Here is a 223,677-nt window from a genome sequence, read left to right as displayed (position 1 = left end):
AGCGCCTGCAAACCCTGGCCTATGTGCGTGAGTCGGGGATGAAGATCTGCTCCGGCGGCATCCTCGGCATGGGCGAGTCCCTCGACGACCGCGCCAACCTGCTGATCCAGTTGGCCAACCTGCCGGAGCATCCGGAGTCGGTGCCGATCAATATGCTGGTGAAAGTCGCCGGTACACCGTTGGAAAATGCCGAGGACATCGACCCGTTCGATTTCATCCGCATGCTGGCCGTGGCGCGCATCCTGATGCCGCAATCCCATGTGCGCCTGTCGGCGGGGCGCGAAGCCATGAACGAGCAGATGCAGGCCCTGGCGTTCTTTGCCGGTGCCAACTCGATCTTCTACGGCGACAAGCTGCTGACCACCGCCAACCCGCAGGCCGACAAGGACATGCAACTGTTCTCGCGCCTGGGCATCCTGCCGGAAGCCCGTGAAGAGCATGCGGATGAAGTGCACCAGGCGGCCATCGAACAGGCGTTGGTGGAGCAGAAGAGCAGCGAGCAGTTCTATAACGCCGTTGTTTGATTCCCACCTGTTTTGACCGAGTTGCACCTGCCACCCCGAGGCCTGCATGTCTTTTGATCTCTCCGCGCGCCTCGTCGCCCGCCGTGCCGAACACCTTTACCGTCAACGCCCGCTGCTCCAGAGCCCCCAAGGCCCGGAGGTGGTGGTTGACGGTCAACCCCTCCTGGCATTCTGCAATAACGATTACCTGGGCCTGGCCAATCACCCGCAAGTGATCGAGGCCTGGCGCGCCGGGGCGTCCCGTTGGGGCGTGGGCGGCGGTGCCTCGCACTTGGTGGTGGGCCATGCCACGCCGCACCATGAGCTGGAGGAGGCGCTGGCCGATCTCACCGGCCGCCCGCGTGCTCTGCTGTTTACCACCGGCTACATGGCCAACCTTGGTGCGGTCACGGCGTTGGTGGGGCAGGGCGATACGGTGCTGGAAGACCGTCTCAATCATGCCTCGCTGCTGGATGCCGGCTTGCTGTCCGGTGCGCGCTTCAATCGCTATTTGCACAACGACGCGATCAGCCTGGCCAAGCGCCTGGAGAAAGCCACCGGTAATACGCTGGTGGTCACCGATGGTGTGTTCAGCATGGACGGCGATCTGGCCGACCTGCCGGCACTGGCCCGTGCAGCCAGGGCCAAAGGCGCCTGGTTGATGGTGGATGATGCCCATGGCTTTGGTCCGCTGGGTGCTAATGGCGGCGGGATCGTCGAGCATTTCGGCTTGAGCCAGGACGACGTGCCGGTATTGGTCGGCACCCTGGGCAAAGCGTTCGGCACGGCGGGCGCGTTTGTCACGGGCAGTGAGGACCTGATCGAAAGCCTGATCCAGTTTGCCCGGCCGTATATCTACACCACCAGCCAACCGCCGGCGCTGGCCTGTGCCACCCTGAAGAGCCTGGAGCTGCTACGCACCGAACATTGGCGGCGCGAGCACCTCGACCGCCTGATTCGTCAGTTTCGCCAGGGCGCCGAGCAGCTTGGCCTGGACTTGATGGACAGCTTTACACCGATCCAGCCGATCCTGATCGGCGACAGTGCCAAGGCCGTGCGCCTGTCGCGGATGCTGCGTGAGCGCGGCCTGATGGTCACGGCGATCCGCCCGCCCACCGTACCTGCCGGCAGCGCGCGTTTGCGCGTGACCCTGACCGCAGCCCACAGCGAAGCGCAGGTGCAGCTATTGTTAAACGCATTGGAAGAGTGTTTCCGCTTGTCTGGTGCCACGGAGCCCGACCATGCGTGATCGACTGATCCTGCTGCCCGGCTGGGGTCTCGGCGTATCGCCGCTGGAGCCTTTGGCCGCCGCCTTGCGTGGCCTGGACGCACACCTGCAGGTGCAGGTCGAGCCATTGCCGGCGCTTGCTTCCAGCGACCTCGATGAATGGCTTGACGAACTCGACGCTACCCTGCCCGACAACGCCTGGCTGGGCGGCTGGTCCTTGGGCGGCATGCTCGCTGCCGAACTGGCGGCGCGGCGCGGCGAGCGTTGCTGCGGCTTGCTGACCCTGGCGAGCAACCCGTGTTTCGTCGCCCACGACGGCTGGCCCCATGGGATGCCCGCCGCGACCTTCGATGCGTTCCTGGCCGGCTGCCATGCCGATTCCCAAGTCACTCTCAAGCGTTTCGGCCTGTTGTGCGCCAAGGGCGCCGAAGACCCGCGCGGGCTGTCGCGCCTGCTGGTCAGTGGCGCGCCGCATTCAGCGTCCAGCGTGTTGATGCCCGGCCTGGAACTGCTGGCCCAACTGGATACCCGCGAAGCCTTGCTGGCTTATCGCGGCCCACAGTTGCACCTGTTCGCCGGCATGGACGGGTTGGTGCCCGCCGAAGCCGCCAGCGACCTGCTGAGGCTGCTGCCGGATGTGGAAATCGGCCTGATTGAACAGGCTGGTCACGCTTTTCTTCTGGAAGACCCCCACGGTGTGGCGGGGGCCATCCAGGCTTTTTTGCATGAGTGCGTCGATGACTGATTTATCCCAGCCCTCCCTGCCGGGCGCCTTGCCGGACAAGCGCCAGGTGGCGGCGTCGTTTTCCCGTGCGGCGGCCAGTTACGACAGCGTCGCCGAGTTGCAGCGAGCGGTGGGGCATGAGCTGCTGGCCCGCCTGCCATCAGCGTGTGCGCCACAGCGCTGGCTGGATATGGGCTGCGGTACCGGTTATTTCAGCCGCGTGTTGGGCGAGTTGTTGCCCGCCAGCCAAGGTGTGGCGTTGGATATTGCCGAGGGGATGCTCGATCACGCCCGGCCTTTGGGCGGTGCTGAGTATTTCATCGCGGGTGATGCCGAGCGTCTGCCTTTGAAGGATGGCAACTGCGGGCTGATCTTTTCCAGCCTCGCGGTGCAGTGGTGTGCGAACTTCGAGGCGGTGCTCAGCGAGGCCTATCGCGTGCTCCAGCCGGGTGGCGTGCTGGCGTTCGCCAGTTTGTGCGTCGGGACGCTGGATGAGCTGCGCGAAAGCTGGCGGGCGGCGGATGGCCTGGTGCACGTCAATCGCTTCCGCACCTTCGAGGCGTACCAGCAGTTGTGCGCGGCCAGTGGTTTGCGCGTGGTCAGCCTGGAGCGGCGTGCCCATGTGCTGCATTACCCGGATGTGCGCAGCCTGACCCATGAGCTCAAGGCGCTGGGGGCGCATAATCTCAATCCGGGCCGCCCGGGAGGGTTGACGGGCCGTGCGCGGATTGTTGCACTGGTAGACGCCTACGAGCAGTTCCGTCAGGCCGAGGGACTGCCGGCCACGTATCAAGTGGTGTACGCCGTCCTGGAGAAGCCCCTATGAGCGCCGCTTATTTCGTCACCGGCACCGATACCGATGTTGGCAAGACCACCGTCGCCGCCGGCCTGTTGCACGCCGCTCGGCTAGCCGGCAAAAGTACTGCGGCGGGAAAACCCGTGGCTTCCGGCTGCCAGGTCACGGCCAAGGGCTTGCGCAATGCCGATGCCCTGGCGCTGCTGGCCGAGTGTTCATTGCCGTTGAGTTATGCCGAGGTCAACCCGGTGGCGTTCGAACCCGCCATCGCGCCCCATCTGGCCGCGCGGGAGGCCGGCGTCGCGCTGACGGTGCAGTCGCTGTTGAAACCCATGCAGCAGATTCTGGCGCGCCAGGCGGATTTCACCCTCATCGAAGGCGCAGGCGGTTGGCGGGTGCCGTTGGCTGACCAGGACAACCTGTCGGACCTGGCCATGGCGCTGCAACTGCCGGTGATCCTGGTGGTGGGTGTGCGCCTGGGTTGCATCAGCCATGCCTTGCTCACCGCCGAAGCCATCGCACGGGACGGTTTGCCCTTGGCTGGTTGGGTGGCGAATATCATCGACCCCAAGACCTCTCGTCTGGAAGAAAACCTCGCGACCCTGGCCGAGCGTTTGCCCGCGCCATGCCTGGGACGAGTGCCCAAGCTCAAGCACGCCGGGGCCGAGGCGGTAGCTGAGTACCTGCAACTGGACCTGCTTGACTGATTCTGGCTATCGGCACGGCATTATGCCATTAGTGTTTTTAACGGGCTTTTTGCCAGTATGTCTGCTTCAATTCAACTTCACGATTCTCTAAAGGCAGGTTAAAGCCATGGAAATCTCTGGCAGCAGCGCGTTTTACTCGGGGCTGAGCACTATTCAGGCCGGGCAGAGCCGTGTCGACCAGGCCGCCGGCAGGATTGCCAGCGCCGCGACCACCCAGCCGTCGGACGCACAGAGCGACCGGTTGCAAGCCAATGACCGCGCCCAGCCGACGAATTCGGCGAGCAATATGGTTGAAATGGCCCAAGGCAAGTTTCAAGTGGAGTTGGGCGCCAAGGTCGCCAAGGCTTCAGACGAAATGCTCGGTACCCTGATCGACACCTTCGCTTAACCCCTCTTTCGTACGACCGGCTTCTTCCTGGGGCTGGTCGCCTTTGTGCAATCCTCCATTTTCTTCTGAGCACCTTGTGGCATCCCGCCGCAGGCCTCGCCATGCCTGCCATTGACCCGCGTCATGACAAACGGTGTCTGGACGACGCTTGACATCCCCAGGTCGTAAACGTATGTTTCAAACACCTGTTTGACCGCCATAACAAATCCACGCGGTTGTTCATTCCAGATACATCAGCAGAGGTTTATCGCTATGCCTGACTACAAGGCCCCCTTGCGTGATATTCGCTTCGTTCGTGACGAACTGCTCGGCTATGAAGCGCACTATCAGAGCCTGCCGGCTTGCCAGGACGCTACCCCGGACATGGTTGACGCCATTCTCGAAGAAGGCGCCAAGTTTTGTGAGCAAGTGCTGGCACCGTTGAACCGCGTGGGTGACATCGAAGGGTGCACCTGGAGTGAGTCTGGCGTTAAAACCCCTGCTGGTTTCAAAGAAGCCTACAAGCAATTCGTCGAAGGCGGCTGGCCAAGCCTGGCCCACGACGTGGAGCACGGTGGCCAAGGCCTGCCGGAATCCCTGGGCCTGGCCGTGAGCGAAATGGTCGGCGAAGCCAACTGGTCGTGGGGCATGTACCCGGGCCTGTCCCATGGCGCGATGAACACCATTTCCGAGCATGGCACCCCCGAGCAGCAAGAGGCTTACCTGACCAAGCTGGTATCGGGCGAGTGGACCGGCACCATGTGCCTGACCGAACCACACTGCGGTACCGACCTGGGCATGCTGCGCACCAAGGCCGAGCCTCAGGCTGACGGTTCCTACAAAGTCTCCGGTACCAAGATCTTCATCTCGGCCGGTGAGCACGACATGGCCGACAACATCGTCCACATCGTGCTGGCCCGCCTGCCGGACGCACCGGCGGGTACCAAAGGCATCTCGCTGTTCATCGTGCCCAAGTTCCTGCCCAACGCCGACGGCTCGATCGGTGCGCGCAACGCCGTGAGCTGTGGTTCCCTGGAACACAAGATGGGTATCCACGGTAACGCCACTTGTGTGATGAACTTCGACGCGGCCACCGGTTTCCTGATCGGCCCGGCGAACAAAGGCCTGAACTGCATGTTCACCTTTATGAACACCGCTCGCCTGGGCACCGCGCTGCAAGGCCTGGCCCACGCCGAGATCGGCTTCCAGGGCGGCCTGAAATATGCCCGCGATCGCCTCCAGATGCGTTCCCTGACTGGCCCGAAAGCGCCGGAAAAGGCCGCCGACCCGATCATCGTGCACCCTGACGTGCGCCGCATGCTGCTGACCATGAAAGCCTTCGCCGAAGGTAACCGTGCGATGGTGTACTTCACCGCCAAGCAAGTGGACATCGTCAAGTACGGCACCGACGACGAGGCCAAGAAACAGGCCGACGGCCTGCTGGCATTCATGACCCCGATTGCCAAGGCGTTCATGACCGAAGTCGGTTTTGAATCCGCCAACCACGGCGTGCAGATCTATGGCGGCCACGGCTTTATCGCCGAGTGGGGCATGGAGCAGAACGTCCGCGACAGCCGTATCTCCATGCTGTACGAAGGCACCACCGGCATCCAGGCACTGGACCTGCTCGGCCGTAAAGTGCTGATGACCCAGGGCGAAGCGCTCAAGGGCTTCACCAAGATCGTGCACAAGTTCTGCCAGGCCAACGAAGGCAACGACGCGGTCAAGGAGTTCGTGGCACCGCTGGCTGCGCTGAACAAAGAGTGGGGCGAGTTGACCATGAAGGTCGGCATGGCCGCGATGAAAGACCGCGAAGAAGTGGGTGCCGCCTCGGTGGATTACCTGATGTACTCCGGTTACGCCTGCCTGGCTTACTTCTGGGCCGACATGGCGCGCCTGGCTGCCGAAAAACTTGCCGCCGGTACCAGCGAAGAAGCGTTCTACACCGCCAAGCTGCAAACCGCGCGCTTCTACTTCCAGCGCATCCTGCCGCGGACCCGTACCCACGTGGCCACCATGCTGTCGGGCGCCAGTAACCTGATGGACATGAAAGAAGAAGACTTCGGCCTGGCTTACTAAGCCTTACCGGGTTCATCTGAAACCGTCGCTTCCCTTGGGAGCGGCGGTTTTTTCATTGGGGGATAAAAAACACAGTGCAGCGCTCAGGGATTTTCTCCGGCTGCCGTTACAGTGATGGCAATGTGATACATGACGGGCAAGGTGTGCTTAACTGTTCGCATCAAGGCACAGTGCCACTACTTTTTGCGGGTCGGAGTTTTTACCCTTGTCACGCGTGTCTGCTTTACGTTTCAGTCACTTTCTTCCTTCGTTGCTGCTGTTGCTGGCCGGGCTCTCGGCTGCGTACGTCAAGGACCTCAGCGTCTTTTTCACCTCGCTGTTCAATGTGTTGCCGACCCTGGTGCTGTTGCTGGGCGGTTCGTACTGCGCGGTTTATCGCCGCCAGCGTGAATTGTTCCTGATGATCACGGTGTACATCGCCTACTTCCTGCTCGATACCCAGACCGATTTCTATCGCGACAATGGCCGCGTGCGCGAAGACGCGGCCGTGGTGTTTCACCTGTGTTGCCTGTTATTGCCGTTGCTGTTCAGCATCTACGCGCTGTGGCAGGAAAAGACCCATCTGTTCCGCGATTTCGTTGCCCGTTGTGCGGTGCTGCTGGCAATCGGCAGCGTCGCGCTGGCCCTGGAGCAAAGTTATCCCCAGGCACTGCTGAACTGGCTGGCGGAGATACGCTGGCCCGCCCTGCATGGGACCTGGATGAGCCTGATCCAGCTGTCATACCCGATGTTCCTGATCGGCTTCCTCACTCTGGCGGCGCAATACTGGTACCAGCCGCGCCCGCTGCATGCGGCGCAACTGGTCGGGTTGCTGGGGATGTTCTGGATGTTGCCGCAGACCTTCATCCTGCCGTTCACGCTGAATATCATGTGCAGCCAGGTCATGCTGATGATCGCCGCCGGTGTGGCCCACGAGGCTTATCAAATGGCGTTCCGCGACGAACTGACCGGCCTGCCGGGGCGCCGTGCCCTGAACGAACGCATGCAGCGGCTGGGGCGCAACTATGTGCTGGCGATGACCGACGTCGATCACTTCAAGCGTTTCAATGACACCCATGGCCACGATGTGGGCGACCAGGTGCTGCGCCTGGTGGCGAGCAAGCTGTCCAAGGTCAATGGGGGTGGGCGTGCCTACCGCTATGGCGGTGAAGAATTCGCCGTGGTGTTTGCCGGCAAGACCCTGGATGAGTGCATGCCGCACCTGGAGGAAATCCGCGAGATCGTCGCCAACTACGACATCAAGTTGCGCAACTCGGACCGCCCTCAGGATGATCAACAAGGCCGTCAACGCCGGGCGGGCAGCGGCGCGTCGAGTGTGTCGGTGACGGTCAGCATCGGCGTGGCCGAACGCCAGATCGACCAGCGCACGGCGGAAGAAGTGCTCAAGTCCGCCGACCAGGCGCTGTACGCCGCCAAGGGCGCGGGGCGTAACTGTGTGGTTGCGGCCGGGCAGACCCGCCGTGGCGCGGTGCGCATGCAGAGCGCTGCCGGTTGAGTGATGGCGCTGTATTCAGCGGTTCTACAATGATTGTCCGAGGCGCTGGCCGGCAGTAGGTTGAAAGGATCTGCTGCCGGAGACATCGCCATGCCTGAGTACAAAGCTCCCCTGCGCGACATGCGCTTTCTGATCGATCACGTGTTTGATTTCCACGGCCACTACGCTGCCCTGGGCGCCACGGACGCCAGCCCGGACATGGTCAGTGCAATCCTCGAAGAAGGCGCCAAATTCTGCGAGAACGTGCTTTCGCCACTCAACCGCAGTGGGGATGAAGAGGGCTGCCATTTCGACAATGGCGTGGTGATCACGCCCAAGGGCTTCAAGGAAGCCTTCGCCCAGTACGTCGAGGGCGGCTGGCACGGTGTGGCGGCAGACCCGGCCTACGGCGGCCAGGGCCTGCCGCAATCGTTGGGCCTGGTGCTCAGCGAGATGATCGGCTCCAGCAACACCTCGTGGGGCATGTATCCGGGCCTGACCCACGGCGCGATGTCGGCGATCCACGCCCACGGCACCGAAGCGCAGAAGGCCACGTTCTTGAGCAAACTCACCGCCGGCGAATGGACGGGCACCATGTGCCTGACCGAAGCCCATTGCGGCACCGACCTGGGCCTGATCAAGACCCGTGCCGTGCTCCAGGCGGATGGCAGCTACGCGATCACCGGCAGCAAGATCTTCATCTCGGCCGGTGAGCACGACATGAGCGCCAATATCATCCACCTGGTGCTGGCCAAGCTGCCGGATGCGCCGGCGGGCACCAAGGGTATCTCGTTGTTTATCGTGCCCAAGTTCCATGTGGATTCGGCTGAGCGCAATGCGGTGCACTGCGGCTCTATCGAGCACAAGATGGGCATCAAGGCCTCGGCCACCTGCGTGCTCAACTTCGACGGCGCCAAGGGCTTTTTGATTGGCGAGGCGAACAAAGGCCTCAACTGCATGTTCACCATGATGAACCACGCCCGCCTGGGCACCGGTATGCAGGGCCTGTGCAATGGCGAGGCGAGCTTCCAGGGCGCGATCAAGTACGCCAACGACCGCCTGCAAATGCGCGCGCTGACCGGCGCCAAGGCCCCGGAGAAAGCCGCCGACCCGATCATCGTGCACCCCGATGTGCGCCGTATGCTGCTGACCATGAAAGCCTTCAACGAAGGTAACCGCGCACTCACCTATTTCACTGCGCAGTTGCTCGATACCGCGCACCTGAGCAGCGACGCTGGCCAGCGTCAGGAAGCCGAAGACCTGTTGGCGTTCCTCACTCCCATCTGCAAAGCCTTTATGACCGACACCGGGCTGGAGGTGACCAACCACGGCATGCAGATATTCGGCGGCCATGGCTACATTCGTGAGTGGGGCATGGAACAACTGGCGCGCGATGCGCGGATTGCGCCGATCTACGAAGGCACCAACGGCATCCAGGCCCTCGACCTGCTGGGGCGCAAGGTGTTGGGCAGCCAGGGCAAGCTGCTGCGCGGCTTTACCAAAATCGTGCATAAGTTTTGCGCGGCGAATGCCGAACATGCGCAGCTCAAGGGCTATGTGGTGCAGCTTAATCAACTGAATCAGGAATGGGGCGAGCTGACCACCCAGGTCGGTATGGCCGCGATGAAAAACCCGGATGAGGTGGGCGCAGCGGCGGTGGATTACTTGATGTACAGCGGTTACATCATCCTCGCCTACCTGTGGCTTCGGATGGCCATTGCAGCGCTGGCGCACGATGACACTGACTTCGCCAAGGCCAAGCTGGCGACCTGCGACTTTTACTTCAAGCGCCTGTTGCCACGTACCGCAACCCATCGCGCCGCCGTGGAAGCGGGCAGCGAATGCCTGATGAGTCTGCCTGCGGAGTCGTTTGCGTTGTGATGACTTAAAAATACCAATCAGTCACAAGTGGACCCTATGTGTCTGAAAAGTTGTTCGGGTACACTCGGAGCCTGTAAAACCGATCCTATCGAATCACTTTTCACGTTCTCACGAGGTTTGCCATGGCTGATTACAAAGCGCCGCTGCGTGATATGCGCTTCGTCCTCAACGAAGTCTTTGAGGTCGCCACCACTTGGGCCCAATTGCCGGCATTGGCAGACAGCGTTGACGCCGAGACCGTAGAGGCCATCCTCGAAGAAGCCGGCAAGGTCACCGCCAAATCCATCGCCCCGCTCAGCCGCGGCGGCGATGAACAGGGCTGCCGTTGGGATAACACTGCAGTGTTTACTCCGGAGGGTTATCCACAGGCCTACAAGACCTACGCTGAAGGTGGCTGGGTCGGCGTAGGCGGCGACCCCGTGTTTGGCGGCATGGGCATGCCCAAGGCGGTATCGGCCCAGGTCGAGGAGATGATCAACTCGTCAAGCCTGGCGTTCGGCCTGTACCCGATGCTGACCTCCGGCGCCTGCGTGTCGATCAACACCCACGCCAGCGAGGAACTCAAGGCCATCTACCTGCCGAAGATGTATTCCGGCGAGTGGGCAGGCTCCATGTGCCTGACGGAAGCGCACGCCGGTACCGACCTGGGGATTATCCGCACCAAGGCCGAGCCGCAGGCAGACGGTTCCTACACGATCAGCGGGACCAAGATCTTTATCACCGGCGGTGAACACGACCTCACCGAGAACATCATTCACCTGGTGCTGGCCAAACTGCCGGACGCACCGGCCGGTCCCAAGGGGATTTCGCTGTTCCTGGTGCCGAAATTCATGGTCAACGCCGACGGCAGCCTGGGCGCGCGCAACCCGGTGAGCTGTGGTTCCATCGAACACAAGATGGGTATCCAGGCATCCGCCACCTGCGTGATGAACTTCGACGAAGCCGTGGGTTACCTCGTGGGCGAACCCAACCGTGGGTTGGCGGCGATGTTCACCATGATGAACTATGAGCGCCTTGGCGTGGGTATCCAGGGCCTGGCGTCCGGCGAGCGCTCCTACCAGAACGCGATTGAATATGCCCGCGACCGCCTGCAAAGCCGTGCGCCGACCGGTGCCCAGGCCAAAGACAAAGTGGCCGACCCGATCATCGTCCACCCCGACGTGCGCCGTATGCTGTTGACCATGAAAGCCGCCAACGAAGGCGGTCGCGCGTTCTCCACCTATGTGGCGACGCAGCTGGACATCGCCAAGTTCAGTGACGATGCCGCTGCCCGCGAGCGGGCCGATAACCTGGTGGCGTTGCTGACGCCGGTCGCCAAGGCGTTCCTCAGCGACCTGGGCCTGGAAACCACCGTGCTCGGCCAGCAAGTGTTTGGCGGCCACGGTTACATTCGCGAATGGGGCCAGGAGCAACTGGTGCGTGATGTACGCATCACCCAGATCTACGAAGGCACCAATGGCATCCAGGCACTGGATTTGATGGGACGCAAGATCGTCGGCAGCGGCGGTGCGTTCTATACCTTGTTCGCCGACGAGATCCGCCAGTTCATCACCGCGGCCACGCCCGAACTGGCGGAGTTCACCAAGCCACTGGGCGCAGCGGTGGATAACCTGGACGAATTGACCGCCTGGGTGCTGGATCGCGCCAGGACCAACCCGAACGAGATCGGCGCAGCCTCGGTGGAGTATTTGCATGCATTTGGTTACATGGCCTACGCCTATATGTGGGCACGTATGGCCAAGGCTGCGTTGGGCAAGGAGACTGAGGAAGACTTCTACGCCAGCAAGCTGGGCACCGCGCGCTTCTACTTTGCGCGTCTGTTGCCACGTATTCACTCGCTGAGTGCGTCCGTAAAAGCCGGTAGCGAATCCTTGTTTTTGCTGGATGAGGCACTGTTCTAAGGGCTTGGAGGGCGTGTAAGCATTCTCTTACATGACGTACTGCTAATCGTCCTCTATCGCCAAATTGGATCCACGGATAATCTACTTCACATGGACGTCGCGCAGGAAGCGCAAAGCAACAACACGGACACGTAGGATTCTGCCAGGATGGCGGAGTGAAATGGATGTCAGGGAAACAGTCTGCAAAGCCCCGCTTCGGCGGGGTTTTCTTTTGCCTGCGAAAAAGTCAGGCGCCGAATTTCAGGGCAGGGCCTGCGGCGCATTCATCACGTCTTCCAGCAAGGTGCGCAGCAGCGCCATGGTTGCCTGCTGGCGCTGTACATCGCGACACACCAAACCTACCTTTAGTGGCACCCTGGGTTCACTCAAGGGCTTCCAGAGCAGCGACTGGCTGTTGTGTTCGTCCTGGGAGCGTCCCGGCAGCACCGTGGCCAATTTGGTGTTAGGCAAGCTGTCGAGAATCCCCACCATGGTATTCAACTCCGCCTGTACCTGCGGCCGGCGTCCGAGGTTGGATAACTGACCCTGCCAGATCTGTCGAACCTGGAACTCTTCCCCCAGCAACAACATCGGCAGTTCGGCGGCCTGTTTCAGCGAGACTTTCTTGAATTCGCGCAGGGGATGGTCCTCGGGGATGACCACCTTCAGCTCATCCTCATACAACAACACGCCGTGCAGCCCCGGCTGGCGTGGCGGCAGATAGCTGATGCCGATGTCCAGCGAGCCGTTAAGCAACCGCCGTTCAATCTCGATCCCGGTCAATTCGTAGATCTGCACCACCAGGTGCGGCTGGGCCTTGCGCACGCGCTCGAGCATTTGCGGGACCAGGCTGGTGTGCACGGTTTGCAGCACGCCGATGGCCAGGGTGCGCATGGCCTGGCCCTTGAAGTTACGCAAGGCTTCGACGGCTTGCTGCATGCCATCGATCAGCGGCAAGGCATGGTTGTACAGGGTATGGGCGGCCAGGGTGGGCAGCAGGCGTTTGCTGCTGCGTTCGAACAGGCTCACATCGAGGTTGCGCTCCAACTGACGGATCTGTTGTGAAAGCGCCGGCTGGGAGATCGACAGGCGTTCAGCGGCACGGCCCACATGGCCTTCTTCATACACCGCGACGAAATAACGCAGTTGCTTAAAATCCATAAGGTTTACTTATCGAAAAAGCTGGAAAATCGAAATGGCCGGTGGCCCCCGAGGCGCCTAGTCTAGCGCCTATTCGCAGGGCTTACAGGGCCGGATCGGGCAATGAACAGCGTTTATGTTGATGGCGTTTACATAGGCAAGGCAACACACCCGCAGACAGTGATTGCAGGGAAAACCGACCAAGGCCCGGTTGCCACTGGGGGCAAGCTGTGAATCTCTTCAATATGCGTCGCCCCGTGCCCAGCCTGGACGACCTGGTGCTGGAGGCTTCACCCGATACGCTGTCCAGCGAGGCGCTGATGCCCACCGTGGCGAGGCCGCCTCAGGTTTTCGTACGTGGCCAGGGCTCCTGGCTGTGGGACAGCGACGAGCGTGCCTACCTGGATTTCAGCCAGGGCAACGCTGCCAACAGCCTCGGCCACAGCCCGCAGGTCTTGATCAAAGCCCTTGCCGACCAGACCCAGGCCTTGATCAATCCAGGCATGGGGCTGCATAACCGCGCTCAACTCAATCTTGTCGACCGCCTGTGCCATCGAACCGGCAGCGACCAGGCCTACCTGCTCAACAGTGGCGCCGAGGCCTGCGAAGCGGCGATCAAGCTGGCGCGCAAGTGGGGCCAACTGCATCGCGGCGGGGCCTACCGCATTATCAGCGCGAGCAATGGTTGCCATGGGCGCAGTTTCGCGGCACTGGCGGCGTCGGCCGGCAATCTGGAAAACCGCTTTGAACCGCAATTGCCCGGCTTCAGCCATGTGCCCTTCAACGACCTTCCGGCCCTGCATGCTGCGGTCGATGCACAGACAGTCGCCATCCTGCTGGAGCCGGTCCAGAGCGAAGCCGGTGTGATCCCCGCGACGGAACATTACCTCAAGGGGGTTGAACGGCTGTGCCGCGAACTGGGGATCCTGCTGATCCTCGACGAAGTACAAACCGGCCTCGGCCGTTGCGGCACCTTGCTTGCCGAACAGCAATACGGCGTGCGAGCCGACATCATCACCCTCGGCAAAGGCCTGGGCGGCGGCGTCCCGTTGGCTGCGCTGCTGGCGCGCGGCAACGCCTGTTGCTTCGACGTGGGTGAGCTGGAAGGTACCCATCATGGCAACGCATTGATGGCATCGGCCGGGCTGGCGGTACTCGATACGGTGCTGGAGCACGGCTTCCTGGAACACGTACGTGAATCCGGCCTTTACCTGGGCGAAGGCCTTGCCCGGCTGGCCTACCGCTACGATCAGGGCCCATTGCGCGGCCACGGCCTGATGTGGGGCCTGACGCTGTCGGATGATTCTGCCGATGCAGTGGTAAAAGCCGCCCTGCACGAAGGCCTGATCCTCAACGCCCCGCAACCTGACTGCCTGCGCTTCACCCCGGCGCTTACGGTGAGCAAAAGCAACATCGACGAAATGCTCCTGCGCCTGGCCCGCGCTTTTTCCCGGGTGCGCACCGCCCAGTTGCAATGCCGCAAGGGCATCGCCGTTTAACCCACATTCCTGAACCGTCTCGCGGTATACGCGGCGCCTCCAGCCTGATTTTTTCGGCTGGGGGCGTTTTTTTGCGTGTGAAATTTTTGGATTGAAAGCGTTGATTGATCGCCTGTGAAAACAATGGCTTTTTAGCGTGCGTCGGTAAGGACTGTCGACGGAGCACGGGTTGCTCCACTTCTAATCTATACCACTGGGTGGTATGTTTGTGGGAAGGGATATCCATGAGGCTTAGGTTGTTTAAAACCAGGAATTTTGCTGAGGCGGCCAGAAAGGCGTGGATCTGTGATTCGGAGTTGAGGGAGGCGTTCGGCCAATTGCTCAGGGGGCAAGCTGACAATTTGGGAGGTGGTGTCTGGAAGAAACGCCTCAAAGAGAACCGACATCGATCTATTGTCTTGGCCAAGGGCAGGCATTACTGGGTTTATAACTCTCTTTTTGACAAGCAGAGGCGAAGCAATATCAGCCATAAGGAACTCAGCGCGTTGCGAGCACTGGCTAAGGTTTATGAAGGGTTAAACGAGGTACAGGTTCAACACCTTCTGGATAGTGGGGAATTTGTGGAGATGCACCATGACCAAAAAATATGAAAGCGAAATTCTTGAGTCTGTTCACCAATCTGCCAAAGCGCTTTATGCAATTGGCGCCATCAACAAAACTACTCTTCGTGAGTTCGACGAGGCATGCCTTGCAAAGATCCCGGCGCAAATCCCTGCCGAACAGATCAAGCAGCTACGTGAAAGTAGCCATGTCAGCCAACCGGTGTTTGCTCGTTACCTGAATACCAGCGCCTCCACGGTGAAGAAATGGGAATCTGGCGAGAAGCAACCCAGCGGCATGGCGCTCAAACTTCTTAGCATCGTGCAAAAGCATGGGTTAGAAATTCTGGCCTGAAGGATGGCCCGGTGCCAGATCCCACTGAACCCTCACGAACGCCCAAGGTCGATTAGCTACACGGCTCACACGAGCCGATTTTCTGGAGCTGACCCATGGACATCATTCGTATCATCATCGCCATTCTGCTGCCGCCACTGGGTGTGTTCCTGCAAGTGGGTTTCGCTGGCGCGTTCTGGCTGAATATTCTGCTGACCTTGTGCGGTTACTTCCCAGGCATCATTCACGCCGTGTACATCATCGCCAAGCGCTGAGCCCGTCAGCCTTTTGCGATGAGCCGTGAATTGCGCTCATTGCGAAAGGCCAGTTGCTCGATGGTCTGGGTAGCGTGCTCGGCTTCTTCCCGCGCCTTGAGGATGATGCCGTGCTGCTCGGACTTGCTGCACACTGGATCGGCGTTGCTCGCATCCCCCGTGAGCATGAAGGCCTGGCAACGGCAGCCACCGAAATCCTTTTCCTTTTCATCGCACGAACGACACGGCTCGGGCATCCAGTCGTAGCCGCGAAAGCGGTTGAACCCGAAAGAGTCGTACCAGATGTGCTGCATGCTGTGGTCGCGCACATTGGGAAACTGCACCGGCATCTGTCGGGCGCCGTGGCAGGGCAGGGCAGTGCCGTCTGGCGTCACGGTCAGAAAGATACTGCCCCAGCCGTTCATACAGGCCTTCGGGCGCTCCTCGTAGTAGTCCGGTGTCACGAAGATCAGCTTGCACGGATGGCCTTCGGCTTCGAGCTTGGCGCGGTATTCGTTAGTGATGCGTTCGGCGCGCACCAGTTGTTCCTTCGTCGGCAATAAACCCACGCGATTGAGTTGCGCCCAGCCATAGAACTGGCAGGTGGCAAGCTCGACAAAATCCGCTTCCAGCGCAATACACAGCTCGATGATGCGGTCGATCTTGTCGATATTGTGCCGATGGGTGACGAAGTTCAGCACCATCGGGTAGCCATGCGCCTTCACTGCGCGGGCCATTTCCAGCTTTTGCGCGAAGGCTTTTTTCGAACCGGCCAGCAGGTTGTTCACCTGTTCGTCGCTGGCCTGGAAGCTGATCTGGATATGGTCCAGGCCGGCTTTCTTGAAGTCGCTGATCTTCTGCTCGGTCAGGCCGATGCCCGAGGTGATCAGGTTGGTATAGAACCCCAGCTTGCGCGCCTCAGCGATCAACTCGGCCAGGTCCTGGCGCACCAGCGGCTCACCGCCGGAAAACCCCAACTGCGCCGCGCCCATCTCACGGGCCTCGCGAAATACCTTGATCCACTGCTCGGTGCTCAGTTCCTTGCCCTGCTCGGCAAAGTCCAGCGGGTTGGAGCAATACGGGCATTGCAACGGGCAGCGGTAGGTCAGCTCGGCGAGCAACCACAGCGGCAGGCCGATGGCGGGTTTCTCAGGCAAGGGTGATCCAGTGCTCAGCACGGGCGACCTCCATGAATTGCTCGATGTCGTCACCCAGCTCAGGTACGCCGGGGAACTGTTCTTCGAGGGCGGCAATGATCGCCGCCACGTCGCGCTCACCGTCAATCAGGCCACCAATCAGCGCGGCGCTGTCGTTGAGCTTGATCATGCCTTCGGGGTAGAGCAACACATGGCCTTTTTGCGCGGGTTCGTACTGGTAGCGGTAGCCCTGGCGCCAGGTCGGTTTTCTGCTGCGATCGAAGCTCATAGGGTGATCCCTTTATGCCACACCCGCTGCTCGGTCACGCTGTGATACGGCGGGCGTTTCAGTTCGTAGGCCATGCTCATGGCATCCAGCATGCTCCACAGGATGTCGAGTTTGAACTGGAGGATTTCCAGCATGCGCTCCTGGCCTTCACGGGTGGTGTAGTGCTGCAAGGTGATTGCCAGCCCATGCTCAACATCGCGCCGCGCCTGGCCCAGGCGGGTGCGGAAATACTCGTAGCCGGTGGGGTCGATCCACGGGTAGTGCTGCGGCCAGCTGTCGAGGCGCGACTGGTGGATCTGCGGCGCGAACAGCTCGGTGAGGGAGCTGCTGGCGGCTTCCTGCCAACTGGCGCGGCGCGCAAAGTTCACGTAGGCGTCTACCGCAAAGCGTACGCCGGGCAATACCAGTTCCTGGGAGCGCAACTGGTCGGGGTCGAGGCCGACCGCCTGGCCCAAGCGCAACCAGGCTTCGATGCCGCCGTCCTCACCCGGTGCGCCATCGTGGTCGAGCAGGCGCTGGATCCACTCGCGACGGATCTCGCGGTCCGGGCAGTTGGCCAGGATCGCCGCGTCTTTCAGCGGGATATTCACCTGGTAATAAAAACGGTTGGCGACCCATCCCTGGATCTGCTCGCGGGTGGCACGGCCTTCGTACATCGCCACGTGGTACGGGTGATGAATATGGTAGAAGGCGCCTTTGGCCCGCAAGGCGGCTTCGAACTCGGCGGGGCTCAATGGTGTGTCAGTCATGTCGTCTGCTCCTACAATTCAATGCTCATGCCGTCGTAAGCGACTTCGACATTGCGCCGCACCAGTTCCGCGCGCTCGGGAGAATCTTCATCGAGGATCGGGTTGGTGTTGTTGATGTGGATAAGCACCTTGCGCTGCTTGGGCAACTGCTCCAGCACTTCGAGCATGCCGCCGGGGCCATTTTGCGCGAGGTGGCCCATCTCACGGCCGGTGCGGGTGCCGACGCCACGGCGCTGCATTTCATCGTCGTCCCACATCGTACCGTCCACCAACAGGCAATCGCTGCCGGCCATGATCTCCAGCAACGGCGCGTCGACCTTGCCCAGGCCCGGGGCGTAGAACAGTTTGCCGCCGGTGCGCAGGTCTTCGACGATCAGGCCGATGTTATCGCCTGGGTGCGGGTCGAAGCGGTGCGGCGAGTAGGGCGGGGCAGCGCTGCGCAGTGGCAGCGGGGTGAAGCGCAGGTTGGGGCAGGCCGGGATGGCGAAGCTGGCATCCAGTTCGATGCGGTTCCAGGCCAGGCCGCCGTTCCAGTGGGTGAGCATGGTGAACAGCGGGAAGCCGGTGCTCAGGTCTTCATGGACCATGTCGGTGCACCACACCTGGTGCGGGCAACCTTCGCGCAGGCTCAACAGGCCGGTGGTGTGGTCGATCTGGCTGTCCATCAGGATGATGGCACTGATGCCGGTGTCGCGCAGTGCGCGGCCTGGCTGCATCGGCGCAAAACCCTGGAGTTGCGCGCGGATATCCGGCGAGGCATTGCACAGTACCCAGTTCACGCCATCGTCGGAAATGGCGATGGACGACTGGGTCCGCGCCTGCGCCCGCAGGCTGCCGTCACGAAAACCTGCGCAGTTCACGCAGTTGCAGTTCCACTGCGGGAAGCCGCCGCCAGCGGCGGAACCTAGAATCTGGACAAACATGGCCGCTCCATCAAGCAAAGCTCAAAACAAAAACGCCCCGGGCGAACCGAGGCGTTGTATTACCCAGCGGCTTAGCGGCTGGCGAAGTACATGGTGACTTCGAAGCCGATGCGCAGATCAGTGTAAGCAGGTTTGGACCAGGTCATATTCTTACTCCTACGAAGGGATGGGACGTTTACTACCAAGTAATACATATAGTCCACCTCCAGTCGGAGATGTTCAGATGTGTGCGTGGGAATGTTACGCAATTCTTCTCAAGTTAGCGCTGTCTTGGTGGAAAAAGCCTGTTGCAGGGTTGGCAATGATCAGCTCGCTGGTTGCCAGCTCTCGTCGACAGGCGGGCCGTTGGCGATGCAGCGCCAGCCGCCGGTCGCATCCTGCAGCTGTTGGGCCGCGTGTTGCAGGTCCTCCCGTGTGCGGGCCTGGATCAGCTGTTGAAGCCGGTACAGGTAATCCGACGGATGGCCCGCCAGGCGCGCGTGCCAAAGCAGTTCGGCGCTTTGGGTGATCGGTAACGTCGTAGCGCAGAACTGCTGTGCCAAGGCGTGATTGCCCACGTCATCGCTGCCGTCGATCAACAACGGTAGGTGTTTCAGGAAGGCTTGCAGATGATCGACGATACCTGCCAGTGAAACGCTGGGTGATTGCACACCCAACAGCAGGCCGGTTTGCCCGTTGATCTGTCGGACACCGCTGAATACGGCGTAGCCCAATTGCAACTCGACCCTCAGGCGTTGGTAGAACGGCCCTTGGAGCAGGTGCCCAAGCAGCCGCCATGAGGCTTCATCGGCCAGGGATTGGCTGGGTGCCGGGCAAAACAGCAGCACGGCGGCTTCGGTTGAGTCAGTTTTAACCGTATGCCATACACGTTGACCACCGAGGTGTTGAAGAGAAGGTTCGAAGTGTGCAGGTTGCCCAGGCAGACGGGCGGCGGCGGCCTTTATCAACGTTTCACATGCGGCGGGCAGACTCAGCCCCAGGCCGTGCCAGCGGGCAGTGGCCCAGGATCCAGGCTGTTCGCTGGCGTCGGCACGGCCGGTGGCGCAGCACGTGGGCAGGGCCTGGAGCAGTTCCCGGATAGCGATCATGGGCGCAGGTGCCGGGGCAGTTTCCTGCGGCAGGTTCAGGCGCTGCGCCAACGCCTCCAGCACGGCCGGCATCGGCTCGTGCAGCCCGGTCATCTTCACCAGCCAATCATGGCCGGTGGCTTCGAACGATAATTCGACGCCCGCCTGGCGCGCATGCTCACGCAATGGCTGCAAGGTGTTTTCCAGCCCGGCAGGCGCTGGCGCGTCGAAGCGCCACTGCACGTACAGCGCGCCTTCATCGCCGTCATCCGCCAAGGCCTGGCTGAAGGTCAGCGCTGATACGTCCCTTCGCCCCCGTGAACGATCCTGGGCAAACGTGCGCAAGCCTCGGTGAGCGCTGGTTTGGCCACGAATCAGGCCGGCGCGTTCTTCTTTGACCGGTGGGCGCAGGAACGGGTTGCTCGGGGGCAGTTGCCAACGGTGTTCGGCGGGCGGCAAGTGCAGTGAATCAAGCAGGGCCTTGAGCGCAGCGACGCCCTGTTCACTGAGGTCTTCGCTGTCGTTTCGAGCCAATGCCAGGGCGCCCTGGACCTGTTGTTGGCGAGTGTTCAGCAGGGCGAACTCTTCGCGCAGTGGCGTCCAATTGCTGTGGGCGAAAAAGCTCAGCCAGTCGTGCAGCAGCGTCTCAATGGGTGTGGTCGGTTCGTCCTTGCTGTCGAGTGTAAAGTCGATATCCAGCACGGCTTGTCCGGCGAAGTGGTACAGCACCGATGCCTGCAGGGCGCTGGCCAAGTGTAGGGTTTTCAACTCGGCGAGCAGCCCGCCCGGCGCAGAGGCATTGAGCCAGGTGCAGAGGAAATCCAGGGCTTCACGGGGCGCGTCACAGGTGATGACGTGGTGCAGGTGGTTGTTGTCGATGTGTTGATAGCGCCGAGCCTGGCCTTGCATCAAGGCCGGTGGTGAGGCCTGCGGATGCAAGGGGCCAGCGATCAGTGGCGCGCTGAAACGCTGCGCCAGGGCTTCCAGTTCTTGCAGCGGTTGCGGGCCGGCGAGGCTCAGTGTCATCTGCCCGCTTTGATAGAAATGCGTGTGGAACTCCCGCAGTGCTTGCTGAAATGCCTCGCGCTCCACCGGCAGGCTGTCGCGGTTGCCCGCGTGAAAGCCGCGCAGTGGATGATCTGCTGCCAAGCCTTCGAGCAGCGCCACCTGCTGCTGTGCCTTGGCATCCTGGGACCAGGCGACGTACTCGGCGTGCAGCACTTCGCGCTCGCGCAGTTGATCTTCCGGGGTCAGGCGTGGATGGGTCAGCATGTCCGCCAGCCGCTCCAGCCCGTGGGCAAAGACTGAAACCGGTAGTTCAAAGAAGAAGTCCGTGGTGCGCTCGCGGGTGCTTGCATTCACTTGGCCGCCGTGGCGCTGCACGTAGGCCATCAGCCCTTCGCCTGCAGGAAATCGCTCGGTTCCCAGAAACAACAAATGCTCAAGAAAATGCGCCAGCCCCGGCCAGGCCAACGGCACGTCGTGGCTACCGGCAGCCACCCGCAGCGCCGCCGCGCAACGTTTTAAGCGCGGTGCATGACGCAGGGAAACACGCAGGCCATTGGCCAGGGTCAGGTGAACGGGATAAAGGTGGGCCGGGGCGGGCATGGGCACTTCCAGAACGGGGCAAGTGCCTATGCTAACAAACCCATTCAGTCAGGGCTTGTACAGCGGGCCGTAAAGCTCGGGACGCCGGTCTTGCAGGTAATGGTTGGCGGCGCGGGCGTCGAGGATCGATTGCCGATCCGCTGTCCCGACAATCAAGGCTTCATCCAGGCCCGCCTGGGCGATTCGCTGGCCATCCGGTGCGGCAATGCTGCTTTGCCCGCAGTACTGGATATCGCCTTCGTGCCCGCAGTAATTGGCGTAGGCCACGTAGCACTGGTTCTCGAAGGCCCGCGCCCGCACGGTGACATCGGCGACAAAGTCGAACGGCACCATATTGGCGGTGGGCACCAGGATCAGCTCGGCACCGGCCAGGGCCAGGCGTCGGGTGTTTTCCGGGAACTCCAGGTCATAGCAGATCAGGAACCCCAACTTCCATCCGTTGAGTTCCACCAGCGGGAAATCATCGTCGCCGGCACTGAACATCGAGTGATCCAGATCCCCGAACAGATGGGTCTTGCGGTAGTTGCACTGGCGCTGGCCGTGGGCGTCGATCAACTGCACGGCGTTGTAGATCTGCCCGTCTTCGGCCCGCTCCGGATAGCCGTACAGAATGGCCCGCCCGGCGTTTTGTGCGATTTCGGCAATGGCTTGCGCAGACTCCCCATCCTGCGCTTCGGCCAATGCACCTACGGCTTCGGCGCCGATGTTGTAACCGGTGAGGAACATCTCCGGCAGCACCAGCACATCGGCATCGGTCGCTTCATGCGCGAGCTGGTGCAGGCGCTTGAGGTTCCCGGCTACATCCAGCGGTAGCGGCGGGCATTGGTACAGGGCGACACGCATGGCGTAACTCCTTAATCGGCCAGGGCAATCGGCCCGATCTCATCGAACACATCACCCGGCCCCGGGTTCTCGGGGTGAGTGCTGCCACCAAAGTGGGTCATGATGCCCCATACCGCGTTCAGTGAGGTTTGTACCGCGCCCTCCACCCATGCTGGAGTCCAGGACACGTCGTCACCGGCGATAAAAATCCCGCGTTGTTCAGCGGGCATGTCCTTCTGCATGAAGTGCGCATACATGCGCTGGTTGTAGCGGTAATGACCTGGCAACGCGCCTTTGAAGGCCCCGAGGAAATGCGGGTCGGCCTCCCAGGACACAGTGATCGGGTCGCCGATGATGCGCGCCTTGATGTCGACTTTCGGGTAGATCTTGTTCAAGGCGTCCAGCGCCAGTTTCACCCGCTTGTCGATGGGCTGCGGGAGCATTTTCAGCGCGTCGCTCATCCACGAGTACGACAGGCAGATCACCCCTGGTTTGTCGTCGCCGTTGTCGAAAAGGTAAGTGCCGCGAGTGAGGCGATCGGTGAGGGTCATGCTCATCAGGTCGCGGCCGGTCTCCGGGTCTTTGTCTTTCCAGAATGGGCGGTCGACCATCACGAAGGTCTTTGACGATTGCATGTAGCGGGTACGGTCCAGGGCCATCCACATCTTTTGCGAGAACAGGGTTTCATCGCACTCGATCTGGGTGGTCAGCAGCCAGCTTTGGCAGGTGGTGAGCACGGCCGCGTATTCGCGGGTATCGCCGTAATTGTCGGTCACCGCGAAACGGCCCTCGGCAGCATGGGCGATGCGTTTTACCCCGGCCCGTGGTGCACCGCGGTGCAGCGAGCTCAGGCTGGTACCGGCGGGCCAGTGGGCGCATCGTTCCGGCACATGGCGCCAGATGCCCATCGGCACCTGGGCTACGCCGCCGACCACCAGGTGCTGGTGATCGTCACAGTTGGTCATGACCACGCGGAATATTTCCAGCATCGAGTTGGGGAAATCCGAGTCCCAGCCACCGGTGCCGAAGCCTACCTGGCCAAACACCTCGCGGTGGTGGAACGATAACTGTGCGAAAGCCTTGGAGGTCGCTACGAAGTCGTAGAAGGTGCGGTCGTCCCACAAGGGCACCAGCTTGTTCCACAGCGCTTTGAGGCGCGGCACATCACGGTCGCGGATGGCTTGCTGGATATCGCCGAACTGCGAGCCGGCTTCCAGGGCGTCGGCCCAGGCGTCAGCCACTTCCTGGAACAGCGCAGGCAGATCGGACAGCTTTTGTGCGTAGTGGGTCTGCCCTTCCAGATCGATCACCGTACTGCCGGAAGCCGGCGTCAGCGGGTTGGGGAAGGGTTTGGTTTCCAGGCCCAGCTTGTCGACGTAGTGATAGAACGCGGTGGACGACACCGGAAAGCGCATGCCGCCCAGCTCGGCGATGATGCCTTCGGCGCCTTCGAAGGCCTGGGAGCGCAAACGGCCGCCCATCTTCGAGGCCTCATACACCACGGGCTTGAGGCCCAGCTTCATCAGCTCGTAGGCGGCGACCAGCCCGGCGATACCGGCGCCGACGATGGCCACTTCTGCACCGTGATTGGCGGCGGGGATACTGCCGAGTCCGGCGGGGTGTTCGATCCAGTCATCGAAGGCGAACGGGAAATCCGGGCCAAAGATGGTGATGGGTTTTTTACCGTCGGCAGGGTGGCGATGGGTCTTGCTAATGGTGCTGGACGGAATGCTCATGGCGGGCCCTTGCTGACGACTCGGCGGGAAGTGACCCGCTGAGTATAGGAAAAGATGGCAGCCAGTTTAGGGAGCGTTGCGTTCGTTAATAAGACGCAAAGTGTCGTCGGAATGAATTGTTTTTAGTCATAGTGACGAATTAGGTGGTCAGATTGGTTGGCCGCGATCCAATTTGTTACTGAGGATGATCGATGTGGTGGTTTTCTCCACGCCATCGACACTGCCGATCTGGTCCAGTAATTGATCGAGCTGTTCCGGCGAATCGGTGCGCAACCAGGCCACGTAATCGAACTCGCCGCTGACCGCGCACAATTGTTGAACCTGGGCCATGGCGCTCAGCCTGCGCAGCACTTCTTTGCCCGAGCGCGGTTGCACGGTGATCCCCACATAGGCCTGCAAGCCGCCATCTGCAACGCGTTGACCCAGGCGCACACCATAACCGGTGATCACCTGGGTTTTCTCCAGGCGCGCAAGGCGCGACGTCACCGTGGTGCGCGCAATGCCCAACTGCCGGGCGAGCATGGCCACGCTTTCGCGTGCATTGATCTGCAAGGCGGCGATCAACTGGCGATCGATTTCATCTAGAACAGGCACGTGGGGCTCCGTGACGGGCGGCAATGGGAACGCATGTTACAGGCTTGGATCGGCCAGCAGGCAGCGGGCAAACAGTTGTGGCACCGGCAGGTGACGTTGGCTGTAGCGGCCCAGCAGGATGATCTCGCGGTAAAATGTCAGCTTGCCCAGCGGGATTATTCTTACTTGGGGCGAGCGCTCCAGCCACAAGCCTGCCTTTGGAATCAACGATACGCCCAGGCCACACTCCACCATCCTGACGATGGCTTCGAGTTCATCCAGCTCCAGCGCCACTTGCACCTCAAGCTTCTGCTCGCGCAGAAACCGGCTCACGAGTCGGCCGCCAAACGAAGCACGGTCATAGCGCACATGGGGCTGGGTGTTGAGTAGGTGCAAAGGGTCGTCGCCCACCAAAGTGTTCGGCACGACCAACACGAACGGCTCCTTGCGCAGCACCTGCACATACAACTCCTTGGGCAGGTCGAAGGGCGGTCGAATGATGATTGCCGAATCCAACTCTCCAGCGTCGACCTGGTTCAACAGCTCCAGGGAGACACCAGGCACCAACTTGCACTCAACCGTTGGCGCGGCCTGGCGCAAGCGCACCAACGCCTGGGGCAGCAAACCGGTTTGAGCCGTAGTGATAGCACCGACTTTCAACTCACCCCGGTATTCGTTGGTATTCACCGGCACCGCCATGCGGTTGAAGGTCTCCAGAATCTCCTTGGCCAAGGGTAATGCGCGCAAACCGGCGGCATTCAGGGTGGCCTGGCGGCCGGTGCGGTCGAACAACTGCACGCCCAGCGCTTGCTCCAACTGACGAATCTGGGCACTCACCGCTGACTGCGTCAGCCCGATATGCATGCCCGCTGCCGCAAACGTCCCGTGGCGCGTTACCGCAATAAAGGTCTTCAATTCACGCAGCATGGGAGTCTCGATTCATCAAAATTTTTTGAGCTCGACGCAAAAACTATCGTCTTTTCATCGTTGGGAGCAAGGCTAAACTCGGCTAGCTAACGCCCATAGAGGTTTGGACTGATGACACTCGCGCCCTTTCACCTGGCAATTCCGGTATTCGATCTCGCCGCTGCACGGCACTTCTACGGCGACGTCTTTGGGTTGGAGGAGGGCCGCTCCAGCGAACACTGGGTCGACTTCAACTTCTTCGGCCATCAACTGGTGATCCACGAACACCCGAAAACCGCCTCCCAGGAAGCCGCCCACACCAACGCTGTCGACGGCCACGACGTGCCCGTGCCGCATTTTGGCGTGGTGCTGGGCTGGGAAGATTGGCACGCCCTGGCAGACCGTCTACAGGCGCGGCAGACGACGTTTGTGTTGGAACCGCATATTCGGTTCAAGGGACAGGTGGGTGAGCAGGCGACATTGTTCCTGTTCGACCCGTGCGGCAATGCGTTGGAGTTCAAGGCGTTCAGGGATATTGGGCAGTTGTTTGCGAAGTAAGGTTGTAGGCCGCCCCCCACGCAAAACGTCTGTGCCAGACACGCAAAAGCCGCGCAATGCGCGGCTTTCGAATTGGTGGGCCCACACGGACTTGAACCGTGGACCAAAGGATTATGAGTCCTCTGCTCTGACCAACTGAGCTATAGGCCCTCAGTAGGTCGCGGATTATAACGATGGTTTCTCCACTGTGCTATCCGAAAAATCCTCAATGCTCCTGCGAAGGAAGGTCGCCGCAAAAAGCTCGGGCGGTAGCGGCAGGCTGACAATGTAGCCCTGCATCTGCTCGCAGCCTTCAGCGGCCAGGAAGGCTTGCTGCGCGGGGTTCTCCACGCCTTCTGCGATGATGGTGAATTGCATGCTGTGGCCCAGGGCGATGATGGCGCGCACGATGGCGGCGTCGTGGGGGTCGTCAGGTAGGCCGCGGACGAAGGACTGGTCGATCTTCAGGAAGTCCAGGGGCAGTCGCTTGAGATAGCTGAGGGACGAATAGCCGGTGCCGAAATCGTCGATCGCCAGCTGTACGCCCAGGCGCTTGAGTTGGTGCAGGACTGCCAGCGCTTCTTCGGCCTGGCTCATGATGAAGTTTTCAGTGATCTCCAATTGCAGGCAGCCCGGTTCGAGGCTGTAGTCGCGCAGTAACTGTTCGATACGAGCCAGTAAACCAGGGTGGCGCAATTGCGCGCCGGCGAGGTTGACCGATAGTGGGCCAAAGTCATCGAAAGTGGTTTGCCAGGTGTGCATTTGCAGGCAGGCCTGTTCCAGGACCCAATCTCCAATCTGCAGGATAGTGCCGTTCTCTTCGGCGAGGGCGATGAAGTGTTCGGGCGGGACCTCGCCAAACATGGGGTGCCGCCAGCGAATCAGCGCTTCGGCGCCGATCAGTTCCTGGGTCGCCAGGCTCAGTTTTGGTTGGTAATACAGGCTCAATTCATCACGCTCAATGGCGCGGCGCAATTCGTGCTCCAACGCTACGCGCTCATTGGCCTGTACAGTCAGATCACGGGTATAGCTTTCGACCCGGTTACGCCCCTTGGCCTTGGAGCGGTACATCGCGGCGTCGGCGTTCTTGACCAGGGTGGCCACGTCGGTACCGTCCTGGGGGTACAGGCTGGTGCCGATGCTGGCGCTGATGAAGAACTCGTGTTCGCCGGCCTGGAACGGCGGGGTGAAGCAGGCCAGCAGCTTATTGGCCAGTTGCTCGGCGTCGCTGGCGTGTTGCAGTCCGGGCAGCAGGATGATGAATTCATCGCCGCCCAGGCGCGCGACGGTGTCGATGTCACGCAGTTGCTCCTTGAGGCGTACGGCGATGTCTTTGAGCAGCAGGTCGCCGATCGGGTGGCCGAGGCTGTCATTGATGTGTTTGAAACGATCCAGGTCGAGAAACAGCACCGCGCCTTGTTTGCCGGTTTCCTGATGGCCGTTGAGGGCCGCCTGCAGCCGACTTTCAAACAGTGTGCGGTTCGGCAGGCCGGTCAGCGGGTCGTGGTGCGCCTGATAGTCGAGGCGCGCCTGGGCCAGCTTGAGGCTGGAGATGTCGGCAAACACCGCGACAAAATGCGTGATCAACTGGTCGCGGTTGCGCACGGCGCTGATGGTCAGCCAACTGGGGTATAACTCGCCGTTCTTGCGGCGGTTGGAAATTTCGCCCTGCCAATGACCCTGGGCCGTCAACTGGTGCCACATGGCGGCGTAGAAGGCGCTGTCATGCAGGCCGGAGGCGAGCAGGCGCGGTGTGTGGCCAAGGGCTTCGGCTTCGCTGTAGCCGGTGATTTCACTGAAGGCACGGTTGACGGCGCTGATGTTCTGGCGCGTGTCGGTGATCAATACGCCCTCGGCGGTACTCTCGAATACCGTCGCGGCCTGTTGCAGTTTTTCCTGCATCAACTGGCGCTCGGTGATGTCCCGGGCGATGGTGAGCATGCAGTCTTCACCGGCGATCGGCAGTGGGCGGCTGGAGACTTCGCACAGCCGGATCTGCCCGTCGCTGCGGCGTATATGGCAGATGAAGTCACGCACGTATCCATCTCGATGCATCAACTCCAGCATGTGCTTGCGTTCGTTAAGATCGACCCAGATGCCCAGGTCAAGGGTCGATTGGTCGAGGGATGTCGTACTGTTGAAGCCGGTGATGCGACTGAAACCATCGTTCACTTCAATCAGCAGGCCATCTCGCTGGCGGCTCAGCAGCAAGCCATCGGGAGAGGCGTGGAAGGCCTTGGCGAATTTCTCTTCGGAGATTTGCAGTTGTTGCTGGGTTTCCTTGAGCTGGGTGATGTCGCGGACCACCACCACAATGGCTTCAGTGGTGTCGAGTTGAAACGGCTCGGCGGAAATCAGCCCGATAAAGGCCTGGCCATTGCTGCGCAGAAAGGGCATTTCCAGGTTGCGAATGCTGGTGGTTTGCACGCGTTTCAACAGATCGGTGCCGATACCGGGGATGCCCCAGATATTCAGGGCGGTCGCGGTTTTTCCGATCACCTGCGCGGCTTTCAGGCCCACTTGATCCTCAAATGCTTTGTTGACCTCAAGCAGGCAGCCATCGGACAGTCGCGCGATCACCAGGATGTCCGGGCATTGCTGAAACACGGAAGCAAACTTTTGCTCGGAAAGCTGCAGCGCCTCTTCAGTACGTTTGGCTTCGCTGATGTCGATCATCAAGCCCCGCAACACTGGTTCATGGCCGTGTTCGATCAGGCTGACAATGTCACGCACCCAAAGGCAGCGGCCGTCCGCCGTGATCACCCGGTAGTCGATGCTGTGGTCGCGGTTGGCGCGGGTTTCCCGGTAGCAATAGGCTTCGGCGCGGATGAGATCGGCGGGGTGAATGATGTTGCGCCAGAAGCCCGGAATCAGCCAATGGGCGCGCGGGTAACCGAGCAGATCCTCGGCGTGGGGTGACACATAGCTGTAGGTGAAATCGGTAACGCTGGCTTCCCAGGCGATTGCGGACAGGCTCTCCACCAGGCCGCGATAATGGTATTCGCTGCTGCGCAGTTCCTGTTCGAGGGCGACGCGGCGGGAAATTTCCGAACTCAGCCGGCGATTGATCCGAATGACGATGGCCAAAACGGTGCTCAACAACAGCACGGCGGGCAGGCCGTACATCAGCAGGTCGGTCCAGAACGTACGGTGATCGGTGAGGCTGCCCACCCAGCGTTGCTGGATGGCTTCGGTTTCGGCCGGGCTGAGGTCGGCGAGAACCTTGTCCAGGATGCCCACCAGTATTTTGTTGTCCCGTGGTACCCCATCGCCAATTGATAGCGGTACGGCGTTTCGCCACTTACGTACAGGCCATCGAGCTTGAGCTGGCGCAGACTCCAGACGCTCGACGCGAGGTCGCCCACTACGGCGTCGACTTCGTCGGTGGCCAAGGCCTGCAGTGTCGAACTGACATTGGGTAGGGCCACCAGGTTGAGGTCTGGATGGTGGGTGCGTAGCAGTTCATGGGGAGCATAATTTTCCACCACGGCAATCTTCAACCCATAAAGGTCTTTGAGGTTGCGTGGTCGGGCGCCGCCTTTATGGGCGAGGATGACAATGGGAAAGTCCAGGTAAGGGCGTGTGAATGCCATGAAGTCCTGGCGTTCGGGGGTAGACATGATGCCCGGCAACAGGTCGAGTTGGTTGTGGCGTGCCTGCTCCAGCAAGGCACTCCAATTGACCGGCTCAATCAGCTTGATCCTGACCCCAAGCGTTCCTGGATCAGGCGTACGTAGTCCGCCGCCAAGCCTTGGTAGCGGCCCTCTTCATCACGGTATTCGAAGGGTGGCCAGGAGGCGTCCACCCCCACGCGCAACTCCTGATGGTCCGCCAGCCAGCCACGCTCATCATCGCTAAGAGTCAACGCGCCAGCCGTTGCGGTCCAGGTCAGCAGCGACAGCAGTAACACAGTCGGCAATCTGGGCATAACGGTCTCGTTATGGCACGGGGAATGTTTCGAGTGTAGACGGGCATTGCGGGGGAGGGGATTTGCGCGGGATTTTATCTGTACAAAGCAAAACCCCCGGCCTGGGCCGGGGGTTCTGGTGTCACTCGTCGAGGAAGGAGCGCAGATGCTCGCTTCGCGTCGGGTGGCGCAACTTGCGCAACGCCTTGGCTTCGATCTGACGGATCCGCTCGCGGGTCACGTCAAACTGCTTACCGACTTCCTCAAGGGTGTGGTCGGTATTCATGTCGATGCCGAAACGCATGCGCAGTACCTTGGCTTCACGGGCAGTGAGGCCGGACAGTACGTCGCGGGTCGCTTCCTTAAGGCTCTCAACAGTGGCGACATCGATTGGCGACTGCATGGTCGAGTCTTCGATGAAGTCACCCAGGTGGGAGTCTTCGTCATCACCGATCGGGGTTTCCATGGAGATCGGCTCTTTAGCGATCTTCAATACCTTGCGGATTTTATCCTCAGGCATTTCCATGCGTTCGCCCAGCTCTTCCGGGGTCGGTTCGCGACCCATTTCCTGCAGCATCTGCCGGGAAATGCGGTTGAGCTTGTTGATCGTCTCGATCATGTGCACCGGAATACGGATGGTGCGGGCCTGGTCGGCGATCGAGCGAGTGATCGCCTGACGGATCCACCAGGTGGCATAAGTCGAGAACTTGTAGCCGCGACGGTATTCGAACTTGTCCACAGCCTTCATCAAGCCGATGTTGCCTTCCTGGATCAGATCGAGGAATTGCAGGCCACGGTTGGTGTACTTCTTGGCGATGGAGATCACCAGACGCAAGTTCGCTTCAACCATCTCTTTCTTCGCGCGGCGGGCCTTGGCCTCACCGATCGACATGCGACGGTTGATGTCCTTGATCTCGGCAATCGTCAGGCCGGTTTCGGTCTCGAGTGCGGTCAGCTTCTGCTGGCAACGGATGATGTCCGGCTGCAGGCGACCAATGGCTTCAGCGTACTTCGCCTTGCCTTTGGCCAGGGCGTCGCTCCAGCTTTCGTCTACTTCGTGGCCCGGGAACTGGCGCAGGAAGTCGGTACGCGGCATGCGCGCATCGCGGACACAGAGCTGCATGATCGCACGCTCTTGTGCACGCAGACGCTCAAGGGCGCTACGAACCCGTTCAACCAGGCCTTCGAACTGCTTCGGTACCAGCTTGATCGGCATGAACAGCTCAGCCAGCGCCAGCAGCTCGGCAATTGCCAGCTTGTTGGAGCGACCGTGCTTTTTCAGGGCCTTGCGGGTGATTTCCATTTGATCGGAAACCGCGCCGAAACGCTGGGCAGCAATGATCGGGTCTGGGCCGCTTTCGACTTCGTCTTCGTCGTCGGTGCTGGCTTCGGCATCGTCGTCTTCGGTGTCATCGTCCGCTTTCGCGGCTTTGGCATCGACAGGCGGCGGTACTTCGGCGGCAGGCGGCGCGATGCCGTCGTCCGGGTCGATATAACCGCTCAGGACGTCGGACAGGCGGCCACCTTCGGTGGTGACGCGAGTGTACTCGGAGAGAATGTGGTCAACCGTGCCAGGGAAGTGCGCGATTGCGCCCATCACTTCACGGATACCCTCTTCGATACGCTTGGCGATTTCGATCTCGCCTTCGCGTGTCAGCAACTCGACGGTACCCATTTCACGCATATACATGCGCACAGGGTCAGTCGTGCGACCGATGTCGGTCTCCACCGCGGCCAACGCGGCAGCGGCTTCTTCAGCGGCTGCCTCGTCGGTATCGGCGTCGGCCAACATAAGGGCGTCCGCATCCGGAGCACTCTCGTGTACGGGGATCCCCATGTCATTAATCATGCGGATGATGTCTTCCACCTGCTCTGGATCTGAAATATCCTCAGGCAGGTGATCGTTGACCTCTGCGTAAGTCAGATACTTCTGCTCACGACCAAGGGTGATCAACTCTTTGATACGAGACTGCTGTTGCGCTTTTCCGGACATAACACCCTATCCACTGAAGGTCTTGGCGGGCAAAAAACAAGCCGAGGATTATACCCGAGCTATGACCTCACACGCCAGCTGAGGTCGGGTTTGATGCGGAAACATTCTGTTTTAAGAGGTCGCGCATCTGTTTTGCTATCTGAATTTGCTCTTCAGCCGATAATCCCGGCTGTCTTGCTCTCTTGATGAGCTCATCGAGGGTCTGCGTGTGCTGACCCGCGGATAACCTAGTAATGGTGTCTAAAAACTGTTGTTCAAGGTTATCGCCGTCAATTAGCCACTCCTTTTCCGCGAGTGCCTTCAACAAACGACCCTGCTCTGTGCCATGCCAGCGAGCCATCAGCTGAATGGAGTTTAGCTTAGGATTTTTCTGCACGGCCTCGATCAGTGCGATCAGCACCTGAGCGTAGGTATTGCTCGCGTTGGCAAAATGGTCGGCGCTTTCAACCCTGCTCGCTAATTGCGGGTGGTGGATAAGCGTGCGCAGGGCAATCAATGTGGGCGCTTCTACGGCGACCGGTGTGCGAGGCGCGTAGGCCTCATCGCGATCACCGCGCTTGCCGTTTTTGCTCCAGGGTTTCTTGTCCCATTTCTTGCCGCCGGCACCGGGCTTCTTCGGCGTCCATTCCTGCTGGGGGCATACGCCTCCTGGGGTTGATGGAAGTCGGCATAGTCCGGCATGGCGTCATAATCCATGCCTGGGTCGTAGGCAGGTGGTGCGTCCTGCGGTGCGCTGTGTACCAGCTGGCTGACGGCTTCGCCACTCAGCCCTGTAATTTCCAACAGGCGTTGGCGCATCAGGGTGCGCAGGTTCGCGCCTGGAACCTTGTCGATCAAGGGGGCCGCGAGCGTGGCCATATGGGCCTTGCCTTCGAGGGAGCGTGGGTCGGCTTCTTCGGTCAGTTGCTGGAAGAAATAATCCGCCAACGGCTGCGCATGTTGATTGATGCGGGCGCGGAATGCGTCGGTGCCTTCGGAGCGCACCAGGGTATCCGGGTCTTCCCCTTCGGGCAGGAACAGGAAGCGCGCGCGGCGCCCATCCTGCAGGCTCGACAGGGTGGCTTCGAGCGCGCGCCAGGCGGCGTTGCGGCCGGCCTGGTCACCGTCGAAGCAGAACAGCACGCTTGGCACGACGCGAAACAGGCGCTTCAAGTGTTCTTCGCTGGTGGCGGTGCCGAGGGTGGCCACGGCGTTGCGCAAACCTTGCTGGGCCAGGGCGATCACGTCCATATAGCCTTCGACCACGATGATTTCATCGAGGTTTCGATTGTTCTTGCGCGCTTCGAACAGGCCGTAGAGTTCCTGCCCCTTGTGGAATACCGGGGTTTCCGGGGAGTTCAGGTACTTGGGCTTGTCATCCCCCAGTACTCGGCCGCCGAAGGCGATGATGCGACCACGGCTGTCGCGGATCGGGAACATCACTCGGTCGCGGAAGCGGTCGTAGCGCTTGCCGGTCTCGGCGTTCTCAACCAGGAGGCCGGCGTCGATCATGGCTTTTTGCTGCAGGGTATCGCTGCTCAGGTGTTTGTACAGGTTGTCCCAGCCGGGTGGGGCAAAGCCGAGGCCGAAGTCGCGGGCGATTTCGCCGGTCAGGCCGCGCCCTTTCAGGTAGTCGACGGCGGCCTTGCGCTGCGGATGGCTTTTAAGGGCCTGACGGTAGAAGTCGGCAGCGGCAGTCAGCAGCGGGTACAGCGGCGAGTCGGTGGGTTGCCGTGGTTTATGCGGGCGGCCACTTTCTTCGCGGGGGACTTCCATGCCGGCGGCTTTCGCCAGGTCCTCGATCGCCTGGGGAAAGTCCAGGTTGTCGTGGTCCATCAGGAAGCCGAGGGCGTTGCCGCCTGCGCCGCAGCCGAAGCAGTAGTAGAACTGCTTGTCGGGGCTGACGCTGAATGACGGGGTTTTTTCCTTGTGGAACGGGCAGCAGGCTGTGTAGTTTTTGCCGGCTTTCTTCAATTGCAGGCGCGAGCTGACAACATCGACGATGTCGGTGCGGTTCAGAAGGTCGTCAATAAAGCTCTGGGGAATCAGCCCGGCCATGGCGTTCTCGTCATCACTGCGTGCAAATGAGTGCCCGTGAAGTGCTCAAGCGCACGTATCGAATGGCTTGACCATCAATCGTCTGCTTGGGCTGTCAGGAAGTGTATCTGCCGAACATTCACTGACGTTAGTTTCAATCAGTGTGTCGGCCTGGAAATGTTGCCCTCGAGTCCGGCGCTGGCCAATCGTGGCCTCGGATGCTCGTCGCTGGGCACAGCCGATACAGTTGATCGTCTGCTTACAAAATGAGTGTGCTCGTCAGTAGCCTTGTTAGGCTCGTCAGAAGAGACGTGCACCGCTGGCAAAAGAGCCAGTCCTGACGTTTGAAGCAGGTGTATCAGTCGCGTGTGCGGCGTCAACGATGAAGCATCAAGCGATATCCGCAAATGCCAACAGCCCGGCTGAGGGCCGGGCTTGGCAGAAGCTTGCTACGAACGTCTGTGTATTAGTACAGACGAACGGCGCGGCGCTGCTCGCGCTGAACTTTCTTGGCGTGACGCTTAACAGCGGCTGCTGCTTTACGCTTACGCTCAGAAGTTGGCTTCTCATAAAATTCGCGGCTACGAACTTCAGCCAGAACACCGGCTTTTTCGCAGGAGCGCTTGAAACGACGCAGAGCTACGTCGAAGGGTTCGTTCTCTTTTACTTTGACGGCTGGCATCCAGAGCTACCTTCTTTCATTACCGGGAATCAACGTTCTCGTCGCAAAAAATTCGCGGCTGAGGTCGTCGGTTTTTAAGGGTTGCGGATGTTAACCCCTCATTGGCAGGAATGCAAAGCCTCTGATCGAAAACCGCTAGTCGGGAGGGGGAGTGGCGACTATTATGCGCGCCTTCGAATTCAGCCTCTACAAGGCGCAAACCCATGCTAGTACTGGGACTTGAAACCTCCTGCGACGAAACCGGTGTCGCACTTTACGACAGTGAACGCGGGCTTTTGGCCGATGCACTGTTCAGTCAGATCGACTTGCATCGGGCCTATGGCGGCGTTGTGCCGGAGCTGGCCAGTCGTGATCACGTCAAACGTATGCTGCCGTTGATTCGCCAGGTGTTGGACGAGGCCGGTTGCGTGCCGACCGAGATCGATGCGATTGCCTATACGGCGGGCCCCGGATTGGTCGGAGCCCTTCTGGTTGGCGCCTCTTGTGCCCAGGCGCTGGCTTTTGCCTGGGGCATTCCGGCCCTCGGCGTGCACCATATGGAAGGCCATTTACTGGCGCCGATGCTGGAAGAAAACCCGCCGCAGTTCCCGTTCGTCGCTTTGTTGGTTTCAGGCGGGCATACGCAGCTGGTCCAGGTCGACGGAATCGGTCAATACACGCTGTTGGGCGAGTCCTTGGACGACGCCGCCGGCGAAGCTTTCGACAAGACCGCGAAGATGATGGGCCTCAATTACCCGGGTGGGCCGGAAATTGCCCGCCTTGCCGAAAAAGGCGTTGTCGGTCGCTACACCTTCCCGCGCCCGATGTGCGATCGCCCTGGCCTGATGTTCAGCTTCAGCGGCTTGAAAACCTCCGCGTTGAATACCTGGCAGCACAGTGTCAGCGCCGGGGACGACAGTGAGCAAGCCCGTTGCGACATCGCGCTGGCGTTCCAGCAGGCCGTGGTGGAGACTTTGACCATCAAGTGCAAGCGTGCCCTGAAACAGGCCGGCATGAAGCGCCTGGTGATCGCCGGTGGCGTCAGCGCCAACAAGGCGTTGCGCAGTTCATTGGAAAAGATGCTCGGTGATATGAGGGGGGATGTGTTCTACGCCCGCCCTGAGTTCTGCACCGACAACGGCGCGATGATCGCCTATGCCGGTTGTCAGCGCCTGCAGGCGGGGCAGCACGAAAGCCTGGCGATCAGCGTGCAGGCGCGCTGGCCGATGGAGCAACTGCCGCCCTTGTAAGTGTGCAACGTGAGTCGGGCTCATTGACGGTATTTAAAAATGCCGTTCGCGCCCAGCAAACAGGTCGCGTAGATTGCCCCGGTGTCGCCAGACGATCAGCAGTGTCAGCACACTCATCGGCAGCAGCGCCGCCGGTTCCTGCCAGGCCAGCAACGGCAGGGTGAGCGGTGTGGCGATCAGCGCCGCCAGCGAGCTGGTGCGGGTCAGGTAGAACGTCAGCAGCCAGGCGAGCACGGCCAGCAACGCCGCCGGCGGGTAGATCCCCAGCAGCATGCCGGCTGCCGTGGCGACACCTTTACCGCCGCGAAAACGGAAGTACAGGGGAAACAGATGGCCGAGGACGGCGCACACGCCCACCCAGGCCTGCTGCTGCAGGGTCAGGCCTGCGAGGTTGGCGATCAGTACGGGCAACAGGCCCTTGCACACGTCGCCCAGCAGCGTCAGTACGGCGAGCTTCTTGCCGGCCAGGCGCAACATATTGGTGGCGCCGGCATTGCCTGAACCACTCATTCGCGGGTCGGGATTTCCCGTCAGGCGGCTGAGCAAAATGGCGAAGGAGAGCGAGCCGAGCAGGTAGGCGAGAATCGCCAGTGACCAAAACATGCTAACTATTCCGGGCGAGGACGCCCTGATTCTAACGGGGCATCGCGCCCTTGTCGTGCTGCGGAGAAGAGCTTGGACAGAGTGTTTATCGAAGGCCTGGAAGTCGACACCGTGATCGGGGCCTACGACTGGGAACGCGGGATCCGTCAATGCCTGCGCCTGGACCTGAGCTTCGCTTGGGATAACCGCCCGGCTGCGGCTGGCGACGACCTGGCCCTGGCGCTGGATTACGCCAGCGTGTCCGCGCGGATCCAGGCCTTTGCCGAGCAGTCCCAGTACCAGCTGGTCGAGACCTTTGCCGAACGCCTGGCCGAAGTGCTGATGAGCGAGTTCCAGATTCCCTGGCTGCACCTCAAGCTGACCAAGCCCGGCGCAGTGCCGGCTGCCAAGGGTGTAGGCGTGGAGATTGAGCGCGGATGTCGCTGACTCAGGTTTACCTTGGCCTCGGTAGTAATATCGAGCGCGAACCCCATCTGTGCGCCGGGCTCGACGCGTTGGCGAGTTTCCTGACGGATATGCGCTGCTCGGCGGTGTTCGAGAGCCAGCCGGTGGGCATCAAAAGCGGGCCGTTCTTCAATCTGGTGGTGTCGGCCTATACCGACCTGTCGTTGGTGGAGTTGGATCGCCGGCTGAAATCCATCGAGGCCGAAAATGGCCGCTATGCGCCGGATCGCAAAGGCCTGCCGCTGGATATCGACGTGCTGCTGTATGGCGAGTTGGTGGGTGACTTCGATGGCTTGATCCTGCCGCGGGCGGAGATCCTGAAAAATGCCTTTGTGCTCTGGCCGCTGTCGATGATGGCGCCGGACCGGGTGCACCCTGAAGCGGGAAAGACGATGGCTGCGTTGTGGCGTGATGCTCAGATTGATCAGGTGCTGGCGCCTGTCGGATTTGAATGGCAGGGCCAGCAACTCACCCCGGACTCGCTCCTAAGAGGGTTTGTGTAGTTCCTTGTAGGCTTTGAGTGCCCTGAGTCGTTCACGCTTGAGCGCCTCGCCCAACTCCGGCCCCTTGAATCCCTGCTCAAGCAGTGGCGCCACGGCAACCTCGCGCGCTGCTTTCGCCGCGCCGCGTAAGTAATTCGCCTGTGGATAACTTCTTTGCTCCAGTCCCTTGCGGCCTCGGGCATCCATTTCGCAGGCGACCACAAACTCCTCAAAGCGCTGTGGCCTGCGGTATACGTCAAAACTTTGCAGCAAATCCAGCAGCGTCGAGGCTTTCAGCTCCTGCGCGCGATGACCGTGGGTGTGATATTGGCCCACCAGCAGCGCCAATTCCTGGCAGTCCCTCGGCACTTTGAAGCGTTCATTGACGGCCTTGATCAGCTTCAAGCCTCGATGCTCATGAGCGATGTGCTGCGGTAACTTATCCACAGGCGTCAGGCCCTTGCCCAGGTCATGCAGCAGGCAGGCCCAGCGCACGGTCAGGGGCTGTTTGTGCAACGCAGCTTGTTCCAGCACGCTCAAGGTGTGCACGCCAGTATCTATCTCGGGGTGATGGGCTTCGGGTTGTGGCACGCCAAAGAGTGCATCCACTTCCGGCATCAAGATCTTCAGCGCATTACAGTCCCGAAGTACCTGGATAAACACCTGGGGCTGATCTTCCATCAGCGCCCTGGAGATTTCTTTCCAGCTGCGCTCCGGGGTCAGGGCTTCCAATTCCCCGGACTCGCTGAGTTGGCGCATCAGCTCCAGCGTCTCCGGAGCTACCGTAAAACCCAGGTGTGCATAGCGCGCGGCAAAGCGGGCGACACGGAGAACTCGGAGGGGATCTTCGGCGAATGCGGGAGAAACGTGACGAAGTATGCGGGACTCAAGGTCGCGCTGGCCGTGATACGGATCAGTCAGGTTACCGTCGTCGTCTTCGGCCATGGCGTTGATGGTCAGGTCGCGACGGATCAGGTCTTCTTCCAGCGTCACCTCGGGGCTGGCGTGAAACACAAAGCCACCGTAACCCCGACCACTCTTGCGTTCGGTGCGGGCGAGGGCGTACTCATCGCCATTTTTTGGGTCCAGGAATACCGGGAAGTCCGAACCCACTGGCTTGAAACCCTTGGCGAGCATTTCTTCGGTGCTCGTGCCGACTACCACTCGGTCGACATCGGTGACCTTGATGCCCAGCAGGCGGTCACGCACGGCGCCGCCGACTTTGTAGATTTTCATGAAAAAGCCTCCATTAGCGGCACAGGATACCGCCTGTGCCTGGCCAATGGAGGCTTTGCTGTTTCAGAGATGAACGACGGCCAGGTCCAGGCGGCCGTAGTCGTTGTCGTTGTGGTCGTTGCGCGGTGGTACATGGTGGGTCTTCATCACTTGGTCGCCTTGCAGGGTTTCCAGGTGGATGTCGAAGCCCCAGAGCCGATGCAGGTGCTTGAGCACTTCTTCGGTGGATTCGCCCAGGGGTTTGCGGTCGTGCTGCTGGTGGCGCAGGGTCAGCGAGCGGTCGCCGCGCACATCGATGCTGTAGATCTGCACGTTGGGCTCACGGTTGCCCAGGTTGTATTGCGCCGCCAGGGTTTCACGGATGGTGCGGTAGCCGGGCTCATCGTGGATGGCCGGCACCACCAGGTCGTCCTTGAGGTCATCATCCAGGATGCTGAACAGTTTGAGGTCGCGGATCACCTGGGGTGAGAGGTATTGCAGGATAAAGCTCTCATCCTTGAAGCTGCTCATGGCGAACTTGATCGTCGACAGCCAGTCACTGCCGGCGATTTCCGGGAACCAGCGGCGGTCTTCATCGGTGGGGTGTTCGCACATGCGCCGAATATCGCGGTACATGGCAAAACCCAGCGCGTAAGGGTTGATCCCGCTGTAATACGGGCTGTCGAAGCCGGGTTGGAAGACCACGCTGGTGTGGGACGTCAGGAACTCCATCATGAAGCCGTCGGTGACCAGGCCTTCGTCGTACAGGTCGTTCATCAGCGTGTAGTGCCAGAACGTTGCCCAACCTTCGTTCATCACCTGGGTCTGGCGCTGTGGGTAAAAGTACTGGGCGATCTTGCGTACGATACGCACGATTTCCCGTTGCCACGGCTCCAGCAGCGGTGCGTGCTTTTCCAGGAAATACAGGATGTTTTCCTGGGGTTCGGCGGGGAAACGCGGGTTGTCCTTGTCGCTGTTCTTGCCGGCGCGTTTGGGAATGGTGCGCCACAGGTCGTTGATCTGCTTCTGCAGGTGCTCTTCGCGCTCCTTCTGGCGCAGGCGCTCTTCCTCGGCAGAAATAGGGTACGGGCGCTTGTAGCGGTCGACGCCATAGTTCATCAGGGCATGGCAGGAGTCGAGCAAGTCCTCCACGGCGTCGATACCGTGGCGCTCCTCGCACTGCATGATGTACTGCTTGGCGAACACCAGGTAATCGATGATCGAGCTGGCGTCGGTCCAGGTGCGGAACAGGTAGTTGCCCTTGAAGAAGCTGTTGTGCCCATAGCAGGCATGGGCCACCACCAGCGCCTGCATGCAGATGGTGTTTTCTTCCATCAGGTAGGCGATGCATGGGTCGGAGTTGATCACGATTTCGTAGGCCAGACCCATCTGGCCCCGGGTGTACGACTTTTCGGTACTGAGGAAATGTTTGCCGTACGACCAGTGGTGGTAACCCAGGGGCATACCGACGGAAGCATAGGCATCCATCATCTGTTCGGCCGTGATCACTTCGATCTGGTTGGGGTAGGTGTCCAGGGCATAACCCGCCGCGATGCGGCTGATTTCCCGGTCATAGGCCTGGATCAGTTCAAAGGTCCACTCGGAGCCGGTGGAAATGGGTTGGCGCTTAGTCTCTTTTTTGGCGGTCATGTCACTAACCTGCGCTGGAAGAGTTCACGGAAGACCGGATAGATATCGCCGGCCGAGACCAGTTGCTGCTGGGCGAACGTGTCGGCAAAGGCTTCGCCGATGCGCTCGTATTCGAACCACAGGGCCTGGTGCTCACGGGGGGTGATTTCGACGTAAGTGTAGTACTGCACAAACGGCATGATGTGGTTGATCAGGATGTCGCGGCAGATCGGCGAATCGTCGTTCCAGTTATCGCCGTCGGAGGCCTGGGCCGCGTAGATATTCCACTCGTTGGCCGGGTAGCGCTCGGCCATGATCTCCTGCATCAGCTTCAAGGCGCTGGACACGATGGTGCCGCCGGTTTCCCTCGAGTAGAAGAACTCCTCCTCATCCACTTCCCGTGCGCTGGTGTGATGGCGGATGAACACCACGTCGATCTTGTCGTAGTTCCGCTTCAGAAACAGGTACAGCAGGATAAAGAAACGCTTGGCGATGTCCTTGGTCGCCTGGGTCATTGAGCCTGATACGTCCATCAGGCAGAACATCACGGCTTTTGAGCTGGGGTTGGGCTGCTTGACCAGCAGGTTGTACTTGAGGTCAAAGGTATCGAGGAATGGCACGCGGTGGATACGCGCGCTGAGTTTCTCTATTTCTGCCTCGATTTCCTGGATATCGCCGAAGTTGTCTGGCTCTTCGCGCTTTAAACGCGCCAACTCTTCCTTTGCCGTCCTCAATTTGGCACGACTGCTGCCCGAGAGGGCGATACGCCGCGCATGGGCCGAGCGCAGCGTGCGGATGATGTTGATTCGAGAGGGGTTGCCTTCGTTGCTGATCCCGGCGCGTACGGTCTTGAAGGTATCGGTGCCGGTCAGGTTACGCTTGACCAGGTTGGGTAGTTCCAGGTCTTCGAACATGAATTCGAGGAATTCTTCCTGGGTGATCTGGAATACGAACTCGTCCATGCCTTCGCCGGAGTTGCCGGCCTTGCCCGGGCCTTTGCCACCGCCACCGCCCTGTGGGCGCTGGATATGCTCGCCGGTGGTGAACTCTTTATTGCCGGGGTGCACGACGGTCTGCTTGCCGCCTCGGCCGTGGTGCAGCACCGGTTCATCAATGTCGCGTCCGGGAATGCTGATTTGTTCGCCATGCTCCATGTCTGTGATGGAGCGGCGGCTGACGGCCTCTTCAACGGCCTTTTTGATGTGGTCACGGTAACGCCGCAGGAAACGCTGGCGGTTTACCGTGCTCTTGTTCTTGCCATTAAGGCGTCGGTCGATCACATAGCTCATGAGGAGCCCTCCGGGCAGCTTCACGTTACAAGCTTCAAGCGGCAAGCTGGAAGCTTAGAGACAAGCGGTCAACTGCCAGGCCCATGACCTGGCAGTGGACGCCCATCGCTGCCTTACTGCGATTTGCGTACCCGCAGGTACCACTCGGAGAGCAGTCGTACCTGTTTGTCGGTGTAGCCGCGCTCGACCATTCGTGTGACGAAGTCGTTGTGTTTTTGCTGGTCCTCCTTGCTGGCCTTGGCATTGAAGCTGATGACCGGCAGCAGATCCTCGGTGTTGGAGAACATTTTCTTCTCGATGACCACCCGCAGCTTCTCGTAGCTGAGCCAGGTAGGGTTCTTGCCGTTGTTGTTGGCGCGGGCACGCAGTACGAAGTTGACGATTTCGTTGCGGAAATCCTTCGGATTGCTGATGCCGGCGGGTTTTTCGATCTTCTCCAATTCTTCGTTGAGGGCTACGCGGTTGAGGATTTCGCCGGTTTCCGGGTCGCGGTATTCCTGGTCCTGGATCCAGAAGTCCGCATACAGCACGTAGCGGTCGAAGATGTTCTGGCCGTACTCGCTGTAGGACTCCAGGTACGCGGTCTGGATTTCCTTGCCGATAAACTCGATGTAGCGCGGCGCGAGGTATTCCTTGAGGAAGCGCAGGTATCGTTCGCGGGTTTCGGCCTGGAATTGTTCCTGTTCGATCTGCTGCTCCAGCACATACAGCAGGTGCACCGGGTTGGCCGCGATCTCATGGGGGTCGAAGTTGAAGACCTTGGACAGGATCTTGAACGCAAAGCGCGTCGACAGGCCGTTCATGCCTTCATCCACGCCCGCTGTGTCGCGATATTCCTGGATCGACTTGGCCTTGGGATCGGTGTCCTTGAGGTTCTCGCCGTCGTACACGCGCATCTTCGAATAGATATTCGAGTTTTCCGGCTCCTTCAGACGCGACAGCACAGTGAACTGCGCGAGCATCTTCAGGGTGTCGGGTGCGCAGTGGGCCTTGGCCAGCGAGCTGTTGAACAGCAGCTTGTCGTAGATCTTGATTTCATCGCTGACCCGCAGGCAGTACGGCACCTTGACGATGTAGATCCGGTCGATGAAGGCTTCATTGTTCTTGTTGTTGCGGAAGGTGTGCCATTCCGATTCGTTGGAGTGGGCCAGCAGGATCCCGGTGAACGGAATCGCGCCCAGGCCTTCGGTACTGTTGTAGTTGCCTTCCTGGGTGGCGGTGAGGAGTGGGTGCAGCACCTTGATCGGCGCCTTGAACATTTCCACGAATTCCATCAGGCCCTGGTTGGCCCGGCACAGGGCGCCCGAGTAGCTGTAGGCGTCGGCGTCGTTCTGCGGGAATTCCTCCAGTTTGCGGATATCGACCTTGCCCACCAGCGCCGAAATGTCCTGGTTGTTCTCATCGCCCGGTTCGGTTTTAGCTACGCCGATCTGGTTGAGGATCGACGGATAGAGTTTCACCACGCGGAACTGGCTGATGTCGCCGCCGAACTCGGCCAGGCGCTTGGTGGCCCAGGGCGACATGATGGTGTTGAGGTAGCGTCGTGGGATGCCGAAGTCTTCTTCGAGGATCGCGCCATCTTCCGTGGCGTTGAACAGGCCCAGGGGCGACTCGAAGACCGGTGAGCCCTTGATGGCGTAGAAGGGCACCTTCTCGATCAGTTGCTTGAGTTTTTCGGCCAGGGACGATTTACCACCGCCCACGGGGCCGAGCAGGTAGAGGATCTGTTTCTTCTCTTCCAGGCCTTGGGCGGCGTGGCGGAAGTAGGAGACGATCTGGTCGATGCATTCTTCCATCCCATGGAAGTCTTCAAAGGCCGGATAGCGGCGGATCACCTTGTTGGAAAATATTCGCGACAGGCGCGAATTATTGGCGGTTTCCACCAGCTCCGGCTCGCCAATCGCCAACAACAGGCGTTCGGCGGCAGATGCGTAGGTGCTGCGGTCCTGCTTGCACAGCTCGAGATACTCTTGCAGCGTGAGTTCTTCCTGCTGTGTGGACGCGAAGCGTTGTTGGAAGTGGCTGAAAATACTCATGACGTCGTCACCTCGCTCGATACGTGGAGCCGACGCCGGATCTATCAGTCGATGCTGGCAGTCATTGACGAACGCCAATGGCTGTTTTCCCCCCAGAACACCCTGAAACGCTACCGATGACCCGTACGCCGGTGTACCGGCTCTCCCCTGATTCGGATGGCCTGCGCTTAAGGATAGTTCGGAATCTGAGAGGGCAAGGCGCGATGCGCAATTAGTTTGGCCGCGCCGTTCGTCAGAAACGGCGCGAGCCCAAGCGTCATGCGGGGTAGCGGGGTGTGAAAAAAATTATTGCGAATCGCCGGAGGCAATTTCTGCAGGATACGTCGTACGCCACAGCTCAAAGCCGCCGTCCAGGCTGTAGACGTCGGAGAAGCCCTGGCTGACCAGGTAGGCGGCTGCGCTCTGGCTGGAATTGCCGTGGTAGCAGGCCACGATCAGCGGTGCATCAAGGTCGGCGGCACGGATGAAGTCGGCGATGTTGACGTTGTCCAGATGCTGGGCGCCAGCGATATGGGCGGCGGCGTAAGTCGGCTGGTCGCGGATATCGACGACCACTGCACCTTGTTCGCGCAGGGCCTGGGCTTGTTCGGGAGGGATACGTTTGAATTCGCTCATGGCGGGCTCCTATGGCCTGGCTGCAGCCGGCAGGGTAACGGGAAGAGTGGGTGGGCACTGGCAGCTGTGACGCTCGCCGGTGTCGATGTTCATCAGGGTCATGGCGCCGCCCCATACGCAGCCGGTGTCGAGGGCAAACACGCCAGGCTCCTCGCACTTGCCTTCAAGGGCTGCCCAGTGACCAAAGATGATCCTGGTGTCGCGGGTCTTGCGTTCCTTGTGCGCAAACCATGGTTTGTAGCCGGGCAGTGCCGTGTCGGCGCCTTCCTTGCTCTTGAGGTCCAGCTTGCCCTCGGCGGTGCAGAAGCGCATGCGTGTGAAATAGTTGGTAATCACCCGCAGGCGGGCGACGCCAGTGAGGTCGTTGTCCCACTTAACTGGCTCGTTGCCATACATGCCGTCGAGGTAGGCGGTGTACAGGCTGTCATCGGCCAGGGCGTTTTCGACTTCGGCGGCGCACTTGAGGGCTTTTTTCAGCGTCCACTGCGGCGGGATGCCGGCATGGACCAAGGCCATATTGCGGCTTTCGTCGTAATGCATGATCTTTTGCCGACGCAGCCAGTCAAGCAGTGGCGCGCGATCTGGCGCTTCGAGGATTTCGCGCAGGGTATCGCCCTTTTTCAGGCGCTCGATGTTATTGCCGGCGGCCAGCAGGTGCAGGTCATGGTTGCCCAGTACGCACACCAGGGAGTCCCTCAGGCTATACAGGTAACGGAGCGTCTCCAGGGACTCGGGGCCGCGATTGACCAGGTCGCCGACCAGCCACAGGCGATCGTTCGCCGGATCGAAGGCCACCCGTTCAAGCAGGCACTTGAGGGGCTCCAGACAGCCTTGCAGGTCGCCGACCGCGTACGTTGCCATCAGTGCAGGGCGCCTGGTACGGCGAGGCGGAAAGGCTTGATGATGGCGTCGAACAGTTTGCCGTCAGTGGCTTTCATCTGATACGAGCCTTGCATGGTGCCGACCTTGGAAGTCATTACCGTGCCGCTGCTGTAAGTGTGGCTGGCGCCAATGTCGATCAACGGTTGTTGGCCGACAACGCCTGCGCCGCGAACTTCCTCGACCTGACCGTCACCGTCGGTGATCACCCAATGGCGTGACAGCAGCTTGGCCGGCACCTGGCCGTTGTTTTTCACCGTGATGGTGTAGGCAAAGGCGAAGCGGTTCTGTTCAGGTTGCGATTGGTCCGCGAGGAAGCGGGTGACGACGCTGACGTCGATCTGGTAGCGAGGATCGGACATGCAAGAGGCCTTAAAAGCAAAAGCGGAGGACAGCAGATGCGGATCAGTCTAGGCCAAGAGGTGGGCACTAGGCCAGACATGTGTCTGGCCATGCCTGGGTGTTTCAGTCGGCGACTGGCGCAGGCTGGATGGCAAGCTGGTCGGCCAGGCGCACGAACGCGGCCAGGTCCAGTTGCTCGGGGCGCAGGCTGCCGTCGACGCCGGCTGCTTCGATCTCGGCGTTGCTCAGCAGGGCCTTGAGTGTGTTGCGCAGGGTCTTGCGGCGCTGGTTGAACGCCTCACGCACCACGCGTTCCAGCAATTTGTGATCCTTGGCCGGGTGTGGCAGCACGGCGTGAGGCACCAGTCGCACGATGGCCGAGTCGACCTTCGGTGGTGGGTTGAACGCACCCGGGCCGACATTGAACAGGTGTTCGACGCGGCAGTGGTACTGAACCATGATCGACAATCGGCCCCAATCACCACCACCAGGGCCGGCAGCCAGGCGTTCCACCACTTCTTTTTGCAGCATGAAGTGCATGTCGCGGATGATCCCGGCGTTGTTCAGCAGGTGGAAAATCAGCGGTGTGGAGATGTTGTACGGCAGGTTACCCACCACACGCAGGCTATTAGGCGCGGCGTTGAGGGTATTGAAGTCGAACTTCAATGCATCGCCCTGATGCAGGTTGAAGTTGGGCTTGTCGGCGAACTGCTGGTTGAGGATCGGGATCAGGTCCTTGTCCAGTTCCACCACGTCCAGTTGGCCGCCACTGGCGAGCAAGCCTTGGGTCAGTGCGCCCTGGCCCGGGCCGATTTCCAGCAGGCGATCTTCTGGCTTGGCATGGATGGAGCGCAGGATACGGTCGATCACGCCAGCGTCGTGCAGGAAGTTTTGCCCGAAGCGCTTGCGCGCCCGGTGTTGGTAATGCTCGGTCATATACGGGTCTCGGCCATCTGATAGGCGGTTTCCAGGGCCACGTGCAGGCTGCCGGTATCGATCTTTCCGCTGCCTGCCAGGTCCAGGGCGGTGCCATGGTCGACGGAGGTGCGGATGATCGGCAGGCCCAGTGTCACGTTGACTGCGGCGCCGAAGCCTTTGTACTTCAGCACGGGCAGCCCCTGGTCATGGTACATCGCCAGCACTGCGTCGCAGTGCTCCAGATATTTGGGGGTAAACAGAGTGTCTGCTGGCAGTGGGCCACGCAGGTCCATGCCTTCTTGGCGCAGACGCTCCAGGGTTGGTTCGATGATGTCGATTTCTTCATGGCCCAAGTGGCCGCCTTCGCCGGCGTGGGGGTTGAGCCCGCAGACCAGGATGCGCGGTTGGGCGATGCCGAATTTCTGTTGCAGGTCGGCATGCAGGATGCGCGTAACGCGTTCCACACGCTCGGCGGTGATGGCGTCGGCAATGTCGCGCAATGGCAGGTGCGTGGTCACCAGGGCGACCCGCAGGCCGCGTGTGGCCAGCATCATGACGACTTGAGCGGTGTTGGTCAGCTCGGCCAGGAACTCGGTGTGGCCGGAAAACGCAATCCCCGATTCGTTGATCACGCCCTTGTGGACCGGTGCGGTGATCATGCCGGCGAAGTCGCCGTCGATGCAGCCTTGCCCCGCGCGGGTCAGGGTTTCCAGGACGAACGCCGCGTTGGCCTTGTCGAGTTGCCCGGCAACGACCCTGGCTTGCAGCGGGGTGTTCCACACATACAAGCTGCCGGCGGGCGCCGGCAGGTCGGGCCAGTTGCCCGGTGCCACGTCCAGCAGATTGACGACCACACCTAGCTGCGCGGCCCGCTCAAGGAGCAGGTCGCGGCTGGTAATGGCAATCAGGGGGTGCGGCTGGGGGTGCGAGGCGAGCAGCAGGCACAGGTCTGGACCAATGCCGGCCGGCTCGCCGGGTGTCACGGCGAAACGCTGGGGTTTCACGGAGCTGCCTGGTCGGTGCCTGTTTGCTCGGCGCCTGGCAGCTTGTTTTCCACGTAGGCTTCGTCACGGATCTGACGCAGCCAGGTTTGCAGCTCTTCGTCGTATTTGCGGTTACGCAGTACGTTCAGCGCCTGCTGCTCGCGGGCCTGGCTGGTGTTGTCGGTGGCGCGACGACCAAGGACTTCCAGTACATGCCAGCCATATTGGGTCTTGAACGGCTTGGACAGTACGCCTTGCGGAGTATCGGCCATTACCTGCTGGAACTCGGGCACCAGGGCTTTGGGGTCGATCCAGTTCAGGTCGCCGCCGTTGAGGGCGGAGCCCGGGTCTTCCGAGAAGCTCTTGGCCAGGGTGGCGAAGTCTTCACCGCTTTCGATGCGGTCATAGATCTTCTGGGCCAGTTCCTTGGTTTGGGCTTCGGTGCGGATTTCACTTGGTTTGACCAGGATATGACGAACATGCACTTCGTCTTTCAGCGAGGTCTCGCCACCGCGACGTTCCAGCAACTTCAGGATAATGAAGCCGCCTGGGGTACGGGCTGGCTGGGTGATGCCACCCACTTCCATGGCGCTCAGTTCACGGTCGAACGGAGGTGGCAGTTGAGCCGCTTTACGCCAGCCCATATCACCACCTTCAAGGGCGTTGTCGCTGCCGGACTGGGCAATGGCCATCTGGGCAAAGTCAGCACCGGCTTTCAGGCGATCATAGATAGCCTGGGTTTTCGCCGCTGCCGCATTCAGTTGCTCGGAGTTGGCACTGTCCGGGGTCGGGATCAGGATATTGGCCAGGTGCAGTTCTTCGGAAAGCTGCATCTTGCCCAGGTCCGAGGCCAGGAAGTTCTTCACTTCCTGCTCGGATACCTGGACCCGCTCGGCAACGCGACGCTGGCGCACACGGCTGATGATCATTTCGCGGCGGATCTGGTCACGGGCGTCTTCATACGAAAGACCGTCGTGGGCCAGGGCCGCGCGGAATTGGTCAATGCTCATGTTGTTGCGCTGAGCGATGGTGCCGACCGCCTGGTTCAGTTCTTCGTCCGAGATACGGATGCCGGAACGCTCGCCGATCTGCAGTTGCAGGTTTTCGACGATCAGGCGTTCCAGTACCTGCTGGTCCAGCACGCTGGTAGGTGGCACGCCACCGCCACGCTTGGCGATGGTTTGCTGCACTTCCTTGACGCGCTGGTCCAGTTGGCTTTGCATGATCACGTCGTTATCGACGATGGCCACTACTTTATCCAGTTGCTGAACCGCAGCGTGAGCCGATACGGTGCCCAGGAACAGCGCGCCCAGCACTAGCGGGCGCAGACAATCAGAAAGCTTGGTCTTCACGTTCACGATAACCTTCAATGCCTTTGTCGAGGAAGCTCTCTACCTTGGCGCCGGTCAGGCCGCCGAGTCCTTTGAGGACGATCTGCAGGAAGAGCCCGTGGTCACCCTTTTCGTTAAGCGGGGCGATCTGGCTGTATTCGTCGTTGGAAACCCAGTAACGGTTGATGACGCGCAGTTTCCAGCAGCAGTTGTCGTACTCGAAACCACCGAAGGCTTCCAGGGTACGGTTGCGAGCGTAGTCATACTGCCAGCGGGTGATCAGGTTCCATTGGGGAATGATCGGCCACATCATCGAGAAATCGTGTTGTTGGATTTTGTAGTAATCCTTCACGTAGTTCGCCGAACCCGGGGTGCCGTAGTCGCCACCGAACTGCCATTTGCCGGTCAGCTGGTTGTAGACGACCTGGTCGTTACGATAGCGATAACCGACGTTGATGATCTTGTTCGGGTCGTTCTCCGGCTGGTAGTGAAGCATCGCACTGCCGGAGCGAGGGCTGTGCTCCTCGGTGTCCCAGTTGTAACCGGCAGTGGCGCGCCAGTCACGGTTGAAGCGGAACTCATAGTCCAGGGCAACCGGGGATACGTCGGATTGCGAATCGGCACGGTCGGCGGCGAGGATGCCCGGCAATTGAACTTCACGATCCTTGAAGTACAGCGCCTGGCCCACGGATACGCGCTGACGCTCGAAGCCGTTTTCTTCGATCCAGCGGCTGGTCAAGCCAAGGGACAGCTTGTTTTCGTCGCCGATACGGTCCGTACCGCTGAAGCGGTTGTCGCGGAACAAGGACGCGTAGCTGAACGCATACTCGCTGCTGTCGAAGATCGGGATATCGGACTGGTCCTTGTTCGGCACGTACAGGTAGAACGCGCGCGGCTCAAGGGTCTGGCGATAGTTTGTGCCGAACCAGTTGGTATCGCGGTCGAAATACAGGCCGCTGTCGAGGCTGGCCACCGGAATCGCACGGTCCTGGGAGCTCTTGAAGGAGCCGCCTGCGTACTGGGTGCCGGCATTCGCTGCTGCTGTCTGTGCAGCGATGATGTCGTTCTTGCCCTTGTTGTCCAGGTCGAGATCGTACTTGGTGTAGACGTACTTGAGCTTCGGCGTCACAAAACCGTAGGTCCAGTTCATCGGGTATTCGACGGCGGGTGCTACGTTCAGGCGAGTACCGTTTGCACGGGTCAGGCCGGTTACGTAGGTGTCCAGGCGGCGCTCGGTACCACCATCTTCATTGATGAAGTTGCCGGTTTCCAGGCTTCGCTCAAACCGAACTGCTTCGGTATCGTAGGTAAACTTCAATCCACCTGGGCGGAACGGCAACTGCCCATTTAAAGTGATCTGCGGCAGGCGGTCATAAGGTGTGGTTTGGGAAATCGTCGCCAGCTGATAAGCCTGGACATTCAAGCGCGCCTGGAACGAGTCCCCGCGATAGGCCACGGAGCCCTGCTGGTTGACGAAGTCCCGACTCTCGACACCTTCCTGATAGGACTTGAGGTCCTGGAAGTAGTAGGGGTCGCTGATCTTGGTGTAGTCGACCTGGGTCAGTACACGCGAATCCAGCCCGCCCTTGTGCTGCCAATTGAGCATGTAGCGGGTTTTTTCGTAGTCGGTCTGCTTCTTGCGTTCGTCGTTGTCGTCGTTCAGGTACGCGCCGCCGAACTGGCCTTCGCTGGACTTGGTGAGGTAGCGGAATTCGCCTTCCATCATCATGCCGCGCTTGGTCATGTATTGCGGGTACAACGTGGCATCGTAGTTTGGTGCCAGGTTGAAGTAGTACGGCGTGACCAGGGTGAAGCCGGTTTCGCCGCCGGTGCTGAAGCTCGGTGGCAGGAAGCCGGACTGACGACGGTCGTCGATCGGGAAGTAGATGTAAGGGGTGTACAGGATCGGAATGTTCTTGATCCGCAACGTCGCGTTGGTGGCCGTACCGAAACCGGTGGCCGGGTTCAACGTGATGTTGTTGCCCCTGAGCTGCCAGGCGTTGCTGTCCGGCTCGCACGTGGTGTACGTACCGTCCTTGAGACGGATGATCGCGTTTTCGGCGCGCTTGGCGTACAGCGCGTTACCGCGGATACGCGACTTGTGCAGCACGTATTCGGCGTTGTCGATCTGCGCCGCGCCGGTGTCCAGTTGAACCTGGGCATGGTCGCCGACGATCAATGCACCGTTGTCGCGCAGTCGCACGTTACCGTTCAGCTCACCACGGTTCTCGGCCTGGTACAGGCTGGCTTCTTCCGACTCCAGCTGCATGCTGCCCTGGCGCATGACGACGTCACCGGCCAGGGTTGCGACTTGTTGTTCCTGCTCGTAACGAGAGGCCTTGGCACCGATGAAAGTGGGCGCATCGCTCTTGTTCGTCTTGTCGTTCATGCCAGGACGCGTTGGCTCGATGTACGCACCGCCGCAGTAAGGACCGGTTTCCGCCAGCTGGGCTGCGGTCAACTTTTCACGAGGCACCCAGTCCAAGTGGCTGTAGTCGGCGCTGCGCGAACGCAGGCCACGGCCCTTGGACTCGGTGACCAGTGCGGTCTTCGGCTCGGCTTCGGCACTGCCGCCAGCGTCGGCCTGCGCCGTGCTGTTGGCCGAGCTGACGGCTGCACCGTCATGCACTGGGCGCGGTGGCAAGGGGGCTGCGGCGGTCTTGGGCGCGCAGTCCCAGGCACCCGAAGCAGAGACTGAGCAGTCATACTGTTCCGCGGCGACCACGAATGAGGTGGCGAAGGGTTGCATGACCAGCAGACTGCCGGTTACCAGCAACGGAAATTTTCTACGAAACGCGGGGGATTTCAATGCCATCTTATTAGTCCGGGCTTCCTGCGTGCCATCTGCCCGCGGTTTGGGCCGCACGCCTCTCGATGGTCTGAAAAAGATGCGTGATAATAAAGCATGCCCCGCTTGACGGCTAGCGCCGTCGGAGACCCTTGTAATGCCCGAGCAAGATCTACGTTTACAACAGCTGGAAGTCTGGCTGGATGAGCAGTTGCCGATCCTTTTCAACGCTCAAGGCTGGGGTGCCGTACCCCCGGCCACATTGACCGCGGCCAGCAGCGACGCGAGTTTCAGGCGCTATTTCCGCTGGGACGGCGGCGGTCGTACGTTCGTGGTAATGGACGCTCCGCCTCCCCAGGAAAACTGCAAACCTTTCGTCGATATCGCGTATTTGCTCTCCACTTCGGGAATAAATGTTCCGAAAATTTATGCACAGGACTTGCCGCGAGGCTTTCTTTTGCTCAATGACCTGGGCAGAAAAACCTACCTGGACGTGATAACCGACGAAAACGCCGATCAATTGTTTGCCGATGCCATCGACGCCTTGCTGGCTTTTCAGCAGTTGCCGATGGACGCACCACTGCCCAGCTATGACGTCGCCTTGCTGCGCCGTGAACTCGAATTGTTTCCCGAATGGTACGTGCGCCGACACTTGGGTATCGAGTTGGATACTCGGCAGCAGGCACTTTGGCAGCGTGTCAGCGATCACCTGATCGACAGTGCCCTGGCGCAACCCAAAGTGCTGGTGCACCGCGACTATATGCCACGCAACCTGATGATCAGCGAGCCGAACCCTGGCGTGCTGGATTTCCAGGATGCGGTGTATGGTCCGGTCACCTACGACATCACCTGCCTGTTCAAGGATGCCTTCCTCAGTTGGCCCCAGGCCCGCGTGCGCGAATGGCAACGCGGCTATTGGGAGCGTGCGGCCCAGGTCGGCATTCCGGTACAGCCGGATTTCGAAGACTTCCTGCGCGCCAGCGATCTCATGGGCGTGCAGCGCCATCTCAAGGTCATCGGCATCTTTGCGCGCATTTGCCATCGCGACGGCAAGCCACGCTACCTGGCCGATGTACCGCGCTTCTTTGCTTATATAGAAGCGGTGCTGGCCGATCGTCCGGAGTTGAGCGAGCTGGCTGAGTTACTGACCAGCCTGCGCCAACCTGCAGAGGTCAGCCTATGAAGGCCATGATCCTGGCCGCCGGTAAAGGCGAGCGGATGCGTCCGCTCACCTTGCACACCCCCAAGCCGCTGGTGCAGGCCGGCGGCAAGCGCCTGATCGAGTACCACCTGGAGGCGCTGGCCAAGGCCGGCTTTACCGATGTGGTGATCAACCATGCCTGGCTCGGCCAGCAGATCGAGCGCTACCTGGGGGATGGCGCGCAGTTCGGCTTGCGTATCCGCTACTCCCCGGAGGGCGAACCGCTGGAAACCGGCGGCGGGATCTTCCAGGCGCTGCCCTTGCTGGGGGATGAGCCGTTCCTGGTGGTCAACGGCGATATCTGGACCGACTACGACTTCAGCCGCCTCAAGCAGCCGCTCAAGGGCCTGGCTCATCTGGTGATGGTCGACAACCCGGTACATCACCCCTCTGGCGGTGATTTCTACCTTGATCAGGGCTTGCTTCATGATGCGGCGCCTGGTGCCGATAACCTGACCTTCAGTGGCATTTCAGTGCTCGACCCCCGGCTGTTCGAGGGTTGCAGCGCCGGTGCCTTCAAGCTGGCGCCGCTGCTGCGTGCGGCCATGGCGAAAGGTTTGGTAACGGGGGAACACATGGCGGGACGCTGGATTGATGTCGGCACGCTGGAGCGCCTGGCGCACGTCGAAAACCTGCTGACAGCGGGGCAGTAGCATGTTGTGGCCAGGGACGCTGATCGGCGCCGGGGCTGGCTTTGCCATTGCCAGTATTCCGGGGGCCTTGTTGGGTGCGCTGTTGGGGCAGGCGCTGGATCGCCGCCTGCAACTGCACAGTTGGGCACAGTTGCGCGAGCGCTTGGGCGGGCGTCCGGCGTTACGCAATGACGAGTTATTGTTTGTGTTGCTCGGGCGCCTGGCCAAAAGCAACGGGCGTGTGGTGGACGGGCATATCCAGCAGGCGCGGCAGGAAATGCGCTCACTGGACATGACCGAATCGGCCCAGCGCCGCGCGATTGCGGCGTTCAACCGCGGCAAATCCGGTTCCGACCGGGTACGCCGCTACCTGCGTGTGCTCAAGGCCCAGCCCCATGCGGCGGAAGGGGTGTTGCGGGCGTGCTGGCGGATGGTCTGGGCGGACGGCAAGGCAGACGCCGCCGAGCGTGATTTGATCGACCTGTGGGGGAAATGGTTGGGCTGGACGCCGCAACAGCTCCAGGCGTTGGCGGCCGACTACACACCTGAGCGCAAGCCGCTGGTCAATCGTGGCACGACCTACCAGGAAGCGTTGCGCTTGCTCGGCGTGACCGCTACCACCGAGCCGTCGGTCATCAAGCGTGCCTATCGCCGCTTGCTGAGCCGTCATCACCCGGACAAGGTGGCCGGCAGTGGTGCCAGCCCCGCGCAAGTGCGCGAGGCGACCGAGCGCACCCGTGAATTGCACAATGCCTATTCATTGATTCGCGAGCGCCGGGATTTTCGTTAGAGGCCACTCTTTCACGGATAACCACATTGGTTCTGTGCTGATCCTCAGTCGGCGCTGGCCTGGGGGCTCAACCAGCCGCGAACCCGGCGATACAACTGTTCCTGCTCGGCGGCGCTGTTGCCGGGCAGGGTCTTCAATGACACCTGCTTATAGCCGTCATTCTTCAAGCGCTTCGCGGCCTGGGCGCGTTCCAGGGCGTTGTTGCGTGCTTGAGCGGTGTCTTGATAGAAGACGTCCGCCGTTGGCAGCTTCAGCGCCGGCGCCAGTTGCTGCACATCCGGATGACGCCCGGCAGGCGTCTGGGCGGCAACCATCACGAGCTTCTGCACCTGGGAGGGTTGTTTTTCAGTCAGGTATCGCGCCGCCCACCAGGCGCCGGTGCCATGGCCCACCAGCACCACCGTGCGTGCGCTCTGGGTCTGGGCAAAAGCCACGGCGGCATCGATGCGCGCAAAGATGCGCGAGGCGTCGGTCTTGTCCTGTTCGTCGGCACCCGGGACCACCGCCGGGTCGGTGCCTTCCGCCTCGGCGCTGGCGGCTTGCTCGATCGGCTTGTCGGCGGTGCTCGCGTCTTTACTGCTGGTGTCGACGGTGGCGTTGGGTGCTTCCATGACGCGCGGTGGCAGGGTGTCCATGCTCACGTCCGGTAACGACAGGCTGAGGCTGCCCCAATTGGCATCCGGCAATTTACGTCGCAACGGGCCGATTGCTTGCGGCCAGTCAGCATTTTCGCCGGCGCCGGGTACGATAATCACCACGCCTTCGGGCTCGGCGCTGTTGGCCGGTTTCCACAGGGCAAGGAAGGAATCGCTGCCGGCCTGCAACTGTTGCTGCTCTTGCTGCGGGATTTTGCGTTCCAGGGCGGCGGCCTCTTCCTGGCTACGCTCGGGCAGGGGTTGGCGTTCGACGGGTTTTTCGGCAGCCGGTGCCGGTGCGTCTTCAGCCTGCACAGAAAAGGCACTGGTAAACAGCAGTGACAGGCACAATGCTGGCAGTGCCGAACGGTTTCGATAGGACATCGTTGATTTCCGGCCAGAAGTGATTCCAGCAGCCTAATGGGTTGGTCAGTATTTGTCAGTGATGTGAGACGTGGATCATGGGTTTTCGCTGTCTGCTGGTTATCGGCTGTTTGTGCCTTGCCTTGATGGCAAACGCTTCGCCCGCGCCCGCCACACCGCAGGCGCAGCTGAATGCGCCGCAGCGCGAATGGCTGGCCCGGCACCCGGAGCTGCGGGTGGGCGTGGTCTTGCAGGCGCCTTACGCGCAATACGACCGACGCCTGCAGCGCTTGTCCGGGGCGAATGTCGAGTTGATGCAGTGGCTGGCCAAGGCGCTGAATATCGAGCTGACCTGGCGCAACTTCCCTGATCAGGAGCAGTTGGAGGCAGCCGTACGCGACGACGAGGTGGACATTGCCCCTGGCCTGCAGCAAACCCCGGCCGGTTTGCGCCTGTGGCAGTTCACCGACCCGTATATGCGTGTGCCTCAACACATTGTCGGCATCCGCGAGGGCGGTGGTGCCGTGGAGCTGGAGAAGCTCGACGATCAATCCCGTGTGGCCGTGCGCATGCCCAGCGCCGTGGCCGATTACCTGCGCAGTACCTATCCCGGCCTCAACCTGCAAGGCGTGCCCATGGAGCGCCAGGCCTTGCAGCTGTTGGTCAGCCAGCAGGCGCGTTATGCCGTGGTGGATGAAGCGCAATTAAGCCGCTTGTCCGCAGAGGCCGAGTTCAGCGGGCTGGCGGTGGTCGGGGACATCGGCCTGCCGCAATTGCTGCGGGTTGCCACGCGCCGGGACTGGCCGGAACTGGCCGGCATCATGGAAAGTGCCCTGAGCGCGATCCCGGCCCGCGACCTGGATCAACTGCACAGTCGCTGGCTGCAACCCAAATACCCACGTTTATCCGAATCCAAAGGCCTCTGGCAGAACCTCAGCCTGCTGCTCGGCCTGTTGCTGCTCGCCAGCCTGGCCGTGGTGTTCTGGCAGCGCCGCCAGCAACGTGTGCTGGAGCATGGCCTGCTGGCCGCCCGCGAAGAAAGCGCGGCCCGTGCCGCCGGTGCCGAAGCGCTGCGCTTGACGCAGTTCTCCATCGACCAGAGCACCGTCGGCATCCTCTGGGTCAACTGGGACAGCCATGTGCGCTACGCCAATCGTGCGGCCGAGAGCATGCTGGGTTACGAGCCCGGTGCGCTGATCGAACGGCCGCTGGTCGACCTCGACCCGACCCTGGATATGGACCGCTGGCTCAACCTGTGGAAGCGCGCACGGGCCAGCGAAGAAGGGCCGCAGAACTTCGCCACTGATTGTTTGCGCGCCGATGGCAGCATCCTGCCGGCCAACGTGTCCTTGAGCTTTCTGCGATTTGCCGAGGCCGAATACCTGGTTGTCTACCTGAACGATGTCACCGAACTGCGCCGCACCCTGGCCGCCCTGATGCAAAGTGAGGCGCAACTGCGCGAGTTGTCCGCCCACCTGGAAACCGTGCGCGAAGAAGAAAAGGCCCGCATCGCCCGGGAAGTGCACGACGAACTCGGGCAAATGCTCACGGTGCTCAAGCTGGAAACCTCCATGTGCGAGCTGTCTTATGCGCAACTGGATCCTGGCCTGCACGAGCGCTTGAACAGCATGAAGCGCCTGATCGCCCAACTGTTCCAGTTGGTGCGGGACGTGGCGACGGCGCTGCGCCCGCCGATTCTCGACGCCGGGATTGCCTCGGCCATCGAATGGCAGGCGCGGCGTTTCGAAGCGCGCACGCAGATTCCCTGCCTGGTGCAAGTGCCGGATAACCTGCCGGCCTTGAGCGATGCCAAGGCCATCGGCCTGTTCCGTATCCTGCAAGAGGCGCTGACCAATGTGATGCGCCATGCCCAGGCGCATACTGTCGAACTGACCCTGGCGGTGGAAGGCACCGACCTGCGGCTGACCATCAGCGACGATGGCGTCGGTTTCGTCCAGGCCCAGGGGCGCCCGGTGTCGTTTGGCCTGGTGGGGATGCGCGAGCGGGTGCTGATCATGGGCGGGCAACTGAGCCTGGACAGTCAATTGGGCGAGGGCACCACTCTGAGTGTCACGGTGCCGTTGGATGCATAACGATAAGAGGAAGCCCTTGTGATCCGTGTACTGGTAGCCGAAGACCACACCATTGTTCGTGAAGGCATCAAGCAATTGATCGGCCTGGCCAAGGACCTGCTGGTGGTGGGCGAGGCGAGTAATGGCGAGCAGTTGCTCGAGACCTTGCGCCATGTGCCTTGCGAGGTAGTGTTGCTGGACATCTCGATGCCAGGCGTCAATGGCCTGGAAGCGATTGCGCGCATTCGGGCGCTGAGCAATCCGCCGGCGATCCTGGTGCTGTCGATGCACGATGAGGCGCAAATGGCCGCCCGCGCCTTGAAGGTGGGCGCGGCGGGCTACGCCACCAAGGACAGCGACCCCGCGCTGCTGCTGATGGCGATTCGCAAGGTCGCCGCCGGCGGACGTTACATCGACCCGGACCTGGCGGACCGCATGGTCTTCGAGGTCGGGCTGACGGATTCAAGGCCCTTGCATTCGCTGCTGTCCGAGCGTGAGTTCTCGGTGTTCGAGCGCCTGGCCCAGGGCGCCAACGTCAATGACATCGCCCAGCAACTGGCGTTGAGCAGCAAGACCATCAGCACCCACAAGGCGCGGCTGATGCAAAAGCTCAATATCACCTCCCTGGCCGAGCTGGTGAAGTACGCCATGGAGCACAAGCTCCTCTAACCACATACCCAATAACGACACCCCCGAAACACCGCCGAACCCATTCTTGCCGCTTGCAGCTCGCCTCTTGCAGCTGCCCTGTCCCATCCCCGCCATCCGTGTAGGGCGATCCCTACCCCAAACCTTCCATCCGGCTGATGCCATTCTCTCCTGGCCCCCGATTTTCGGGGTCTCGCGCCTGGACTACGCTTGTGCCACAGCAGTCCAAAATACAAAGGTGCGGGTATGAGCGAGGTGGATTCAAATGATGTGCTGGTCAGCTTTCGTGGCGTGCAGAAGAGCTACGACGGCGAGAACCTGATCGTCAAAGACCTCAACCTGGAGATTCGCAAGGGCGAGTTCCTCACCCTGCTCGGGCCTTCCGGTTCGGGCAAGACCACCAGCCTGATGATGCTGGCCGGCTTCGAAACGCCGACCGCCGGTGAAATCCAGCTGGCCGGACGCTCGATCAACAACGTGCCGCCGCACAAGCGCGACATCGGCATGGTGTTCCAGAACTACGCGCTGTTCCCGCACATGACGGTTGCCGAGAACCTCGCGTTCCCGCTGTCGGTGCGGGGCTTGAGCAAGACCGATATCAGCGAGCGGGTCAAACGCGTGCTGAGCATGGTCCAGCTCGACGCCTTCGCCCAGCGCTATCCGGCGCAACTGTCCGGCGGCCAGCAGCAGCGTGTGGCCTTGGCCCGGGCGCTGGTGTTCGAGCCACAATTGGTACTGATGGACGAACCCCTCGGTGCCCTCGACAAGCAACTGCGTGAACACATGCAGATGGAGATCAAGCACCTGCACCAGCGCCTCGGCGTGACCGTGGTGTACGTAACCCACGACCAGGGCGAAGCCTTGACCATGTCCGACCGCGTGGCGGTGTTCCACCAGGGCGAGATCCAGCAGATCGCCGCGCCACGTACCTTATATGAGGAGCCGAAGAACACCTTCGTCGCCAACTTCATCGGTGAAAACAACCGCCTCAATGGTCGCCTGCACAGCCACACCGGCGAGCGCTGCGTGGTGGAGCTGGCGCGCGGCGAGAAGGTCGAGGCGCTGGCGGTGAACGTCGGCCAGATCGGCGGCCCGGTGACCCTGTCGGTGCGCCCTGAGCGTGTCAGCCTCAATGGCTCCAGCGAAAGCTGCGTCAACCGTTTCTCCGGGCGGGTGGCGGAATTCATCTACCTGGGCGACCACGTGCGCGTGCGCCTGGAAGTCTGCGGCAAGGCCGATTTTTTTGTGAAACAACCGATCGCCGAGCTGGACCCGGCGTTGGCGGTCGGCGACGTGGTACCGATTGGCTGGCAAGTCGAGCACGTTCGCGCACTCGACCCACTTCTAGAGGCGAATTGATCGCCCCATGGCTTCACCAACCCTGCACGTGGAGAGAACAACAATGTTGAGATCCCTGAAATATTCCGTCCTGGCCCTGAGCTTGATGGGCGCGACACAGGCCATGGCTGGCCCGGACTTGACCGTCGTGTCCTTTGGCGGTGCGAACAAGGCTGCACAGGTCAAGGCTTTCTATGCACCTTGGGAAAGCGCGGGCAACGGCAAGATCGTCGCCGGCGAGTACAACGGTGAGATGGCCAAGGTCAAAGCCATGGTCGACACCAAGAGCGTGTCCTGGGACCTGGTGGAAGTGGAGTCGCCGGAACTGTCCCGAGGCTGTGACGAAGACATGTTCGAGCCGCTGGACCCGAAACTGTTTGGTAACACCGCCGACTACGTGAAGGGCGCGATCCAGCCGTGCGGCGTGGGCTTCTTCGTATGGTCGACCGTTCTGGCCTACAACGCGGACAAACTGGCGTCTGCGCCAACCAGTTGGGCGGATTTCTGGGACACCAAGAAATTCCCGGGCAAGCGCGGCCTGCGCAAGGGCGCCAAGTACACCCTGGAATTCGCCTTGATGGCCGACGGTGTTGCACCGAAGGACGTGTACAAAGTGCTGGCCGGCAAAGATGGCCAGGACCGTGCGTTCAAGAAACTCGACGAACTCAAGCCCTCGATCCAATGGTGGGAAGCCGGCGCACAACCGCCGCAATACCTTGCCTCGGGTGACGTGGTGATGAGCTCGGCCTACAACGGCCGCATCGCCGCGGTGCAAAAAGAAAGCAACCTGAAAGTGGTGTGGAACGGCGGCATCTACGACTTCGACGCCTGGGCCATCCCTAAAGGTCTGGCCAAGGAGCGTGCCGAAGCGGCGAAGAAATTCATCGCCTTCTCGGTGCAGCCGCAGCAGCAGAAGACCTACTCGGAAAACATCGCCTACGGCCCGGCCAACACCCAAGCCGTACCGTTGCTGGCCAAGGACATCCTCAAGGATATGCCGACTACGCCGGAAAACATCGCCAACCAGGTGCAGATCGACGTGAGCTTCTGGGCGGATAACGGTGAACAGCTCGAGCAGCGCTTCAACTCCTGGGCTGCCAAGTAACACTGCATAACCCTGTGGGAGGGGGCTTGCCCCTCCCACAAGGGATTTCTTGTGTGTGAAAGATTGCATTCATTTTCAAGATTCGGAGTCAGCCATGGCCATCGCCGTTCCCTCGAACGAGGTCAACAGCCCCACCCTCAAGCAGCGCCTGGCGCGTGCCGAGCGGCTCAATCGCTGGAAGGCCCAGGCCTTGATCGCGCCGCTGGTGCTGTTTTTGCTGCTGGTGTTCCTGGTGCCGATTGTTGCGCTGCTGTTTAAAAGCGTCGGCAACCCGGAAGTGGTAGGCGGTTTGCCGCGTACCGTGGTGGCGGTGACGGCCTGGGACGGTCGTGGTCTGCCGGGTGAGCCGGTGTACCAGGCCCTCAGTGAAGACCTGGGCGAGGCGCGCAAAAACCAGACCCTGGGCGATCTGTCCAAACGCTTGAACATGGAACTGGCCGGCTATCGCAGCCTGCTGACCAAAACCGCGCGGGCGCTGCCGTTTACCGAAGCGCCTGGCTCTTATAAAGAAGCGCTGGAAAACCTCGACGAACGCTGGGGCGACCCGGCGTACTGGCAGGCGATCCGGCGCAATACCAGCAGCCTGACACCGTTCTACCTGCTGGCGGCCGTCGATCACCGAATCGACGACCTTGGCGAAGTGGCCCCGGCCACCCCGGACCAGGCGATCTACCTGGACATCTTCGCCCGCACCTTCTGGATGGGCCTGGTGATCACCGCCATCTGCCTGCTGCTGGCTTATCCGCTGGCGTATTTGCTGGCCAACCTGCCGGCGCGCAAAAGCAACCTGCTGATGATTCTGGTGTTGCTGCCGTTCTGGACCTCGATCCTGGTGCGGGTGGCGGCGTGGATCGTGCTGCTGCAATCCGGCGGGCTGATCAACAGTGCGCTGATGGGCATGGGCCTGATCGACAAACCCCTGGAGCTGGTGTTCAACCGCACCGGGGTCTACATCTCCATGGTGCATATCCTGCTGCCGTTCATGATTTTGCCGATCTACAGCGTGATGAAAGGCATCTCGCCCACCTACATGCGTGCGGCGATCTCCCTGGGCTGTCACCCGTTCGCCAGCTTCTGGCGCGTGTACTTCCCACAGACGTATGCCGGTGTCGGCGCCGGCTGCCTGCTGGTGTTCATCCTGGCGATTGGTTACTACATCACCCCGGCACTGCTGGGCAGCCCGAACGACCAGATGGTCAGCTACTTCGTGGCCTTCTACACCAACACCAGCATCAACTGGGGCATGGCGACGGCGTTGGGCGGCTTGCTGCTGCTGGCGACCGTGGTGCTGTACCTGATCTATAACCGGCTGGTGGGCGCCAGCCGCCTGCGCCTGAGCTGAGGAGACCTTGCGATGCTGAGCCCTTATATGTCACCGGTGGAACGGGTGTGGTTCTACAGCTTGCGGATCCTCTGCGGCTTGATCCTGTTGTTCCTGATCTTGCCTGTGCTGGTGATCATCCCGCTGTCGTTCAACAGCGGCAGTTTCCTGGTGTACCCGTTGCAAGGCTTCTCGCTGCACTGGTACCAGGATTTCTTCGCCTCGGCGGAATGGATGCGCGCGTTGAAGAACAGCATCATCGTCGCCCCGGCCGCCACGGTATTGGCCATGGTGTTCGGCACCCTGGCGGCGATCGGCCTGACCCGTGGGAATTTCCCCGGCAAGGCGTTGGTGATGGCCCTGGTGATTTCGCCGATGGTGGTGCCGGTGGTGATTATCGGTGTGGCCAGCTACCTGTTTTTTGCGCCACTGGGCCTGGGCAACAGTTTCTTCTCGCTGATCGTGGTGCATGCCGTGCTCGGCGTGCCGTTTGTGATCATCACCGTGTCGGCGACCTTGCAGGGTTTCAACCACAACCTGGTACGGGCCGCGGCCAGCCTGGGTGCCTCGCCTTTGACGGCGTTTCGCCGGGTAACCTTGCCGTTGATTGCACCGGGGGTGATCTCCGGCGCGCTGTTTGCCTTCGCGACGTCGTTCGATGAGGTGGTGGTGACCCTGTTTCTCGCCGGCCCCGAGCAAGCGACCCTGCCGCGCCAGATGTTCAGCGGCATCCGCGAAAACCTCAGCCCGACGATTGCGGCGGCGGCGACCTTGCTGATTGCCTTCTCGGTGTTGCTGTTGCTGACCCTGGAGTGGCTGCGTGGGCGTAGCGAGAAACTGCGCACGGCCCAGGTCTAAAGCCCGGCACAGCCCCTCCCACAGGGGGGGGGCTGTGACCATTCAGCGCCTGAATGGAAGACAACCCGATCCAGTCAGCTACTCTTGTGCCAGCCCATCACCGATAAGAGGCCGCGCACATGAGTACTTCCTCATTCAAGATCGCCCACAAACTGCTGACCGGCGCTGGCGCCATTGAGCAACTTGCCGCCGAGCTGACGCGCCTGGATGTGGATAACCCGTTGATTGTCACCGATGCGGCGCTGGTCAAGTCCGGCACGGTGGCGCTGGCACTCGAACACCTGGGTGAGCGCCCTTACGAGATTTTCGACCGCGTGCTGCCCGACCCGGAAATCTCCATCGTCGAAGACTGCATGCAGGCCTATCGAGACGGCGGCCACGACGGCCTGATCGGCCTGGGCGGCGGCAGTGCCATCGATATTGCCAAAAGCGTTGCCGCCTATGCCGGTTACCACGGCGCCCTGGCGGACTTATTTGGCGTCGACCAGGTGCCGCGCAAGGGCCCGCCGCTGATCGCCATCCCGACCACGGCCGGCACCGGCTCGGAAGTGACCAATGTGGCGATTCTTTCCGACAAGGTCGCGCAGTTGAAGAAAGGCATCGTCAGTGACTACCTGCTGCCGGACGTCGCGCTGATCAGCCCGCAAATGACCCTGACCTGCCCGCGCAGCGTCACCGCCGCCAGTGGCGTGGATGCGCTGGTGCACGCGATTGAGTCCTACCTTTCCCTGAACGCCTCGCCGATCACGGATGCCTTGGCCATCGGGGCGATCAAGCTGATCGCCAAGGCGCTGCCCAAGGCCTACGCCAACCCGGCCAACCTGCAGGCCCGCGACGATATGGCCACCGCCAGCCTGATGGCCGGCATGGCCTTCGGTAATGCCGGGGTGGGCGCCGTGCATGCGTTGGCCTACCCGCTGGGCGGGCGGTTCAATATCGCCCATGGCGTGAGCAATGCGCTGTTGCTGCCCTACGTGATGCACTGGAACAAACTGGCCTGTGTCGAGCGCATGCAGGACATTGCCCAGGCCATGGGTGTGAATGTCAGCGGCCTGAGCGTCAACGATGCCGCCGACCAGGCGGTCGAGGCGATGACGCGATTGTGTGCCGCCGTGGAGATTCCTTCCGGCCTGCGCAGTTTCGGGGTTCCCGAGGACGCCATCCCGGCCATGGCCACGGAAGCGGCGGGTATCGAGCGCCTGATGCGTAACAACCCGCGCAAGCTCAGCGCGGCCGATATCGAGAAAATCTATCGGGCGGCGTACTAGCCGTTGAGTTAGGTCACGGTGCGCAGGGCAAAGCATGAGGTATACAATGCGCGCCATCGTGATTTAGCTCAAAAAAGGTGCGTCATGCAGCCCTTCATTATTGCTCCATCGATTCTCTCCGCCGATTTCGCCCGCCTGGGTGAAGAAGTGGACAAGGTGTTGGCCGCCGGTGCCGACTTCGTGCACTTCGATGTCATGGACAACCACTACGTGCCCAACCTGACCATCGGTCCGATGGTCTGCGCGGCGCTGCGCAAGTACGGCATCACCGCGCCGATCGATGCGCACCTGATGGTCAGCCCGGTGGATCGCATCATCGGTGACTTCGTTGAAGCCGGCGCGACCTACATCACCTTCCACCCGGAAGCCTCGCTGCACGTCGACCGCACCTTGCAACTGATCCGCGAAGGCGGTTGCAAAGCCGGCCTGGTGTTCAACCCGGCCACCCCGCTGGACGTGCTCAAGTACGTGATGGACAAGGTCGACATGGTGCTGCTGATGAGCGTCAACCCAGGCTTCGGCGGGCAGAAGTTCATCCCCGGCACCCTCGACAAGCTGCGCGAAGCCCGTGCGCTGATCGATGCGTCGGGCCGCGACATCCGCCTGGAAATCGACGGTGGGGTCAACGTCAACAATATTCGTGAAATCGCGGCCGCCGGCGCCGACACCTTCGTGGCCGGCTCGGCGATCTTCAACGCCCCGGACTATCAGGAAGTCATCGCCAAGATGCGCGCCGAACTGGCGCTGGCGCGTCCATGAGCGGCTTTGAGCAGCTGTTCCCCGGCAAACTGCCACGGCTGGTGATGTTCGATCTGGACGGTACCTTGATCGACTCGGTGCCAGACCTGGCGGCGGCGGTGGATGAGATGCTGCTCAAGCTGGGACGCAAGCCGGCGGGGCTTGCGTCGGTACGCGAATGGGTCGGCAATGGAGCGCCGATGCTGGTGCGTCGGGCCCTGGCCAATCACATCGATGCCGACGGTGTCGATGAGGTTGAGGCCGAGCACGCCCTGGAGCTGTTCAATGTTGCCTATGAGCGCAGCCACGAACTGACCGTGGTCTACCCCGGCGTACGCGACACCCTCAAATGGCTGAGCAAGCAGGGCGTGGAAATGGCCCTGATCACCAACAAGCCGGAGCGCTTTGTCGCGCCGCTGTTGGACCAGATGAAAATTGGCCGTTATTTCCGCTGGATCATTGGTGGCGATACCTTGCCGCAGAAGAAACCCGACCCGGCGGCGCTGTTTTTCGTGATGAAAATGGCCAATATTCCGGCGTCCCAGTCGCTGTTTGTCGGCGATTCACGCAGTGACGTGCTGGCGGCGAAAGCGGCCGGTGTGCAGTGCGTGGCCCTGAGTTACGGCTACAACCATGGTCGTCCGATCGCCGAAGAGTCGCCGTCGCTGGTGATTGATGATCTGAGACTGCTAATCCCCGGTTGCCTGGGAGCTGGCGCTGAGATAACGTTGCCCGACATCGATCCGTCCCCTTCTGGAAATTCCATCGTGGTGGTCACTCGCAAACTCTGGATGAAAGTCATCAAGGCCCTGGCCCGTTGGCGTTGGCGCGCCTGACTGATCCTGGCCGCGCCATGCGGCACGTTTGCATACCTGACTGTTAGACCCTCACGCCACGAGGCACCTCATGATCCGCGAAGAATTCCTGCGTTTGGCCGCTGCCGGCTATAACCGTATCCCCCTGGCCTGCGAAACCCTGGCCGACTTCGACACGCCGTTGTCGATCTACCTGAAACTGGCCGACCAGCCCAACTCCTACCTGCTGGAGTCGGTACAGGGCGGCGAGAAATGGGGCCGTTACTCGATCATCGGCCTGCCATGCCGCACTGTGCTGCGGGTGCACGACCATCATGTGAGCATCACCCATGATGGTGTCGAGATCGAAAGTCATGAGGTCGAAGACCCGCTGGCCTTCGTCGAAGCTTTCAAGGCGCGCTACAACGTGCCGACCATCCCTGGCCTGCCGCGCTTCAATGGCGGCCTGGTGGGGTACTTCGGCTACGACTGCGTGCGCTATGTGGAAAAACGCCTGGGCAAATGCCCGAACCCGGACCCCCTGGGCGTGCCGGACATTCTGCTGATGGTCTCCGATGCGGTGGTGGTGTTCGACAACCTCGCCGGCAAGATGCATGCGATCGTGCTCGCCGACCCGTCCCAGGCCGACGCCTTCGAGCAGGGCCTGGCCAGCCTCGAAGCGCTGCTGGAAAAGCTGCGCCAGCCGATCACCCCGCGTCGCGGCCTGGACCTCAGCCGTCCGCCGGCGGCCGATCCGGTGTTCCGCTCCAGCTTTACCCAGGATGACTACGAGCGCGCGGTCGATACCATCAAGGAATACATCCTCGCCGGTGACTGCATGCAGGTGGTGCCGTCGCAACGCATGTCCATCGATTTCAAGGCTGCGCCCATTGACCTGTACCGGGCGCTGCGCTGCTTCAACCCGACGCCGTACATGTACTTCTTCAACTTTGGCGACTTCCACGTAGTGGGCAGCTCGCCGGAAGTGCTGGTGCGTGTCGAGGACAACCTGATCACCGTGCGCCCGATTGCCGGCACACGCCCGCGTGGCGCGACCGAAGAAGCGGATCTGGCGCTCGAAGAGGACCTGCTCAGCGACGACAAGGAAATCGCCGAACACCTGATGCTGATCGACCTGGGCCGCAATGACACCGGGCGTGTCTCGGAAATCGGCTCGGTGAAGTTGACCGAGAAGATGGTCATTGAGCGTTATTCCAACGTGATGCACATCGTGTCCAACGTCACCGGCGAGTTAAAAGCCGGGCTGACTGCGATGGACGCGTTGCGGGCGATTCTGCCGGCGGGCACCTTGTCGGGGGCGCCGAAGATCCGCGCGATGGAAATCATCGACGAACTGGAACCGGTCAAGCGCGGTGTCTATGGCGGCGCCGTGGGGTATTTCGCCTGGAACGGCAACATGGACACCGCCATTGCGATTCGCACGGCGGTGATCAAGGACGGGGAGCTGCACGTGCAGGCCGGTGGCGGGATTGTCGCCGACTCGGTGCCGGCCCTCGAATGGGAAGAAACCCTGAACAAGCGCCGCGCGATGTTCCGTGCCGTAGCGCTGGCTGAACAGACCCCTAATTCTTGAGGTTTCCCCATGTTGCTGATGATTGATAACTACGACTCCTTTACCTACAACGTTGTGCAGTACCTGGGGGAGCTGGGCGCCGAGGTCAAGGTGGTTCGCAACGACGAACTGACCGTGGCCGAAATCGCCGCCCTGAACCCGGAACGCATCGTGGTTTCGCCGGGCCCGTGCACGCCGACCGAGGCGGGTATCTCCCTCGAGGCCATCAAGTACTTCGCCGGCAAGCTGCCGATCCTGGGCGTCTGCCTGGGCCATCAATCCATCGGCCAGGCCTTTGGTGGTGATGTGGTGCGTGCGCGCCAGGTGATGCACGGCAAGACCAGCCCGGTGTTCCACAAAGACCTGGGCGTATTCCAGGCACTCAATAACCCGGTGACCGTGACCCGCTACCACTCGCTGGTGGTCAAGCGCGAAACCTTGCCGGAATGCCTGGAGCTGACCGCCTGGACCCAATTGGAAGACGGCTCCGTCGACGAGATCATGGGCCTGCGTCACAAGACACTGAACATCGAAGGGGTGCAGTTTCACCCTGAATCGATCCTGACCGAGCAGGGCTACGAGCTGTTCGCCAACTTTCTCAAGCAGAGCGGCGGCACGCGCTAAGGACTTTCCATGGATATCAAGACTGCCCTGAGCCGTATCGTCGGCCATCTGGACCTGAGCACCGCTGAAATGAGCGATGTGATGCGCGAAATCATGACTGGTCAATGCACCGATGCGCAGATTGGCGCCTTCATGATGGCGATGCGCATGAAGAGCGAAAGCATCGACGAGATCGTCGGTGCCGTATCGGTGATGCGTGAGTTGGCGGACAAGGTCGAGCTCAAGACCCTCGACGGCGTGGTCGACGTGGTCGGCACCGGCGGTGACGGTGCGAACATCTTCAACGTCTCGACGGCCTCTTCCTTTGTGGTGGCGGCGGCGGGCTGCACCGTGGCCAAGCACGGTAACCGCGCGGTGTCCGGCAAGAGCGGCAGTGCCGACCTGCTGGAAGCGGCCGGCATCTACCTGAACCTCACGCCGGTACAAGTGGCGCGCTGCATCGACAACGTCGGCATCGGCTTTATGTTTGCCCAGTCCCATCATGGTGCAATGAAGCACGCTGCCGGCCCGCGCAAGGACCTTGGCCTGCGTACCCTGTTCAACATGCTCGGCCCGCTTACGAATCCGGCCGGTGTGAAGCACCAGGTGGTGGGCGTGTTCAGCCAGGCGCTGTGCCGGCCATTGGCTGAAGTGCTGCAACGCATGGGCAGCAAGCATGTGCTGGTGGTGCACTCCAAAGACGGCCTGGACGAGTTCAGCCTGGCGGCGCCAACGTTTGTGGCGGAGCTGAAGAATGACCAGATCACCGAATACTGGGTCGAACCGGAAGACTTGGGCATGAAGAGCCAGAGCCTGCACGGCCTGGCGGTGGAAAGCCCGGCGGCGTCCCTGGAGCTGATTCGCGATGCCCTGGGGCGTCGTAAGACCGAGAACGGTCAAAAAGCTGCGGAAATGATTGTTCTGAATGCTGGCGCGGCACTTTACGCAGCCGATCATGCCTATAGTCTTAAGGAAGGTGTCGAATTGGCCCACGATGCGCTGCACACCGGTCTGGCTCGTGAAAAGCTCGAAGAGCTGGGAGCATTCACCGCTGTATTCAAGATGGAGAATGAAGGATGAGTGTGCCGACCGTTCTGGAAAAAATCCTGGCCCGCAAGGCTGAAGAAGTCGCCGAACGCCGTGCCCGTGTGAGCCTGGCCGAGTTGGAAGCCCAAGCGAAAGCCGCGGACGCACCGCGTGGATTTGCCAAGGCACTGATTGCCCAGGCCAAGCTCAAGCAGCCTGCCGTGATCGCCGAGATCAAGAAAGCATCGCCGAGCAAAGGCGTGATTCGCGAAAACTTTGTACCGGCGGAAATCGCGGTCAGCTACGAGAAGGGTGGGGCGACTTGCCTGTCGGTACTCACTGACATCGATTTTTTCCAGGGCTCCGACCTGTTCCTGCAGCAGGCCCGCGCCGCGTGCAAGTTGCCGGTGATCCGTAAGGATTTCATGGTCGATCCGTACCAGATCGTCGAAGCCCGTGCCTTGGGCGCCGACTGTGTGTTGTTGATCGTCTCCGCATTGGATGACGTGAAGATGGCCGAGCTGGCGGCCGTGGCCAAAAGCGTCGGCCTGGATGTGCTGGTGGAGGTGCACGACGGCGATGAGCTGGAGCGCGCACTGAAAACCCTCGACACACCGCTGGTGGGGGTCAACAACCGTAACCTGCACACCTTTGAAGTCAGCCTGGAAAACACCCTCGACCTGCTGCCGCGTATTCCGCGCGACCGCCTGGTGATTACCGAGAGTGGCATCGTCAACCGTGCCGATGTGGAGCTGATGGAAATCAGTGACGTTTATTCGTTCCTGGTGGGTGAGACCTTCATGCGTGCCGAGAACCCGGGGGCGGAACTGCAGCGTCTGTTCTTCCCGGAGCGTGGCGTGGCGGTCAGTGGTTCCACTCTCGATTGATTTGAAATGCGTTCAACGTGTGGGAGGGGGCTTGCCTCCGATGGCGGCGATTCAGTTGGAGCATCCTTGACTGACACACCGCTATCGGGGGCAAGCCCCCTCCCATATTTGGGTTTGTGTTTATTCAGATAGGTAGGTGCCCATTGATCCAGCCAGTGTCGATGCGTGTTGAAGCAGGTCTTGCCGCCGAGCAAGCCTTGCTGGCCGCCGTTTGCGCGGGTGAGCAGGCGTTTGGGTTGTTGTTCTGGCAGCCCAGCGATCAGGCATTGGTGATGCCGCGCCGCTTGAGCCGATTGCCTGCTTTCGATGTCGCCAGCCGCGTGTCTGCGGATGCCGGTTGGCCGGTGCTCTTGCGCGAAACCGGCGGCGAACCGGTGCCGCAGTCCAGCGCCACGGTCAATATCGCCCTGGTCTACGCTCCGCCGCGCAGTGAAGGCGATCATAATCGTATCGAAACTGGCTACTTGCGCTTGTGCCAACCCATCTGCGACTTGCTGATCGAGTTGGGTGGCGATGCCTCCGTCGGGGAAATCGACGGTGCATTCTGCGACGGTCGTTACAACGTCAACCTCAACGGGCGCAAAATGGTCGGCACTGCCCAGCGCTGGCGGCAAGGCGGGGGCCGCCCGGTGGGGTTGGTGCACGGTGCGTTGTTGCTGGATAACGATCGTGAAGAACTGATCGCGGCGGTCAACCGCTTCAACCAAGCCTGCGGCCTGGAGCAACGGGTTCGTGCCGACAGCCATATTGCCCTGCACGAAGCCTTCCCTGCGCCGGATGCAATCAGCCGGCTGGACACCTTGTACCGTCAAATGCTGGCCAGTTTCCTGCCGGCTTAACGGGTACCGAACACCACCATCGTCTTGCCTTTGACGTGCACCAAGTTGCGCTCTTCCAGATCCTTGAGCACGCGACCGACCATCTCCCGTGAACAGCCGACAATACGCCCGATTTCCTGACGGGTGATCTTGATCTGCATGCCGTCGGGGTGAGTCATTGCATCGGGCTGCTTGCACAGCTCCAGCAGGCAACGGGCCACACGTCCGGTGACGTCGAAGAACGCCAGGTCGCCAACCTTGCGCGTAGTGTCTCGCAGGCGCTGGGCGATCTGACCGCTGAGGGCGTAGAGAATATCGGGGTCCTGCTGGGCGAGTTCGCGAAACTTTGCGTAACTGATCTCGGCCACTTCGCACTCGACCTTGGTCCGCACCCAGGCGCTGCGCTCCTGCTCCTTGCCTGCTTGTTCAAACAGTCCCAGCTCGCCGAAAAAATCCCCGGTGTTCAGATAGGCGATGATCATTTCGCGGCCGTCTTCATCCTCGATCAGGATGGTGACTGAGCCCTTGATAATGAAAAACAGTGTTTCGGAGCGCTCACCGGCGCAGATGATGTTGTGCTTGGCGGGATGGCGCCGGCGCTGGCAGTGCATCAGCAACTTGTCGAGATTCTTGATCTTGGGTATGGGCGTAAGAGCAACCATGGTTGTATCCCGAAAGGCAGCGCGAGGTGGTTGGAGTTGTTGTACTCAGCGGTATCGGCATTGATACACGTTGCATGAGGGGTGGCAATACGCCACTCCTTTGGCGCCAGCTTAACAGACACATTCTGACTCGATTAGCGAATTTTCCGAGTCAGCGCCGTTATTGATCGCTTTGATGGGAAGCGCGGTTGCGCCCGGGCCCTGTGCTAAGCTGGCGACCCTTTTTTAGCAGTGGAGTCTGGGCGATGAAGGCACGCATCCAATGGGCGGGCGAAGCCATGTTCCTCGGTGAGTCGGGCAGTGGCCATGTGGTGGTCATGGATGGCCCGCCGGAAGCCGGTGGCCGTAACCTGGGCGTACGCCCGATGGAAATGCTCCTGCTTGGTGTGGGCGGTTGCAGCAATTTCGACGTGGTCAGCATCCTGAAAAAATCCCGCCAGGCCGTGGAAAGCTGCGAAGCCTTCCTGGAAGCCGAGCGCGCCACTGAAGATCCCAAGGTGTTTACCAAGATCCACATGCATTTCGTGGTGAAGGGCCGGGCGTTGAAAGAAGCCCAGGTCAAGCGCGCCATCGAGCTGTCGGCGGAAAAGTATTGCTCGGCGTCGATCATGCTCGGCGCGGCCGGTGTGGCCATCACCCATGATTACGAGATCATCGAGTTGGGTTGATCAGTCGACAAAAGAAAAGGGCGCTGGATAGCGCCCTTTTTTGCAGCCGCAGGTTTAGTCAGATGCGGTAGGTGCTTTTGGTCATGACCTTGGCCAGCAGGCTCATGCCGAATCGCACTGGCGCCGGGAAGCGGAAGCCGCCGGCATCCAGTGCACTTTCAGCGTGGTGTTCTTCATCGATACGCATCTGCTCAAGAATCGCCCGGGACTTTTCGTCATCGGCCGGCAGTTGCTCAAGATGTTCATCCAGGTGCTTGCATACTTGATGTTCCGTCGCGGCGACAAAGCCGAGGCTGACCTTGTCGCTGATCAGGCCCGCAGCCGCGCCGATGCCGAATGACAAGCCGTAGAACAGCGGGTTGAGCACGCTGGGATGGCTTCCCAACTGGCGAATACGTTGCTCACACCAGGCCAGGTGATCGATTTCTTCCTCGGCCGCATGCTCCATGGCTGCGCGCACCTGCGGCAGCTTGGCGGTCAGGGCCTGGCCCTGGTACAGCGCCTGGGCACAGACCTCACCGGTATGGTTGATACGCATCAGGCCTGCGACATGGCGGGTCTCGGTCTCGCTCATCTGCGCGTCAGGCTGCACGATGGCGGGCGACGGGCGGTACGGTTGGCCGCTGAAGGGCAGCAGTGTGCGCATGGCCATGTCGGCTTGCAGCAACAGACGGTCAATGGGCGAGTAGTGACGTTGGGTAGTCATGCTGACCTCCGGGAAGAATCTCGGCGGCCAGTTTACCGCAAGAGAGAGGAACGCGTTTGCCCTGAGTCAAGGGCATGGGTCGCAGCCTTGGGCCGCGGCCCTTGTAGCGGGCTATTTCAGCCCGGCGGCCAGTTCATCTGGCGCTGGCCCAGCACATGCATATGGATGTGGTAAACGGTCTGCCCACCTTCTTCGTTGCAGTTCATCACTACACGGAAACCTTTCTCGCAGCCTTGCTCCACCGCCAAACGCTGGGCGGTGAACAGAATATGGCCGGCCAGGGCCTTATCCTCTTCGGTCAAGTCATTCAATGTACGGATAGGTTTCTTCGGGATAACCAGAAAATGTACCGGCGCCTGTGGGGCAATATCGTGAAAGGCGAGGACTTGATCATCTTCGTAGATAATCTTCGCGGGTATTTCTCTGTTGATGATCTTGGTGAACAGAGTATCCACAGCTGTTTCTCCATTATGAAAGTGCAAGGTGAGTGTACCCAGGCGATCAGCGCGGGCAATAGGCCTTGTTGATCGCCCCGGCGATCTTGCGAGTCAACCAGCGCGGGCTGAAACGCGGGCTGAAGGCCAGCCAGCGATTACGTCGTCCAGGAATGATGATGGCTTTGTTCTTTTCCAGTGCGCGCACGGTATAGAGCGCCACTTCTTCCGGACTCATCAATTGTTCGCTGCGTTCGAGTCTGGCGGTGTCCATCTGCGCCGTACCGAAGAAGGCGGTGCGCGTAGGACCGGGGCAAAGCACCGAGACCTTGATGCCACAGGTCTTGAGTTCTTCGCGCAAGCCTTCGGAGAAATGCAGCACATAGGCCTTGCTGGCGTAGTAGCTGCTCATCCACGGGCCGGGTTGGAACGCGGCGACCGAGGCGACGTTGAGAATCTGCCCGCCACCGTGCAGCGCCATGGTATTGCCCAGGGCGTGACACATGCGGGTAAGGGCGAGGATGTTAACTTCGATGAGGTCTTGTTCGGTCATCCAGTCCTGGGCCAGGAATGGCCCGCTGGTGCCAATGCCGGCGCAGTTCACCAGCAAATCGATCTGCCGCTCGCCTTCTTCCAGCTCCAGCAGGAACCCGGACAAGCGCAATGGCTCGCCCAGGTCGCATGCCCGAAACAGCACCTCGACGCCGAAGCGTTGGGTCAATTCGATTGCAATGCTTTCCAACTGATCACGCTGGCGGGCCACCAGAATCAAGCTGCGGCCGCGACGGGCGAGGGCTTCGGCCAAAGCCAGGCCGATGCCGCTGGAGGCACCGGTGATCAGAGCGTAACGGGTCATGCCTTTCTCCATCGCAACACGCCGCGCCTGGGATGGAGGCATCCCAGGCGCGGCGCGTTTCTTTACTGTTCTGGAGAGTCTACAGGTTCGGCCGCGTCGTCAGCACTTTGCGCATCTTCTTCATCGACGATTACGCTTTGATCGGCGTCTTCATCGGAAGTGAGGGAGCTGCTTTCGTAGCTGCTGTCCACGTTGCTTTCGAGTTGATCCAGGTAGCCGTTCATGCCCAGCGACACTACGATGATGAGCATCAGCGGAATGAATGCCAGCCACAGCGAGGCCAGGACCTTCACCGCGGTGGAGTTGCGCGGTGGCGGTGCGCCGTACTGGTTGGCGCCGGTGTTACCTGGCATGACCAACAGCAGCAGGGGGAAAATACTGTTCACCAGCGGTACCAGATTCAGCAGGTACAACCAGCCGGACCAGCCCAGATCGTGCAGGCGCTGCACGCCGATCTGCACGCTCACGACCACAACCGCGACGAACAGCGCGAAGCCCAGCAGCGAGCCGAGGATAATGGCTATGGTCGGTGACGCGGTCGCGATGGCAAAGCCCACAGTACTGAGGATGCCGGCTGCGACGAGCATGGCGACGGTCAGTACCAGCGTCCATGCCAGGTACCGCAGACGACCAATACGGCCATTGATGGTGAAGACCTTGAGGGTGGCGTACTCCGGCAGGCTTTCACCTACGGCGGCACGCGGTGGTGCGTACGGCGAAGCCGCAGGACGGGAGAAGTCTGCAGCGCTGGAATCTGTTTCGTGGGTTTCAGCAAGGCTGAAGGCTACGGGCTGTTCGGCCTCGATACGCGCGTCCACCCCGGCGTTTTTCAGCGCGGTGAGGTAGGTTTCGGCGTCGGGGCGGGACAGGTCGCGTTTCAGTGCAACGACGCGGCCGGTGAAGAGTTTCTCGATGTCCTCGACCGTGCTCTTGAACAGTTCAGCCAGGTTCAGCTTGGCTGTGGTGCTTTCGACACCCGGGAGCAGGGCCCCATCAAACACAATCTTGAAACGGTTGTCGCTCATGCGGGCATCCTTGTCACTGAATCAGTGGGGTAATGCAGGCCTGCTCGATCGGCAGGCCTTGCGGTTGGGTCAGCGTGGCCAGCGCAACTGTGTCGCCTGTTCGCGCGCCTTGCGGTATTCGGCATCCAGGCGGGCAACGAGTTCATCGACGCCGGGTAAATCATTAATTTCACCGACACCTTGGCCGGCGGACCATACGGTCTTCCAGGCCTTGGCTTCGTCGCTCAGCGGCTTGAGCTTGGAGCCGAAGTTTACTTCGCCTTTGCCCTGCAGGGCAGCGAGGTCGAAACCGGCATTTTCCAGGCTCTGGCGCATAAAGCTTGCGGGCACGCCGGAGACAGCGGGAGTGTGCACGATGTCGGCGGCGCGCGATGTGAGCAGCATCTCTTTATACGCATCCGGGGCGTGGCTTTCGGTGGTACCGATAAACCGTGTGCCGAAATACGCCAGGTCTGCCCCCAGCAACTGGGCGGCGAGTATCTCATGGCCGTGATTAAGGCAGCCGGCCAGCAGCAGGGTCTTGTCGAAGAATTGGCGAATCTCTGCGATCAGCGAAAACGGGCTCCAGGTACCGGCATGGCCACCGGCGCCTGCGGCCACGGCGATCAGGCCGTCGACACCGGCTTCAGCGGCTTTTTCGGCATGGCGCCGGGTAGTGACATCGTGAAACACCAGGCCGCCATAGCTGTGCACGGCATCTACCACTTCTTTCACTGCGCCCAGGCTGGTAATCACGATCGGCACCTTGTGCTCAACACAGATCGCCAGGTCAGCCTCAAGGCGAGGGTTGCTGTTGTGCACGATCAGGTTGACGGCGTAGGGCGCAGGATTGTCCAGCTGCGCCAGGCCCGCTTCGATTTCCTCCAGCCAGGCTTTGAAGCCACTGCTCTCGCGTTGGTTGAGCGCCGGGAAGCTGCCGACCACGCCGTTGCGGCAGCAGGCCAGCACCAATTGCGGATTGGAAATCAGGAACATCGGCGCCACCACCACGGGCAGATGCAGACGTTGTTCAAGCAGAGCGGGCAGCGACATTGGAGGTACCCCGAGTAATGAAGTTAGAACGGTTTGACCACGACCAAAATTACGATAGCCAGCAATATCAGAACCGGGACTTCATTGAACCAGCGATAAAAGACATGGCTGCGGGTGTTTTCGCCACGGGCGAAACGTTTTACCTGCGCGCCACACATATGGTGGTAGCCAATCAGGAACACCACCAGGGTCAACTTGGCGTGGATCCAGGCGCCCGATTGAAAGATGCCGGGGTTAAGGGCTATCAGCCAGATACCGAACACCAGGCTGGCCAGCATCGCCGGGCCCATGATGCCGCGGTACAGCTTGCGCTCCATGACGCTGAAGCGTTCCTTGCTGACAGTGTCCTCGCTTTGTGCGTGGTAGACGAACAGGCGCGGCAGGTAGAACAGCCCGGCAAACCAGCAGACGATGCTGACGATATGGAAGGCTTTGACCCATAGATAAAGCATTTTTAGTTATTCCCAGGTTCACGGTAGCGCAGATAGTAGTGGCTCATGCGCCCATACGTCACGTTGACGGTTGTCGCAGGACGATACGGCCCCTATTATCGACGGCTTTCCAGTGGGTTCGTTGAGGGCAGGTTTATGGTCAAGGTCGGAATCGTCGGCGGCACGGGTTACACCGGTGTCGAATTGCTGCGTCTGTTGGCTCAGCATCCGCAAGCTGAGGTGGTGGTCATTACCTCTCGATCCGAGGCCGGTCTGGCCGTGGCCGATATGTACCCGAACCTGCGAGGCCACTACGACGGCCTGGCGTTCAGCGTTCCGGACATCAACACCCTTGGCGCCTGCGATGTGGTGTTCTTTGCCACTCCCCATGGCGTTGCCCATGCGTTGGCTGGCGAACTGCTGGCCGCTGGTACCAAGGTCATCGACCTGTCGGCGGACTTCCGCCTGCAAGACGCCGACGAATGGGCCAAGTGGTACGGCCAGCCTCACGGTGCACCGGAACTGTTGGAAGAGGCGGTGTACGGCCTGCCGGAAGTCAATCGTGAGCAGATCAAGCAGGCACGCTTGATCGCCGTGCCGGGTTGCTACCCGACGGCGACGCAACTGGGCTTCCTGCCGTTGCTCGAGGCCGGGCTGGCGGATGCTTCGCGCCTTATCGCAGACTGTAAGTCGGGTGTCAGCGGGGCCGGTCGTGGAGCAGCGGTAGGTTCCCTGTACTCCGAGACGTCGGAAAGCATGAAGGCTTACGCAGTAAAAGGGCATCGCCATCTGCCCGAGATTCGTCAGGGGCTGCGGCGCGCTGCCGGCCAAGACGTAGGCCTGACCTTCGTGCCACACCTGACGCCGATGATTCGTGGCATTCATTCCACGTTGTACGCCACCGTGGTCGATCGTTCGGTAGACCTGCAGGCGTTGTTTGAAAAGCGTTATGCCAACGAGCCGTTCGTCGATGTAATGCCTGCTGGCAGCCATCCGGAAACCCGCAGCGTGCGAGGCGCCAACGTGTGCCGGATTGCAGTGCATCGTCCGCAGGATGGTGACCTGGTGGTGGTGTTGTCGGTGATCGATAACCTCGTCAAGGGCGCGTCGGGCCAGGCGGTGCAGAACATGAACATCCTGTTTGGCCTGGATGAAAAGCTGGGTCTGTCCCACGCCGGCATGCTGCCTTAAGACCATTGGCAGAGTGTGCAAAAGGCCCGTTGATCGGGCCTTTTGTGTTTCTAATGGCGGCGATGCAGATTGATATACCGTAACAATAGTTGACCGCTTTTCTAGGAGAAGCGGATAATGCCCGCCATTACGCATATGGCGGCGCTACGCCGGGAGATTATCAGCATGAGCGTTGAATCCTTCACCCCCACGGCTTTGCAATTTACCCACGGTGCTGCGCACAAGGTGAAGAGCCTGGTCGATGAAGAGGGTAATGATCGCTTGAAGCTGCGCGTATTCGTTACGGGCGGCGGTTGTTCAGGGTTTCAGTACGGTTTCACCTTCGATGAAGATGTGGCTGACGATGACACCATCGTTGAGCGCGAAGGCGTTAGCCTGGTCGTGGACCCGATGAGCTTCCAATACTTGGCAGGCGCCGAGGTGGATTACCAGGAGGGTCTGGAGGGTTCGCGTTTCGTGATCAAGAACCCTAACGCGACCACCACCTGTGGTTGCGGCTCTTCGTTCTCGATCTGATCGACAGCCTGATCTACAACGAATAAAAACGCCGCTTGGCTTTGATCGGCCAAGCGGCGTTTTGCTGTCTGCGATTCTGGCGAGGTGTTCGTCAGGCGGGGTAGATCGCGCCAAGTACCCTTAGCCCGCGTGCGCCGGTGACACTGGGCCGGTTGGCGGCAATGCCTTCCAGGCAGCAGTGAGCCAGCCAGGCGAAGGCCATGGCTTCGACCCAGTCCGGGTCTACGCCGTGGGTGGCGGTGCTGCTGACTTGAGTGGATGGCAACAACGCGGCCAGACGATTCATCATTGTGGTGTTATGGGCGCCGCCGCCACAGACGAGTAACGTTTCTGTCTCGGGCTGCGCGGTTTGCAGGGCCTCGACGATGGTCAGGACGGTCAGTTCCAGCAGGCTGGCCTGTACGTCCTGGGGTTCAAAGGCGGGCAGGCGGCCAAGATGCTGGTGCAGCCACTCGAGGTTGAACACTTCACGGCCGGTGCTTTTCGGGCCTTTGGTCAGGAAGAATGGATCGCTGAGTAGGGCCGTGAGTAGTTGAGGCTCGACCTTGCCACTACCCGCCCACTGCCCATCACGGTCAAAGTGTTCGCCGCGCTGCTGTTGAATCCAGGCGTCCAGCAGCACATTGCCTGGGCCGCAGTCGAAGCCGGCTACGGGCTTGCCGGTTTCGATCAGGCTGAGATTGCTGAAGCCCCCAATATTCAACACTGCACGGTTGCCGGTGCTTTCGCCAAACAACGCCTCATGAAAGGCGGGCACCAGAGGCGCGCCCTGGCCGCCAGCGGCAACATCGCGGCTACGGAAGTCGCTGACTACGCTGATGCCCGTCAGCTCCGCAAGCAAAGCCGGGTTGCCGATCTGCACGGTAAAGCCTCGGGCGGGTTCATGGCGGATGGTCTGGCCATGGCTGCCGATCGCACGTACGTCTTGAGGCTTGAGGTTGTGCTGGTCGAGCAATGTGTGAATGCCGTGGGCGGCGAGTGTGACCCAGTGCTGCTGGGCTATCGCTGAGCGGGCAATCTCATCCGGGCCGCTGGCGCACAGGCTTAACAGTTCTGCGCGCAGGGTGTCCGGCATCGGTGTGTAGTGGGTGGCGATCAGATTGACCGCCGAATCTTGTTCGATCAGAGCGATGTCCAGGCCATCGAGGCTGGTCCCGGACATTACACCTATATAGAACGGCATACCTTAACGCTTCGCCGAAGCAAGCAGGGTGGAGCGCTCCTGGTCCATGCGCGCCATCAACGGCTGGCTTTGTTGCATAAAGCGTGCGCGCTCGGCCTTGGCGATCGGGTCGGCCATCGGCAGTTTCTGGCCCAATGGGTCAACGTGCACACCATTGACCTGGAACTCATAGTGCAAGTGCGGGCCGGTGGACAGGCCAGTGGTGCCGATGTAACCGATTACTTGGCCTTGCTTCACGTTGCCGCCGGTTTTCACACCCTTGGCGAAACCTTGCATATGGCCATACAGGGTGCGGTAGGTGTTGCCGTGCTGGATGATCACCGTGTTGCCGTAGCCACCGCGGCGCCCTGCGAGCAGAACTTTGCCATCGCCGGCCGCCTTGATAGGCGTACCGCGTGGTGCGGCATAGTCGACGCCTTTGTGGGCGCGGATTTTGTTCAGAATTGGATGCTTGCGACCCATGGAGAAACGCGAGCTAATACGAGCGAAATCCACCGGGGTGCGGATAAAGGCCTTGCGCATGCTGTTGCCGTCGGCGGTGTAGTAGCTGCTGTTGCCTTGCTTGTTGGTGTAACGCACTGCGGTGTAGGTCTTGCCACGGTTGGTGAAGCGTGCGGAGAGAATGTTGCCGGTGCCGACCACTTTGCCATTGGCGACTTTCTGCTCGTAGATCACGTCGAATTCATCACCCTGGCGGATGTCCTGGGCGAAGTCGATGTCGTAGCCAAACACGCTGGCCATGTCCATGGTCATGCTATGGGACAAGCCGGCGCGCGCGGCAGATTGCGACAGTGAGCTGTTGATCACGCCGTGAACGTAGGCAGAGCGCATGACTGGCTTGGTGGTAATACGGTTGAAGGCAAAGCCTTTGGCGCCCTTGGTCAGGGAGATGCTCTCGAGGTCACTGACGCTGGTGTGCAGGTTGTTCAGCTGACCGTCTGGTGTCAGTTCGAACTCCAGTTTCTGGCCGTGTTTGAGCTGGGTGAATTGCTTGGCTTGTTTATCGCTGGCCAGTACATCGTTAACGGTGGCTGCGGGAAGGCCTACCTTCTCGAACAGGGTCGAAAGCGTATCGCCTTTCGCCACGATCACTTCGCGGTGTTGAGGGTTCTTGGCAGCGTCTACTACCGGTTTTTTCTGTTCTTGAACGGCTTGCTGGGTATCTTCCGGCGTGTTTTCGATCTGGGCAAACGGCGATTCAGTGGGAGCATTTGTGGCTTGTTGGGCGTCGGAAGCGTCTTGATCTTGTGTCAGTTGTTCAACTGGACTCTCCAAGTCAAGGCTCAGAGATGTTCGTTTGGCTTCTACGTCACTGGAAGGGAATACCAGGAGTGCCAGGCTGAGAAGGGCGGCGATACCACTTGCTGCGAGCAGGTGGGTCTTCGGGTAAAGCGGCGGCGCTTTAGACGGTTCAGTGGTCATAGGTAATTTGACTTTGAAGATGAAATGGAAAAGATGAATGACATGATGAAGATGAAATAACTGTATAAAATATAACCAAATCATCTGTGGCGCAAGCTCGCGAACGCTGGGCTTGCTGAACGGTGTCCGTGCGCAGGGCAAAACTTGTAATTAGTCCCTGATCTTGTATGGTTGGTTCCCTTTTGAATCTGAGCCTTGCGGGTCTGTTATGAAGTCGGTTGAAGAACAGCTAGCGCTGATAAAACGTGGTGCGGAAGAACTGTTGGTCGAGGCCGAGCTGATCGAAAAGCTCAAGCGTGGCCAACCCCTGCGTATTAAGGCTGGTTTCGATCCGACGGCGCCGGACCTGCACCTGGGTCATACCGTGCTTATTAATAAGCTGCGTCAGTTCCAGGAGTTGGGGCATCAGGTGATCTTCCTTATAGGTGATTTCACCGGGATGATCGGCGATCCGAGCGGTAAAAGTGCGACGCGCCCGCCGCTGACCCGTGAGCAGGTTCTCGATAATGCCGAGACCTATAAGACCCAGGTATTCAAGATTCTTGATCCGGCCAAGACCGAGGTGGCGTTTAACTCTACCTGGATGGATCAGATGGGGCCGGCGGACTTCATTCGCCTTACTTCCCAATACACCGTGGCGCGCATGCTTGAGCGTGATGACTTCGATAAGCGCTATTCAACCAATCAGCCGATCGCGATTCATGAGTTCCTGTATCCGCTGGTTCAGGGTTATGACTCGGTAGCGCTGCGCGCGGATGTTGAGTTGGGTGGTACCGACCAGAAATTCAACCTGCTGATGGGGCGTGAGTTGCAGCGTGCTTATGGTCAGGAAGCTCAGTGCATCCTGACCATGCCGTTGTTGGAAGGATTGGATGGCGTCAAGAAAATGTCCAAGTCTCTGGGCAACTATGTCGGCATCCAGGAAGCTCCGGGTGTGATGTACGGCAAGCTGGTCTCTATCCCGGATGCCTTGATGTGGCGCTACTTCGAACTGTTGAGTTTCCGCTCGATGGATGAGATCGATGCGCTGCGTGCGGATGTAGAGGCGGGCGCCAATCCGCGTGACGTGAAGATCAAGCTGGCGGAAGAGATCGTTGCGCGTTTCCATGGTGAAGAGGCAGCGGCCAGTGCTCACCGTGCGGCAGGTAATCGCATGAGGGACGGCGAGCTGCCGGATGATCTGCCTGAGATTGAATTGACGGCCACTGAGGCCATGCCGATTGCGGCAGTCCTTAATAAGGCGGGCCTGGTGAAGAACTCGGCGGTCGCGCGTGACCTTCTGGGGTCTGGCGGTGTGCGTATAGATGGTGAGGTGGTGGATCGCACCTTTATATACGAACTGGGTGCTACCCACGTTTGTCAGGCGGGGAAGAAGGCATTTGCGCGTATTACGCTCAAATCCGAATAAACCTGAAATTAAGTGTTGACGGCGAATTGTATCTGTCTATAATTCGCCCCACTTCCGGCGCAGTCGAAACGTAAAACTCCTTGGTAAACAATGAGTTATGCAGAATAAGGCAGCGAATTGCTTCAGTTCATCGAAGCTCAGAAGGAGTTGGTAGGGTCGTGTTGTTTGACGCTATTAACGATTCGATCTTCTCGGTCGAAAGTGGAGAAAAGAGGTGTTGACAGCAGCGTGTAACGCTGTAGAATTCGCCTCCCGCTGACGAGAGATCGTAAGCGCAAGTGGTTGAAGTTGTTGAAGAAATCTTCGAAAGCTTCTGAAAATAATCACTTGACAGCAAATGAGGCTGCTGTAGAATGCGCGCCTCGGTTGAGACGAAAGCTCTTAACCAACCGCTCTTTAACAACTGAATCAAGCAATTCGTGTGGGTGCTTGTGGAGTCAGACTGATAGTCAACAAGATTATCAGCATCACAAGTTACTCCGCGAGAAATCAAAGATGTAACCAACGATTGCTGAGCCAAGTTTAGGGTTTCTTAAAAACCCAAAGATGTTTGAACTGAAGAGTTTGATCATGGCTCAGATTGAACGCTGGCGGCAGGCCTAACACATGCAAGTCGAGCGGTAGAGAGAAGCTTGCTTCTCTTGAGAGCGGCGGACGGGTGAGTAATGCCTAGGAATCTGCCTGGTAGTGGGGGATAACGTTCGGAAACGGACGCTAATACCGCATACGTCCTACGGGAGAAAGCAGGGGACCTTCGGGCCTTGCGCTATCAGATGAGCCTAGGTCGGATTAGCTAGTTGGTGGGGTAATGGCTCACCAAGGCGACGATCCGTAACTGGTCTGAGAGGATGATCAGTCACACTGGAACTGAGACACGGTCCAGACTCCTACGGGAGGCAGCAGTGGGGAATATTGGACAATGGGCGAAAGCCTGATCCAGCCATGCCGCGTGTGTGAAGAAGGTCTTCGGATTGTAAAGCACTTTAAGTTGGGAGGAAGGGCCATTACCTAATACGTGATGGTTTTGACGTTACCGACAGAATAAGCACCGGCTAACTCTGTGCCAGCAGCCGCGGTAATACAGAGGGTGCAAGCGTTAATCGGAATTACTGGGCGTAAAGCGCGCGTAGGTGGTTTGTTAAGTTGGATGTGAAATCCCCGGGCTCAACCTGGGAACTGCATTCAAAACTGACTGACTAGAGTATGGTAGAGGGTGGTGGAATTTCCTGTGTAGCGGTGAAATGCGTAGATATAGGAAGGAACACCAGTGGCGAAGGCGACCACCTGGACTGATACTGACACTGAGGTGCGAAAGCGTGGGGAGCAAACAGGATTAGATACCCTGGTAGTCCACGCCGTAAACGATGTCAACTAGCCGTTGGGAGCCTTGAGCTCTTAGTGGCGCAGCTAACGCATTAAGTTGACCGCCTGGGGAGTACGGCCGCAAGGTTAAAACTCAAATGAATTGACGGGGGCCCGCACAAGCGGTGGAGCATGTGGTTTAATTCGAAGCAACGCGAAGAACCTTACCAGGCCTTGACATCCAATGAACTTTCCAGAGATGGATTGGTGCCTTCGGGAACATTGAGACAGGTGCTGCATGGCTGTCGTCAGCTCGTGTCGTGAGATGTTGGGTTAAGTCCCGTAACGAGCGCAACCCTTGTCCTTAGTTACCAGCACGTAATGGTGGGCACTCTAAGGAGACTGCCGGTGACAAACCGGAGGAAGGTGGGGATGACGTCAAGTCATCATGGCCCTTACGGCCTGGGCTACACACGTGCTACAATGGTCGGTACAGAGGGTTGCCAAGCCGCGAGGTGGAGCTAATCCCAGAAAACCGATCGTAGTCCGGATCGCAGTCTGCAACTCGACTGCGTGAAGTCGGAATCGCTAGTAATCGCGAATCAGAATGTCGCGGTGAATACGTTCCCGGGCCTTGTACACACCGCCCGTCACACCATGGGAGTGGGTTGCACCAGAAGTAGCTAGTCTAACCTTCGGGAGGACGGTTACCACGGTGTGATTCATGACTGGGGTGAAGTCGTAACAAGGTAGCCGTAGGGGAACCTGCGGCTGGATCACCTCCTTAATCGACGACATCAGCTGCTCCATAAGTTCCCACACGAATTGCTTGATTCATTGAAGAAGACGATAAAGAAGCAGCCCGAAATTGGGTCTGTAGCTCAGTTGGTTAGAGCGCACCCCTGATAAGGGTGAGGTCGGCAGTTCGAATCTGCCCAGACCCACCAATTTTGTGTGGGAAACGCCTGTAGAAATACGGGGCCATAGCTCAGCTGGGAGAGCGCCTGCCTTGCACGCAGGAGGTCAACGGTTCGATCCCGTTTGGCTCCACCACTACTGCTTCTGCGTTATGAAAGCTTAGAAATGAGCATTCCATCGGTATGATGGTGAATGTTGATTTCTAGTCTTTGATTAGATCGTTCTTTAAAAATTTGGGTATGTGATAGAAAGATAGACTGAACGTTACTTTCACTGGTAACGGATCAGGCTAAGGTAAAATTTGTGAGTGGCTCTTAATTGAGTATGATCGAATTTTCGGCGAATGTCGTCTTCACAGTATAACCAGATTGCTTGGGGTTATATGGTCAAGTGAAGAAGCGCATACGGTGGATGCCTTGGCAGTCAGAGGCGATGAAAGACGTGGTAGCCTGCGAAAAGCTTCGGGGAGTCGGCAAACAGACTTTGATCCGGAGATGTCTGAATGGGGGAACCCAGCCATCATAAGATGGTTATCTTGTACTGAATACATAGGTGCAAGAGGCGAACCAGGGGAACTGAAACATCTAAGTACCCTGAGGAAAAGAAATCAACCGAGATTCCCTTAGTAGTGGCGAGCGAACGGGGACTAGCCCTTAAGTGGCTTTGAGATTAGCGGAACGCTCTGGAAAGTGCGGCCATAGTGGGTGATAGCCCTGTACGCGAAAATCTCTTAGTCATGAAATCGAGTAGGACGGAGCACGAGAAACTTTGTCTGAATATGGGGGGACCATCCTCCAAGGCTAAATACTACTGACTGACCGATAGTGAACTAGTACCGTGAGGGAAAGGCGAAAAGAACCCCGGAGAGGGGAGTGAAATAGATCCTGAAACCGTATGCGTACAAGCAGTGGGAGCCCACTTTGTTGGGTGACTGCGTACCTTTTGTATAATGGGTCAGCGACTTATTTTCAGTGGCGAGCTTAACCGAATAGGGGAGGCGTAGCGAAAGCGAGTCTTAATAGGGCGTCTAGTCGCTGGGAATAGACCCGAAACCGGGCGATCTATCCATGGGCAGGTTGAAGGTTGGGTAACACTAACTGGAGGACCGAACCGACTACCGTTGAAAAGTTAGCGGATGACCTGTGGATCGGAGTGAAAGGCTAATCAAGCTCGGAGATAGCTGGTTCTCCTCGAAAGCTATTTAGGTAGCGCCTCATGTATCACTGTAGGGGGTAGAGCACTGTTTCGGCTAGGGGGTCATCCCGACTTACCAAACCGATGCAAACTCCGAATACCTACAAGTGCCGAGCATGGGAGACACACGGCGGGTGCTAACGTCCGTCGTGAAAAGGGAAACAACCCAGACCGTCAGCTAAGGTCCCAAAGTTATGGTTAAGTGGGAAACGATGTGGGAAGGCTTAGACAGCTAGGAGGTTGGCTTAGAAGCAGCCACCCTTTAAAGAAAGCGTAATAGCTCACTAGTCGAGTCGGCCTGCGCGGAAGATGTAACGGGGCTCAAACCATACACCGAAGCTACGGGTATCACGTAAGTGATGCGGTAGAGGAGCGTTCTGTAAGCCTGTGAAGGTGAGTTGAGAAGCTTGCTGGAGGTATCAGAAGTGCGAATGCTGACATGAGTAACGATAATGGGTGTGAAAAACACCCACGCCGAAAGACCAAGGTTTCCTGCGCAACGTTAATCGACGCAGGGTTAGTCGGTCCCTAAGGCGAGGCTGAAAAGCGTAGTCGATGGAAAACAGGTTAATATTCCTGTACTTCTGGTTATTGCGATGGAGGGACGGAGAAGGCTAGGCCAGCTTGGCGTTGGTTGTCCAAGTTTAAGGTGGTAGGCTGGAATCTTAGGTAAATCCGGGATTCTAAGGCCGAGAGCTGATGACGAGTTAACTTTTAGTTAACGAAGTGGTTGATGCCATGCTTCCAAGAAAAGCTTCTAAGCTTCAGGTAACCAGGAACCGTACCCCAAACCGACACAGGTGGTTGGGTAGAGAATACCAAGGCGCTTGAGAGAACTCGGGTGAAGGAACTAGGCAAAATGGCACCGTAACTTCGGGAGAAGGTGCGCCGGTGAGGGTGAAGGACTTGCTCCGTAAGCCCATGCCGGTCGAAGATACCAGGCCGCTGCGACTGTTTATTAAAAACACAGCACTCTGCAAACACGAAAGTGGACGTATAGGGTGTGACGCCTGCCCGGTGCCGGAAGGTTAATTGATGGGGTTAGCTAACGCGAAGCTCTTGATCGAAGCCCCGGTAAACGGCGGCCGTAACTATAACGGTCCTAAGGTAGCGAAATTCCTTGTCGGGTAAGTTCCGACCTGCACGAATGGCGTAACGATGGCGGCGCTGTCTCCACCCGAGACTCAGTGAAATTGAAATCGCTGTGAAGATGCAGTGTATCCGCGGCTAGACGGAAAGACCCCGTGAACCTTTACTATAGCTTTGCACTGGACTTTGAATTTGCTTGTGTAGGATAGGTGGGAGGCTTTGAAGCGTGGACGCCAGTCTGCGTGGAGCCAACCTTGAAATACCACCCTGGCAACTTTGAGGTTCTAACTCAGGTCCGTTATCCGGATCGAGGACAGTGTATGGTGGGTAGTTTGACTGGGGCGGTCTCCTCCTAAAGAGTAACGGAGGAGTACGAAGGTGCGCTCAGACCGGTCGGAAATCGGTCGTAGAGTATAAAGGCAAAAGCGCGCTTGACTGCGAGACAGACACGTCGAGCAGGTACGAAAGTAGGTCTTAGTGATCCGGTGGTTCTGTATGGAAGGGCCATCGCTCAACGGATAAAAGGTACTCCGGGGATAACAGGCTGATACCGCCCAAGAGTTCATATCGACGGCGGTGTTTGGCACCTCGATGTCGGCTCATCACATCCTGGGGCTGAAGCCGGTCCCAAGGGTATGGCTGTTCGCCATTTAAAGTGGTACGCGAGCTGGGTTTAGAACGTCGTGAGACAGTTCGGTCCCTATCTGCCGTGGACGTTTGAGATTTGAGAGGGGCTGCTCCTAGTACGAGAGGACCGGAGTGGACGAACCTCTGGTGTTCCGGTTGTCACGCCAGTGGCATTGCCGGGTAGCTATGTTCGGAATAGATAACCGCTGAAAGCATCTAAGCGGGAAACTAGCCTCAAGATGAGATCTCACTGGGACCTTGAGTCCCCTGAAGGGCCGTCGAAGACTACGACGTTGATAGGTTGGGTGTGTAAGCGCTGTGAGGCGTTGAGCTAACCAATACTAATTGCCCGTGAGGCTTGACCATATAACACCCAAGCAATTTGCGTCGAAAGGCCAGATTGCGGTGTGTGAAGACGCAATGAACCGAAAGTTCGAGATCTTACAAAACACCGACAGCTGTCACATACCCAATTTGCTGAAGCGAGGCCAGCTGGCCACGACTCAGTACCCGAATTTCTTGACGACCATAGAGCATTGGAACCACCTGATCCCATCCCGAACTCAGCAGTGAAACGATGCATCGCCGATGGTAGTGTGGGGTTTCCCCATGTGAGAGTAGGTCATCGTCAAGATTAAATTCCGAAACCCCATTTGCGAAAGCAGATGGGGTTTTGTTTTGGGCGGTCGAAAAGTGCGAGGAGGCGCCTCGGGAGGGGCTTCAATGCTAAAGTCCGGCCTTTCTATGCAATGACCCTGCGCATGGCTATCATGCGTGCCTCATTGTGAGGCGATACTTGCATGCTGACGTTGTTAGAACTTCTAAAAGATGGCCGATTCCATTCCGGAGAAGCGCTTGGCGCAGCCCTGGGCGTTAGTCGCAGTGCTGTCTGGAAGCAGCTCCAGCATCTTGAGGTCGAGTTGAATCTGCCGGTCCACAAGGTTCGTGGAAGGGGATATCAATTAGCTTCGCCGCTGGTTTTCTTAAGTTCCGAGCAGATTGCACTGCATACGTCTTCCCTCGCGTGGCCTATCCATATCTACGACTCCATCGACTCGACAAATGCCGAGGCTCTGCGCCTGGTTGAGGTTGAGCGGGCGACGCCGTACCTGGTGCTTGCGGAGCAGCAAACGGCGGGAAGAGGGCGACGTGGTCGAAAGTGGGTCAGTCCATTCGCTCAGAACGTGTATTACAGCCTCTTGTTGCGTATCGAGAATGGTCCACGACAGCTGGAAGGCCTGAGCCTCGTGGTTGGCTTAGCGGTCATGCAGGCACTGCGAGAGTCTGGAGTGCGGGGTGCGGCTCTGAAGTGGCCAAACGACGTCCTGGTGGGGCAGAAGAAGATTGCCGGGATTTTGCTGGAGCTCGTAGGGGATCCCGCGGATATTTGCCACGTTGTCCTCGGTATCGGTATTAACGTGAATATGCAGAAGGCTGAAGAGGTTGATCAGCAATGGACGTCAGTGCAATTGGAGACGGGGTCTCCAGTTGATCGCAACTCTCTGGTGGCACGCCTGTGCTTGCAGTTGCAAAGCTACTTGGATCGACACAGGGCGCAAGGTTTTTCATCGCTTCGGGATGAGTGGGAAAAAGGTCATGCCTGGCAGGGAAAGACGGTGTCACTCATAGCGGGTGCCAACCGTGTCGATGGGGTGGTGCTGGGTATCGACGGTCAGGGGGCATTGCGTTTAAGTGTCGGTGGTGTTGAGAAAATATACAGTGGTGGTGAGTTAAGCCTGAGGTTGCGTGATGATTCTTGAGCTCGACTGTGGGAATAGCTTCATCAAGTGGCGCGTACTTGATTTGGATCGGGCGACGGCATCTGCAGAAGGTGTCGCTAGTTCGGATGTTGCATTGATTGAAAGCCTGTTAGTGCTGCCTGGTGTGTTACTGACACATTGCCGGTTGGTGAGTGTTCGTGCTCTGGACGAAACAAAAAATCTGGTTGATGCGCTGGTGGAGACCTTTGGCGTTGCGGTTTCCTGTGCTGTTTCTGCGCGAGAAATGGCTGGGGTGCGCAACGGTTACGAAGATTTCGAGCGTCTTGGTCTTGATCGCTGGTTAGCAATGCTGGGCGGCTTCAAATTGGCGTCGGGCGCATGCCTGGTGCTTGATTTCGGCACGGCTGCTACTGCAGATTTTGTTGCCGGTGATGGTGAGCATTTAGGTGGCTTCATCTGTCCTGGTATGCCCCTCATGCGCAATCAGCTGCGCACGCATACGCGCAAGATACGTTACGACGATGCAGCTGCTGAAAGAGCCTTGGAGCGCCTATCGCCAGGGCATACGACCGTAGAGGCTGTAGAGCGTGGCTGTACGTTGATGCTCAGAGGGTTTGTGCTGACCCAGCTTGAGCTGGCCCGAAGTTATTGGGGTGATAACTTCACTGTATTCCTGACGGGGGGCGATGCTGATTTGGTGAGGGATGCGGTGCCTCAGGCTCGACTCGTTCCTGATTTGATTTTCGTAGGTCTGGCAATGGCGTGCCCTTTATCTTGAGGTGTTTATGCGTTGGCTGTTTTTGCTTTTATTGATCCTGAACGCCTTCTACTACATATGGCATCAGCAAGAGGCGCCGTTGCGTGCTAAAGACGTGACTCCTCTGAGCCTCTATCGGAATACGCAGCAGGATATTCGCCTGCTGAGCGAGTCTTCCGACGCTGTGGTGCGCAAGGATCGGGCTAAGGCATCTGATGCGCAAAATACTTGCTTATACATAGGAGGCTTTGCCGACCAGCGACAGGCGCAATTCCTTGAGCAGCGCCTCACTAGCCTGGATATAAAGGTTAAGGTGCAGCTGCTGAGTGCTTCTGATGCGCAAGGTTACTGGCTTCGAGTTGCCCCGGAAAGCCGACGCCTGGCTGACGACCTGCCCTTTGAAAACCTTGCTAAGGAATTCAATGAGTTAAAACATAAAATAATGCTGTGCGAAGGCATTGCAACTCTCGAATAGTTTGCATAGAATGGCGCCCGCTTCGCAGTGAAGACCTTTAAGGTCTAAGGTGCGAAGCGAAGGTCAATGCAGCTAACCTCATATTTTTAATGAGAAAATGCTTGACAGAAGGCCGGCGTGATGTAGAATGCCGGCTCGCTTAGGAGGGGTTCCCGAGCGGCCAAAGGGATCAGACTGTAAATCTGACGTCTACGACTTCGAAGGTTCGAATCCTTCCCCCTCCACCATTTTAGCGTGAGCTGCAAGCTCCGCGGGTATAGTTTAGTGGTAGAACCTCAGCCTTCCAAGCTGATGATGCGGGTTCGATTCCCGCTACCCGCTCCAAGTTTGCAGGTTGTGCACGGTGTTTCGCTCTTGTAGCTCAGTTGGTAGAGCACACCCTTGGTAAGGGTGAGGTCAGCGGTTCAAATCCGCTCAAGAGCTCCATATAACAAGGCAGATATGAAAATATCTGCCTTTGTTTTAACGGCTGGCTCGGCTTGGTGGTGTTCAGATCGCTTGTTGTTGAGTGATTTCAAGTCTTTGGGGGTTGGTTGTTGTAAAGTCTTTTTCGGGTCTGCATAATGGTCGGCCTGATTTTGTTTTAGGTCAGTAGCTCAATTGGCAGAGCGACGGTCTCCAAAACCGTAGGTTGGGGGTTCGATTCCCTCCTGACCTGCCAGATTCACGTGGTGTGTCTGGCTTTCTTTTCACAGGATCTTCATAGATGACTCCTAAGGCTGAAGCTCAAAGCTCTCGTTTCGATCTTGTCAAGTGGCTCGCTGTGGTCGCTTTGGTGGTCGTGGGCGTTGTTGGCAACCAGTACTATTCTGCTTCGCCGATCCTGTACCGCGTTCTGGTTTTGCTCGCCCTTGCTGCTGTAGCTGCCTTTGTAGGCCTGCAGACTGCCAAAGGCAAGTCTTTCGCGGTCCTGGTGAAGGAAGCTCGCACCGAGATTCGTAAAGTCGTTTGGCCAACTCGCCAAGAAACCACACAGACCACGTTGATTGTTGTGGCTGTTGTTCTGGTTATGGCGTTGCTGTTGTGGGGGCTTGATTCCCTGCTCGGCTGGCTTGTTTCCTTGATTGTTGGCTAAGGGTGTCCCGTGGCTAAGCGTTGGTACGTTGTGCATGCTTACTCGGGTTACGAGAAGCATGTTATGCGCTCTTTGCTGGAGCGCGTAAAGCTGGCAGGCATGGAAGATGGCTTCGGCGAAATTCTGGTTCCCACTGAAGAAGTGGTTGAAATGCGGAATGGTCAGAAGCGCAAGAGTGAGCGCAAGTTCTTTCCTGGCTACGTGCTGGTACAGATGGACATGAACGAAGGTACTTGGCACTTGGTCAAGGACACTCCTCGTGTTATGGGTTTTATCGGCGGTACTGCTGATAAGCCTGCTCCGATCACTGACAAAGAGGCAGAAGCAATTCTGCGTCGTGTCGCCGACGGTAGCGACAAGCCCAAGCCGAAGACGTTGTTCGAGCCGGGTGAGGTTGTTCGTGTCACAGATGGTCCGTTTGCTGATTTCAACGGGACCGTCGAAGAGGTTAACTACGAAAAGAGCCGGATCCAGGTCGCGGTGCTCATTTTCGGTCGCTCTACTCCGGTAGAGTTGGAATTCAGCCAGGTCGAGAAGGTCTAGCTGAGTAAGCATCCCAACCCCGCAGCCTTAGGCTGTGGGGTTTTGTCGTCACTGGGATAAACGCGCAAGTAACCGGGGAGCCTTTCGAGGCGCTTGAACCCGTAATTGGAGTGCCTCATGGCCAAGAAGATTACCGCTTACATCAAGCTGCAAGTGAAGGCCGCTCAGGCCAACCCAAGCCCACCTGTTGGTCCAGCCCTGGGTCAGCACGGCGTGAACATCATGGAGTTCTGCAAGGCTTTCAACGCCCGTACTCAGGGTCTTGAGCCAGGTCTGCCGACTCCAGTGATCATCACTGTATACAGCGACCGTAGCTTCACTTTCGAAACCAAGTCGACCCCGGCTTCGGTTCTGCTGAAGAAGGCTGCTGGTCTGACTAGCGGTTCCGCTCGTCCTAACACCGTTAAGGTTGGCACCGTAACTCGTGCTCAGCTGGAAGAAATCGCGAAAACCAAAAACGCGGATCTGACTGCAGCTGATATGGATGCAGCCGTGCGTACCATCGCCGGTTCTGCTCGTAGCATGGGCCTTAACGTGGAGGGTGTGTAATGGCTAAGCTGACCAAGCGCCAAAAGGCTATCGCCGGCAAAATCGAAGCGGGCAAGTCCTACAATTTTGTAGACGCTGCTGCTCTGCTGACCGAGCTGTCGACTGTCAAGTTCAGCGAGTCCGTTGACGTTGCTGTAAACTTGGGTGTTGACCCACGTAAATCTGACCAGGTCGTTCGTAGCGCTACTGTGCTGCCACACGGTACTGGTAAGACTGTTCGTGTAGCTGTCTTCACTCAAGGCCCGGCAGCTGAAGCTGCTCTGGCTGCCGGCGCTGACCGCGTTGGTATGGACGACCTGGCTGCCGAAATGAAAGGCGGCGACCTGAACTACGACGTAGTTATTGCTTCCCCGGACGCAATGCGTGTTGTAGGCCAGTTGGGTCAGATTCTGGGCCCGCGTGGCCTGATGCCTAACCCTAAGGTTGGCACCGTAACGCCAGACGTAGCTACCGCGGTTAAAAACGCCAAGGCTGGTCAGGTTCGTTATCGTACCGACAAAAACGGCATCATTCACACCTCCGTTGGCAAAGTCGGCTTCGACGCCGTCAAGCTGAAGGAAAACGTTGAAGCCCTGATCGCCGATCTGAAGCGTATCAAGCCAGCTTCCTCGAAAGGTATCTACGTCAAGCGCGTTACCCTGAGCACCACCATGGGCCCAGGTCTGGTCATCGACCAAGGCTCGCTGGACGTATAAGACACAAATTGGCGTAAGCGATTGCGCCAATTGAAAGATTGGGGTCCCTGCCTGGCGGGGGCTATCCAAGACCGTAGGCGACGCAAGTCTTAAACCAACAAGCCTACGCAGATGGTGCTCCCGGTTCCTTACCGAATCAGACACCAAAACGACATCCGGCTCCGGCCAGATGAAACGGTAACAAGCAGGAGTTAAACCCGTGGCAATTAATCTCGAAGACAAGAAGGCCATCGTCGCTGAAGTCAACGAGGCTGCCAAAGCTGCTCTGTCCGCTGTCGTGGCTGATGCCCGTGGTGTGACAGTAGGCGCTATGACCGGACTCCGTAAAGAGGCTCGTGAAGCTGGCGTATACGTACGTGTTGTACGTAACACCCTGCTCAAGCGCGCCGTTGCTGACACTGAATACAGTGTCCTCAACGACGTGTTCACTGGCCCGACTCTGATTGCTTTCTCCAAGGATCATCCAGGCGCTGCTGCCCGTTTGTTCAAGGAGTTCGCTAAGAGTCAGGATAAGTTCGAGATCAAGGCAGCTGCGTTCGAGGGCAAGTTCCTCGCAGCTAACCAAATCGACGTACTGGCAACACTGCCGACCCGCAACGAAGCCATTTCGCAGCTGATGAGCGTGATTCAAGGCGCTACCAGCAAGCTGGCTCGTACTCTGGCTGCAGTTCGCGAGCAAAAAGAAGCTGCCGCAGCCTAAGGCTGAGCAACTTTTCTCGCGTATTTTTGTTTATTTCGATGGCCGCGTAGGCCGTCCCCCAATTCAGGAAATACAGCAATGTCTATCTCCCAAGACGATATCCTCAACGCCGTAGCTGAAATGTCGGTTCTGCAGGTTGTTGAGCTGATCAAAGCTTTCGAAGAAAAATTCGGCGTTTCCGCTGCCGCTGCTTCCGCTGGCCCAGCTGCTGCTGCTGCCGTTGTTGAAGAGCAAACCGAATTCAACGTCATGCTGACCGAAGCTGGCGAGAAGAAAGTAAACGTGATCAAGGCAGTACGTGAACTGACCGGTCTGGGCCTGAAAGAAGCCAAGGCTGTAGTTGACGGCGCTCCTGCCATGGTTCTGGAAGCTGTTGCCAAAGAAGCAGCTGACAAAGCCAAAGCTACTCTGGAAGAAGCAGGCGCTAAAGTCGAGCTGAAGTAAGCATCGACCTTGCGTCTCCAGCCCAAGCGTTAAGCTGAAGGCTGATGGCTGGTGGCTCTTGCCACCGGCCTTTTTCCGTTCTTGGCTGTCGACTCGGTCGCCGCCATTAACGCGCTGTAGCCACCCGATGCGGTGGTGCAAACCATGGGGTTTGCAAGATTTTCTGGCTGCTCCCGTCGGGAGGGCCAAACAAGCAGGTGACCAAGCTGGGGAACGCTGATGGCTTACTCATATACTGAGAAAAAACGTATCCGCAAGGACTTTAGCAAGTTGCCGGACGTCATGGATGTCCCGTACCTTCTGGCTATCCAGCTGGATTCGTATCGTGAATTCTTGCAGGCGGGAGCGACCAAAGATCAGTTCCGCGACGTGGGCCTGCATGCGGCCTTCAAATCCGTTTTCCCGATCATCAGCTACTCCGGCAATGCTGCGCTGGAGTACGTCGGTTATCGCCTGGGCGAACCGGCATTTGATGTCAAAGAATGCGTGTTGCGCGGTGTTACGTACGCCGTACCTTTGCGGGTAAAAGTCCGTCTGATCATTTTCGACAAAGAGTCGTCGAACAAAGCGATCAAGGACATCAAAGAGCAAGAAGTCTACATGGGCGAAATCCCATTGATGACTGAGAACGGTACCTTCGTTATCAACGGTACCGAGCGCGTTATCGTTTCCCAGCTGCACCGTTCCCCGGGCGTGTTCTTCGACCACGACCGCGGCAAGACGCACAGCTCCGGCAAGCTCCTGTACTCCGCGCGGATCATTCCGTACCGCGGTTCGTGGTTGGACTTCGAGTTCGATCCGAAAGACTGCGTGTTCGTGCGTATCGACCGTCGTCGCAAGCTGCCGGCCTCGGTACTGCTGCGCGCGCTCGGCTACACCACTGAGCAAGTTCTGGATGCGTTCTACACCACCAACGTATTCAGCCTGAAGGATGAAACCCTCAAGCTGGAGCTGATCGCTTCGCGTCTGCGTGGTGAAATTGCTGTCCTGGACATTCAGGATGAAAAGGGCAAAGTCATCGTTGAGGCTGGCCGTCGTATCACTGCGCGCCACATCAACCAGATCGAAAAAGCGGGTATCAAAGAGCTGGAAGTTCCCCTGGACTATGTCCTGGGCCGTACTACCGCGAAGGTCATCGTTCACCCGGCTACAGGCGAAATCCTGGCTGAGTGCAACACCGAGCTGAACACCGAGATCCTGGCCAAAATCGCCAAGGCGCAGGTTGTTCGCATCGAGACCCTGTACACCAACGATATCGACTGCGGTCCGTTCGTCTCCGACACCCTGAAGATCGACTCCACCAGCAACCAATTGGAAGCGCTGGTAGAAATCTATCGCATGATGCGTCCTGGCGAGCCACCAACCAAAGACGCTGCAGAAACCCTGTTCAACAACCTGTTCTTCAGCCCTGAGCGCTACGACCTGTCTGCGGTCGGCCGGATGAAGTTCAACCGTCGTATCGGTCGTACCGAGATCGAAGGTTCGGGTGTGCTGTGCAAGGAAGACATCGTTGCGGTCCTGAAGACTCTGGTCGACATCCGTAACGGCAAAGGTATCGTCGATGACATCGACCACCTGGGTAACCGTCGTGTTCGCTGCGTAGGCGAAATGGCCGAGAACCAGTTCCGCGTTGGCCTGGTGCGTGTTGAGCGTGCGGTCAAAGAGCGTCTGTCGATGGCTGAAAGCGAAGGCCTGATGCCGCAAGACCTGATCAACGCCAAGCCAGTGGCTGCGGCGGTGAAAGAGTTCTTCGGTTCCAGCCAGCTCTCGCAGTTCATGGACCAGAACAACCCGCTTTCCGAGATCACCCACAAGCGCCGTGTTTCCGCACTGGGTCCGGGCGGTCTGACCCGTGAGCGTGCTGGCTTTGAAGTGCGTGACGTACACCCGACTCACTACGGTCGTGTATGCCCAATCGAAACGCCGGAAGGCCCGAACATCGGTCTGATCAACTCCCTGGCCGCCTATGCGCGCACCAACCAGTACGGCTTCCTTGAGAGCCCGTACCGTGTGGTGAAAGACGCCCTGGTCACCGACGAGATCGTGTTCCTGTCCGCCATCGAAGAAGCTGATCACGTGATCGCTCAGGCTTCGGCCACGATGAACGACAAGAAAGTCCTGATCGACGAGCTGGTAGCTGTTCGTCACCTGAACGAGTTCACCGTCAAGGCGCCGGAAGACGTCACCTTGATGGACGTATCGCCGAAGCAGGTAGTTTCGGTCGCCGCGTCGCTGATCCCGTTCCTGGAACACGATGACGCCAACCGTGCGTTGATGGGTTCCAACATGCAGCGTCAAGCTGTACCGACCCTGCGTGCCGACAAGCCGCTGGTAGGTACCGGCATGGAGCGTAACGTAGCCCGTGACTCCGGCGTTTGCGTCGTGGCTCGTCGTGGCGGCGTGATCGACTCTGTTGATGCCAGCCGTATCGTGGTTCGTGTTGCTGATGACGAAGTTGAAACGGGCGAAGCCGGTGTCGACATCTACAACCTGACCAAATACACCCGCTCGAACCAGAACACTTGCATCAACCAGCGTCCGCTGGTGCGTAAGGGTGATCGCGTTCAGCGTAGCGACATCATGGCTGACGGTCCGTCCACCGATATGGGTGAGCTGGCTCTGGGTCAGAACATGCGCATCGCGTTCATGGCATGGAACGGCTTCAACTTCGAAGACTCCATCTGCCTGTCCGAGCGTGTGGTTCAAGAAGACCGCTTCACCACGATCCACATTCAGGAACTGACCTGTGTGGCGCGTGACACCAAGCTTGGGCCAGAGGAAATCACTGCAGACATCCCGAACGTGGGTGAAGCTGCACTGAACAAGCTGGACGAAGCCGGTATCGTTTACGTAGGTGCTGAGGTGGGGGCGGGCGACATCCTGGTTGGTAAGGTCACTCCGAAAGGCGAGACCCAACTGACTCCGGAAGAGAAGCTGCTGCGTGCCATTTTCGGTGAAAAAGCCAGCGACGTTAAAGACACTTCCCTGCGTGTACCTACCGGTACCAAGGGTACTGTCATCGACGTACAGGTCTTCACCCGCGACGGCGTCGAGCGTGATGCTCGTGCGCTGTCCATCGAGAAGACCCAGCTCGACGAGATCCGCAAGGACCTCAACGAAGAGTTCCGTATCGTTGAAGGCGCGACCTTCGAACGTCTGCGTTCCGCCCTGGTAGGCCACAAGGCTGAAGGCGGCGCAGGCCTGAAGAAAGGTCAGGACATCACCGACGAAATCCTCGACGGTCTTGAGCACGGCCAGTGGTTCAAACTGCGCATGGCTGAAGATGCTCTTAATGAGCAGCTCGAGAAGGCCCAGGCCTATATCGTTGATCGTCGCCGTCTGCTGGACGACAAGTTCGAAGACAAGAAGCGCAAACTGCAGCAGGGCGATGACCTGGCTCCAGGCGTGCTGAAAATCGTCAAGGTTTACCTGGCAATCCGTCGCCGCATCCAGCCGGGCGACAAGATGGCCGGTCGTCACGGTAACAAAGGTGTGGTCTCCGTGATCATGCCGGTTGAAGACATGCCGCACGATGCCAATGGCACCCCGGTCGACGTCGTCCTCAACCCATTGGGCGTACCTTCGCGTATGAACGTTGGTCAGATCCTTGAAACCCACCTTGGCCTAGCGGCTAAAGGTCTGGGCGAGAAGATCAATCGTATGATCGAAGAGCAGCGCAAGGTTGCTGACCTGCGTAAGTTCCTGCACGAGATCTACAACGAGATCGGCGGTCGTAAGGAAGAGCTGGATACCTTCTCCGACCAGGAAATCCTGGATCTGGCGAAGAACCTGCGCGGTGGCGTTCCAATGGCTACCCCGGTGTTCGACGGTGCCAAGGAAAGCGAAATCAAGGCCATGCTGAAACTGGCAGACCTGCCAGAAAGCGGCCAGATGCAGCTGTTCGACGGCCGTACCGGCAACAAGTTCGAGCGCCCGGTTACTGTTGGCTACATGTACATGCTGAAGCTGAACCACTTGGTAGACGACAAGATGCACGCTCGTTCTACCGGTTCGTACAGCCTGGTTACCCAGCAGCCGCTGGGTGGTAAGGCTCAGTTCGGTGGTCAGCGTTTCGGGGAGATGGAGGTCTGGGCACTGGAAGCATACGGTGCTGCTTACACTCTGCAAGAAATGCTCACAGTGAAGTCGGACGATGTGAACGGTCGTACCAAGATGTACAAAAACATCGTGGATGGCGATCACCGTATGGAGCCGGGCATGCCCGAGTCCTTCAACGTGTTGATCAAAGAAATTCGTTCCCTCGGCATCGATATCGATCTGGAAACCGAATAACACGTGACGCGAATCGAGAGCGGGGCTGTTTAGCCCGCTCTCTGCTCCGCCAGGAGGAAAGGCCTTGAAAGACCTACTGAATTTGCTGAAAAACCAGGGTCAAGTCGAAGAGTTCGACGCCATCCGTATTGGATTGGCATCGCCTGAGATGATCCGTTCGTGGTCGTTCGGTGAAGTTAAAAAGCCGGAAACCATCAACTACCGTACGTTCAAACCTGAGCGTGACGGCCTGTTCTGCGCCAAGATCTTTGGCCCGGTAAAGGATTACGAGTGCCTGTGCGGTAAGTACAAGCGCTTGAAGCACCGTGGTGTGATCTGCGAAAAGTGTGGCGTTGAAGTTGCACTGGCCAAGGTTCGTCGTGAGCGCATGGCGCACATCGAGCTGGCTTCGCCGGTTGCCCACATCTGGTTCCTGAAATCGCTGCCGTCCCGTATCGGCTTGCTGATGGACATGACCCTGCGTGATATCGAACGCGTTCTCTACTTCGAGAGCTATGTCGTTATCGATCCAGGCATGACTACCCTTGAAAAAGGTCAGCTGCTGAACGACGAGCAGTACTTCGAGGCGTTGGAAGAGTTCGGTGATGATTTCGATGCCCGCATGGGTGCCGAAGCTGTCCGCGAACTGCTGCACGCTATCGACCTGGAGCACGAGATTGGTCGTCTGCGCGAAGAAATTCCGCAAACCAACTCCGAAACCAAGATCAAGAAACTGTCCAAGCGTCTGAAGTTGATGGAAGCCTTCCAGGGTTCCGGCAACCTGCCAGAGTGGATGGTGCTGACTGTTCTGCCGGTTCTGCCGCCGGATCTGCGTCCGCTGGTACCGTTGGATGGCGGTCGCTTCGCGACTTCCGACCTCAACGACCTGTACCGCCGTGTGATCAACCGTAACAACCGCTTGAAGCGCCTGCTCGATCTGTCCGCTCCGGACATCATCGTGCGCAACGAAAAGCGTATGTTGCAGGAAGCTGTCGATGCACTGCTCGACAACGGTCGTCGTGGCCGCGCTATCACCGGTTCCAACAAGCGTCCTCTGAAATCCTTGGCTGACATGATCAAGGGTAAGCAAGGTCGTTTCCGTCAGAACTTGCTCGGTAAGCGTGTTGACTACTCTGGTCGTTCGGTAATTACCGTAGGCCCGACCCTGCGTCTGCACCAGTGCGGTCTGCCTAAGAAGATGGCACTTGAGCTGTTCAAGCCATTCATCTTCGGCAAGCTGGAAATGCGCGGTCTCGCGACCACCATCAAAGCGGCCAAGAAAATGGTCGAGCGCGAGCTGCCAGAGGTTTGGGACGTTCTCGCTGAAGTGATTCGCGAACACCCGGTTCTCCTCAACCGTGCACCGACCCTTCACCGTCTGGGTATCCAGGCGTTTGAACCGGTACTGATCGAAGGTAAGGCTATCCAGCTGCACCCTCTGGTCTGTGCTGCGTACAACGCCGACTTCGACGGCGACCAAATGGCCGTGCACGTACCGCTGACACTGGAAGCCCAGTTGGAAGCCCGTGCGTTGATGATGTCGACCAACAACATTCTGTCGCCAGCCAACGGTGAGCCAATCATCGTTCCGTCGCAGGACGTTGTATTGGGTCTGTACTACATGACCCGTGAGGCGATCAACGCCAAAGGCGAAGGTCGTGTGTTCGCTGACCTGCAGGAAGTTGACCGTGTGTTCCGTGCCGGCGAAGCCGCACTGCACGCCAAGGTCAAAGTGCGTATCAACGAAACTGTCAACGACCGTGATGGCGGCAGCGTGAGCGGCACCCGTATTGTCGACACCACCGTTGGCCGTGCGCTGTTGTACCAGGTTGTGCCAAAAGGCCTGTCGTACGACGTCGTCAACCTGCCGATGAAGAAAAAGGCGATCTCCAAGCTGATCAACCAATGCTATCGCGTGGTTGGCCTGAAAGAGACCGTGATCTTCGCTGACCAGTTGATGTACACCGGTTTTGCCTATTCGACCATTTCCGGCGTTTCCATCGGTGTTAACGACTTCGTTATCCCTGATGAAAAAGCCCGCATCATCAGTGCTGCTACTGATGAAGTGAAAGAGATCGAAAGCCAGTACGCCTCGGGCCTGGTAACACAGGGCGAGAAGTACAACAAAGTGATCGACCTTTGGTCCAAGGCCAACGACGAAGTGTCCAAGGCGATGATGGCCAACCTCTCGAAAGAGAAAGTCATCGATCGTCACGGCGACGAAGTTGACCAAGAGTCCTTCAACTCGATGTACATGATGGCTGACTCGGGCGCACGGGGTTCTGCTGCGCAGATCCGTCAGCTCGCCGGTATGCGTGGCCTGATGGCCAAGCCGGACGGCTCCATCATCGAAACGCCGATTACTGCGAACTTCCGTGAAGGTTTGAGCGTACTCCAGTACTTCATCTCCACTCACGGTGCTCGTAAAGGTCTGGCGGATACCGCGTTGAAAACGGCTAACTCCGGTTACCTGACGCGTCGTCTGGTAGACGTTGCGCAAGATCTGGTTGTCACCGAGATCGACTGCGGCACCGAGCACGGCCTGCTGATGACTCCGCACATTGAAGGCGGTGACGTTGTAGAGCCGCTGGGTGAGCGCGTATTGGGTCGTGTTATTGCCCGTGACGTATTCAAGCCAGGTACCGAGGAAGTTATTGTTCCTGCCGGCACTCTGGTTGATGAGAAGTGGGTCGAGTTCATCGAACTCAACAGCATCGACGAAGTGATCGTTCGCTCGCCGATCAGCTGCGAAACCCGCTACGGCATTTGCGCCAAGTGCTACGGTCGTGACTTGGCTCGTGGCCACCAGGTGAACATCGGTGAAGCGGTCGGCGTTATTGCCGCCCAGTCCATCGGTGAGCCGGGTACCCAGCTGACCATGCGTACGTTCCACATCGGTGGTGCGGCAAGCCGGACCTCCGCAGCCGACAGCGTTCAGGTGAAGAATGGCGGTACTGTCCGCCTGCACAACCTGAAGCACGTTGAGCGAGTGGATGGTCACCTGGTTGCTGTGTCCCGTTCCGGTGAGCTGGCAATCGCTGATGACTACGGTCGTGAGCGTGAGCGCTACAAGCTGCCGTACGGTGCTGTGATTTCGGTTAAAGAGGGTGACAAGGTCGACGCTGGCGCAATCGTGGCCAAGTGGGATCCGCACACTCACCCAATCGTTACCGAAATGAAAGGTACCGTGACCTACGTGGGCATGGAAGAAGGCATCACGATCAAGCGTCAGACTGACGAATTGACCGGTATGACCAACATTGAAGTACTCGATGCGAAAGATCGTCCAGCTGCCGGTAAGGACATCCGTCCTGCCGTGAAGATGGTCGATGACAACGGCAAGGATCTGTTGCTGCCAGGCACTGACGTAATCGCTCAGTACTTCCTGCCAGCCAACGCCCTGGTCGGTGTAGCGGACGGTGCGAAGATCGCGATCGGTGATGTTATCGCGCGTATCCCGCAAGAAACTTCGAAGACCCGTGACATCACCGGTGGTTTGCCGCGTGTTGCCGACTTGTTCGAAGCTCGTCGTCCGAAAGAAGCGTCGATCCTGGCTGAAGTCAGCGGCACCATCGCGTTCGGTAAAGAAACCAAGGGCAAGCGCCGTCTGGTCATTACCCCGAACGACGGTACCGATCCGTACGAAGAGCTGATTCCAAAGTGGCGTCACCTGAACGTGTTCGAAGGCGAACAGGTAAACCGCGGCGAAGTGATCTCCGACGGCCCGAGCGATCCACACGACATCCTGCGTCTGCTGGGTGTGAGCGCGCTGGCCAAGTACATCGTCAACGAGATCCAGGACGTTTACCGCCTGCAAGGCGTGAAGATCAACGATAAGCACATCGAGACAATCCTGCGTCAGATGCTGCGTAAAGTTGAGATCGCTGAATCCGGCGATTCCAGTTTCATCAAGGGCGACCAGATGGAACTGACTCACGTGCTGGTGGAAAACGAGCGTCTGGCTGGCGACGAGAAATTCGTTTCCAAGTTCACTCGCGTACTGCTGGGTATCACCAAGGCGTCGTTGTCCACTGAGTCGTTCATCTCGGCGGCCTCCTTCCAGGAGACCACTCGCGTACTGACCGAAGCAGCGGTAACCGGCAAGCGCGATTACCTGCGCGGCCTGAAAGAGAACGTGGTCGTGGGTCGTCTGATCCCGGCTGGTACCGGTTTGGCTTACCACAGCGAGCGTAAGCGTCGCCGTGATGCTGACAAGCCGTTGCGCGTAAGCGCCAGTGAAGTGGAAGCTGCACTGACCGAAGCACTGAACTCAAGCGGTAACTGAGTTCTGCGGTAAATAAGTCTGGGCCCTGGCATCCCCATTCGTCGGATCAAGGCAGTTTTGCCCGGGTTCGACGGGAGGGGAGGTCGGGGCCTTGCCTTGACTGGGGGCAAGATCCTCTTTAGACTCTTGTACCCCTAAATTTGGCGGGAATTCGTTCCTGCCATTTTGCTTTTCTTGCAAGACAATAGCGTCGCAAGACAACAGTGGAGCTAGTAGATGGCAACTATCAACCAGCTGGTACGTCAGCCGCGTAAGCGTATCGTCGAGAAATCCGACGTGCCTGCGCTGCAGAACTGCCCGCAACGTCGTGGCGTATGCACCCGTGTGTATACCACCACGCCGAAAAAACCTAACTCGGCACTGCGTAAAGTATGCCGTGTGCGCCTGACCAACGGTTTCGAGGTTTCCTCGTACATCGGCGGTGAAGGCCACAACCTGCAAGAGCACAGCGTGGTACTGATCCGCGGCGGTCGTGTAAAAGACTTGCCAGGTGTTCGTTATCACACCGTACGCGGCTCCTTGGATACTTCCGGCGTTAAAGGTCGTAACCAGGGTCGTTCGAAGTACGGTACCAAGAAGCCTAAGTAGTAGCGGCTTTTTGTAAAACTGAATCATCTTATTTTCTGAGTCGATAAGAGTAAGGTCGGAGGCGTCCCGAAAGGGCACCGATTCCGAGCGAACCTGAAGACCGTTTGAGGGCTTATCCATGCCAAGAAGACGCGTAGCAGCCAAGCGCGAAGTGCTTGACGATCCAAAATACGGAAGCCAAATTCTGGCCAAGTTCATGAACCACGTGATGGAAAGCGGCAAGAAAGCCGTTGCCGAGCGTATCGTTTATGGCGCGCTGGAAAAGGTTAAAGAGCGCAAGAACAGCGACCCCCTGGAAATCTTCGAGAAAGCTCTCGACGCCATCGCTCCGCTGGTCGAAGTGAAGTCGCGCCGTGTAGGCGGTGCTACTTACCAGGTTCCGGTCGAAGTTCGTCCGTCCCGTCGTAACGCTCTGGCAATGCGCTGGTTGGTAGACTTCGCCCGTAAGCGCGGCGAGAAGTCTATGGCTCTGCGTTTGGCCGGCGAACTGTTGGACGCTGCTGAAGGTAAAGGTGCTGCTGTTAAGAAGCGTGAAGACGTGCACCGTATGGCTGAAGCTAACAAAGCTTTCTCGCACTACCGCTTCTAATCTTAGCTTCACTAATTTTGCGAGGGCTTTATGGCTCGTACTACTCCGATTAGCCGCTACCGTAACATCGGTATCGTTGCTCACGTGGATGCTGGTAAAACCACCACCACCGAGCGCGTACTGTTTTACACCGGCAAAAGTCACAAAATGGGCGAGGTGCATGATGGCGCCGCGACCACAGACTGGATGGTTCAGGAGCAGGAGCGTGGTATTACCATTACTTCTGCTGCTATTACCGCCTTCTGGAAAGGTTCCGAGAAGCAGTACAAAGATGAGCACCGCTTCAACGTTATCGATACCCCGGGCCACGTAGACTTCACTATTGAAGTTGAACGTTCCCTGCGCGTACTCGACGGCGCTGTCGTTGTGTTCTGCGGTACCTCGGGTGTCGAGCCTCAGTCGGAAACCGTATGGCGTCAAGCCAACAAATACGGCGTTCCACGTCTTGTTTATGTAAACAAGATGGACCGTGCTGGTGCCAACTTCCTGCGCGTGATCGGTCAGATCAAGCAGCGTCTGGGTCATACTCCGGTGCCAATCCAATTGGCTATCGGTTCCGAAGACAACTTCCAGGGTCAGATCGATCTGATCAACATGGAAGCGGTCTACTGGAATGACGCTGACAAAGGTATGGTTCCTGTTCGCAAGCCTATCCCTGCAGAATTGCAGGAGCTGGCTGACGAGTGGCGCAACAACATGGTTGAGGCTGCCGCCGAAGCCAGCGAAGAGCTGATGAACAAGTACCTCGAAGGTGAAGAGCTCACCAACGTGGAAATCAAGGCCGCTCTGCGTCAGCGTACTATCGCTGGTGAGATCGTCTTGGCTGTTTGCGGTTCTTCCTTCAAGAACAAGGGTGTTCCCCTCGTTCTCGACGCCGTGATCGACTATCTGCCTGCTCCTACCGACATTCCTGCTATCAAGGGTACCAACCCTGATAACGAGGAAGAAGAGATGGAGCGTCATGCTGACGACAGCGAGCCGTTCTCGGCTCTGGCGTTCAAGATCGCTACCGACCCATTCGTGGGTACTCTGACCTTCGTCCGCGTTTACTCGGGCGTGTTGGCCTCCGGCGACGGCGTGATCAACTCGGTCAAAGGCAAGAAAGAGCGTGTGGGTCGTATGGTGCAAATGCACGCAAACGCCCGTGAAGAGATCAAGGAAGTGCGCGCTGGTGACATCGCGGCCTTGATCGGCATGAAGGACGTCACCACTGGTGAGACTTTGTGCGACGCTGCCAAGCCAATCATCCTGGTTCGCATGGACTTCCCGGAGCCGGTTATTTCGGTTGCCGTAGAGCCTAAGACCAAGGATGACCAGGAAAAAATGGGTATCGCTCTGGGCAAGCTTGCTCAGGAAGATCCATCTTTCCGCGTCAAAACTGATGAAGAGACTGGTCAAACGATCATCTCTGGCATGGGCGAGTTGCACCTGGACATCCTGGTTGACCGGATGCGCCGTGAGTTCAACGTCGAAGCCAACATCGGTAAGCCTCAGGTTTCCTATCGTGAGCGCATCACGAAAAACTGTGAAATCGAAGGCAAGTTCGTTCGTCAGTCCGGCGGTCGTGGTCAGTTCGGTCACTGCTGGATCCGTTTTGCTCCTGCTGACGAAGGTCAGGAAGGTCTGCAATTCGTGAACGAAGTAGTGGGTGGTGTTGTTCCTAAGGAATACATCCCTGCTATCCAGAAGGGTATCGAAGAGCAGATGAAGAACGGTGTTGTTGCCGGCTATCCGCTGATCGGCCTGAAAGCAACCGTTTTTGACGGTTCTTACCACGACGTCGACTCCAACGAGATGGCGTTTAAGGTGGCTGCTTCCATGGCAACCAAGCAACTGGCCCAGAAGGGTGGTGGTGAGTTGCTTGAGCCAATCATGGCGGTAGAAGTTGTTACACCTGAAGACTATATGGGTGATGTCATGGGCGACCTTAACCGTCGTCGCGGCATGATCTTGGGTATGGAAGACACGGTTTCCGGCAAAGTGATTCGCGCCGAGGTTCCGTTGGGTGAGATGTTCGGTTATGCGACCGACGTTCGCTCCATGTCCCAGGGTCGCGCAAGCTACTCTATGGAATTCAAAAAATACAACACAGCTCCGGCGCACATCGCTGAAACTGTATCCAAAAAACAAGGCTGATTCAGTCCTTTAGGCAAGGAGTTAATTGTCGTGGCTAAAGAAAAATTTGATCGTTCCCTACCGCACGTCAACGTTGGCACTATCGGTCACGTTGACCACGGTAAAACCACTCTGACCGCAGCTCTGACTCGCGTCTGCTCCGAGGTTTTCGGTTCTGCAGTCGTTGATTTCGATAAAATCGACAGCGCTCCAGAAGAAAAAGCTCGTGGTATCACCATCAACACCGCGCACGTCGAGTACAACTCGAAGATCCGTCACTACGCTCACGTTGACTGCCCAGGTCACGCTGACTATGTGAAGAATATGATCACTGGTGCTGCCCAGATGGACGGCGCGATCCTGGTTTGCTCGGCCGCTGATGGTCCGATGCCACAAACCCGTGAGCACATCCTGCTGTCCCGTCAGGTAGGCGTTCCGTACATCGTGGTTTTCCTGAACAAGGCTGACCTGGTAGACGACGCTGAGCTGCTGGAACTGGTTGAGATGGAAGTGCGCGATCTGCTGAGCACTTACGACTTCCCAGGCGACGACACTCCGATCATCATCGGTTCTGCTCGTATGGCGCTGGAAGGCAAAGACGATAACGAAATGGGCACCACTGCCGTTCGTAAACTGGTTGAAACCCTGGACAGCTACATCCCAGAACCAGTTCGTCTGACCGACAAGCCGTTCCTGATGCCAATCGAAGACGTATTCTCGATCTCCGGTCGTGGTACTGTTGTGACTGGTCGTATCGAGCGCGGTATCGTTCGCGTTCAAGATGCTCTGGAAATCGTTGGTCTGCGTGACACTACCAACACTGTCTGCACTGGTGTTGAAATGTTCCGCAAGCTGCTCGACGAAGGTCGTGCTGGCGAGAACTGCGGCGTTCTGCTGCGTGGTACCAAGCGTGACGACGTTGAGCGTGGCCAGGTTCTGGTTAAGCCAGGTTCGGTTAAGCCGCACACCAAGTTCACCGCAGAAGTTTACGTTCTGAGCAAGGAAGAAGGCGGTCGTCACACTCCGTTCTTCAAAGGCTACCGTCCACAGTTCTACTTCCGTACTACTGACGTGACTGGTAACTGCCAGCTGCCAGAAGGCGTTGAAATGGTAATGCCAGGTGATAACATCCAAATGGAAGTTACCCTGATCAAGACCATCGCAATGGAAGACGGTCTGCGCTTCGCTATCCGTGAAGGCGGTCGTACCGTTGGTGCTGGTGTTGTAGCTAAAATCATCGAATAAGCGTCTCTTCTGAGATAGCTTCGATGCTTTGAAAAGCCCCCGCTCAGCGGGGGCTTTTTTATTGGGTTGACACCTATCTAGGGCGTCTATAGAATTGCGCCTCCTTTTAACGGGCGTATTGCGCTCGCTGGGAATAGCAGCCGGAGTCTGAAATCCAATGCAAAATCAGCAAATCCGTATCAGGTTGAAGGCTTTTGACCATCGCCTGATCGACCAATCCACCCAGGAAATCGTGGAAACCGCGAAACGTACTGGTGCTCAAGTGCGTGGTCCAATTCCACTGCCTACCCGTAAAGAGCGGTTCACCGTTCTGGTCTCCCCGCACGTCAACAAAGACGCGCGTGACCAGTACGAGATCCGTACTCATAAGCGCGTACTGGACATCGTCCAGCCAACGGATAAAACCGTTGATGCTCTTATGAAGCTCGATCTGGCGGCCGGTGTGGAAGTACAGATCAGCCTCGGCTAAGACTTGGGTCTTAGTCGTGTAACGCTCTGAAATGGGCGGCCATAGCGGGTGAAAGCCCCGTACACTCATGAGGTTTACAACATGACTATTGGTGTAGTCGGTCGTAAATGCGGTATGACCCGTATTTTCACCGAAGAAGGTGTCTCCATTCCGGTTACGGTCATTGAGATCGAGCCGAATCGCGTCACCCAGTTCAAAACTGAAGAAACCGATGGCTATCGTGCAGTGCAAGTCACTGTCGGCGAGCGTCGCGCTTCGCGTGTGACTGCTGCTCAAGCAGGTCACTTCGCTAAAGCAAACGTTGCAGCTGGTCGTACTGTCATGGAGTTCCGTCTTGAAGAAGGCGACTACCAGGCTGGCGATCTGATCAACGCTGAAATCTTCGCTGCTGGTCAACTGGTTGATGTAACCGGTCAGTCCAAAGGTAAAGGCTTCCAGGGTACGATCAAGCGTTGGAATTTCCGTGGTCAAGACAACACTCACGGTAACTCCGTTTCCCACCGCGTCCCGGGCTCTATTGGCCAGTGCCAGACTCCTGGTCGTGTATTCAAGGGCAAAAAAATGTCCGGTCATATGGGCGCTGAGCGCGTGACCGTGCAGTCCCTCGAAGTAGTGCGCGTCGACGCTGAACGCAATCTGTTGTTGGTCAAGGGTGCTGTTCCTGGCGCTACTGGCGGCAACCTGGTTGTACGTCCAGCGGCCAAGGCTCGCGGTTAAGGGGAAGCTGACATGCAATTAAATGTAAATGACGCTCAAGCGATCGAAGTTTCCGAACTGACATTTGGCGGCGAATTCAACGAGACGCTGGTTCACCAAGCAGTCGTGGCCTACATGGCCGGCGGCCGTCAAGGTAGCAAGCAGCAAAAGACCCGTTCCGACGTTCGTGGTGGCGGTAAGCGCCCTTGGCGTCAGAAAGGTACTGGCCGTGCTCGTGCCGGTACTATCCGTAGCCCAATCTGGCGCGGCGGCGGTACCACTTTCGCAGCTCGTCCGCAGGATCACTCTCAGAAGCTCAACAAGAAGATGTATCGCGCAGCACTGCGCTCCATCCTTGCTGAACTCGTGCGTACTGATCGCCTGGTCGTGGTTCAGGACTTCGCTGTTGAAAGTCCAAAAACCAAAGATCTGCTGGGCAAACTGAACAACATGAGCCTGACCGACGTTTTGATCGTGTCTGAAGCTGTTGATCAGAACCTGTACCTGGCTGCTCGTAACCTGCCCCACGTTGATGTACGTGACGTGCAAGGTTCCGATCCAGTTAGTCTGATCGCATACGACAAGGTGTTGATCACCGTGTCGGCCGTGAAGAAATTCGAGGAGCTGCTGGGATGAACCAGGAACGCGTATTTAAAGTTCTGCTTGGCCCGCACGTTTCCGAAAAGGCTACGGTTCTGGCTGACAAGAAAGGCCAGTTCGTTTTCAAGGTTGCAACTGACGCAACCAAGCTGGAAATCAAGAAGGCCGTCGAAAGCCTGTTCAGCGTGAAAGTTGAGCGTGTTACTACCCTGAATGTTCTGGGTAAGAGCAAGCGCACTGCTCGCGGTCTGGGCAAGCGTAATGACTGGAAGAAGGCAGTTATCTCCCTTCAGCCAGGCCAAGATCTCGATTTCAGCAGCAGTGCTGAGTAAGGAAGGGGTGCATCATGGCAATCGTTAAATGCAAACCGACTTCCCCTGGCCGCCGTTTTGTGGTCAAGGTGGTCAACCAGGAGCTGCATAAAGGCGCTCCTCACGCACCGCTGCTCGAGAAGAAATCGAAGACTGGTGGTCGTAACAACAATGGTCGTATTACCACTCGTCACATTGGTGGTGGCCATAAGCAGCATTATCGTCTGGTCGACTTCCGTCGCAACGACAAAGATGGCATCGCTGCCACTGTCGAGCGTATCGAATACGATCCAAACCGTACTGCTCACATCGCTCTGCTGCTGTACGCAGATGGCGAGCGTCGCTACATCATCGCGCCTAAAGGCGTGAGTGCTGGCGACCAGCTGATCGCAGGTGCCCTGGCACCGATCAAGCCGGGCAACGCTCTGCAGCTGCGTAACATTCCAGTTGGTAGCACCGTACACGGCATCGAATTGAAGCCAGGTAAAGGCGCGCAAATCGCTCGTTCCGCTGGTGCTTCGGCTCAGCTGATCGCTCGTGAAGGTGTCTACGTGACCCTGCGTCTGCGTTCTGGTGAGATGCGTAAAGTGCTGGCTGAATGCCGCGCGACCCTGGGTGAAGTCTCGAACTCCGAGCACAGCCTGCGTTCGCTGGGTAAAGCTGGTGCCAAACGCTGGCGTGGCGTTCGCCCAACCGTTCGTGGTGTTGCCATGAACCCGGTTGACCACCCACACGGTGGTGGTGAAGGTCGTACCTCTGGTGGTCGTCATCCGGTATCTCCATGGGGCTTCCCGACTAAGGGCGCGAAGACTCGTGGTAATAAGCGTACCGACAAAATGATCGTCCGTCGTCGCAAGTAAATAGAGGGATACGACAGTGCCACGTTCTCTGAAAAAAGGTCCTTTTATTGATCTTCACCTACTGAAGAAGATCGAAGTGGCGGCGGAAAAGAACGATCGCAAACCAGTTAAGACCTGGTCGCGCCGTTCGATGATCCTGCCACAAATGGTCGGTCTGACCATCGCTGTACACAACGGTCGTCTGCACGTCCCAGTTCTCGTTAACGAAGACATGGTCGGCCACAAACTAGGCGAGTTTGCCGGTACCCGCACTTATCGTGGGCACGTGGCAGACAAGAAAGCCAAGCGTTAAGGGGTAAGGAAATGGAAGTAGCCGCTAAGTTGTCGGGCGCTCGAATCTCCGCCCAGAAAGCCCGCTTGGTCGCCGACCAGATCCGCGGGAAGAAGGTGGGCGAAGCGCTCAACCTGTTGGCTTTCAGCAGTAAGAAAGCCGCCGAGATCATGAAGAAAGTGCTGGAGTCGGCCGTAGCCAACGCCGAGCATAACGAAGGCGCAGACGTTGATGACCTGAAGGTCAGCACCGTTTTCGTCAACGAAGGGCGTTCGCTGAAGCGCATCATGCCACGTGCCAAAGGCCGTGCTGATCGCATCGTCAAGCGGTCTTGCCATATCACTGTCAAGGTTGCTGACAAGTAACGGAGTCGAAGAGATGGGTCAGAAAGTACATCCCATTGGCATTCGCCTGGGAATCGTCAAGGAGCACACCTCCGTCTGGTACGCAGACGGTCGGACTTATGCGGACTATTTGTTCGCTGATCTGAAGGTGCGTGAGTATCTCCAAGACAAACTAAAAAGCGCGTCCGTAAGCCGTATCGATATCCATCGTCCGGCGCAAACTGCACGTATCACCATCCACACCGCTCGTCCAGGTATCGTTATCGGGAAGAAAGGTGAAGATGTTGAGAAACTGCGTCAGGACCTGACCAAGCAAATGGGTGTGCCTGTGCACATCAATATCGAAGAGATCCGCAAGCCGGAGCTCGACGGTATGCTGGTTGCGCAGAGCGTAGCTCAGCAGCTGGAGCGTCGCGTAATGTTCCGTCGCGCTATGAAGCGCGCCGTACAGAACGCCATGCGCATTGGTGCCAAAGGCATCAAAATCCAAGTGAGCGGTCGTCTCGGCGGTGCTGAAATCGCACGTACTGAATGGTATCGCGAAGGTCGTGTGCCACTGCACACCCTGCGTGCCGACATCGACTATGCCAACTACGAAGCTCACACCACTTATGGTGTGATCGGTGTAAAGGTTTGGATCTTCAAAGGCGAAGTAATTGGTGGTCGCCAAGAAGAACTGAAACCACAAGCACCAGCGCCTCGTAAAAAAGCTGCTAAGTAAGGGGTACGCCAAATGTTGCAACCAAAGCGTACGAAGTTCCGCAAGCAGATGACAGGCCACAACCGTGGTCTGGCTCAGCGCGGTAGCAAAGTCAGCTTCGGCGAGTTCGCGCTGAAGTCTGTAGCTCGTGGTCGTCTCACCGCTCGTCAGATCGAGTCAGCGCGTCGTGCACTGACCCGTCACGTTAAACGTGGCGGCAAGATCTGGATCCGTGTATTCCCGGACAAGCCGATTTCCAAAAAGCCTCTCGAGGTTCGGATGGGTAAAGGTAAGGGTAACGTGGAATACTGGGTAGCCCAGATTCAGCCAGGCAAAGTCCTGTATGAAATCGAGGGTGTAACTGAAGAGCTGGCGCGTGAGGCTTTTGCCCTGGCTGCTGCAAAGCTGCCGCTCGCCACCGCCTTTGTTAAACGGACGGTGATGTGATGAAAGCGAATGAACTTCGTGAAAAATCCGCACAGCAGCTGAACGAGCAACTGCTCGGCCTGCTGCGCGACCAGTTCAATCTGCGCATGCAGAAAGCAACTGGCCAGTTGGGGCAGTCTCATCTGCTCTCGCAAGTTAAGCGTGACATCGCTCGCGTGAAGACTGTGCTCAACCAGCAGGCAGGTAAGTGATCATGGCTGAAGCCGAAAAGACTGTCCGTACGCTGACTGGCCGTGTTGTCAGCGACAAGATGGACAAAACCATCACCGTTTTGATCGAGCGTCGCGTTAAGCACCCGATCTACGGTAAATATGTTAAGCGTTCGACTAAGCTGCACGCGCACGACGAAACCAACCAGTGCCACATCGGCGACAAAGTCACTATTCGTGAAACTCGTCCGCTGGCCAAGACCAAGTCTTGGGCATTGGTTGATGTTCTCGAACGCGCTGTGGAAGTCTAAGGACTAGGGGTCGGAGAAATTATATGATTCAGACTCAATCCATGCTCGATGTGGCCGATAACAGCGGCGCTCGCCGTGTTATGTGCATCAAGGTGCTGGGTGGCTCCCATCGTCGTTACGCTGGTATCGGTGACATCATCAAGGTTACCGTCAAGGAAGCAATTCCTCGCGGTAAAGTGAAAAAAGGCCAAGTGATGACTGCTGTTGTAGTCCGCACTCGTCACGGCGTACGTCGTGCAGATGGCTCCATTATCCGCTTTGATGGCAACGCTGCTGTTCTTCTGAACAACAAGCAAGAGCCGATCGGCACCCGTATCTTTGGGCCAGTGACCCGTGAACTTCGTACTGAGAAGTTCATGAAGATCGTCTCGCTCGCCCCAGAAGTGCTGTAAGGAGATCCGACATGCAAAAGATTCGTCGTGACGACGAGATCATCGTGATCGCCGGCAAAGACAAAGGTAAGCGCGGTAAGGTGCTTAAGGTTCTCGCTAATAACCGTCTGGTTATCGGTGGTCTGAACCTGGTCAAGCGTCATACCAAGCCTAACCCGATGTCGGGCGTGCAGGGCGGTATCGTCGAGAAAGAAGCTCCGCTGGACGCTTCTAACGTCGCCATCTTCAACGGCGAAACCAACAAGGCTGACCGCGTTGGTTTCAAAGTAGAAGACGGTAAGAAAATTCGTGTCTTCAAGTCGACCCAAAAAGCGGTTGATGCTTGAACACTGCTAGGTAGATTAGACCATGGCACGACTACAAGAGATTTACCGGAAGGAAATCGCCCCTAAGCTTAAGGAAGAACTTAAGCTTGGGAACGTGATGGAAGTTCCGCGCGTTACCAAAATCACCCTGAACATGGGTCTGGGCGAAGCGATCGGTGACAAAAAAGTCATCGAGCACGCTGTTGCCGACCTGGAAAAGATCACCGGCCAGAAAGTCGTTGTGACCTACGCTCGCAAATCCATCGCTGGCTTTAAAGTCCGTGAAGGTTGGCCGATCGGCGTCAAAGTGACTCTGCGCCGTGAGCGTATGTACGAATTCCTGGATCGTCTGCTGTCGATCTCCCTGCCTCGGGTTCGCGACTTCCGCGGCCTGAATGCCAAGTCCTTCGATGGTCGTGGTAACTACAGCATGGGCGTGAAAGAGCAGATCATCTTCCCGGAAATCGACTACGACAAGATCGATGCTCTCCGCGGTCTGGACATCACCCTGACCACCACTGCCAAGAACGATGATGAAGGTCGCGCCCTGTTGCGTGCTTTCAAATTCCCGTTCCGCAACTGATTGGAGTAGGACCATGGCCAAGATGAGCATGAAAAACCGCGAGCTGAAGCGTCAGCTCACGGTTGCCAAGTACGCCAAGAAGCGTGCAGCACTGAAAGCAATCATCGTTGATCTGAACGCAAGTCCAGAAGCGCGTTGGGAAGCTACAGTTGCCCTGCAGAAGCAGCCACGTGACGCAAGCGCTTCGCGCATGCGTAACCGCTGCCGCCTGACCGGTCGTCCACACGGCGTTTACCGCAAGTTCGGCCTCGGCCGTAACAAACTGCGTGAAGCGGCAATGCGTGGTGACGTACCAGGTCTGGTTAAAGCCAGCTGGTAAGTACTTTCAGCGTCCAGGTGATCTGAATCGAAAGATACTGACCGCCGGTGACCTTGAATCTGGAACAAGCCCCTTTTGGGGCTTGTTTCATTTCCGGAGTGTGTCTAAAATACGCGGCTCGCCTGAGCCCGTGTTTTTTACCCGGAAGTTCTCAGCGACATATGTAGCCGCAAGGCTAATTTTTTTGTATTAGGAGCGTCTAGCCCATGAGTATGCAGGACCCGTTAGCGGACATGCTAACTCGTATCCGTAATGCCCAGATGGCTGAAAAGTCCGTCGTAAGCATGCCATCTTCCAAGTTGAAGGTTGCTGTTGCCAAAGTCCTGAAAGACGAAGGCTACATTGCGGGTTATCAGATCAGCAGCGAAATCAAACCACTGCTGTCCATCGAGCTGAAGTACTTCGAAGGCCGTTCGGTCATCGAGGAAGTGAAGCGCGTTAGCCGTCCAGGCCTGCGTCAGTACAAGTCCGCTGAAGATCTGCCGAAAGTTCGTGGCGGTCTGGGCGTGTCTATCGTCTCCACCAACAAAGGTGTGATGACGGATCGTGCTGCGCGCGCTGCCGGTGTCGGCGGCGAAGTTCTTTGCACTGTGTTCTAAGGGGGGATAAGCATGTCTCGCGTCGCTAAGAACCCCGTTAAGCTGCCAGCCGGTGTCGAAGTCAAATTCGCAGGCCAACAGCTTTCGGTGAAGGGTGCCAAGGGCACTCTTGAACTGAATATCCATTCGTCCGTTGAGATCGTTGAAGAAGCTGGTGAGCTGCGTTTCGCTGCTCGCAATGGCGATCAACAAACTCGCGCAATGGCTGGTACCACGCGTGCGTTGGTAAACAACATGGTCCAAGGCGTAAGCCAAGGCTTCGAGCGTAAGCTCCAGCTGGTCGGTGTTGGTTACAAAGCGCAAGCAAAAGGCACGGTTTTGAACCTGGCCCTTGGCTTCTCGCACCCAGTGGATTACGAACTGCCGGAAGGCATCACCGCTGAGACTCCTAGCCAGACCGATATCCTGATCAAGGGCATCGATAAGCAACTGGTAGGTCAAGTGGCTGCTGAGATCCGCGACTTCCGTCCACCAGAGCCGTACAAAGGCAAAGGTGTGCGCTACGCGGACGAAGTCGTCCGTCGTAAAGAAGCCAAGAAGAAGTAGGGCATAGCAAATGACCGACAAAAAAGTTACTCGACTGCGTCGCGCTCGCAAAGCACGCCTGAAAATGCACGAACTCGAAGTCGTGCGTCTCTGCGTGTTCCGCTCGTCGCAGCACATCTACGCCCAGGTCATCTCGGCCGACGGCAACAAAGTCCTGGCCAGCGCCTCGACTTTGGATAAAGAACTGCGTGATGGTGCCACTGGCAACATCGACGCGGCCACAAAGGTTGGCCAGCTGGTCGCTACGCGTGCTAAGGCCGCTGGCGTCTCGCAAGTGGCTTTCGACCGCTCTGGCTTCAAGTACCACGGCCGCGTTAAAGCGCTGGCTGATGCTGCTCGTGAAGCTGGGCTGGAGTTCTAAGTTATGTCAAATAACGACCAAAAGCGCGACGAAGGCTACATTGAGAAGCTGGTTCAAGTTAACCGCGTAGCCAAAACCGTTAAAGGCGGCCGTATCTTCACTTTCACCGCGTTGACCGTGGTGGGTGATGGTAAAGGGCGCGTTGGCTTCGGCCGTGGCAAGTCACGTGAAGTGCCTGCTGCGATCCAGAAGGCAATGGAAGCTGCTCGTCGCAACATGATCCAAGTTGATCTGAACGGCACCACGCTGCAGTACGCAATGAAGTCCGCTCACGGCGCTTCGAAGGTGTACATGCAGCCTGCTTCTGAAGGTACCGGTATCATCGCTGGCGGCGCTATGCGTGCTGTCCTCGAGGTTGCTGGCGTTCAGAACGTTCTGGCCAAGTGCTATGGCTCGACTAACCCGGTAAACGTGGTTCACGCCACTTTCAAGGGTTTGAAAGCTATGCAATCTCCTGAATCCATTGCCGCCAAGCGTGGCAAAAGCGTCAAGGAGATCTTCTGATCATGGCTACCGTTAAAGTAACGCTGATCAAAAGCATGACCGGCCGCATCCCTAACCACAAATTGTGCGTTAAGGGTTTGGGTCTGCGTCGCATCGGTCACACTGTAGAAGTCCAGGATACTCCCGAGAATCGCGGGATGATCAACAAGGCTTACTACATGCTGCGTGTCGAGGGTTAATCGATGAAACTCAATGATCTGAGTCCAGCGCCGGGTTCCCGTCGCGAAAAGCATCGTCCGGGCCGTGGTATCGGTAGCGGTTTGGGTAAGACTGGTGGCCGTGGCCACAAAGGTCAAACCTCCCGCTCCGGTGGCACCATTGCTCCAGGCTTTGAAGGCGGTCAACAGCCGCTGCATCGTCGCCTGCCTAAGTTCGGCTTCGTTTCCCTGAAGGCCATGGACCGCGCAGAAGTGCGTCTGTCCGAGCTGGCTAAAGTGGAAGGCGACATCGTTACTGTGCAGACCCTGAAAGATGCCAACGTGATCAACGTCAACGTACAGCGTGTGAAAATCATGCTGTCCGGTGAAGTGACTCGCGCTGTCACTATCGGCAAGGGAATCGGCGCCACCAAAGGTGCGCGTTCGGCTATCGAAGCAGCTGGCGGCAAGTTCGAGGAATAAATGGCTAAGCAAGGTGCTCTCTCAGCGCTCGGCAAAGGCGGTATGTCTGAACTTTGGGCTCGTCTGCGTTTTCTGTTCCTGGCGATTATCGTCTACCGAATAGGCGCACACATCCCGGTTCCAGGTATCAACCCGGACCGACTCGCAGACCTGTTTCGACAGAATGAGGGGACCATTCTTAGCTTGTTCAACATGTTTTCTGGCGGTGCGTTGGAGCGGATGAGCATTTTTGCACTGGGGATCATGCCGTACATCTCGGCATCGATCATCATGCAATTGATGACCGCCGTCAGCCCGCAGCTGGAGCAGTTGAAGAAGGAAGGTGAAGCTGGCCGTCGCAAGATTAGCCAGTACACCCGCTACGGCACTGTCGTCCTCGCCCTGGTCCAAGCTATCGGCATGTCCGTTGGCCTGGCAGGGCAGGGCGTTGCGTTCACTGGTGACTTTGGCTTCCATTTCGTCGCGGTATCCACGTTTGTGGCTGGTGCGATGTTCATGATGTGGCTGGGTGAGCAGATTACTGAGCGTGGTGTTGGTAACGGTATCTCGATGTTGATTTTCGCAGGTATCGTCGCCGGTCTTCCGAGAGCAATCGGGCAGTCTTTCGAGTCTGCACGTCAGGGTGATATCAATATCTTCGCCCTGGTTGCCATCGGTTTGCTGGCAGTAGCGATTATCGGTTTTGTGGTGTTCATTGAGCGTGGCCAGCGTCGTATTGCTGTTCACTACGCCAAGCGTCAGCAGGGCCGTAAGGTTTTTGCTGCGCAGACCAGCCACTTGCCGCTGAAAGTGAATATGGCCGGTGTTATTCCGGCAATTTTCGCGAGCAGCATTTTGCTGTTTCCGGCTTCGTTGGGTACCTGGTTTGGTCAGTCTGAAAATATGGGCTGGCTGCAGGACCTCTCTCAGTCGATCGCTCCTGGTCAGCCGTTGAATATTCTGCTGTTTAGTGCAGGGATTATTTTCTTCTGCTTCTTCTATACGGCGTTGATGTTCAATCCGAAAGACGTAGCGGAAAACCTGAAGAAGTCCGGTGCCTTTATTCCGGGTATTCGTCCAGGTGAGCAGTCGGCACGCTACATTGATGGCGTTCTGACTCGTTTGACCCTGTTCGGTGCTCTATATATGACGGCCGTGTGCTTGTTGCCCCAGTTCCTGGTGGTTGCAGCAAACGTTCCGTTCTACCTTGGCGGGACCTCGTTGCTGATCGTGGTCGTGGTTGTGATGGACTTCATGTCCCAAGTACAATCGCACCTCGTTTCGCACCAGTACGAATCCCTGATGAAGAAAGCCAACCTGAAGGGTTACGGCAGCGGCATGTTGCGCTGAGTACCCATAAGGTTCGAGGAGTTGGTGATGAAAGTTCGTGCATCGGTGAAAAAGCTGTGCCGTAACTGCAAGATTATTCGCCGCGAAGGTGTTGTTCGAGTAATTTGCAGCGCGGAACCGCGTCACAAACAGCGCCAAGGCTGAGTGTGATCCGCTTGAAGCCCGGCAGCTAGTGCGCTGCCGGGTTGATTATTTGTTATTACAGCGATATTATCTCGCGCCCTATTTCTTGGCTTCCGGGGCGTAGGTAGCTGTCAATTGGAGTCCCACTGAATGGCCCGTATTGCAGGCGTTAACATTCCAGATAACAAGCACACTGTTATCTCGCTGACCTACATCTATGGTGTTGGTCGCACTACTGCGCAGAAAATTTGCGCAGTTGCTGGGGTAAACCCAGCCGCTAAGATCAAGGATCTGAGCGACGAGCAGATTGAATTGCTGCGTGGCGAAGTGGCGAAGTTCACCACTGAAGGTGACCTGCGTCGCGAAATCAACATGAAAATCAAGCGTTTGATGGACCTCGGTTGCTATCGCGGTCTGCGTCATCGTCGTGGTCTTCCAGTGCGCGGTCAGCGTACCAAGACTAACGCGCGTACCCGTAAAGGTCCGCGTAAGCCGATCCGCAAGTAATCGCCCCAGCGAATCGACAGGAAAATTATCATGGCAAAACCTGCTGCTCGTCCTCGTAAAAAAGTTAAAAAGACAGTGGTTGATGGCATCGCCCACATCCATGCATCTTTTAACAACACCATCGTGACCATCACCGACCGTCAAGGTAACGCGCTTTCTTGGGCTACCTCCGGTGGTTCGGGTTTCCGCGGTTCCCGCAAGTCCACGCCGTTTGCTGCTCAAGTAGCTGCTGAACGTGCTGGTCAAGCTGCGCTGGAATATGGCCTGAAAAACCTCGACGTTAACGTCAAAGGTCCAGGTCCAGGTCGTGAGTCTGCTGTCCGTGCTTTGAACGGCTGTGGCTATAAGATCGCCAGCATCACCGACGTGACGCCAATCCCGCACAACGGGTGCCGTCCGCCGAAGAAGCGCCGCGTGTAATCCAGGAGATTGTAAAGAATGGCTCGTTACATTGGTCCAAAATGCAAACTCGCTCGTCGCGAAGGCACCGATCTCTTCCTGAAGAGCGGCGTGCGCGCGATCGAATCGAAGTGCAACATTGAAGCAGCACCTGGTATCCACGGCCAACGCCGCGGTCGCCAGTCCGATTACGGCACCCAACTGCGTGAAAAGCAGAAGGTCCGTCGTATCTACGGCGTTCTCGAGCGTCAGTTCAGCGGCTACTACAAAGAAGCTGCTGGCAAGAAAGGTGCAACCGGTGAAAACCTGCTGCAACTGCTCGAATGCCGTCTGGACAACGTTGTATACCGTATGGGCTTTGGTTCGACTCGTGCCGAATCCCGTCAGCTGGTATCGCACAAGTCGATCAGCGTTAACGGTCAGACCGTAAACGTTCCGTCCTACCAGGTTCGTGCTGGTGACGTGGTCGCAGTTCGCGAGAAAGCAAAAAACCAACTTCGCATTGTCCAAGCTCTCGATCTGTGTGCCCAACGTGGCCGCGTAGAATGGGTAGAAGTAGACACTGAGAAGAAGTCGGGCGTTTTCAAGAACGTTCCTGCTCGCAGTGATCTGTCCGCCGACATCAACGAAAGCCTGATTGTCGAGCTCTACTCCAAGTAAGGGCTAGAAAATAGGTGCATCCATGCAGATTTCGGTAAATGAGTTCCTGACACCCCGCCACATTGATGTGCAGGTTGTCAGTCCAACCCGCGCCAAGATCACTCTCGAGCCTCTCGAGCGTGGTTTTGGCCACACCCTGGGCAACGCGCTGCGCCGCATCCTGTTGTCCTCAATGCCCGGCTGTGCAGTAGTCGAGGCCGAGATTGACGGTGTGCTCCACGAGTACAGCGCCATCGAAGGTGTACAGGAAGACGTAATTGAAATCCTGTTGAACCTTAAAGGTCTGGCTATCAAGCTGCACGGCCGTGACGAAGTTACGCTGACCTTGTCGAAGAAGGGTTCGGGGGTGGTTACCGCTGCCGATATTCAGCTGGATCATGATGTCGAGATCGTTAACCCCGATCACGTAATCGCTAACCTGGCGTCTAACGGCGCCCTGAACATGAAGCTCACCGTAGCTCGTGGTCGTGGTTATGAACCGGCCGACTCGCGTCAGAGCGATGAAGACGAAAGCCGCAGCATTGGTCGCTTGCAGCTTGACTCTTCGTTCAGCCCGGTTCGCCGTATCGCATACGTGGTGGAAAACGCCCGTGTCGAGCAGCGTACTAACCTGGACAAGCTGGTTATTGATCTGGAAACCAACGGTACTCTGGATCCTGAAGAGGCTATCCGCCGCGCTGCAACCATTCTGCAACAGCAGTTGGCTGCGTTCGTCGACCTCAAAGGTGACAGCGAACCAGTGGTAATCGAGCAGGAAGACGAGATCGATCCGATCCTGCTTCGCCCGGTTGACGATCTGGAACTGACTGTACGTTCGGCTAACTGCCTTAAGGCGGAAAACATTTACTACATCGGCGACCTGATTCAGCGTACCGAAGTAGAACTGTTGAAGACTCCGAACCTGGGCAAGAAATCCTTGACTGAAATCAAGGACGTTCTGGCCTCCCGCGGTCTGTCCCTCGGCATGCGCCTCGACAACTGGCCGCCTGCAAGTCTTAAGAAGGACGACAAGGCGACTGCCTGATCGTCGTAATCACCGAACGTGAGTTTGGTAAGGAATGAACCATGCGTCATCGTAAAAGTGGTCGTCACCTGAGCCGTACCAGCTCGCACCGCAAGGCCATGTTTCAAAACATGGCGGTGTCGCTGTTCGAGCACGAGCTGATCAAAACTACACTGCCGAAAGCTAAAGAACTGCGTCGCGTTGCTGAGCCGCTGATCACTTTGGCCAAGACAGACAGCCTGGCTAACCGCCGTCTGGCTTTCGACCGTACTCGTTCGAAAGCTATCGTTGGTAAGCTCTTCAACGACCTGGGCAAGCGTTACGCTACCCGTGAGGGTGGCTACCTGCGCATCCTCAAGTGCGGTTTCCGCGCTGGCGACAACGCGCCTATGGCGTACGTCGAGTTGGTTGATCGTGCTACTGCCGGCGAAGCTGTAAGCGCCGAGTAAGACGACAAGCTGTAACGAAGAACCGGGCCTAGTGCCCGGTTTTTTGTGGGCGTAACAAAAGCGCGATGTGTACAAGCTTCCTCAGACAGCGTTCAGCACTATGTGCGCGGGGGTATTGTTAGTTATTTTCTATTGAAGCTTACGATTTAATGAATTTGTAGGTGTCATGTTGATGGTCAATACTCCCTCCAAGCCGATTAGCCGGCAGTTCCAAGTCCGACCTGAGGAAAATTGAGCATGAGCCAGAATAAAATCCTTACCACCGCCAGCGGCGCTCCCGTTGCGGATAACCAGAATTCCCGTTCAGCCGGCCCGCGCGGCCCGCTGCTTCTTGACGATTTTCACCTGATCGAGAAACTTGCCCATTTCAACCGTGAAAACATCCCTGAGCGTCGCGTACACGCCAAGGGGTCAGGTGCCTACGGTACCTTCACGGTCACCCGGGACATCACCCAGTACACCAGCGCCAAATTGTTCGAGTCCGTTGGTAAGCAAACTCCAACGTTCCTGCGTTTCTCTACTGTGGGCGGTGAGCGTGGTTCGGCAGACACTGAGCGCGATCCCCGTGGTTTTGCCTTGAAGTTCTACACCGAAGAAGGTAATTGGGACATCGTGGGTAACAACACACCGGTGTTCTTCATACGCGATCCGCTGAAATTCCCAGATTTCATCCACACTCAGAAGCGGTTGCCGCAAAGCAACCTGAAAAGCGCGCAAATGATGTGGGACTTCTGGTCGCACTCTCCAGAGGCGCTGCACCAGGTCACTATTCTGTTTTCGGACCGTGGTATTCCCGATGGCTACCGTCATATGCACGGCTTTGGCAGCCACACCTACAGCTTGATTAACGCCCGCGGCGAGCGGCACTGGGTGAAGTGGCACTACAAAACCAAGCAAGGTATCAAGAACCTGGCGCCGGCTGAGGCGGCCCGCCTGGCCGGTACTGATCCTGATTACGCCCAGCGTGATTTGTTTGGTGCGATCGAGCGCGGTGACTTCCCGAAATGGCGGGTCTGCATCCAGGTCATGACCGAGGCCCAGGCGAACGCCCATTACGAGAATCCGTTTGATGTGACCAAAACCTGGTCGCAGAAAGAATTCCCGTTGATTGAAGTGGGTGAGCTGGAACTTAACCGCAACCCGCAGAACTACTTCGCTGAAGTAGAGCAGGCTGCATTTGGCCCAAGCAACATGGTTCCAGGCGTTGGCCTGTCGCCAGACCGTATGCTTCAAGGTCGTGTTTTCGCTTACGCAGATGCTCACCGCTACCGTGTGGGTACCAACCACCAGCAATTGCCGGTGAATGCTCCGCGCAGTCCGGTCAATAGCTACCAGCGTGATGGTTCGATGGCATTTGGCAGCAATGGTGGTGCGACTCCGAACTACGAACCGAACAGCTACGCCGAAGCTCCGAAGCAAGCGCCACAGTACGCCGAGCCTGCATTGCCCTTGAGCGGTGCGGCTGATCGTTACGATCACCGTGAAGATACCGACTACTACAGCCATGCCGGTGCGTTGTTTCGCCTGATGAGCGATGAGCAGAAAGCGTTGCTCACCAGCAATATCGCAGGGGCAATGGGCGGAGTTTCCGATGATGTGGTCCAGCGTCAATTGCAGCACTTCTACAAGGCGGATCCTGCTTATGGAGAAGCAATCGCAAAGGCACTGGGTGTATCGCTTAACTGACTCTAAACGATAAGCAGAACCGCCCTCATTTGGGCGGTTTTTTCGTTATTTCAGCTACTTTTCTGCGGAAATCTTCACTTTTCTGCCGTTAGTCCCGTGACCTCCGAGTCAGCATGGTTCAAACTACAGACTTTCAAGCAGGGAGATGTAGGGCGATGCAAGGTCACCCCGACGTAATCGATTACCTCAACACGTTGCTGACGGGCGAACTGGCAGCTCGTGACCAATATTTCATCCACTCGCGCATGTACGAAGACTGGGGTTTCACCGAACTCTACGAGCGTATCAACCACGAAATGGAAGAAGAGGCACAGCACGCCGATGCACTGATGCGTCGTATCCTGATGCTCGAAGGCACGCCGCGTATGCGTCCCGACGATCTGGATGTGGGCACCAGCGTACCTGACATGCTTGCAGCCGATCTTCGTCTTGAATACAAGGTGCGTGCCGCTCTCTGCAAGGGCATCGAGCTCTGCGAACAGCACAGCGACTTCGTCACGCGAGAAATCCTGCGCGTGCAGTTGAACGATACCGAAGAAGATCACACCTACTGGCTGGAAAAGCAGTTGGGCTTGATCAAGCTGATTGGCCTGGAAAACTACCTGCAATCGCAGTTCTGATTTCCTACAAAAAAGCCCCTGTCACTTCAGCAGTGACAGGGGCTTTTTATTGAGCCTGATAAATCAGGCCCGGTCGCGCGCCAGCAATGGCTTCAAGTAGTAACCCGTATGCGATTGTGGCATCTCGGAGACCTGCTCCGGCGTACCCACCGCAATGATCTGGCCGCCCTTGGATCCGCCTTCCGGCCCTAGATCCACCAGCCAGTCGGCCGTCTTGATCACATCCAGGTTGTGCTCGATCACCACCACGGTGTTGCCGTGATCGCGCAAGCGGTGCAACACATCCAGCAATTGCTGAATATCCGCAAAGTGCAAGCCAGTTGTCGGTTCGTCCAGGATATACAAGGTCTTGCCCGTATCGCGTTTGGATAGCTCGCGAGACAGCTTAACCCGCTGCGCCTCACCACCGGACAGCGTGGTCGCCGACTGCCCCAGCTTGATATACGACAGACCCACATCCATCAGCGTCTGCAGCTTGCGCGCAAGCGCCGGAACCGCATCAAAGAACACCCGCGCTTCCTCGATGGTCATCTCGAGGGTTTCATGGATGCTCTTGCCCTTGTACTTGATCTCCAGGGTTTCGCGGTTATAACGCTTGCTCTTGCACACATCGCACGGCACGTAGATGTCCGGGAGGAAGTGCATCTCCACCTTGATCAGGCCATCGCCCTGGCACGCTTCACAGCGACCGCCCTTGACGTTGAACGAGAACCGGCCTGGCCCGTAGCCCCGTGAACGGGATTCCGGCACGCCAGCAAACAGCTCACGAATAGGCGTGAACAACCCGGTGTAGGTCGCGGGGTTGGAGCGCGGTGTGCGGCCAATCGGGCTCTGGTCGATATCGACGACCTTGTCCAGGTGTTCCAGACCCTTGATGCTGTCGTGCGCGGCGGCTTCCAGGGTTGTGGCGCCGTTCAAGGCGGTGGCACTCAAGGGGAACAGCGTGTTGTTGATCAGCGTCGACTTGCCTGAGCCGGAAACACCGGTCACGCAGGTCAGCAGGCCCAGTGGTATTTCCAGGTCAACATTGCGCAAGTTGTTGCCGCGCGCGCCCTTGAGGTGCAACGCCATCTTCTTGTTGCGCGGTGTACGCTTGGCTGGCACTGCGATCTTCACGCGGCCGGACAGGTACTTGCCGGTCAACGAGTCGGGATGTGCCATTACCTCGGCAGGCGTGCCCTCGGCGACAATATGTCCTCCATGCACGCCGGCGCCTGGGCCAATATCGACCACGTAGTCCGCCAGGCGAATCGCGTCTTCATCGTGCTCGACCACGATCACCGTATTGCCGATATCCCGCAGATGTTTCAGCGTGCCCAGCAGACGATCGTTATCCCGCTGGTGCAAACCAATCGAAGGCTCATCGAGGATGTACAGCACCCCCACCAGGCCGGCACCAATCTGGCTGGCCAGGCGAATCCGCTGCGCTTCACCGCCGGACAACGTATCTGCGCTGCGATCCAGCGACAGATAGTCCAGGCCAACGTTAACCAGGAACTGCAGGCGCTCGCGGATCTCCTTGAGGATCTTGTCGGCAATTTCCCCACGGCGCCCGGTGAGCTTCAGCACACCAAAGTATTCACAGGCATCGCCGATCGGCAGGTTGGTCACTGCCGGCAGCGTCTTCTCACCCACCCATACATGCCGCGCCTCACGACGCAGGCGAGTGCCCCGGCAATCCGGGCAAGGTTGGGTGCTGAGGAATTTCGCCAGCTCTTCGCGCACACTCGCCGATTCAGTCTCGCGGTAGCGGCGTTCCAGGTTGGGGACAATGCCTTCGAACGGATGTGAGCGCTTGACGATGTCGCCACGGTCGTTCAGGTACTTGAAGTCGACGTTCTGCGAGCCGCTGCCATTGAGGATGACTTTCTGCTGGTCTGCCGGCAGTTGGTTGAACGGCACTTCAAGGCTGAACTTGTAGTGGGACGCCAACGACCCGAGCATCTGGAAGTAGTAGACGTTACGCCTGTCCCAGCCGCGTATCGCGCCCTCCGCCAATGTCAGGTCGCCGTTGACCAGGCGCTTGATGTCGAAGAATTGCTTTACGCCCAGGCCATCGCAGGTCGGGCAGGCCCCGGCCGGGTTGTTGAAGGAGAACAGCTTGGGCTCCAGCTCGCTGATGGCGTGGCCACAGATCGGGCAGGCAAAGCGCGCGGAGAAGATGATCTCTTCACCCGGCTCGTCATCCATTGGCGCCACCAGGGCAATGCCATCCGCCAGCTTCAACGCGGTCTCGAACGATTCCGCCAGACGCTGCTGCAGGTCGGACCGCACCTTGAAGCGATCGACCACTACATCAATCGAGTGCTTCTTCTGCTTGTCGAGTTTCGGCGCTTCGTCCAGCTCATAGAGCTTGCCGTTGATACGCGCACGTACGAAACCTTGAGCACGCAGCTCTTCGAATACAGAGAGGTGTTCGCCCTTGCGCTCGCGAATCACCGGCGCCAGCAGCATCAGCTTGGCACCTTCCGGTTGGGCCAGCACCAGGTCGACCATCTGGCTGACGGTCTGGGCTTCCAGCGGAATGTCGTGGTCCGGGCAGCGCGGGATGCCTACCCGCGCGTACAGCAGGCGCAGGTAGTCGTAGATTTCGGTGATGGTGCCCACGGTGGAGCGTGGGTTATGGGAGGTCGACTTCTGTTCGATGGAAATCGCCGGCGACAGGCCTTCAATGGTGTCGACGTCCGGCTTTTCCATCATCGACAGGAACTGCCGGGCATAGGCCGACAGCGATTCCACATAGCGACGCTGACCTTCGGCATACAGCGTGTCGAACGCCAGGGACGATTTGCCGGAGCCGGACAAGCCGGTGATGACGATCAGTTTGTCCCGGGGCAGGGTCAGGTCGATGTTCTTCAGGTTGTGGGTTCTAGCCCCACGAATCAGGATCTTGTCCAAGATGGCCTCGCACGGCGGGCGTAAATAATGCAGGAGTATACGGCTAAAGACTGGATGAATATACACTGTCAAAGTGCCGGGTGCAGCCTTACATGAAAGCTGCGCGGCAAAGCGCCGCATATACCCTCTCAATCGATGGGACTGGTAGAATCGCCGCCGGTTCACACGAGGTTTTTCCATGCACGATCCCCACAGCGAACGCATGAGTAGCGGCGAGACCCGAGCAGCAAGCGGTCTGGCCCTGGTGTTCGCGTTCCGTATGCTTGGCATGTTCATGGTGTTGCCGGTACTGGCTACCTATGGAATGGATCTGGCAGGCGCGACCCCCGCACTGATCGGCCTGGCGATTGGCGCCTATGGCCTGACCCAGGCGATTTTTCAGATCCCGTTCGGAATCATTTCCGACCGGATTGGCCGGCGTCCGGTGATTTACCTCGGGCTGATTGTCTTCGCCCTCGGCAGCGTGCTCGCGGCACAATCCGATTCGATCTGGGGCGTGATCGCCGGACGCATCCTGCAAGGTGCCGGGGCGATTTCCGCTGCCGTCATGGCGCTGCTGTCCGACCTGACCCGTGAGCAGCATCGCACCAAGGCCATGGCCATGATCGGCATGACCATCGGTCTGTCGTTCGCCGTGGCCATGGTCGTGGGCCCGTTGCTGACGCGCGCCTTTGGCTTGCACGGCTTGTTCCTTGCCACCGGCGGCATGGCGTTGTTCGGGATCGTGATCGTGGCCTTCATGGTGCCGCGCTCCACTGGCACGTTGCAGCACCGTGAGTCGGGCGTCGCACGCAAGGCCCTGTTGCCGACGCTCAAGCACCCGGATCTGTTGCGCCTGGATTTAGGTATCTTCGTATTACACGCAATGCTGATGTGCAGCTTCGTCGCCTTGCCCCTGGCACTGGTGGAAAAAGCCGGGCTGCCCAAGGAACAGCACTGGTGGGTCTACCTCACCGCATTGCTGATTTCATTCTTCGCCATGATCCCGTTCATCATCTATGGCGAGAAGAAACGCAAAATGAAACGAGTTTTGCTCGGCGCCGTCGCGACATTGATGCTCACTGAACTATTCTTCTGGCAGTTCGGCGACAGCCTACGGGCGCTGGTTATCGGTACGGTGGTGTTCTTCACCGCGTTCAACCTGCTGGAGGCTTCGTTGCCTTCGCTGATCAGTAAAGTTTCACCGGCCGGCGGCAAGGGCACGGCGATGGGCGTGTATTCCACCAGCCAGTTCCTGGGTTCGGCGTTGGGCGGCATCATGGGCGGCTGGATGTTCCAGCATGGCGGTTTGTCGGTTGTGTTCCTTGGATGCGCCGGGCTGGCTGCACTTTGGTTGGCCTTTGCTGTTACCATGCGCGAACCTCCCTACGTCACAAGTCTGCGTTTGCCACTATCGCCTGAGGCGATCCGTGAAAGCGGCCTGGTAGAGCGCCTGAAGGCCGTCGTAGGGGTAACGGATGCTGTCGTGGTCGCGGAAGAGGCGGCCATTTACATCAAATTGGACACCGAATTATTGGATCGCGCGACGCTCGAGCAACTGGTCAACCCAGTGCCGACAGCGCGCCCAGCATAGGAGAACGTTATGGCCCGTGGGGTTAACAAAGTCATATTGGTCGGTACATGCGGCCAGGATCCCGAAGTTCGCTACTTGCCTAACGGTAACGCCGTGACCAACCTGAGTCTGGCGACCAGCGAACAGTGGACCGACAAGCAGACCGGCCAGAAGGTCGAGAAAACCGAATGGCACCGTGTGTCGATGTTCGGCAAGGTGGCAGAGATCGCCGGTGAATACCTGCGCAAAGGTTCGCAGGTCTACATCGAAGGCAAGCTGCAAACCCGCGAGTGGGAAAAAGACGGCATCAAGCGTTACACCACTGAAATCGTGGTCGACATGCAAGGCACCATGCAACTGCTGGGCGGTCGTCCACAGGGCGACCAACAAGGCCAGGGCGGTATGTCCAACTCGGCACCGCGTCCACAGCAGTCGCGTCCGCAGCCAAGCCAGCAGCCACAGCGTGAGTCGCGTCCAGCGCCGCAACAGGCCGCTCCGCAGCCAGCTCCGGATTTCGACAGCTTTGATGACGATATTCCGTTCTAGGATATCGCTCGGCGCAATCCGTATCGCTTTCCCAAAAAGCCCCGTGAGCCCTGCTCTCGGGGCTTTTTTGTAATTTCGTGATGCATGAAGCTGCACCCGCAACGGATTAAATCATGGGATGGAACGATCGCCGGCCCCGACATTTGTCCTCAGGGGCCACTCGATTTAGGCTGTAACCCACTTCCACAGAACAAGGAGAGCCGCGATGACCTGGTCTGCCAAGCAATACACGATGTTTGAACAACAACGTACTCGTCCGGTCCGTGACCTGGTCGCGGCCATTCCGAATACCGCGGTGCACACAGCGGTGGACCTGGGTTGCGGCCCCGGCAACTCCACCCAAGTATTGACCGAACGTTTCCCGCAGGCGCAGGTGACGGGCCTGGACAGTTCCGAGGATATGCTGGTCGACGCCCGCAAACGCCTGCCCGCGCTGAACTTTGAGCTGGCGGACATCGGTGCCTGGAGTCCGTCGCAGACATTCGACGTGATCCTCGCCAACGCCTCGCTGCAATGGCTGCCAAACCATTCCACGCTCTATCCGCATCTGGTCGACCAGCTGGCGCCTGGCGGCACGCTCGCCGTACAAACCCCAGACAACCTCAATGAACCCGCCCACCGGCTGGCGCGCGAAGTGGCGGCAGATGGCCCATGGGCGGCAAAGATCGGCGCGTTCCAACACAATGAGCGCCACTCGGTGAGCTACTACTACGAGTTGCTGAGCCAACACTGCAGTACCGTGGATGTGTGGCACACCACGTACCAGCACCCGCTGTCGGATCATGCCGCTGTGGTGGAGTGGTTCAAGGGCTCAGGCTTGCGACCCTTTCTCGCGCCACTGAGCGATAGCGAAAAAGCCGCCTTCCTACAGGAATACCAGGCGCGGATTACACAGGCTTATCCAGCACTAGGTGATGGCACTGTATTACTACCCTTCCCGCGCCTCTTTATCATCGCGACCCGCTGACGGCACAGAAGCAAGCAGCGCTTACGCCGCTGCTGCTTGCGCCTTCAAATACTCATCCGCCGACACTACGCCCGCGTAGCCAAATGCCAACGACGCCATATACGCGCCATGCACCTGCGCCGCCGGAATCACCTGCCCGTTGAATTCCAGGTCGCGGGTGGCGCACGCGTCATGAATCACCGTGACCTTGTAGCCCAGGTCCGCTGCGGCCCGCACCACCGCATCGATGCACATATGGCTCATGCTGCCGACCACCACCAGTTCGGTGATGCTGCGCTGCTCCAGCAGGGCGCGTAGAGGGGTTTCGCGGAACGCATTCACGAAATGTTTAAGCACCACCGGCTCGCTGCCCTCGTTCAGCACCTTGGGGTGCAAATAGGCACCCTCAGAGTTCGGCGTGAAAAACGGTGCATCCTCGGATGTGAACTCATGGCGCACATGAATCACTGCATCCCCGTTCTGGCGAAACGCCTGGAGCACCTGCGCAGCCTTGTCCGCGGCGGCTTCCACGCCATCGAGCGGCCACTTGCCTTGAGGGAAGTAGTCGTTCTGGATATCGATTAGGATGAGCGCTTGCTTGGCCATGGGTATTGCCTCGTGATGGGTTGATGGGGCCAGTATGTTAGCTGGCGCCGCAGCGGGGGATTGGCTGCACCGACAATAACAGGGGGAAAACTGACAATGGCGGTTGTTGAGCTGGGCGTGTTGATCTACCACGGTGCGCAGTTGGCAGCGGTGCATGGGCTGACCGATCTGTTCGGTGTCGCCAACCGGATCGCCGCCGAGCATCAATCCGCACAGCTGCCGTTGCTGCGGGTGAGCCACTGGCAGGTGGATGGCGATGGCACACCCACGCGGGTATTCGACAGCCACCCAGGGCCTGAGCAACCGATGATGGCGGTGCTGGTGCCGCCTTCAATCGGCGAGTTCACCGAAGACCAGGCGCCGCCCGCGCTGCTCGAGTGGATTCGCCAGCAACACGCTGCGGGCACTGTGCTCGGTGGCGTGTGCATCGGTTCGATCCTGCTGGCGCGCAGCGGTCTGTTGGACGGGCGCAGCGCCACCACCCATTGGTCCTCAGCCAAATCCTTCGCGACCCGTTATCCGGCCGTACGCCTTGAGGCGGATAAACCGATCGTCGATGACGGCGACCTGATCACCACCGCCGGGCTGATGGCCTGGTCCGAACTGGGCCTGCGCCTGGTCGACCGCCTGATGGGCCCCAGCGTCGCCGCCGCTACCGCGCGTTTCCTGGTGATCGAGCACAGCGACAGTGCCAGTCAGTGCGGCAGCAACTTTGCGCCGATCCTCAGCCACGGCGATGCGGCCATCCTCAAGGTCCAGCATTGGTTGCAAGCCAGTGGCGCGGTGGATGTGTCCGTGGCCGCCATGGCGCAAGAGGCGGGGTTGGAAGAGCGCACGTTCCTACGGCGTTTTCGCAGTGCCACGGGATTGAAGCCCACCGAATACTGCCAGCATTTACGTGTTGGCAAGGCGCGGCAAATGCTCGAGTTCACCACCGCCACCATCGACCACATCGCCTGGACCGTGGGGTATCAGGACCCTGGTGCATTTCGCGCCACCTTCAAGAAGATCACCGGTTTGGCCCCCAGTGATTACCGCAGCCGTTTTGGTGTGTGAATCGTGCAGAACGCCCCACGGTCAAGGAGGTGTCGTGCAGAATAATACAGGCCAACTGCTATCGCTTTTTGCGCAAGTGATTGATTTCAAACCCCTCACTTTTGAACCTGCCTTGGCCTGATCCCTGCAACCTTCCACCCACACACATGGCGGGATGGCCAAGGGGGATGCATGACCCCGACTCAACGCAAGAAATGGGTAGTCGCTCACTCCACGCGAGAGGGCGCTCCCCGGCATGAAGTCGAAACCAACCGAGCCCTTGCGCGCTGGCTGGCGCAAATCCTTGGGCTCAAGTACGGCGGTGATTACGATCCACGCAAACACGCCGGCTGTGAACGCTACCTGCTTCCCACGCAAACACTGATTGGCCCTGCACAGGCGCGGGCCCTTGATATCAAGGGTCCCGAAGACCTGTGGGGCGGTTATGTGGAGCATGATTTCATCGGCACCAAAGCCATCAGTCACGGCCTGCTGGGCCCGGACGCCGCGGCCCCCGAAGGCTGGTCGCCGTTGTTCTGCGAGCGCGTGCGCGACGTTGTGCTGGACGGCCTGAGCGTATTTGCGCTCAACGATGCACGGGAAGCCGCCAAACGCTTGCTCTACAGCGGGCCGATCCGCCTGAAACCGGTGCATGCCTGCGCCGGGCGCGGCCAGGAAGTTATCCACAGCCTGGATGAGTTCGAGGCCGTGCTGGCGCGCCCCGAAGCGGCCCGGATGTTCAGCGAAGGCGTGGTGCTGGAACAAGACCTGCACGATGTGGTCACCCATAGTGTGGGCCAGAGTTTTATCGGCGATCACGTCATCAGCTACTGCGGCGAGCAATACCTGACCCAGGACGGACAGGGCGAGGAGGTCTACGGTGGCTCCAACCTGCTGGTGGTGCCTGGCGGTTATGACGATTTGCTCAAGCTCGAGCTGCCCGGCGACGTGCGCCAAGCCATCGAGCAAGCCCAGGTCTTTGACGCGGCCGCCGATGAGGCTTACCCGGGTTTCTACGCGTCCCGGCGCAACTACGATATCGCCCAGGGCCTCGACAGCGACGGCCAGCGGCGCAGTGGTGTGCTTGAACAATCCTGGCGCATGGGTGGCGCCAGCAGCGCGGAAGTCGCGGCGCTGCAGAGCTTTATCAACCACCCGGGCCTCAAGGCCATTCATGTGTCTTCGGTAGAGACCTACGTGGACCAGGCGCTGCCCGCGGATGCTATCGAGGTGTACCGAGGCCCGGCGGAAAACAGCGACTTTCTTCTCAAGTATGTGACGGTTAAATCTTATGACGGCTAGAAGCGAAAGCATTGCGATCGACATCGACGACGAACAGATGAGCGGCACGTTCCTCAGCCCCAAATCGAAGGTGCCGGGGGTGTTATTCGTGCACGGCTGGGGCGGTAGCCAGGAGCGCGACCTGGAGCGCGCCAAAGGTATCGCCGGCTTGGGATGCGTGTGCCTGACGTTCGATCTGCGTGGCCACGCGGGCACAGGTATCCCGTTGTCCCGCGTGACCCGTGAAGACAACCTGCGCGATCTGCTGGCGGCCTACGACCGACTGCTCTCGCACCCGGCCATCGACACCTCGGCGGTGGCGGTGGTGGGCACCAGCTACGGCGGCTACCTGGCGGCGATTCTCACCTCATTGCGCCCGGTGCGCTGGCTGGCGCTGCGCGTGCCGGCGCTGTACCGCGACCAGGAATGGCTCAAGCCCAAGCGTGACCTCGATAAGGCCGACCTGATGGATTACCGCAGCACCCTGGTGCACGCCGAAACCAACCGCGCGCTGCAGGCCTGCGCGCAATTTACCGGTGATGTGCTGATTGTCGAATCGGAAACCGACGACCATGTGCCCCACGCCACCATCATGAGCTACCGCGCGGCGTGCCAGCACACGCACTCCCTGACGCACCGCATCATCGATGGTGCCGACCACTCCCTGAGCGATCCAGTGTCACAGCAAGCCTACACCTCGATCCTGGTGGACTGGATCACCGAGATGGTGGTGGGCGAGCGGTTGAGCATCATCCAGTCCCAGTAACGCGATCATGCCGGTGTTTTCTTCACCCGTAGTGCCTTGGCTTTGGCCTCGACACCGAGGTACATCACCAGAGCGATCAGCAGCGGCAGGATAAAGTAGATGGCGCGATAGGCGATCAGCCCGGCCAGCAAACTGCCGCGCGACGCTTCATGTTGCAGCAGTGCGATAAACACCGCTTCCAGTACCCCGAGCCCGGCGGGGATATGGGTGATGACACCGGCGATCGCGCTGATCAGCAGCACGCCCAGCACCAGCGGGTAGTCCAGCTTGGCGGGCAACAAGGTGAAAATCACCGCCGCCATCAGCGACCAGTTCAACGCGCCCAATGCCAACTGCAGGCAGGCCATGCGCAGCGACGGCAGGTTGATCTCGATGCCGCGAATCGACCATGCACGTTTTGTCGAGAATTGGCACGCCGCCAGATAGCCCAGGCTCGCCAGCACCAACAGCACACCCACGCCCTGCAGGGCGCCGCTGCTGAGCTTCCAGCCCGGCGGCATGGTCACCAGGCCGCTGCTGAACACCACCCCGGCCAATGCCATATAACCGAACCAATTGGTGGCCAGGCTCAGCCCGAGAATCTTGGCGATATTGCCGGTGCTCACCCCCAGCCGCGAATACAGCCGATAGCGCATGGCGATTCCGCCGACCCAGGCACTCAGGTTCAGATTGAACGCATAGCTGATGATTCCGACGGGCAGGATCTGCTTCCAGCGCAGCGGTTGGCGAATGTAGGTGCGGCCGATCAAGTCGAAGCAGGCGTAGACGATAAAGCTGCATAACGTCAGCGTGCCCGCGATCAGCAGGGTGCGCAGCTTGAAATCGCCCAGGGTCTGGAACACTTCGCTCCAGTCGATACGCCTTGCGAGCAGGGTGAGCAGCACGATCAGCAGCACGAAGAACGCCACGGTCAGCGGTTTCTTCCAGCGCTTGAAGCGGGAACCGTTGGCTTCAGATGTCATGGGTTCGAGCCTCGAAGGGTTTCAACCGTGGCTTGTGCGCCGGCAACCAGCCGGTCAGCGCGGGGAAGTGGCGCATCACATGGAACACCAAGAAACCGACGGTCAATCGCCATAGCCACAGGCGCGGCTTGCGGTTTTCCGGCATGGTCTGGCAATGCTCCTTGGCGAGTACGTCCAGGCGTTCGTACAGTTGCTGATTGAACGCCCGGTCACGAATCAGCACGTTGGCCTCCAGGTTCAGCGACAGGCTCAACGGGTCGAGGTTGCTCGAACCCACGGTGCTCCACTCGTCATCCACCAGCGCAACCTTGCCGTGCAGCGGACGCTGGCAATATTCATGAATCACCACACCATCCTTGAGCAAGTAGTCGTAGAGCATGCGCGCGGCCAGCTTGGCCAGCAGCACATCGGGCTGGCCCTGCATGATCAATTTCACCTTCACGCCACGGCGCGCCGCATTGCGGATCTCGCGCAGCAAGCGGTAACCGGGGAAGAAGTAGGCATTGGCAATCACCGCGCGTTCCTGGGCTTTGCTCAAGGCATGGATGTAGGCCTCTTCAATGTCGTCGCGGTGTTGCAGATTGTCGCGGTAAATCAGGCGCACCAGGCCGTCGCCTGTATCGGTCGGCCAAGGCGATGGCCGTTGCTGGCGCCGTCGCCAACCGCGCCGCGTGCGCACCTGGCGGCCGCTTTGGGCGAGGGCGAAATGATGCAGGTCGGCCACCGCCGGGCCTATCACCTGCACCGCGTAATCCTGCTTGGCCTCGGGGCCGAAATCCCCCAGGTGATCGGCAGAAAAATTGATCCCGCCGATAAACGCCACGGCGGCATCCACCACCACGATCTTGCGGTGCAGGCGGCGAAACCAGTTGGTGCGAATACCCAGGGTCTTGGACGCCGGGTCAAACATCTGCACGGCCACCCCGGCCTGGGCCAATTCGCCGAGAAAAGCGGGGCTCAGTTCGCCGCAGCCAAAGCCATCCAGGCTGACCACCACCTTGACCCCACGCTGCGCCGCGTCGATCAAGATGCGTTGCAGCTCATGGCCGACCTTGTCTTCGAAGAGGATAAAGGTCTCCAGCAGGATTTCCCGCTGCGCCCCGCGCAAGGCGTCGAACACTTTGGGAAAGTAGGCCTCGCCGTTCTCCAGCAACTCGAGCCGGTTGTCCGGCTGCCAGCCGTAATCGACGTCGCGGGCCTTGGCTTCATCCGGCGGCTGGTCGGTAGCAATGTGCTCAACGGCAATGTTCATAGTTCAATCTCCACCGACAGGGGCACGTGGTCTGACAGATGGGACCAGGGGCGGGTGGTCAGCACCTTGGGGTTATGAATCTTTAGATTGCGCACATAGATGCGGTCCAGTGCCAGCAGCGGCAGGCGCGCCGGAAAGGTGCGTGCGAGTTTGCCGTGGGCCTGCATGAAGACTTCCTGCAGGCCGCTCTGGCTGAGGTCGGCGCGTTGGCGCCAGTCATTGAAATCGCCGGCCACCACCAACGGCGCATCCGCCGGGATCTCGCTGATACGCTGCTCCAACAAGCGCAATTGCTGCTGGCGATGCACCTCGCGCAAGCCCAGGTGGATGCAGATTGCATGCACCTCCTGCCCGGTGCCCGGCAGGCGCAGCACACAATGCAGCAGGCCGCGGTTTTCATGGCCGCTTTGGGATATGTCGAGGTTGTCGTAACTCACGATCTGGAATTTCGACAGCAACGCATTGCCATGATCGCCATGGGGGTAGACCGCGTTGCGCCCGTAGGCGAACTGCGGCCAGATGCTGTCGGCGAGGAACTCGTACTGCGGCATGTTCGGCCAGTCGCTGTAGCGCTGGGGATGGCGCTCGTGGGTGCCGTGGATTTCCTGCAGGAACACCATATCAGCGCCCACACTGCGTACTGCTTCGCGCAGTTCCGGCAGGATGAAACGTCGGTTCAAGGCGGTGAAGCCCTTGTGGATATTGACCGTCAGCACCGTGAAGTGGGTGATGGCGACGGTGGGCGTAATGGGGACCCATTCCGGATGCGTCATGGCAACACCCCCGGGTCAGGCAACTTGCCGGGCTCGGTGGAAAGCTGCCTGTCCAGCCCGAAACGCTGCAGCAAGTGGCGTGCATCGAAGGGCGCACGCACTTTGATGTCATTGTCGAAAAAGCAAAACACATCCCGCTGTTTGCGGGCGCGCGGTTTGTGCTGCGGGGCGGCCAGGTGCGCATCGGCCGGTTGCTTGCCGTGGGCCCAACGTTCGATGCGATCGCCCCAGCGCTTGAGGGCTTCATCGGTATAACCGCTGGCGTACAGCTGCTTGTCGCCGTGCAAACGCAAGTACATGAAGTTGGCGGTAACATCTTCGAGATACGGCCACTTGCCGGCGGTGTCTGCCACCACCAGCGCCACGCCGTGCTTTTCCAGCATCTGCACAAACTCCGGCACCGCGAAACTGTTATGACGAATCTCCACCGCGTGGCGCAGGGCGCGCTTGCCGTGGGCCTGCAGGCTGGCCTTGCCGTTCAGGCGCGGCTCATGCTGGTGGGCGAGGGTGGCGGCCTGCCGGGTGTCGGTGGGCAATTCGGCGAGGAAGGCTTCGAACAGCAGCGGATCGAATTTAAAGCTGGGCGGAAACTGCCACAGGATCGGGCCGAGTTTGTCTTTCAGCTCCAGCACTCCGGAGGCGCAGAAGTTCGCCATCGGCTTGTGCACATCCTGCAGGCGCAGGATATGCGTGATGTAGCGCGGTGCCTTGACACTGAACATGAAGTCTTCAGGCGTCTGGGCATACCACTCGGCGTAACGCTTGGGAGTTTGCAGCGCGTAGAACGAACCGTTGATCTCGATGCTGTTGACGGCGCGTGACGCAAACTGCAGCTCGCGTTTCTGGGTCAGCCCCTCGGGGTAGAAATCCCCCCGCCAAGGCGTGTAGCGCCAGCCGGAAATGCCGATATGAATCGCCGCCATGGTTACTCCCGTCGATGTGGGTCGATTGACCTCCGTTTTGGGATGACCGTGCAATTTGCGCGAAAGTTTCCACCGTCCTACAGACGGTGCAGGTTCAAAACTGTGCCAAGGGCCACCACGCCTCACCCCGGCATGCAGGCCGCATTTGATAGTTGCCCAAGGGGCAAAGATGCTGAAACAGGGGAACGATCAGTGCTCAAATCCGTCAGTTCCTTACAGACCCTTCTGAAGGAGCCCGGTGTTTTGCTGAATCTAAAGACTGCATTACTGCTCGGCGCGCTGCTGTTCTGCGGCAGCGGCGCACTGTACGCCGCGGCCACCGCGCCGGAGCCCGAGGCGCCGGCCAAACCGGAGTTGCTGGTGGAGGGTGGATTGCTCGGTGCCATCAGTTCCAGCATCGATGATGTGCAGAACAAGCTCGACCTCAATCAGAACCTTGTTGATGCCTGGCGTTTACGCGCGGACCGCGCGGCGGATGAAGTCGGCCGGTTGGTTGACCAGACGTCGGAGCGTTCGCCGTGGAGCGTGGCCGGCGACTTCCTGCTGCTGTCCAGTGTGTGGATTGGCGCCTTCGCGCTGTTGACGTTGCTGGGGCGCTTTATCGTGCGGCGCTTGAACCGGCGCCCGTTCGTCGAGCGCCGCGGGCGCCTGCAAGGTGTACTGGGTTATGTGGTGCCCTACACGATCCCGGCGTTGATCTGCCTGCCGCTGACGCTCTATGTCAGTCACTTCCTGCCCACGTCCATAGGTCGCGCCCTGGCGCTGTGCTTTGCCTATGCGACCAGCAGCGGCATCTTCTCCACGTCGATGCTGCTGTGCGTGATTGTGATGTTCAACGTCGGTCATAAGCGGCCGGCGGTGCAGATCATTCGCGACTACTGCCCCAAGCCGCTGTTCCTGATCGGCTTCCTCGCCGCCCTCAGCGACGCCCTGACCAGTCCGCAGATCGCCCGCCAGCTCGGCGGCAATATCACCAGCAGTATCGCGGTGTTTACCGGCCTGTTCGCGGCGGTGATCTTTGGCGTGCTGGTGGTGCGCCTGCGCCGCCCGGTGGCCCACCTGATCCGTAATCGACCGCTGGCCCAGCGCCTGAAACACCCGGCGTTGCAGCAGTCGCTGCGGGTATTTTCTGGCCTTTGGTACTGGCCGATCCTGTTGATGGTGCTGGTCTCGGCGATCAACCTGATTGGCGCCGGCGACGACAACCAGAAAGCCCTGCGCTGCGCGCTGTTCACCACGATTCTGTTGATCGGCACGGTATTCCTGAGCACGGTGCTGCAACACCTGTTCAAGTCCCGCAGCCAGGTGGCGATCCAGCGCAGCAGTGCCTACAAGGAGCGTTTCCTCAGCCTCTTGCACGCGATCCTGCGTATCGTCATGGCCATCGCCTTTATCGAAATCCTCGGGCGCATCTGGGGCGTATCGCTGTTCGAATTTGCCCAGCGCAACTCGGTAGGCCGTGCGATCAGCGACTCCCTCAGCAGCATCGGCCTGATCCTGTTGATGACCTGGTTGTTCTGGGTCGTACTCGACACGGCGATCCAGGAAGCGTTGAAACCGCCGGTGAACAAACGCTCCAACCGCCAGCCCAGCACAAGGGTGAAGACCATCCTGCCGCTGCTGCGCAATGCGATCAAAATCATCCTGGTGGTGATCTGCGCAATCACCACCATGGCCAACCTGGGCATCAACGTCGCGCCGTTGCTGGCGGGGGCCGGTGTGGTCGGCCTGGCGATTGGTTTCGGCTCCCAGCAATTGGTGCAGGACGTGATCACCGGCCTGTTCATCATCATCGAAGACACCTTGTCCATCGGCGACTGGGTGGTGCTCGACTCCGGCCATGCCGGCACCGTCGAAGGCCTGACCATCCGCACCCTGCGCCTGCGCGACGGCAAGGGCTTTGTGCACTCGGTACCGTTCGGGCAGATCAAGGCGGTCACCAACCAGTCGCGGCAATTTGCCTATGCGTTCTTCTCGGTGCAGTTCACCTACGACACCGATGTGGACAAGGCCGTGGAGCTGATCCGCGAGGCCGGGCAGTCGATCCGCGACGATGTGTTCCTCAAGTACAACCTGCAAGGGCCGCTGGAGGTGTTTGGCGTCGACAAGATGGACCTCAATGGCGTGGTGCTCACGGCGCAGTTCCGTACCGTGTCGGGTGGGCAATACGCGGTGAGCCGTGCGTTCAACCAGCGTTTGAAAAAGCTTGTGGATAACTGCGATGAGGTGCACTTCGCGCAGACTTATCCACAGCAGGTGCTGTTGCCCAAGCGTACATCCCAGGTGGATGAGCCGGATGAAGAGATGCCGGCGTCGGTGGTGTTGACGGAGCAGCCCAGGCCTCAATGAGGCCCTCAAATTCAATGCCTGATCAACTTCTCCTGCACCGTCTGCTGATCCACCTCCAGCAACACCTGCTGCTTGCCGGCGATCATCACCGCCGCCGGCAATCCATCCCGATACACAACCCGATTCCCACTCACCGCCGGCACCTTGCTGCCCGGTAACAATGTGCCCACCAGGTTCAGCGGGTCAGCCCCGCACACCGCAATCAAACTCCCGTCATGGGGCCTGCGCCGCACTTCGCGCAGCAACGGGATCGCCTCCGGCAACGCAAACTGCTCACCCGCCAGCCCGCTGACAAACCGTCCACCGCGAATCTCACCCCGGGCCTCCAGCCGATGGAATGTGCGCAGCAGTTCGCGCCAACTCGGCAACCAATCCGCCTCGCGCTCCAGCAAGCGCCAGAACACCACGCCATAACGGCGCAGCAAGGTCATCGCCACATGTTCCAGGGTTTCGGCCGAGTGCGGGCCGGCGGCGGTCGAGGGGCGGCGAATCAGCGCCCAGCGCCCGGCATCGTCCATGCCGCCGATAAACGCCCCCCGCCCGCGCCGACTGCTGCGCGCCTGGCGCTTGCTGGCCGGGGTGGTCAGTGCGCGCAACCCGGCAAAGCTGTCGGCATTCACTAGGCCGGCGCCGACCAGTTCCTGCAACGCGGTTTCCAGTTCGCTGCGCAGCAGATGGGCTTCGTGCACCAGCTCATCGAAAAACAGCGCGCCGTGTTCGCGCAAGGCCAGGTGGACTTTCTGCGCCTTGGGCGACAGCGTCGTGCTGTCGGTGGGTTCGGTGAGCCCGCTCCACAAGGCCACCTGGCTGCGCGGCAACAGCACCACCGGCGTACTGCGCAGGGCCATGGCGCCGGATTTGTTGCTCAAGCGCGTCCACACCAGCTTGCCGCTGCGGCACAGCTCGTCGAGCCAGGTCGATGAGTAATCCTTGAGCCGCGCACTGAGCAGGTCACTGTCCCAGGCCGACGTGGCGGCGGCGTAGCCTTCGAACTGGCCGACAATCTGCGGCAGCATCGCGTTGCCCTGGCCCCGCGTGCTGTCGGACAGATGCTGCCAATCGAACAGGAAACGCATGAAATCCTGCAGCGCCACCGGCTCGATTTCCCGGCGCAGGCGCTTGACCGTGTAGCGATGAATGCGGGCGAGCAGATGCCGTTCGCACCATTGTTCCTCGAGTGCGCCGGGGCTGAAGCGACCGCGCAGCACGTAGCCTTCCTGCTCGAGGCGGGCCAGCGCCTGGGTGACGTCGGCCAGCGGCAATACCAGCGGCGCGGCGATCTCGATAATGCTCTGCGGGCCGAAGCTACCCAGGCGCGCACGCAGCACTTCTACCAGCGCGTCGTCAAAGGCCCAGGCCTCATCGAAGCCGGGGAGCAACGGCAAGTTGTTGGGGTAGATCGCCTGCAAACACCCCAGGCGTTCCAGCGCGACCCACAGGCCATTGGACAACTGAAAAGCGCGGCCAGCCTTGGCCAAGGCGTTCAGCCACTCGGCCCATTGCGCCGTGACTTCGTGGCTGGCGATGCACGCCAGGCTCATCAGTGCCTCATGCATTTCATCCACGCCATGGGGCGCCGGCCAGGCCTCTTCGCGCACGCCGGCGATGGCGTCCGCATCCAGTGCGCCGAGGTCGTCGGTGCTCTGCGGGTCGCTCCAACGGCGGTTGAGCACGGCCTGGGTGCGGCGTTCTTCCAGCGGTGCGTCGTCGAGAAAGGTGTAGGGGCGCGCGCTGAGGATCTCGGCGGCCATGGGCGAGGGCGCCGGCAGGTCGCGACTGATCAAGCGCACTTCGCCGCGCTCCATGCGCCGCAGCAGGGCAAGCCAGGCGTCGCTGTCCATGGCTTCGTGCAGGCAGTCATCGAGGGTTTGTTCCACCAGCGGGTGCTCGGGTACTTCGCGTTCACCGGCGAGGTTTTCCAGGCAGGCGATCTGGTCGGGGAACACACTGGCGATCAGGTCTTCGCTCTTCATGCGCTGCAGCTGCGGCGCCACTTTGCGTCCGCCGGTAAAGCGCGGCAGCGCCAGGGCCACGCCGGCGTTCCAGCGCCAGCGCACGCCGAACAGCGGCGCATCCAGCACCGCCTGGATCAGCAGGTGTTCAGCACTGTTGCTGTTGAGGTAACACCACACCTCATCCAGCTCGAAACTGTGGCTGGTGGACAGCGACAGCACGATCGCATTTTCGCTGGCTGCCGCTTGCAGCTCAAAGTTGAAGGTGCGGCAAAAACGCTTGCGCAAGGCCAGGCCCCAGGCGCGGTTGACGCGGCTGCCGAACGGCGTGTGGATGATCAACTGAGTGCCGCCGGATTCGTCGAAAAACCGCTCCATGATCAACGTGTCCCGGGACGGCAACGCGCCGAGGGCCAGGCGCGCGCGGGCCAGGTAGTCGAGGATCTGTTCGGCGCTGGCGCGGTTCAGGCCAAGGGTGCCGATGAGCCACTCTTGCGCCGGTTGCAGGTCGCCGGGGCTGGCGCTGAGCAGGGTGTCGAGTTGCCCCTGCAAACGTGCGACAGCGGCGGATAACTCATTGCTGCGCCCCGGCGCTTCGCCGAGCCAGAACGGAATAGTCGGCGGCTGGCCATGGGCGTCTTCGACCCGCACTTTGCCGGCTTCGACTCGCAAGATCCTGTAGGACGTATTACCGAGCTGGAAGATATCCCCGGCGATACTTTCCACCGCGAAGTCTTCGTTGACGCTGCCGATGTTCAGGCTTTGGGGTTCGAGCAATACGCTGTAGTCGGCGTTGTCGGGGATGGTGCCGCCGCTGGTCACGGCGGTCAGCTTGGCGCCACGGCGGCCGCGCAGGGTGCGGGTCATGGCATCGCGGTGCAGGTACGCGCTGCGGATACCCTGGCGCCCGTTGTAGCCCTCGGCGAGCATCTGCAGCAGCGCCTGGTAGTGGCGTTCATCCAGGGCGGCGTAGGGCGCGGCGCGGTGGATCAGGTCAAGCAGGGCCTGCTCCGGCCACTCCTGGGCACTGACCTCGGCGATGATCTGCTGGGCCAGCACGTCCAGGGGCGCCACCGGGATCTGCAAGGTGTCCAGTTCGCCCCGCCGCACACAATCGAGCAGGGCGGCGCATTCGATCAGATCGTCGCGGGTGGTGGCGAACAGGCGCCCCTTGGGCGTGCCGCCGACCTGATGCCCGGAGCGGCCCACCCGCTGCAGAAAACCGTTGATGGAGCCCGGCGAACCGATCTGGCACACCAAATCGACATCGCCGATATCAATCCCCAGCTCCAGGGACGCGGTGGCGATCAGCACTTGCAGCTCGCCAGCCTTGAGCCGTTGCTCGGCATCCAGGCGCATCTCCTTGGCCAGGCTGCCGTGGTGGGCGGCCACGGCGCTCTTGCCCAGGCGCTCGCTCAGGTGCCGGGCCAGGCGTTCGGCCAGGCGCCGGGTGTTGACGAAGATCAGTGTGGTGCGGTGCTCACGGGCCAGTGCAGCGAGGCGGTCGTAGACCAGCTCCCAGACATCGTTGGCCATCACCGCCGACAGCGGCACCGGGGGCACTTCAATATCCAGGTCACGGGGGCGGGCATGGCCGATGTCGACGATGTCGCACGCCCGGTCGGTGCCCACCAGAAAGCGCGACACCGCCTCGATAGGCTTTTGCGTGGCCGACAGACCGATGCGGGTCAGTGGCTCGGCACACAAGCCTTGCAGGCGCTCCAGGCTCAAGGCCAGGTGGCTGCCGCGTTTGCTGGCGGCGATGGCGTGGATTTCATCGACGATCACCGTGCGCGCGCTGGCCAGCATCTGCCGGCCGGAGTCCGAGCCCAGCAGCACGTAGAGCGATTCCGGCGTGGTCACGAGGATATGCGGCGGGCGCTTGCGCATTTGTGCGCGGTCTTTCTGCGGGGTGTCGCCGGTGCGCACGGCGGTGCGGATCACCAGCGGCGGCAGGCCCAGGCGCTGCAAATGCTCGGTGATCCCGGCCAGCGGGGTTTGCAGGTTGATCTGGATGTCATTGGACAGCGCCTTGAGCGGCGACACATACACCACCAGCGTCTCGTCCGGCAGTTGCCCGCCGTTGGCCAGGCCCTGGTGCACCAGGTCATCGAGCACCGCGAGGAACGCCGTCAACGTCTTGCCGGAGCCGGTGGGCGCCGCGATCAGCGTCGAGCGGCGCTGGCGGATCAGCGGCCACGCCTGGGCCTGGGCGCTGGTCACCGAAGGGAAGGTGTGGCGGAACCAGGTGCTGACGGCGGGGTGGAAGCCGTTCAAGACCGTGTCGGTTGATTCAGGAAGGTTCATGCCTAAGTTATGCAGCCCACTCCAACAAGTTGCAACCCCGCACTTTATCCGTGACGGTTGCGCTACAAACCCGCAAAATGCAACGATTCTGGAATAAACCTACGGCACGCCTCACGGGCTTGCCGACCATAACCATCGTTCCAAACAGACCGGGCCTGCTCAATCTATGCGAATGCGCCTTATGTTACTGGGCGGCGGGAATGCCCTCGGGCAGGCGCTGATTCGCCTCGGTGCAGAGGAAGACATTGGTTTCCTCGCACCCAAACCGCCCCAAGACGGCTGGGATGCCGCAAGCCTCACCCAATTGCTCGACGACACCCGTCCCGATGCGTTGATCAACCTCGCCTACTATTTCGACTGGTTCCAGGCCGAAGCTGTCAGCGAAACCCGCCTGGCCGCCCAGGAGTTCGCCATCGAGCGCCTGGCCGAACTGTGCCAGCACCACAACATTACCCTGCTGCAACCGTCCAGCTACCGCGTGTTCGATGGCTCCCGCGCCACCGCCTACAGCGAAAAGGACGAGCCGGTGCCCCTGGGCCTGCGCGGCCAGGCGTTGTGGCGGATCGAGCAAAGCGTGCGCGCGACGTGCCCGCAACATGTGCTGTTGCGTTTTGGCTGGCTGCTGGATGACAGCGTCGACGGCACCCTCGGGCGCTTCCTGGCCCGGGCCGAGAAACCGGATGAGTTGCTGATGGCGGACGACCGCCGCGGTAACCCGACGCCGGTGGACGATGCCGCACGGGTGATCATCTCGGTGCTCAAGCAACTCGATTGCGCGGCGCCGCTATGGGGCACTTACCACTACGCCGGGCATGAGGCGACCACGCCGCTGGCGCTGGGCCAGGCGATCCTCACCGAAGCGCGCAGCTACCATGCGCTGGCCATCGAAGCGCCTACCGCCCAGGCCCACGCGGCACGGCCGGATGCGGCAGACGAACCGCAGCATGCGGTGCTGGCCTGCAAGAAAATCCTCCACACCTTCGGCATCAAGCCGCGGGCGTGGCGAGCGGGGTTACCGGCGTTGCTGGACCGGTTCTACCGCCATAGCTGACACGACACAAAGCAAAATGTGGGAGGGGGGTTGCTGTGGTGATGGGGACTTGTCCCTCACCACAGCAACCCCCCTCCCACATTGGTTATGCAGTGTTGCTTAGAACTTGTAGCCGATACCTACCATGTAAACCATCGGGTCAACGTCCACATTGACCTTGGCACGGGTGCCAGGCGCCACGGCGTTGTTTTCCACGGTGGCCTTGGTGCTGATGTCGATGTAGCGCGCCTGGGCGTTGATCATCCACTTGTCGTTGATCATGTAGTCCGCGCCGATCTGCGCAGCCCAGCCCCAGGAGTTCTCGGCCTTGAAGTTGCTGAAGCCGGCTTCGGAGGCGCGGCTGCCGACGTGTTCGTCGTAGATCCAGGTGTAGTTGATACCGGCGCCTACGTACGGTTGGAACGGGGATTTATTGTCCAGCGGGTAGTACACGACGCTCAGGGTCGGTGGCAGGTGTTTCAGCGTACCGAGCTTGCCGTTGGCGGCGCCGAGGGCGGTGCCCTTGATCTTCACGTCATGCTCGAACGGCGTGGCCGCCAGCAGTTCGATACCGACATGGTTGGTGAGCATATAGGCGAAGTTCAGGCCCAGCTGGGTGTCGCTGCTCATGGTCGCCTTGCCGCCCAGGTTGGCGCCGGCCAGTGGGCCCTGGTCAACTTTGACGGTGCTGCTGTCTGCCTTCGGGTTCACGGTGATTGCACCGGCACGAATCAGAATGTCACCCGCTTCGTGAGCGTGGACGGCAGGGGCGGCGAGTGCGAGGGCGAAGAGGGACGCGCCGAGCAGAGACTTGTTCATGGGAGCTCCAGAGGACGTTTAGAAGTTGTACGTCCAATGGTAAAGATCGTTCCGTCCGGTCTTTTGACTCAGCTCAATGAAAGGGCGATCAGCGTTATTCCGGCAGTTCGTAGATATAAATTTTCTCGGCATCCATCTGGTAGCCGGCGTCGGCCAGTTCACTGGTGGACGGTTTGACCTGCATCGCACCCTCGATCCAGTACGGCTGGTAGAGCTCATCGAGCTTCACGCCGAGTTCGCTTTTCACGTGCACGATCTGGTTCGATGGCGGCGGCGGCACATGGATGCACGCGCCGAAATACGGCACCAGCAGGAACTCGGTGGTGCGGCCTTCTTCACTGACTTCCAGCGGCACGATATACCCGGGCAGGCGGATGTGCTGGCCATCGAGGCTCTGCACCACCGGCGCATTGGGCAGATCCTGCTTGGCCGCTGGCGCCGCTTCGACGGACAAGGCATCGGCCATGTTCGACAGGTCGTGCAGCGGTTTCATGTTGGGGATTTCCGGCGGCGCGTCCGGCGGGATCATCTCCTGCCAGGACAAGTCCTTGGGCTGGTCCTCTGCCCAGGCGGGCACGGCCACCAGCAGCAATAACGCAAACAGAGCGCGACGCATCGAAGCCTTCCTCATAAACGTATGGACAGGCCATCGGCCAGGGATTGTCGGTAGGCGCGCCACGCGGGCACGCTGCCCATCAATAGCGCTGCAGCCAGGATACCGGCGAGCAGGGTCCATTCATATTCGCTGGGCCACGACATCGGCAGGTCCAGGCCGTAATTGGCCTGCAAATACCCGCGCGATGCGGCGATGCACACATACAGCAAGCCCACGCCTGCGATCACGCCGGACAGGGCCAGGGCGAAGGCTTCGAAAATCAGCAAGGTTGCGATATGCCACGGCCGCGCGCCCACCGAGCGCAGGATCGCCATTTCGCGGCGGCGTTCGTTGAGGCTGGTGAGAATCGCCGTGAGCATGCCGATCAAACCGGTCAGCACCACGAACAGCGAGATCACGAACAAGGCTTTTTCGGCGGTGCCCATCATGCTCCACAGCTCTTGCAGCGCCACGCCGGGCAGGATCGCCAGCATCGGTTCGCCACGGAATTCGTTGATCTCCCGCTGCAGGGCGAAGGTGGAAATCTTGTTGTTCAGGCCGAGCATAAAGGCCGTGATGGCTTGCGGGGTGAGGTCCATGTTGCGCGCCTGGTCGGCACTGATGCGGCCTTTGCCCTGGGCCGGTACGCCGTTGTGCCAGTCGATATGGATCGCCTCCATACCGCCGAGGCTGATATGCAGCGTGCGGTCCACCGGTGTACCGGTGCGCTTGAGAATACCGACCACGGTGAACGGTTTGTCATCGTGTTTTACCAGGCTGACCACCGCCACGCCGTGGGCCAGCACCAGCTTGTCGCCGAGCTTGTAGTGCAGGGCATCGGCGACTTCGGCGCCGAGTACTACTTCGAACGGGTCGGTGGCGAAGGCACGGCCGCTGGCCAGCTCCAGGTTTTGCTTGCGCCCGTACTGGTAGTGCTCGAAGTACGACTCGTTGGTACCCATGACGCGGTAGCCGCGGTGGGAGTCGCCGAGGGAAATCGGGATCGCCCATTTCACCTGGGGGCTGGCGGCGAAGTGCTCGTAGCTGTCCCAACGAATGTTGTTGGTGGCGTTGCCGATGCGGAACACCGAGTACAGCAGCAGGTTGACCGAACCGGAGCGCGCGCCGACGATCAGGTCGGTGCCGCTGATGGTGCTGGCGAAACTGTTGCGCGCCTCAACGCGCACGCGCTCCACCGCCAGCAGCAGGCACACCGACAAGGCGATGGCGAAGGCGGTGAGGATCGCGGTAAAGCGGCGGTTAGCCAGGCTGGCCATGGCTAGACGAAACAGATACATCTCAAACCTCTGCGGGCGTGGCGGCGCGATTGAGTTCGGCCAGCGACAGGTTGCGGTCGAACAACGGCGCCAGGCTCTGGTCATGGCTGACAAACAACAGGCTGGCGCCGGCTTCGCGGCATTCGGCGAACAGCAGTCGAATGAAGGCTTCGCGGGCGTCGTAGTCCAGGGCCGAGGTGGGCTCGTCGGCGATCACCAGCTCCGGTTGGCCGATCAGCGCACGGGCGGCGGCCACCCGTTGCTGTTGGCCGATGGACAACGAGTCGGCACGGCGCTCCAGCAGGTCTTTGTCCTTCAAACCCAGGTGCGCCAGCAAGGTCGCGGCGGCCTGGTCGACGCTGCCGTGGCGTTGGATCGCCCGTTGCGCGCGCAGCTTGGAAAAGTGGCAGGGCAACTCGACGTTCTCGCGCACCGACAGGAACGGCAGCAGGTTGAACTGCTGGAAGATATAGCCGGTGTGGTCAACACGAAAGCGGTCCCGGGCGCCGGCCGAGAGTTCGGTCAGCTCCTGGCCGAGCAGGCGGATGCTGCCCTGGCTGGGCTTCTGCACACCGCCGAGCAGGCCGAGCAAGGTGGTTTTGCCACTGCCGCTCGGCCCCTTGAGAAACAGGGTTTCCCCCGCTTCCAGGCGGAACGCGGGGATGTCCAGTAACTGTGGGTGACCGGGCCAGTTGAAGCCCAGGTCAGACAGTTCGATCAATGGGTGGGTCATGGGCACTCAGAACTTCAGGGTGGCTGCTGTGGCCGTCGCTTCAACACCTTGCTGGCCGCTCGGGCCGATCAGTTGTACCTGAATTTTCTGGGTGGCGGGGAAGGTCTTGAACACCTGGGTCAGGTCCAGGTTGCCCAGGGCGGTCGGCGTGGCACAGGTGAATTGGTAGTGGGCGTGGATTTCACTGTGATCGTGATGATGCTCGTGGGCGCCGTCTTTGGCGTCGTGGTCATCATCGTCGTCGTGGTCGGCTTCCGGTTTGTCGCCGAACAGCGGGCTGTTGAGTTCCTGGGAGCTGATCACGCAACCGGCGGCCTTGGGCAGGTTGAACAGCGCCAGTGGGTTCTCCAGTTGTTTGCGTGCAGCGGCGACCTTGGCTTTGTCGGCTGCGCTGGTGGCGAGGTGTTCGAAGCCCACCAGGTTCATCGCCGGGCTGTCCAGTTCAAGCTCCAGGGCCTGGCCGTCGAGTACCGCGTTAAGGCGGCCTACGCCATGTTCGTGGGCGCCGAGGCTGCCGTGTTCGTGATCGTGGTCATGCTCGTCGGCAGCTTGAGCGATGGCGAGTGGCAACAGGGCAAACGGCAAAGCAAGCAACAGACGGCGCATGGGAAAGCTCCAGAGATGAAAGTTTTGTTATGTGATCTTATAACAATAGTGCCGAGAGTTTGCCCGCCCGCTTGGCGTTGCGCAAGCCGCATGGGAGCATGCTCGTCAGAAAAAATGCAGGAGTAAGGACGATGTTGCGAATTCGTGGAACCATCGGCGATCTGCCGGTGGACTTGACCCTGGAGCTGGACGACGGCGATTGGGCACGACTCGGCGCGCAGTTGCAGGCGACGCCAGTGGCAAGCGCGACCGCCGCGCCGGTCAAGCCGAACGATGATCTGTGGCAGAACGCCCAGGACCTGTTGCGCAACGCCGGGCAACTCAGCGGCCTGGAACTGCTTGATCGACTGGAAGGTTTGGCGGGGGATGCCGCGGCGGGCAAGCGCCTGTTGGTGCGCCTGCGCCATAGCACCAAGGTCAAGGTGGCCAGCGGCGGGGATACGCCGCTGTACAGTTGGATCGGCGATTAGTACAGCGCGGCGAACAACTTGCGGCGGTACACGGTCACCAGCGGGTGATCATTGCCCAGCAGTTCGAATACCTGCAGCAAGGTCTTGTGCGGCAGGCCTTCGCTGTAGCTGCGGTTGCGGATAAACAGCTTGAGCAAGCCTTCCAGCGCCGCGTCGTACTGCTGGCGCGCCAGTTGCTGGATGGCCAGTTGATAGGCGGCTTCGTCATCCTGCGGGTTTTGCGCCAGGCGGCTTTTCAGCTCGGCGGCGTCCGGCAGGTCGGCGGCCTGGCGCAGGAAGGTGATTTGTGCCTTGGCGCCGGCGAGGGCGGCTTTGTGGTCATCGCTCTTCACCGCATCGAGCACGGTTTGGGCTTCACCCAACTCACCGCGTTCGGCCAGGCAACGGGCGTACAGAATCAACGCGGCGGCGTTGGTGTTGTCTTCACCCAGCAGCGCCACCAGCACGGCCTCGGCGTCGCTGATGCGGCCATCGGCAAACAGCGCCTGGGCCTGCTCCAGTGGGTCAGCCGCCGCCGGTGGTGGCATCTTCACGTGAGGCTCCAGCATCGCCCGCACCGCCGACTCCGGCTGCGCCCCGGCAAACCCATCCACCGGCTGGCCATCCTTGAACAGCACCACCGTCGGCAGGCTTTGAATGCCAAAGCGCGCGACGATGTCCTGCTCCGCTTCGCAATCAACCTTGGCCAGCAGCAGCTCACCCTGATAACTCTGGGCAATCTGCGCCAGCATGGGCATCAACGCCTTGCACGGCGCGCACCACTCGGCCCAGAAATCCACGAGCACGGGTTTTTCGAAGGAGTTCTGGATCACGGCCTGGTCGAAATTGGCGCTGGTGACGTCGAAGATGTACGGCGTGGGTTCACTCATGGGGCGTCTCGAATAAAGCGGGAATGGGGCAACTATAAGGGCTGGCGCCGCGAATGGTACAGGCTCACCTTGCGAAACTCCCAAGGCTCGGCCAAGTCCGGCAACGTCAGTGCATCGAGTATCTCCAGCCGTTGATAAGCCGGGTGCTGGAAGTCCCGCACGCGCGAGTCCGCCACCAGCGCTTCGCGGCCTCGGCTGAGGAAGTGGTCGAGCAACGGCAGGTTGGCGCGGTCGTAGAGCACGTCGGCGACCAGGATCAGGTCGAAGCGATCGGCTTCGGCGAAAAAGTCCGCCGAGTAACTCAGTTCCACACCGTTGAGTTCGGCATTCGCCCGGCAGGACGCTAACGCCAGCGGGTCCAGGTCGCAGGCCACCACTTCCAGCGCGCCGGCTTTGACCGCGGCAATCCCGGCCACACCGGAGCCCGCGCCGAAATCCAGCACGCGCTTGCCTTTCACCCATTGCGGGTTCGCCGCCAGATACCGCGCCAGCGCCAAGCCGCTGGCCCAGCAAAAACTCCAGTAGGGCGGTTCATGCAGGATGCGCCGGGTTTCCTCGGGGCTGAAGGCGCGGTCCATGTTGTCCGCATCCAGCAGCCACAATGAAAGCGCAGTACCCGGCAGCGGGCAGGGCACCAGTTGGGCGTCGCCGATCAGCGCGCTCAGGGCGCGCTGCAAGTCCAGCGGCGGCGTCATGGCGCCTTGACGAGTTCCAGAGGGCCGGTGGTCTGGGTGATCGCCTGGGTGATGCGTACGGCAGGCAGGTGCAGGATCAATTGGCCGGACTGGCTGGCACGGCCACGCAATTCAACCCGCGCACCGGCTGGGAACGCCTCGGGGTTGTAGCGCAGACGGAAGGCCAGGGGCTTGCCGTTGCCGGTCAAGACGCTGCTCGCCAACAGTTGTTGCGGGCGCGAACGGTCATCGATCACCAGCAGCGCCATCTCGACTTCGGCGCCGGCCGGTACGTTGGTGAGGCTGCCGCTGATTTCGCGTTGATAGGCGGGCAGGGGACCGAGGTCTTCAATGCCGGGGACTTTTTTCTCTTGTGCGGGCGTCGGTTGAGGGGCGGCCGGCTTGGGGGCTTCGCTGCTGCAGGCGACCAGGACACTGAACACGGTGAGCAAAACAAGTGGTCGTAACTGCATGTACGGCTCCAGAAAAGGACAAAATCCGTGGCTTGAAATATAAGAAACATATAGGCCTGCCTATATACCGTAAAGGCTATGGCTTGTCTTGCCACAGGGATGCGCTACCATGGCCCTCCCTTTTTTTGTTGCCTGCCACCATGCACTGTCCCTTCTGCGGTGCCAACGACACCAAGGTCATTGACTCGCGTCTGGTCGCCGAGGGCGATCAAGTGCGTCGCCGGCGCGAATGCCTGGCCTCTGGCTGCGGTGAACGTTTCACCACCTTCGAAACCGCCGAACTGGTATTGCCGCGCCTGATCAAGTCCGACGGCAGCCGCCAGCCTTTCGACGAAGAAAAACTGCGCGCCGGTATGCAGCGCGCCCTGGAAAAACGCCCGGTGAGTGTCGAGCGGCTGGAGGCGGCGCTGGCGCATATCAAGCACAAGCTGCGCGCCACCGGCGAACGCGAGGTCAAGAGCCTGGTGGTGGGAGAGCTGGTGATGGGCGAGCTGCAAAAGCTCGACGAAGTCGCCTATATCCGTTTCGCCTCGGTGTATCGACGCTTCCAGGACCTCAACGAGTTCCGCGAAGAGATCGACCGCCTGGCCCGTGAGCCGGTCAAAGAATGAACCCACTTTCTGCTGAACAGGCTGTGCTGGACGCCCATTACATGGCCCGCGCCCTCGAACTGGCGCGCAACGGCCTGTACACCACCCACCCCAACCCGCGTGTGGGCTGCGTGATTGTCCGCGCTGGGCAGATTGTCGGCGAAGGCTGGCATGTGCGCACCGGCGAGCCCCATGCGGAAGTGCATGCCTTGCGGGCTGCCGGTGACAAGGCGCGCGGCGCCACGGCGTACGTAACCCTCGAGCCCTGCAGCCACTACGGCCATACCCCGCCGTGCGCCGATGCGCTGGTGAGTGCCGGGCTGGCGCGGGTGGTCGCAGCGATGCAGGACCCCAACCCGGAAGTCGCCGGGCGCGGCATGCAGCGCCTGGCCCAGGCCGGAATCGAGGTGCGCAGCGGCGTGCTGGAAGGTGAAGCCAGGGCCCTGAATAAGGGCTTTCTCAAGCGTATGGAGCATGGCCTGCCGTTTGTGCGGGTCAAGCTGGCGATGAGTTTGGATGGCCGCACTGCCATGGCCAGCGGCGAAAGCCAATGGATCACCGGCCCCGCCGCCCGCGCCGCCGTGCAGCGCCTGCGCGCCGAGGCCAGCGTGGTGCTGACCGGTGCCGACACCGTATTGGCCGACGGTGCACGCCTGACCGTACGCGCCGCCGAACTCGGCCTGGACGACGCCACCACGGCCCTGGCCATGTCGCGCCCGCCGCTGCGCGTGCTGATCGACGGCCGTTTGCGCGTGCCGCTCAACGCACCGTTCTTCAAGGCCGGCCCGGCGCTGGTCATCACCTGCGTCACCGCGGAAAACCAGTTCCCCCGTGGCCCCGAATGCCTGGTGGTGCCGGGCGTGGACGGCCAGGTCGACCTGCGCTCGGCGCTGGTGGCGCTGGCCGCCCGTGGTGTCAACGACGTCTTGGTGGAAGCCGGCCCAAGCCTGGCGGGCGCGTTTGCCCAGCAGGGCCTGGTGGACGAATACGTGATTTTCGTCGCTGGCAAGTTCCTCGGCTCCGCTGCCCGGCCTTTGCTGGACTGGCCACTTGAGAAGCTGGCCGACGCTCCCCAACTCAAGATCACTGAAATGCGCGCTGTAGGCGACGACTGGCGAGTCACTGCCATCCCTGTGCCAGCAGCGAGCGTATAATTCTGACCGGGCGCTCAAGTGCCCGCACCGTTTTCCAGGAGTAACGCCATGTTCACCGGCATTATCGAATCCATCGGCAGCATCCGCGCCATGACCCCCAAGGGCGGCGACGTGCGCCTGCTGGTTGAAACCGGCAAGCTCGACCTCGGCGACGTCAAGCTGGGCGACAGCATCGCTGTCAGCGGCGTGTGCCTGACCGTCGTCGAACTGCCGGGCAACGGCTTTGCCGCCGACGTCAGCCGGGAAACCCTGGACTGCACCGCGATGAACGACCTCAAGGCCGGCAGCCCGGTCAACCTGGAAAAAGCCCTGACCCCGACCACCCGCCTTGGCGGCCACCTGGTCAGCGGCCACGTCGACGGCGTCGGCGAAGTGGTGGCCCGCAGCGAAAATGCGCGCGCCGTGGAATTCCGCATCCGCGCGCCCAAGGAGCTGGCCAAGTACATTGCCCACAAAGGCTCGATCACCGTCGACGGCACCAGCCTGACCGTGAACGCCGTGAATGGCGCCGAATTCGAACTGACCATCATTCCCCACACCCTGAGCGAGACCATCATGGCGTCGTACCAGCCTGGTCGCCGGGTGAACCTGGAAGTCGACTTGCTTGCCCGTTACCTGGAGCGCCTGCTGTTGGGCGATAAGGCCGCAGAGCCTGCAGCCGGGAACATCACCGAAAGTTTTCTGGCCGCTAACGGCTACCTGAAATCCTGACCAAGGGGGTGCCCTGTGGCGCTCAATAGCATCGAAGAACTGGTTGAAGACATCCGCCAAGGCAAGATGGTCATCCTGATGGATGACGAAGACCGCGAAAACGAAGGCGATATCATCATGGCCGCCGAGGCCTGCAAGCCTGAGCACATCAACTTCATGGCCAAGCACGCCCGTGGCTTGATCTGCATGCCCATGAGCCGCGAGCGCTGCGAGTTGCTCAAGCTGCCGTTGATGGCGCCGCGCAATGGTTCAGGGTTTGGTACCAAGTTCACCGTATCGATTGAAGCGACCACCGGCGTCACCACCGGCATTTCCGCCGCCGACCGTGCCCGCACCGTGCAAGCCGCTGCCGCCAAGGACGCCAAGGCCGAAGACATCGTCAGCCCCGGCCACATCTTCCCGTTGATGGCTCAACCGGGCGGCACCCTCGCTCGCGCCGGCCACACCGAAGCCGCCTGCGACCTGGCGCGCATGGCCGGTTTCGAGCCCTGCGGCGTGATCTGCGAAGTGATGAACGACGACGGCACCATGGCCCGCCGCGCCGAACTCGAAGCCTTTGCCGCCGAACACAACATCAAGGTCGGCACCATTGCCGACCTGATTCACTACCGGATGATCCACGAACGTACCGTTCAGCGGATTGCCGAGCAGCCACTGGACAGCGAACTGGGCCAATTCAATTTGGTGACCTACCGTGATTCGGTGGAAGGCGACGTGCACATGGCCCTGACCCTGGGCACTATCTGCGCCGACGAGCCGACCCTGGTGCGCGTGCACAACATGGACCCGCTGCGCGACCTGCTGATGGTCAAGCAACCGGGCCGCTGGAGCCTGCGCGCCGCCATGGCTGCGGTGTCCGAGGCCGGCAGCGGTGTGGTGCTGCTGCTGGGTAACCCGGTGGATGGCGACGTGCTGCTCGCGCATATTCGCGAAACTGCCGAACAGACCCAGGTGAAAACGCCGACCACCTACAGCATCGTCGGCGCCGGTTCGCAGATCCTGCGTGACCTCGGTGTGCGCAAAATGCGCCTGATGAGCGCACCGATGAAATTTAATGCGATATCCGGATTCGATCTGGAAGTTGTAGAATACGTGCCCTCCGAATAAAGGCCGGCGCTTTTTGCCCCTTGTTCGCGGTTAAATCATCACTGAGGGACGCACTTTTCGCGTCCCGGCTCTTTAAGAGATTTGTCGAATGACCCTGAAGACCATCGAAGGTACCTTCATCGCCCCCAAAGGCCGCTATGCCCTGGTGGTTGGCCGCTTCAACAGCTTCGTGGTTGAAAGCCTGGTAAGCGGTGCCGTGGATGCCCTGGTTCGCCACGGTGTGAGCGAGAGCGACATCACTATCATCCGCGCCCCTGGCGCCTTCGAAATTCCGCTGGTTGCGCAAAAAGTTGCTCAGCAGGGTGAATACGCGGCGATCATCGCCCTGGGCGCGGTCATTCGTGGCGGTACTCCGCACTTCGAATACGTGGCCGGCGAATGCACCAAGGGCCTGGCCCAGGTGTCCATGGAGTTCGGCGTGCCAGTCGCTTTCGGCGTACTGACCGTGGATTCCATCGAGCAAGCCATCGAGCGTTCCGGCACCAAAGCCGGCAACAAAGGCGCTGAAGCTGCCCTGTCCGCCCTGGAAATGGTCAGCCTGCTGTCGCAGTTGGAGGCCAAGTGATTTCCGACGAGAGCGATTGCTTCAACCCACGCGACGAGCGTCCAGCGGACGCCGGCAAGCCGTCGAAAAGCGAAAAGCGCCGTGCTGCCCGCCAGCTCGCCACCCAGGCGCTGTACCAGCGTCACATGGCTGGCACCTCGCTGAACGAAATCGAAGCGCAATTTCGCGTCGATAACGACTTCACGTTTGCCGACCAGAGCTACTTCCACGACATCCTGCACGGCGTTCCGGCCAACCTGGCCGAGATCGATGCGGCATTGACGCCGTGCCTGGACCTGACCCTCGAAGAGCTGGACCCGGTTGAATTGGCCGTACTGCGCCTGTCCACCTGGGAGCTGCTCAAGCGCGTCGACGTGCCGTACCGCGTGGTGATCAATGAAGGCATCGAACTGGCGAAAGTCTACGGTTCGACCGACGGTCACAAGTTCGTCAACGGCGTGCTCGACAAGCTGGCCCCGCGCCTGCGTGAAGCCGAAGTGAAGGCGTACAAGCGCTAACCTGCGCTTGAGTCCTGAATGGGCGAGTTCGAGCTGATCCACCAGTACTTCGCCGCCGCGCCGTGCGCACAGGGCGGCGAGGGCATTGCCCTGGGGATCGGCGACGACTGTGCCCTGCTGGCGCTCCCCGCCGGGGAGCAGCTGGCAATTTCCACCGATACCTTGGTGGCCGGCGTGCACTTTGCCGACCCCTGTGACCCGTTCCTGCTCGGCCAGCGCTCGCTGGCCGTGGCGGTCAGCGACCTGGCCGCCATGGGCGCCCACCCCCTCGCGTTTACTCTCGCACTCACTACGCCGAGCGTCGATGCCGATTGGCTGCAACGCTATGCCCAGGGGTTGAACGCCATGGCGCAAAACTGCGGTGTGGGCCTGGTGGGCGGCGACACCACGCGCGGTCCGCTGAGCCTGACCCTGACCGTGTTTGGTCGTGTACCCGCCGGGCAGGCGCTGACCCGCAGCGGTGCACAGCCGGGCGACCTCTTGTGTGTCGGCGGCGAGTTGGGTAATGCCGCCGGTGCCTTGCCGCTGGTATTGGGGCAGCGCAGCGCCGATGCCGCGATTGCCGACCCGCTGCTTGCCCATTACTGGTCGCCACAACCGCAGTTGGCCTTGGGCCTGGCTCTACGGGGCAAGGCCACATCGGCGATGGATATTTCTGACGGTCTTCTGGCCGATTGCGGGCATATCGCCAAGGCCTCGGCTGTCAGCCTGTTGATCGAGCGCCAGAAGCTGCCGCTGTCCCACGCGTTGCTGGCGTTTGTCGGTGATGACGAGGCGCGGGTCGCCGCATTGAGCGGCGGCGATGACTACGTGCTGGTGTTCACCCTGCCGCCCGTCGAGTTGGCGCCGTTGCTGGCTGACGGTTGGCCGGTGCATGTTATCGGCCAGGTCCAGGCGGGGCAGGGCGTAACGCTGCTTGACGCTCTCGGGCAAGACATCACCCCGGCCATCCGTGGCTATCAACATTTTTGCCCGGCACCCTGAATCGCGTGCTGCGCTACGCTCTATTACGTCGTTCTGGATGTTGGATTTGCAGGAGATCATCGCCATGGATGTACGCCGCTGGCTGCTGATGCTGCTGTGTGTCCTTCCGGCATGGAGCCAGGCGCAGGAGGTGCCGGTGGTGCCCGGCAAGGTCATGCTGGCCAGCGAGGCCTGGGAGGACTACACCAATGCCGACGGCAGCGGCCTGGCCTGGGATGTGTTGCGGCACGTCTTCGAACCGGTCGGGATTACCCTGCAAACCCGTATTGAACCTTACACCCGCTCGGTCGGCCTGGCCCAGCGCGGTGAAGTGGATGGCTGGGTCGGTTCCTACCGCGATGAAGTCAAGGGTGTGCTTTACCCGCACTGGAACTTCGATTCCGACCCCATCTACGCCCTTGGGCTGGCGACCTCGCCGATACCAAGCGCCGCGACGCTGGGGGATTATCGCCTGGCCTGGGTGCGGGGCTACAAGTACGAGGCGTATTTGCCCCATGTGCGCCGTTTCAATCAGATCCAGCGGCGCGATGGTATTTTGCCGATGCTGCAGCATGGTCGTGCCGACTTCTACATTGATGCGCTCACCGAAGCCCGATACGTTCTCAGTCAGGCGGACGCCCCGTCCCAGTTCCGGCTCACCCACATCATCGACCTGCCGCTCTACGTGGGTTTTGCCGATACCGAGCGTGGGCGGGCATTACGCACCGTGTTTGACCAGCGCATGGCGGTCCTGGTGAAAAGCGGCGAACTGAAGCCGATTTTCCTGCGCTGGAAACTGCCGTATCCGTTCTGACCTGCATAGAACCGGGACGAAGGCCAATCAAACCGATTGATCTTTATCAGCGATAATTCAGCTTAAGCGTCTGTAGGAACCTGCTGTTATAATGCCCGCCTCTGTGAAATCTGAAATCAGGAGCACACGGTGCCCGTCGTTTTCGTCGCTGCTTCCAAGCTGCCTACCCCTTTTGCCACGTTCACCATGAGCGGCTTTCTCGAAGAAGCCACCGGGCGCGAGCACGTTGTGCTCAGCCTCGGCGATATCGCCGATGGCGCACCGGTTCTCGGTCGCGTGCACTCCGAGTGCCTGACCGGCGATGCGCTGTTCAGCCAGCGCTGTGACTGCGGCTCGCAACTTGAAGCGGCGATGCGCGCCATCGCCCGTGAAGGCCGTGGAGTCCTTTTGTACTTGCGTCAGGAAGGCCGTGGCATTGGCCTGCTGAACAAGATCCGCGCCTACGAGCTGCAAGACGGCGGCGCCGATACCGTCGAGGCCAATGAGCGCCTGGGCTTCGCCGCCGACCAGCGTGACTACGCGATCTGCCTGCCGATGCTGGAGCACCTGGGCGTGAAGTCCCTGCGCCTGATGACCAACAACCCGCGCAAGGTCAAGGCCTTGACCGAGATGGGCATCGCCGTGGCCGAGCGCGTACCGCTGCACACCGGGCACAACCCGCATAACAAACTCTACCTGGCGACCAAGGCCAGCAAGCTCGACCACATGATGGGCAACGAGCATCAAGGCGAGGTCGACCGCGCGTGACCCGTGGCCAGGTGAAACGGCGACTGTCCTTCAGCTGGTGGCAGTACCTGGCCCTGGCGCTGCTCCCGCTGTTCGTGATCAACCTGGTGTTTGGCCAGGGCGAGCCCTTGTTGCCGGTGCTGGCCATGCCGTTCTTTATCGCCGGCGTGGCGTCGATGTTCCTCAGCCTGCGCTACTTCAACGGCTATAAACACGCCCTGATCGCCACCTCCAAAGCCCTCGATACCGCTGAAGAACCGGCTGCCTGGATCACCCTGGCGGCGCGTCGGCGCACGGCCTTGATGGTGGCGGCCGTGCCGGCCTGGGTGGGCGCACTGGCGGTGTTCGTCGGCCTGGAAGCGGTGCCGCTTTTCCTGTTGGCGCTATCGACGATGGTGTTGTTTTACCTCTACCGCATCCCGCGCCAGCTGGGATGAGGGTCCGCTGGCTGGCGCTCCTGCTGCTGGCGTTCGGTGCCCCGGCACTGGCGGTCGAACGGGTCGTGAGCCTGGCTCCCTCCCTGTCTGAAATCGTGGTTGAACTGGGTGCTGCCGACTTGCTGGTGGGCGTGCTCGATGGCGGCGATCGGCCGGTGGCACTGGCGAACGTGCCGTCGGTTGGGCGTTACGGGCAACTCGATATGGAGCGCCTGCTCAGCCTCAAGCCCGACCTGATCCTGCTCTGGCCCGGTAGCGTCGGCCCGGCCCAGCGCGAGCAACTGCAGCGCCTGAATATCCCGGTGTACGTCGCCGAACCCCATAGCCTCGAACAACTCACCACTCAGGTCCAGGCCATCGCCGCGCAATTGGGCCGTGCCGACGCCGGCCGGCAATTGGCCGCGCGCCTGCGCCAGCGCCTGGCGCAGTTGCGTCAGCGTTATCAGCGGGCCGAACCGGTGCGGGTGTTCTACCAGGTGTGGAACCAGCCGCTGTACACCGTGGGTGGCGGCCAGATCATCAGCGACGCGTTGAGCGTGTGCGGTGCGCGCAACGTATTTGACGACCTGAAGCTGCCCGCGCCGCAGGTCAGCATCGAGTCGGTATTGCAGCGCAATCCCGAGATGATCCTGGTGGGCGATCAGGCTCAGAAGGAAGCCTGGAAGGTCTGGCCAACCATGGCGGCGCGGGTGCGGCTGGTTCCGGACAAAGGCCTGGAACGGCCCAGCGGGCAGATGCTGGAAGCGCTGGCGCGGCTGTGTCAGGTGATTGCTCCGGGCCGCTGAGGCCGGTCCAGGCCACAATCAGATTTCAGGTGTCCAGGTCACGCCAAACATCCACGTCCGGCCTTCTTCACGGTAATCGTGATTGTTGACGAATGCCGGATCGTTGTAACTGTAGCGTGCCCGTGCATAGGACTTGTCCAGCAGGTTGTCGACCTTCAGCGACAACGCCACTTCCCGCGTCACCGCCCAACTGCCACGCAGCTCGAGCAGCCCATAGCCGCCCAGGCGCTGGGTGTTGGCTTCATCGTCATAGCTGTGGCTGATCGCCTGCCAACTGGCGCCCACGCCCATCTGGTCGAATTGCCGGTCGAGGTCCAGGCTCAACGTACGCCGTGCCCGGCGGGCCAGGGTGTGGCCACTGTCGCGGTCGCGCGGGTCGATGAGCGACAGTCCGAGGTTGCCTTGCCAGCCGAACAGGTCCTGCTTGAGCGCCGCCTCAACACCGTTGATGCGTGCCGACGCCACATTCTGCGGCTTGCCGGTTTGGTCGAGAATGATCGCATCGCTCAAATCGGTGCGGTACAGCGAAGCTTCCAGGCGCGTGCTGTCACTCAACTGGCTGCGCCACTGCAGTTCGTAGCTCTTTGATGTTTCGGGCTGCAGGTGGGGGTTGCTGTACTTCGTGTCCGGATAATAGAGGTCGTTGAAGGTCGGCGCGCGGAAGCCTTCGCTGTAGCTCAGCAGCAGGTCATTGTCGGGGTTGACCGGCAAGGTCAGGGTACCGCTCCAGCTGTTCTGCCCGCCGAACTGCTGGTTCTGGTCGTGACGCAGGCCCAGTTCGGTGGAAAACCACGCGCTGTGAAAGCGATGCTGCACGAAGGCGGCGCGGTTCCAGCGGCTGTTTTCGGTAAAGGTGGTGGAGCCGTGGAAGCGGTCTTCGTACCAGTCGCCGCCGAGGATCAGGCTGTTCTGCTCATCCAGGGTCAGGTCGTTCTGCCAGTTGACCGAGTCGCGGTAGGTGTTGAATACGCTGAAATCCTCGCTGAGGGTGTCGCGCTTGGTGTCGCGGTTCTCGCTGTGGCCCAGCTCCAGGCGCGATTGCCAGTGCTCATTGAACGTGGCGTCGACATAGCCGCTGGCGCTGCTCACAGCGTAGTCGGTGTAGGGTTTCTGGCCGACGGTTTGCCCGGTGGCGGCGTCGTAGCGGCCGAAGCTGTTGTCGTACTCCGACTTGCCACGGTTATCCAACAGATTGAAGCCCACCTCCAGTTCATCGCTGAAGGAGTGGCTGAGGTTCAGGCTCACGGACTGGTTACGATAAGCATCATGGTCGCCGTCGCTGGGGAACGACTGGCGGGTTGAGTTGATGCCGGCCGTGTCGTCCAGGCTCGCGCCCAGGTTGAAGCGCGTCTGTTTGTCACCACCCGAAAGGCCAAGGCTGCGTTCCCAGGTGTTGTGGCTGCCGAACCCGACTTTCACCCTTGGTTGCACGCCTTGCTCGGCATTGCGTCGGGTGAATACCTGGATCACGCCGCCAATCGCGTCGCTGCCGTAGATCACCGAGCGCGAGCCGCGCAGCACTTCCACCCGCTCAATCTGGTCGACGTTGAGGTATTGCAGGCCGCTGTCGCCAGAGGTGGTGTTGGCGATGCGCTGGCCGTCGACCAGCACCAGGCTTTGGGCGGACTTGGTGCCCCGCAGGTAGATGCCCGGCAAACTGCCACGGCCACCGGAGGGGGCGACTTGTACGCCGGGCACACGGCTGAGCAGGTCGGTGAGGCTGGTGGGTTGCAGGCGGTCGATGTCGTCGCGGGTGAACACGGTGTTGGCGGCGCTGCTGTCGTTGCGTGCCTGGACCTGGCGGTTGGCGCTGATGACGACGTCGGTGAGTTTCAGGGCGTTGTCGCGGGTGTCGGCGAGCAATTCAGGGGAGGGCAGAAGAAGCGGCAGGGCAAGGTACAGGTGTTTCATGGGCTGTCCATGGCGTTTGAAGATGGCACAATCAAATGTAGGAGGGGGCTTGCCCCCGATTGCAGTGTGTCAGTCTCAGTAGCTGTAACTGATCCACCGCTATCGGGGGCAAGCCCCCTCCCACATTTTGGTTCCGGTTTCTACAGGGCCAGCAGCGCCAGGCGCTCGCGCACCGAAGCCTCGATCCCTGCTTCATCCAGCCCGCATTCAGCCAGCATCTGCGCCGGCTTGGCGTGTTCGACGTAGGTATCCGGCAAGCCCAGGTGCAGCACCGACCTGAGGATGTTTTCCCGCGCCAGGAACTCACTGACCGCCGCACCGGCACCGCCCATGATGGCGTTCTCCTCGACGGTCACCAGCAGCTCATGACTACCGGCGACTTCGCGCACCAGGGCTTCATCCAGCGGCTTGACGAAGCGCATGTCGACCACGGTGGCGTCGATCTTCTCGGCCACCTTGAGCGCTTCGGCCAATTGCACGCCAAACACCAGGAATGCAGCCTTGCTGCCCTGGCGACGCACAATGCCCTTGCCGATTTCGATCGGCTCCAGGTCCTTCTCGATCAGCGCATTCGGGCCGTTGCCCCGCGGGTAACGCACGGCGGCCGGGCCGTTATACAGGTGGCCGGTGCTGAGCATCTTGCGCAGTTCGTTTTCGTCGCTCGGCGTCATTACCAGCATGCCGGGAATGCAGCGCAAGTAGGACAGGTCGAAGCTGCCCGCGTGAGTCGGGCCGTCTTCGCCGACTAGACCGGCGCGGTCGATGGCAAACAGCACGTCGAGGTTCTGCACGGCGACGTCATGCACCAACTGGTCATAACCGCGCTGCAGGAAGGTGGAGTAGATCGCCACGACAGGCTTGGCGCCTTCACAGGCCATGCCGGCGGCAAAGGTCACCGCGTGCTGCTCGGCAATGGCCACGTCGAAATAGCGCAGCGGGAAACGCTCGCTGAACGCCACCAGGTCGGAGCCTTCCTTCATCGCCGGGGTGATGCCCACCAGGCGCGGGTCGACGGCGGCCATGTCACACAGCCATTCGCCGAACACACCGGAGTACTTCGGCCCGCTGGCTTTTTTCGGCGCAGCGGCGGGGGCGTCCAGGGGTTCCAGCTTGGTGATCGCGTGGTAGCCGATCGGATCGACTTCCGCCGGGGCGAAGCCTTTGCCTTTCTTGGTGACGATGTGCAGGAACTGCGGGCCCTTGAGGTCACGCATATTGCGCAGCGTGGCGATCAGCGTGGGCAGGTCATGGCCGTCGATGGGGCCGATGTAGTTCCAGCCCAGCTCTTCGAACAGCGTGCCGGGGACCAGCATGCCCTTGGCATATTCTTCGGTGCGCCGGGCAATTTCCCACGCGCCGGGCAGACGCGAGAGCACCTTCTTGCTGCCTTCACGCATGCTGGCGTAGGTGCGGCTGGAGAGAATCTTGGCCAGGTAATTGGACAGGCCACCGACATTGCGCGAGATCGACATGTCGTTGTCGTTGAGGATCACCAACATGTTGGCGTTCACTTCCGGCGCATGGTTCAGCGCTTCGAAGGCCATGCCGGCAGTCAGCGCGCCATCACCGATCACGGCGATTGCCTTGCGGTCGCTGCCTTGCAGGCGGGCGGCAATCGCCATGCCCAGCGCTGCGCTGATCGAGGTGCTGGAGTGGCCGACGCCAAAGGTGTCGTACTCGCTTTCGGCGCGGCGCGGGAAGGCGGCAACGCCGTCCTTCTGGCGCAGCGTGCCCATGCGCTCGCGGCGGCCCGTGAGGATCTTGTGCGGATACGCCTGATGGCCCACGTCCCACACCAGCCGGTCATCCGGGGTGTCGAACACGTAGTGCAACGCGATGGTCAGCTCGATGACGCCCAGGCCGGCACCGAAATGCCCACCGGTCTGGCCGACCGTGTAGAGCAATTCCAGGCGCAACTCATCGGCCAGGGTTTCCAGCTCGGCTTCACCCAGACGACGCAGGCCGTCCGGCGTGGCAGCACGGTCGAGCAGGGGCGTGGACGGGCGCTTGCGGGGAATCTCTTGAAACGTCGTGGGCATCAGGCGAATCGTTATAGGTATAGAAGAGGCGGCAGTTTACCTCAAGCATCGCAAACTGCCCACGCAGAGCGCCGAACTTGGCCGATATGCGGCTGCAATGGCCGCCGTAATCAGTGGCGACGTTCGACGATATACCGCGCCAGGTCACGCAGCGGCTCGGCCGCCGCGTCGAAAGGTCGCAGGGCGTCCAGCGCTTGATCGCGTAGTTCCACGGCGTAGGCCTTGGCGGCTTCCAGCCCGAGCAGCGCAGGATAAGTCGGTTTGTCCCGTGCGATATCGGCGCCCTGGCGTTTGCCCAGGGTGGCGGTATCGCTTTCCACGTCGAGAATGTCGTCCTGCACCTGGAACGCCAGGCCAATGGCCCGGGAATAGGTCTGCAGCGCCGCCAATTGCGCGGTTTCGGCACGCCCGCTGGCCAGGGCGCCCAAGTGCACGGCGGCTTCGATCAGTGCACCGGTCTTGTGGCGGTGCATGTGCTCAAGGGCTTTTTGATCCAGCTTGACGCTGACCGAACCCATGTCGATCGCCTGCCCGCCCACCATGCCCGCAGGGCCGGCAGCCAGGGCCAGTGCGGTGACCATGCGCAGGCGGATCTCGGCGTTGACGCTGCTCAGGCGTGGGTCCAGCAACGCGCTGAACGCCAGGCTCTGCAAGCCGTCGCCGGCGAGGATCGCATAGGCTTCATCAAAGGCTTTATGGGTGGTGGGCTGGCCACGACGCAGATCGTCGTCGTCCATGGCCGGCAAATCGTCGTGTACCAGGGAATAGGCGTGAATCAACTCGACCGCACAGGCGGCACCGTTGGCCTGTTCGGCCGGCGCGCCCAGCGCTTCACAGGCCGCATACGCCAGCAACGGGCGCACGCGCTTGCCGCCATTCATCACGCTGTAGCGCATGGCTTCATACAGACGCTTCATTTCCGGGCTTGGCGCAACAAACAAGGGCTCCAGCGCCGCGTTCACCCGGGCTTGGCTACTGGCCTGATACGCGTCGATCATTCCGGCTGTTCCGCATCGAAAGGTTCTTCGGCCAACTCTCCGTCACGCTCCAGCAATACCTGGACCTTCTGCTCCGCCTGCGCCAATGCGCTCTGGCAGTCACGGGTCAGGCCGATGCCTTGCTCAAACGCCGTCAGCGAGTCCTCCAGCGACAACTCGCCGTTCTCCAGACGCTCGACCAATGTTTGCAGGTCGGCGAGGGATTGTTCGAAATCGAGTGCAACTTTTTTGCGGGCCATGGCGGCTATTCCGGTAGACGGTAAACCGGCGCGACACTAGCAGACGTGGGGATTCTGGGCAAATGAGCGGGCAAATGAGTGGGGTGTCACTCGCCCCCTGTATTGACCTGATATCGCGTGCTGCGGCCGCCTCCGGGGAGGCGGACCAGGCAGTTTTTTTCCAGCAGGTCCGCCAGGTGTCGCGTCGCTGTCGCCTTGGAGACCTTTACGACCGCCTGGTACTGCGCCGCGCTGATGCCGTGTTCGAAGCCCTTCTCACCACCGTCGAGCAGTCGATTGAGGACCTTGATCTGTTCAGCCGACAAAGGGACGTCGCGGTGTTGCTGCCAGAACCGACTCCTTTCCAGCACCCGGTCAATCCGCGCCATGGCCTGCTGCACGCTGCGTAACAGGGTTTTAAGGAACCACTCCAGCCAGGCAGTGATATCCAGGGAGGCCTTCTGGCTGGATTCCAGCGCGTTGTAGTAGCCGGTGCGGTCTTCGAGGATGCTGGCTGACATGGCATAGAAACGGATGGCCTGGTGTTCACCCTGGGCCAGTGCCAGATCGGTGATAGCGCGTGTCAGGCGACCATTGCCGTCATCGAAGGGGTGCAGTGTGACAAACCAGAAGTGCGCGACGCCGGCGCGTACCAATGGGTCCAGTTCCGGCTGATCGCGGCTGGTTTCGAACCACTCCAGGAAATCCGCCAGTGCCTGCTCCAGTCCCAGACGTGGCGGGGCCTCGAAATGCACGGTCGGCCGATCAAGCCGGCCCGACACCACTTGCATCGGCTCATCTCCCCTCAAGGATCCAATATTGAGCGCTCGAGCGGCATAGCCCGCTTGCGGGGCCGGGAACAATAAGTGATGCCAGTTCAATAGGCGGGCGAGGGTAAACGGCTGGGTGAATTGTTGAGTGGCATCCATCATCAACTCGGCGAGGCCTTCGCTGCGGCGGCTTACCTGACCGTCTTCCATCGCTTCCAGGCCCATCCGCCTTGTCAGGGACGAGCGCACCGAGCCGACATTCAACTGCTCACCCTCAATCGCCGAGGACGTCAGGATATTTTGCAGCAGCGCATCCAGTTCATTCTGTGCGCTGACTGCCTGGCTGACGGAGCCGAGCATGCCCAACAACTTGCCCTGGGCTTGTCCGCACTCGCGCAGCAAAGCCGCGAGGCGACCGGGTTGCCAGTGGAAGTGAGGCCAGTCGGCGTGTTGCCAGATCCAGTGTGGATGAGCCATGGTGGAATGCCTGGGTGCGTGAGCCGAATAAAGAGGTTATTCGGCTCATTTGGTGAGCCGATTGTGCTGTGGATTTGGCTCAGGGTCTAGTCTGGTGATCGGTGTTTTCTGTAGTTTTTGTGATGTGAAATTTGTCTGCCGCAGTAAAAAGCGGCTGGATGAACGGTGGGGAAAATCAGAAAGGGCTTACGAAGGTCGCGTAACAGTCAGCCCCAAATCACAGTTTGGGGGATGCTTCAAATGGCGATCATGCTGATCGAAGAGCAGTGCGCTGTGGTTCTTTAAGTTGGAAGCTCGGTTGAATAACGAAAGCCTGCTTTTCAAAGCAGGCTTATCGCGAATCTCGGCTGGTTTACTTCTGGTGAGCCGTCAGCGCCGCATACCCATTCATCAAGTTGCGATAGTTCGGAATGCGCTGGGACAACAGATTGCCCAGGCCTTCGATATCGTTGCGCCAGTCGCGGTGCAGCTCACAGGCTACCGAGAACCAATTCATCAACTGTGCACCGGCCTGGGTCATCCGGCTCCACGCCGCCTGCTGCACCGTGGTGTTGAACGTGCCGGAGGCATCGGTCACCACAAATACCTCGAACCCTTCCGCCAGCGCCGACAAGGTCGGGAACGCTACGCATACATCCGTGACCACGCCGGCGATGATGATCTGCTTGCGACCGGTGGCTTTGATTGCCTTGACGAAGTCTTCGTTGTCCCAGGCATTGATCTGGCCGGGGCGGGCGATGTACGGCGCGTCCGGGAACATTTCTTTCAACTCCGGAACCAGCGGGCCGTTGGGGCCTTGTTCGAAGCTGGTGGTGAGGATGGTCGGCAGGTTGAAGAACTTGGCCAGGTCGGCCAGGGCCAGCACGTTGTTCTTGAACTCGTTGGGCGAGAAGTCCTGCACCAGGGAAATCAGGCCGGTCTGGTGGTCGACCAGCAGGACTACGGCGTCGTCTTTGTTCAAGCGGTTGTAGGTTGGAGTGCTCATGGTTGAATCCTTTTTTGTTCAGGTTGGTTGGGCGTTGCGTTCAACATGGGCACAGATTAATGGGTGGGTACTGGGGGATAAATCGGCTGGAATGGGTAATACCGTCAACTCAAAGGCGACAATTCATGGGTTGTCAGCAGGATTTGTCCTTTTGATGATCGAAAAAGTAAGTCAAAAAATCTCACGCGTGAGCTATTGAGTGTGGCAAAAAATGCCTGTAGATTTTCTCACGCGTGAGTTTTTCACAGCGAGGTCAGTACCATGGAAAGCAGCTCTCCATCGAGTCCGCCTAAAGGGCCCGATACCGATTCAGCAAGCCTCAAGGGAGAGCGCTTGAAGCCGTCCGCCAAAAAGCCATCGAGCTTTTACATGAAGCAGATGCGTGCAGGCCTGGCGGCCGCCGGCTATGTGAAACACGAGACTTGGGTGCTTCCCGAAAACCGAAGCTTGCTCAAGCAGATGGAGAAACAGCTTCGCCAGCCGATTCTGGCTGGCTCATTCATGTCGGAGAATTTCATGAGCGCAGGTACCAACTGGAATATCGATCGCCTCTTCACCGCTCTTCAGGCCCTGGATGACGTGGTGTCCAAGGACATTACGCTTTCTCTGGTTCAAGGCTCCGAGTCCAGCATCAAGCTGGAAATGAACGACTTCGGTGGCCTGCCGATTTACATCGCGGTGGTGGGCGAGCAGATCATCGTTGACACCGTGCTGGTCGATGTCGAGTCCATCAACGATGTCGCTAAATTCAATGACGCGGTGTTGCGCAGCCGGGAAATGTTCCCGCTGTCCTCCATCGGCATCGAGTCCATGCCTAACGGGCAAGTGGTCTACAACATGTTCGGTGCGTTGAGCTCCGACTCCAGCCTGACCAATATCGTCACCGAGGTGAAAACCCTGGTCGACAACGTGCAGCGCGCCAGCGAAGCCTTCGAACGTTTCTTCAATTAAGTATTCGGGAGTATCCAATGACTCAGTCCATCTGGAGCAAATTGTTCACCGCGCTGCGTGGCGGTGCCAACGAAGTCGGCGAATCGATCGTCGACCAACAGGCCCTGCGCATCCTCGATCAGGAAATCCGCGATGCCGACACCGCGCTGGCCAACGCCAAGCGTGAGCTGGTGAGCATCATGGCCAAGCACAAACTGGCGACTGATCGCGTCAACGAGTACGACGCCAAGATCAAGGACCTGGAGTCCAAGGCCGTGGCTGCCCTGCAGGCCAATCGTGAAGACCTCGCCCTGGAAGTCGCCGAAGCCATCTCGACCCTGACCAACGAGCGGGATGTCGAGCATAAGCAAGCCACCGAGTTCGGTGGCTATGCGGAAGGCATGCGCAAGGACATCACCAAGGCCGAAAGCCGGATCAAAAGCCTGCGCCAGCAAGTGGACATGGCCAAGGCGCGCGACAGCGTACAGAAGGCCCAGGTCAGCGCCTCCATCGCCAGCGGCGGTGCCAACGGCAAGCTGGAAACCGCCGTCGGTACGCTGAATCGTTTGCAGGCCAAGCAGCAGCAACGCGCCGCTGAACTGCAAGCCCAGGATGAGCTGGCAGATGCATCGACCGGGACCGACCTGGAGCGCAAGCTGCGCGACGCCGGCATCACGCCGAACGAAGGCAGCGCCAATGCGATTCTGGAGCGTCTGAAGCAAAAATCGGCCGAGTAAGCAACGTCGCCGCAGGAAGGGCAGTGTCTGCCCTTCTTTTTTTACGTCGAGGTCAGGATGGGCGCCCTGAAGGGTTTCAAGACAATCGCAGGCCTGGCGCTGTTCATGGTCGCGCTGCAACTGCTCAATGCCGCGACCGGTTACAGCCTCATGGCGTTCGGCCTGATCCCGAGAACGCTGCCGGGCCTGCCGGGCATCCTCACCTCGCCGTTTTTGCACGGGTCGTTTGCCCACCTGAGCGCGAACCTAGTTGCCTTTTTGATCCTGGGCAGCCTGGTGATGATCGAAGGGCTGAATCGGTTTGTGACCGTCAGCGCGATCATTATCCTGCTGGGCGGTTCGCTGGTCTGGCTGTTCGGTTTTGCGGGTGTGCACGTCGGGGCCAGCGGCTGGGTGTTCGGGTTGTGGGCCTACCTGTTGTCTCGCGCTTGGTTCCACAGGAGCTGGAGCAACCTGATCACGGCTGGTGTCGTGGCGGTACTGTATGGCGGACTGGTCCTTGGCTTCCTGCCTCGCCAAGGCGTTTCCTTCGAAGGGCATCTGTTTGGTGCCTTCGCCGGATTTATTGCCGCCAAGGTACTTCTCTCTCAACCACGCAGCAGGTTTAATGCCGGCTGAACGCACTTGAGCACCCAGGGAGTCAGGGACGCAATGCCGATTTTTCTTTTGTTGCGCAGGTACGCCGCTTCCCTCTTTCACCGCTTCGGCTGGGCAGGCCTGGTCATCGCCTTGGGGGTACACCTGAGCACGGCTTATCTGGGCCTGGTGGTTCTGGGCGAACAACACCTCACCGCGCCCGCCACGTTTGTTTACTTCTATCTCACCACCACGCTGACCGTCGGCTATGGCGATCTATCGCCGCAGACCTCTTTGGGACGCTTGTTCGTGGCGACCTGGGTCATGCTCGGGGGCATTGCGCTGCTGACGGCGGCCATCGGCAAAACCACCAGCACTGTCATCGATGCATGGAGAAAAGGCATGAAGGGCAAAGGCGATTTCACCGGCAAAATCGGCCATACCGTGCTCATTGGCTGGGAGGGCGCGTCCAGTGAACGGGTCATCGAGTTGTTGCTGCAAGACGAAACCTCGAACGACAACCTGATCGTCATCTGCGATTGCACCCTCGAAGAAAACCCGATGCCAGGCAAAGCGGCCTTCATCCGTGGTGAAAGCTTGTCCTCCACGGCGCTATTGCTGCGTGCCGGTGTGCCCGGTGCCGAGCGTGTGCTGGTGCGAACCCCGTCTGACGATCTGACGCTGGCCACCGTGCTGGCGGTGAATCAATTGAATCCGGTCGGGCATGTGGTCGCCCACTTCAATGCAAGTGAGATCGCCGCCCTGGCCAGTTCCTACGCCCCCAGCCTGGAGTGCACCTCAAGCATGGCTATCGAAATGCTGGTGCGCGCCTCTCAGGACCCGGGCTCGTCGGTGGTCATTAATGAGCTGCTGTGTGTGGGGCAGGGGGCTACCCAATACCTGATGAGATTGCCCGAGGCGTTTGAAGCCACGTTTGGCGATCTGTACACCCAGATGAAAGAGCGCCATAACGCCACCCTCATTGGCTATCGCGCCAAAGGTGCGCCGCAACCGTCGATCAACCCGCCCAGCGCCACGCGCGTTGAAGGCGGCGAACTCTTCTACATTGCCTCCACCCGCCTCAAGGAAATCTCCAATGGGATGGTTTAAACAGTTGATGGGGCTTGAGGCCCCGCAAGCGAATACACACTCGAAAGGCGCCGCCGAACCGCTGCCGACCACCGGGCCGCTTGGCCTGGCGCCGGGCAAAGGCGTGATATTCGACACGACCCTGAAGTTGTTGCTCGACGGGAAAACCACGGTGGTTATCCCCAGCTCCCAGGAAATCTGGAGTAACGGCACCGTTGACCTCGGGCAGTCGACCTGGCTGTCGCGCTACTACATGAACGACGAGGATTACTGGCTACAGGTGCACACCACGGGCGACATCGCCGGGCAGGTCGAGTCTGTGATCCTGTTCAACTACCTGAGCTACGTCACTATCAGCAGCGAAGCTGAATTGCGCCGGCTGGCGGGGCCGCAGAGCCCGATCGGGTTGCCGACCTACACCCACAACGGCGTCGAATACACGCGCGTGTGGGGCAGCGAGGCTGGCCAGACGGAATTGGTGGCCATGAGCGAGCAGGTGATAAACCCCGAGGATTCCTACAGCGTCGAACACCGTTCGATGCTATATGCCCGTGACACAGGCCTGACCGATCGCCGCGAGTTTCTGCTGTTCTCTGTCGAAGAAGACGCTGAAGGCACCGTCAGCCTGAGCACCTCCCTGGGCATTTCGATGTACACAACCGACTTGAATGCGCTCTAAAAAAGGAAGAAGTCCATGCTAGAAGCTCTTTCCATCTCCCTGAACAAAGCCGCCGTGCTTGGGTTTGTCACCTACATCCTGGGGGCTGCCGTACTGTTTGCGCTGTTCCAGTTCATCTACACCCGCGTCACCCCGCACAAGGAATTCGAGCTGATCCGGGCGGGCAACGTTTCCGCAGCGGTCGCCCTGGGCGGTGCCATCGTCGGTTTCGCCATTCCGGCCAGCAACGTGATTGCTTATTCGATCAGCGTCCTCGACTTCGTCGTCTGGGCGGTGATCGCAGCCGTCGTCCAGCTCCTGGCGTTTCTGCTTACCAGCCTCGTGCTCAAGGGCACTTCCGAGCGCATCAAGAGAGGCGAGCTCGCAGCGGGCATCTATGTGGCGGCGGTGGCCATCAGCGTCGGCATGTTGAATGCCGCGTGCATGACACCTACCCAGAACTGATTGCGCACGGAGCTCCCGATGAAACGAAGCAAGTATGTCCAGCTTTCGCTGGCAGCGTCGGTCGCCATGGCGATATCCGGCTGCGGGCCGACGGAAAAAACCTACGATTTGCAGAAGAAGTACAACTTCCAGTCGGTGCAGCAATGCGCCGATGAAAAACTGCCGGTGGACGTCTGTTCGGACGCCTACATGACCGCCATGGCCGAGCATCGCCGCATCGCCCCCGTGTACGCCAGCCAGGCCGATTGCGATGCCGACTTTGTCGCCGGCTGGTGCCAACTGGACTCCAATGGCCAGTTCATTCCCAAGCTGGGCGGTTTCGAACTGACCGCCGAAGGCCAGGTGACACAATCCCAGGTAGACGCCGCCAATGCTCAAGCGGGCGGCTCCCAGGCGAACAGTGGTGGCTCAGGCTTCTCCACCAGTAGCCTGCTGACCGGTCTGCTGATCGGCAACATGCTGAGCAACAATCGCAACAGCTACCGCTCCGAGCCGGTGTACCGCTATCGCGATGATCGCGGTAACTACGGCAACTCCACGCTCAACCAGCGCGTCTCCAATGGCGCGACGTTTGGCCGCTCCAACCAGGCCCGGTACGGCAGCAGCAACTACACCAACACGCTGCGCTCCTCCAACCAGTCGAGCTCCGTGGCGTCGGCCACCTCCCGTGGCGGCTTCGGCAGCAAGGCCAGCGCACGCAGCGGCTGGGGCGGTGGCGGGTCGAGCAGTTAAGGAAACCGGGCCATGAAGAAAATCCATTGTGCAGAGCGTCATGACTGGAAACAGACGGCTGAAAACCTCGGCTTTCTGTTCCATACCATCGACGACGAACCCTACTGGGACGAGCGCGCGTATTACCAGTTCACGCTCAAGCAAATCGAGCACGACCTCGAAGACCCGACCACCGAGATCCATGACATGTGCATGGACCTCGTCGCCCGCGTGGTCCAGAGCGAAGAACTGCTCGAACGCCTGAGCATCCCCGCGCCCTTCTTCGACATGATCAAAACCTCATGGCTCGAAGGCCACCCGCACCTGTACGGGCGCATGGACTTCTCCTACAACGGCACCGGCCCCGCCAAGCTGCTGGAACTCAACTACGACACACCGACCAGCCTCTACGAGGCCGCGGCATTTCAGTGGGGCTGGCTCGAGCAATGCATCGAACGCGGCCTGCTGCCCAAGCATGCCGACCAGTTCAACAGCATCGACACCAAACTGCACCAGGCCTTCGCCCAACTGCAGATCAACCAGCCGTTCTACTTCGCCTCGATGAAAGATTCGGTCGAAGACAAAGGCACCGCCGACTACCTGCGCCTGGTCGCGGAAAAAGTCGGCATCGAATCACGCCACATCGACATCGAAGACATCGGCCTCACCAGCGAAGGCCGCTTCGTCGATCTCCAGGACCGCTGGATTCCCCACCTGTTCAAACTGCACGCCTGGGAATTCATCTTCCACGAACCCTTCGGCGCCGCGATTGCCGAGAGCGACACACAGTTTTTCGAGCCGGCGTGGAAATCCATCATTTCCAATAAAGGCATCCTGCCGCTGCTGTGGGAATTCAACAAAGGCCACCCGAATTTGCTCGCGGCCCACCTGGATACCGAACCGGGCAAAGCTGTGCCGAAGGGATGGGTGCGCAAGCCGTTTTTCTCGCGGGAAGGGGCGAACATCGAGTTGCAAACGGCTGATGGGCTGATCGTGAAAGAGGACGGTCCCTACACGGATGCGCCGTTTATTCTCCAGGAGTTTGCGCCGTTGCCGCGGTTTGGGGACAGCTACACGTTGATTGGGTCTTGGGTGATTGGGGACCAGGCGGCGGGGATTGGGGTGCGGGAGGATAATAGTTTGATTACCAAGGATTCGAGCCGGTTTTTGCCGCATTTGATATTGGATTGAGGCTGGAGCTTAAAGGGCCAGCAGGGCTGGTCCCTTTCATTTGCAGGACGTTTCCTAGAGAATCCCAACCGCATTGCGCCAGCGGGAATGCGTGACTAGGCTGTGGATCGTCACTGCCTATTCAGTGATCGGGTTTAGTCGCCTGAGTTCGATTGGTACACACTTTTTGATTGGAGTTGTGCCATGGAAAACGTTGTTTCAGATATGCCTTCTTCGTGTGGGCCTAGCCCATTTTCCGTCAATGAAGAGCTGAGCTTCGAGGACGCCTGGGTGCGAGTGGCTGAGTTATTACAGTGTGCGATGGCTACGTCGCAAGTGCTTGGGGAGCCGCAGGGTGCACCGCAGAGGGCGGTGATGCATTTGGTGGAGATGGCTAAGATGGTGGCGGACCGGGCGGTCGAGTGTATGGCGCTGAATTGATGTGAGGCACTTGCCTCGTGCTATCGAGGCAAGCGCCAATGAACCATCAATCCTGGTTTTTATTCGTAAGCCGATTCGCAAAGTACTGTGCGGTTTCTGTATCAGTACAGTAGAGGTAACAGCCTTTCATTCCTCGAGTCATTAACGTTCGGTACGTATTCTTGATGATCAGGTCTGTTTCCCGTTTGGCTAGTTCAGGTTGCTCCTTCATCATCTTCTTCCAACCGCGAATGGACTTGTCGTTTTTATCTCGCTCAAGAGCCGAGGTCAGAACGCTTCCATTTCGTACGATGAGATCCGGCCCGATAATCACGCCGATGTAATCGACTTCCAGACCTTGGCAGGTGTGGATACACCCGACCTGATCAACAGAGTTCTCTGCGATGATCCACAAACTTCCGTCCTGATCCAGATTCCATTGGCGTTCATAGTCGCTGCCGATGATGATGTCGGATTCTCGAGCATCTTTTTTGCTACGCCACGGCCAGCAATAGCCGGCTACCACTCGGGCTTTGTTACCCTGGTTCTTTTGCTCGATGGCCGCATGCATGGCCTGGGGTGTACTGAATATTTTGAATTCATACTCGCTGTTATCTAGTAGTGGGTTAGCTGTCGCGCGAATATCTAGCACGTCGTCAAGCCAGGCTAAATAGCCATCAGACCCACTGCAACGAAACTGTGAGGAAAGCGTGTATTCCTCAACCTCAGCTCCTTTGGTTTTTGCAAAAGCGCGGATGGCTTGTTTGCTACCAATGTCATTCAAGGTGACTCGTTGATCCTCGTCGATGAAGAAAACTGAGCATTTGGCCGACTCGATCAATTCCTTGATTTGGTTCTCACCAAGATTTCCGTAAAGCCCGCTTTTTTCGTTTAGCCGATGGGCCTCGTCGACGATGAGCGCATCAAAAGTGTTGGGTTCGGTATCGATGAAGGCGCCTGAACCGGAGAATAGATTGGAGAAGTGACTACGTTTGATTGTGCCCACCAATTTTCTTTCATAAACTTTTCGCGGTGCGGCATTTTTTGAGACGTACTTGCTCAGTAGCCCAAGGCTTGTAAGCCTAACGAGTAAATTGATTGCCAGGACTGTTTTACCCGTCCCTGGGCCGCCCTCAATGATGATTACCTTCGGCGCAGCCTCAGAGGCCAAACTCGCAGCAGCAAGTGCGGATTCAAATGTCGCTTTTTGATCGTCGATCAATATGAATTCAGGCTGACCTTTTAGAAGCCCTTTAAGTGCGTCAGCTAAAGCTTTCGATGGACGAATTTTTCCATTAGAAAGCTCATAGAGAATTTCTTTGTTATCGCCGTGATGAATATATGTCTTGATGAAAGCACGCAGTTTTTCAAGCTCATCCGGCCCTTTGAGGAACAGCGGAGCTTTACTGATGTACGCCTCATAATGCGCAGAATTTATGACGCCATCACTGACATAATTGTGAAGATAAGCGCAGGGACGAACCTCAATGCTTTTGTCATAAACAGCCTCGTTGAAGCCTTCCAGCAATGCGGCGTACGACCAGACTTGGTAAGAGGGATGGATGGTTTCCACTACGCCGCCGCCCAAGGCGGTTTTGACTATTGCATCTTTGGTGGTAGCTGTTGATTTACTCCACTGCTTTAACTCAATCAGGACAGCGTTTTTACCCTGCTTTGCGTCCCTGCCAGTCATCAAAAAATCGATACGTTTCGAGGATTGCGGGATGTGCAGTTCAATGGCCAATCCGGCGTCATTTGGTAGTTCCTCGTCTCGAAGCACCTTCGCCATGTACGTCAACGAGCCTTGCCAGGATTTAATTTCCGACGCGCCAACTCGCTTGCCTGTGGCTTCTTTGTAGTGCCTGAGAATGACCTCTTCGATGTCGTCGTTATCGTTGTCTTTGAGGAATTGCTGTTTGGTCGCAGCGTAAACGATCACGAGAAGTCCTTAGCGCGTGGGATATCAGAGTTGGTCGTACTTTTTGCTGGTGCTTTTGGCTTTATCAACTGGGTATTTCAAACCGTTAAGTGCGAGTTTGCTTTGGGTGGCTTCGTTGAGGTCGACGTCCAACACGCTGGCCAAGCGGACCAGATACATGAGAACGTCTGCGAGTTCGTCTTTTACGGCTTGGGCTGTTTCAGGGCGCTTTGCAGCGTCCACTGAGTCAGCTTCACTCATCCATTGGAAAATTTCGCAGAGTTCGCCCACTTCTCCCGTCAATGCTAGGAGAAGGTTTTTCGGAGAGTGGAATTGTCGCCAGTCACGATCATCCGCAAAGCGCTGCAATGAAGCAGAAAGATTTTCAACGTTTACCAGGTGCTCGGATGTGCTACCTACTTTGCTCACAGGCTCGCCTCTTGATCGCCGATGGTTATCGCATCCGTAAAAGGATTTGGAAAACTAGACAGGGATTGTAAGAGAATTCTCTCTGGGTGTGAGTTTTTTGCGGTCTGAGTTTGAACTCGGTTTTGGGGGGGGCAATTACGGTCTGGAGAATGGAGGCAGGCGTAAGCCAGGCTGATTTAGCCGTTCATACTGATCGGGAATTAAAGACATTAAAAAGCCGGCTTGTGGCCGGCTTCTCGCTGACTGCCTCAGCTTGTTTTTGACAAACCTCAGCAGCCTTCAAATCGCTCAGCCCACATTGCGTCGGGCTGAATAGTAGGGGCATCCGCGGGAAATCCTCCGCATCGCCGATCAGGGTGGATCGCGCAACGCAACCCCCTGCCAAATATGCGGCGCATGATACCCACATTCACTTCAGTTGCCCACCTCCGGATCCGATTTAGAGCCTTCCCAGCCCAATAAATGCTCATCCAGCGGTACCGGCGGTCGGCGGTTATTCAACGTGGACCACCAGAACACCCACCCCACGATCTGGAAGTTCTGTTCAAACCGTTGTTCGTGGCTCAGGTATTCGTCCGGATGTTCGCCGGCATTGTGGCTGCGCATGCGCAAGCCACCTCCAGGGCGGTTGTAGAGGTATTTGATGCGTAGCATTCCATCGTGTTCGACGGCGTAGATTTCGCCGTCGATGATTTGGGTGCGGCCTTTGTCGATGGCGAGGGTGGCGCCCTGTTGGATGATGTCGATCATGCTGTTGTCGACCATGTAGGCGCCCAGCGCGCGGTCGGGGTTGACGTTGAGGGTTTCGAGGGTGTGCAGGGAGACGCGGATGCGTTCGGTTGAGGTGAAGGTGGGGTGGAGGGGGATCTCCACGTCGATTTTTTCCGGGCGGCAGGCGGGGCCTGTGAGGTATTTGCCAGTTTCTTCGCGGGTGAGGAGTCCTTTCCTGGTGCCGGGGCCTTCCAGCAGGAAGTTGGCCGGTGGGTGTTTGGGGCCTTCGCCGGTGCGTAGCCAACGGCTGGAGATGCACAGCAGTTCTGCGATCTCGTTGAGTCGGCCCATGGGTACACCGCGTTTGAACCAGTTGTTCACGTGTTGAGGCGTGACACCACGGTTCTTGGCGAAGTCGGAGGCGGAAAGATGAACTTCCCGTAATAGCGCTTTTAAGCGATCACCTGATGTATTCATAAACGCAGAGTTTACTGGCCGGAAAAATACATCAAATAAACCATGCGTTGAGTTGGGTCTGTAGGTTTTTGCTTAGTTGTAGCTCGTTACTTCGGATTTTAAGTTGAATTAAACTAAGTTTTTAAAGTGTTGAACTTTTAGTTTAATTTTTCCCACAAAAAAGCCCCGAATAATCGGGGCTTTTTCAATTGCCGAGGCAATGAGTAGCAGGTATCAGCCTTTGTAGGCAGCGACCGACTTCATGATTTCGGCGCGGGCGGCGTCTGCGTTGCCCCAACCGTCGATCTTCACCCATTTGCCTTTTTCGAGGTCTTTGTAGTTCTCGAAGAAGTGCTTGATCTGTTCCAGCAGCAGTGGCGGCAGGTCGGTGTATTCCTTCACGTCCACGTACAGCTGGGACAGCTTGTCGTGTGGCACGGCGATCACTTTGGCATCGCCACCGCCGTCGTCGGTCATGTTCAGGATGCCGACTGGGCGAGCGCGGATGACCGAGCCTGGGGTAACCGGGTAAGGGGTTACGACCAGCACGTCGAGGGGGTCGCCGTCGTCGGCCAGGGTGTTCGGGATAAAACCGTAGTTGGCCGGGTAGAACATCGGGGTGGCCATGAAACGGTCAACGAACAGGCAGTCGCTGTCTTTGTCGATTTCGTATTTGATCGGCGCGTGGTTGGCCGGAATCTCGATGGCGACGTAGATGTCGTTCGGCAGGTCTTTGCCAGCCGGAATCTTGCTGTAGCTCATTGGGCGTTGCCCCCGTAGTTGGCCATATGACATGGCCGGATTGGCCTAAAAGTGGCGGCGATTATAGGCATATTCTGACGGCGATGCCATGCGCCAGACGTCATACGGTCATTCGCCTTGCGGCTGATAACGCGGGTCGTGCGCTTGCAGTCGGGTCAGGCGGGCCAAGGGATCCTGGCGATAAAAGCGGCTGAGTTGGGCGTACACCTGTGGATAACTATTGACGAGTAAATCCGGGGCGCTGAAAAAATATTCGCTGGTGACCGCAAAGAACTCCGCCGGGTTTTCCGCCGCGTAGGGGTCTATCTCCGTCTCGGCATCGGGGTTGGCGTCCAGTTGGCGATTGAGGTCGTCATAAGCACCCTGCATCACGCTGGCCCACTCCTGCACGCGCATGTCGTGGTGCAGCGGCGGCAGGCCGTTGGCGTCGCCGTTGAGCATGTCGAGCTTGTGCGCCAGCTCGTGGATCACCAGGTTGTAGCCTTCCCACTGACCGCTGGCCAGTACGCCGGGCCAGGCAAGGATCACCGGGCCTTGCTGCCAGGCTTCGCCGCTGTGTTCGCCGTCCCACTCGTGTTCGATGCCGCTGCTGTCGCGATGGCGCTGAGGGCTGAGGAAGTCGTCGGGGTACAGCACGATTTCATGGAAGCCCTGGTACCAGTCGAGGTCGCCCAGGTTCATCAGCGGCAGTTGCGCCTGGGCGGCGAGCAGCAGGCGTTGTTCCTGGTGCAGCTCGACGCCGGGCAGGGCGGTGAGGTGTTTTTCGGCGAGGAACACCACGCAGGCTTCGCGCAGCCACTGGTCCTGCTCGGCGCTGATGCCGTCGAGGAAGGTCAGGTGGTGGCGCACCCGCTGCCAGGTGTCATCGGCAATCGGGTGCTTGGCCAGCAGGCGTCGGCGCCGCCAGGCGCTGAGGGACCACATGCCGGGTTACTGCGACTTGGCTTCTGAAGACGTGCGACCAAAGCGGCTGCGGAATACGCCAATGATCATCGGCACCAGCGACAGCAGGATGATGAACACCACCAGCAGCGAGAGGTTTTTCTTGATAAATGGCACGTTGCCGAAGAAGTAGCCCAGGGTCACCAGGCCGCCGACCCAGAGGATGGTGCCCAGCACGCTGAAACCGAAGAACCGTGCATAGGGCATTTTCGCGATGCCGGCGACGAACGGCGCAAAGGTGCGCAGGATCGGCAGGAAGCGCGCTAGGGTCACGGTTTTGCCGCCGTGCCTGTCGTAGAAATCGTGGGTCTTTTGCAGGTAGTCGCGGCGGAAGATTTTCGAGTTCGGGTTGCTGAACAGGCGTTCTCCCGCCGTTCGCCCGATCACGTAATTGGTACTGTCACCGAGGATTGCCGCCAGCATCAGCAGCCCGCCCAGCAATACCGGGTCCATGCCACCGCCTGCTGCCACGGCGCCGGCGATAAACAGCAGCGAATCACCCGGCAGGAAAGGCATGACCACCAGGCCGGTTTCGCAAAAGATAACCAGGAACAGAATGGCGTATATCCACGGACCATAATTGGTTACCAGCATGTCGAGGTACACGTCGAGATGCAGGATAAGGTCGAGCGGGTTGAAATCCATGGATGGCACCTGTGTGAACGGCCCGACTCGGCAGGCCTGTGCGGAAGCTCGGGTAATAAGGCTACACGTGTATGTAGTGTTTCTTACAACCCTGAAAGGTCCGCATTATACGGATTGAGAGGTGAAAAGCCTGTTGGTTTTGTAGCGGGGGATGTCGTGGCGTGAGGTCTGAAGATCGCCAGAAATTCAATGTGGGAGCGGGCTTGCTCGCGAAAGCGGTGGGTCAGTTATAAATAGTCTGACTGACAAACCGCTATCGGGGGCAAGCCCCCTCCCACAAGGTGTCCATGCTGTCAGGGCGTCAGTCTTCGCTGATCGGCAAGGTGTAGTTCTTGAACTCGGTGTCCTCACGAAACCCGATGGACTCGTACGTCTTCTGCGCCACTTGGTTATCACTGCTGGTCGATACCCGCAGCCGCACCGCGTGGGTTTCCTTGGCCATCTTCTTCGCCGTACGCATCAGGTTATCCGCCACCAGTTGCCGGCGCGCGTCTTCGGCCACATAGATGTCGTTGAGGATCCACACGCGTTTAAGCGACAGCGAGGAAAAGCTCGGGTAAAGTTGGCAAAACCCGAGCAGGCGTTTGTCGTCGTCATCGGCGAGGGCCAGGTAGATCACCGACTCCTTGCGGCGCAGGCGTTTTTCCAGGAAGGCCCGTGACGAATCCGGAAAGGGCAGGGCCCCGTAGAACTCGCGGTACTTGACGAACAACGGGGTCAACAGGTCCAGGTGTTCCAGGGTCGCTTGAGTAATCCGCATGCCAGGCCTCAACTTCCAAATGGGGTATGACCACACGAGCGGCCGTGACTTGATGCTGCCTAAAGGCGCGAAAAAGCGCAATCGTGCCGGGATCAGTCGGTGGGTGGGCTGAGCAGGAAATTGCCCTTCATCAGGTCCGGGTCGTCGGATTCAAGGGTCTGAACCTGCGCCTCGTCCTTCAGGTTGACCCCCGACAGCTCCCGGCGACACGCCTCTCGCATCAAGTACAGCAGGCGATGGGCCGCCATGCCATAGCTCAGTCCTTCCAAACGTACATTGGAGATGCAGTTGCGATAGGCATCGGTGAGGCCGACCTTGGGGTTGTAGGTGAAGTACAGCCCCAAACTGTCCGGCGAACTGAGCCCCGGCCGTTCACCGATGAGGATCACCACCATCTTGGCGCCGAGCAGTTGCCCGATTTCATCCGCGACCGCCACGCGGCCCTGTTCCACCAGGATAACCGGCGACAAGGACCACCCTTCAGCGTGAGTCTGTTCTTCCATGCGCGTCAGAAATGGCAGCGTATGTTTATGCACTGCCAGCGCCGACAGACCGTCCGCCACCACGACCGCCAGGTCCATGCCGCCCGGATGCGCAGCCGCGTAATCCCGCAGGCGCTGGGCCGACTCGTCACTCAGGCGCCGCCCCAGATCCGGGCGTTGCAGGTAGCTGTGCCGGTCGGTTGCGGCACTGTGCAGCAACAGGCTATCGCGCCCACGCTCGGCCAACTGACTGCTCAGGCCGGCATGGTCGAAGGGCAGGTGCACCGCGTCCCGTGCCTGGGCGTGGGCAAATTGGAAATCAAGTTGGGCGTTGGTGGGAATGCTGGTGCCGGTGCGGCCCAGGGCAATTCGCGCCGGGGTCAGGCGGCGCAGTTCCAGCCACGGGTTTTCAGGCAGGTCGAGTTGCACAGGCGGCTCCTTCATCCCAATTGCGCCAGGGCGTGGCGAAACGCCGGTGGCAGGCTGTTGCCGAAGCGCACCTTGCCGTCGGCTTGCGTAAAGATGCCCATTTTGGCCAGCCACTGTTCAAACTCCGGCGCCGGCTTTAAACCCAATGTCTGGCGAGCGTACAAGGCGTCGTGGAACGAGGTGGTCTGGTAGTTGAGCATGATGTCGTCGGAGCCGGGGATGCCCATGATGAAGTTGATCCCGGCAACACCCAACAGGGTCAGCAGGGTGTCCATGTCGTCCTGGTCGGCTTCGGCGTGGTTGGTGTAGCAGATGTCGCAGCCCATGGGCACGCCCAGCAGCTTGCCGCAGAAGTGGTCTTCAAGGCCGGCGCGGATGATCTGCTTGCCGTTGTACAGGTACTCGGGGCCGATAAAGCCGACCACGGTGTTGACCAGAAACGGCTTGAAATGGCGGGCCACCGCATAGGCGCGGGTTTCGCAGGTTTGCTGGTCGACGCCAAAATGCGCGTTGGCCGACAAGGCGCTGCCCTGGCCGGTTTCGAAATACATCAGGTTCTGCCCCAAGGTGCCCCGGTTCAGGCTCAAACCCGCCTCGTAACCTTCCTGCAGCACGCTCAGGCTGATGCCGAAACTGGCATTGGCCGCCTCGGTGCCGGCAATCGACTGAAACACCAGGTCCAGCGGCACGCCGCGGTTGATGGCTTCGATGGAGGTGGTGACGTGGGTCAGCACGCAGGCCTGGGTGGGGATTTCGTAGCGCTGGATGATTGCGTCGAGCATCTCCAGCATGGCGCAGATCGAGGCGATGCTGTCGGTGGCCGGGTTGATGCCGATCATGGCGTCGCCGTTGCCGTAAAGCAGGCCGTCGAGAATGCTCGCAGCGATGCCCGCCGGTTCGTCGGTCGGGTGGTTGGGTTGCAGGCGGGTCGACAGGCGCCCGCGCAAGCCCAGGGTGCCGCGAAACCGGGTGACCACCCGGATCTTCTGCGCCACCAGTACCAGGTCCTGCACGCGCATGATCTTGGACACGGCCGCTGCCATTTCCGGTGTCAGCCCCGGCGCCAATGCGCGTAGGGATTGTTCATCTGCAGCGTCGCTGAGCAGCCAGTCGCGCAGGCCGCCGACGGTCAGGTGGCTGACCACGGCGAAAGCCTGCTTGTCGTGGGTGTCGATGATCAGCCGCGTGACTTCATCGCTTTCATAGGGGATCAGCGCTTCTTCGAGGAAGTGCTTGAGCGGAATATTGGCCAAGGCCATTTGTGCCGCCACCCGCTCGCCGTCGTTCTGCGCAGCGACGCCGGCGAGAAAGTCCCCGGAGCGGGCGGGACTGGCCTTGGCCATCACGTCCTTGAGGCTGTCGAAGCGGTAGGTTTGTGCACCGACCGCGTGGGAAAAACTTGCCATACAGTGTCTCCTTGACGACGCGGGCAGGAGAGGAACCCGCGTCGAGGTTTACGGCAGTTAGTGCAAGGCGGCCTCTGCGGCCTGGATCGCGGCGAATTCTTCTTCGGGCGTGCCTGCTACCAAGTGATGCCGGCTGTAGAAAGCAAAGTAAGCAATTAATACTCCATAGATGATCGCGGCGCCAATCACCACCCGTGGATCCACCAGAAAGCCCGCAACGACGGCCACGCAGGCCAGTACCAAGGCGACACCGGAGGTGAAGATGCCGCCCGGCGTGCGATAAGGCCGGTCCATTTTGGGGCGACGGATGCGCAGGGTGATGTGCGCGGCCATCATCAGCACGTAGGAAATGGTCGCGCCAAACACGGCCACAAGAATCAACAAATCCCCTTGGCCGGTCAGCGACAGGCCGAAGCCGATAATCCCGGGGATCACCAGGGCCAGTACCGGGGCCTTGCTCTTGTTGGTCTGGGACAGTTTGCGTGGCAGGTAGCCGGCACGGGACAAAGCGAAGATCTGCCGCGAATAGGCGTAGATAATCGAGAAAAAGCTCGCGATCAAGCCGGCCAGGCCGACTAGGTTGACGAAACTGCCCATCCAGGTCGAACCGCCATAGGACAGCGCCAGCGCTTCCACCAGCGGGTTACCGGATTTGACCAGCGCGTAGGTGCCCGCGCCGCCCGGTGCGATCACCAGGATCAACAGGGCAAAGCTGGTCAGCACCACAATGGCGCCGATCAGGCCCCGGGGCAGGTCGCGCTTGGGGTTCTTGGTTTCTTCGGCGGCCAGGGGCACGCCCTCTACGGCGAGGAAAAACCAGATCGCATAGGGGATCGCCGCCCACACGCCGACATAGCCGAATGGCAGGAAGGTGCTGGCGCCCTTGGCCTCGGTCACCGGAATATCCAGCAGGTTGGCGACATTGAAGTGCGGCACCATCGACACCAGGAACACGCCCAGCGCAATCGCGGCGATGGCGGTGATCACGAACATCAGCTTCAAGGCTTCGCCGACGCCAAAGATATGGATGCCGATAAAGATGATGTAGAACGCCAGGTAAATCATCCAGCCGCCGATGCCGAACAGCGACTCGCAATAGGCGCCGATAAACACCGCGATGGCGGCGGGGGCGATGGCGTATTCGATCAGGATGGCGGTGCCCGTCAGGAACCCGCCCCAGGGCCCGAAGGCACTGCGGGCAAAACCGTAGCCACCGCCGGCGGTGGGGATCATGGAAGACAGTTCGGCCAGGGAAAAGCACATGCACAGGTACATGGTGGCCATCAGCAATGTGGCGAGGAACATCCCGCCCCAGCCACCCTGGGCCAGGCCGAAGTTCCAGCCGGCGTAGTCGCCGGAGATGACGTAGGCAACGCCAAGGCCAACCAGCAGGACCCAGCCGGCGGCGCCTTTTTTCAGTTCGCGTTGTTGGAAGTATTGGGAGTCGACTTTTTCGAAGTCGACAGAAGATCCAGTCGGTTCGCTAGGCATGGGAAAGTACCTTTCATTGTTATTGTTTTTTAACTCGGCCTCTGTGTGCCGAATGCAATTGGCAAGTACTTGTGGAGATCCAAGTGTGGGAGGGGGCAAACCCCCTCCCACACTTGATGGCATTTCAAAGGTGGGAGGGTGTTGTGGGTTAGAAGAAGCCCAACGGATTAATGTCGTAGCTCACCAGCAGGTTCTTGGTCTGCTGGTAGTGATCCAACATCATCTTGTGGGTCTCACGGCCCACGCCGGACTTCTTGTAACCGCCAAACGCGGCATGCGCCGGGTACAGGTGGTAGCAGTTGGTCCACACGCGGCCCGCCTTGATCGCGCGGCCCATGCGGTAGGCGCGGTTGATGTCGCGGGTCCACACACCGGCGCCCAGGCCGAACTCGGTGTCGTTGGCAATCGCCAGGGCTTCGGCTTCGTCCTTGAAGGTGGTGATGCTCACCACCGGGCCGAAGATTTCTTCCTGGAACACGCGCATTTCATTGGTGCCCTTGAGCAGGGTCGGCTGGATGTAATAGCCGCCGGCCATATCGCCGGTGAGTTGCTCGACCTTGCCGCCGGTGAGCAATTGCGCGCCTTCGCCCTTGGCAATTTCCAGGTAGGACAGGATCTTGTCGAACTGCTGCTCGGACGCCTGGGCGCCGACCATGGTGTCGGTGTCCAGCGGGTCGCCGCGCTTGATCTGCTCGACTTTCTTCATCACCACTTTCATGAAGTCGTCGTAGATCGACTCTTCCACCAGCGCACGGGATGGGCAGGTGCACACTTCGCCCTGGTTGAAGAACGCCAGCACCAGGCCTTCGGCGGCTTTTTCGATGAACGACGGTTCGGCCTTCATGATGTCGGCGAAGAAGATGTTCGGCGACTTGCCGCCCAGCTCGACGGTCGACGGAATGATGTTCTCGGCCGCCGCATGCATGATGTGCGAGCCCACCGGGGTGGAGCCGGTGAAGGCGATCTTGGCGATACGCTTGCTGGTGGCCAGGGCTTCGCCGGCTTCCTTGCCGAAGCCGTGCACCACGTTCAGCACGCCCGGTGGCAGCAGGTCGCCGATGACTTCCAGCAGCACGTTGATGCCCAGCGGTGTTTGCTCGGCAGGCTTGAGCACCACGCAGTTGCCGGCGGCCAGGGCCGGGGCGAGTTTCCACGCGGCCATCAGCAGCGGGAAGTTCCACGGGATGATCTGGCCGACCACGCCCAGCGGCTCGTGGAAGTGATAGGACGCGGTGTGTTCGTTGATCTCGGCGCTGGTGCCTTCCTGGGCGCGTATGCAACCGGCGAAGTAGCGGAAGTGGTCGGCGGCCAGGGGGATGTCGGCGTTGAGGGTTTCACGCACGGCCTTGCCGTTGTCCCAGGTTTCGGTGATGGCCAGCAGTTCGAGGTTCTGTTCGATGCGGTCGGCGATTTTCAGCAGCACCAGCGAGCGGTCCTGGGCCGAGGTCTTGCCCCAGGCGTCAGCGGCAGCGTGGGCGGCGTCCAGCGCCTTGTCGATGTCTTTGGCAGTGGAGCGCGGGAATTCGGCGATAGGCTTCCCGTTGACCGGCGAGGTGTTGGTGAAATAGTTGCCATCGACCGGGGCAACGAATTCGCCACCAATGTAGTTGCCGTACTTGGCCTTGAACGAAACGATCGCGCCTTCAGTACCGGGGTGTGCGTAACGCATGGTGGGTATCTCCTGGCTTTTATGTTTATTGGAGTGCAGCGCGCAAGCGCTTGATAAAGCGTAGAGCAAAGGTTGGGCCACTGCTTTGCAGGCCAGGAAAATCAAGGGCTTGGGGTTTGTTGCAAGGCATTGCTGTGACACGGGTGGTACAGGCGCTGTGACAGTTTGTGCCATAAACGGTACAGGCCGTGACCGGCGAGTCGGTCCGGGATTGCATTGGCTGGGTGCCTGGGGGATGCTGGGGGCTCTCACGCAGGGAGAATAATAAGAACATGCACAACGATCATTTCAGTCGCCATGCCCAGCAAGTCCTCACTGTGGCCCGTGGGCGCGACCCGTCGAGTGACCCGTCCATCGCCCGATCCTGGCTGCGCTGCCTGGAGGACTACCACCTCGATCCTGCCCAGACCATCGCCCCTACGGTGCTTGAGCACGGCCGTCTGCTGGAAAGCCGCGAGCGCCTGCAACAGGTGCTGCATATCGCCGGCAGCGAGATGAACAGCCTGCACCAGCAGCTGTCGGGCGCGGGCCATGCGGTGCTGCTGACCGATGCCCGTGGGGTGATCCTCAACTGTGTCACGGCGCCGTCCGAGCGCAAGATTTTCGAACGCGCCGGGTTGTGGCTCGGTGCCGATTGGAGCGAAGCGTGCGAGGGCACCAACGGCATCGGCACCTGCCTGGTGGAACGCCAGTCGTTGACCATTCATCGCGATGAACATTTTCGTGGGCGCCACACCGGGCTGACCTGTTCGGCGAGCCCGGTGTTCGACCCCCACGGCGACCTCTTGGCGGTGCTGGACGTGTCGTCGGCCCGGGAGGAGGTGTCGCGCCAGAGCCAGTTCCACACCATGGCGCTGGTCAACCTGTCGGCGAAGATGATCGAGAGTTGCTACTTCCTGCGTCACTTCGAAAACCATTGGCTGCTGCGCTTTCACCTGCAGGCCGAGTCGGTGGGCCTGTTCAGCGAAGGGTTGTTGGCGTTTGACGGCGAAGGGCGGATATGTGCCGTCAACCAGAGCGCACTCAACCTGCTGGGGCAGGTGCGTGGCGGGTTGCTGGGGCAACCGGTGGAGGCGTTGTTCGAGTGTTCCCTGGACCAACTGCTCGGTCGCGCCAGTGCCAATGCCACCGCCAGTTGGCCATTGCGCACGCGGGATGGCCGGCACTTGTTCGCGGCCTTGCGTGGTCAATCACGCAGTGTGCCCGCGCCCATCGCCAAGCCTGAGCCCGTGCGCCTGGCCGGTATCTGCCTCGGCGACCCGGCGCTGCAGAGCGACTTCCGCAAAGCGCTGCGGGTATTCGAGCGCGATGTGCCCTTGCTGATCAACGGCGAAACCGGCTCCGGCAAAGAGGCCTTCGCCAAGGCGGTGCATCACGCCAGCCAGCGTGCCGACAAGGCGTTCGTTGCCCTCAACTGCGCCGCCATCCCGGAAAGCCTGATCGAAAGCGAGCTGTTCGGCTATCGCGGCGGCAGCTTTACCGGCGCGCGCAAGGACGGCATGCAGGGCAAGTTGCAACAGGCAGACGGCGGTACGCTGTTCCTCGATGAAATCGGCGATATGCCGTTGGCGCTGCAGACGCGCCTGTTAAGGGTGCTGGAGGACCGCATGGTGGTGCCCATCGGCGGTGAGCCCCAGGCGGTTGATGTCAGAATTATCAGCGCGACTCACCGGAATTTGCTGGAGCGCGTGCAGGACGGAAGTTTTCGGGAAGACCTGTATTACCGGCTCAACGGCCTGGAAGTCGGTTTGCCAGCGTTGCGTGAACGCAGCGATAAGCCTCAGTTGCTGGATTTCCTGCTGGCGCAGGAGGCGGGCGGGCAGAGTCTACAACTCGACCCGGTGGCGCGTTCGGCGCTGCTGACCTACCCCTGGCCCGGCAACGTCCGGCAACTGCGCACGGTGTTGCGTACGCTGGCGGCGCTGTGTGACGACGGGCGGGTCGGCCTTGAGGATTTGCCCGCGTTGATTCGCCAGGCACGGCCGCAAGCTGTGGCCGAGACCAGGCTTGCAGAGTCGCCCCTGGGCGACGCCGAGCGACTCGCCCTGCTCACGGCCCTGGAGCAACAACGCTGGCACATGACCCATACGGCGGAGCAGCTGGGTGTCAGCCGTAACACGTTGTATAGAAAGCTGCGCCGGCACGGTATTGCACGGGCGGCGCCATAGATCGGTCCTACAGCTAAAGAGTGCGATTTTCGCCCCCCTGCGCTAACCTGCCTCGATGTTTACGAGGTCGACTATGCACATTCATATTCTTGGTATCTGCGGCACCTTCATGGGTTCGATGGCGGTTCTGGCCAAAGAACTGGGCCATCACGTAACGGGCTCCGATGCCAATGTTTACCCACCCATGAGCACGCAACTCGAGGCCCAGGGCATTGAGCTGACCCAGGGTTACGACCCGGCGCAATTCGACCCGGTGCCGGACCTGGTGGTGATCGGCAATGCCATGTCCCGGGGCAATCCGGCTGTCGAATACGTGCTCAACAAAGGCTTGCCTTACGTGTCCGGCCCGCAATGGCTGGCCGACCATGTGCTGCAAGGGCGCTGGGTATTGGCCGTTGCCGGCACCCATGGCAAGACCACCACCAGCAGCATGCTCGCCTGGGTGCTGGAGCACGCGGGCATGAGCCCGGGCTTCCTGATCGGCGGCGTGCCGCAGAACTTCTCGGTGTCGGCGCGCCTGGGTGATACGCCGTTCTTCGTGATCGAAGCCGACGAGTACGACAGTGCGTTCTTCGACAAGCGCTCCAAATTCGTCCACTACCGTCCGCGCACCGCGATCCTCAACAACCTTGAGTTCGATCACGCCGACATCTTCCCCGACCTGGCGGCCATCGAGCGCCAGTTCCACCATTTGGTACGCACCATTCCGAGCGAAGGCCTGGTCATCCACCCGACCACCGAGCCGGCCTTGCAACGCGTGATCGAGATGGGCTGCTGGACCCCGGTGCAAACCACCGGCGCGGGTGGGCAATGGCAGGTCAAGTTGCTCAGTGAAGACGGTTCCCGGTTTGAAGTGCTGTTTGAAGGCGAGGCCCAAGGCATCGTCGAGTGGGACATGACTGGCCAGCACAACGTCGCCAATGCCTTGGTCACCCTGGCGGCCGCGCGGCATGTGGGCGTGGTGCCTTCCATGGGCATTGCTGCGTTGAGCGCATTCAAAAGCGTGAAGCGCCGTATGGAAAAGGTCGCCGACGTGAATGGGATTACCATCTACGACGACTTTGCCCACCACCCGACGGCCATTGCCACCACCCTCGACGGCCTGCGCAAACGCGTTGGCGATGCCCCGATCATTGCGATTGTCGAGCCGCGCTCAAACTCCATGAAGCTCGGCGCACACCGCGACGGCCTGCCGGAAAGCGTTAACGATGCCGACCAGGTGGTGTGGTATGCCCCGGCCAACCTGGGCTGGGACCTGCCGGCGATTGCGGCGCAGTGCACGGTGCCGTCGAAAGTCTGTGACTCCATCGAGGGCATCATTGCGTTCGTCAAGCACCAGGCCAAGCCTGGCACCCATGTGGTGGTGATGAGCAACGGCGGCTTCGGCGGCTTGCACGGCAAACTGGCCGAGGCCCTGAAATGAGTGGCCCGGAGCGCGTCACCCTGGCGATGACCGGCGCATCCGGCGCGCCCTATGGCTTGCGCCTGCTCGATTGCCTGGTGCGTGAAGACCGTGAGGTGCACTTTCTGATCTCCAAGGCCGCGCAGTTGGTGATGGCCACCGAGACTGATGTCGCGCTGCCAGCCAAGGTGCAGATGATGCAAGCCTTCCTCACCGAGTACACCGGTGCGGCGGCGGGACAGATCAAGGTCTACGGCAAGGAAGACTGGATGTCGCCGGTGGCTTCGGGCTCCGGTGCGCCGGCGGCAATGGTCGTGGTGCCGTGTTCCACCGGTACGCTGTCGGCGATTGCTACCGGCGCTTGCAACAACCTGATCGAACGCGCCGCCGACGTGACGTTGAAGGAGCGTCGCCAGTTGATCCTCGTGCCGCGCGAGGCGCCGTACTCGAGCATTCATCTGGAGCACATGCTCAAGCTGTCGAACCTGGGGGTGACCATCCTGCCGGCGTCGCCCGGCTTCTATCACCAGCCGCAGACCATCGATGACCTGGTGGATTTCGTGGTGGCGCGCATTCTCAATCTGTTGAATATCCCCCAGGACATGCTGCCGCGTTGGGGCGAACACCATTTGAGCAGCGATGAATAAGGCGCTGTTGGTGATACTGGCGCTGCAACTGGCCGGCTGCGCCACCGCGCGGACCCTGGACGCCGCGCAGCCCGGCGCGCCGGTGGTGTATGCCGGCACGCGGTTGGATTTGTATGCAATGAACGGAGGGTGCTGCGCCAAGGACCGGTTTGGTGCCGAGGCGCCCAGCTACCCCGGCGTCGACCTGCCAGCCAGCGCGTTGCTCGACACGCTTTTATTGCCGCTGTCAGTGTTGACGGTGCTCGGTGTGGGATTTAACGCCACGGGCGGGCTCTAGCGCTGACCTGGGCACCACAAAACTAATGTGGGAGGCCTTACTTACCGAGCTTGCGCAGTTCGTCCGACTCCACCACCCGCACCCCGTCCTGCTCTTCCAGCGCCAGGCGCCACATGGCCCGGGCCAGTTCGCAGACTTCAATGCCGTGGTATTTTCCCGGAATCAACCGTGACAGCGGCCCGGCCAGTTGCTCGGCCAAACGGGGCTCCAGCCGTTCCCCCAGCAGCAACGAAGGCCGCACGATGGTCAGTTGCGGCCAGTCCTGGGCCTTGAGTGCCTGTTCCATTTCCCCTTTGACCCGGTTGTAGAACACCGAGGATTTCGGGTCGGCGCCAATCGCACTGATCACGATCAGGTGCCGCGCGCCCATCTCCCGCGCGCGCTTGGCAAAGGCCACGACCATATCCAGGTCGACGGCACGAAAAGCTTCTTCCGAACCGGCTTTCTTGATGGTGGTACCCAGGCAGCAGAAGGCAATATCCACCTGGCCGCTCAGTTGCGGCAGGAACACCGTCGGGTCGCCCACCGGGTTTTCCAAGTGCGGATGCTCGGCCAGCGGCTTGCGGCTGGGCGCCAGCACGCGGGTCACGGTGGGTTCGTTGAGCAGGCGGTCGAGCAGGTGTTCGCCGGTCAGGCCAGAGGCGCCAGCGAGCAGGATATGCTGAGGTGTCAGGTACATGGTGTTTCCCCCTCGTTACACGTTACAGCTTAGTTGCCTTTGGCTTCCTTGCTATTCATTGAGACGCTTTCCAGCGCCTTTCGTGCCTGCTGTTTGCGTAATAATTGCCAATGGGCGATCACGCCTTTGGGGGCCCAGATCTGCGGTTCGGACGCTTCGAAGTTGTCTGCCTGTTCGCGTTCGCTCACATGCAGCTGCGCCAGCTTGAAGGCTTGCTGCAAATCGTCGGTCTGGTTGAAGGCTTGGGCGAAGAGGGCGTCGCCGAAGTAGGTGAAGTCGGCCTCTTCGGAACAGCCGAAGGACACGCGGTCGGCGCGCGAGGCGGTCATGATCAGGGTGCGTTCGTCTTTGAGGGCCGGGATGAAACCGCCGGAGTAGCAGGCTGAAATCACCACGATCTTGTCGCGGTTTTTCAGCGGCGCCAGCACGGCGGCCAGTTCATCGGCAGGCAGGTCGGCCAGCTCCATGCGCGGTTGATCCAGCACCAGTTCGTGTTCGTGGGTGCCGTGGCTGGTCATGTAGATAAACACCAGGTCTTCCGGCCCGGTGCGCTCGGCCAGGGTCTGCACGGCCCGGCGCAGGCTTTCGCGGGTGGCCAGTGGTCGGTCGGCGATATGGTCGCGGTGGTTGACCAGGCGGATCTGCCCACGGGCGCCGAAGCGGGTGGCGAGCATATTGCTGACGTAATCGGCTTCGCGCAGGAACACGCTTTGTTTACCGTCGCCGGCCACGGCCAGGGTGTACAGCTCCACGGCCGAGGTGGAGGCAGGCACGGCGGCGAGGGCGGTGTCCAGCAGGCGGCCCTGGGCCAGTACGCCGATTTCCAGTGGGTCGGGCAACAGCTTGCCGTCGGCATCACGCACGCGCATGCCGTTGACCCAGGTACCGGCCTGCACGGTGCCGTCGGTGAGTACCAGGGTGCCGCGGCCTTGATAGTTGTCGCTGTCGAAGCCGCCGATATAGAAGCTGCCGTCGGTCAGGTTCAGGCGGCCTTCGCCGGTAAAGCGCCAGTCGCTGAACTGGCCGACGTAGTGGCTGCCGTCGACGCCGATCAACTCGCCCTTGCCGCTGAGGGCGCCCTCCTTGAACTGGCCGATCCACACGTCGCCATCGGCGTTTTCATAACGGCCCTTGCCGTTGAGCTGGTTCTGTTTGAACTGGCCGACATAGATGTCGCCGTCGGCGCTGTTGAATGTACCGTTGCCCTCCAACTGGCCGTCGACGAAGTGCCCGCTGAATTGGTTGCCGCTGTCGTCATTGCGCTGGCCTTCACCGTTCGGCTTGCCGTGGGCGAACTGGCCCTGATACTGGCTGCCATCCGCCAGTTCCAGGCGGCCGAGGCCGGAATACTGGTCGTCCTTGAATTCGCCGCGATAGGTCATCTGCCCTTCTTTGAGGGTGCCTTCGCCGTTGCGCCGACCGTTCTTGAACCCGCCCACATAGTGGCTGCCGGCCGTGGTCAGGCTGCCCTGGCCATCGAACAGACCTTGCTGGAACTGGCCTTTATAGACTTCGCCGTTGCTGCCATGCCATTCGCCCTGGCCGTGCCACTGGCCTTTGTCGAACTGCCCGGCGTACCAGCTGCCGTTGGGATAATCCACGCGGCCCTGGCCTTGCAGCAGACCATTGACCACATCGCCCCGGTAACGACCGCCATCGGGCAGGCGCGCATCGGGCGGCAACAGCGATTCGCCGTCTCCGCAAGCGGTGAGCAACAGGGCAAGGGCAAGGGGAGCGAGTGGGCGCATAGCGGGATCCGGATAATTGAGCGCCGAGTATGCCGCAGCTGCGAGATTCATACATAAATTTACATACCCTGTGGCGAGTTTCAGTGGCTCGCCACAGGGATGGGCTTACACGAAGTAGAGCGACAACGACTCGGCGACGTAAGCGGGTTTTTCCTGGCCATCGATTTCCAGGGTGGCGGTGGCCTTGAGCAGCCATTGGCCGGGCTTTTTCTCGGTGACGTCGGTGAGCGTCACGTTCAGGCGCACCTTGGAATTGACTTTCACCGGCTGGATAAAGCGCACGCTGTCCAGGCCATAGTTGACGGCCATCTTCAGGCCTTCGGGCACGATCAGGATATCTTCCATCAGCTTGGGCATCAGCGACAGCGACAGGAAGCCGTGGGCAATGGTGCTGCCGAACGGGGTTTGCGCGGCCTTGACCGGGTCGACGTGGATGAACTGATGATCGCCAGTGGCCTCGGCGAACAGGTTGATACGTGCCTGGTCGATGGTGAGCCATTCGGAACGTCCCAGTTCCTTGCCGACATAATCTTTGAGCTGCGCTACGGGTACATAGGGCATTGCGTCTCTCCTTGGTTCATCGGTGCTGTTGTTATGGGTTACAGAGAACCAATGTAGATCATCATGGCCAACCAGCCCGGTCAACCCACCATGCTTTTGGCGAATGCCGGAGCATAGGGCGGGCATGCTTATAATGCGGGCGGGTCTTGAGGGGGGAGAGGACGGATGCTGTTACGTGGTCTGACATGGCTGGTGCTGTTTCAATTGATCGGCACGGCGATCAATCATTTGCTGGTGCCGGTACTACCGGGGCCGATCATCGGCCTGCTGTTGATGCTCGGGTTCCTGATCTGGCGTGGCGAAGTCGGCGAGCCCCTGAGCCTGGCGGCCAGCAGTCTGTTGCGCTACTTGCCGTTGCTGCTGGTGCCGCCGGCGGTGGGGGTGATGGTGTATGCCAGGGATATTGCCGCCGATTTCTGGGCCATCGTCGGTGCACTGGTGTTGTCGCTGGTGATCGCCATGGGCTTTGTCGGGCTGTTGATGGAACGCATGGTCAAGCGCAAGGAGCAGGATCAATGATCTTCGACTGGCACGGCGCATGGACGGCGGTGATTCATCACCCGCTGTTCGGTATCGGGATCACCCTGGGCGCCTATCAGCTGGTGCTGGCGGGTTTCGAGAAAACCCGTTGGATTTTCCTGCAACCGGTGCTGGTCTCCATGCTGCTGGTGATCGGCGTGTTGCTCACGTGCGGCCTGAGCTACGCCGAGTACCGCAAGAGCACGGAGATCATGGGGATCCTGCTGGGCCCGGCGACGGTGGCCCTGGCGGTGCCGCTCTATCTGAACCTGCGGCGGATTCGGCAATTGTTCTGGCCGATTTTTACTACGCTGGTGATAGGCGGCGTGTTGGCCACCGGCCTGTGCGTACTGCTGGGCTGGTGGTTCGGCGCCGAACACAGGATGTTGATGACCATGGCACCGAAGTCGGTGACCTCGCCGATTGCCATGCTGGTGGCCGAACAGATCGGCGGTGTGGCAGCCTTGGCGGCGGTGTTTGTGCTGATTACCGGGGTGGTGGGCGCGATGGTTGGCCCGGCGTTACTCTCGCGTCTTGGGGTGCACAGTCCCGAGGCGCGCGGTATGGCGCTGGGCATGACCGCCCACGCCGTCGGCACCTCGGTGGCCCTGCAGGAAAGCGAAGAGTGTGGCGCCTTTGCGGCGCTGGCCATGAGTCTGATGGGCGTAGCCACAGCGGTATTCCTGCCGCTGGCCGTGTCAGTGATTGTTTAAACCGGGTTTAAGGAAGCCTTTATGAGTCTGGCGCTGTTCCCCCTCAATACCGTGCTGTTCCCTGGCTGCATCCTCGACCTGCAACTGTTCGAGGCGCGCTACCTGGACATGATCAGCCGCTGCATGAAAAAGGGCGAAAGCTTCGGCGTGGTGTGCATCCTCGATGGCAAGGAGGTGGGCATGGCCCCGGATGGCTATGCCTTGATCGGCTGCGAAGCGTTGATTCGCGACTTCAAGCAGCAGGACAACGGCCTGCTGGGGATTCGCGTCGAAGGCGGGCGGCGCTTCCGCGTGCGAGACGCCGGCGTGCAGAAGGACCAGCTGCTGGTGGCCGAGGTGCAATGGCTGGAAGAACTGCCGGACCAGGCGCTGGAAGAAGAGGATGCCGACCTGCTGGCCTTGCTCCAGGCCCTGGCCGAACACCCGATGGTCGCGTCGCTGGACATGGACACTCACGCCGATGGCCAGCAAGCCTTGGGCAATCAACTGGCTTATCTCTTGCCGTTCACTGAGGCCGACAAGATCGACCTGCTGCAACTCGACGACCCGCAGCAGCGGCTGGATGCGATCCAGATGCTGCTCGATGAGCTTCAGGGGGAGTTGTTCACCTGAGTTTCGGATCAGTCCTGCACCTCGTTCAGACGTTTCTTCGTTGCTCCCGGTGCGAGGGCTGAAATAGTCGCCGATCACTCAACAATGATCGGGGATGAGCATGATTCGGCTAGCGCAATCGGAGCAGGCAGCCTGGGACGCTTTTTTTGGCAGTATTGCCGTGCAATTGCTGCGGTTGGACGCCAAGCGCGGTCCGGAATACATCGCTGAACGCGCCGCGGAAATAGCGGATGAGATGTTGCTGGAACGACGCGAGCGGTGTACTGAACGCCGCGCCGCACCCGTTGACTGGCTCGGTCCGGCCCAGGGTCAATAGGCATACCTGAGCAGCGCGTGGGGGGTGCCGGTAAAGGCAATGAAACCGAGCACCGCCACCACCGCGGGTAATACCAGCCACCAGGCCTTCTGCGGCATCGGCGGCAGTGGGCTGCGGTACTGGCAGACGGTAAGGCTGAATGCGCACACAGTCATTGCCAGCAGCGTGCCAGCCAGGATGTCGGTGGGCCAATGGGCGCCGAGGTAGACCCGTGACAGTGCGATGAAGGCCGCAGGAATACAGCCCAGCAACATCCAGGTCAGACGCAGGCGCGTGGGTTGTCCACGACCGGCCAGCACCGCCAACGCCAGAAAAAACGCAAACGCACCGGAGGCGTGGCCGCTGGGCATGCTGAAGCTGGTTAATGGATCGGTGAGGATTTCCGGGCGGCCACGGGCGAAAAACAGTTTGGTCCCGGTATTGATCACCGCCGCCCCGGCCAGTGTTGCGCCGACAAACACGGCATGACGCCATTGCCGCGCCAGTAGCAGCAGCGCGGTGAATACGGCGCTGGCGAAGAACATTTTCTTGAACTCACCCAGTTGGGTCACCATCACCATGGTGTGGTCCAGCCAGGGGCTGCGATGTTCCTGTACCAGCGCGCTCAGGCCCTGGTCAAAGTCATCCAGGTGGGTATAGCCGATAAACAGAGCGATCAATAATGTCAGGCTGGCGCACCCTATCCACAAGGTCGCGCGACGATGGCCGCGCACGCTGGTGTGCAGGCTCAGTCCCAGCATGGCTGCCAGGCAGGCTGTAACAACACCCGCCTCAGGCCAGAACCCTTCCGGCAATGGCAGGCGGAACGCGGCGCCGGTTGCCCAGCCTGGCAGCAGGTAGGCGACCGACCAACCGGCTGCCGCCAGCAGGCTGACCAGGGCGAAACGCGGAAACGGCATGTCGCACATCCCGGCCACCATCGGCAGCATTGGCCGCAATGGTCCGATGAAACGTCCCACCAGCAGGCTGGCGATGCCGTATTTGTGAAAGTAGGTTTCCGCGCCGTTCATCCATTCCGGGTGGTGGCGCAGGCCGGGCAGGCGGCGGATGTTCTGATGGAAGTGTCGGCCCAGGAAGTAGGAAACCCCGTCGCCCAACAAGCCTCCCAGGAACCCCAGCAGCAGGGTTTCACTCAGGGACAAGGCGCCGCTGCCAGCCATTGCCGCAATGGCAAACAGCAGCACCGTGCCCGGCACGATCAGCCCGGCAATGGCCAGGCATTCCACGCACGCGACGATAAACACCGCCGCCGCCAGCCATTGCGGGTTGAGGGTCAGCCAGCCGGTAATGCTATCGAGCCATTGGCCCATAAATCGTTACTCCATCGCCACAGATTCAAATCAGGAAATAGTCGCGGCCTTCGACCTGGCCCCGGCGCAGCGGGTTCCGCGTGCAGTAGGGCGCATAGCCAGCATCGACGAAGCGGTACATCAAGTGCTCGTCACGGCCGCTGGGGATGCCCAGGCGGGTGGTCTGGATGATCTGTATCGGTGTCTGGCCGACGTCTTCGACATAGAGCCCTTCTTGATCAAAGCGCTTGGCATCCCACATCGGCACCTTCAGGCCCAGCGCCTTGCACAGCAACGTCTGGCCGGCACACAGCTTCTGCGACGCGCGGGGGCTGCCGTCGGCATTCGGGTTGTTCAGCAGCATCTGCGCCAGGCTGGCGGGCCCGGAGGTCTCATCGACCCAGGGATAGGCCGATTTGATCAGCACGGCATTGCCCGGCCCCTGCGCGCTGAAGTTCAGCGAATCGCCGCCACGGGCGTAGTACATATAGATATGCCCGCCATCCAGAAACAAAGCCTTACGCTTTTCTGTGTAGCCGAGTGAGGCGTGGCTGCCTTTTTCGGCCACGTAATAGGCTTCGGTTTCAATAATTCGCGCCGAAAGCCAGCTATCGCCGACGCGATGGCGGATGACTTTTCCAAGCAAATCTCGCGCGAGTATTTGCGCGTCACGGTCGAAGAAGCTGTCGGGCAGGGCGCTGGCGGGGAGTTGGGGCGAAGAACTGGGCATGGTGGCCTGGGGTTAATACGGCTAAATGTGACGGAATAATAACAACTCCCACCTTAATTACGGCTGAACCCCAGGTTTTTACAGTTCATTTCGACCATCCGCCCCTCACCGCTGTCAGTCGGGCGGCGTCACAGCTATAATCTGCCGCTTTCCTCTTTGCCAAGACTCCCTGACCATGACTGAGTCCGTTCTTGACTACATGACCCGCCTGGGTCGCGCTGCCCGTCAGGCCTCGCGGTTGATCGCCCGTGCGAGCACCGCGCAGAAGAACCGTGCCCTGCTGGCCGCCGCGGATGCTCTGGACGCTTCGCGCTTCGAGCTGACTGCCGCCAACGAACTGGACCTGGCCAACGGCCGCGCCAATGGCCTCGAGCCCGCCTTGCTGGACCGCCTGGCGCTGACGCCGGCACGTATCGACGACATGATCGAAGGGTTGCGTCAGGTGGCCAAGCTGCCTGACCCCATCGGTGAAATTCGCGATATGCGTTACCTGCCGTCCGGTATCCAGGTCGGCAAGATGCGCGTGCCCCTGGGCGTGATCGGCATCATCTATGAGTCGCGCCCGAACGTGACCATCGACGCCGCGAGCCTGTGCCTCAAGTCGGGCAACGCCACCATCCTGCGTGGCGGTTCCGAGGCGATCAATTCCAACCGCGCCATCGCCGCCTGCATCCAGCAGGGCCTGGCCGTGGCCGAGTTGCCGGCCGAAGTGGTGCAAGTGGTGGAAACCACCGACCGTGCCGCTGTCGGCGCGCTGATCACCATGCCGGAATTCGTCGACGTGATCGTGCCGCGCGGTGGCAAGAGCCTGATCGAGCGCGTCAGCCGCGATGCCAAGGTGCCAGTGATCAAGCACCTGGACGGCGTGTGCCACGTGTACATCGACATCGCCGCCGACATCGACAAGGCGATCCGCATCGCCGACAACGCCAAGACCCACCGCTACGCGCCGTGCAACACCATGGAAACCCTGCTGGTGCACGTCGGCATTGCCGAGCGCGTGCTGCCGCCGCTGGCTGCCATCTACCGTGACAAGGGCGTGGAGCTGCGCGGTTGTGAGCGCACCCGTGCGCTGTTGGGCGCGGACGTGATCGAAGCCACCGAACAGGACTGGTACACCGAGTACACGGCGCCGATCCTGTCGATCCGCATCGTCGACGACCTGGAACAGGCCATCGAACACATCAACACGTACGGCTCCAAGCACACCGACGCCATTGTCTCCGAGCATTTCAGCGATGCCCGGCGTTTCCTCACCGAAGTGGACTCCGCTTCGGTGATGATCAACGCCTCGACGCGCTTTGCCGACGGCTTCGAGTACGGCCTGGGGGCGGAGATCGGCATCTCCACCGACAAGCTCCACGCACGCGGTCCGGTTGGCCTGGAAGGCCTGACCAGCGAGAAGTACGTGGTGTTCGGCGACGGTCATGTGCGCACTTGATGGCTAAACGCATCGGGCTGCTCGGCGGTACCTTCGACCCCGTGCACATCGGCCATTTGCGCAGTGCCCTGGAAGTCGCGGATGCCTTGGCGTTGGATGAGCTGCGCCTGATCCCTAATTTCCGGCCGCCCCACCGCGATACCCCGCAGGTGTCGCCGCAGCAGCGCCTGGAAATGGTACGCCTGGCCGTAGAGGGCATACCGCCGCTGGTGGTGGACGATCGTGAGCTCAAGCGCGATAAACCGTCCTACACTGTCGACACCCTGGAGCTGATGCGCGCCGAGTTGGCCGCGGATGACCAGTTGTTTCTGCTTTTGGGCTGGGACGCATTTTGCGGCCTGCCCTCTTGGCATCGCTGGGAGGAACTCCTCCAGCACTGCCACATCCTGGTTTTGCAACGCCCGGATGCCGACAGCGAACCGCCGGATGCCTTGCGCAACCTGCTGGCTGCGCGGTCGGTAAGTGACCCCTTGGCCCTGACCGGGCCGAACGGGAATATTGCATTCGTCTGGCAGACCCCGCTTGCGGTGTCCGCCACCCAGATCCGTCAACTGCTGGCCAGCGGGAAGTCGGTACGTTTCCTGGTGCCTGACGCGGTCCTGGCCTACATCGATGCGCACGGACTTTACCGTGCGTCGAACTGAAAAGGCGCGCTTGAACGCACGAACACTCGTGCAGCGAGCGCCCGAACATACGAGCAAAACGAGTTTTTTATGACGAACAAAGACGTAAGCAAAGTAAAACGCAAAGGCACGTTCAAAAGCGCCCCGCTGCCGGTTGAAGCCCACGTTGGCCCGGAACTGGCTGGCGAAGAGCTGGTGAAAGTCGCCGTTGCCGCCCTGGAAGACGTGAAGGCCCAGGACATCCAGGTCCTGGACGTGCGCGACAAGCAGAGCATCACCGACTTCATGATCATCGCCACCGGTACCTCCAACCGCCAGATCGGCGCGATGCTGGACAAGGTTCGCGAAGCCGTCAAAGCCCAGGGCGTGAAGCCGCTGGGTGAAGAAGGCAAGGGCGACAGCGACTGGGTGCTGCTGGACATGGACGACGTGATCGTTCACATGATGACCAGCAATGCCCGCCAGTTCTACGACCTGGAGCGTCTGTGGAAAGGCGCCGAGCAGAGCCGTGCCGCCGATGGCAAGCACCACAGCCCGGAAGTGGGCCACGCGCACTTCGACAAGCTCAACAAAGACCAGGAATAAGGAACGGCTGTGCGCCTGCGTCTGATTGCTGTCGGTTCACGCATGCCCAAGTGGGTGGAAGAAGGCTGGCACGAGTATGCCAAGCGTCTGCCCGCCGAGCTGTCGCTGGAACTGGTGGAGATACCGCTCAACACCCGGGGCAAGAATGCCGACGTGGCGCGCTTCATCCGTCAGGAAGGCGAAGCCATGCTGGCCAAGGTCGGCCCCAACGAGCGCATCGTCACCCTCGAAGTGCACGGCAAACCCTGGAGCACCGAGCAACTGGCGGTGGAACTGGATCGCTGGCGTCTGGACTCGCGCACGGTCAACTTCATGGTCGGCGGCCCCGAAGGGCTGGCGCCGGAAGTCTGCGCGCGGGCGGACCAGCGCTGGTCGCTGTCGGCGCTGACGCTGCCGCACCCGTTGGTAAGGATCCTGATCGGTGAACAGCTGTATCGCGCCTGGACAGTTCTGTCCGGGCACCCTTACCACAAATAATCTGCGCCCCTCCCGATGACCCAGCCGATCCGCATCAAGGACCACGAGAAAGACGCACGTCTGGTACGCGCGCGGGTGGTGTTTGGCGCGATCATGGTGGTGGCGCTGATCGGGGTGCTGATTGCGCGCCTGTATTTCCTGCAGGTGATCCAGTACGACTACCACTCCACGTTATCGGAAAACAACCGCGTGCATGTGCAGCCGATTCCGCCGACCCGTGGGCTGATCTTCGACCGCAATGGCGTGGTGGTGGCGGATAACCGGCCCAGCTTCAGCCTGAGCATGACCCGTGAGCGTTCCGGCGACTGGCAGCAGGTCCTCGATGTCATCGTCGAGGTGCTGCAGTTGACCCCGGAAGATCGGGCGATCTTCGAAAAACGCATGAAGCAGGGGCGCCGGCCATTCGAGCCGGTGCCGATCCTGTTCGAGCTGACCGAAGAGCAGATTGCGCGGATCGCGGTGAACCAGTTTCGCCTGCCGGGTGTGGAAGTGGTGGCGCAGCTGGTGCGCCACTATCCCCAAGGGCCGCACTTTGCCCACTCCGTCGGCTATATGGGGCGGATCAACGAGAAAGAGCTGAAAAGCCTCGATCCCGTCAACTACAGCGGCACCCACCATATCGGCAAGACCGGCATCGAGCGTTTCTACGAGCCCGAACTGCACGGTCAGGTGGGTTACGAAGAAGTCGAGACCAACGCTCGCGGCCGTGTGCTGCGGGTGCTCAAGCGTACCGACCCGGTGCCGGGCAAGGACATTGTGCTGAGCCTGGACATCAAGCTGCAGGAAGCGGCCGAGATGGCCCTGGGTGGCCGGCGTGGCGCAGTGGTGGCGCTGGACCCGAAGACTGGCGAAGTGCTGGCCATGGTCAGCCAGCCGAGCTTCGACCCCAACCTGTTCGTGACCGGGATCAGCTTCAAGGCCTACGCCGAGTTGCGCGACTCCATCGACCGGCCGCTGTTCAACCGCGTGTTGCGCGGCCTGTACCCGCCGGGTTCGACCATCAAGCCGGCGGTGGCGATTGCCGGTTTGGACGCGGGCGTGGTCACGGCTTCCAGCCGGGTATTCGACCCGGGCTACTACATGCTGCCCAACTACGACCACAAGTACCGCAACTGGAACCGTACCGGTGACGGCTATGTCGACCTGGATACCGCGATCATGCGTTCCAACGACACCTATTTTTACGACCTGGCCCACAAGCTGGGGATCGACCGCTTGTCCGCCTACATGGGCAAGTTCGGCCTCGGTCAGAAAGTCTCCCTGGATATGTTTGAAGAATCCCCTGGCCTGATGCCATCGCGGGAGTGGAAGCGTGCGACCCGCCGCCAGGCATGGTTCCCGGGCGAAACCCTGATCCTCGGCATCGGCCAGGGCTATATGCAGGCCACGCCTTTGCAACTGGCCCAGGCCACGGCGCTGGTGGCCAACAAAGGCATCTGGAACCGTCCGCACCTGGCCCGGACCATCGAAGGCGAAAAGCCTGTGGATGAAAACCCGATCCCCGACATCGTACTGCGCGACCCGTCCGACTGGACCAAGGTCAACCACGGCATGCAGCAGGTGATGCACGGCGCACGCGGTACCGCGCGCAAGGCGGCGATCGGTGCGCAATACCGTATCGCCGGCAAGAGTGGTACCGCCCAGGTGGTGGCGATCAAGCAGGGCGAGAAGTACGACCGTTCCAAGGTCCAGGAACGCCACCGCGACCACGCCTTGTTTGTGGGTTTTGCCCCGGCCGACGACCCGAAAATCGTGGTGGCGGTGATGGTCGAGAACGGCGAGTCCGGCTCCGGTGTGGCGGCGCCTGTGGTGCGCCAGGTGATGGACGCCTGGTTGCTGGCCGACGACGGCAGGCTCAAGCCCGAATATGGCGGCCCCCCTTCAACCCCAGAGGTTACGGCCAGTGAAGAGTAATTTTGACCGCATCCTCTCCAGCGAGGATGTGATGCGTCGCCGCGCGACTTTGTTGCAGCGCATGCACATTGATGGCCCGTTGCTGATCCTGCTGCTGACCCTGGCGGCCGGCAGCCTGTTCGTGCTGTATTCGGCCAGCGGCAAGAACTGGGACTTGCTGATCAAGCAGGCTTCGTCGTTTGGCCTGGGCCTGCTGTCCATGGTGGTGATCGCCCAGCTGGAGCCGCGTTTCATGGCGCGCTGGGTGCCGCTTGGCTATGTGGCCGGGGTGTTGCTGCTGGTGGTGGTGGACGTCATGGGCCACAACGCCATGGGCGCGACCCGCTGGATCAACATTCCGGGGGTGATTCGCTTCCAGCCGTCGGAATTCATGAAAATCCTGATGCCGGCGACGATCGCCTGGTACCTGTCCAAGCGCACCTTGCCGCCGCAGCTCAAGCATGTGGGGATCAGCCTGATTCTGATCGGCATCCCCTTTGTGCTGATCGTGCGCCAGCCGGACCTCGGTACTTCGCTGCTGATCCTGGCCGGCGGTGCGTTCGTGCTGTTCATGGGCGGGCTGCGCTGGCGCTGGATCCTCAGCGTGCTGGCGGCGGCAGTGCCGGTGGCCGTGGCCATGTGGTTCTTCTTTATGCACGACTACCAGAAACAGCGGATCCTGACGTTCCTGGATCCCGAAAGCGACCCGCTCGGCACCGGTTGGAACATTATCCAGTCGAAGGCGGCCATCGGTTCCGGCGGTGTATTTGGCAAGGGCTGGCTGCTCGGCACCCAGTCGCATTTGGACTTTCTGCCCGAAAGCCACACCGACTTCATCATTGCGGTGATGGGCGAAGAGTTCGGCCTGGTGGGCATTTGCGCGTTGTTGCTGATCTATTTGCTATTGATTGGTCGTGGCCTGGTGATTACCGCACAGGCGCAGACGCTGTTCGGCAAATTGCTCGCCGGCAGCCTGACCATGACTTTTTTTGTTTACGTTTTCGTCAACATCGGTATGGTCAGTGGCCTGCTGCCGGTGGTTGGGGTGCCGTTGCCGTTCATTAGCTACGGCGGAACTTCGCTGGTGACATTGCTGTCAGCGTTTGGGGTTTTGATGTCGATTCATACGCATCGCAAGTGGATCGCACAGGTTTGAATAAGGTGAAGATGTCAATGCAAGTAATGCGCGGCTGGGCGACTCGGCATGCGTCCTGGATGGGCCTGATCGGGCTGCTGGGGGCAACGCACGAGGCGCAGGCCGGTGACTACGATGGCTCACCCCAGGTCGCCGAATTCGTCGGTGAAATGACCCGCGACTACGGCTTCGCCGGTGAACAGCTGATGGGCGTGTTCCGCGAAGCCCAGCGCAAGCAGGCGATCCTCGACGCGATTTCTCGCCCCGCCGAGCGCGTGAAACAGTGGAAGGAATACCGTCCGATGTTCCTCACCGACGCCCGGGTGGCCCGGGGGGTGGACTTCTGGCGCCAGCACGAGGCCGTGTTGGCCCGCGCCGAGCAGGAATACGGCGTGCCGGCCCAGGTCATCGTTGCGATCATTGGTATTGAAACCTTCTACGGGCGCAATACCGGCAGTTACCGGGTGATCGACGCTTTGTCGACCCTGGGCTTCGATTACCCGCCGCGCGCCGACTTTTTCCGCAAGGAACTGCGTGAGTTCCTGCTGTTGGCCCGTGAAGAGCAGGTCGACCCGCTGACCCTCAAGGGTTCCTACGCCGGTGCGATGGGCTTGCCGCAGTTCATGCCGAGCAGCTTTCGCGCCTACGCGGTGGATTTCGACGGTGACGGGCACATCAATATATGGAGCAATCCGGACGATGCCATCGGCAGTGTGGCCAGCTACTTCAAGCGCCATGGCTGGGTCGGTGGCGAGCCGGTGGTGATCCGCGCCGACGTCAGCGGGGAGCGTGCCGATGAAGGCCTGACCCAGGGTATCGAGCCGGCCAAGACCGTCGGGGAGTTGCGGGCGCTGGGCTGGTCGAGTCAGAATGCGCCACGCGACGATATGCCGGTGACGGCATTCCGACTCGAAGGTGAAAACGGCCCTGAATACTGGATGGGCCTGAAGAATTTCTACGCAATCACGCGTTATAACCGCAGTGTGATGTACGCCATGGCCGTGCATCAGCTGTCAGACATGCTGGTCCAAGCACGGGGCAACAAGTAATGCGGGCATCGCCGTTCAATCAACCGCTCAAGCTGGTGGCGTTCGCCGCGTTGTCCCTGCTCGTCGTCAGTTGTTCCACCAGCCGTGGCCCGGTACAGAAGTCCGGCGGCACCGCGGTGCGTTCCCAGCCAGGGCTGGACATCAACCGCGCGCACAAAGATGGCGCACCGTGGTGGGATGTCGACGTGTCGAAGATCCCGGACGCCACGCCGACCCTGCACACCGGCCCGTACAAGGCCAACCCCTATACGGTGCTGGGCAAGTCCTACTTCCCGCTGCAGGACTCCAAGACCTACGTGCAATCCGGCACGGCGTCCTGGTATGGCACCAAGTTCCACGGCCAGAACACCGCCAACGGCGAAGTCTATGACCTGTACGGCATGAGCGCGGCCCACAAGACCTTGCCGCTGCCCAGCTATGTTCGCGTGACCAACCTGGACAACAACCGCACGGTGATCCTGCGGGTCAACGACCGTGGGCCGTTCTATTCGGATCGCATTATCGACTTGTCCTACGCCGCCGCAAAAAAACTCGGCTATGCCGAAACCGGTACCGCGCGGGTCAAGGTCGAAGGCATCGATCCGGCGCAGTACTGGGCCCAGCGTGGCAAGCCCGCGCCGTTGATGCTCAACGAGCCGCAGAGTGCGCAGCCGCAAGTGACGGCATCCACCGGCAAGATCGAACAATGGACACCGCCACCGCAGCAGCACGCACCGGATACGGTGGTCGTGCCCCATGCAGCACCGGGCGCCGCGGTCGCGGGCGGGCAATACCTGCAAGTGGGGGCTTTCGCCAACCCGGATGCGGCAGAACTGTTAAGGTCCAAGCTCAGCAGCATGGTCAGCGCGCCTGTATTCATCAGCTCCATCGTGCGTAACCAGCAAACGTTGCACCGTGTGCGCATGGGCCCGATCGGTTCGCCGAGCGAGGTTGCGCAAGTGCAGAACAGTGTGCGCCTGGCCAACCTGGGGCAACCCAGCGTGGTCACTGCCGAATAATAAATTGATGGTTGAGGCTCGCATGCGGGCCTGGACCCTGGTTGTTGGCTCGTTGAACAATAAAACCCAGGGGCAAGGGGTGAGCGGGCAACCGAACACGCGACAGTCTGGTAGCGGGCTGTCTGAATAAGTTTTGCCCGCGAGGGCAAGTTTCCATAAGCAATTTCGAGAGACGGATGAACATCACCACCTTAGCCAAACGCACGTGCCTGCTTCTTTCGCTGATCATCACCCCGGCCGCCTGGGCGGTTGAAATGGTACCGGCTTCACCGCAACTGGCCGCCAAGTCCTGGGTCCTCATGGATGCCGCCAGTGGCAACGTGCTGGTCGAGAGCAACGGTGACCAGCGCCTGCCACCGGCCAGCCTGACCAAGCTGATGACCGCCTACATCGCGACCCTGGAAATCCGTCGCGGCCAGATCGGCGAAAACGACCCGGTGACCGTCAGCGAAAACGCCTGGCGTACCGGCGGTTCGCGGATGTTCATCAAGGTCGGCTCGCAAGTCACTGTGAGCGACCTGCTGCACGGCATCATCATCCAGTCCGGTAACGACGCCAGCGTCGCCCTGGCCGAGCACATCGCCGGCAGCGAAGACGCGTTCGCCGACATGATGAACAAAACCGTGGCCGACCTGGGCATGACCAACAGCCACTTCATGAACCCGACCGGCCTGCCAAACCCTGAGCACTACTCGTCGGCTCACGACATGGCGATCCTGGCGCGCGCGATCATTCGTGTCGACCCGGTGCACTACGCGATCTACTCCCAGAAGGAATTCTTCTGGAACAACATCAAGCAGCCTAACCGCAACCTGTTGCTGTGGCGCGACAAGACCGTCGATGGCCTGAAAACCGGCCACACCGACGAAGCCGGCTACTGCATGGTGTCGTCCGCGGTACGTGATGGCCAGCGCCTGATCGCCGTGGTCTTCGGCACCAACAGCGAGCAGGCCCGTGCGGCCGAGACGCAAAAACTGCTGACCTACGGTTTCCGCTTCTTCGAAACCCAGACCTTCTACCAGAAGGGTGCTGAACTGGCGACCGCGCCGGTATGGAAAGGCGCGACCTCGCAAGTCAAGGCCGGCCTGGCTGAAGACCTGACCCTGACCATGCCAAAAGGCCAGCTGAAAAAGCTCGCCGCCAGCATGACCATGAACCCGCAATTGGTTGCGCCAATCGCCAAGGGCGACGTGATCGGTAAAGTCGAAGTGAAGCTGGACGACAAGGTGGTGCACAGCGCCGACCTGATCGCGCTGGACGCCGTCGACGAAGGTGGTATCTTCCGCCGCGTCTGGGATAGCATCCGTCTATTCTTCTACGGCTTGTTCAACTGATTGTGTGCACCTGCAAAGCCCCGCGTTGATCCGACGCGGGGCTTTGCCGTCGCCACGGCTTACCGCTTACGAGGCCGTTCTGCCATGACCGATAAAGAAGTAAAGGCGCCAAAGATCGAATTCCCGGTGACGGATTATCCCGTCAAGGTGATCAGCGATACCGGTGTAGGCAACAAAGACAGAATCCTGGATATCGTGCGTAAACACGCGACGATCAATGACAACCGGGTGGACGAGCGTTCGAGCACCAACGGTAAGTACACCACGATCCAGTTGCACATCGTTGCGACCGGTCAAGACCAGCTCTACGACATCAATAGCGAACTGCGGGCCACCGGCTTCGTGCACATGGTGCTGTGATGTCACAGGTCCTGGGCTTTCGCGAGCTCGGCCGGATGGACTACGAGCCCGTCTGGCACGCCATGCAGCGGTTCACGAATGAACGCGGTACTTCGGCGCCCGACGAAATCTGGTTGGTGGAACATCCACCGGTGTTCACCCAGGGCCAGGCCGGCAAGGCCGAACATCTGCTGCTGCCGGGGGATATTCCGGTGGTGCAGGTCGACCGAGGTGGCCAAGTGACTTACCATGGGCCCGGTCAACTGGTGGCGTACCTGCTACTGGACGTGCGCAAGCTGGGTTTTGGCGTGCGCGACCTGGTGAGCCGCATGGAGGCTTGCCTGATCGAGCTGTTGGCCAGTTATGGCGTGAGCGCCGCGGCCAAGCCCGATGCACCCGGTGTGTATGTGGACGGCGCGAAAATCGCCTCCCTCGGTTTGCGCATTCGCCACGGTTGTTCCTTTCATGGCCTGGCCCTGAACGTGGACATGGACCTGGCACCGTTCCGGCGCATCAACCCTTGCGGTTATGCCGGGCTGGCAATGACCCAACTGAGCGACCACGCCACACCGATTAAATTTGCCGAGGTAAGTGCCCGGCTGCGTGCGCAGCTCGTCAAACACCTCGACTATGCTGAGCAGACGACCCTCACGGGCGGAATCGACTGATTATGACTACTGATGCAGTGCAAACCATGATCCCGACGCTGGACATCACCGAGCGTCCGGCCCCGGCCCCGCGTGCCAAGGTGGAAGCCGGCGTCAAGCTGCGCGGCGCCGAGAAGGTTGCACGCATCCCGGTCAAGATCATCCCGACCACCGAGTTGCCGAAGAAGCCCGACTGGATCCGCGTGCGCATCCCGGTTTCGCCGGAAGTCGACCGTATCAAGGCCCTGCTGCGCAAGCACAAGCTGCACAGCGTGTGTGAAGAAGCGTCCTGCCCGAACCTGGGTGAATGCTTCTCCGGCGGCACCGCCACCTTCATGATCATGGGTGACATCTGCACCCGTCGTTGCCCGTTCTGCGACGTCGGCCATGGCCGGCCGAAGCCGCTGGACGTCAACGAACCGGAAAGCCTGGCTATCGCCATTGCCGACCTGAAACTCAAATACGTTGTGATCACCTCGGTTGACCGTGATGACCTGCGCGACGGCGGTGCCCAGCACTTTGCCGACTGCATCCGCGAAATCCGCAAACTGTCGCCGAACGTGATGCTCGAGACCCTGGTGCCTGACTACCGTGGCCGCATGGACGTTGCGCTGGAAATCACCGCTGCCGAGCCGCCGGATGTGTTCAACCACAACCTGGAAACCGTGCCTCGCCTGTACAAGGCCGCGCGTCCAGGTTCGGACTACCAGTGGTCGCTGACCCTGCTGCAGAAATTCAAGCAGATGATGCCGCACATCCCGACCAAATCCGGCTTGATGCTCGGCCTGGGCGAGACCGACGAAGAAGTGATCGAAGTCATGAAGCGCATGCGCGAACACGACATCGACATGCTGACCCTGGGCCAATACCTGCAACCGTCGCGCAGCCACTTGCCGGTGCAGCGTTTCGTGCACCCGGACACCTTCGCCTGGTTCGCCGAGGAAGGCTACAAGATGGGCTTCAAGAACGTCGCCTCGGGCCCGCTGGTACGTTCTTCGTACCACGCCGATGAGCAGGCCAAGCTGGTCAAGGCTAGCCTGGTTTCCTGATCGGGGTTCAGACCCAGTGTGGGAGGGGGCTTATGTGGGAGGGGGCTTGCCCCCGATTGCGGTATGTCAGTCGCCACATGTGCTGGCTGATCCACCGCAATCGGGGGCAAGCCCCCTCCCACATTTCGCTGCGCGTTAGTTAGGGAGAGTTGTGTATGACCGCCGCTGTTCCAGCCCTTCGTTCTGAAGGCACCATCGCCCTGATCGCCCCCGCCGGCCCCGCCGTGCTGGACGTTGAAAAGGCCGGCCAATGGATGCGCACGCGCGGCTACGATCTGCGAATTTTCCCCGGTGTCTATGAGCGCGACGGCTACCTCGCCGGCAGCGATGCCGTGCGCCTGCGTGACCTGCACGCGGCTTTTGCCGATCCACACATCGACGCTATCTTGTGTCTGCGCGGTGGTTATGGCACGCCACGGCTGCTCGACGCGCTGGATTTCGACCTGCTGCGTGCCAATCCCAAGCCGTTCGTCGGCTATAGCGACATCACCGCCCTGCACCTGGCAATCAACCGTTACGCCGGTTTCGTGACTTTCCACGGCCCGATGCTCAACGCCGACCTGCTCGGCGGCAAGCAACCCCTACCGAGTCGTCATTGTTCAGCCTTCTGCGCGGCCAGTTGGGCGCCGGCAGCGTGCTTGCGCACCCGGTGGCGTACCCGCTGACCACGATCGAGCCTGGCATTGCCTGTGGGCGCTTGCTGGGGGGGAATCTGTCGATGATTGCGGCGGTCATGGGCACACCATACGAAATCGACGCAGAAGGCATCATCCTGTTTATCGAAGACGTCAACGAGCCGATCTACCGCATCGACCGCCTGTTGACCCAGCTGCGTCTGGCGGGCAAGTTGGCCCAGGTCGCCGGGGTACTGGTCGGGGATGTGGCGGGTGTGGATAACGTGGCGCTGGAGCGCTTGCTGAAGCAGACGTTCGAGCCGTTGCGCATACCGGTGCTGGCCGGCTGGCGCAGCGGGCATTGCGATCCGAACCTGACGCTGCCGATGGGTGCGTTGGTACGGCTGGATGCGGGGGAGCAGCGGGTGGTGTTGGAGCAGGATGTAGTCTTCAGGTCCTGAATCTGCTGGCGTTTGCTAAACCGCAATCGGGGGCTTGCCCCCGATTGCGGTAGTCGCCATAGGCGGATCTATCGGTTTTGCAGCGACTCCAGCAACTTCACTGTCGGATACCCATCCGCCGGCCAGCCCAACGCCTGCTGCGCCGCCCGAATCGCCTTGCGCGTGTTGGCGCCGATAATCCCGTCCGGGTTGCCCGCGTCATAACCATTGGCGCTCAACGCCGTCTGCAGATCAATGCGCTGGGAGCGACTCAGCGGCAGCTCATCCTTGGGCCAGTCACCACGGATCACACCGCCGCCGCCAAAGCGCTCCGACAACAGGCCAACCGCCAGTGCGTAGGACGACGAGTTGTTGTACTTGAGGATCGCACGGAAGTTATCCAGCACCAGGAACGCCGGGCCACGGTAGCCTGCCGGCAGCAGCAGGGCAGCGGACAGTTGGTCGACGTTCGGCGGCATGCTCGCGCCCGGTGGCAGCTGAATGCCCAGTTTCATCCAATCGGCAATGCTCTTGCGCACGCCGCCGTCAGCCAGGGCGTAGTCGAAGTTCGCCGGCAATTGCTTGACTTCAAAGCCCCACGGCTGGCCCTTCTGCCAGCCTGAGCTTTGCAGGTAGTGCGCGGTCGATGCGAGGGCGTCGGCCGGGCTGTTCCAGATGTCGCGACGACCGTCGCCATCGAAGTCCACCGCGTGGGTGTTGTAAGTGGTCGGAATGAACTGGGTCTGGCCCATGGCCCCGGCCCAGGAGCCCTTCATCTGGTCGGCGGCGATGTCGCCGTGCTGGATGATCTGCAACGCCGCCAGCAATTGCGCTTGGGCAAAGGCCGGGCGACGGCCTTCATAGGCCAGGGTCGCCAGGGAGCGGATCACCGAATTATTGCCCTGGAACTGGCCGAAGTTACTTTCCATGCCCCATACCGAGACCAGCGCCTGGCGGTCGACGCCATAACGCTGCTCGATGCTTTGCAGGATGTCAGCGTACTTGACCAGCAGTGCCTGGCCATTGCGTACGCGCACGGGCGACAGGGCACCGTCGAGGTATTCCCACACAGGGCGGGAAAACTCCGGCTGGCTGCGGTCGGCGCGGATCACCGCCATATCGGGGGTGACATTGGCGAATGCGGTGTCGAAAACGTCGGCCGTGATGCCGGCTTGCAGGGCTTGCGCGCGAAAACCGGCCTGCCATTCAGCAAAGGTCTGGGTCGGTTGGATGTCGAGATTGTCCACGGCCAGCGGGGCCACCACGGCAGGGGCTGCCACGGGGGCGGTCTGGAGCTTCGGCAAGGGTTGGGCATCGGCGGCGGTGGGTTTTTCCGCGCAGGCGACAAGCAGAATGAGGCTGGAGGCAGCGATCAATTGGCGAAGGTGCCAACGACGGGAAAGACAAGAGGGCATGCACAGGTCCAGGAATTACAAATCAGGCACAGACCTTATCATGCCAGAGGGGCGCTTGCCTTCAGGCGGCCAGAAAGTAAGAAGCCTCCCAGCTATTAGACTGGAAGGCTTCGCGGCGGTAGCTGCCTTTGCCCTTGCCGGCGCGTTCCTGACGGCTGCGGAACAGTGGCTGGGCGATGATGGATTTGGCCTTGTTGGGGCCATGCTTGGATGGCTTTTTGCTCATGGTCGATGCTCTTGATAGGGGGAGGTGCGGCGCAAATAGTCTGCCGAAGTCAGGTAGCTGTAAAGCCCATGAATTGTAAACGCACTCAAAAATGTGGGAGGGGGCTTGCTCCCTCCCACATGGGTTCTGTGGTGTTTGGACGCTAGGATTATTCCGCTGGTAATGTCAGGCGCTGACCGGCCATCAACAGCGATAAACGGCTCAAGCTCATCCACGGTGAACCCGCGGCCTGGCCCTTGATCTGTGCATCAATGCGCTGCGCTTCCAGCAACAGCTGCGCCCAGCGTTGCGCCGAGTGCCGTTGCAGGGCTTTGCTCATCAGGGGTTTGCGCTTGTCCCACACCGGTGGTCGCGCCTGGCTGAAGCACTTGTCCAGAGGCGTGCCCTGGCTGTATTGCAGGGCAATATTGGCCAATACCCGTAGTTCCCGGGCCAGGGCCCAGAGAATCACCGGTGGCTCCACACCTTCGCCACGCAGGCCTTCGAGCATGCGCAGGGCATGGGCGGGCTCGCCATTGAGAATCGCATCCACCAGCCCGAACACGTCAAAACGTGCACTGTCTGCCACTGCGCCCTGGACGGTCTCGACGGTAATCTGCCCGTCTTCGGCCATCAGCTTGAGCTTTTCGATCTCCTGGGCAGCGGCAAGCAAGTTGCCTTCGACCCGCGCGGCGATCAGCTCCACTGCATCCTGTGTTGCGGACAGTCCCGCCTGTGACAGGCGTTGGCGAATCCATTGCGGCAGCTGATTGCTGTCCACTGGCCAGATCTGGATGAACTGGGTCTGCGCCCCTTCCACCAGGGCCTTGCCCCACTTGGTCTTCTGCGCGCTGCCGTCGAGCTTGGGCAGGCTGATCAGCAACACCGTGTCTTCGGCGGGCCGCGAGCAGTATTCCATCAGTGCAACCGCGCCCTTGTCGCCGGGCTTGCCCGAAGGCAGGCGCAGCTCCAGCAGGCGTTTTTCGGCGAACAGCGACATGCTTGCACCGGCTTGCAGCAGCGTGCCCCAGTCGAAACTGGCGTCGGCGCTGAATACCTGGCGTTCATCGAAGCCTTGCTGGCGTGCGGCGCTACGGATGGTGTCGGCGGCTTCCTGGCACAGCAGCGGGTCATCACCGCTGACGATGTAGACAGGCGCGAGGCCACCTTGCAGGTGTTTGGCGAGTTGGGCGGGGGCGAGTTTCATAGGCAGGGTGAACGGGGCGCCTGGGGCGCCCCGTCTGGCTTACTCGACAGGGACTTCAACAGGCGATTGTTTCGGCGTGTTGTCTTCGTACTCTTTCGCTGCTTTCAGCGCGTCGGCATCGGCCTTGGCCTTGTCGTCAGCACGTTGCTGCAAGGTTTCGAGTTGTTGCGGAGTCAGCATCGACAGGCGCAGCATCATGCGTTGCACCAGTTCGCGACGCATTTCCTGGCGTACCTGGATGATTTCGGAGTCCGAACCCACCAGGTTGTTACCGTCGTGGCTGACGATCTTCTGCACCTGGATGTTGTCATTCATCAGCGGCAGGTGGTCGCGGCCCTGGATTTCAAAACTGAGCACGGTGCTCAGTTCGACATCGGACGCACGCCCGGCGCTGGCGTAGCTCAGGCTACGCTGGGTTTCTTTCTCGTTAGCCAGGAACAGCTTGTAGGTCGCGCCGGTATAGACGTGCACGCCGCTGTTTTCCAGGACCTGCCGCAGTTGGGTCACTGTTTCGCTGTAGGCGTCGCGAGCGCTGAGGTCCAGTTCCTTGATCGTCAGGTTATTGGTGCCGGTGCCGCGCAGCTGGAAGCCGCAAGCGCTCAGCAGTACGGCGAGACCCATAACCAGCAGATTGCGTTTGATCATTTTGTTGCTCCCCTTGAAACCATGTGGGCCTTATCGAGGCCCTGAAGGCTTTGTTCGGCGCAGGGCTTGAGCCCCACGCCCGATCCGATTAGCTAGCGACGATATTGACCAGTTTGCCAGGCACCACGATCACCTTGCGGATCGTCAGGCCTTCGGTAAAGCGCAGTACGTTCTCGTTGACCCGTGCGGCCGCTTCGACTTCTTCACGGCTGGCACTGGCCGGCATGTCGATCTGGCCGCGCAGTTTACCGTTGACCTGGATCACCAGTTGCAGCGTGTCCTGTACCAGGGCGCTGTCATCCTGTACTGGCCAGCGCGCATCAATCACAGCATCTGTGTGGCCCAGGCGGCTCCAAAGTTCGTGGCTGATGTGCGGCGTGATCGGCGCCAGCAGCAGGGTGACCGTTTCCAGGCCTTCCTGTACCAGTGCGCGATCCTGTTCCGTGGCTTGCGGGGCTTTTTCCAGCACGTTCATCAGCGTCATCACCTGGGCGATGGCGGTGTTGAACTTGTGGTTCTGGCCCACGTCCTGGCTGGCTTGCTTGATGGCCAGGTGGGTGCTGCGGCGAATGAGTTTCTGCTCGTCGCTCAACGACGCCACGTCCAGCTTGGCCGGCAGGCCCTGGCTGACATGGGCGTGCGCCAGGCGCCAGACGCGCTTGAGGAAACGGTGCGAGCCTTCGACGCCGGAATCGGACCATTCGGCGCTCATGTCAGGCGGCGAGGCGAACATCATGAACAGGCGACAGGTGTCGGCGCCGAACTGGTCGATCATCGACTGAGGGTCGACGCCGTTGTTCTTCGACTTGGCCATCTTCTCGGTGCCGCCGATTTCCACCGGCAGGCCGTCGGCGATCAGTCTGGCGCTGATGACCTTGGCTTTGCTGTCGCGCTCAAGCTCGACGTCCGCCGGGTTGAACCAGGTGTAGGCGCCATTGGCTTCGCGACGATAGTAGGTCTCGGCGATCACCATGCCCTGGGTCAGCAGGTTCTTGAACGGTTCGTTGGAACTCACCAGGCCTTCGTCGCGCATCAGCTTGTGGAAGAAGCGCGCATACAGCAGGTGAAGGATGGCGTGTTCGATACCGCCGATGTACTGATCCACCGGCAACCAGTGGTCGGCTGCGGATTTTTCCACCAGGCCGCCTTCATAGTGCGGCGAGGCGTAGCGGGCGTAGTACCACGAGGACTCGACGAAGGTGTCCATGGTGTCGGTTTCACGCTTGGCAGGCTGGCCGCATTTCGGGCAACTGCATTCGTAGAACTCGGGCATGCGCGCCAATGGCGAACCGGCGCCGTCCGGCACCACGTCTTCCGGCAGGACGACCGGCAACTGGTCTTCCGGCACCGGTACGTCACCGCAGGTCTGGCAGTGGATGATCGGGATCGGGCAGCCCCAGTAGCGCTGGCGGCTGATGCCCCAGTCGCGCAGGCGGAACTGGGTGCGCGAGGCACCGAGATTCTTCTTGATCAATGCGACTTCGATGGCGTCGAAGGCACCGGCGAAGTCCAGGCCGTCGAACTCACCGGAGTTGATCAGCGTGCCGTGCTCGTTGTAAGCGTCCTGCCATGGGGCCGGGTTGGTGTCGCCCGAACTGGTCCGGACCACGGACTTGATCGGCAGGTTGTATTTGACCGCAAATTCAAAATCGCGCTCGTCGTGGGCCGGCACAGCCATTACGGCGCCATCGCCGTAGTGCATCAGCACGTAGTTGGCGACCCATACCGGCAACTTCTCGCCGGTCAGCGGGTGCTCGACGAACAGGCCGGTCGGCAGGCCTTTTTTCTCCTGGGTGGCGACATCGGCTTCGGCCACGCTGCCACCTTTGCATTCGGCGATGAACGCCTGCAGCTCAGGATTGTTCTGTGCGGCTTGGGTGGCCAACGGGTGCTCGGCAGCCACGGCGACGTAGGTCGCGCCCATCAGGGTGTCCGGACGGGTGGTGAAAACTTTGAGTGCGCCCGCTTCGCCGATGGAGTCGACGTTGTACGGGAACTGCACTTCCATGCCCTTGGACTTGCCGATCCAGTTGCGCTGCATGGTCTTGACCTGTTCAGGCCAGCCCGGCAAATCGTCGAGGCTAGACAACAGTTCATCCGCGTAGGCGGTGATCTTGAAGTAGTACATCGGGATTTCGCGCTTTTCGATCACCGCGCCGGAGCGCCAGCCGCGACCGTCGATCACCTGCTCGTTGGCGAGGACGGTCTGGTCGATCGGGTCCCAGTTCACGGTGCCGCTTTTTTTGTAGATCACCCCTTTTTCGAACAGGCGGGTGAACAGCCACTGTTCCCAACGGTAGTAATCCGGCTTGCAGGTGGTGACTTCGCGGGACCAGTCCACCGCCAGGCCCAGGCTGCGCAGCTGGGTCTTCATGTAGGCGATGTTTTCGTAGGTCCACTTGGCAGGGGCCACGTTGTTTTTCATCGCGGCGTTTTCCGCCGGCATGCCGAAGGCGTCCCAACCCATGGGTTGCAGGACGTTCTTGCCCTGCATGCGCTGGTAGCGGGAGATGACGTCGCCGATGGTGTAGTTGCGCACATGCCCCATGTGTAGCTTGCCGCTGGGGTAAGGGAACATCGACAGGCAATAGAACGTCTCCTTGCCTGGCTGTTCACTGACTTCAAAGGACTTTTGCTCGTCCCAGAAGGTTTGGGCGGCATTTTCTATTTCACGGGGCTGATATTGTTCGTGCATGGCTACTTTTGAACTGAATAGGGGTGGCCTAATCCTCTTCGGTGCAACGTTCAGGTTGTTCGACACCAAAAAGTGGCGCGTCCGTGCCCAAACCCTGCGGGAAGTGGAGTTACAGGAAGCGCCGTAGCATACATGACCCCACTCTATCGAGGGAAACCCTGATTGCGCGGCAAGGGCCGTCTGTCGCGGCGCCGGGCAGGCGCACCCACGGGGACTACGCTGTTTATTGGGGAGCAAGTCTTTCTTCAATGAGGTGAGGGGATGGTTGAATCGCAGCGAATCGCAACGAAACCGGAAATCTACGAAGGACTGATCGACCGATTGGGTCGTGCATTGGATGCAGCGAGGACCGCGGGCCGATTGCGTGATGAACGGCCCGTCGAGTTGGAACTGCGCGGCTTGAGCCGTGCGGAGCTGGAACTGATCAAAGCTTACCTGGAACGTAATAGGCGCAGTGCGCCTCCTTGGGTGGCAACCCCGCCAGCCAAAGAGCCTACGCACTCAGCCAAGGTGGTGTGGCTCAAGGACTTGTCGGCCGGTCGTGGCCCGGAAAGGCTCCGGTCCGCCCGCTTCAAGTAGTTCACTCCCCAGGAACACATCATCGTGCCATGTCACTGTAAAGATTGTCGCTAAACCCCGTTACACCTTAGGCTTCGGGCATCTATGGAGATGCCCGATGCCTATTCGTTATTTCATCAAACAACTGCTCCTGCCACCCGGCATTCTTTTGCTGCTGCTGGCCCTTGCCTGGTGGTTTCGTCGCAGCCGTCCCCGTTTGGCCGGCTGCTGTTTTGCCCTCGGGTTTGGCGGCATGTGGTTGATCAGCCTGCCGGTGGCGGTGGAGTGGGGCGCACGTGCCCTGGAGACCGAACCACCGTTGGCCCGTGAAGACTGGTCGACCCTGGCCCAGCGCGCCGATGCCATTGTGGTGCTGGGCTCGGGACGCGAGCGCGGCGACCCGGCATGGGGTTCTGATCAGCCGACCGGTATCGGCCTGGAGCGCCAGCGGTATGCCGCGCGACTGGCCAAGGCCTCCGGGCTGCCGGTGCTGACCACCGGTGGCCTGCATTACGGTACGCCGCCCAGCGAGGCGCAGTTGATGGCGGTGTCGATGCAGGATGACTTCGGCGTCGATGTGCGCTGGAAGGAGGAACGCAGCCGCACCACCTGGGAAAACGCGCAGATGAGTGCCGGGATTCTATTGCCCGAGGGCATCAAGCGTGTGGTGGTGGTGACCCAGGCCTGGCACATGCCGCGGTCGGTGTGGAGTTTTGAAAAGGCCGGCTTCACCGTGGTGCCGGCACCGGTGGGGTTCCTGGGCGTGGACAACGCCCGGCCGCTGGGCGGCTGGATGCCGGAGTTCAAGTCGGTGTGGCAGAGCGGGCAGTTGATCAATGAAGCGGTGGGGCAGCTAGGCTACCGGTTGTTCTATCGATAACGCCGCCAATCAAAATGTGGGAAGGGGCTTGCCCCCTCCCACACTTTGTTTCGCGTTGGCTCTTAAACGGTTTTGGCCATCCGGCCTGCCAGCAACGTCCAACCAAACAGCGCCAGGCACACGATGATCAGCGGCCACGAGCGCAATTGCAGGTACGGCGTAAGGTTGTGCATCGGCACCACTTCGCCGTAGAGAATGCCGCGTTCGAACTGCGGGATCTGCACGGTGATCTGCCCAAACGGGTTGATCAACCCGGTCACGCCATTATTGGTGGCGCGGATCATCCAGCGGCCAGCCTCCAGCGCACGCATCTGCGCCATTTGCAGGTGCTGCAAGGGGCCGATGGAGCGGCCGAACCAGGTGTCATTGCTGATGGTCAGCAGCAGGTCGCTCTGGGCTGAAAGGCCGGCGGCGAACTCCGGGTATACCACTTCGTAGCAAATGAACGGCGCAATCTGATAGCCCTTGGCTTGCAGCATCGGCTGGTCGGCAGGGCCCCGGGCGAAGTCCGACATGGGCAGGTCGAAGAAGGCAATCAGGCCGCGCAGCATGTCCTGCAGCGGCACGTACTCGCCAAACGGCACCAGTTTCTGCTTGAGGTAGGTGCCGTCACCTTCACCCACCACGGTGATGCCGTTGAAGTAGCGCTTCTGGTGATGCACTTCCTGGCGAATCGGCACGCCGGTGATCAGCGCGGTGTGTCGGTCGGCCGCAAACTTGCCCATCATCCCCAGGTAGCCCTCGACGGACTCCTTGAGCACCGGCACCGCCGTTTCCGGCCACACCAGCAGGTCGACCGGCTTGGAGCTGAAGCTCATGTCGCGGTACAGCGCGAGCTGCGCATTGAGCTGCTCCGGGTCCCACTTCATGCTTTGTTCGACGTTGCCCTGGATCGCGGCAACGCTCAGCGGCGCGCCGGACGGCGTGGTCCAGGCATGATGCTTGAGCGCCAGGCCGATGGCCCAGGGCGCTACCAGCAACACCAGGCCGGCGCCGATAAACCCATTGCGTTTGCCGGCCAACAGGCGTGGCAGGTTGCACAGCAGGGCCGCCGTCAGTGCCAGGGCAAAGGAAATCAGCCACATCCCGCCCACTGGCGCCAGGCCGGTGAGGGGGCCGTCGAGCTGGCTGTAACCGGAGTACAACCACGGGAATCCGGTGAGGAACCAGCCGCGAAAGGCTTCCTGGCCGACCCACAACGCGGCAAACGTGAGCGCATCCGCCAACGGCGCTTCATTGCGACGCAGCCAGCGCGCCCACAGCCAGGCGGGCAGGGCGAAGAACCAGGCAATGGCGGCGGTGAACAACAGCATCAGGAACCCCGCCAGCAGCACCGAAGCGCCGCCGAAGTGGTGGATGCTGTAGTAGATCCAGCTGGTGCCGGCGCCAAACAGGCCGAACCCGAAGCACCAGCCACGGCCCAGGGCCTGGCGCGGCGTCAGCTCCCGCAGCCCGATATAGAACAATCCGACCGCAACCAGTGCAAATGGCCACAGGTCGAACGGCGCCAGCGCCAGGGTGGTGATGGCGCCGGCCACCACGGCCAGCAGATTACCGGGCCAGCCGGGGCGGGTCAGACGGCGCATATCAATCCTTAGCGGGCAATAGGTGTCAGGCGAATCAAGTGGATGCGGCGGCTGTCGGCATTCAGGATGCGGAAGCGATAGGCGCCGATCTCGGTGGTTTCGTTACGCTTTGGCAGGTGCCCGAACGCACTCATCACCAGGCCACCGACGGTGTCGAACTCGTCGTCGGAGAATTCGCTGTCGAAAAACTCATTGAAGTTCTCGATCGGCGTCAGCGCCTTGACCAGGAAGTCACCGCTGGGCAGCGGCTTGATATAGCTGTCTTCTTCGACGTCGTGTTCGTCTTCGATGTCGCCGACGATCTGTTCCAGCACGTCTTCGATGGTCACCAGGCCCGCCACGCCGCCGTATTCGTCGATCACAATGGCCATGTGATTGTGGTTGGCGCGAAATTCGCGCAGCAGCACATTCAGGCGCTTGGATTCGGGCACGAAGGTGGCCGGGCGCAGCAGGTCCTTGATGTTGAAGCTGTCACCGTTCTCCTTGAGGATCAGCGGCAGCAGGTCCTTGGCCAGCAGGACACCCATGACGTCGTCATGGCTTTCGCCGATCACCGGGTAGCGCGAGTGCGCCGAGTCGATCACGGCCGGGAGGAATTCCCGTGGGGTCTGGGTCGCCTTGATGCTGATCATCTGCGAGCGCGGGACCATGATGTCCCGAACCTGCAGGTCAGCCACCTGGATGGCGCCTTCGACGATGGCCAGCGCTTCGCTGTCCAGCAACTTGTTCTGGTGGGCCTCGCGCAGCAGCTCCAGCAGCTCCTGGCGGTTTTTCGGCTCGTGGGCAAAAGCCTGGGTCAGTTTACCCAGCCATGACTTTTGCCCGTTGCTCGATCGGTCTTCGCTCATAGCGATTACTCTAAATCCTTTGATGTGACAGTTGAGTGTTGATCAGTTTTCGTCGTCTGCATATGGATCCGGGTGGCCCAATTCTGCAAGCAACGTTCGTTCCAGTGCTTCCATTTCCTCGGCTTCTTCATCGTCTATATGGTCGTAACCCAAGAGATGCAAGCAGCCGTGGATGACTAGATGGGCCCAGTGAGCCTCAAGTTCCTTGCCTTGTTCCTTCGCTTCACGCTCGACCACCTCGACGCAGATCACCAGGTCGCCCAGCAAGGGGATGTCCAGCAACTCATCGGGTACGTCCGCAGGAAACGACAGCACGTTGGTCGCGTAATCCTTCTGGCGCCAGGTGTGGTTCAGCTCGCGGCCCTCGGGCTCGTCCACCAGGCGGATGGTCAGTTCCGAGTCGGCGCTGCGCTGGCGCAGGGCCAGGGCGCACCACTGACGGAACTGTTCTTCGCTGGGGGCGGGCGCTTCGGTGGCCAGCTGCAGGTCAAGCTCAAGCATCGCGGCGAACGTCCTTGGCCGGTGCGTCATCGCGGTGGTCGAAGCGCTCGTAGGCTTCGACAATGCGCTGCACCAGCGGGTGGCGGACCACGTCCTTGGGCATGAAGTGCGTGAAGCTGATACCCGGCACGTCCTTGAGCACCTCGATCACCTGGGCCAGGCCGGACTTGGTGCCCTTGGGCAGGTCGACCTGGGTGACGTCACCGGTGATCACGGCGGTGGAGCCGAAACCGATCCGGGTGAGGAACATCTTCATCTGCTCGACGGTGGTGTTCTGGCTTTCGTCGAGGATGATGAAGCTGTTGTTCAAGGTGCGGCCGCGCATGTAGGCCAGCGGGGCGATCTCGATCACCTGGCGCTCGATCAGCTTGGCCACGTATTCAAAGCCGAGCATCTCGTACAGCGCGTCGTAGAGCGGGCGCAGGTACGGGTCGATCTTCTGGGCCAGGTCGCCGGGAAGGAAGCCGAGTTTTTCACCGGCCTCGACCGCTGGGCGCACCAGCAGGATACGGCGTACTTGCTCGCGCTCCAGGGCGTCGACCGCACAGGCCACGGCCAGGTAGGTCTTGCCGGTACCGGCGGGGCCGATGCCGAAGTTGATGTCGTTGCCGAGGATTTCCTTGACGTAGCGCTGCTGATTCAAGCCGCGCGGGCGAATCATGCCTTTTTTGGTGCGCAGGGCCACGCTGGCTTCGGCCACCGGGTTGTTGGCCAGGTCTTCCACGGCGGATTCCTGCAGGTACAGGTGCACCGTTTCCGGCGACAGCTCGCTACCCTTGGTTTCACGGTAGAGGCGGCGCAGCAGGTTTTCTGCAGACGTGGTGTGTTGAGGTTCACCAATAAGCTCGAACTGATTGCCGCGATTGCGGATCTCGATGCTCAGGCGTTGTTCGATCAGGCGCAGGTGCTCGTCGAACTGTCCGCACAGGTTGGCGAAACGGCGAGCCTCAAAGGGCTCGAGGAGAAAACGATGGGGTTCTGCTATGGGTGCGTTCAAGGTTGCTTTTAGCCGCCCTTTGGCTGTTTAGGTGAAAGAGAGGATAACGCCAGCACGCCGGGTGCGAAAGCACTTAAACGGAGCATATTGGCTGACGGCGATTCTGTAGGAGCGAGCTTGCTCGCGAAAAACGTCAACGATAACGCGTGCAGCCTGAATATACGCGGTGCCCTCAGGTTTTTCGCGGGCAAGCTCGCTCCTACAGAAACTTGGTTTATTGCACCAGCGAGCCGCGCAGCGAGTGCGGTTGCGCCGCATCGATATGCACGTCGGCAAACTGACCGATCAATGTCGGATTATCGCAACGGAAGTTGACGATCCGGTTGTTCTCGGTACGGCCCTGCAATTCACCAGGGTCTTTTTTCGAGTAGTCGGTGACCAGGATGCGCTGGATCGAACCGACCATTTGTCGGCTGATCTCGAAACCCTGCTGGTTGAGGCGATGTTGCAGCGCGTTCAAGCGCTCTTTTTTCAGTGCTTCCGGGGTTTCGTCCAGCAGGTCCGCCGCCGGGGTGCCGGGGCGCTGGCTGTAGACGAACGAGTAGGAAAAGTCGAAACCGACGTCTTCGATCAGCTTCATGGTCTGCTGGAAGTCTTTCTCGGTTTCGCCGGGGAAGCCGACGATAAAGTCCGAACTGATGCAGATGCCTGGCACTGCGGCGCGCAATTTACGCAGTTTGGATTTGTATTCCAGGGCGGTGTGGTTGCGTTTCATCGCCGAGAGGATGCGGTCCGAGCCCGACTGCACCGGCAAGTGCAGGTGCTTGACCAGTTCCGGTACGTCGGCATGGGCCTGGATCAGGCTGTCGGAGAATTCCAGCGGGTGCGAGGTGGTGTAGCGAATGCGTTCGATGCCATCCACCGCAGCGACCACGCGGATCAACTCCGCCAGGTCAGCCAGGCGCCCGTCGTGGGTCAGGCCGCGATAGCCGTTGACGTTCTGGCCCAGCAGGGTCACTTCGCGCACACCGTTTTCGGCCAGGTGGATGATTTCTGCGAGCACGTCGTCAAACGGCCGGCTGACCTCTTCACCACGGGTGTAGGGCACCACACAGAAGGTGCAGTACTTGCTGCAGCCTTCCATCACCGACACGTAGGCGCTCGGCCCGTCGATGCGCGGTTCGGGCAGGTGGTCGAATTTTTCGATTTCCGGGAACGAGACGTCGACCTGGGGCAGCTTGGTGATGCGTGCGGCGTCGATCATTTCCGGCAGACGGTGCAGGGTCTGTGGGCCGAAGACCACGTCGACATACGGCGCACGGTCGCGGATCGCGGCGCCTTCCTGGCTGGCCACGCAACCGCCGACGGCGATCACCATGTCCGGGTTGGCCAGTTTCAATTCGCGCCAGCGGCCCAGCTGCGAGTACACACGGTCCTGGGCCCGCTCGCGGATCGAGCAGGTATTGAGCAGGATCACGTCGGCATCTTCGGCGCGGGCGGTGACTTCCAGGGCCTGGTGTTCACCCAGCAGGTCGACCATGCGCGAGCTGTCGTACTCGTTCATCTGGCAACCGTGGGTTTCGATATAAAGCTTCTTGGCCATGGGAATCGTCAACTGGTGGTAAAGAACCGCGCATTATAGGGGTCATGCCCATCGGTTCCTAGCACTGTGCATCGGGTGCCATGCTATAGTTCGCGCCCTCTTTTATATCCCCCATGTGTTCCTCACCCACCATGACCAAACGTGAAGCTCCAATCTATAAGGTGATTTTCCTCAACCAGGGCCAGGTGTTCGAAATGTACGCCAAGCAGATCTATCAAAGTGATCTGTGGGGTTTCCTGGAAGTGGAAGAGTTCGTCTTTGGCGAGCGCACACAGCTGGTCGTCGACCCGGGCGAGGAAAAACTCAAGGCTCAGTTCGAAGGCGTGGTGCGCAGTTTTGTGCCGATGCATTCGATCGTGCGCATCGACGAAGTCGAGCGCCTGGGCACGCCGAAAATCAGCGAAGCCCGGGGCATGAGCAATGTCATGCCGTTTCCGATGCCGATGCCTGAGAAGTAGGCGGGGTATCAGGGCAGGGGTGAGAAGGGCGAGCGCCCATCGGCACTCTGCAGCTCCAGCAGGTAGTTGCGGAAAATCTGCCCCAGGACCTGGGTGGCCACTTCCAATTCATCGCGTTGCATGTGCTCGGCGACTTCGTCGGCAGTGTCCAGCGCGTCTTCGGCGCCGTTGACCGCGGCCATTTTCAGCACGATATAGGCCTGGACGTTATTGGCCGGCACGCCTTCGCCTTTGAAGAACATGGTGCCCAACTGGAATTGCGCCTGGGCGTGGCCCTGCAACGAGGCTTTCTCGAAGTAGCTCAAGGCTTTGTTGAGGTCACGGGCCGGGTTCTTGCTGTCGTGGTAGTACTCGCCCAACTCGTATTGCGCCTGCGCATCCCCACCGTCGGCCTGTTTCTGACACGCGCTCAGGGCTTCGGCCTGGCTGTCCGGCTGGGTATTGAGGGTGCAACGACCCATCGCTGGGATTAACAACGAGTTGCCGCCTGCCTGGGCATGTGCCAGCAGCGGCTGAAGGAGCAACAGGCAGCCCAGTACCAGGGTGCGGCCGGTGCGTTTCATGGGAATCGACTTACCTCTGACGGGGCACGCGGATCCTCGGGGGATCCAATAAGCGCGCATTATGAAATAAGCAGGCCTCTGCTTACAAAGTCTTTACTCGTTTTTCTGCTGCTTAGGCAAGTTATCTGCCGGATTGCAGGTAAATTCTCGGAAAAATAAGGAAATCCCTGTAGGCAAAGTAGCAAATCTGACGCCGCCCACCGCGACGTCAGGTTTTTGCTCCGGCTTATTTCAGTACGGCGAAGGCGCGTTCGGCGGCATCCAGGGTCAGTTTCAGCTCGGCGTCGCCATGGGCGATCGAGGTGAAGCCGG

The 223,677-nt window shown here is 59.9% G+C and carries 221 protein-coding genes, 7 tRNA genes, 3 rRNA genes and 3 pseudogenes (2 of these 234 only partly in view); 147 read left to right on the top strand and 87 right to left on the bottom strand.

Features of this window, described 5'->3' with window-relative positions:
* The 10 genes from bioB to NIBR502773_RS12620 all read left to right on the top strand — a co-directional run.
* Positions 1–524, top strand: the 3' end of a protein-coding gene (gene bioB / locus NIBR502773_RS12665; RefSeq protein WP_027605951.1) for a biotin synthase BioB. 532 nt of this gene lie to the left of the window's left edge; the window shows 524 of its 1,056 coding nt (coding positions 533–1,056); the start codon falls outside the window, past its left edge; the stop codon is at positions 522–524.
* A gap of 46 nt (positions 525–570) precedes the next feature.
* On the top strand, positions 571–1,752 hold the full coding sequence (bioF, locus tag NIBR502773_RS12660; RefSeq protein ID WP_141156160.1) for an 8-amino-7-oxononanoate synthase: 1,182 nt from the start codon (positions 571–573) through the stop codon (positions 1,750–1,752).
* Positions 1,745–2,476 (top strand): alpha/beta fold hydrolase, encoded by a 732-nt coding sequence (locus NIBR502773_RS12655; RefSeq protein ID WP_065925415.1) that lies wholly within the window; start codon positions 1,745–1,747, stop codon positions 2,474–2,476. Before bioF ends, NIBR502773_RS12655 begins: the two co-directional genes overlap by 8 nt.
* Positions 2,469–3,281: a malonyl-ACP O-methyltransferase BioC gene (gene bioC, locus NIBR502773_RS12650; protein WP_141156159.1), complete on the top strand. Its 813-nt coding sequence runs from the start codon at positions 2,469–2,471 to the stop codon at positions 3,279–3,281. The genes NIBR502773_RS12655 and bioC overlap by 8 nt, the downstream gene beginning before the upstream one ends.
* The gene (gene bioD, locus NIBR502773_RS12645) at positions 3,278–3,958 is read left to right on the top strand and encodes a dethiobiotin synthase (protein ID WP_141156158.1); all 681 of its coding nucleotides are present in this window, start codon (positions 3,278–3,280) and stop codon (positions 3,956–3,958) included. The genes bioC and bioD overlap by 4 nt, the downstream gene beginning before the upstream one ends.
* 106 nt (positions 3,959–4,064) lie before the next feature.
* Positions 4,065–4,346 (top strand): pyrroloquinoline quinone biosynthesis protein PqqE, encoded by a 282-nt coding sequence (locus tag NIBR502773_RS12640; RefSeq protein ID WP_065938217.1) that lies wholly within the window; start codon positions 4,065–4,067, stop codon positions 4,344–4,346.
* Between the two features lie 252 nt (positions 4,347–4,598).
* Positions 4,599–6,404, top strand: coding sequence for a phenylacyl-CoA dehydrogenase (locus NIBR502773_RS12635; RefSeq protein ID WP_027605944.1), 1,806 nt, complete (start codon positions 4,599–4,601; stop codon positions 6,402–6,404).
* 205 nt (positions 6,405–6,609) lie between these two features.
* Entirely contained in the window at positions 6,610–7,899 is a 1,290-nt protein-coding gene (locus NIBR502773_RS12630) for a diguanylate cyclase (protein ID WP_115485663.1), read from the top strand.
* Between the two features lie 90 nt (positions 7,900–7,989).
* Positions 7,990–9,759, top strand: a complete 1,770-nt coding sequence (locus NIBR502773_RS12625) for an acyl-CoA dehydrogenase C-terminal domain-containing protein (RefSeq protein WP_141156157.1) — start codon at positions 7,990–7,992, stop codon at positions 9,757–9,759.
* Positions 9,760–9,881: 122 nt separating this feature from the next.
* Positions 9,882–11,660, top strand: coding sequence for an acyl-CoA dehydrogenase C-terminal domain-containing protein (locus NIBR502773_RS12620; RefSeq protein WP_141156156.1), 1,779 nt, complete (start codon positions 9,882–9,884; stop codon positions 11,658–11,660).
* Between the two features lie 240 nt (positions 11,661–11,900).
* On the opposite strand, the gene NIBR502773_RS12615 is transcribed toward NIBR502773_RS12620, so the two are convergent.
* Positions 11,901–12,800: a LysR family transcriptional regulator gene (locus NIBR502773_RS12615; RefSeq protein WP_027605940.1), complete on the bottom strand. Its 900-nt coding sequence runs from the start codon at positions 12,798–12,800 to the stop codon at positions 11,901–11,903.
* 209 nt (positions 12,801–13,009) lie between these two features.
* Between NIBR502773_RS12615 and NIBR502773_RS12610 the strand changes: the two genes are divergently transcribed.
* The 4 genes from NIBR502773_RS12610 to NIBR502773_RS12595 all read left to right on the top strand — a co-directional run bounded on the left by NIBR502773_RS12610 (position 13,010) and on the right by NIBR502773_RS12595 (position 15,426).
* Positions 13,010–14,278 (top strand): aspartate aminotransferase family protein, encoded by a 1,269-nt coding sequence (locus NIBR502773_RS12610; RefSeq protein WP_141156155.1) that lies wholly within the window; start codon positions 13,010–13,012, stop codon positions 14,276–14,278.
* A 224-nt stretch (positions 14,279–14,502) separates the two neighbouring features.
* Positions 14,503–14,868 (top strand): type II toxin-antitoxin system RelE/ParE family toxin, encoded by a 366-nt coding sequence (locus NIBR502773_RS12605; protein WP_074847776.1) that lies wholly within the window; start codon positions 14,503–14,505, stop codon positions 14,866–14,868.
* The gene (locus NIBR502773_RS12600; protein ID WP_065925406.1) at positions 14,852–15,172 is read left to right on the top strand and encodes a DNA-binding transcriptional regulator; all 321 of its coding nucleotides are present in this window, start codon (positions 14,852–14,854) and stop codon (positions 15,170–15,172) included. Before NIBR502773_RS12605 ends, NIBR502773_RS12600 begins: the two co-directional genes overlap by 17 nt.
* 95 nt (positions 15,173–15,267) lie before the next feature.
* Positions 15,268–15,426 carry a YqaE/Pmp3 family membrane protein gene (locus NIBR502773_RS12595; protein WP_010207008.1) on the top strand — a complete coding sequence of 53 codons (159 nt, stop codon included), beginning with the start codon at positions 15,268–15,270 and terminating at the stop codon, positions 15,424–15,426.
* 5 nt (positions 15,427–15,431) lie between these two features.
* On the opposite strand, the gene pqqE is transcribed toward NIBR502773_RS12595, so the two are convergent.
* The 10 genes from pqqE to NIBR502773_RS12545 all read right to left on the bottom strand — a co-directional run bounded on the left by pqqE (position 15,432) and on the right by NIBR502773_RS12545 (position 25,235).
* Positions 15,432–16,562 carry a pyrroloquinoline quinone biosynthesis protein PqqE gene (gene pqqE / locus NIBR502773_RS12590; protein WP_065938222.1) on the bottom strand — a complete coding sequence of 377 codons (1,131 nt, stop codon included), beginning with the start codon at positions 16,560–16,562 and terminating at the stop codon, positions 15,432–15,434.
* A complete protein-coding gene (pqqD, locus tag NIBR502773_RS12585; RefSeq protein WP_027605935.1) occupies positions 16,555–16,830 on the bottom strand; it encodes a pyrroloquinoline quinone biosynthesis peptide chaperone PqqD in 276 nt (91 codons plus the stop codon). Before pqqD ends, pqqE begins: the two co-directional genes overlap by 8 nt.
* Positions 16,827–17,579, bottom strand: a complete 753-nt coding sequence (gene pqqC, locus NIBR502773_RS12580) for a pyrroloquinoline-quinone synthase PqqC (RefSeq protein ID WP_141156154.1) — start codon at positions 17,577–17,579, stop codon at positions 16,827–16,829. The genes pqqD and pqqC overlap by 4 nt, the downstream gene beginning before the upstream one ends.
* 11 nt (positions 17,580–17,590) lie before the next feature.
* Positions 17,591–18,502, bottom strand: a complete 912-nt coding sequence (gene pqqB, locus NIBR502773_RS12575) for a pyrroloquinoline quinone biosynthesis protein PqqB (RefSeq protein ID WP_141156153.1) — start codon at positions 18,500–18,502, stop codon at positions 17,591–17,593.
* 71 nt (positions 18,503–18,573) lie between these two features.
* On the bottom strand, positions 18,574–18,648 hold the full coding sequence (pqqA, locus tag NIBR502773_RS12570; RefSeq protein ID WP_003194766.1) for a pyrroloquinoline quinone precursor peptide PqqA: 75 nt from the start codon (positions 18,646–18,648) through the stop codon (positions 18,574–18,576).
* A 159-nt stretch (positions 18,649–18,807) separates the two neighbouring features.
* Complete coding sequence (pqqF, locus tag NIBR502773_RS12565) at positions 18,808–21,177, bottom strand: pyrroloquinoline quinone biosynthesis protein PqqF (protein WP_141156152.1); 2,370 nt, start codon at positions 21,175–21,177, stop codon at positions 18,808–18,810.
* A gap of 48 nt (positions 21,178–21,225) precedes the next feature.
* Positions 21,226–22,020 (bottom strand): carbon-nitrogen hydrolase family protein, encoded by a 795-nt coding sequence (locus tag NIBR502773_RS12560; RefSeq protein ID WP_141156151.1) that lies wholly within the window; start codon positions 22,018–22,020, stop codon positions 21,226–21,228.
* Positions 22,021–22,031: 11 nt separating this feature from the next.
* Positions 22,032–23,714, bottom strand: coding sequence for an NAD(P)/FAD-dependent oxidoreductase (locus tag NIBR502773_RS12555; RefSeq protein ID WP_141157839.1), 1,683 nt, complete (start codon positions 23,712–23,714; stop codon positions 22,032–22,034).
* A gap of 168 nt (positions 23,715–23,882) precedes the next feature.
* Positions 23,883–24,329, bottom strand: a complete 447-nt coding sequence (locus NIBR502773_RS12550) for an Lrp/AsnC family transcriptional regulator (RefSeq protein ID WP_032883895.1) — start codon at positions 24,327–24,329, stop codon at positions 23,883–23,885.
* Between the two features lie 36 nt (positions 24,330–24,365).
* Complete coding sequence (locus NIBR502773_RS12545) at positions 24,366–25,235, bottom strand: LysR family transcriptional regulator (RefSeq protein WP_141156150.1); 870 nt, start codon at positions 25,233–25,235, stop codon at positions 24,366–24,368.
* Positions 25,236–25,346: 111 nt separating this feature from the next.
* Here NIBR502773_RS12545 and NIBR502773_RS12540 point away from each other — a divergent pair, with 111 nt between their 5' ends.
* Positions 25,347–25,772: a VOC family protein gene (locus tag NIBR502773_RS12540; RefSeq protein ID WP_027605927.1), complete on the top strand. Its 426-nt coding sequence runs from the start codon at positions 25,347–25,349 to the stop codon at positions 25,770–25,772.
* 73 nt (positions 25,773–25,845) lie between these two features.
* Here NIBR502773_RS12540 and NIBR502773_RS12535 read toward each other — a convergent pair.
* The 5 genes and pseudogenes from NIBR502773_RS12535 to rpsU all read right to left on the bottom strand — a co-directional run bounded on the left by NIBR502773_RS12535 (position 25,846) and on the right by rpsU (position 34,349).
* Positions 25,846–25,922, bottom strand: a tRNA-Ile gene (locus NIBR502773_RS12535).
* Positions 25,923–25,937: 15 nt separating this feature from the next.
* Positions 25,938–29,679 (bottom strand): annotated as a pseudogene (locus NIBR502773_RS12530) (EAL domain-containing protein).
* A 121-nt stretch (positions 29,680–29,800) separates the two neighbouring features.
* Entirely contained in the window at positions 29,801–31,651 is a 1,851-nt protein-coding gene (rpoD, locus tag NIBR502773_RS12525) for an RNA polymerase sigma factor RpoD (protein WP_027605925.1), read from the bottom strand.
* A gap of 67 nt (positions 31,652–31,718) precedes the next feature.
* Positions 31,719–33,688, bottom strand: a pseudogene (gene dnaG, locus NIBR502773_RS12520) (DNA primase).
* 445 nt (positions 33,689–34,133) lie between these two features.
* Entirely contained in the window at positions 34,134–34,349 is a 216-nt protein-coding gene (rpsU, locus tag NIBR502773_RS12515) for a 30S ribosomal protein S21 (RefSeq protein WP_002551877.1), read from the bottom strand.
* A 203-nt stretch (positions 34,350–34,552) separates the two neighbouring features.
* Between rpsU and tsaD the strand changes: the two genes are divergently transcribed.
* Positions 34,553–35,578 carry a tRNA (adenosine(37)-N6)-threonylcarbamoyltransferase complex transferase subunit TsaD gene (tsaD, locus tag NIBR502773_RS12510; protein ID WP_141156149.1) on the top strand — a complete coding sequence of 342 codons (1,026 nt, stop codon included), beginning with the start codon at positions 34,553–34,555 and terminating at the stop codon, positions 35,576–35,578.
* Between the two features lie 33 nt (positions 35,579–35,611).
* On the opposite strand, the gene plsY is transcribed toward tsaD, so the two are convergent.
* Positions 35,612–36,181, bottom strand: coding sequence for a glycerol-3-phosphate 1-O-acyltransferase PlsY (gene plsY / locus NIBR502773_RS12505; RefSeq protein ID WP_053131126.1), 570 nt, complete (start codon positions 36,179–36,181; stop codon positions 35,612–35,614).
* A 72-nt stretch (positions 36,182–36,253) separates the two neighbouring features.
* On the opposite strand from plsY, the gene folB reads away from it, so the two are divergent.
* Positions 36,254–36,607: a dihydroneopterin aldolase gene (folB, locus tag NIBR502773_RS12500; RefSeq protein WP_046069798.1), complete on the top strand. Its 354-nt coding sequence runs from the start codon at positions 36,254–36,256 to the stop codon at positions 36,605–36,607.
* A complete protein-coding gene (gene folK / locus NIBR502773_RS12495) occupies positions 36,598–37,128 on the top strand; it encodes a 2-amino-4-hydroxy-6-hydroxymethyldihydropteridine diphosphokinase (RefSeq protein ID WP_141156148.1) in 531 nt (176 codons plus the stop codon). Before folB ends, folK begins: the two co-directional genes overlap by 10 nt.
* On the opposite strand, the gene NIBR502773_RS12490 is transcribed toward folK, so the two are convergent.
* From NIBR502773_RS12490 to NIBR502773_RS12440, 11 genes are all read right to left on the bottom strand, one after another.
* Positions 37,111–38,343, bottom strand: a complete 1,233-nt coding sequence (locus NIBR502773_RS12490) for a multifunctional CCA addition/repair protein (protein WP_141156147.1) — start codon at positions 38,341–38,343, stop codon at positions 37,111–37,113. The genes folK and NIBR502773_RS12490 overlap by 18 nt on opposite strands.
* A gap of 63 nt (positions 38,344–38,406) precedes the next feature.
* Positions 38,407–39,972, bottom strand: a complete 1,566-nt coding sequence (locus NIBR502773_RS12485) for a SpoVR family protein (RefSeq protein ID WP_141156146.1) — start codon at positions 39,970–39,972, stop codon at positions 38,407–38,409.
* The gene (locus NIBR502773_RS12480; protein ID WP_065925392.1) at positions 39,969–41,240 is read right to left on the bottom strand and encodes a YeaH/YhbH family protein; all 1,272 of its coding nucleotides are present in this window, start codon (positions 41,238–41,240) and stop codon (positions 39,969–39,971) included. The genes NIBR502773_RS12485 and NIBR502773_RS12480 overlap by 4 nt, the downstream gene beginning before the upstream one ends.
* A 113-nt stretch (positions 41,241–41,353) precedes the next feature.
* Positions 41,354–43,276, bottom strand: coding sequence for a PrkA family serine protein kinase (locus NIBR502773_RS12475; protein ID WP_003194732.1), 1,923 nt, complete (start codon positions 43,274–43,276; stop codon positions 41,354–41,356).
* Positions 43,277–43,561: 285 nt separating this feature from the next.
* Positions 43,562–43,891, bottom strand: coding sequence for a thiosulfate sulfurtransferase GlpE (glpE, locus tag NIBR502773_RS12470; RefSeq protein WP_065925391.1), 330 nt, complete (start codon positions 43,889–43,891; stop codon positions 43,562–43,564).
* 9 nt (positions 43,892–43,900) lie between these two features.
* Positions 43,901–44,752: a symmetrical bis(5'-nucleosyl)-tetraphosphatase gene (locus NIBR502773_RS12465; protein ID WP_141156145.1), complete on the bottom strand. Its 852-nt coding sequence runs from the start codon at positions 44,750–44,752 to the stop codon at positions 43,901–43,903.
* Complete coding sequence (gene apaG, locus NIBR502773_RS12460) at positions 44,752–45,132, bottom strand: Co2+/Mg2+ efflux protein ApaG (RefSeq protein WP_027605913.1); 381 nt, start codon at positions 45,130–45,132, stop codon at positions 44,752–44,754. Before apaG ends, NIBR502773_RS12465 begins: the two co-directional genes overlap by 1 nt.
* 103 nt (positions 45,133–45,235) lie before the next feature.
* Positions 45,236–46,048 (bottom strand): 16S rRNA (adenine(1518)-N(6)/adenine(1519)-N(6))-dimethyltransferase RsmA, encoded by an 813-nt coding sequence (gene rsmA, locus NIBR502773_RS12455; RefSeq protein ID WP_027605912.1) that lies wholly within the window; start codon positions 46,046–46,048, stop codon positions 45,236–45,238.
* Positions 46,045–47,034 carry a 4-hydroxythreonine-4-phosphate dehydrogenase PdxA gene (pdxA, locus tag NIBR502773_RS12450; protein WP_065938234.1) on the bottom strand — a complete coding sequence of 330 codons (990 nt, stop codon included), beginning with the start codon at positions 47,032–47,034 and terminating at the stop codon, positions 46,045–46,047. The genes rsmA and pdxA overlap by 4 nt, the downstream gene beginning before the upstream one ends.
* Positions 47,031–48,371 (bottom strand): peptidylprolyl isomerase, encoded by a 1,341-nt coding sequence (locus NIBR502773_RS12445; RefSeq protein ID WP_027605910.1) that lies wholly within the window; start codon positions 48,369–48,371, stop codon positions 47,031–47,033. Before NIBR502773_RS12445 ends, pdxA begins: the two co-directional genes overlap by 4 nt.
* Positions 48,346–51,159 carry an LPS-assembly protein LptD gene (locus tag NIBR502773_RS12440; RefSeq protein ID WP_141156144.1) on the bottom strand — a complete coding sequence of 938 codons (2,814 nt, stop codon included), beginning with the start codon at positions 51,157–51,159 and terminating at the stop codon, positions 48,346–48,348. The genes NIBR502773_RS12445 and NIBR502773_RS12440 overlap by 26 nt, the downstream gene beginning before the upstream one ends.
* 130 nt (positions 51,160–51,289) lie before the next feature.
* Here NIBR502773_RS12440 and NIBR502773_RS12435 point away from each other — a divergent pair, with 130 nt between their 5' ends.
* The 3 genes from NIBR502773_RS12435 to NIBR502773_RS12425 are packed head-to-tail and all read left to right on the top strand — an operon-like array spanning position 51,290 to position 53,755.
* The gene (locus NIBR502773_RS12435; RefSeq protein WP_141156143.1) at positions 51,290–52,315 is read left to right on the top strand and encodes an aminoglycoside phosphotransferase family protein; all 1,026 of its coding nucleotides are present in this window, start codon (positions 51,290–51,292) and stop codon (positions 52,313–52,315) included.
* The gene (gene murU / locus NIBR502773_RS12430; RefSeq protein WP_141156142.1) at positions 52,312–52,986 is read left to right on the top strand and encodes an N-acetylmuramate alpha-1-phosphate uridylyltransferase MurU; all 675 of its coding nucleotides are present in this window, start codon (positions 52,312–52,314) and stop codon (positions 52,984–52,986) included. The genes NIBR502773_RS12435 and murU overlap by 4 nt, the downstream gene beginning before the upstream one ends.
* Position 52,987: 1 nt before the next feature.
* The gene (locus NIBR502773_RS12425; RefSeq protein ID WP_027605906.1) at positions 52,988–53,755 is read left to right on the top strand and encodes a TerB family tellurite resistance protein; all 768 of its coding nucleotides are present in this window, start codon (positions 52,988–52,990) and stop codon (positions 53,753–53,755) included.
* A 44-nt stretch (positions 53,756–53,799) separates the two neighbouring features.
* Here NIBR502773_RS12425 and NIBR502773_RS12420 read toward each other — a convergent pair whose 3' ends face one another.
* Entirely contained in the window at positions 53,800–54,774 is a 975-nt protein-coding gene (locus tag NIBR502773_RS12420) for an alpha/beta hydrolase family protein (protein ID WP_141156141.1), read from the bottom strand.
* A 77-nt stretch (positions 54,775–54,851) separates the two neighbouring features.
* On the opposite strand from NIBR502773_RS12420, the gene NIBR502773_RS12415 reads away from it, so the two are divergent.
* The 14 genes from NIBR502773_RS12415 (at position 54,852) to NIBR502773_RS12350 (ending at position 69,823) form a co-directional block, all read left to right on the top strand.
* The gene (locus NIBR502773_RS12415) at positions 54,852–56,846 is read left to right on the top strand and encodes a histidine kinase (RefSeq protein ID WP_141156140.1); all 1,995 of its coding nucleotides are present in this window, start codon (positions 54,852–54,854) and stop codon (positions 56,844–56,846) included.
* Between the two features lie 18 nt (positions 56,847–56,864).
* The gene (locus NIBR502773_RS12410) at positions 56,865–57,494 is read left to right on the top strand and encodes a response regulator transcription factor (protein WP_027605903.1); all 630 of its coding nucleotides are present in this window, start codon (positions 56,865–56,867) and stop codon (positions 57,492–57,494) included.
* Positions 57,495–57,719: 225 nt separating this feature from the next.
* A complete protein-coding gene (locus NIBR502773_RS12405; RefSeq protein ID WP_065871779.1) occupies positions 57,720–58,832 on the top strand; it encodes an ABC transporter ATP-binding protein in 1,113 nt (370 codons plus the stop codon).
* Positions 58,833–58,875: 43 nt separating this feature from the next.
* Positions 58,876–59,916, top strand: a complete 1,041-nt coding sequence (locus tag NIBR502773_RS12400) for an ABC transporter substrate-binding protein (RefSeq protein ID WP_141156139.1) — start codon at positions 58,876–58,878, stop codon at positions 59,914–59,916.
* 94 nt (positions 59,917–60,010) lie between these two features.
* On the top strand, positions 60,011–61,258 hold the full coding sequence (locus NIBR502773_RS12395; protein ID WP_027605900.1) for an ABC transporter permease: 1,248 nt from the start codon (positions 60,011–60,013) through the stop codon (positions 61,256–61,258).
* Positions 61,259–61,270: 12 nt separating this feature from the next.
* Complete coding sequence (locus NIBR502773_RS12390; protein ID WP_017739612.1) at positions 61,271–62,095, top strand: ABC transporter permease; 825 nt, start codon at positions 61,271–61,273, stop codon at positions 62,093–62,095.
* A gap of 119 nt (positions 62,096–62,214) precedes the next feature.
* Complete coding sequence (locus NIBR502773_RS12385) at positions 62,215–63,363, top strand: iron-containing alcohol dehydrogenase (RefSeq protein ID WP_065925379.1); 1,149 nt, start codon at positions 62,215–62,217, stop codon at positions 63,361–63,363.
* A gap of 84 nt (positions 63,364–63,447) precedes the next feature.
* Complete coding sequence (gene rpe, locus NIBR502773_RS12380; protein WP_141156138.1) at positions 63,448–64,122, top strand: ribulose-phosphate 3-epimerase; 675 nt, start codon at positions 63,448–63,450, stop codon at positions 64,120–64,122.
* Positions 64,119–64,937 carry a phosphoglycolate phosphatase gene (locus NIBR502773_RS12375; protein WP_141156137.1) on the top strand — a complete coding sequence of 273 codons (819 nt, stop codon included), beginning with the start codon at positions 64,119–64,121 and terminating at the stop codon, positions 64,935–64,937. The genes rpe and NIBR502773_RS12375 overlap by 4 nt, the downstream gene beginning before the upstream one ends.
* A 70-nt stretch (positions 64,938–65,007) precedes the next feature.
* A complete protein-coding gene (gene trpE / locus NIBR502773_RS12370) occupies positions 65,008–66,489 on the top strand; it encodes an anthranilate synthase component I (protein WP_141156136.1) in 1,482 nt (493 codons plus the stop codon).
* A gap of 9 nt (positions 66,490–66,498) precedes the next feature.
* The gene (locus NIBR502773_RS12365) at positions 66,499–67,092 is read left to right on the top strand and encodes an aminodeoxychorismate/anthranilate synthase component II (RefSeq protein WP_024077700.1); all 594 of its coding nucleotides are present in this window, start codon (positions 66,499–66,501) and stop codon (positions 67,090–67,092) included.
* Positions 67,093–67,101: 9 nt separating this feature from the next.
* Complete coding sequence (gene trpD, locus NIBR502773_RS12360; RefSeq protein ID WP_065938244.1) at positions 67,102–68,151, top strand: anthranilate phosphoribosyltransferase; 1,050 nt, start codon at positions 67,102–67,104, stop codon at positions 68,149–68,151.
* Complete coding sequence (gene trpC, locus NIBR502773_RS12355) at positions 68,148–68,984, top strand: indole-3-glycerol phosphate synthase TrpC (RefSeq protein ID WP_131699139.1); 837 nt, start codon at positions 68,148–68,150, stop codon at positions 68,982–68,984. Before trpD ends, trpC begins: the two co-directional genes overlap by 4 nt.
* Before the next feature lie 143 nt (positions 68,985–69,127).
* Positions 69,128–69,823 carry a lipoate--protein ligase family protein gene (locus NIBR502773_RS12350; protein ID WP_141156135.1) on the top strand — a complete coding sequence of 232 codons (696 nt, stop codon included), beginning with the start codon at positions 69,128–69,130 and terminating at the stop codon, positions 69,821–69,823.
* Here NIBR502773_RS12350 and crp read toward each other — a convergent pair.
* Complete coding sequence (crp, locus tag NIBR502773_RS12345) at positions 69,820–70,464, bottom strand: cAMP-activated global transcriptional regulator CRP (protein ID WP_027605892.1); 645 nt, start codon at positions 70,462–70,464, stop codon at positions 69,820–69,822. The two genes, NIBR502773_RS12350 and crp, sit on opposite strands and share 4 nt — an antisense overlap.
* Before the next feature lie 245 nt (positions 70,465–70,709).
* On the opposite strand from crp, the gene NIBR502773_RS12340 reads away from it, so the two are divergent.
* Complete coding sequence (locus tag NIBR502773_RS12340; protein ID WP_005792019.1) at positions 70,710–71,132, top strand: OsmC family protein; 423 nt, start codon at positions 70,710–70,712, stop codon at positions 71,130–71,132.
* Between the two features lie 58 nt (positions 71,133–71,190).
* Here the strand turns inward: NIBR502773_RS12340 and coq7 are convergent, their stop codons facing one another.
* From coq7 to hemJ, 6 genes are all read right to left on the bottom strand, one after another.
* Positions 71,191–71,838 (bottom strand): 2-polyprenyl-3-methyl-6-methoxy-1,4-benzoquinone monooxygenase, encoded by a 648-nt coding sequence (gene coq7, locus NIBR502773_RS12335; protein ID WP_027605891.1) that lies wholly within the window; start codon positions 71,836–71,838, stop codon positions 71,191–71,193.
* A gap of 116 nt (positions 71,839–71,954) precedes the next feature.
* A complete protein-coding gene (locus NIBR502773_RS12330; protein WP_047277960.1) occupies positions 71,955–72,293 on the bottom strand; it encodes a histidine triad nucleotide-binding protein in 339 nt (112 codons plus the stop codon).
* 46 nt (positions 72,294–72,339) lie between these two features.
* A complete protein-coding gene (locus NIBR502773_RS12325) occupies positions 72,340–73,128 on the bottom strand; it encodes an SDR family oxidoreductase (protein WP_065938247.1) in 789 nt (262 codons plus the stop codon).
* Positions 73,129–73,190: 62 nt separating this feature from the next.
* Positions 73,191–74,153: a DUF805 domain-containing protein gene (locus tag NIBR502773_RS12320; RefSeq protein WP_141156134.1), complete on the bottom strand. Its 963-nt coding sequence runs from the start codon at positions 74,151–74,153 to the stop codon at positions 73,191–73,193.
* Positions 74,154–74,222: 69 nt separating this feature from the next.
* Entirely contained in the window at positions 74,223–75,185 is a 963-nt protein-coding gene (locus NIBR502773_RS12315) for a nitronate monooxygenase family protein (RefSeq protein ID WP_141156133.1), read from the bottom strand.
* A gap of 23 nt (positions 75,186–75,208) precedes the next feature.
* Positions 75,209–75,637, bottom strand: a complete 429-nt coding sequence (gene hemJ, locus NIBR502773_RS12310; RefSeq protein ID WP_027605887.1) for a protoporphyrinogen oxidase HemJ — start codon at positions 75,635–75,637, stop codon at positions 75,209–75,211.
* Between the two features lie 135 nt (positions 75,638–75,772).
* On the opposite strand from hemJ, the gene argC reads away from it, so the two are divergent.
* Positions 75,773–76,807 carry an N-acetyl-gamma-glutamyl-phosphate reductase gene (gene argC, locus NIBR502773_RS12305; RefSeq protein ID WP_065938249.1) on the top strand — a complete coding sequence of 345 codons (1,035 nt, stop codon included), beginning with the start codon at positions 75,773–75,775 and terminating at the stop codon, positions 76,805–76,807.
* 165 nt (positions 76,808–76,972) lie between these two features.
* A complete protein-coding gene (erpA, locus tag NIBR502773_RS12300; protein ID WP_003176443.1) occupies positions 76,973–77,323 on the top strand; it encodes an iron-sulfur cluster insertion protein ErpA in 351 nt (116 codons plus the stop codon).
* A 91-nt stretch (positions 77,324–77,414) separates the two neighbouring features.
* Here the strand turns inward: erpA and NIBR502773_RS12295 are convergent, their stop codons facing one another.
* The gene (locus NIBR502773_RS12295) at positions 77,415–78,506 is read right to left on the bottom strand and encodes an anhydro-N-acetylmuramic acid kinase (RefSeq protein ID WP_141156132.1); all 1,092 of its coding nucleotides are present in this window, start codon (positions 78,504–78,506) and stop codon (positions 77,415–77,417) included.
* 3 nt (positions 78,507–78,509) lie between these two features.
* On the bottom strand, positions 78,510–79,928 hold the full coding sequence (locus tag NIBR502773_RS12290) for a peptidoglycan DD-metalloendopeptidase family protein (protein WP_115485693.1): 1,419 nt from the start codon (positions 79,926–79,928) through the stop codon (positions 78,510–78,512).
* 208 nt (positions 79,929–80,136) lie between these two features.
* On the opposite strand from NIBR502773_RS12290, the gene tyrS reads away from it, so the two are divergent.
* From tyrS to bfr, 55 genes are all read left to right on the top strand, one after another.
* Positions 80,137–81,336 carry a tyrosine--tRNA ligase gene (gene tyrS, locus NIBR502773_RS12280; RefSeq protein WP_027605883.1) on the top strand — a complete coding sequence of 400 codons (1,200 nt, stop codon included), beginning with the start codon at positions 80,137–80,139 and terminating at the stop codon, positions 81,334–81,336.
* A 552-nt stretch (positions 81,337–81,888) separates the two neighbouring features.
* Positions 81,889–83,425: ribosomal RNA gene (locus NIBR502773_RS12275) — 16S ribosomal RNA — on the top strand.
* 83 nt (positions 83,426–83,508) lie between these two features.
* Positions 83,509–83,585, top strand: a tRNA-Ile gene (locus NIBR502773_RS12270).
* 30 nt (positions 83,586–83,615) lie between these two features.
* Positions 83,616–83,691 (top strand) — tRNA-Ala (locus tag NIBR502773_RS12265).
* A 249-nt stretch (positions 83,692–83,940) separates the two neighbouring features.
* Positions 83,941–86,832: ribosomal RNA gene (locus tag NIBR502773_RS12260) — 23S ribosomal RNA — on the top strand.
* A 152-nt stretch (positions 86,833–86,984) separates the two neighbouring features.
* Positions 86,985–87,100, top strand: a 5S ribosomal RNA gene (gene rrf, locus NIBR502773_RS12255).
* Together the 16S, 23S and 5S rRNA genes with 2 tRNA genes alongside form the textbook arrangement of a ribosomal RNA operon.
* Before the next feature lie 166 nt (positions 87,101–87,266).
* Positions 87,267–88,226, top strand: coding sequence for a bifunctional biotin--[acetyl-CoA-carboxylase] ligase/biotin operon repressor BirA (gene birA, locus NIBR502773_RS12250; RefSeq protein WP_141156131.1), 960 nt, complete (start codon positions 87,267–87,269; stop codon positions 88,224–88,226).
* The gene (locus NIBR502773_RS12245; RefSeq protein WP_141156130.1) at positions 88,216–88,965 is read left to right on the top strand and encodes a pantothenate kinase; all 750 of its coding nucleotides are present in this window, start codon (positions 88,216–88,218) and stop codon (positions 88,963–88,965) included. The genes birA and NIBR502773_RS12245 overlap by 11 nt, the downstream gene beginning before the upstream one ends.
* Positions 88,966–88,972: 7 nt before the next feature.
* On the top strand, positions 88,973–89,419 hold the full coding sequence (locus NIBR502773_RS12240; protein WP_141156129.1) for a hypothetical protein: 447 nt from the start codon (positions 88,973–88,975) through the stop codon (positions 89,417–89,419).
* Positions 89,420–89,561: 142 nt separating this feature from the next.
* Positions 89,562–89,646 (top strand) — tRNA-Tyr (locus NIBR502773_RS12235).
* A 23-nt stretch (positions 89,647–89,669) separates the two neighbouring features.
* Positions 89,670–89,743 (top strand) — tRNA-Gly (locus NIBR502773_RS12230).
* A 26-nt stretch (positions 89,744–89,769) separates the two neighbouring features.
* A tRNA-Thr gene (locus NIBR502773_RS12225) sits at positions 89,770–89,845 on the top strand.
* A gap of 159 nt (positions 89,846–90,004) precedes the next feature.
* Positions 90,005–90,080, top strand: a tRNA-Trp gene (locus NIBR502773_RS12220).
* Positions 90,081–90,125: 45 nt separating this feature from the next.
* On the top strand, positions 90,126–90,494 hold the full coding sequence (gene secE / locus NIBR502773_RS12215) for a preprotein translocase subunit SecE (RefSeq protein ID WP_027605162.1): 369 nt from the start codon (positions 90,126–90,128) through the stop codon (positions 90,492–90,494).
* 9 nt (positions 90,495–90,503) lie between these two features.
* Entirely contained in the window at positions 90,504–91,037 is a 534-nt protein-coding gene (nusG, locus tag NIBR502773_RS12210) for a transcription termination/antitermination protein NusG (protein ID WP_003176436.1), read from the top strand.
* Between the two features lie 117 nt (positions 91,038–91,154).
* On the top strand, positions 91,155–91,586 hold the full coding sequence (rplK, locus tag NIBR502773_RS12205) for a 50S ribosomal protein L11 (protein WP_003176435.1): 432 nt from the start codon (positions 91,155–91,157) through the stop codon (positions 91,584–91,586).
* Complete coding sequence (gene rplA / locus NIBR502773_RS12200) at positions 91,586–92,281, top strand: 50S ribosomal protein L1 (protein WP_003176434.1); 696 nt, start codon at positions 91,586–91,588, stop codon at positions 92,279–92,281. The genes rplK and rplA overlap by 1 nt, the downstream gene beginning before the upstream one ends.
* A 199-nt stretch (positions 92,282–92,480) precedes the next feature.
* The gene (rplJ, locus tag NIBR502773_RS12195; protein WP_003176433.1) at positions 92,481–92,981 is read left to right on the top strand and encodes a 50S ribosomal protein L10; all 501 of its coding nucleotides are present in this window, start codon (positions 92,481–92,483) and stop codon (positions 92,979–92,981) included.
* A 78-nt stretch (positions 92,982–93,059) separates the two neighbouring features.
* Entirely contained in the window at positions 93,060–93,425 is a 366-nt protein-coding gene (gene rplL, locus NIBR502773_RS12190; RefSeq protein WP_027605163.1) for a 50S ribosomal protein L7/L12, read from the top strand.
* Positions 93,426–93,644: 219 nt separating this feature from the next.
* On the top strand, positions 93,645–97,718 hold the full coding sequence (gene rpoB / locus NIBR502773_RS12185; protein ID WP_027605164.1) for a DNA-directed RNA polymerase subunit beta: 4,074 nt from the start codon (positions 93,645–93,647) through the stop codon (positions 97,716–97,718).
* A 64-nt stretch (positions 97,719–97,782) separates the two neighbouring features.
* The gene (gene rpoC / locus NIBR502773_RS12180) at positions 97,783–101,982 is read left to right on the top strand and encodes a DNA-directed RNA polymerase subunit beta' (protein ID WP_065924112.1); all 4,200 of its coding nucleotides are present in this window, start codon (positions 97,783–97,785) and stop codon (positions 101,980–101,982) included.
* A gap of 216 nt (positions 101,983–102,198) precedes the next feature.
* Complete coding sequence (gene rpsL, locus NIBR502773_RS12175; protein ID WP_002555494.1) at positions 102,199–102,570, top strand: 30S ribosomal protein S12; 372 nt, start codon at positions 102,199–102,201, stop codon at positions 102,568–102,570.
* A gap of 118 nt (positions 102,571–102,688) precedes the next feature.
* On the top strand, positions 102,689–103,159 hold the full coding sequence (rpsG, locus tag NIBR502773_RS12170; RefSeq protein ID WP_002555493.1) for a 30S ribosomal protein S7: 471 nt from the start codon (positions 102,689–102,691) through the stop codon (positions 103,157–103,159).
* A gap of 30 nt (positions 103,160–103,189) precedes the next feature.
* Positions 103,190–105,295: an elongation factor G gene (gene fusA, locus NIBR502773_RS12165; RefSeq protein WP_003210087.1), complete on the top strand. Its 2,106-nt coding sequence runs from the start codon at positions 103,190–103,192 to the stop codon at positions 105,293–105,295.
* 30 nt (positions 105,296–105,325) lie between these two features.
* Positions 105,326–106,519: an elongation factor Tu gene (gene tuf / locus NIBR502773_RS12160; RefSeq protein WP_027605166.1), complete on the top strand. Its 1,194-nt coding sequence runs from the start codon at positions 105,326–105,328 to the stop codon at positions 106,517–106,519.
* 157 nt (positions 106,520–106,676) lie between these two features.
* A complete protein-coding gene (rpsJ, locus tag NIBR502773_RS12155; protein ID WP_003186070.1) occupies positions 106,677–106,988 on the top strand; it encodes a 30S ribosomal protein S10 in 312 nt (103 codons plus the stop codon).
* 81 nt (positions 106,989–107,069) lie between these two features.
* Positions 107,070–107,705, top strand: coding sequence for a 50S ribosomal protein L3 (gene rplC / locus NIBR502773_RS12150; protein WP_007253310.1), 636 nt, complete (start codon positions 107,070–107,072; stop codon positions 107,703–107,705).
* Between the two features lie 12 nt (positions 107,706–107,717).
* Positions 107,718–108,320 carry a 50S ribosomal protein L4 gene (gene rplD / locus NIBR502773_RS12145; RefSeq protein ID WP_003176424.1) on the top strand — a complete coding sequence of 201 codons (603 nt, stop codon included), beginning with the start codon at positions 107,718–107,720 and terminating at the stop codon, positions 108,318–108,320.
* Positions 108,317–108,616 carry a 50S ribosomal protein L23 gene (gene rplW / locus NIBR502773_RS12140; protein ID WP_002555488.1) on the top strand — a complete coding sequence of 100 codons (300 nt, stop codon included), beginning with the start codon at positions 108,317–108,319 and terminating at the stop codon, positions 108,614–108,616. Before rplD ends, rplW begins: the two co-directional genes overlap by 4 nt.
* A 14-nt stretch (positions 108,617–108,630) precedes the next feature.
* A complete protein-coding gene (gene rplB / locus NIBR502773_RS12135) occupies positions 108,631–109,455 on the top strand; it encodes a 50S ribosomal protein L2 (RefSeq protein ID WP_003210080.1) in 825 nt (274 codons plus the stop codon).
* Between the two features lie 16 nt (positions 109,456–109,471).
* Positions 109,472–109,747, top strand: a complete 276-nt coding sequence (gene rpsS, locus NIBR502773_RS12130) for a 30S ribosomal protein S19 (protein WP_003232420.1) — start codon at positions 109,472–109,474, stop codon at positions 109,745–109,747.
* A gap of 11 nt (positions 109,748–109,758) precedes the next feature.
* On the top strand, positions 109,759–110,091 hold the full coding sequence (gene rplV / locus NIBR502773_RS12125) for a 50S ribosomal protein L22 (protein WP_003103908.1): 333 nt from the start codon (positions 109,759–109,761) through the stop codon (positions 110,089–110,091).
* Positions 110,092–110,104: 13 nt separating this feature from the next.
* On the top strand, positions 110,105–110,791 hold the full coding sequence (gene rpsC, locus NIBR502773_RS12120; RefSeq protein ID WP_003176422.1) for a 30S ribosomal protein S3: 687 nt from the start codon (positions 110,105–110,107) through the stop codon (positions 110,789–110,791).
* A 12-nt stretch (positions 110,792–110,803) separates the two neighbouring features.
* Positions 110,804–111,217 carry a 50S ribosomal protein L16 gene (gene rplP, locus NIBR502773_RS12115; RefSeq protein WP_003232424.1) on the top strand — a complete coding sequence of 138 codons (414 nt, stop codon included), beginning with the start codon at positions 110,804–110,806 and terminating at the stop codon, positions 111,215–111,217.
* Entirely contained in the window at positions 111,217–111,408 is a 192-nt protein-coding gene (gene rpmC / locus NIBR502773_RS12110) for a 50S ribosomal protein L29 (protein ID WP_002555481.1), read from the top strand. Before rplP ends, rpmC begins: the two co-directional genes overlap by 1 nt.
* A 2-nt stretch (positions 111,409–111,410) precedes the next feature.
* Positions 111,411–111,677 carry a 30S ribosomal protein S17 gene (gene rpsQ / locus NIBR502773_RS12105; RefSeq protein ID WP_003176419.1) on the top strand — a complete coding sequence of 89 codons (267 nt, stop codon included), beginning with the start codon at positions 111,411–111,413 and terminating at the stop codon, positions 111,675–111,677.
* Positions 111,678–111,700: 23 nt separating this feature from the next.
* Positions 111,701–112,069 (top strand): 50S ribosomal protein L14, encoded by a 369-nt coding sequence (gene rplN / locus NIBR502773_RS12100; RefSeq protein WP_002555479.1) that lies wholly within the window; start codon positions 111,701–111,703, stop codon positions 112,067–112,069.
* An 11-nt stretch (positions 112,070–112,080) separates the two neighbouring features.
* Complete coding sequence (gene rplX / locus NIBR502773_RS12095) at positions 112,081–112,395, top strand: 50S ribosomal protein L24 (RefSeq protein WP_003176416.1); 315 nt, start codon at positions 112,081–112,083, stop codon at positions 112,393–112,395.
* A 22-nt stretch (positions 112,396–112,417) separates the two neighbouring features.
* Complete coding sequence (gene rplE, locus NIBR502773_RS12090) at positions 112,418–112,957, top strand: 50S ribosomal protein L5 (RefSeq protein ID WP_003194642.1); 540 nt, start codon at positions 112,418–112,420, stop codon at positions 112,955–112,957.
* A gap of 13 nt (positions 112,958–112,970) precedes the next feature.
* A complete protein-coding gene (gene rpsN, locus NIBR502773_RS12085; RefSeq protein WP_003176414.1) occupies positions 112,971–113,276 on the top strand; it encodes a 30S ribosomal protein S14 in 306 nt (101 codons plus the stop codon).
* A 206-nt stretch (positions 113,277–113,482) separates the two neighbouring features.
* Positions 113,483–113,875 carry a 30S ribosomal protein S8 gene (gene rpsH, locus NIBR502773_RS12080; protein ID WP_003176413.1) on the top strand — a complete coding sequence of 131 codons (393 nt, stop codon included), beginning with the start codon at positions 113,483–113,485 and terminating at the stop codon, positions 113,873–113,875.
* A 12-nt stretch (positions 113,876–113,887) separates the two neighbouring features.
* Complete coding sequence (rplF, locus tag NIBR502773_RS12075; protein WP_003176412.1) at positions 113,888–114,421, top strand: 50S ribosomal protein L6; 534 nt, start codon at positions 113,888–113,890, stop codon at positions 114,419–114,421.
* A gap of 10 nt (positions 114,422–114,431) precedes the next feature.
* Positions 114,432–114,782, top strand: coding sequence for a 50S ribosomal protein L18 (gene rplR, locus NIBR502773_RS12070; protein WP_003186037.1), 351 nt, complete (start codon positions 114,432–114,434; stop codon positions 114,780–114,782).
* A gap of 3 nt (positions 114,783–114,785) precedes the next feature.
* Complete coding sequence (gene rpsE / locus NIBR502773_RS12065; protein ID WP_003186035.1) at positions 114,786–115,286, top strand: 30S ribosomal protein S5; 501 nt, start codon at positions 114,786–114,788, stop codon at positions 115,284–115,286.
* 2 nt (positions 115,287–115,288) lie between these two features.
* Positions 115,289–115,465, top strand: coding sequence for a 50S ribosomal protein L30 (rpmD, locus tag NIBR502773_RS12060; protein ID WP_003176408.1), 177 nt, complete (start codon positions 115,289–115,291; stop codon positions 115,463–115,465).
* 3 nt (positions 115,466–115,468) lie between these two features.
* A complete protein-coding gene (gene rplO, locus NIBR502773_RS12055) occupies positions 115,469–115,906 on the top strand; it encodes a 50S ribosomal protein L15 (protein ID WP_003176407.1) in 438 nt (145 codons plus the stop codon).
* Complete coding sequence (secY, locus tag NIBR502773_RS12050; RefSeq protein ID WP_003194637.1) at positions 115,907–117,235, top strand: preprotein translocase subunit SecY; 1,329 nt, start codon at positions 115,907–115,909, stop codon at positions 117,233–117,235.
* Positions 117,236–117,262: 27 nt separating this feature from the next.
* Positions 117,263–117,379 (top strand): 50S ribosomal protein L36, encoded by a 117-nt coding sequence (gene rpmJ, locus NIBR502773_RS12045; protein WP_002555468.1) that lies wholly within the window; start codon positions 117,263–117,265, stop codon positions 117,377–117,379.
* A gap of 129 nt (positions 117,380–117,508) precedes the next feature.
* Positions 117,509–117,865, top strand: coding sequence for a 30S ribosomal protein S13 (rpsM, locus tag NIBR502773_RS12040; protein WP_024077676.1), 357 nt, complete (start codon positions 117,509–117,511; stop codon positions 117,863–117,865).
* A 30-nt stretch (positions 117,866–117,895) separates the two neighbouring features.
* Positions 117,896–118,285, top strand: coding sequence for a 30S ribosomal protein S11 (rpsK, locus tag NIBR502773_RS12035; protein ID WP_002555466.1), 390 nt, complete (start codon positions 117,896–117,898; stop codon positions 118,283–118,285).
* Between the two features lie 18 nt (positions 118,286–118,303).
* Positions 118,304–118,924 carry a 30S ribosomal protein S4 gene (gene rpsD / locus NIBR502773_RS12030; RefSeq protein WP_003176404.1) on the top strand — a complete coding sequence of 207 codons (621 nt, stop codon included), beginning with the start codon at positions 118,304–118,306 and terminating at the stop codon, positions 118,922–118,924.
* Between the two features lie 22 nt (positions 118,925–118,946).
* Positions 118,947–119,948: a DNA-directed RNA polymerase subunit alpha gene (locus tag NIBR502773_RS12025; protein WP_003176403.1), complete on the top strand. Its 1,002-nt coding sequence runs from the start codon at positions 118,947–118,949 to the stop codon at positions 119,946–119,948.
* Positions 119,949–119,989: 41 nt separating this feature from the next.
* On the top strand, positions 119,990–120,376 hold the full coding sequence (rplQ, locus tag NIBR502773_RS12020) for a 50S ribosomal protein L17 (RefSeq protein ID WP_003176402.1): 387 nt from the start codon (positions 119,990–119,992) through the stop codon (positions 120,374–120,376).
* 237 nt (positions 120,377–120,613) lie between these two features.
* On the top strand, positions 120,614–122,062 hold the full coding sequence (locus tag NIBR502773_RS12015) for a catalase (RefSeq protein ID WP_141156128.1): 1,449 nt from the start codon (positions 120,614–120,616) through the stop codon (positions 122,060–122,062).
* Between the two features lie 155 nt (positions 122,063–122,217).
* Positions 122,218–122,682, top strand: a complete 465-nt coding sequence (bfr, locus tag NIBR502773_RS12010; protein ID WP_017525959.1) for a bacterioferritin — start codon at positions 122,218–122,220, stop codon at positions 122,680–122,682.
* Positions 122,683–122,745: 63 nt separating this feature from the next.
* Here bfr and uvrA read toward each other — a convergent pair whose 3' ends face one another.
* On the bottom strand, positions 122,746–125,580 hold the full coding sequence (gene uvrA / locus NIBR502773_RS12005) for an excinuclease ABC subunit UvrA (RefSeq protein ID WP_098480843.1): 2,835 nt from the start codon (positions 125,578–125,580) through the stop codon (positions 122,746–122,748).
* Positions 125,581–125,758: 178 nt separating this feature from the next.
* Between uvrA and NIBR502773_RS12000 the strand changes: the two genes are divergently transcribed.
* The 3 genes from NIBR502773_RS12000 to tam all read left to right on the top strand — a co-directional run bounded on the left by NIBR502773_RS12000 (position 125,759) and on the right by tam (position 128,645).
* On the top strand, positions 125,759–127,153 hold the full coding sequence (locus NIBR502773_RS12000; RefSeq protein ID WP_015886131.1) for an MFS transporter: 1,395 nt from the start codon (positions 125,759–125,761) through the stop codon (positions 127,151–127,153).
* A 9-nt stretch (positions 127,154–127,162) separates the two neighbouring features.
* On the top strand, positions 127,163–127,678 hold the full coding sequence (locus NIBR502773_RS11995; RefSeq protein WP_003232445.1) for a single-stranded DNA-binding protein: 516 nt from the start codon (positions 127,163–127,165) through the stop codon (positions 127,676–127,678).
* 205 nt (positions 127,679–127,883) lie between these two features.
* On the top strand, positions 127,884–128,645 hold the full coding sequence (tam, locus tag NIBR502773_RS11990; RefSeq protein ID WP_141156127.1) for a trans-aconitate 2-methyltransferase: 762 nt from the start codon (positions 127,884–127,886) through the stop codon (positions 128,643–128,645).
* 21 nt (positions 128,646–128,666) lie between these two features.
* Here the strand turns inward: tam and NIBR502773_RS11985 are convergent, their stop codons facing one another.
* The gene (locus NIBR502773_RS11985; protein ID WP_141156126.1) at positions 128,667–129,230 is read right to left on the bottom strand and encodes a cysteine hydrolase family protein; all 564 of its coding nucleotides are present in this window, start codon (positions 129,228–129,230) and stop codon (positions 128,667–128,669) included.
* Between the two features lie 96 nt (positions 129,231–129,326).
* Between NIBR502773_RS11985 and NIBR502773_RS11980 the strand changes: the two genes are divergently transcribed.
* The 3 genes from NIBR502773_RS11980 to NIBR502773_RS11970 all read left to right on the top strand — a co-directional run bounded on the left by NIBR502773_RS11980 (position 129,327) and on the right by NIBR502773_RS11970 (position 132,312).
* Entirely contained in the window at positions 129,327–130,286 is a 960-nt protein-coding gene (locus NIBR502773_RS11980) for a GlxA family transcriptional regulator (RefSeq protein ID WP_098480845.1), read from the top strand.
* A 171-nt stretch (positions 130,287–130,457) separates the two neighbouring features.
* The gene (locus NIBR502773_RS11975; RefSeq protein ID WP_115487476.1) at positions 130,458–131,567 is read left to right on the top strand and encodes a DUF3182 family protein; all 1,110 of its coding nucleotides are present in this window, start codon (positions 130,458–130,460) and stop codon (positions 131,565–131,567) included.
* Positions 131,557–132,312: a S9 family peptidase gene (locus NIBR502773_RS11970; protein ID WP_027605173.1), complete on the top strand. Its 756-nt coding sequence runs from the start codon at positions 131,557–131,559 to the stop codon at positions 132,310–132,312. The genes NIBR502773_RS11975 and NIBR502773_RS11970 overlap by 11 nt, the downstream gene beginning before the upstream one ends.
* A 5-nt stretch (positions 132,313–132,317) precedes the next feature.
* Here the strand turns inward: NIBR502773_RS11970 and NIBR502773_RS11965 are convergent, their stop codons facing one another.
* Genes NIBR502773_RS11965 through NIBR502773_RS11950 form a run of 4 tightly spaced genes read right to left on the bottom strand, consistent with a single transcriptional unit; the run spans position 132,318 to position 136,222 of the window.
* A complete protein-coding gene (locus NIBR502773_RS11965; RefSeq protein ID WP_141156125.1) occupies positions 132,318–133,274 on the bottom strand; it encodes a lysylphosphatidylglycerol synthase domain-containing protein in 957 nt (318 codons plus the stop codon).
* Positions 133,264–134,526: a cardiolipin synthase ClsB gene (gene clsB / locus NIBR502773_RS11960; protein WP_141156124.1), complete on the bottom strand. Its 1,263-nt coding sequence runs from the start codon at positions 134,524–134,526 to the stop codon at positions 133,264–133,266. The genes NIBR502773_RS11965 and clsB overlap by 11 nt, the downstream gene beginning before the upstream one ends.
* Positions 134,523–135,299 carry an endonuclease/exonuclease/phosphatase family protein gene (locus tag NIBR502773_RS11955; protein ID WP_141156123.1) on the bottom strand — a complete coding sequence of 259 codons (777 nt, stop codon included), beginning with the start codon at positions 135,297–135,299 and terminating at the stop codon, positions 134,523–134,525. The genes clsB and NIBR502773_RS11955 overlap by 4 nt, the downstream gene beginning before the upstream one ends.
* Positions 135,296–136,222, bottom strand: coding sequence for a DUF72 domain-containing protein (locus tag NIBR502773_RS11950; protein WP_141156122.1), 927 nt, complete (start codon positions 136,220–136,222; stop codon positions 135,296–135,298). The genes NIBR502773_RS11955 and NIBR502773_RS11950 overlap by 4 nt, the downstream gene beginning before the upstream one ends.
* 243 nt (positions 136,223–136,465) lie before the next feature.
* Between NIBR502773_RS11950 and NIBR502773_RS11945 the strand changes: the two genes are divergently transcribed.
* A complete protein-coding gene (locus NIBR502773_RS11945; protein ID WP_115487481.1) occupies positions 136,466–138,571 on the top strand; it encodes a mechanosensitive ion channel family protein in 2,106 nt (701 codons plus the stop codon).
* Between the two features lie 11 nt (positions 138,572–138,582).
* Here NIBR502773_RS11945 and NIBR502773_RS11940 read toward each other — a convergent pair whose 3' ends face one another.
* Positions 138,583–142,830, bottom strand: coding sequence for a DEAD/DEAH box helicase (locus tag NIBR502773_RS11940; protein ID WP_141156121.1), 4,248 nt, complete (start codon positions 142,828–142,830; stop codon positions 138,583–138,585).
* A 166-nt stretch (positions 142,831–142,996) separates the two neighbouring features.
* On the opposite strand from NIBR502773_RS11940, the gene NIBR502773_RS11935 reads away from it, so the two are divergent.
* Positions 142,997–143,881 carry a sugar nucleotide-binding protein gene (locus NIBR502773_RS11935; RefSeq protein ID WP_027605180.1) on the top strand — a complete coding sequence of 295 codons (885 nt, stop codon included), beginning with the start codon at positions 142,997–142,999 and terminating at the stop codon, positions 143,879–143,881.
* A gap of 99 nt (positions 143,882–143,980) precedes the next feature.
* Here NIBR502773_RS11935 and NIBR502773_RS11930 read toward each other — a convergent pair whose 3' ends face one another.
* The 5 genes from NIBR502773_RS11930 to NIBR502773_RS11910 all read right to left on the bottom strand — a co-directional run bounded on the left by NIBR502773_RS11930 (position 143,981) and on the right by NIBR502773_RS11910 (position 147,890).
* Positions 143,981–144,679 (bottom strand): OmpW family protein, encoded by a 699-nt coding sequence (locus tag NIBR502773_RS11930; protein WP_131700324.1) that lies wholly within the window; start codon positions 144,677–144,679, stop codon positions 143,981–143,983.
* A 94-nt stretch (positions 144,680–144,773) separates the two neighbouring features.
* Positions 144,774–145,295, bottom strand: coding sequence for a DUF3299 domain-containing protein (locus NIBR502773_RS11925; protein WP_065942251.1), 522 nt, complete (start codon positions 145,293–145,295; stop codon positions 144,774–144,776).
* A gap of 11 nt (positions 145,296–145,306) precedes the next feature.
* Positions 145,307–146,572 (bottom strand): ABC transporter permease, encoded by a 1,266-nt coding sequence (locus tag NIBR502773_RS11920; protein WP_027605183.1) that lies wholly within the window; start codon positions 146,570–146,572, stop codon positions 145,307–145,309.
* Between the two features lies 1 nt (position 146,573).
* Complete coding sequence (locus NIBR502773_RS11915; protein WP_027605184.1) at positions 146,574–147,284, bottom strand: ABC transporter ATP-binding protein; 711 nt, start codon at positions 147,282–147,284, stop codon at positions 146,574–146,576.
* A gap of 6 nt (positions 147,285–147,290) precedes the next feature.
* A complete protein-coding gene (locus tag NIBR502773_RS11910) occupies positions 147,291–147,890 on the bottom strand; it encodes a DUF2796 domain-containing protein (RefSeq protein ID WP_092358196.1) in 600 nt (199 codons plus the stop codon).
* Between the two features lie 131 nt (positions 147,891–148,021).
* Between NIBR502773_RS11910 and NIBR502773_RS11905 the strand changes: the two genes are divergently transcribed.
* Positions 148,022–148,360, top strand: a complete 339-nt coding sequence (locus tag NIBR502773_RS11905) for a hypothetical protein (protein ID WP_141156120.1) — start codon at positions 148,022–148,024, stop codon at positions 148,358–148,360.
* Here the strand turns inward: NIBR502773_RS11905 and trxA are convergent.
* From trxA to NIBR502773_RS11890, 3 genes are read right to left on the bottom strand one after another with little or no spacing between them, the layout of a single operon-like run.
* On the bottom strand, positions 148,357–149,229 hold the full coding sequence (gene trxA / locus NIBR502773_RS11900) for a thioredoxin (RefSeq protein WP_115487486.1): 873 nt from the start codon (positions 149,227–149,229) through the stop codon (positions 148,357–148,359). The genes NIBR502773_RS11905 and trxA overlap by 4 nt on opposite strands.
* Positions 149,230–149,261: 32 nt before the next feature.
* Positions 149,262–149,924, bottom strand: coding sequence for a methyltransferase (locus NIBR502773_RS11895; protein WP_065942245.1), 663 nt, complete (start codon positions 149,922–149,924; stop codon positions 149,262–149,264).
* Positions 149,921–150,376: a YbaY family lipoprotein gene (locus NIBR502773_RS11890; RefSeq protein ID WP_027605189.1), complete on the bottom strand. Its 456-nt coding sequence runs from the start codon at positions 150,374–150,376 to the stop codon at positions 149,921–149,923. The genes NIBR502773_RS11895 and NIBR502773_RS11890 overlap by 4 nt, the downstream gene beginning before the upstream one ends.
* Before the next feature lie 140 nt (positions 150,377–150,516).
* On the opposite strand from NIBR502773_RS11890, the gene nrdR reads away from it, so the two are divergent.
* From nrdR to NIBR502773_RS11835, 11 genes are all read left to right on the top strand, one after another.
* Complete coding sequence (gene nrdR, locus NIBR502773_RS11885) at positions 150,517–150,987, top strand: transcriptional regulator NrdR (RefSeq protein ID WP_027605190.1); 471 nt, start codon at positions 150,517–150,519, stop codon at positions 150,985–150,987.
* A complete protein-coding gene (gene ribD, locus NIBR502773_RS11880; protein WP_065942243.1) occupies positions 150,984–152,120 on the top strand; it encodes a bifunctional diaminohydroxyphosphoribosylaminopyrimidine deaminase/5-amino-6-(5-phosphoribosylamino)uracil reductase RibD in 1,137 nt (378 codons plus the stop codon). The genes nrdR and ribD overlap by 4 nt, the downstream gene beginning before the upstream one ends.
* A gap of 48 nt (positions 152,121–152,168) precedes the next feature.
* Entirely contained in the window at positions 152,169–152,831 is a 663-nt protein-coding gene (locus NIBR502773_RS11875; RefSeq protein WP_027605192.1) for a riboflavin synthase, read from the top strand.
* A gap of 15 nt (positions 152,832–152,846) precedes the next feature.
* The gene (gene ribBA / locus NIBR502773_RS11870; RefSeq protein WP_027605193.1) at positions 152,847–153,938 is read left to right on the top strand and encodes a bifunctional 3,4-dihydroxy-2-butanone-4-phosphate synthase/GTP cyclohydrolase II; all 1,092 of its coding nucleotides are present in this window, start codon (positions 152,847–152,849) and stop codon (positions 153,936–153,938) included.
* Between the two features lie 88 nt (positions 153,939–154,026).
* On the top strand, positions 154,027–154,503 hold the full coding sequence (gene ribE, locus NIBR502773_RS11865; RefSeq protein ID WP_003176356.1) for a 6,7-dimethyl-8-ribityllumazine synthase: 477 nt from the start codon (positions 154,027–154,029) through the stop codon (positions 154,501–154,503).
* Complete coding sequence (gene nusB, locus NIBR502773_RS11860) at positions 154,500–155,000, top strand: transcription antitermination factor NusB (protein ID WP_027605194.1); 501 nt, start codon at positions 154,500–154,502, stop codon at positions 154,998–155,000. Before ribE ends, nusB begins: the two co-directional genes overlap by 4 nt.
* 18 nt (positions 155,001–155,018) lie before the next feature.
* Complete coding sequence (gene thiL / locus NIBR502773_RS11855) at positions 155,019–155,984, top strand: thiamine-phosphate kinase (protein ID WP_141156119.1); 966 nt, start codon at positions 155,019–155,021, stop codon at positions 155,982–155,984.
* Between the two features lie 64 nt (positions 155,985–156,048).
* Entirely contained in the window at positions 156,049–156,777 is a 729-nt protein-coding gene (locus NIBR502773_RS11850) for an ABC transporter substrate-binding protein (RefSeq protein WP_141156118.1), read from the top strand.
* A gap of 129 nt (positions 156,778–156,906) precedes the next feature.
* A complete protein-coding gene (gene ribA / locus NIBR502773_RS11845) occupies positions 156,907–157,524 on the top strand; it encodes a GTP cyclohydrolase II (protein ID WP_027605197.1) in 618 nt (205 codons plus the stop codon).
* Positions 157,521–157,940 (top strand): MFS transporter, encoded by a 420-nt coding sequence (locus NIBR502773_RS11840; RefSeq protein ID WP_141156117.1) that lies wholly within the window; start codon positions 157,521–157,523, stop codon positions 157,938–157,940. The genes ribA and NIBR502773_RS11840 overlap by 4 nt, the downstream gene beginning before the upstream one ends.
* The gene (locus NIBR502773_RS11835) at positions 157,937–158,725 is read left to right on the top strand and encodes a cobalamin-binding protein (protein ID WP_141156116.1); all 789 of its coding nucleotides are present in this window, start codon (positions 157,937–157,939) and stop codon (positions 158,723–158,725) included. Before NIBR502773_RS11840 ends, NIBR502773_RS11835 begins: the two co-directional genes overlap by 4 nt.
* Before the next feature lie 18 nt (positions 158,726–158,743).
* On the opposite strand, the gene NIBR502773_RS11830 is transcribed toward NIBR502773_RS11835, so the two are convergent.
* From NIBR502773_RS11830 to ycaC, 6 genes are all read right to left on the bottom strand, one after another.
* The gene (locus NIBR502773_RS11830) at positions 158,744–160,636 is read right to left on the bottom strand and encodes a TonB-dependent receptor domain-containing protein (RefSeq protein ID WP_141156115.1); all 1,893 of its coding nucleotides are present in this window, start codon (positions 160,634–160,636) and stop codon (positions 158,744–158,746) included.
* Between the two features lie 140 nt (positions 160,637–160,776).
* Positions 160,777–162,675 (bottom strand): 1-deoxy-D-xylulose-5-phosphate synthase, encoded by a 1,899-nt coding sequence (dxs, locus tag NIBR502773_RS11825; protein ID WP_141156114.1) that lies wholly within the window; start codon positions 162,673–162,675, stop codon positions 160,777–160,779.
* 110 nt (positions 162,676–162,785) lie between these two features.
* Positions 162,786–163,673: a (2E,6E)-farnesyl diphosphate synthase gene (ispA, locus tag NIBR502773_RS11820; protein ID WP_141156113.1), complete on the bottom strand. Its 888-nt coding sequence runs from the start codon at positions 163,671–163,673 to the stop codon at positions 162,786–162,788.
* Positions 163,670–163,912: an exodeoxyribonuclease VII small subunit gene (locus NIBR502773_RS11815; RefSeq protein WP_003176346.1), complete on the bottom strand. Its 243-nt coding sequence runs from the start codon at positions 163,910–163,912 to the stop codon at positions 163,670–163,672. The genes ispA and NIBR502773_RS11815 overlap by 4 nt, the downstream gene beginning before the upstream one ends.
* 86 nt (positions 163,913–163,998) lie before the next feature.
* Complete coding sequence (locus NIBR502773_RS11810; RefSeq protein WP_141156112.1) at positions 163,999–165,138, bottom strand: Fic family protein; 1,140 nt, start codon at positions 165,136–165,138, stop codon at positions 163,999–164,001.
* A gap of 352 nt (positions 165,139–165,490) precedes the next feature.
* Entirely contained in the window at positions 165,491–166,123 is a 633-nt protein-coding gene (gene ycaC, locus NIBR502773_RS11805; protein WP_027605204.1) for an isochorismate family cysteine hydrolase YcaC, read from the bottom strand.
* Here ycaC and NIBR502773_RS11800 point away from each other — a divergent pair.
* From NIBR502773_RS11800 to NIBR502773_RS11755, 10 genes are all read left to right on the top strand, one after another.
* Entirely contained in the window at positions 166,122–166,322 is a 201-nt protein-coding gene (locus NIBR502773_RS11800; protein ID WP_141156111.1) for a hypothetical protein, read from the top strand. The two genes, ycaC and NIBR502773_RS11800, sit on opposite strands and share 2 nt — an antisense overlap.
* A gap of 170 nt (positions 166,323–166,492) precedes the next feature.
* Positions 166,493–167,074, top strand: a complete 582-nt coding sequence (locus NIBR502773_RS11795; protein ID WP_027605205.1) for a YjfI family protein — start codon at positions 166,493–166,495, stop codon at positions 167,072–167,074.
* Positions 167,075–167,091: 17 nt separating this feature from the next.
* Entirely contained in the window at positions 167,092–167,790 is a 699-nt protein-coding gene (locus tag NIBR502773_RS11790; RefSeq protein WP_027605206.1) for a PspA/IM30 family protein, read from the top strand.
* Between the two features lie 57 nt (positions 167,791–167,847).
* Positions 167,848–168,408, top strand: coding sequence for a rhomboid family intramembrane serine protease (locus NIBR502773_RS11785; RefSeq protein ID WP_141156110.1), 561 nt, complete (start codon positions 167,848–167,850; stop codon positions 168,406–168,408).
* A gap of 33 nt (positions 168,409–168,441) precedes the next feature.
* Positions 168,442–169,476: an ion channel gene (locus NIBR502773_RS11780; RefSeq protein WP_065924897.1), complete on the top strand. Its 1,035-nt coding sequence runs from the start codon at positions 168,442–168,444 to the stop codon at positions 169,474–169,476.
* A complete protein-coding gene (locus tag NIBR502773_RS11775; RefSeq protein ID WP_141156109.1) occupies positions 169,463–170,134 on the top strand; it encodes a DUF2491 family protein in 672 nt (223 codons plus the stop codon). Before NIBR502773_RS11780 ends, NIBR502773_RS11775 begins: the two co-directional genes overlap by 14 nt.
* Before the next feature lie 15 nt (positions 170,135–170,149).
* Entirely contained in the window at positions 170,150–170,578 is a 429-nt protein-coding gene (locus tag NIBR502773_RS11770; protein WP_115487500.1) for a DUF350 domain-containing protein, read from the top strand.
* 18 nt (positions 170,579–170,596) lie between these two features.
* Positions 170,597–171,310: a DUF1190 domain-containing protein gene (locus NIBR502773_RS11765; RefSeq protein ID WP_141156108.1), complete on the top strand. Its 714-nt coding sequence runs from the start codon at positions 170,597–170,599 to the stop codon at positions 171,308–171,310.
* A gap of 12 nt (positions 171,311–171,322) precedes the next feature.
* A complete protein-coding gene (locus NIBR502773_RS11760) occupies positions 171,323–172,480 on the top strand; it encodes a glutathionylspermidine synthase family protein (protein ID WP_141156107.1) in 1,158 nt (385 codons plus the stop codon).
* A 183-nt stretch (positions 172,481–172,663) separates the two neighbouring features.
* A complete protein-coding gene (locus NIBR502773_RS11755) occupies positions 172,664–172,900 on the top strand; it encodes a hypothetical protein (protein ID WP_141156106.1) in 237 nt (78 codons plus the stop codon).
* 46 nt (positions 172,901–172,946) lie between these two features.
* Here NIBR502773_RS11755 and NIBR502773_RS11750 read toward each other — a convergent pair whose 3' ends face one another.
* The 11 genes from NIBR502773_RS11750 to NIBR502773_RS11695 form a co-directional block, all read right to left on the bottom strand.
* Positions 172,947–174,818, bottom strand: coding sequence for a DUF2075 domain-containing protein (locus tag NIBR502773_RS11750; RefSeq protein WP_141156105.1), 1,872 nt, complete (start codon positions 174,816–174,818; stop codon positions 172,947–172,949).
* 24 nt (positions 174,819–174,842) lie between these two features.
* On the bottom strand, positions 174,843–175,226 hold the full coding sequence (locus tag NIBR502773_RS11745) for a nucleotide pyrophosphohydrolase (RefSeq protein WP_053138177.1): 384 nt from the start codon (positions 175,224–175,226) through the stop codon (positions 174,843–174,845).
* A 414-nt stretch (positions 175,227–175,640) separates the two neighbouring features.
* Positions 175,641–176,414 (bottom strand): S24 family peptidase, encoded by a 774-nt coding sequence (locus NIBR502773_RS11735; protein WP_115487504.1) that lies wholly within the window; start codon positions 176,412–176,414, stop codon positions 175,641–175,643.
* 213 nt (positions 176,415–176,627) lie between these two features.
* On the bottom strand, positions 176,628–177,155 hold the full coding sequence (gene ppa, locus NIBR502773_RS11730; RefSeq protein WP_003176323.1) for an inorganic diphosphatase: 528 nt from the start codon (positions 177,153–177,155) through the stop codon (positions 176,628–176,630).
* Positions 177,156–177,263: 108 nt separating this feature from the next.
* Complete coding sequence (locus NIBR502773_RS11725; RefSeq protein WP_065938377.1) at positions 177,264–178,079, bottom strand: zinc-dependent peptidase; 816 nt, start codon at positions 178,077–178,079, stop codon at positions 177,264–177,266.
* 6 nt (positions 178,080–178,085) lie between these two features.
* Entirely contained in the window at positions 178,086–178,742 is a 657-nt protein-coding gene (locus NIBR502773_RS11720; protein WP_027605215.1) for a DedA family protein, read from the bottom strand.
* 301 nt (positions 178,743–179,043) lie between these two features.
* Positions 179,044–179,502, bottom strand: a complete 459-nt coding sequence (locus NIBR502773_RS11715; protein WP_053138152.1) for an N-acetyltransferase — start codon at positions 179,500–179,502, stop codon at positions 179,044–179,046.
* A 92-nt stretch (positions 179,503–179,594) separates the two neighbouring features.
* Positions 179,595–180,428 (bottom strand): ethanolamine ammonia-lyase subunit EutC, encoded by an 834-nt coding sequence (gene eutC / locus NIBR502773_RS11710; protein ID WP_141156103.1) that lies wholly within the window; start codon positions 180,426–180,428, stop codon positions 179,595–179,597.
* The gene (locus tag NIBR502773_RS11705; RefSeq protein ID WP_027605218.1) at positions 180,425–181,819 is read right to left on the bottom strand and encodes an ethanolamine ammonia-lyase subunit EutB; all 1,395 of its coding nucleotides are present in this window, start codon (positions 181,817–181,819) and stop codon (positions 180,425–180,427) included. Before NIBR502773_RS11705 ends, eutC begins: the two co-directional genes overlap by 4 nt.
* A gap of 57 nt (positions 181,820–181,876) precedes the next feature.
* On the bottom strand, positions 181,877–183,310 hold the full coding sequence (gene eat / locus NIBR502773_RS11700) for an ethanolamine permease (RefSeq protein WP_024077594.1): 1,434 nt from the start codon (positions 183,308–183,310) through the stop codon (positions 181,877–181,879).
* 148 nt (positions 183,311–183,458) lie between these two features.
* Entirely contained in the window at positions 183,459–184,979 is a 1,521-nt protein-coding gene (locus NIBR502773_RS11695; RefSeq protein ID WP_027605219.1) for an aldehyde dehydrogenase family protein, read from the bottom strand.
* Between the two features lie 272 nt (positions 184,980–185,251).
* Between NIBR502773_RS11695 and NIBR502773_RS11690 the strand changes: the two genes are divergently transcribed.
* The 4 genes from NIBR502773_RS11690 to NIBR502773_RS11675 all read left to right on the top strand — a co-directional run bounded on the left by NIBR502773_RS11690 (position 185,252) and on the right by NIBR502773_RS11675 (position 189,473).
* Positions 185,252–187,147: a sigma-54-dependent Fis family transcriptional regulator gene (locus tag NIBR502773_RS11690; protein ID WP_141156102.1), complete on the top strand. Its 1,896-nt coding sequence runs from the start codon at positions 185,252–185,254 to the stop codon at positions 187,145–187,147.
* Between the two features lie 73 nt (positions 187,148–187,220).
* Positions 187,221–188,570 (top strand): UDP-N-acetylmuramate:L-alanyl-gamma-D-glutamyl-meso-diaminopimelate ligase, encoded by a 1,350-nt coding sequence (gene mpl, locus NIBR502773_RS11685; RefSeq protein WP_053138137.1) that lies wholly within the window; start codon positions 187,221–187,223, stop codon positions 188,568–188,570.
* Positions 188,567–189,196, top strand: coding sequence for a flavin prenyltransferase UbiX (ubiX, locus tag NIBR502773_RS11680; RefSeq protein WP_027605222.1), 630 nt, complete (start codon positions 188,567–188,569; stop codon positions 189,194–189,196). Before mpl ends, ubiX begins: the two co-directional genes overlap by 4 nt.
* Positions 189,189–189,473 carry a YceK/YidQ family lipoprotein gene (locus NIBR502773_RS11675; protein ID WP_027605223.1) on the top strand — a complete coding sequence of 95 codons (285 nt, stop codon included), beginning with the start codon at positions 189,189–189,191 and terminating at the stop codon, positions 189,471–189,473. The genes ubiX and NIBR502773_RS11675 overlap by 8 nt, the downstream gene beginning before the upstream one ends.
* 37 nt (positions 189,474–189,510) lie before the next feature.
* Here NIBR502773_RS11675 and NIBR502773_RS11670 read toward each other — a convergent pair whose 3' ends face one another.
* The 3 genes from NIBR502773_RS11670 to NIBR502773_RS11660 all read right to left on the bottom strand — a co-directional run bounded on the left by NIBR502773_RS11670 (position 189,511) and on the right by NIBR502773_RS11660 (position 192,461).
* Complete coding sequence (locus NIBR502773_RS11670) at positions 189,511–190,152, bottom strand: oxidoreductase (RefSeq protein WP_141156101.1); 642 nt, start codon at positions 190,150–190,152, stop codon at positions 189,511–189,513.
* Between the two features lie 29 nt (positions 190,153–190,181).
* A complete protein-coding gene (locus NIBR502773_RS11665; protein WP_027605225.1) occupies positions 190,182–191,900 on the bottom strand; it encodes a C13 family peptidase in 1,719 nt (572 codons plus the stop codon).
* Between the two features lie 105 nt (positions 191,901–192,005).
* Positions 192,006–192,461, bottom strand: coding sequence for a MaoC family dehydratase (locus NIBR502773_RS11660; RefSeq protein WP_027605226.1), 456 nt, complete (start codon positions 192,459–192,461; stop codon positions 192,006–192,008).
* Between the two features lie 165 nt (positions 192,462–192,626).
* On the opposite strand from NIBR502773_RS11660, the gene NIBR502773_RS11655 reads away from it, so the two are divergent.
* From NIBR502773_RS11655 to NIBR502773_RS11640, 4 genes are all read left to right on the top strand, one after another.
* Positions 192,627–192,980, top strand: a complete 354-nt coding sequence (locus NIBR502773_RS11655) for a CidA/LrgA family protein (RefSeq protein ID WP_065924885.1) — start codon at positions 192,627–192,629, stop codon at positions 192,978–192,980.
* The gene (locus tag NIBR502773_RS11650) at positions 192,977–193,693 is read left to right on the top strand and encodes an LrgB family protein (protein ID WP_027605228.1); all 717 of its coding nucleotides are present in this window, start codon (positions 192,977–192,979) and stop codon (positions 193,691–193,693) included. The genes NIBR502773_RS11655 and NIBR502773_RS11650 overlap by 4 nt, the downstream gene beginning before the upstream one ends.
* A 21-nt stretch (positions 193,694–193,714) precedes the next feature.
* On the top strand, positions 193,715–194,305 hold the full coding sequence (locus tag NIBR502773_RS11645; RefSeq protein WP_065938371.1) for an LON peptidase substrate-binding domain-containing protein: 591 nt from the start codon (positions 193,715–193,717) through the stop codon (positions 194,303–194,305).
* 100 nt (positions 194,306–194,405) lie between these two features.
* On the top strand, positions 194,406–194,621 hold the full coding sequence (locus tag NIBR502773_RS11640) for a hypothetical protein (protein ID WP_141156100.1): 216 nt from the start codon (positions 194,406–194,408) through the stop codon (positions 194,619–194,621).
* On the opposite strand, the gene NIBR502773_RS11635 is transcribed toward NIBR502773_RS11640, so the two are convergent.
* Both NIBR502773_RS11635 and NIBR502773_RS11630 read right to left on the bottom strand, forming a co-directional pair.
* Positions 194,615–195,931 (bottom strand): bifunctional DedA family/phosphatase PAP2 family protein, encoded by a 1,317-nt coding sequence (locus tag NIBR502773_RS11635; protein ID WP_141156099.1) that lies wholly within the window; start codon positions 195,929–195,931, stop codon positions 194,615–194,617. The genes NIBR502773_RS11640 and NIBR502773_RS11635 overlap by 7 nt on opposite strands.
* A gap of 25 nt (positions 195,932–195,956) precedes the next feature.
* Positions 195,957–196,640: a DNA-3-methyladenine glycosylase gene (locus NIBR502773_RS11630; RefSeq protein WP_065938369.1), complete on the bottom strand. Its 684-nt coding sequence runs from the start codon at positions 196,638–196,640 to the stop codon at positions 195,957–195,959.
* 175 nt (positions 196,641–196,815) lie between these two features.
* Between NIBR502773_RS11630 and NIBR502773_RS11625 the strand changes: the two genes are divergently transcribed.
* The 13 genes and pseudogenes from NIBR502773_RS11625 to NIBR502773_RS11565 all read left to right on the top strand — a co-directional run bounded on the left by NIBR502773_RS11625 (position 196,816) and on the right by NIBR502773_RS11565 (position 209,285).
* On the top strand, positions 196,816–198,081 hold the full coding sequence (locus NIBR502773_RS11625) for a glutamate-5-semialdehyde dehydrogenase (protein ID WP_141156098.1): 1,266 nt from the start codon (positions 196,816–196,818) through the stop codon (positions 198,079–198,081).
* A complete protein-coding gene (gene nadD, locus NIBR502773_RS11620; protein ID WP_065910068.1) occupies positions 198,081–198,725 on the top strand; it encodes a nicotinate-nucleotide adenylyltransferase in 645 nt (214 codons plus the stop codon). Before NIBR502773_RS11625 ends, nadD begins: the two co-directional genes overlap by 1 nt.
* 69 nt (positions 198,726–198,794) lie before the next feature.
* Positions 198,795–199,289: a ribosome silencing factor gene (gene rsfS, locus NIBR502773_RS11615; RefSeq protein WP_003176298.1), complete on the top strand. Its 495-nt coding sequence runs from the start codon at positions 198,795–198,797 to the stop codon at positions 199,287–199,289.
* 9 nt (positions 199,290–199,298) lie between these two features.
* Positions 199,299–199,766 (top strand): 23S rRNA (pseudouridine(1915)-N(3))-methyltransferase RlmH, encoded by a 468-nt coding sequence (gene rlmH, locus NIBR502773_RS11610; protein ID WP_003176297.1) that lies wholly within the window; start codon positions 199,299–199,301, stop codon positions 199,764–199,766.
* A 15-nt stretch (positions 199,767–199,781) separates the two neighbouring features.
* Positions 199,782–201,680 carry a penicillin-binding protein 2 gene (mrdA, locus tag NIBR502773_RS11605; RefSeq protein WP_065938366.1) on the top strand — a complete coding sequence of 633 codons (1,899 nt, stop codon included), beginning with the start codon at positions 199,782–199,784 and terminating at the stop codon, positions 201,678–201,680.
* 31 nt (positions 201,681–201,711) lie between these two features.
* Positions 201,712–202,815 (top strand): rod shape-determining protein RodA, encoded by a 1,104-nt coding sequence (rodA, locus tag NIBR502773_RS11600; protein WP_051429342.1) that lies wholly within the window; start codon positions 201,712–201,714, stop codon positions 202,813–202,815.
* Positions 202,816–202,832: 17 nt separating this feature from the next.
* The gene (gene mltB, locus NIBR502773_RS11595) at positions 202,833–203,843 is read left to right on the top strand and encodes a lytic murein transglycosylase B (RefSeq protein WP_027605237.1); all 1,011 of its coding nucleotides are present in this window, start codon (positions 202,833–202,835) and stop codon (positions 203,841–203,843) included.
* A complete protein-coding gene (locus NIBR502773_RS11590; protein ID WP_141156097.1) occupies positions 203,843–204,841 on the top strand; it encodes a septal ring lytic transglycosylase RlpA family protein in 999 nt (332 codons plus the stop codon). Before mltB ends, NIBR502773_RS11590 begins: the two co-directional genes overlap by 1 nt.
* A 176-nt stretch (positions 204,842–205,017) precedes the next feature.
* Positions 205,018–206,175, top strand: a complete 1,158-nt coding sequence (locus NIBR502773_RS11585; RefSeq protein ID WP_027605239.1) for a D-alanyl-D-alanine carboxypeptidase family protein — start codon at positions 205,018–205,020, stop codon at positions 206,173–206,175.
* A gap of 84 nt (positions 206,176–206,259) precedes the next feature.
* Positions 206,260–206,535, top strand: a complete 276-nt coding sequence (locus NIBR502773_RS11580) for a DUF493 domain-containing protein (RefSeq protein ID WP_027605240.1) — start codon at positions 206,260–206,262, stop codon at positions 206,533–206,535.
* Complete coding sequence (lipB, locus tag NIBR502773_RS11575; protein WP_027605241.1) at positions 206,535–207,182, top strand: lipoyl(octanoyl) transferase LipB; 648 nt, start codon at positions 206,535–206,537, stop codon at positions 207,180–207,182. Before NIBR502773_RS11580 ends, lipB begins: the two co-directional genes overlap by 1 nt.
* Before the next feature lie 26 nt (positions 207,183–207,208).
* A complete protein-coding gene (gene lipA / locus NIBR502773_RS11570) occupies positions 207,209–208,210 on the top strand; it encodes a lipoyl synthase (protein WP_057444888.1) in 1,002 nt (333 codons plus the stop codon).
* 155 nt (positions 208,211–208,365) lie between these two features.
* Positions 208,366–209,285 (top strand): annotated as a pseudogene (locus tag NIBR502773_RS11565) (LD-carboxypeptidase).
* A gap of 68 nt (positions 209,286–209,353) precedes the next feature.
* On the opposite strand, the gene NIBR502773_RS11560 reads toward NIBR502773_RS11565, so the two are convergent.
* The 5 genes from NIBR502773_RS11560 to leuS form a co-directional block, all read right to left on the bottom strand.
* Positions 209,354–210,679, bottom strand: coding sequence for a lytic murein transglycosylase (locus tag NIBR502773_RS11560; RefSeq protein WP_065938363.1), 1,326 nt, complete (start codon positions 210,677–210,679; stop codon positions 209,354–209,356).
* A 61-nt stretch (positions 210,680–210,740) separates the two neighbouring features.
* Complete coding sequence (gene arfA, locus NIBR502773_RS11555; protein WP_003176285.1) at positions 210,741–210,905, bottom strand: alternative ribosome rescue factor ArfA; 165 nt, start codon at positions 210,903–210,905, stop codon at positions 210,741–210,743.
* A 148-nt stretch (positions 210,906–211,053) separates the two neighbouring features.
* Positions 211,054–212,091, bottom strand: a complete 1,038-nt coding sequence (gene holA, locus NIBR502773_RS11550) for a DNA polymerase III subunit delta (protein ID WP_141156096.1) — start codon at positions 212,089–212,091, stop codon at positions 211,054–211,056.
* Positions 212,092–212,130: 39 nt separating this feature from the next.
* The gene (lptE, locus tag NIBR502773_RS11545) at positions 212,131–212,736 is read right to left on the bottom strand and encodes an LPS assembly lipoprotein LptE (RefSeq protein WP_065938361.1); all 606 of its coding nucleotides are present in this window, start codon (positions 212,734–212,736) and stop codon (positions 212,131–212,133) included.
* A gap of 88 nt (positions 212,737–212,824) precedes the next feature.
* Entirely contained in the window at positions 212,825–215,431 is a 2,607-nt protein-coding gene (gene leuS / locus NIBR502773_RS11540; RefSeq protein ID WP_141156095.1) for a leucine--tRNA ligase, read from the bottom strand.
* 261 nt (positions 215,432–215,692) lie between these two features.
* On the opposite strand from leuS, the gene NIBR502773_RS11535 reads away from it, so the two are divergent.
* Entirely contained in the window at positions 215,693–216,010 is a 318-nt protein-coding gene (locus NIBR502773_RS11535; RefSeq protein ID WP_115487516.1) for a hypothetical protein, read from the top strand.
* Positions 216,011–216,107: 97 nt separating this feature from the next.
* Positions 216,108–216,869, top strand: coding sequence for a YdcF family protein (locus tag NIBR502773_RS11530; RefSeq protein WP_141156094.1), 762 nt, complete (start codon positions 216,108–216,110; stop codon positions 216,867–216,869).
* Between the two features lie 62 nt (positions 216,870–216,931).
* Here NIBR502773_RS11530 and lnt read toward each other — a convergent pair whose 3' ends face one another.
* From lnt to miaB, 5 genes are all read right to left on the bottom strand, one after another.
* Positions 216,932–218,455, bottom strand: a complete 1,524-nt coding sequence (gene lnt, locus NIBR502773_RS11525; RefSeq protein WP_141156093.1) for an apolipoprotein N-acyltransferase — start codon at positions 218,453–218,455, stop codon at positions 216,932–216,934.
* Positions 218,456–218,463: 8 nt separating this feature from the next.
* Positions 218,464–219,303 carry an HlyC/CorC family transporter gene (locus NIBR502773_RS11520; protein ID WP_005791724.1) on the bottom strand — a complete coding sequence of 280 codons (840 nt, stop codon included), beginning with the start codon at positions 219,301–219,303 and terminating at the stop codon, positions 218,464–218,466.
* Between the two features lie 42 nt (positions 219,304–219,345).
* Positions 219,346–219,804, bottom strand: a complete 459-nt coding sequence (gene ybeY, locus NIBR502773_RS11515; protein ID WP_027605250.1) for an rRNA maturation RNase YbeY — start codon at positions 219,802–219,804, stop codon at positions 219,346–219,348.
* On the bottom strand, positions 219,797–220,801 hold the full coding sequence (locus NIBR502773_RS11510) for a PhoH family protein (protein WP_053138073.1): 1,005 nt from the start codon (positions 220,799–220,801) through the stop codon (positions 219,797–219,799). The genes ybeY and NIBR502773_RS11510 overlap by 8 nt, the downstream gene beginning before the upstream one ends.
* A 214-nt stretch (positions 220,802–221,015) precedes the next feature.
* Complete coding sequence (gene miaB, locus NIBR502773_RS11500; protein WP_027605252.1) at positions 221,016–222,344, bottom strand: tRNA (N6-isopentenyl adenosine(37)-C2)-methylthiotransferase MiaB; 1,329 nt, start codon at positions 222,342–222,344, stop codon at positions 221,016–221,018.
* 131 nt (positions 222,345–222,475) lie between these two features.
* Between miaB and NIBR502773_RS11495 the strand changes: the two genes are divergently transcribed.
* Positions 222,476–222,802: a DUF1820 family protein gene (locus NIBR502773_RS11495; protein ID WP_003215457.1), complete on the top strand. Its 327-nt coding sequence runs from the start codon at positions 222,476–222,478 to the stop codon at positions 222,800–222,802.
* 8 nt (positions 222,803–222,810) lie between these two features.
* Here NIBR502773_RS11495 and NIBR502773_RS11490 read toward each other — a convergent pair whose 3' ends face one another.
* Entirely contained in the window at positions 222,811–223,365 is a 555-nt protein-coding gene (locus NIBR502773_RS11490) for a tetratricopeptide repeat protein (protein WP_065924979.1), read from the bottom strand.
* Between the two features lie 226 nt (positions 223,366–223,591).
* Positions 223,592–223,677 carry the 3' portion of a glutamate-1-semialdehyde 2,1-aminomutase gene (gene hemL, locus NIBR502773_RS11485; RefSeq protein WP_141156091.1) on the bottom strand. Its footprint extends 1,198 nt past the window's final position, so only the last 86 of its 1,284 coding nucleotides appear in the window; its start codon lies beyond the right edge, outside the window; the stop codon is at positions 223,592–223,594.

It is taken from the genome of Pseudomonas sp. NIBRBAC000502773 (genome assembly GCF_006517195.1).
Lineage (GTDB): Bacteria > Pseudomonadota > Gammaproteobacteria > Pseudomonadales > Pseudomonadaceae > Aquipseudomonas > Aquipseudomonas marginalis.
This window is presented reverse-complemented; position numbering and strand designations above follow the sequence as displayed.

What these genes read in the sequence shown, in the direction of transcription:
- bioF (WP_141156160.1), top strand. Translation starts at nt 571, where the DNA reads ATGTCTTTTGATCTCTCCGCGCGCCTCGTCGCCCGCCGTGCCGAACAC.
- NIBR502773_RS12655 (WP_065925415.1), top strand. Translation starts at nt 1,745, where the DNA reads ATGCGTGATCGACTGATCCTGCTGCCCGGCTGGGGTCTCGGCGTATCG.
- bioC (WP_141156159.1), top strand. Translation starts at nt 2,469, where the DNA reads ATGACTGATTTATCCCAGCCCTCCCTGCCGGGCGCCTTGCCGGACAAG.
- bioD (WP_141156158.1), top strand. Translation starts at nt 3,278, where the DNA reads ATGAGCGCCGCTTATTTCGTCACCGGCACCGATACCGATGTTGGCAAG.
- NIBR502773_RS12640 (WP_065938217.1), top strand. Translation starts at nt 4,065, where the DNA reads ATGGAAATCTCTGGCAGCAGCGCGTTTTACTCGGGGCTGAGCACTATT.
- NIBR502773_RS12635 (WP_027605944.1), top strand. Translation starts at nt 4,599, where the DNA reads ATGCCTGACTACAAGGCCCCCTTGCGTGATATTCGCTTCGTTCGTGAC.
- NIBR502773_RS12625 (WP_141156157.1), top strand. Translation starts at nt 7,990, where the DNA reads ATGCCTGAGTACAAAGCTCCCCTGCGCGACATGCGCTTTCTGATCGAT.
- NIBR502773_RS12620 (WP_141156156.1), top strand. Translation starts at nt 9,882, where the DNA reads ATGGCTGATTACAAAGCGCCGCTGCGTGATATGCGCTTCGTCCTCAAC.
- NIBR502773_RS12615 (WP_027605940.1), bottom strand. Translation starts at nt 12,800, where the DNA reads ATGGATTTTAAGCAACTGCGTTATTTCGTCGCGGTGTATGAAGAAGGC.
- NIBR502773_RS12605 (WP_074847776.1), top strand. Translation starts at nt 14,503, where the DNA reads ATGAGGCTTAGGTTGTTTAAAACCAGGAATTTTGCTGAGGCGGCCAGA.
- NIBR502773_RS12600 (WP_065925406.1), top strand. Translation starts at nt 14,852, where the DNA reads ATGACCAAAAAATATGAAAGCGAAATTCTTGAGTCTGTTCACCAATCT.
- NIBR502773_RS12595 (WP_010207008.1), top strand. Translation starts at nt 15,268, where the DNA reads ATGGACATCATTCGTATCATCATCGCCATTCTGCTGCCGCCACTGGGT.
- pqqD (WP_027605935.1), bottom strand. Translation starts at nt 16,830, where the DNA reads ATGAGCTTCGATCGCAGCAGAAAACCGACCTGGCGCCAGGGCTACCGC.
- pqqC (WP_141156154.1), bottom strand. Translation starts at nt 17,579, where the DNA reads ATGACTGACACACCATTGAGCCCCGCCGAGTTCGAAGCCGCCTTGCGG.
- pqqB (WP_141156153.1), bottom strand. Translation starts at nt 18,502, where the DNA reads ATGTTTGTCCAGATTCTAGGTTCCGCCGCTGGCGGCGGCTTCCCGCAG.
- pqqF (WP_141156152.1), bottom strand. Translation starts at nt 21,177, where the DNA reads ATGCCCGCCCCGGCCCACCTTTATCCCGTTCACCTGACCCTGGCCAAT.
- NIBR502773_RS12560 (WP_141156151.1), bottom strand. Translation starts at nt 22,020, where the DNA reads ATGCGTGTCGCCCTGTACCAATGCCCGCCGCTACCGCTGGATGTAGCC.
- NIBR502773_RS12545 (WP_141156150.1), bottom strand. Translation starts at nt 25,235, where the DNA reads ATGCTGCGTGAATTGAAGACCTTTATTGCGGTAACGCGCCACGGGACG.
- NIBR502773_RS12540 (WP_027605927.1), top strand. Translation starts at nt 25,347, where the DNA reads ATGACACTCGCGCCCTTTCACCTGGCAATTCCGGTATTCGATCTCGCC.
- rpoD (WP_027605925.1), bottom strand. Translation starts at nt 31,651, where the DNA reads ATGTCCGGAAAAGCGCAACAGCAGTCTCGTATCAAAGAGTTGATCACC.
- rpsU (WP_002551877.1), bottom strand. Translation starts at nt 34,349, where the DNA reads ATGCCAGCCGTCAAAGTAAAAGAGAACGAACCCTTCGACGTAGCTCTG.
- tsaD (WP_141156149.1), top strand. Translation starts at nt 34,553, where the DNA reads ATGCTAGTACTGGGACTTGAAACCTCCTGCGACGAAACCGGTGTCGCA.
- plsY (WP_053131126.1), bottom strand. Translation starts at nt 36,181, where the DNA reads ATGTTTTGGTCACTGGCGATTCTCGCCTACCTGCTCGGCTCGCTCTCC.
- folK (WP_141156148.1), top strand. Translation starts at nt 36,598, where the DNA reads ATGTCGCTGACTCAGGTTTACCTTGGCCTCGGTAGTAATATCGAGCGC.
- NIBR502773_RS12490 (WP_141156147.1), bottom strand. Translation starts at nt 38,343, where the DNA reads ATGAAAATCTACAAAGTCGGCGGCGCCGTGCGTGACCGCCTGCTGGGC.
- NIBR502773_RS12485 (WP_141156146.1), bottom strand. Translation starts at nt 39,972, where the DNA reads ATGACCGCCAAAAAAGAGACTAAGCGCCAACCCATTTCCACCGGCTCC.
- NIBR502773_RS12480 (WP_065925392.1), bottom strand. Translation starts at nt 41,240, where the DNA reads ATGAGCTATGTGATCGACCGACGCCTTAATGGCAAGAACAAGAGCACG.
- NIBR502773_RS12475 (WP_003194732.1), bottom strand. Translation starts at nt 43,276, where the DNA reads ATGAGTATTTTCAGCCACTTCCAACAACGCTTCGCGTCCACACAGCAG.
- glpE (WP_065925391.1), bottom strand. Translation starts at nt 43,891, where the DNA reads ATGAGCGAATTCAAACGTATCCCTCCCGAACAAGCCCAGGCCCTGCGC.
- NIBR502773_RS12465 (WP_141156145.1), bottom strand. Translation starts at nt 44,752, where the DNA reads ATGGCAACGTACGCGGTCGGCGACCTGCAAGGCTGTCTGGAGCCCCTC.
- apaG (WP_027605913.1), bottom strand. Translation starts at nt 45,132, where the DNA reads ATGTCCGATCCTCGCTACCAGATCGACGTCAGCGTCGTCACCCGCTTC.
- rsmA (WP_027605912.1), bottom strand. Translation starts at nt 46,048, where the DNA reads ATGACCGAGCATTACCAACACCGGGCGCGCAAGCGCTTCGGGCAAAAC.
- NIBR502773_RS12440 (WP_141156144.1), bottom strand. Translation starts at nt 51,159, where the DNA reads ATGGCATTGAAATCCCCCGCGTTTCGTAGAAAATTTCCGTTGCTGGTA.
- NIBR502773_RS12435 (WP_141156143.1), top strand. Translation starts at nt 51,290, where the DNA reads ATGCCCGAGCAAGATCTACGTTTACAACAGCTGGAAGTCTGGCTGGAT.
- murU (WP_141156142.1), top strand. Translation starts at nt 52,312, where the DNA reads ATGAAGGCCATGATCCTGGCCGCCGGTAAAGGCGAGCGGATGCGTCCG.
- NIBR502773_RS12425 (WP_027605906.1), top strand. Translation starts at nt 52,988, where the DNA reads ATGTTGTGGCCAGGGACGCTGATCGGCGCCGGGGCTGGCTTTGCCATT.
- NIBR502773_RS12420 (WP_141156141.1), bottom strand. Translation starts at nt 54,774, where the DNA reads ATGTCCTATCGAAACCGTTCGGCACTGCCAGCATTGTGCCTGTCACTG.
- NIBR502773_RS12415 (WP_141156140.1), top strand. Translation starts at nt 54,852, where the DNA reads ATGGGTTTTCGCTGTCTGCTGGTTATCGGCTGTTTGTGCCTTGCCTTG.
- NIBR502773_RS12405 (WP_065871779.1), top strand. Translation starts at nt 57,720, where the DNA reads ATGAGCGAGGTGGATTCAAATGATGTGCTGGTCAGCTTTCGTGGCGTG.
- NIBR502773_RS12400 (WP_141156139.1), top strand. Translation starts at nt 58,876, where the DNA reads ATGTTGAGATCCCTGAAATATTCCGTCCTGGCCCTGAGCTTGATGGGC.
- NIBR502773_RS12395 (WP_027605900.1), top strand. Translation starts at nt 60,011, where the DNA reads ATGGCCATCGCCGTTCCCTCGAACGAGGTCAACAGCCCCACCCTCAAG.
- NIBR502773_RS12390 (WP_017739612.1), top strand. Translation starts at nt 61,271, where the DNA reads ATGCTGAGCCCTTATATGTCACCGGTGGAACGGGTGTGGTTCTACAGC.
- NIBR502773_RS12385 (WP_065925379.1), top strand. Translation starts at nt 62,215, where the DNA reads ATGAGTACTTCCTCATTCAAGATCGCCCACAAACTGCTGACCGGCGCT.
- rpe (WP_141156138.1), top strand. Translation starts at nt 63,448, where the DNA reads ATGCAGCCCTTCATTATTGCTCCATCGATTCTCTCCGCCGATTTCGCC.
- NIBR502773_RS12375 (WP_141156137.1), top strand. Translation starts at nt 64,119, where the DNA reads ATGAGCGGCTTTGAGCAGCTGTTCCCCGGCAAACTGCCACGGCTGGTG.
- trpE (WP_141156136.1), top strand. Translation starts at nt 65,008, where the DNA reads ATGATCCGCGAAGAATTCCTGCGTTTGGCCGCTGCCGGCTATAACCGT.
- NIBR502773_RS12365 (WP_024077700.1), top strand. Translation starts at nt 66,499, where the DNA reads ATGTTGCTGATGATTGATAACTACGACTCCTTTACCTACAACGTTGTG.
- trpD (WP_065938244.1), top strand. Translation starts at nt 67,102, where the DNA reads ATGGATATCAAGACTGCCCTGAGCCGTATCGTCGGCCATCTGGACCTG.
- trpC (WP_131699139.1), top strand. Translation starts at nt 68,148, where the DNA reads ATGAGTGTGCCGACCGTTCTGGAAAAAATCCTGGCCCGCAAGGCTGAA.
- crp (WP_027605892.1), bottom strand. Translation starts at nt 70,464, where the DNA reads ATGGTTGCTCTTACGCCCATACCCAAGATCAAGAATCTCGACAAGTTG.
- NIBR502773_RS12340 (WP_005792019.1), top strand. Translation starts at nt 70,710, where the DNA reads ATGAAGGCACGCATCCAATGGGCGGGCGAAGCCATGTTCCTCGGTGAG.
- coq7 (WP_027605891.1), bottom strand. Translation starts at nt 71,838, where the DNA reads ATGACTACCCAACGTCACTACTCGCCCATTGACCGTCTGTTGCTGCAA.
- NIBR502773_RS12325 (WP_065938247.1), bottom strand. Translation starts at nt 73,128, where the DNA reads ATGACCCGTTACGCTCTGATCACCGGTGCCTCCAGCGGCATCGGCCTG.
- NIBR502773_RS12320 (WP_141156134.1), bottom strand. Translation starts at nt 74,153, where the DNA reads ATGAGCGACAACCGTTTCAAGATTGTGTTTGATGGGGCCCTGCTCCCG.
- NIBR502773_RS12315 (WP_141156133.1), bottom strand. Translation starts at nt 75,185, where the DNA reads ATGTCGCTGCCCGCTCTGCTTGAACAACGTCTGCATCTGCCCGTGGTG.
- hemJ (WP_027605887.1), bottom strand. Translation starts at nt 75,637, where the DNA reads ATGCTTTATCTATGGGTCAAAGCCTTCCATATCGTCAGCATCGTCTGC.
- argC (WP_065938249.1), top strand. Translation starts at nt 75,773, where the DNA reads ATGGTCAAGGTCGGAATCGTCGGCGGCACGGGTTACACCGGTGTCGAA.
- erpA (WP_003176443.1), top strand. Translation starts at nt 76,973, where the DNA reads ATGAGCGTTGAATCCTTCACCCCCACGGCTTTGCAATTTACCCACGGT.
- NIBR502773_RS12295 (WP_141156132.1), bottom strand. Translation starts at nt 78,506, where the DNA reads ATGCCGTTCTATATAGGTGTAATGTCCGGGACCAGCCTCGATGGCCTG.
- NIBR502773_RS12290 (WP_115485693.1), bottom strand. Translation starts at nt 79,928, where the DNA reads ATGACCACTGAACCGTCTAAAGCGCCGCCGCTTTACCCGAAGACCCAC.
- tyrS (WP_027605883.1), top strand. Translation starts at nt 80,137, where the DNA reads ATGAAGTCGGTTGAAGAACAGCTAGCGCTGATAAAACGTGGTGCGGAA.
- birA (WP_141156131.1), top strand. Translation starts at nt 87,267, where the DNA reads ATGCTGACGTTGTTAGAACTTCTAAAAGATGGCCGATTCCATTCCGGA.
- NIBR502773_RS12245 (WP_141156130.1), top strand. Translation starts at nt 88,216, where the DNA reads ATGATTCTTGAGCTCGACTGTGGGAATAGCTTCATCAAGTGGCGCGTA.
- NIBR502773_RS12240 (WP_141156129.1), top strand. Translation starts at nt 88,973, where the DNA reads ATGCGTTGGCTGTTTTTGCTTTTATTGATCCTGAACGCCTTCTACTAC.
- secE (WP_027605162.1), top strand. Translation starts at nt 90,126, where the DNA reads ATGACTCCTAAGGCTGAAGCTCAAAGCTCTCGTTTCGATCTTGTCAAG.
- rplK (WP_003176435.1), top strand. Translation starts at nt 91,155, where the DNA reads ATGGCCAAGAAGATTACCGCTTACATCAAGCTGCAAGTGAAGGCCGCT.
- rplA (WP_003176434.1), top strand. Translation starts at nt 91,586, where the DNA reads ATGGCTAAGCTGACCAAGCGCCAAAAGGCTATCGCCGGCAAAATCGAA.
- rplL (WP_027605163.1), top strand. Translation starts at nt 93,060, where the DNA reads ATGTCTATCTCCCAAGACGATATCCTCAACGCCGTAGCTGAAATGTCG.
- rpoB (WP_027605164.1), top strand. Translation starts at nt 93,645, where the DNA reads ATGGCTTACTCATATACTGAGAAAAAACGTATCCGCAAGGACTTTAGC.
- rpsL (WP_002555494.1), top strand. Translation starts at nt 102,199, where the DNA reads ATGGCAACTATCAACCAGCTGGTACGTCAGCCGCGTAAGCGTATCGTC.
- rpsG (WP_002555493.1), top strand. Translation starts at nt 102,689, where the DNA reads ATGCCAAGAAGACGCGTAGCAGCCAAGCGCGAAGTGCTTGACGATCCA.
- fusA (WP_003210087.1), top strand. Translation starts at nt 103,190, where the DNA reads ATGGCTCGTACTACTCCGATTAGCCGCTACCGTAACATCGGTATCGTT.
- rpsJ (WP_003186070.1), top strand. Translation starts at nt 106,677, where the DNA reads ATGCAAAATCAGCAAATCCGTATCAGGTTGAAGGCTTTTGACCATCGC.
- rplC (WP_007253310.1), top strand. Translation starts at nt 107,070, where the DNA reads ATGACTATTGGTGTAGTCGGTCGTAAATGCGGTATGACCCGTATTTTC.
- rplD (WP_003176424.1), top strand. Translation starts at nt 107,718, where the DNA reads ATGCAATTAAATGTAAATGACGCTCAAGCGATCGAAGTTTCCGAACTG.
- rplW (WP_002555488.1), top strand. Translation starts at nt 108,317, where the DNA reads ATGAACCAGGAACGCGTATTTAAAGTTCTGCTTGGCCCGCACGTTTCC.
- rplB (WP_003210080.1), top strand. Translation starts at nt 108,631, where the DNA reads ATGGCAATCGTTAAATGCAAACCGACTTCCCCTGGCCGCCGTTTTGTG.
- rplV (WP_003103908.1), top strand. Translation starts at nt 109,759, where the DNA reads ATGGAAGTAGCCGCTAAGTTGTCGGGCGCTCGAATCTCCGCCCAGAAA.
- rpsC (WP_003176422.1), top strand. Translation starts at nt 110,105, where the DNA reads ATGGGTCAGAAAGTACATCCCATTGGCATTCGCCTGGGAATCGTCAAG.
- rplP (WP_003232424.1), top strand. Translation starts at nt 110,804, where the DNA reads ATGTTGCAACCAAAGCGTACGAAGTTCCGCAAGCAGATGACAGGCCAC.
- rpmC (WP_002555481.1), top strand. Translation starts at nt 111,217, where the DNA reads ATGAAAGCGAATGAACTTCGTGAAAAATCCGCACAGCAGCTGAACGAG.
- rpsQ (WP_003176419.1), top strand. Translation starts at nt 111,411, where the DNA reads ATGGCTGAAGCCGAAAAGACTGTCCGTACGCTGACTGGCCGTGTTGTC.
- rplN (WP_002555479.1), top strand. Translation starts at nt 111,701, where the DNA reads ATGATTCAGACTCAATCCATGCTCGATGTGGCCGATAACAGCGGCGCT.
- rplX (WP_003176416.1), top strand. Translation starts at nt 112,081, where the DNA reads ATGCAAAAGATTCGTCGTGACGACGAGATCATCGTGATCGCCGGCAAA.
- rplE (WP_003194642.1), top strand. Translation starts at nt 112,418, where the DNA reads ATGGCACGACTACAAGAGATTTACCGGAAGGAAATCGCCCCTAAGCTT.
- rpsN (WP_003176414.1), top strand. Translation starts at nt 112,971, where the DNA reads ATGGCCAAGATGAGCATGAAAAACCGCGAGCTGAAGCGTCAGCTCACG.
- rpsH (WP_003176413.1), top strand. Translation starts at nt 113,483, where the DNA reads ATGAGTATGCAGGACCCGTTAGCGGACATGCTAACTCGTATCCGTAAT.
- rplF (WP_003176412.1), top strand. Translation starts at nt 113,888, where the DNA reads ATGTCTCGCGTCGCTAAGAACCCCGTTAAGCTGCCAGCCGGTGTCGAA.
- rplR (WP_003186037.1), top strand. Translation starts at nt 114,432, where the DNA reads ATGACCGACAAAAAAGTTACTCGACTGCGTCGCGCTCGCAAAGCACGC.
- rpsE (WP_003186035.1), top strand. Translation starts at nt 114,786, where the DNA reads ATGTCAAATAACGACCAAAAGCGCGACGAAGGCTACATTGAGAAGCTG.
- rpmD (WP_003176408.1), top strand. Translation starts at nt 115,289, where the DNA reads ATGGCTACCGTTAAAGTAACGCTGATCAAAAGCATGACCGGCCGCATC.
- rplO (WP_003176407.1), top strand. Translation starts at nt 115,469, where the DNA reads ATGAAACTCAATGATCTGAGTCCAGCGCCGGGTTCCCGTCGCGAAAAG.
- secY (WP_003194637.1), top strand. Translation starts at nt 115,907, where the DNA reads ATGGCTAAGCAAGGTGCTCTCTCAGCGCTCGGCAAAGGCGGTATGTCT.
- rpmJ (WP_002555468.1), top strand. Translation starts at nt 117,263, where the DNA reads ATGAAAGTTCGTGCATCGGTGAAAAAGCTGTGCCGTAACTGCAAGATT.
- rpsM (WP_024077676.1), top strand. Translation starts at nt 117,509, where the DNA reads ATGGCCCGTATTGCAGGCGTTAACATTCCAGATAACAAGCACACTGTT.
- rpsK (WP_002555466.1), top strand. Translation starts at nt 117,896, where the DNA reads ATGGCAAAACCTGCTGCTCGTCCTCGTAAAAAAGTTAAAAAGACAGTG.
- rpsD (WP_003176404.1), top strand. Translation starts at nt 118,304, where the DNA reads ATGGCTCGTTACATTGGTCCAAAATGCAAACTCGCTCGTCGCGAAGGC.
- NIBR502773_RS12025 (WP_003176403.1), top strand. Translation starts at nt 118,947, where the DNA reads ATGCAGATTTCGGTAAATGAGTTCCTGACACCCCGCCACATTGATGTG.
- rplQ (WP_003176402.1), top strand. Translation starts at nt 119,990, where the DNA reads ATGCGTCATCGTAAAAGTGGTCGTCACCTGAGCCGTACCAGCTCGCAC.
- NIBR502773_RS12015 (WP_141156128.1), top strand. Translation starts at nt 120,614, where the DNA reads ATGAGCCAGAATAAAATCCTTACCACCGCCAGCGGCGCTCCCGTTGCG.
- bfr (WP_017525959.1), top strand. Translation starts at nt 122,218, where the DNA reads ATGCAAGGTCACCCCGACGTAATCGATTACCTCAACACGTTGCTGACG.
- NIBR502773_RS12000 (WP_015886131.1), top strand. Translation starts at nt 125,759, where the DNA reads ATGCACGATCCCCACAGCGAACGCATGAGTAGCGGCGAGACCCGAGCA.
- NIBR502773_RS11995 (WP_003232445.1), top strand. Translation starts at nt 127,163, where the DNA reads ATGGCCCGTGGGGTTAACAAAGTCATATTGGTCGGTACATGCGGCCAG.
- tam (WP_141156127.1), top strand. Translation starts at nt 127,884, where the DNA reads ATGACCTGGTCTGCCAAGCAATACACGATGTTTGAACAACAACGTACT.
- NIBR502773_RS11985 (WP_141156126.1), bottom strand. Translation starts at nt 129,230, where the DNA reads ATGGCCAAGCAAGCGCTCATCCTAATCGATATCCAGAACGACTACTTC.
- NIBR502773_RS11980 (WP_098480845.1), top strand. Translation starts at nt 129,327, where the DNA reads ATGGCGGTTGTTGAGCTGGGCGTGTTGATCTACCACGGTGCGCAGTTG.
- NIBR502773_RS11975 (WP_115487476.1), top strand. Translation starts at nt 130,458, where the DNA reads ATGACCCCGACTCAACGCAAGAAATGGGTAGTCGCTCACTCCACGCGA.
- NIBR502773_RS11970 (WP_027605173.1), top strand. Translation starts at nt 131,557, where the DNA reads ATGACGGCTAGAAGCGAAAGCATTGCGATCGACATCGACGACGAACAG.
- NIBR502773_RS11965 (WP_141156125.1), bottom strand. Translation starts at nt 133,274, where the DNA reads ATGACATCTGAAGCCAACGGTTCCCGCTTCAAGCGCTGGAAGAAACCG.
- clsB (WP_141156124.1), bottom strand. Translation starts at nt 134,526, where the DNA reads ATGAACATTGCCGTTGAGCACATTGCTACCGACCAGCCGCCGGATGAA.
- NIBR502773_RS11955 (WP_141156123.1), bottom strand. Translation starts at nt 135,299, where the DNA reads ATGACGCATCCGGAATGGGTCCCCATTACGCCCACCGTCGCCATCACC.
- NIBR502773_RS11950 (WP_141156122.1), bottom strand. Translation starts at nt 136,222, where the DNA reads ATGGCGGCGATTCATATCGGCATTTCCGGCTGGCGCTACACGCCTTGG.
- NIBR502773_RS11940 (WP_141156121.1), bottom strand. Translation starts at nt 142,830, where the DNA reads ATGAACCTTCCTGAATCAACCGACACGGTCTTGAACGGCTTCCACCCC.
- NIBR502773_RS11935 (WP_027605180.1), top strand. Translation starts at nt 142,997, where the DNA reads ATGCGAATGCGCCTTATGTTACTGGGCGGCGGGAATGCCCTCGGGCAG.
- NIBR502773_RS11930 (WP_131700324.1), bottom strand. Translation starts at nt 144,679, where the DNA reads ATGAACAAGTCTCTGCTCGGCGCGTCCCTCTTCGCCCTCGCACTCGCC.
- NIBR502773_RS11925 (WP_065942251.1), bottom strand. Translation starts at nt 145,295, where the DNA reads ATGCGTCGCGCTCTGTTTGCGTTATTGCTGCTGGTGGCCGTGCCCGCC.
- NIBR502773_RS11920 (WP_027605183.1), bottom strand. Translation starts at nt 146,572, where the DNA reads ATGTATCTGTTTCGTCTAGCCATGGCCAGCCTGGCTAACCGCCGCTTT.
- NIBR502773_RS11915 (WP_027605184.1), bottom strand. Translation starts at nt 147,284, where the DNA reads ATGACCCACCCATTGATCGAACTGTCTGACCTGGGCTTCAACTGGCCC.
- NIBR502773_RS11910 (WP_092358196.1), bottom strand. Translation starts at nt 147,890, where the DNA reads ATGCGCCGTCTGTTGCTTGCTTTGCCGTTTGCCCTGTTGCCACTCGCC.
- NIBR502773_RS11905 (WP_141156120.1), top strand. Translation starts at nt 148,022, where the DNA reads ATGTTGCGAATTCGTGGAACCATCGGCGATCTGCCGGTGGACTTGACC.
- trxA (WP_115487486.1), bottom strand. Translation starts at nt 149,229, where the DNA reads ATGAGTGAACCCACGCCGTACATCTTCGACGTCACCAGCGCCAATTTC.
- NIBR502773_RS11895 (WP_065942245.1), bottom strand. Translation starts at nt 149,924, where the DNA reads ATGACGCCGCCGCTGGACTTGCAGCGCGCCCTGAGCGCGCTGATCGGC.
- NIBR502773_RS11890 (WP_027605189.1), bottom strand. Translation starts at nt 150,376, where the DNA reads ATGCAGTTACGACCACTTGTTTTGCTCACCGTGTTCAGTGTCCTGGTC.
- nrdR (WP_027605190.1), top strand. Translation starts at nt 150,517, where the DNA reads ATGCACTGTCCCTTCTGCGGTGCCAACGACACCAAGGTCATTGACTCG.
- ribD (WP_065942243.1), top strand. Translation starts at nt 150,984, where the DNA reads ATGAACCCACTTTCTGCTGAACAGGCTGTGCTGGACGCCCATTACATG.
- NIBR502773_RS11875 (WP_027605192.1), top strand. Translation starts at nt 152,169, where the DNA reads ATGTTCACCGGCATTATCGAATCCATCGGCAGCATCCGCGCCATGACC.
- ribE (WP_003176356.1), top strand. Translation starts at nt 154,027, where the DNA reads ATGACCCTGAAGACCATCGAAGGTACCTTCATCGCCCCCAAAGGCCGC.
- thiL (WP_141156119.1), top strand. Translation starts at nt 155,019, where the DNA reads ATGGGCGAGTTCGAGCTGATCCACCAGTACTTCGCCGCCGCGCCGTGC.
- NIBR502773_RS11850 (WP_141156118.1), top strand. Translation starts at nt 156,049, where the DNA reads ATGGATGTACGCCGCTGGCTGCTGATGCTGCTGTGTGTCCTTCCGGCA.
- NIBR502773_RS11835 (WP_141156116.1), top strand. Translation starts at nt 157,937, where the DNA reads ATGAGGGTCCGCTGGCTGGCGCTCCTGCTGCTGGCGTTCGGTGCCCCG.
- NIBR502773_RS11830 (WP_141156115.1), bottom strand. Translation starts at nt 160,636, where the DNA reads ATGAAACACCTGTACCTTGCCCTGCCGCTTCTTCTGCCCTCCCCTGAA.
- dxs (WP_141156114.1), bottom strand. Translation starts at nt 162,675, where the DNA reads ATGCCCACGACGTTTCAAGAGATTCCCCGCAAGCGCCCGTCCACGCCC.
- ispA (WP_141156113.1), bottom strand. Translation starts at nt 163,673, where the DNA reads ATGATCGACGCGTATCAGGCCAGTAGCCAAGCCCGGGTGAACGCGGCG.
- NIBR502773_RS11815 (WP_003176346.1), bottom strand. Translation starts at nt 163,912, where the DNA reads ATGGCCCGCAAAAAAGTTGCACTCGATTTCGAACAATCCCTCGCCGAC.
- NIBR502773_RS11810 (WP_141156112.1), bottom strand. Translation starts at nt 165,138, where the DNA reads ATGGCTCATCCACACTGGATCTGGCAACACGCCGACTGGCCTCACTTC.
- NIBR502773_RS11800 (WP_141156111.1), top strand. Translation starts at nt 166,122, where the DNA reads ATGGTTGAATCCTTTTTTGTTCAGGTTGGTTGGGCGTTGCGTTCAACA.
- ycaC (WP_027605204.1), bottom strand. Translation starts at nt 166,123, where the DNA reads ATGAGCACTCCAACCTACAACCGCTTGAACAAAGACGACGCCGTAGTC.
- NIBR502773_RS11795 (WP_027605205.1), top strand. Translation starts at nt 166,493, where the DNA reads ATGAAGCAGATGCGTGCAGGCCTGGCGGCCGCCGGCTATGTGAAACAC.
- NIBR502773_RS11790 (WP_027605206.1), top strand. Translation starts at nt 167,092, where the DNA reads ATGACTCAGTCCATCTGGAGCAAATTGTTCACCGCGCTGCGTGGCGGT.
- NIBR502773_RS11785 (WP_141156110.1), top strand. Translation starts at nt 167,848, where the DNA reads ATGGGCGCCCTGAAGGGTTTCAAGACAATCGCAGGCCTGGCGCTGTTC.
- NIBR502773_RS11780 (WP_065924897.1), top strand. Translation starts at nt 168,442, where the DNA reads ATGCCGATTTTTCTTTTGTTGCGCAGGTACGCCGCTTCCCTCTTTCAC.
- NIBR502773_RS11775 (WP_141156109.1), top strand. Translation starts at nt 169,463, where the DNA reads ATGGGATGGTTTAAACAGTTGATGGGGCTTGAGGCCCCGCAAGCGAAT.
- NIBR502773_RS11770 (WP_115487500.1), top strand. Translation starts at nt 170,150, where the DNA reads ATGCTAGAAGCTCTTTCCATCTCCCTGAACAAAGCCGCCGTGCTTGGG.
- NIBR502773_RS11765 (WP_141156108.1), top strand. Translation starts at nt 170,597, where the DNA reads ATGAAACGAAGCAAGTATGTCCAGCTTTCGCTGGCAGCGTCGGTCGCC.
- NIBR502773_RS11760 (WP_141156107.1), top strand. Translation starts at nt 171,323, where the DNA reads ATGAAGAAAATCCATTGTGCAGAGCGTCATGACTGGAAACAGACGGCT.
- NIBR502773_RS11755 (WP_141156106.1), top strand. Translation starts at nt 172,664, where the DNA reads ATGGAAAACGTTGTTTCAGATATGCCTTCTTCGTGTGGGCCTAGCCCA.
- NIBR502773_RS11735 (WP_115487504.1), bottom strand. Translation starts at nt 176,414, where the DNA reads ATGAATACATCAGGTGATCGCTTAAAAGCGCTATTACGGGAAGTTCAT.
- ppa (WP_003176323.1), bottom strand. Translation starts at nt 177,155, where the DNA reads ATGAGCTACAGCAAGATTCCGGCTGGCAAAGACCTGCCGAACGACATC.
- NIBR502773_RS11725 (WP_065938377.1), bottom strand. Translation starts at nt 178,079, where the DNA reads ATGTGGTCCCTCAGCGCCTGGCGGCGCCGACGCCTGCTGGCCAAGCAC.
- NIBR502773_RS11720 (WP_027605215.1), bottom strand. Translation starts at nt 178,742, where the DNA reads ATGGATTTCAACCCGCTCGACCTTATCCTGCATCTCGACGTGTACCTC.
- NIBR502773_RS11715 (WP_053138152.1), bottom strand. Translation starts at nt 179,502, where the DNA reads ATGCGGATTACTCAAGCGACCCTGGAACACCTGGACCTGTTGACCCCG.
- eutC (WP_141156103.1), bottom strand. Translation starts at nt 180,428, where the DNA reads ATGAAGGAGCCGCCTGTGCAACTCGACCTGCCTGAAAACCCGTGGCTG.
- NIBR502773_RS11705 (WP_027605218.1), bottom strand. Translation starts at nt 181,819, where the DNA reads ATGGCAAGTTTTTCCCACGCGGTCGGTGCACAAACCTACCGCTTCGAC.
- eat (WP_024077594.1), bottom strand. Translation starts at nt 183,310, where the DNA reads ATGCCTAGCGAACCGACTGGATCTTCTGTCGACTTCGAAAAAGTCGAC.
- NIBR502773_RS11695 (WP_027605219.1), bottom strand. Translation starts at nt 184,979, where the DNA reads ATGCGTTACGCACACCCCGGTACTGAAGGCGCGATCGTTTCGTTCAAG.
- NIBR502773_RS11690 (WP_141156102.1), top strand. Translation starts at nt 185,252, where the DNA reads ATGCACAACGATCATTTCAGTCGCCATGCCCAGCAAGTCCTCACTGTG.
- mpl (WP_053138137.1), top strand. Translation starts at nt 187,221, where the DNA reads ATGCACATTCATATTCTTGGTATCTGCGGCACCTTCATGGGTTCGATG.
- ubiX (WP_027605222.1), top strand. Translation starts at nt 188,567, where the DNA reads ATGAGTGGCCCGGAGCGCGTCACCCTGGCGATGACCGGCGCATCCGGC.
- NIBR502773_RS11675 (WP_027605223.1), top strand. Translation starts at nt 189,189, where the DNA reads ATGAATAAGGCGCTGTTGGTGATACTGGCGCTGCAACTGGCCGGCTGC.
- NIBR502773_RS11670 (WP_141156101.1), bottom strand. Translation starts at nt 190,152, where the DNA reads ATGTACCTGACACCTCAGCATATCCTGCTCGCTGGCGCCTCTGGCCTG.
- NIBR502773_RS11665 (WP_027605225.1), bottom strand. Translation starts at nt 191,900, where the DNA reads ATGCGCCCACTCGCTCCCCTTGCCCTTGCCCTGTTGCTCACCGCTTGC.
- NIBR502773_RS11660 (WP_027605226.1), bottom strand. Translation starts at nt 192,461, where the DNA reads ATGCCCTATGTACCCGTAGCGCAGCTCAAAGATTATGTCGGCAAGGAA.
- NIBR502773_RS11655 (WP_065924885.1), top strand. Translation starts at nt 192,627, where the DNA reads ATGCTGTTACGTGGTCTGACATGGCTGGTGCTGTTTCAATTGATCGGC.
- NIBR502773_RS11650 (WP_027605228.1), top strand. Translation starts at nt 192,977, where the DNA reads ATGATCTTCGACTGGCACGGCGCATGGACGGCGGTGATTCATCACCCG.
- NIBR502773_RS11645 (WP_065938371.1), top strand. Translation starts at nt 193,715, where the DNA reads ATGAGTCTGGCGCTGTTCCCCCTCAATACCGTGCTGTTCCCTGGCTGC.
- NIBR502773_RS11640 (WP_141156100.1), top strand. Translation starts at nt 194,406, where the DNA reads ATGATTCGGCTAGCGCAATCGGAGCAGGCAGCCTGGGACGCTTTTTTT.
- NIBR502773_RS11635 (WP_141156099.1), bottom strand. Translation starts at nt 195,931, where the DNA reads ATGGGCCAATGGCTCGATAGCATTACCGGCTGGCTGACCCTCAACCCG.
- NIBR502773_RS11630 (WP_065938369.1), bottom strand. Translation starts at nt 196,640, where the DNA reads ATGCCCAGTTCTTCGCCCCAACTCCCCGCCAGCGCCCTGCCCGACAGC.
- NIBR502773_RS11625 (WP_141156098.1), top strand. Translation starts at nt 196,816, where the DNA reads ATGACTGAGTCCGTTCTTGACTACATGACCCGCCTGGGTCGCGCTGCC.
- nadD (WP_065910068.1), top strand. Translation starts at nt 198,081, where the DNA reads ATGGCTAAACGCATCGGGCTGCTCGGCGGTACCTTCGACCCCGTGCAC.
- rsfS (WP_003176298.1), top strand. Translation starts at nt 198,795, where the DNA reads ATGACGAACAAAGACGTAAGCAAAGTAAAACGCAAAGGCACGTTCAAA.
- mrdA (WP_065938366.1), top strand. Translation starts at nt 199,782, where the DNA reads ATGACCCAGCCGATCCGCATCAAGGACCACGAGAAAGACGCACGTCTG.
- rodA (WP_051429342.1), top strand. Translation starts at nt 201,712, where the DNA reads ATGCGTCGCCGCGCGACTTTGTTGCAGCGCATGCACATTGATGGCCCG.
- mltB (WP_027605237.1), top strand. Translation starts at nt 202,833, where the DNA reads ATGCAAGTAATGCGCGGCTGGGCGACTCGGCATGCGTCCTGGATGGGC.
- NIBR502773_RS11590 (WP_141156097.1), top strand. Translation starts at nt 203,843, where the DNA reads ATGCGGGCATCGCCGTTCAATCAACCGCTCAAGCTGGTGGCGTTCGCC.
- NIBR502773_RS11585 (WP_027605239.1), top strand. Translation starts at nt 205,018, where the DNA reads ATGAACATCACCACCTTAGCCAAACGCACGTGCCTGCTTCTTTCGCTG.
- NIBR502773_RS11580 (WP_027605240.1), top strand. Translation starts at nt 206,260, where the DNA reads ATGACCGATAAAGAAGTAAAGGCGCCAAAGATCGAATTCCCGGTGACG.
- lipB (WP_027605241.1), top strand. Translation starts at nt 206,535, where the DNA reads ATGTCACAGGTCCTGGGCTTTCGCGAGCTCGGCCGGATGGACTACGAG.
- lipA (WP_057444888.1), top strand. Translation starts at nt 207,209, where the DNA reads ATGATCCCGACGCTGGACATCACCGAGCGTCCGGCCCCGGCCCCGCGT.
- NIBR502773_RS11560 (WP_065938363.1), bottom strand. Translation starts at nt 210,679, where the DNA reads ATGCCCTCTTGTCTTTCCCGTCGTTGGCACCTTCGCCAATTGATCGCT.
- arfA (WP_003176285.1), bottom strand. Translation starts at nt 210,905, where the DNA reads ATGAGCAAAAAGCCATCCAAGCATGGCCCCAACAAGGCCAAATCCATC.
- holA (WP_141156096.1), bottom strand. Translation starts at nt 212,091, where the DNA reads ATGAAACTCGCCCCCGCCCAACTCGCCAAACACCTGCAAGGTGGCCTC.
- lptE (WP_065938361.1), bottom strand. Translation starts at nt 212,736, where the DNA reads ATGATCAAACGCAATCTGCTGGTTATGGGTCTCGCCGTACTGCTGAGC.
- leuS (WP_141156095.1), bottom strand. Translation starts at nt 215,431, where the DNA reads ATGCACGAACAATATCAGCCCCGTGAAATAGAAAATGCCGCCCAAACC.
- NIBR502773_RS11535 (WP_115487516.1), top strand. Translation starts at nt 215,693, where the DNA reads ATGGTTGAATCGCAGCGAATCGCAACGAAACCGGAAATCTACGAAGGA.
- NIBR502773_RS11530 (WP_141156094.1), top strand. Translation starts at nt 216,108, where the DNA reads ATGCCTATTCGTTATTTCATCAAACAACTGCTCCTGCCACCCGGCATT.
- lnt (WP_141156093.1), bottom strand. Translation starts at nt 218,455, where the DNA reads ATGCGCCGTCTGACCCGCCCCGGCTGGCCCGGTAATCTGCTGGCCGTG.
- NIBR502773_RS11520 (WP_005791724.1), bottom strand. Translation starts at nt 219,303, where the DNA reads ATGAGCGAAGACCGATCGAGCAACGGGCAAAAGTCATGGCTGGGTAAA.
- ybeY (WP_027605250.1), bottom strand. Translation starts at nt 219,804, where the DNA reads ATGCTTGAGCTTGACCTGCAGCTGGCCACCGAAGCGCCCGCCCCCAGC.
- miaB (WP_027605252.1), bottom strand. Translation starts at nt 222,344, where the DNA reads ATGGCCAAGAAGCTTTATATCGAAACCCACGGTTGCCAGATGAACGAG.
- NIBR502773_RS11495 (WP_003215457.1), top strand. Translation starts at nt 222,476, where the DNA reads ATGACCAAACGTGAAGCTCCAATCTATAAGGTGATTTTCCTCAACCAG.
- NIBR502773_RS11490 (WP_065924979.1), bottom strand. Translation starts at nt 223,365, where the DNA reads ATGAAACGCACCGGCCGCACCCTGGTACTGGGCTGCCTGTTGCTCCTT.